The 230,686-nt window shown below is 44.1% G+C and carries 204 protein-coding genes, 4 tRNA genes, 3 pseudogenes and 1 riboswitch (2 of these 212 running past the window's edge); of the genes and pseudogenes, 119 read left to right on the top strand and 92 right to left on the bottom strand.

The window, feature by feature from the left end; translation table 11 throughout:
* Together dapA and bamC are read left to right on the top strand one after the other, a co-directional pair.
* Positions 1 to 453, top strand: partial view of a 4-hydroxy-tetrahydrodipicolinate synthase gene (gene dapA / locus AC3CH4_RS11395; protein WP_488542969.1) — the 3' portion only. Its footprint begins 426 nt before the window's first position; only the last 453 of its 879 coding nucleotides appear in the window; its start codon lies off the left edge, out of view; its stop codon occupies positions 451 to 453.
* A 49-nt stretch (positions 454 to 502) separates the two neighbouring features.
* Positions 503 to 1,549 carry an outer membrane protein assembly factor BamC gene (bamC, locus tag AC3CH4_RS11390; protein ID WP_054547618.1) on the top strand — a complete coding sequence of 349 codons (1,047 nt, stop codon included), beginning with the start codon at positions 503 to 505 and terminating at the stop codon, positions 1,547 to 1,549.
* A 165-nt stretch (positions 1,550 to 1,714) separates the two neighbouring features.
* On the opposite strand, the gene AC3CH4_RS11385 is transcribed toward bamC, so the two are convergent.
* From AC3CH4_RS11385 to AC3CH4_RS11370, 4 genes are all read right to left on the bottom strand, one after another.
* Entirely contained in the window at positions 1,715 to 1,924 is a 210-nt protein-coding gene (locus AC3CH4_RS11385) for a DUF2897 family protein (RefSeq protein WP_004734277.1), read from the bottom strand.
* Positions 1,925 to 1,932: 8 nt separating this feature from the next.
* Complete coding sequence (locus AC3CH4_RS11380; protein WP_171312549.1) at positions 1,933 to 2,607, bottom strand: M15 family metallopeptidase; 675 nt, start codon at positions 2,605 to 2,607, stop codon at positions 1,933 to 1,935.
* 46 nt (positions 2,608 to 2,653) lie between these two features.
* The gene (gene dapE / locus AC3CH4_RS11375; RefSeq protein ID WP_132969908.1) at positions 2,654 to 3,790 is read right to left on the bottom strand and encodes a succinyl-diaminopimelate desuccinylase; all 1,137 of its coding nucleotides are present in this window, start codon (positions 3,788 to 3,790) and stop codon (positions 2,654 to 2,656) included.
* 99 nt (positions 3,791 to 3,889) lie between these two features.
* The gene (locus AC3CH4_RS11370; RefSeq protein ID WP_488542968.1) at positions 3,890 to 4,237 is read right to left on the bottom strand and encodes an ArsC family reductase; all 348 of its coding nucleotides are present in this window, start codon (positions 4,235 to 4,237) and stop codon (positions 3,890 to 3,892) included.
* A gap of 205 nt (positions 4,238 to 4,442) precedes the next feature.
* Here AC3CH4_RS11370 and AC3CH4_RS11365 point away from each other — a divergent pair, with 205 nt between their 5' ends.
* Entirely contained in the window at positions 4,443 to 4,730 is a 288-nt protein-coding gene (locus AC3CH4_RS11365) for a winged helix-turn-helix domain-containing protein (RefSeq protein WP_004734273.1), read from the top strand.
* 104 nt (positions 4,731 to 4,834) lie between these two features.
* Here the strand turns inward: AC3CH4_RS11365 and AC3CH4_RS11360 are convergent, their stop codons facing one another.
* Positions 4,835 to 5,167, bottom strand: coding sequence for a DUF4156 domain-containing protein (locus AC3CH4_RS11360; protein ID WP_054547623.1), 333 nt, complete (start codon positions 5,165 to 5,167; stop codon positions 4,835 to 4,837).
* A 12-nt stretch (positions 5,168 to 5,179) separates the two neighbouring features.
* Positions 5,180 to 5,524, bottom strand: a complete 345-nt coding sequence (locus AC3CH4_RS11355) for a DUF2956 domain-containing protein (protein ID WP_428783329.1) — start codon at positions 5,522 to 5,524, stop codon at positions 5,180 to 5,182.
* Positions 5,525 to 5,633: 109 nt separating this feature from the next.
* Here AC3CH4_RS11355 and AC3CH4_RS11350 point away from each other — a divergent pair, with 109 nt between their 5' ends.
* The 4 genes from AC3CH4_RS11350 to AC3CH4_RS11335 all read left to right on the top strand — a co-directional run bounded on the left by AC3CH4_RS11350 (position 5,634) and on the right by AC3CH4_RS11335 (position 9,771).
* Complete coding sequence (locus tag AC3CH4_RS11350) at positions 5,634 to 6,095, top strand: DUF2919 domain-containing protein (protein ID WP_029222110.1); 462 nt, start codon at positions 5,634 to 5,636, stop codon at positions 6,093 to 6,095.
* Between the two features lie 65 nt (positions 6,096 to 6,160).
* Positions 6,161 to 7,084: a Dyp-type peroxidase gene (locus AC3CH4_RS11345; RefSeq protein ID WP_102463645.1), complete on the top strand. Its 924-nt coding sequence runs from the start codon at positions 6,161 to 6,163 to the stop codon at positions 7,082 to 7,084.
* Between the two features lie 122 nt (positions 7,085 to 7,206).
* A complete protein-coding gene (locus AC3CH4_RS11340) occupies positions 7,207 to 8,340 on the top strand; it encodes a flagellin (RefSeq protein ID WP_488542967.1) in 1,134 nt (377 codons plus the stop codon).
* A gap of 297 nt (positions 8,341 to 8,637) precedes the next feature.
* Entirely contained in the window at positions 8,638 to 9,771 is a 1,134-nt protein-coding gene (locus AC3CH4_RS11335; protein ID WP_488542966.1) for a flagellin, read from the top strand.
* 597 nt (positions 9,772 to 10,368) lie between these two features.
* Here AC3CH4_RS11335 and crr read toward each other — a convergent pair.
* From crr to cysZ, 5 genes are all read right to left on the bottom strand, one after another.
* A complete protein-coding gene (gene crr, locus AC3CH4_RS11330) occupies positions 10,369 to 10,878 on the bottom strand; it encodes a PTS glucose transporter subunit IIA (protein WP_004737851.1) in 510 nt (169 codons plus the stop codon).
* Positions 10,879 to 10,984: 106 nt separating this feature from the next.
* Positions 10,985 to 12,709, bottom strand: a complete 1,725-nt coding sequence (gene ptsI / locus AC3CH4_RS11325) for a phosphoenolpyruvate-protein phosphotransferase PtsI (protein WP_017079443.1) — start codon at positions 12,707 to 12,709, stop codon at positions 10,985 to 10,987.
* A 137-nt stretch (positions 12,710 to 12,846) separates the two neighbouring features.
* Positions 12,847 to 13,104 (bottom strand): HPr family phosphocarrier protein, encoded by a 258-nt coding sequence (locus AC3CH4_RS11320; protein ID WP_004734263.1) that lies wholly within the window; start codon positions 13,102 to 13,104, stop codon positions 12,847 to 12,849.
* Between the two features lie 302 nt (positions 13,105 to 13,406).
* Positions 13,407 to 14,375 carry a cysteine synthase A gene (gene cysK / locus AC3CH4_RS11315; RefSeq protein WP_017079444.1) on the bottom strand — a complete coding sequence of 323 codons (969 nt, stop codon included), beginning with the start codon at positions 14,373 to 14,375 and terminating at the stop codon, positions 13,407 to 13,409.
* Positions 14,376 to 14,598: 223 nt separating this feature from the next.
* Positions 14,599 to 15,357: a sulfate transporter CysZ gene (gene cysZ, locus AC3CH4_RS11310; RefSeq protein WP_132969901.1), complete on the bottom strand. Its 759-nt coding sequence runs from the start codon at positions 15,355 to 15,357 to the stop codon at positions 14,599 to 14,601.
* Positions 15,358 to 15,586: 229 nt separating this feature from the next.
* Here cysZ and zipA point away from each other — a divergent pair, with 229 nt between their 5' ends.
* The 5 genes and pseudogenes from zipA to AC3CH4_RS11285 all read left to right on the top strand — a co-directional run bounded on the left by zipA (position 15,587) and on the right by AC3CH4_RS11285 (position 21,104).
* Positions 15,587 to 16,645, top strand: coding sequence for a cell division protein ZipA (gene zipA, locus AC3CH4_RS11305; RefSeq protein ID WP_237290329.1), 1,059 nt, complete (start codon positions 15,587 to 15,589; stop codon positions 16,643 to 16,645).
* Between the two features lie 92 nt (positions 16,646 to 16,737).
* Positions 16,738 to 18,750: an NAD-dependent DNA ligase LigA gene (gene ligA, locus AC3CH4_RS11300; RefSeq protein ID WP_488542965.1), complete on the top strand. Its 2,013-nt coding sequence runs from the start codon at positions 16,738 to 16,740 to the stop codon at positions 18,748 to 18,750.
* A 389-nt stretch (positions 18,751 to 19,139) separates the two neighbouring features.
* Positions 19,140 to 19,294: pseudogene (locus AC3CH4_RS11295) on the top strand (DNA ligase).
* Entirely contained in the window at positions 19,275 to 20,675 is a 1,401-nt protein-coding gene (locus AC3CH4_RS11290; protein WP_065205005.1) for an OprD family porin, read from the top strand. The pseudogene AC3CH4_RS11295 and the gene AC3CH4_RS11290 overlap by 20 nt, the downstream one beginning before the upstream one ends.
* A 63-nt stretch (positions 20,676 to 20,738) precedes the next feature.
* On the top strand, positions 20,739 to 21,104 hold the full coding sequence (locus tag AC3CH4_RS11285) for a DUF2799 domain-containing protein (RefSeq protein ID WP_171308862.1): 366 nt from the start codon (positions 20,739 to 20,741) through the stop codon (positions 21,102 to 21,104).
* A 36-nt stretch (positions 21,105 to 21,140) separates the two neighbouring features.
* On the opposite strand, the gene AC3CH4_RS11280 is transcribed toward AC3CH4_RS11285, so the two are convergent.
* The gene (locus AC3CH4_RS11280; RefSeq protein ID WP_171308861.1) at positions 21,141 to 21,317 is read right to left on the bottom strand and encodes a hypothetical protein; all 177 of its coding nucleotides are present in this window, start codon (positions 21,315 to 21,317) and stop codon (positions 21,141 to 21,143) included.
* 361 nt (positions 21,318 to 21,678) lie between these two features.
* Here AC3CH4_RS11280 and cueR point away from each other — a divergent pair, with 361 nt between their 5' ends.
* On the top strand, positions 21,679 to 22,074 hold the full coding sequence (cueR, locus tag AC3CH4_RS11275) for a Cu(I)-responsive transcriptional regulator (protein ID WP_017085964.1): 396 nt from the start codon (positions 21,679 to 21,681) through the stop codon (positions 22,072 to 22,074).
* A gap of 36 nt (positions 22,075 to 22,110) precedes the next feature.
* Here the strand turns inward: cueR and AC3CH4_RS11270 are convergent, their stop codons facing one another.
* From AC3CH4_RS11270 to AC3CH4_RS11250, 5 genes are all read right to left on the bottom strand, one after another.
* Positions 22,111 to 22,566: an NfeD family protein gene (locus AC3CH4_RS11270; protein WP_488542964.1), complete on the bottom strand. Its 456-nt coding sequence runs from the start codon at positions 22,564 to 22,566 to the stop codon at positions 22,111 to 22,113.
* A gap of 3 nt (positions 22,567 to 22,569) precedes the next feature.
* Complete coding sequence (locus AC3CH4_RS11265; protein WP_004734251.1) at positions 22,570 to 23,499, bottom strand: SPFH domain-containing protein; 930 nt, start codon at positions 23,497 to 23,499, stop codon at positions 22,570 to 22,572.
* Between the two features lie 197 nt (positions 23,500 to 23,696).
* Positions 23,697 to 24,551: a co-chaperone YbbN gene (locus tag AC3CH4_RS11260; RefSeq protein ID WP_428784922.1), complete on the bottom strand. Its 855-nt coding sequence runs from the start codon at positions 24,549 to 24,551 to the stop codon at positions 23,697 to 23,699.
* A 394-nt stretch (positions 24,552 to 24,945) separates the two neighbouring features.
* On the bottom strand, positions 24,946 to 25,773 hold the full coding sequence (locus tag AC3CH4_RS11255) for an SDR family oxidoreductase (RefSeq protein WP_488542963.1): 828 nt from the start codon (positions 25,771 to 25,773) through the stop codon (positions 24,946 to 24,948).
* Between the two features lie 43 nt (positions 25,774 to 25,816).
* Positions 25,817 to 26,731, bottom strand: a complete 915-nt coding sequence (locus AC3CH4_RS11250; RefSeq protein WP_428784921.1) for a TIGR01777 family oxidoreductase — start codon at positions 26,729 to 26,731, stop codon at positions 25,817 to 25,819.
* Positions 26,732 to 27,031: 300 nt separating this feature from the next.
* On the opposite strand from AC3CH4_RS11250, the gene AC3CH4_RS11245 reads away from it, so the two are divergent.
* The 5 genes from AC3CH4_RS11245 to yfcE are packed head-to-tail and all read left to right on the top strand — an operon-like array spanning position 27,032 to position 29,894.
* Positions 27,032 to 27,766, top strand: a complete 735-nt coding sequence (locus tag AC3CH4_RS11245; protein WP_017079455.1) for a DUF1538 domain-containing protein — start codon at positions 27,032 to 27,034, stop codon at positions 27,764 to 27,766.
* A complete protein-coding gene (locus AC3CH4_RS11240; RefSeq protein ID WP_017090179.1) occupies positions 27,763 to 28,557 on the top strand; it encodes a DUF1538 domain-containing protein in 795 nt (264 codons plus the stop codon). Before AC3CH4_RS11245 ends, AC3CH4_RS11240 begins: the two co-directional genes overlap by 4 nt.
* Positions 28,547 to 28,897, top strand: a complete 351-nt coding sequence (locus tag AC3CH4_RS11235; protein WP_054547637.1) for a P-II family nitrogen regulator — start codon at positions 28,547 to 28,549, stop codon at positions 28,895 to 28,897. Before AC3CH4_RS11240 ends, AC3CH4_RS11235 begins: the two co-directional genes overlap by 11 nt.
* Positions 28,894 to 29,301 carry a CBS domain-containing protein gene (locus AC3CH4_RS11230; protein WP_050651629.1) on the top strand — a complete coding sequence of 136 codons (408 nt, stop codon included), beginning with the start codon at positions 28,894 to 28,896 and terminating at the stop codon, positions 29,299 to 29,301. Before AC3CH4_RS11235 ends, AC3CH4_RS11230 begins: the two co-directional genes overlap by 4 nt.
* Before the next feature lie 47 nt (positions 29,302 to 29,348).
* Positions 29,349 to 29,894, top strand: a complete 546-nt coding sequence (gene yfcE, locus AC3CH4_RS11225; protein ID WP_004734243.1) for a phosphodiesterase — start codon at positions 29,349 to 29,351, stop codon at positions 29,892 to 29,894.
* 30 nt (positions 29,895 to 29,924) lie between these two features.
* Here yfcE and AC3CH4_RS11220 read toward each other — a convergent pair whose 3' ends face one another.
* From AC3CH4_RS11220 to AC3CH4_RS11210, 3 genes are all read right to left on the bottom strand, one after another.
* The gene (locus AC3CH4_RS11220; protein ID WP_479276865.1) at positions 29,925 to 30,230 is read right to left on the bottom strand and encodes an Rdx family protein; all 306 of its coding nucleotides are present in this window, start codon (positions 30,228 to 30,230) and stop codon (positions 29,925 to 29,927) included.
* A gap of 147 nt (positions 30,231 to 30,377) precedes the next feature.
* On the bottom strand, positions 30,378 to 30,893 hold the full coding sequence (locus AC3CH4_RS11215; RefSeq protein ID WP_054547640.1) for a regulatory protein ToxS: 516 nt from the start codon (positions 30,891 to 30,893) through the stop codon (positions 30,378 to 30,380).
* Between the two features lies 1 nt (position 30,894).
* Complete coding sequence (locus AC3CH4_RS11210; RefSeq protein ID WP_054547641.1) at positions 30,895 to 31,806, bottom strand: transcriptional regulator; 912 nt, start codon at positions 31,804 to 31,806, stop codon at positions 30,895 to 30,897.
* A gap of 269 nt (positions 31,807 to 32,075) precedes the next feature.
* Between AC3CH4_RS11210 and htpG the strand changes: the two genes are divergently transcribed.
* The 3 genes from htpG to hemH all read left to right on the top strand — a co-directional run bounded on the left by htpG (position 32,076) and on the right by hemH (position 36,253).
* A complete protein-coding gene (gene htpG, locus AC3CH4_RS11205) occupies positions 32,076 to 33,980 on the top strand; it encodes a molecular chaperone HtpG (RefSeq protein ID WP_488542962.1) in 1,905 nt (634 codons plus the stop codon).
* Positions 33,981 to 34,368: 388 nt separating this feature from the next.
* Positions 34,369 to 35,013 carry an adenylate kinase gene (gene adk / locus AC3CH4_RS11200; protein ID WP_488542961.1) on the top strand — a complete coding sequence of 215 codons (645 nt, stop codon included), beginning with the start codon at positions 34,369 to 34,371 and terminating at the stop codon, positions 35,011 to 35,013.
* Between the two features lie 277 nt (positions 35,014 to 35,290).
* Positions 35,291 to 36,253: a ferrochelatase gene (hemH, locus tag AC3CH4_RS11195; RefSeq protein WP_054547642.1), complete on the top strand. Its 963-nt coding sequence runs from the start codon at positions 35,291 to 35,293 to the stop codon at positions 36,251 to 36,253.
* Between the two features lie 90 nt (positions 36,254 to 36,343).
* On the opposite strand, the gene AC3CH4_RS11190 is transcribed toward hemH, so the two are convergent.
* Positions 36,344 to 37,729: a peptide MFS transporter gene (locus AC3CH4_RS11190; RefSeq protein ID WP_488542960.1), complete on the bottom strand. Its 1,386-nt coding sequence runs from the start codon at positions 37,727 to 37,729 to the stop codon at positions 36,344 to 36,346.
* A 502-nt stretch (positions 37,730 to 38,231) separates the two neighbouring features.
* On the opposite strand from AC3CH4_RS11190, the gene rfaH reads away from it, so the two are divergent.
* The gene (gene rfaH / locus AC3CH4_RS11185) at positions 38,232 to 38,738 is read left to right on the top strand and encodes a transcription/translation regulatory transformer protein RfaH (protein ID WP_114633863.1); all 507 of its coding nucleotides are present in this window, start codon (positions 38,232 to 38,234) and stop codon (positions 38,736 to 38,738) included.
* Between the two features lie 87 nt (positions 38,739 to 38,825).
* Here the strand turns inward: rfaH and asnB are convergent, their stop codons facing one another.
* The 4 genes from asnB to nagA all read right to left on the bottom strand — a co-directional run bounded on the left by asnB (position 38,826) and on the right by nagA (position 44,755).
* Positions 38,826 to 40,496, bottom strand: coding sequence for an asparagine synthase B (asnB, locus tag AC3CH4_RS11180; RefSeq protein WP_004734234.1), 1,671 nt, complete (start codon positions 40,494 to 40,496; stop codon positions 38,826 to 38,828).
* A 234-nt stretch (positions 40,497 to 40,730) separates the two neighbouring features.
* Positions 40,731 to 42,317: a cation:proton antiporter domain-containing protein gene (locus AC3CH4_RS11175; protein WP_488542959.1), complete on the bottom strand. Its 1,587-nt coding sequence runs from the start codon at positions 42,315 to 42,317 to the stop codon at positions 40,731 to 40,733.
* Between the two features lie 84 nt (positions 42,318 to 42,401).
* The gene (gene nagC, locus AC3CH4_RS11170; protein ID WP_004734232.1) at positions 42,402 to 43,616 is read right to left on the bottom strand and encodes a DNA-binding transcriptional regulator NagC; all 1,215 of its coding nucleotides are present in this window, start codon (positions 43,614 to 43,616) and stop codon (positions 42,402 to 42,404) included.
* A gap of 2 nt (positions 43,617 to 43,618) precedes the next feature.
* On the bottom strand, positions 43,619 to 44,755 hold the full coding sequence (gene nagA, locus AC3CH4_RS11165; RefSeq protein ID WP_488542958.1) for an N-acetylglucosamine-6-phosphate deacetylase: 1,137 nt from the start codon (positions 44,753 to 44,755) through the stop codon (positions 43,619 to 43,621).
* Between the two features lie 517 nt (positions 44,756 to 45,272).
* Here nagA and nagE point away from each other — a divergent pair.
* Entirely contained in the window at positions 45,273 to 46,790 is a 1,518-nt protein-coding gene (gene nagE / locus AC3CH4_RS11160; RefSeq protein WP_029222048.1) for an N-acetylglucosamine-specific PTS transporter subunit IIBC, read from the top strand.
* A 302-nt stretch (positions 46,791 to 47,092) separates the two neighbouring features.
* Entirely contained in the window at positions 47,093 to 48,760 is a 1,668-nt protein-coding gene (gene glnS / locus AC3CH4_RS11155) for a glutamine--tRNA ligase (RefSeq protein ID WP_017085952.1), read from the top strand.
* Between the two features lie 198 nt (positions 48,761 to 48,958).
* Here glnS and fcrX read toward each other — a convergent pair whose 3' ends face one another.
* Positions 48,959 to 49,408: a ferric iron uptake transcriptional regulator FcrX gene (gene fcrX / locus AC3CH4_RS11150; RefSeq protein ID WP_004734226.1), complete on the bottom strand. Its 450-nt coding sequence runs from the start codon at positions 49,406 to 49,408 to the stop codon at positions 48,959 to 48,961.
* A 207-nt stretch (positions 49,409 to 49,615) separates the two neighbouring features.
* Here fcrX and AC3CH4_RS11145 point away from each other — a divergent pair, with 207 nt between their 5' ends.
* The gene (locus AC3CH4_RS11145; RefSeq protein ID WP_114633860.1) at positions 49,616 to 50,122 is read left to right on the top strand and encodes a DUF4442 domain-containing protein; all 507 of its coding nucleotides are present in this window, start codon (positions 49,616 to 49,618) and stop codon (positions 50,120 to 50,122) included.
* A 96-nt stretch (positions 50,123 to 50,218) separates the two neighbouring features.
* On the opposite strand, the gene fldA is transcribed toward AC3CH4_RS11145, so the two are convergent.
* The 3 genes from fldA to AC3CH4_RS11130 all read right to left on the bottom strand — a co-directional run bounded on the left by fldA (position 50,219) and on the right by AC3CH4_RS11130 (position 51,898).
* Positions 50,219 to 50,752, bottom strand: a complete 534-nt coding sequence (fldA, locus tag AC3CH4_RS11140; RefSeq protein ID WP_004734224.1) for a flavodoxin FldA — start codon at positions 50,750 to 50,752, stop codon at positions 50,219 to 50,221.
* Between the two features lie 57 nt (positions 50,753 to 50,809).
* Positions 50,810 to 51,028, bottom strand: coding sequence for a DUF2788 domain-containing protein (locus AC3CH4_RS11135; protein ID WP_004734223.1), 219 nt, complete (start codon positions 51,026 to 51,028; stop codon positions 50,810 to 50,812).
* Between the two features lie 108 nt (positions 51,029 to 51,136).
* Positions 51,137 to 51,898, bottom strand: a complete 762-nt coding sequence (locus AC3CH4_RS11130) for an alpha/beta fold hydrolase (protein WP_017088034.1) — start codon at positions 51,896 to 51,898, stop codon at positions 51,137 to 51,139.
* Between the two features lie 93 nt (positions 51,899 to 51,991).
* Here AC3CH4_RS11130 and seqA point away from each other — a divergent pair, with 93 nt between their 5' ends.
* Together seqA and pgm are read left to right on the top strand one after the other, a co-directional pair.
* A complete protein-coding gene (seqA, locus tag AC3CH4_RS11125; protein ID WP_004734221.1) occupies positions 51,992 to 52,531 on the top strand; it encodes a replication initiation negative regulator SeqA in 540 nt (179 codons plus the stop codon).
* Positions 52,532 to 52,623: 92 nt separating this feature from the next.
* Entirely contained in the window at positions 52,624 to 54,270 is a 1,647-nt protein-coding gene (pgm, locus tag AC3CH4_RS11120) for a phosphoglucomutase (alpha-D-glucose-1,6-bisphosphate-dependent) (protein WP_473575967.1), read from the top strand.
* Between the two features lie 135 nt (positions 54,271 to 54,405).
* Here the strand turns inward: pgm and AC3CH4_RS11115 are convergent, their stop codons facing one another.
* Positions 54,406 to 55,164 carry a DUF1853 family protein gene (locus tag AC3CH4_RS11115; protein ID WP_171314088.1) on the bottom strand — a complete coding sequence of 253 codons (759 nt, stop codon included), beginning with the start codon at positions 55,162 to 55,164 and terminating at the stop codon, positions 54,406 to 54,408.
* Positions 55,165 to 55,254: 90 nt separating this feature from the next.
* Between AC3CH4_RS11115 and AC3CH4_RS11110 the strand changes: the two genes are divergently transcribed.
* A complete protein-coding gene (locus AC3CH4_RS11110) occupies positions 55,255 to 56,013 on the top strand; it encodes a Nif3-like dinuclear metal center hexameric protein (RefSeq protein WP_171308851.1) in 759 nt (252 codons plus the stop codon).
* A 136-nt stretch (positions 56,014 to 56,149) separates the two neighbouring features.
* Here the strand turns inward: AC3CH4_RS11110 and AC3CH4_RS11105 are convergent, their stop codons facing one another.
* Positions 56,150 to 57,439, bottom strand: a complete 1,290-nt coding sequence (locus AC3CH4_RS11105; protein ID WP_004734217.1) for a citrate synthase — start codon at positions 57,437 to 57,439, stop codon at positions 56,150 to 56,152.
* Positions 57,440 to 57,853: 414 nt separating this feature from the next.
* Between AC3CH4_RS11105 and sdhC the strand changes: the two genes are divergently transcribed.
* The 8 genes from sdhC (at position 57,854) to sucD (ending at position 67,472) form a co-directional block, all read left to right on the top strand.
* Positions 57,854 to 58,246: a succinate dehydrogenase cytochrome b556 subunit gene (sdhC, locus tag AC3CH4_RS11100; RefSeq protein WP_012604532.1), complete on the top strand. Its 393-nt coding sequence runs from the start codon at positions 57,854 to 57,856 to the stop codon at positions 58,244 to 58,246.
* A complete protein-coding gene (sdhD, locus tag AC3CH4_RS11095) occupies positions 58,240 to 58,587 on the top strand; it encodes a succinate dehydrogenase, hydrophobic membrane anchor protein (protein ID WP_004734215.1) in 348 nt (115 codons plus the stop codon). Before sdhC ends, sdhD begins: the two co-directional genes overlap by 7 nt.
* Complete coding sequence (gene sdhA / locus AC3CH4_RS11090; protein ID WP_009847321.1) at positions 58,588 to 60,354, top strand: succinate dehydrogenase flavoprotein subunit; 1,767 nt, start codon at positions 58,588 to 58,590, stop codon at positions 60,352 to 60,354. It begins immediately after the preceding gene.
* Between the two features lie 12 nt (positions 60,355 to 60,366).
* The gene (locus AC3CH4_RS11085) at positions 60,367 to 61,080 is read left to right on the top strand and encodes a succinate dehydrogenase iron-sulfur subunit (RefSeq protein ID WP_004734213.1); all 714 of its coding nucleotides are present in this window, start codon (positions 60,367 to 60,369) and stop codon (positions 61,078 to 61,080) included.
* Between the two features lie 97 nt (positions 61,081 to 61,177).
* Complete coding sequence (gene sucA, locus AC3CH4_RS11080) at positions 61,178 to 63,997, top strand: 2-oxoglutarate dehydrogenase E1 component (RefSeq protein ID WP_488542957.1); 2,820 nt, start codon at positions 61,178 to 61,180, stop codon at positions 63,995 to 63,997.
* A 21-nt stretch (positions 63,998 to 64,018) separates the two neighbouring features.
* Complete coding sequence (gene odhB, locus AC3CH4_RS11075) at positions 64,019 to 65,227, top strand: 2-oxoglutarate dehydrogenase complex dihydrolipoyllysine-residue succinyltransferase (protein WP_114633858.1); 1,209 nt, start codon at positions 64,019 to 64,021, stop codon at positions 65,225 to 65,227.
* A 206-nt stretch (positions 65,228 to 65,433) separates the two neighbouring features.
* Positions 65,434 to 66,600: an ADP-forming succinate--CoA ligase subunit beta gene (gene sucC, locus AC3CH4_RS11070; RefSeq protein ID WP_086049829.1), complete on the top strand. Its 1,167-nt coding sequence runs from the start codon at positions 65,434 to 65,436 to the stop codon at positions 66,598 to 66,600.
* Entirely contained in the window at positions 66,600 to 67,472 is an 873-nt protein-coding gene (gene sucD / locus AC3CH4_RS11065) for a succinate--CoA ligase subunit alpha (protein WP_004734209.1), read from the top strand. The genes sucC and sucD overlap by 1 nt, the downstream gene beginning before the upstream one ends.
* Positions 67,473 to 67,647: 175 nt before the next feature.
* Here sucD and znuB read toward each other — a convergent pair whose 3' ends face one another.
* Both znuB and znuC read right to left on the bottom strand, forming a co-directional pair.
* Positions 67,648 to 68,433 carry a zinc ABC transporter permease subunit ZnuB gene (gene znuB / locus AC3CH4_RS11060; protein ID WP_004734208.1) on the bottom strand — a complete coding sequence of 262 codons (786 nt, stop codon included), beginning with the start codon at positions 68,431 to 68,433 and terminating at the stop codon, positions 67,648 to 67,650.
* Positions 68,433 to 69,212 (bottom strand): zinc ABC transporter ATP-binding protein ZnuC, encoded by a 780-nt coding sequence (gene znuC / locus AC3CH4_RS11055; RefSeq protein ID WP_004734207.1) that lies wholly within the window; start codon positions 69,210 to 69,212, stop codon positions 68,433 to 68,435. The genes znuB and znuC overlap by 1 nt, the downstream gene beginning before the upstream one ends.
* Positions 69,213 to 69,295: 83 nt before the next feature.
* On the opposite strand from znuC, the gene znuA reads away from it, so the two are divergent.
* From znuA to AC3CH4_RS11030, 5 genes are all read left to right on the top strand, one after another.
* Entirely contained in the window at positions 69,296 to 70,180 is an 885-nt protein-coding gene (znuA, locus tag AC3CH4_RS11050) for a zinc ABC transporter substrate-binding protein ZnuA (RefSeq protein WP_488542956.1), read from the top strand.
* A 269-nt stretch (positions 70,181 to 70,449) separates the two neighbouring features.
* Entirely contained in the window at positions 70,450 to 73,809 is a 3,360-nt protein-coding gene (locus tag AC3CH4_RS11045) for a helix-turn-helix domain-containing protein (protein ID WP_488543635.1), read from the top strand.
* A 684-nt stretch (positions 73,810 to 74,493) separates the two neighbouring features.
* Positions 74,494 to 74,715 (top strand): FeoA family protein, encoded by a 222-nt coding sequence (locus AC3CH4_RS11040; protein WP_004734203.1) that lies wholly within the window; start codon positions 74,494 to 74,496, stop codon positions 74,713 to 74,715.
* Positions 74,716 to 76,989, top strand: coding sequence for a Fe(2+) transporter permease subunit FeoB (gene feoB, locus AC3CH4_RS11035; RefSeq protein WP_372244355.1), 2,274 nt, complete (start codon positions 74,716 to 74,718; stop codon positions 76,987 to 76,989).
* Positions 76,986 to 77,216, top strand: coding sequence for a FeoC-like transcriptional regulator (locus tag AC3CH4_RS11030; RefSeq protein ID WP_017074512.1), 231 nt, complete (start codon positions 76,986 to 76,988; stop codon positions 77,214 to 77,216). Before feoB ends, AC3CH4_RS11030 begins: the two co-directional genes overlap by 4 nt.
* 137 nt (positions 77,217 to 77,353) lie before the next feature.
* On the opposite strand, the gene AC3CH4_RS11025 is transcribed toward AC3CH4_RS11030, so the two are convergent.
* Positions 77,354 to 77,782 carry an HIT family protein gene (locus AC3CH4_RS11025; RefSeq protein ID WP_004734200.1) on the bottom strand — a complete coding sequence of 143 codons (429 nt, stop codon included), beginning with the start codon at positions 77,780 to 77,782 and terminating at the stop codon, positions 77,354 to 77,356.
* Between the two features lie 269 nt (positions 77,783 to 78,051).
* Positions 78,052 to 79,785 carry an arginine--tRNA ligase gene (gene argS / locus AC3CH4_RS11020; protein WP_017088029.1) on the bottom strand — a complete coding sequence of 578 codons (1,734 nt, stop codon included), beginning with the start codon at positions 79,783 to 79,785 and terminating at the stop codon, positions 78,052 to 78,054.
* A 350-nt stretch (positions 79,786 to 80,135) separates the two neighbouring features.
* Here argS and AC3CH4_RS11015 point away from each other — a divergent pair, with 350 nt between their 5' ends.
* Positions 80,136 to 80,732: a VOC family protein gene (locus AC3CH4_RS11015; protein WP_017080714.1), complete on the top strand. Its 597-nt coding sequence runs from the start codon at positions 80,136 to 80,138 to the stop codon at positions 80,730 to 80,732.
* A gap of 278 nt (positions 80,733 to 81,010) precedes the next feature.
* Here AC3CH4_RS11015 and purU read toward each other — a convergent pair whose 3' ends face one another.
* The gene (purU, locus tag AC3CH4_RS11010) at positions 81,011 to 81,844 is read right to left on the bottom strand and encodes a formyltetrahydrofolate deformylase (RefSeq protein ID WP_488542955.1); all 834 of its coding nucleotides are present in this window, start codon (positions 81,842 to 81,844) and stop codon (positions 81,011 to 81,013) included.
* Between the two features lie 282 nt (positions 81,845 to 82,126).
* Between purU and AC3CH4_RS11005 the strand changes: the two genes are divergently transcribed.
* From AC3CH4_RS11005 to rnd, 8 genes are all read left to right on the top strand, one after another.
* Entirely contained in the window at positions 82,127 to 82,327 is a 201-nt protein-coding gene (locus AC3CH4_RS11005) for a hypothetical protein (protein ID WP_488518145.1), read from the top strand.
* Positions 82,328 to 82,487: 160 nt separating this feature from the next.
* Entirely contained in the window at positions 82,488 to 84,416 is a 1,929-nt protein-coding gene (yoaA, locus tag AC3CH4_RS11000) for a DNA repair helicase YoaA (RefSeq protein ID WP_488542954.1), read from the top strand.
* Between the two features lie 59 nt (positions 84,417 to 84,475).
* Complete coding sequence (tsaB, locus tag AC3CH4_RS10995; RefSeq protein WP_048615073.1) at positions 84,476 to 85,177, top strand: tRNA (adenosine(37)-N6)-threonylcarbamoyltransferase complex dimerization subunit type 1 TsaB; 702 nt, start codon at positions 84,476 to 84,478, stop codon at positions 85,175 to 85,177.
* 91 nt (positions 85,178 to 85,268) lie between these two features.
* Positions 85,269 to 85,574 carry a hypothetical protein gene (locus AC3CH4_RS10990; protein WP_017074520.1) on the top strand — a complete coding sequence of 102 codons (306 nt, stop codon included), beginning with the start codon at positions 85,269 to 85,271 and terminating at the stop codon, positions 85,572 to 85,574.
* A 39-nt stretch (positions 85,575 to 85,613) separates the two neighbouring features.
* On the top strand, positions 85,614 to 86,174 hold the full coding sequence (locus tag AC3CH4_RS10985) for a Slp family lipoprotein (protein WP_474356249.1): 561 nt from the start codon (positions 85,614 to 85,616) through the stop codon (positions 86,172 to 86,174).
* A gap of 47 nt (positions 86,175 to 86,221) precedes the next feature.
* A complete protein-coding gene (locus AC3CH4_RS10980; RefSeq protein ID WP_474356250.1) occupies positions 86,222 to 87,178 on the top strand; it encodes an alpha/beta hydrolase in 957 nt (318 codons plus the stop codon).
* Positions 87,179 to 87,284: 106 nt separating this feature from the next.
* Entirely contained in the window at positions 87,285 to 88,979 is a 1,695-nt protein-coding gene (gene fadD, locus AC3CH4_RS10975; protein ID WP_004734190.1) for a long-chain-fatty-acid--CoA ligase FadD, read from the top strand.
* Positions 88,980 to 89,123: 144 nt separating this feature from the next.
* Positions 89,124 to 90,242, top strand: a complete 1,119-nt coding sequence (gene rnd, locus AC3CH4_RS10970) for a ribonuclease D (RefSeq protein ID WP_032500282.1) — start codon at positions 89,124 to 89,126, stop codon at positions 90,240 to 90,242.
* A 113-nt stretch (positions 90,243 to 90,355) separates the two neighbouring features.
* Here rnd and minE read toward each other — a convergent pair whose 3' ends face one another.
* Genes minE through minC form a run of 3 tightly spaced genes read right to left on the bottom strand, consistent with a single transcriptional unit; the run spans position 90,356 to position 92,122 of the window.
* Positions 90,356 to 90,619, bottom strand: coding sequence for a cell division topological specificity factor MinE (gene minE, locus AC3CH4_RS10965; RefSeq protein WP_010436847.1), 264 nt, complete (start codon positions 90,617 to 90,619; stop codon positions 90,356 to 90,358).
* Between the two features lie 6 nt (positions 90,620 to 90,625).
* Complete coding sequence (gene minD, locus AC3CH4_RS10960) at positions 90,626 to 91,438, bottom strand: septum site-determining protein MinD (RefSeq protein WP_009848498.1); 813 nt, start codon at positions 91,436 to 91,438, stop codon at positions 90,626 to 90,628.
* Between the two features lie 21 nt (positions 91,439 to 91,459).
* Positions 91,460 to 92,122 carry a septum site-determining protein MinC gene (gene minC, locus AC3CH4_RS10955; RefSeq protein WP_017084080.1) on the bottom strand — a complete coding sequence of 221 codons (663 nt, stop codon included), beginning with the start codon at positions 92,120 to 92,122 and terminating at the stop codon, positions 91,460 to 91,462.
* Positions 92,123 to 92,343: 221 nt separating this feature from the next.
* Here minC and AC3CH4_RS10950 point away from each other — a divergent pair, with 221 nt between their 5' ends.
* The 5 genes from AC3CH4_RS10950 to AC3CH4_RS10930 all read left to right on the top strand — a co-directional run bounded on the left by AC3CH4_RS10950 (position 92,344) and on the right by AC3CH4_RS10930 (position 98,190).
* Entirely contained in the window at positions 92,344 to 92,634 is a 291-nt protein-coding gene (locus tag AC3CH4_RS10950; protein ID WP_017079488.1) for a YcgL domain-containing protein, read from the top strand.
* Between the two features lie 30 nt (positions 92,635 to 92,664).
* Positions 92,665 to 93,663, top strand: coding sequence for a lytic murein transglycosylase (locus tag AC3CH4_RS10945; protein ID WP_017079489.1), 999 nt, complete (start codon positions 92,665 to 92,667; stop codon positions 93,661 to 93,663).
* A 170-nt stretch (positions 93,664 to 93,833) separates the two neighbouring features.
* Positions 93,834 to 94,754, top strand: a complete 921-nt coding sequence (locus AC3CH4_RS10940) for a LysR family transcriptional regulator (RefSeq protein WP_004734177.1) — start codon at positions 93,834 to 93,836, stop codon at positions 94,752 to 94,754.
* Positions 94,755 to 94,959: 205 nt separating this feature from the next.
* Positions 94,960 to 96,159, top strand: a complete 1,200-nt coding sequence (locus tag AC3CH4_RS10935) for a NupC/NupG family nucleoside CNT transporter (RefSeq protein ID WP_122054516.1) — start codon at positions 94,960 to 94,962, stop codon at positions 96,157 to 96,159.
* 216 nt (positions 96,160 to 96,375) lie between these two features.
* Positions 96,376 to 98,190 carry a cation:proton antiporter gene (locus tag AC3CH4_RS10930; protein WP_488518141.1) on the top strand — a complete coding sequence of 605 codons (1,815 nt, stop codon included), beginning with the start codon at positions 96,376 to 96,378 and terminating at the stop codon, positions 98,188 to 98,190.
* Positions 98,191 to 98,360: 170 nt separating this feature from the next.
* Here the strand turns inward: AC3CH4_RS10930 and folD are convergent, their stop codons facing one another.
* Positions 98,361 to 99,218, bottom strand: coding sequence for a bifunctional methylenetetrahydrofolate dehydrogenase/methenyltetrahydrofolate cyclohydrolase FolD (gene folD / locus AC3CH4_RS10925; protein WP_004734180.1), 858 nt, complete (start codon positions 99,216 to 99,218; stop codon positions 98,361 to 98,363).
* A 210-nt stretch (positions 99,219 to 99,428) separates the two neighbouring features.
* On the opposite strand from folD, the gene AC3CH4_RS10920 reads away from it, so the two are divergent.
* Positions 99,429 to 99,505, top strand: a tRNA-Arg gene (locus tag AC3CH4_RS10920).
* 113 nt (positions 99,506 to 99,618) lie between these two features.
* Here the strand turns inward: AC3CH4_RS10920 and AC3CH4_RS10915 are convergent.
* A complete protein-coding gene (locus tag AC3CH4_RS10915; RefSeq protein WP_114633854.1) occupies positions 99,619 to 100,122 on the bottom strand; it encodes a GNAT family N-acetyltransferase in 504 nt (167 codons plus the stop codon).
* A 297-nt stretch (positions 100,123 to 100,419) separates the two neighbouring features.
* Between AC3CH4_RS10915 and aroC the strand changes: the two genes are divergently transcribed.
* Complete coding sequence (aroC, locus tag AC3CH4_RS10910; protein WP_488542953.1) at positions 100,420 to 101,505, top strand: chorismate synthase; 1,086 nt, start codon at positions 100,420 to 100,422, stop codon at positions 101,503 to 101,505.
* A 97-nt stretch (positions 101,506 to 101,602) separates the two neighbouring features.
* On the opposite strand, the gene AC3CH4_RS10905 is transcribed toward aroC, so the two are convergent.
* Positions 101,603 to 102,226 (bottom strand): trimeric intracellular cation channel family protein, encoded by a 624-nt coding sequence (locus AC3CH4_RS10905; protein ID WP_108196203.1) that lies wholly within the window; start codon positions 102,224 to 102,226, stop codon positions 101,603 to 101,605.
* Between the two features lie 299 nt (positions 102,227 to 102,525).
* Here AC3CH4_RS10905 and AC3CH4_RS10900 point away from each other — a divergent pair, with 299 nt between their 5' ends.
* The 3 genes from AC3CH4_RS10900 (at position 102,526) to AC3CH4_RS10890 (ending at position 104,025) form a co-directional block, all read left to right on the top strand.
* On the top strand, positions 102,526 to 103,056 hold the full coding sequence (locus AC3CH4_RS10900) for an elongation factor P hydroxylase (RefSeq protein ID WP_488542952.1): 531 nt from the start codon (positions 102,526 to 102,528) through the stop codon (positions 103,054 to 103,056).
* Between the two features lie 9 nt (positions 103,057 to 103,065).
* Complete coding sequence (locus AC3CH4_RS10895) at positions 103,066 to 103,329, top strand: YfcL family protein (RefSeq protein ID WP_102344262.1); 264 nt, start codon at positions 103,066 to 103,068, stop codon at positions 103,327 to 103,329.
* Between the two features lie 174 nt (positions 103,330 to 103,503).
* Positions 103,504 to 104,025, top strand: a complete 522-nt coding sequence (locus AC3CH4_RS10890) for an NADPH-dependent FMN reductase (protein WP_372121683.1) — start codon at positions 103,504 to 103,506, stop codon at positions 104,023 to 104,025.
* A gap of 221 nt (positions 104,026 to 104,246) precedes the next feature.
* On the opposite strand, the gene mnmC is transcribed toward AC3CH4_RS10890, so the two are convergent.
* The gene (gene mnmC / locus AC3CH4_RS10885) at positions 104,247 to 106,394 is read right to left on the bottom strand and encodes a bifunctional tRNA (5-methylaminomethyl-2-thiouridine)(34)-methyltransferase MnmC2/FAD-dependent 5-carboxymethylaminomethyl-2-thiouridine(34) oxidoreductase MnmC1 (RefSeq protein WP_488542951.1); all 2,148 of its coding nucleotides are present in this window, start codon (positions 106,392 to 106,394) and stop codon (positions 104,247 to 104,249) included.
* Positions 106,395 to 106,450: 56 nt separating this feature from the next.
* On the opposite strand from mnmC, the gene fabB reads away from it, so the two are divergent.
* From fabB to purF, 10 genes are all read left to right on the top strand, one after another.
* A complete protein-coding gene (fabB, locus tag AC3CH4_RS10880) occupies positions 106,451 to 107,662 on the top strand; it encodes a beta-ketoacyl-ACP synthase I (protein ID WP_017074539.1) in 1,212 nt (403 codons plus the stop codon).
* 487 nt (positions 107,663 to 108,149) lie between these two features.
* Positions 108,150 to 109,283 (top strand): 4-phosphoerythronate dehydrogenase, encoded by a 1,134-nt coding sequence (locus tag AC3CH4_RS10875; protein WP_054547202.1) that lies wholly within the window; start codon positions 108,150 to 108,152, stop codon positions 109,281 to 109,283.
* 12 nt (positions 109,284 to 109,295) lie between these two features.
* On the top strand, positions 109,296 to 110,309 hold the full coding sequence (locus AC3CH4_RS10870; protein WP_004734159.1) for an aspartate-semialdehyde dehydrogenase: 1,014 nt from the start codon (positions 109,296 to 109,298) through the stop codon (positions 110,307 to 110,309).
* Positions 110,310 to 110,516: 207 nt separating this feature from the next.
* Complete coding sequence (locus AC3CH4_RS10865; RefSeq protein WP_488542950.1) at positions 110,517 to 115,679, top strand: FimV/HubP family polar landmark protein; 5,163 nt, start codon at positions 110,517 to 110,519, stop codon at positions 115,677 to 115,679.
* 196 nt (positions 115,680 to 115,875) lie between these two features.
* Positions 115,876 to 116,670 carry a tRNA pseudouridine(38-40) synthase TruA gene (gene truA / locus AC3CH4_RS10860; protein ID WP_004734161.1) on the top strand — a complete coding sequence of 265 codons (795 nt, stop codon included), beginning with the start codon at positions 115,876 to 115,878 and terminating at the stop codon, positions 116,668 to 116,670.
* Between the two features lie 176 nt (positions 116,671 to 116,846).
* Positions 116,847 to 117,773, top strand: coding sequence for an acetyl-CoA carboxylase, carboxyltransferase subunit beta (gene accD, locus AC3CH4_RS10855; protein WP_004734162.1), 927 nt, complete (start codon positions 116,847 to 116,849; stop codon positions 117,771 to 117,773).
* Positions 117,774 to 117,815: 42 nt separating this feature from the next.
* Positions 117,816 to 119,078, top strand: a complete 1,263-nt coding sequence (folC, locus tag AC3CH4_RS10850; RefSeq protein WP_171313157.1) for a bifunctional tetrahydrofolate synthase/dihydrofolate synthase — start codon at positions 117,816 to 117,818, stop codon at positions 119,076 to 119,078.
* Positions 119,079 to 119,651, top strand: coding sequence for an SPOR domain-containing protein (locus tag AC3CH4_RS10845; RefSeq protein WP_004734164.1), 573 nt, complete (start codon positions 119,079 to 119,081; stop codon positions 119,649 to 119,651).
* A 61-nt stretch (positions 119,652 to 119,712) separates the two neighbouring features.
* On the top strand, positions 119,713 to 120,204 hold the full coding sequence (locus AC3CH4_RS10840) for a CvpA family protein (protein WP_004734165.1): 492 nt from the start codon (positions 119,713 to 119,715) through the stop codon (positions 120,202 to 120,204).
* Between the two features lie 33 nt (positions 120,205 to 120,237).
* Positions 120,238 to 121,752 carry an amidophosphoribosyltransferase gene (purF, locus tag AC3CH4_RS10835; protein WP_004734166.1) on the top strand — a complete coding sequence of 505 codons (1,515 nt, stop codon included), beginning with the start codon at positions 120,238 to 120,240 and terminating at the stop codon, positions 121,750 to 121,752.
* A gap of 79 nt (positions 121,753 to 121,831) precedes the next feature.
* Here purF and AC3CH4_RS10830 read toward each other — a convergent pair whose 3' ends face one another.
* The gene (locus tag AC3CH4_RS10830) at positions 121,832 to 122,707 is read right to left on the bottom strand and encodes a LysR family transcriptional regulator (RefSeq protein ID WP_004734167.1); all 876 of its coding nucleotides are present in this window, start codon (positions 122,705 to 122,707) and stop codon (positions 121,832 to 121,834) included.
* Positions 122,708 to 122,935: 228 nt separating this feature from the next.
* Here AC3CH4_RS10830 and AC3CH4_RS10825 point away from each other — a divergent pair, with 228 nt between their 5' ends.
* The 7 genes from AC3CH4_RS10825 to recR all read left to right on the top strand — a co-directional run bounded on the left by AC3CH4_RS10825 (position 122,936) and on the right by recR (position 128,938).
* The gene (locus tag AC3CH4_RS10825; protein WP_004734168.1) at positions 122,936 to 124,039 is read left to right on the top strand and encodes a response regulator; all 1,104 of its coding nucleotides are present in this window, start codon (positions 122,936 to 122,938) and stop codon (positions 124,037 to 124,039) included.
* Between the two features lie 148 nt (positions 124,040 to 124,187).
* On the top strand, positions 124,188 to 124,325 hold the full coding sequence (locus AC3CH4_RS10820) for a hypothetical protein (protein WP_004734169.1): 138 nt from the start codon (positions 124,188 to 124,190) through the stop codon (positions 124,323 to 124,325).
* A 73-nt stretch (positions 124,326 to 124,398) separates the two neighbouring features.
* Entirely contained in the window at positions 124,399 to 124,770 is a 372-nt protein-coding gene (locus AC3CH4_RS10815; protein ID WP_065204975.1) for a YbaN family protein, read from the top strand.
* Between the two features lie 161 nt (positions 124,771 to 124,931).
* Complete coding sequence (gene apt / locus AC3CH4_RS10810; protein WP_004734171.1) at positions 124,932 to 125,477, top strand: adenine phosphoribosyltransferase; 546 nt, start codon at positions 124,932 to 124,934, stop codon at positions 125,475 to 125,477.
* 18 nt (positions 125,478 to 125,495) lie between these two features.
* Positions 125,496 to 127,760: a DNA polymerase III subunit gamma/tau gene (gene dnaX / locus AC3CH4_RS10805; protein ID WP_488542949.1), complete on the top strand. Its 2,265-nt coding sequence runs from the start codon at positions 125,496 to 125,498 to the stop codon at positions 127,758 to 127,760.
* Positions 127,761 to 127,928: 168 nt separating this feature from the next.
* Complete coding sequence (locus AC3CH4_RS10800) at positions 127,929 to 128,258, top strand: YbaB/EbfC family nucleoid-associated protein (RefSeq protein WP_004734156.1); 330 nt, start codon at positions 127,929 to 127,931, stop codon at positions 128,256 to 128,258.
* A gap of 80 nt (positions 128,259 to 128,338) precedes the next feature.
* Positions 128,339 to 128,938, top strand: coding sequence for a recombination mediator RecR (gene recR, locus AC3CH4_RS10795; RefSeq protein ID WP_017111149.1), 600 nt, complete (start codon positions 128,339 to 128,341; stop codon positions 128,936 to 128,938).
* A gap of 57 nt (positions 128,939 to 128,995) precedes the next feature.
* Here recR and aqpZ read toward each other — a convergent pair whose 3' ends face one another.
* Both aqpZ and AC3CH4_RS10785 read right to left on the bottom strand, forming a co-directional pair.
* Positions 128,996 to 129,685: an aquaporin Z gene (gene aqpZ, locus AC3CH4_RS10790; protein WP_237290301.1), complete on the bottom strand. Its 690-nt coding sequence runs from the start codon at positions 129,683 to 129,685 to the stop codon at positions 128,996 to 128,998.
* Between the two features lie 93 nt (positions 129,686 to 129,778).
* Positions 129,779 to 130,027, bottom strand: coding sequence for a YkgJ family cysteine cluster protein (locus tag AC3CH4_RS10785; protein WP_004734153.1), 249 nt, complete (start codon positions 130,025 to 130,027; stop codon positions 129,779 to 129,781).
* A 159-nt stretch (positions 130,028 to 130,186) separates the two neighbouring features.
* Here AC3CH4_RS10785 and AC3CH4_RS10780 point away from each other — a divergent pair, with 159 nt between their 5' ends.
* Positions 130,187 to 130,624: a YcgN family cysteine cluster protein gene (locus tag AC3CH4_RS10780; RefSeq protein WP_065204973.1), complete on the top strand. Its 438-nt coding sequence runs from the start codon at positions 130,187 to 130,189 to the stop codon at positions 130,622 to 130,624.
* Between the two features lie 147 nt (positions 130,625 to 130,771).
* On the opposite strand, the gene AC3CH4_RS10775 is transcribed toward AC3CH4_RS10780, so the two are convergent.
* The 8 genes from AC3CH4_RS10775 to gap form a co-directional block, all read right to left on the bottom strand.
* Complete coding sequence (locus AC3CH4_RS10775; RefSeq protein WP_488542948.1) at positions 130,772 to 132,349, bottom strand: alkaline phosphatase; 1,578 nt, start codon at positions 132,347 to 132,349, stop codon at positions 130,772 to 130,774.
* A gap of 193 nt (positions 132,350 to 132,542) precedes the next feature.
* The gene (locus tag AC3CH4_RS10770; protein ID WP_171313155.1) at positions 132,543 to 134,429 is read right to left on the bottom strand and encodes a BCCT family transporter; all 1,887 of its coding nucleotides are present in this window, start codon (positions 134,427 to 134,429) and stop codon (positions 132,543 to 132,545) included.
* A gap of 193 nt (positions 134,430 to 134,622) precedes the next feature.
* Positions 134,623 to 134,976, bottom strand: a complete 354-nt coding sequence (locus AC3CH4_RS10765) for a hypothetical protein (protein ID WP_102449379.1) — start codon at positions 134,974 to 134,976, stop codon at positions 134,623 to 134,625.
* Positions 134,977 to 135,229: 253 nt separating this feature from the next.
* Positions 135,230 to 136,189, bottom strand: a complete 960-nt coding sequence (locus AC3CH4_RS10760; protein ID WP_488525166.1) for a ChaN family lipoprotein — start codon at positions 136,187 to 136,189, stop codon at positions 135,230 to 135,232.
* Between the two features lie 81 nt (positions 136,190 to 136,270).
* Positions 136,271 to 137,080, bottom strand: coding sequence for a 23S rRNA (guanine(745)-N(1))-methyltransferase (gene rlmA / locus AC3CH4_RS10755; RefSeq protein ID WP_488542947.1), 810 nt, complete (start codon positions 137,078 to 137,080; stop codon positions 136,271 to 136,273).
* A gap of 193 nt (positions 137,081 to 137,273) precedes the next feature.
* Positions 137,274 to 139,310 carry a methyl-accepting chemotaxis protein gene (locus AC3CH4_RS10750; protein WP_488542946.1) on the bottom strand — a complete coding sequence of 679 codons (2,037 nt, stop codon included), beginning with the start codon at positions 139,308 to 139,310 and terminating at the stop codon, positions 137,274 to 137,276.
* Between the two features lie 298 nt (positions 139,311 to 139,608).
* Positions 139,609 to 140,493, bottom strand: coding sequence for a D-hexose-6-phosphate mutarotase (locus AC3CH4_RS10745; RefSeq protein WP_488542945.1), 885 nt, complete (start codon positions 140,491 to 140,493; stop codon positions 139,609 to 139,611).
* Positions 140,494 to 140,787: 294 nt separating this feature from the next.
* Positions 140,788 to 141,783 carry a type I glyceraldehyde-3-phosphate dehydrogenase gene (gene gap / locus AC3CH4_RS10740; RefSeq protein ID WP_026012234.1) on the bottom strand — a complete coding sequence of 332 codons (996 nt, stop codon included), beginning with the start codon at positions 141,781 to 141,783 and terminating at the stop codon, positions 140,788 to 140,790.
* 319 nt (positions 141,784 to 142,102) lie between these two features.
* Here gap and msrB point away from each other — a divergent pair, with 319 nt between their 5' ends.
* Positions 142,103 to 142,540, top strand: a complete 438-nt coding sequence (gene msrB / locus AC3CH4_RS10735) for a peptide-methionine (R)-S-oxide reductase MsrB (RefSeq protein WP_017079511.1) — start codon at positions 142,103 to 142,105, stop codon at positions 142,538 to 142,540.
* Positions 142,541 to 142,682: 142 nt separating this feature from the next.
* Here the strand turns inward: msrB and AC3CH4_RS10730 are convergent, their stop codons facing one another.
* Positions 142,683 to 143,489, bottom strand: a complete 807-nt coding sequence (locus AC3CH4_RS10730) for a DUF2989 domain-containing protein (protein ID WP_029222678.1) — start codon at positions 143,487 to 143,489, stop codon at positions 142,683 to 142,685.
* A gap of 113 nt (positions 143,490 to 143,602) precedes the next feature.
* Between AC3CH4_RS10730 and AC3CH4_RS10725 the strand changes: the two genes are divergently transcribed.
* A complete protein-coding gene (locus tag AC3CH4_RS10725) occupies positions 143,603 to 143,884 on the top strand; it encodes a YeaC family protein (RefSeq protein WP_108151427.1) in 282 nt (93 codons plus the stop codon).
* 195 nt (positions 143,885 to 144,079) lie between these two features.
* Here AC3CH4_RS10725 and ansA read toward each other — a convergent pair whose 3' ends face one another.
* Together ansA and sppA are read right to left on the bottom strand one after the other, a co-directional pair.
* Positions 144,080 to 145,096 (bottom strand): asparaginase, encoded by a 1,017-nt coding sequence (gene ansA / locus AC3CH4_RS10720; protein ID WP_004734091.1) that lies wholly within the window; start codon positions 145,094 to 145,096, stop codon positions 144,080 to 144,082.
* 118 nt (positions 145,097 to 145,214) lie between these two features.
* On the bottom strand, positions 145,215 to 147,065 hold the full coding sequence (gene sppA, locus AC3CH4_RS10715) for a signal peptide peptidase SppA (protein WP_488542944.1): 1,851 nt from the start codon (positions 147,063 to 147,065) through the stop codon (positions 145,215 to 145,217).
* Positions 147,066 to 147,344: 279 nt separating this feature from the next.
* Here sppA and AC3CH4_RS10710 point away from each other — a divergent pair, with 279 nt between their 5' ends.
* The 3 genes from AC3CH4_RS10710 (at position 147,345) to AC3CH4_RS10700 (ending at position 152,233) form a co-directional block, all read left to right on the top strand.
* On the top strand, positions 147,345 to 149,354 hold the full coding sequence (locus tag AC3CH4_RS10710) for a 2,4-dienoyl-CoA reductase FMN-binding domain-containing protein (protein WP_479273386.1): 2,010 nt from the start codon (positions 147,345 to 147,347) through the stop codon (positions 149,352 to 149,354).
* Positions 149,355 to 149,574: 220 nt separating this feature from the next.
* Entirely contained in the window at positions 149,575 to 150,123 is a 549-nt protein-coding gene (locus AC3CH4_RS10705; RefSeq protein ID WP_488542943.1) for an NAD(P)H nitroreductase, read from the top strand.
* Between the two features lie 115 nt (positions 150,124 to 150,238).
* Positions 150,239 to 152,233 (top strand): DNA topoisomerase III, encoded by a 1,995-nt coding sequence (locus tag AC3CH4_RS10700; protein WP_488542942.1) that lies wholly within the window; start codon positions 150,239 to 150,241, stop codon positions 152,231 to 152,233.
* Positions 152,234 to 152,251: 18 nt separating this feature from the next.
* Here the strand turns inward: AC3CH4_RS10700 and AC3CH4_RS10695 are convergent, their stop codons facing one another.
* Together AC3CH4_RS10695 and AC3CH4_RS10690 are read right to left on the bottom strand one after the other, a co-directional pair.
* Positions 152,252 to 153,253, bottom strand: a complete 1,002-nt coding sequence (locus tag AC3CH4_RS10695; RefSeq protein WP_488542941.1) for a DUF3080 domain-containing protein — start codon at positions 153,251 to 153,253, stop codon at positions 152,252 to 152,254.
* Positions 153,254 to 153,260: 7 nt separating this feature from the next.
* Positions 153,261 to 153,947 (bottom strand): SDR family oxidoreductase, encoded by a 687-nt coding sequence (locus tag AC3CH4_RS10690; RefSeq protein WP_488542940.1) that lies wholly within the window; start codon positions 153,945 to 153,947, stop codon positions 153,261 to 153,263.
* Positions 153,948 to 154,208: 261 nt separating this feature from the next.
* Here AC3CH4_RS10690 and AC3CH4_RS10685 point away from each other — a divergent pair, with 261 nt between their 5' ends.
* Positions 154,209 to 155,129 (top strand): histone deacetylase family protein, encoded by a 921-nt coding sequence (locus AC3CH4_RS10685; RefSeq protein WP_488542939.1) that lies wholly within the window; start codon positions 154,209 to 154,211, stop codon positions 155,127 to 155,129.
* A 65-nt stretch (positions 155,130 to 155,194) separates the two neighbouring features.
* Here AC3CH4_RS10685 and AC3CH4_RS10680 read toward each other — a convergent pair.
* A tRNA-Ser gene (locus AC3CH4_RS10680) sits at positions 155,195 to 155,285 on the bottom strand.
* Between the two features lie 326 nt (positions 155,286 to 155,611).
* On the opposite strand from AC3CH4_RS10680, the gene AC3CH4_RS10675 reads away from it, so the two are divergent.
* Together AC3CH4_RS10675 and AC3CH4_RS10670 are read left to right on the top strand one after the other, a co-directional pair.
* Complete coding sequence (locus AC3CH4_RS10675; RefSeq protein ID WP_004734067.1) at positions 155,612 to 156,055, top strand: RrF2 family transcriptional regulator; 444 nt, start codon at positions 155,612 to 155,614, stop codon at positions 156,053 to 156,055.
* Between the two features lie 37 nt (positions 156,056 to 156,092).
* Positions 156,093 to 157,277, top strand: coding sequence for an NnrS family protein (locus AC3CH4_RS10670; protein ID WP_488542938.1), 1,185 nt, complete (start codon positions 156,093 to 156,095; stop codon positions 157,275 to 157,277).
* 662 nt (positions 157,278 to 157,939) lie between these two features.
* Here AC3CH4_RS10670 and AC3CH4_RS10665 read toward each other — a convergent pair.
* The 3 genes from AC3CH4_RS10665 to AC3CH4_RS10655 all read right to left on the bottom strand — a co-directional run bounded on the left by AC3CH4_RS10665 (position 157,940) and on the right by AC3CH4_RS10655 (position 160,233).
* Positions 157,940 to 158,030: transfer RNA gene (locus tag AC3CH4_RS10665), tRNA-Ser, on the bottom strand.
* Positions 158,031 to 158,168: 138 nt separating this feature from the next.
* Entirely contained in the window at positions 158,169 to 159,977 is a 1,809-nt protein-coding gene (locus AC3CH4_RS10660) for a DUF3413 domain-containing protein (protein ID WP_488542937.1), read from the bottom strand.
* Positions 159,978 to 160,005: 28 nt separating this feature from the next.
* The gene (locus AC3CH4_RS10655; RefSeq protein WP_004734063.1) at positions 160,006 to 160,233 is read right to left on the bottom strand and encodes a YejL family protein; all 228 of its coding nucleotides are present in this window, start codon (positions 160,231 to 160,233) and stop codon (positions 160,006 to 160,008) included.
* 84 nt (positions 160,234 to 160,317) lie between these two features.
* On the opposite strand from AC3CH4_RS10655, the gene yejK reads away from it, so the two are divergent.
* The 4 genes and pseudogenes from yejK to AC3CH4_RS10635 all read left to right on the top strand — a co-directional run bounded on the left by yejK (position 160,318) and on the right by AC3CH4_RS10635 (position 164,053).
* Positions 160,318 to 161,322, top strand: a complete 1,005-nt coding sequence (gene yejK / locus AC3CH4_RS10650) for a nucleoid-associated protein YejK (protein WP_017079528.1) — start codon at positions 160,318 to 160,320, stop codon at positions 161,320 to 161,322.
* 105 nt (positions 161,323 to 161,427) lie between these two features.
* Positions 161,428 to 162,217: pseudogene (locus AC3CH4_RS10645) on the top strand (Hpt domain-containing protein); the annotation flags it as partial.
* Between the two features lie 185 nt (positions 162,218 to 162,402).
* A pseudogene (locus tag AC3CH4_RS10640) lies at positions 162,403 to 162,798 on the top strand (Hpt domain-containing protein); the annotation flags it as partial.
* A 76-nt stretch (positions 162,799 to 162,874) separates the two neighbouring features.
* Entirely contained in the window at positions 162,875 to 164,053 is a 1,179-nt protein-coding gene (locus tag AC3CH4_RS10635) for a chemotaxis protein (RefSeq protein WP_488542936.1), read from the top strand.
* A gap of 103 nt (positions 164,054 to 164,156) precedes the next feature.
* Here the strand turns inward: AC3CH4_RS10635 and nhaC are convergent, their stop codons facing one another.
* Positions 164,157 to 165,593 (bottom strand): Na+/H+ antiporter NhaC, encoded by a 1,437-nt coding sequence (gene nhaC, locus AC3CH4_RS10630; protein ID WP_017079531.1) that lies wholly within the window; start codon positions 165,591 to 165,593, stop codon positions 164,157 to 164,159.
* 500 nt (positions 165,594 to 166,093) lie between these two features.
* On the opposite strand from nhaC, the gene asd reads away from it, so the two are divergent.
* On the top strand, positions 166,094 to 167,212 hold the full coding sequence (asd, locus tag AC3CH4_RS10625) for an aspartate-semialdehyde dehydrogenase (protein WP_017079532.1): 1,119 nt from the start codon (positions 166,094 to 166,096) through the stop codon (positions 167,210 to 167,212).
* A gap of 152 nt (positions 167,213 to 167,364) precedes the next feature.
* Here the strand turns inward: asd and AC3CH4_RS10620 are convergent, their stop codons facing one another.
* Positions 167,365 to 168,207, bottom strand: coding sequence for an ion transporter (locus AC3CH4_RS10620; RefSeq protein WP_026012221.1), 843 nt, complete (start codon positions 168,205 to 168,207; stop codon positions 167,365 to 167,367).
* A gap of 150 nt (positions 168,208 to 168,357) precedes the next feature.
* Positions 168,358 to 168,996: a YchE family NAAT transporter gene (locus AC3CH4_RS10615; RefSeq protein ID WP_004734056.1), complete on the bottom strand. Its 639-nt coding sequence runs from the start codon at positions 168,994 to 168,996 to the stop codon at positions 168,358 to 168,360.
* Positions 168,997 to 169,634: 638 nt separating this feature from the next.
* On the opposite strand from AC3CH4_RS10615, the gene adhE reads away from it, so the two are divergent.
* Complete coding sequence (adhE, locus tag AC3CH4_RS10610) at positions 169,635 to 172,340, top strand: bifunctional acetaldehyde-CoA/alcohol dehydrogenase (protein ID WP_054547228.1); 2,706 nt, start codon at positions 169,635 to 169,637, stop codon at positions 172,338 to 172,340.
* Between the two features lie 190 nt (positions 172,341 to 172,530).
* Here adhE and AC3CH4_RS10605 read toward each other — a convergent pair whose 3' ends face one another.
* From AC3CH4_RS10605 to sodB, 3 genes are all read right to left on the bottom strand, one after another.
* Positions 172,531 to 173,214 carry an SDR family oxidoreductase gene (locus tag AC3CH4_RS10605; protein ID WP_054547229.1) on the bottom strand — a complete coding sequence of 228 codons (684 nt, stop codon included), beginning with the start codon at positions 173,212 to 173,214 and terminating at the stop codon, positions 172,531 to 172,533.
* Positions 173,215 to 173,492: 278 nt separating this feature from the next.
* A complete protein-coding gene (locus AC3CH4_RS10600) occupies positions 173,493 to 173,996 on the bottom strand; it encodes a VC2046/SO_2500 family protein (RefSeq protein ID WP_488542935.1) in 504 nt (167 codons plus the stop codon).
* Positions 173,997 to 174,282: 286 nt separating this feature from the next.
* Positions 174,283 to 174,867 (bottom strand): superoxide dismutase [Fe], encoded by a 585-nt coding sequence (gene sodB / locus AC3CH4_RS10595; RefSeq protein WP_488542934.1) that lies wholly within the window; start codon positions 174,865 to 174,867, stop codon positions 174,283 to 174,285.
* Between the two features lie 269 nt (positions 174,868 to 175,136).
* On the opposite strand from sodB, the gene AC3CH4_RS10590 reads away from it, so the two are divergent.
* Entirely contained in the window at positions 175,137 to 175,475 is a 339-nt protein-coding gene (locus AC3CH4_RS10590) for a Grx4 family monothiol glutaredoxin (protein ID WP_017076187.1), read from the top strand.
* 97 nt (positions 175,476 to 175,572) lie between these two features.
* Positions 175,573 to 176,202, top strand: coding sequence for a DsbA family protein (locus AC3CH4_RS10585; protein WP_054547231.1), 630 nt, complete (start codon positions 175,573 to 175,575; stop codon positions 176,200 to 176,202).
* A 240-nt stretch (positions 176,203 to 176,442) separates the two neighbouring features.
* Here AC3CH4_RS10585 and AC3CH4_RS10580 read toward each other — a convergent pair whose 3' ends face one another.
* Positions 176,443 to 177,768, bottom strand: a complete 1,326-nt coding sequence (locus tag AC3CH4_RS10580) for a Na+/H+ antiporter family protein (protein ID WP_017079305.1) — start codon at positions 177,766 to 177,768, stop codon at positions 176,443 to 176,445.
* Positions 177,769 to 177,833: 65 nt separating this feature from the next.
* Positions 177,834 to 178,478: a ribonuclease T gene (gene rnt, locus AC3CH4_RS10575; protein WP_017061178.1), complete on the bottom strand. Its 645-nt coding sequence runs from the start codon at positions 178,476 to 178,478 to the stop codon at positions 177,834 to 177,836.
* 188 nt (positions 178,479 to 178,666) lie between these two features.
* Between rnt and motY the strand changes: the two genes are divergently transcribed.
* Positions 178,667 to 179,548, top strand: a complete 882-nt coding sequence (gene motY, locus AC3CH4_RS10570) for a flagellar protein MotY (protein WP_004734048.1) — start codon at positions 178,667 to 178,669, stop codon at positions 179,546 to 179,548.
* Positions 179,549 to 179,643: 95 nt separating this feature from the next.
* Here motY and AC3CH4_RS10565 read toward each other — a convergent pair whose 3' ends face one another.
* From AC3CH4_RS10565 to AC3CH4_RS10520, 10 genes are all read right to left on the bottom strand, one after another.
* Entirely contained in the window at positions 179,644 to 180,078 is a 435-nt protein-coding gene (locus AC3CH4_RS10565; RefSeq protein WP_004734047.1) for a DUF2753 domain-containing protein, read from the bottom strand.
* A 208-nt stretch (positions 180,079 to 180,286) separates the two neighbouring features.
* The gene (gene gloA, locus AC3CH4_RS10560; RefSeq protein WP_054547234.1) at positions 180,287 to 180,703 is read right to left on the bottom strand and encodes a lactoylglutathione lyase; all 417 of its coding nucleotides are present in this window, start codon (positions 180,701 to 180,703) and stop codon (positions 180,287 to 180,289) included.
* A gap of 194 nt (positions 180,704 to 180,897) precedes the next feature.
* Positions 180,898 to 181,533, bottom strand: coding sequence for an endonuclease III (gene nth, locus AC3CH4_RS10555; RefSeq protein WP_146455992.1), 636 nt, complete (start codon positions 181,531 to 181,533; stop codon positions 180,898 to 180,900).
* 205 nt (positions 181,534 to 181,738) lie between these two features.
* Positions 181,739 to 182,431, bottom strand: a complete 693-nt coding sequence (locus AC3CH4_RS10550) for an electron transport complex subunit E (RefSeq protein ID WP_017079307.1) — start codon at positions 182,429 to 182,431, stop codon at positions 181,739 to 181,741.
* On the bottom strand, positions 182,431 to 183,060 hold the full coding sequence (gene rsxG / locus AC3CH4_RS10545) for an electron transport complex subunit RsxG (RefSeq protein WP_146455990.1): 630 nt from the start codon (positions 183,058 to 183,060) through the stop codon (positions 182,431 to 182,433). The genes AC3CH4_RS10550 and rsxG overlap by 1 nt, the downstream gene beginning before the upstream one ends.
* A gap of 12 nt (positions 183,061 to 183,072) precedes the next feature.
* The gene (rsxD, locus tag AC3CH4_RS10540) at positions 183,073 to 184,119 is read right to left on the bottom strand and encodes an electron transport complex subunit RsxD (protein WP_108086338.1); all 1,047 of its coding nucleotides are present in this window, start codon (positions 184,117 to 184,119) and stop codon (positions 183,073 to 183,075) included.
* Positions 184,119 to 186,776, bottom strand: coding sequence for an electron transport complex subunit RsxC (gene rsxC / locus AC3CH4_RS10535; RefSeq protein ID WP_488542933.1), 2,658 nt, complete (start codon positions 186,774 to 186,776; stop codon positions 184,119 to 184,121). Before rsxC ends, rsxD begins: the two co-directional genes overlap by 1 nt.
* A 7-nt stretch (positions 186,777 to 186,783) precedes the next feature.
* Complete coding sequence (gene rsxB / locus AC3CH4_RS10530) at positions 186,784 to 187,377, bottom strand: electron transport complex subunit RsxB (RefSeq protein WP_488542932.1); 594 nt, start codon at positions 187,375 to 187,377, stop codon at positions 186,784 to 186,786.
* 2 nt (positions 187,378 to 187,379) lie between these two features.
* Positions 187,380 to 187,958 carry an electron transport complex subunit RsxA gene (gene rsxA, locus AC3CH4_RS10525; protein WP_004734039.1) on the bottom strand — a complete coding sequence of 193 codons (579 nt, stop codon included), beginning with the start codon at positions 187,956 to 187,958 and terminating at the stop codon, positions 187,380 to 187,382.
* Positions 187,959 to 188,325: 367 nt separating this feature from the next.
* Positions 188,326 to 188,401: transfer RNA gene (locus AC3CH4_RS10520), tRNA-Asn, on the bottom strand.
* A 509-nt stretch (positions 188,402 to 188,910) separates the two neighbouring features.
* On the opposite strand from AC3CH4_RS10520, the gene uvrB reads away from it, so the two are divergent.
* The 3 genes from uvrB to luxU all read left to right on the top strand — a co-directional run bounded on the left by uvrB (position 188,911) and on the right by luxU (position 193,002).
* Positions 188,911 to 190,941, top strand: coding sequence for an excinuclease ABC subunit UvrB (uvrB, locus tag AC3CH4_RS10515; RefSeq protein ID WP_488542931.1), 2,031 nt, complete (start codon positions 188,911 to 188,913; stop codon positions 190,939 to 190,941).
* 303 nt (positions 190,942 to 191,244) lie between these two features.
* Positions 191,245 to 192,633 (top strand): quorum-sensing sigma-54 dependent transcriptional regulator LuxO, encoded by a 1,389-nt coding sequence (gene luxO, locus AC3CH4_RS10510; protein ID WP_004734031.1) that lies wholly within the window; start codon positions 191,245 to 191,247, stop codon positions 192,631 to 192,633.
* Positions 192,634 to 192,657: 24 nt separating this feature from the next.
* Positions 192,658 to 193,002: a quorum-sensing phosphorelay protein LuxU gene (gene luxU, locus AC3CH4_RS10505; protein ID WP_017063462.1), complete on the top strand. Its 345-nt coding sequence runs from the start codon at positions 192,658 to 192,660 to the stop codon at positions 193,000 to 193,002.
* Between the two features lie 90 nt (positions 193,003 to 193,092).
* On the opposite strand, the gene AC3CH4_RS10500 is transcribed toward luxU, so the two are convergent.
* Positions 193,093 to 193,980, bottom strand: a complete 888-nt coding sequence (locus AC3CH4_RS10500; protein ID WP_017063463.1) for a YvcK family protein — start codon at positions 193,978 to 193,980, stop codon at positions 193,093 to 193,095.
* Between the two features lie 194 nt (positions 193,981 to 194,174).
* Positions 194,175 to 194,327, top strand: a riboswitch (molybdenum cofactor riboswitch).
* Between AC3CH4_RS10500 and moaA the strand changes: the two genes are divergently transcribed.
* The 11 genes from moaA (at position 194,316) to AC3CH4_RS10445 (ending at position 204,496) form a co-directional block, all read left to right on the top strand.
* Positions 194,316 to 195,305 (top strand): GTP 3',8-cyclase MoaA, encoded by a 990-nt coding sequence (gene moaA, locus AC3CH4_RS10495; protein WP_026012219.1) that lies wholly within the window; start codon positions 194,316 to 194,318, stop codon positions 195,303 to 195,305. Its footprint overlaps the riboswitch before it by 12 nt.
* 91 nt (positions 195,306 to 195,396) lie before the next feature.
* Positions 195,397 to 195,909, top strand: coding sequence for a molybdenum cofactor biosynthesis protein B (gene moaB, locus AC3CH4_RS10490; RefSeq protein ID WP_010437177.1), 513 nt, complete (start codon positions 195,397 to 195,399; stop codon positions 195,907 to 195,909).
* A gap of 12 nt (positions 195,910 to 195,921) precedes the next feature.
* Entirely contained in the window at positions 195,922 to 196,401 is a 480-nt protein-coding gene (gene moaC / locus AC3CH4_RS10485) for a cyclic pyranopterin monophosphate synthase MoaC (RefSeq protein ID WP_004734026.1), read from the top strand.
* Positions 196,398 to 196,643, top strand: a complete 246-nt coding sequence (gene moaD, locus AC3CH4_RS10480; protein WP_017107315.1) for a molybdopterin synthase sulfur carrier subunit — start codon at positions 196,398 to 196,400, stop codon at positions 196,641 to 196,643. Before moaC ends, moaD begins: the two co-directional genes overlap by 4 nt.
* 2 nt (positions 196,644 to 196,645) lie before the next feature.
* The gene (gene moaE / locus AC3CH4_RS10475; RefSeq protein ID WP_004734024.1) at positions 196,646 to 197,119 is read left to right on the top strand and encodes a molybdopterin synthase catalytic subunit MoaE; all 474 of its coding nucleotides are present in this window, start codon (positions 196,646 to 196,648) and stop codon (positions 197,117 to 197,119) included.
* Between the two features lie 663 nt (positions 197,120 to 197,782).
* Positions 197,783 to 199,414 (top strand): ABC transporter substrate-binding protein, encoded by a 1,632-nt coding sequence (locus AC3CH4_RS10470; RefSeq protein ID WP_065204943.1) that lies wholly within the window; start codon positions 197,783 to 197,785, stop codon positions 199,412 to 199,414.
* 114 nt (positions 199,415 to 199,528) lie between these two features.
* Positions 199,529 to 200,449 (top strand): oligopeptide ABC transporter permease OppB, encoded by a 921-nt coding sequence (gene oppB, locus AC3CH4_RS10465; RefSeq protein ID WP_004734022.1) that lies wholly within the window; start codon positions 199,529 to 199,531, stop codon positions 200,447 to 200,449.
* A gap of 15 nt (positions 200,450 to 200,464) precedes the next feature.
* On the top strand, positions 200,465 to 201,367 hold the full coding sequence (gene oppC, locus AC3CH4_RS10460; RefSeq protein WP_054547243.1) for an oligopeptide ABC transporter permease OppC: 903 nt from the start codon (positions 200,465 to 200,467) through the stop codon (positions 201,365 to 201,367).
* Between the two features lie 42 nt (positions 201,368 to 201,409).
* On the top strand, positions 201,410 to 202,381 hold the full coding sequence (gene oppD / locus AC3CH4_RS10455; RefSeq protein ID WP_017107310.1) for an ABC transporter ATP-binding protein: 972 nt from the start codon (positions 201,410 to 201,412) through the stop codon (positions 202,379 to 202,381).
* Positions 202,378 to 203,364, top strand: coding sequence for a murein tripeptide/oligopeptide ABC transporter ATP binding protein OppF (gene oppF / locus AC3CH4_RS10450; RefSeq protein WP_004734019.1), 987 nt, complete (start codon positions 202,378 to 202,380; stop codon positions 203,362 to 203,364). The genes oppD and oppF overlap by 4 nt, the downstream gene beginning before the upstream one ends.
* A gap of 193 nt (positions 203,365 to 203,557) precedes the next feature.
* Positions 203,558 to 204,496, top strand: a complete 939-nt coding sequence (locus AC3CH4_RS10445) for a glutathione S-transferase family protein (protein WP_054547244.1) — start codon at positions 203,558 to 203,560, stop codon at positions 204,494 to 204,496.
* A gap of 92 nt (positions 204,497 to 204,588) precedes the next feature.
* Here AC3CH4_RS10445 and pta read toward each other — a convergent pair whose 3' ends face one another.
* Complete coding sequence (gene pta / locus AC3CH4_RS10440; protein WP_004734017.1) at positions 204,589 to 206,754, bottom strand: phosphate acetyltransferase; 2,166 nt, start codon at positions 206,752 to 206,754, stop codon at positions 204,589 to 204,591.
* A gap of 147 nt (positions 206,755 to 206,901) precedes the next feature.
* The gene (locus AC3CH4_RS10435) at positions 206,902 to 208,098 is read right to left on the bottom strand and encodes an acetate kinase (RefSeq protein WP_004734016.1); all 1,197 of its coding nucleotides are present in this window, start codon (positions 208,096 to 208,098) and stop codon (positions 206,902 to 206,904) included.
* A 344-nt stretch (positions 208,099 to 208,442) separates the two neighbouring features.
* Here AC3CH4_RS10435 and yfbV point away from each other — a divergent pair, with 344 nt between their 5' ends.
* The 4 genes from yfbV to AC3CH4_RS10415 all read left to right on the top strand — a co-directional run bounded on the left by yfbV (position 208,443) and on the right by AC3CH4_RS10415 (position 213,921).
* Entirely contained in the window at positions 208,443 to 208,895 is a 453-nt protein-coding gene (yfbV, locus tag AC3CH4_RS10430; protein WP_017084030.1) for a terminus macrodomain insulation protein YfbV, read from the top strand.
* A gap of 345 nt (positions 208,896 to 209,240) precedes the next feature.
* On the top strand, positions 209,241 to 210,206 hold the full coding sequence (locus AC3CH4_RS10425) for an ABC transporter substrate-binding protein (RefSeq protein ID WP_488542930.1): 966 nt from the start codon (positions 209,241 to 209,243) through the stop codon (positions 210,204 to 210,206).
* Positions 210,207 to 210,396: 190 nt separating this feature from the next.
* The gene (gene malZ / locus AC3CH4_RS10420) at positions 210,397 to 212,265 is read left to right on the top strand and encodes a maltodextrin glucosidase (protein ID WP_488542929.1); all 1,869 of its coding nucleotides are present in this window, start codon (positions 210,397 to 210,399) and stop codon (positions 212,263 to 212,265) included.
* A gap of 189 nt (positions 212,266 to 212,454) precedes the next feature.
* Positions 212,455 to 213,921 (top strand): GGDEF domain-containing protein, encoded by a 1,467-nt coding sequence (locus AC3CH4_RS10415; RefSeq protein WP_488542928.1) that lies wholly within the window; start codon positions 212,455 to 212,457, stop codon positions 213,919 to 213,921.
* Between the two features lie 41 nt (positions 213,922 to 213,962).
* On the opposite strand, the gene dusC is transcribed toward AC3CH4_RS10415, so the two are convergent.
* Positions 213,963 to 214,919 carry a tRNA dihydrouridine(16) synthase DusC gene (gene dusC / locus AC3CH4_RS10410; RefSeq protein WP_488542927.1) on the bottom strand — a complete coding sequence of 319 codons (957 nt, stop codon included), beginning with the start codon at positions 214,917 to 214,919 and terminating at the stop codon, positions 213,963 to 213,965.
* 197 nt (positions 214,920 to 215,116) lie between these two features.
* On the opposite strand from dusC, the gene AC3CH4_RS10405 reads away from it, so the two are divergent.
* On the top strand, positions 215,117 to 215,737 hold the full coding sequence (locus tag AC3CH4_RS10405; protein ID WP_488542926.1) for a YecA family protein: 621 nt from the start codon (positions 215,117 to 215,119) through the stop codon (positions 215,735 to 215,737).
* A 109-nt stretch (positions 215,738 to 215,846) separates the two neighbouring features.
* Here the strand turns inward: AC3CH4_RS10405 and dsbB are convergent, their stop codons facing one another.
* Together dsbB and nhaB are read right to left on the bottom strand one after the other, a co-directional pair.
* Positions 215,847 to 216,356 carry a disulfide bond formation protein DsbB gene (gene dsbB / locus AC3CH4_RS10400; RefSeq protein ID WP_054547434.1) on the bottom strand — a complete coding sequence of 170 codons (510 nt, stop codon included), beginning with the start codon at positions 216,354 to 216,356 and terminating at the stop codon, positions 215,847 to 215,849.
* 147 nt (positions 216,357 to 216,503) lie between these two features.
* Positions 216,504 to 218,096, bottom strand: a complete 1,593-nt coding sequence (nhaB, locus tag AC3CH4_RS10395) for a Na(+)/H(+) antiporter NhaB (RefSeq protein WP_054547248.1) — start codon at positions 218,094 to 218,096, stop codon at positions 216,504 to 216,506.
* A gap of 639 nt (positions 218,097 to 218,735) precedes the next feature.
* Between nhaB and fadR the strand changes: the two genes are divergently transcribed.
* Complete coding sequence (gene fadR, locus AC3CH4_RS10390) at positions 218,736 to 219,575, top strand: fatty acid metabolism transcriptional regulator FadR (RefSeq protein WP_017084025.1); 840 nt, start codon at positions 218,736 to 218,738, stop codon at positions 219,573 to 219,575.
* Positions 219,576 to 219,717: 142 nt separating this feature from the next.
* Here the strand turns inward: fadR and AC3CH4_RS10385 are convergent, their stop codons facing one another.
* Both AC3CH4_RS10385 and metG read right to left on the bottom strand, forming a co-directional pair.
* Entirely contained in the window at positions 219,718 to 220,197 is a 480-nt protein-coding gene (locus AC3CH4_RS10385) for a YehS family protein (RefSeq protein ID WP_017084024.1), read from the bottom strand.
* A gap of 221 nt (positions 220,198 to 220,418) precedes the next feature.
* Positions 220,419 to 222,479 (bottom strand): methionine--tRNA ligase, encoded by a 2,061-nt coding sequence (metG, locus tag AC3CH4_RS10380; protein ID WP_488542925.1) that lies wholly within the window; start codon positions 222,477 to 222,479, stop codon positions 220,419 to 220,421.
* Between the two features lie 158 nt (positions 222,480 to 222,637).
* Between metG and apbC the strand changes: the two genes are divergently transcribed.
* From apbC to AC3CH4_RS10365, 3 genes are all read left to right on the top strand, one after another.
* Complete coding sequence (apbC, locus tag AC3CH4_RS10375; RefSeq protein ID WP_065204935.1) at positions 222,638 to 223,714, top strand: iron-sulfur cluster carrier protein ApbC; 1,077 nt, start codon at positions 222,638 to 222,640, stop codon at positions 223,712 to 223,714.
* A gap of 258 nt (positions 223,715 to 223,972) precedes the next feature.
* Complete coding sequence (udk, locus tag AC3CH4_RS10370; protein WP_004734002.1) at positions 223,973 to 224,614, top strand: uridine kinase; 642 nt, start codon at positions 223,973 to 223,975, stop codon at positions 224,612 to 224,614.
* A 106-nt stretch (positions 224,615 to 224,720) separates the two neighbouring features.
* Positions 224,721 to 226,847 (top strand): AsmA family protein, encoded by a 2,127-nt coding sequence (locus tag AC3CH4_RS10365; protein ID WP_488542924.1) that lies wholly within the window; start codon positions 224,721 to 224,723, stop codon positions 226,845 to 226,847.
* A gap of 234 nt (positions 226,848 to 227,081) precedes the next feature.
* On the opposite strand, the gene cobO is transcribed toward AC3CH4_RS10365, so the two are convergent.
* A complete protein-coding gene (gene cobO, locus AC3CH4_RS10360) occupies positions 227,082 to 227,687 on the bottom strand; it encodes a cob(I)yrinic acid a,c-diamide adenosyltransferase (RefSeq protein ID WP_029224603.1) in 606 nt (201 codons plus the stop codon).
* An 84-nt stretch (positions 227,688 to 227,771) separates the two neighbouring features.
* Between cobO and AC3CH4_RS10355 the strand changes: the two genes are divergently transcribed.
* The gene (locus tag AC3CH4_RS10355; RefSeq protein ID WP_065204933.1) at positions 227,772 to 228,221 is read left to right on the top strand and encodes a low molecular weight protein-tyrosine-phosphatase; all 450 of its coding nucleotides are present in this window, start codon (positions 227,772 to 227,774) and stop codon (positions 228,219 to 228,221) included.
* 111 nt (positions 228,222 to 228,332) lie between these two features.
* Here the strand turns inward: AC3CH4_RS10355 and AC3CH4_RS10350 are convergent, their stop codons facing one another.
* Positions 228,333 to 229,880: a SulP family inorganic anion transporter gene (locus tag AC3CH4_RS10350; protein WP_004733998.1), complete on the bottom strand. Its 1,548-nt coding sequence runs from the start codon at positions 229,878 to 229,880 to the stop codon at positions 228,333 to 228,335.
* A gap of 258 nt (positions 229,881 to 230,138) precedes the next feature.
* Positions 230,139 to 230,686: the end of a ribonuclease E gene (gene rne, locus AC3CH4_RS10345; RefSeq protein WP_479274015.1), read on the bottom strand. The gene runs 2,635 nt beyond the window's last position; the window shows 548 of its 3,183 coding nt (coding positions 2,636-3,183); its start codon lies off the right edge, out of view; its stop codon occupies positions 230,139 to 230,141.

The raw sequence follows: 230,686 nt of genomic DNA, 5'->3' as shown, positions 1-230,686 counted from the left end.
TTGTTACCTGAAACGGTTGCTCGCCTTGCTGAGATCGAAAACATCGTTGCACTTAAAGATGCGACGGGTGATCTCGACAGAATTGCAATTCACCGTGAACTTTGTGGCGAAGATTTTATCTTACTAAGTGGTGATGACTTAACAGGTCTAGAATTTGTTAAGCGTGGTGGCGATGGCGTGATCTCTGTAACAAACAATGTTGCAGCCGCTGATATGGCAACCATGTTCAAGTTAGCGAAAGAAGGCAAGTTTGAAGAAGCAGAAGCGATCAATGAGCGTTTGATGCCTCTACATAAGAATTTGTTCGTTGAGTCCAACCCTATTCCCGTAAAATGGGCGGTTCATAAAATGGGTCTGATTGCTGAAGGTGGCTTACGTCTACCGTTGACTGAATTGTCAAAGTCAGCTCAACCCGTTGTTGCTCAAGCAATGACTGAAGCGTGCATTTACTAAAAACGTATGAAGTGATGCCGAAGCGAACCTTCGGCATTTAGGAGTATAAATGAAGTATTCTCACCAGCTAGTGATTGGATCACTGGCTGTTTTCGTTCTTACAGCATGTTCTGGCAGCCCGACTCAACGTCGCCAAGCCAAAGATGATTTCGAATACTTAGAAACACCTGAGTTTTCACAATGGCAGCTGCCTGAAGATGCTCAACCTCAGTTCTATCCAAATTTTGACATCCCAAGCGGTGAGTTCAGTGGTGGTACAGGCCGTGAAGTGGATATTCGTCCGCCGCAACAGGTTCTTGAGCTGATCCCTGGTGCTCGAGCTGAACGTCAGAATGGTGAAGTGACACTATGGCTTCTTCGTGCTGAAGAAGCAGACCGCGTGTGGCAAACGGCTGTAGATATGCTGGCACAACGTGGCATTGGTATTCGTGAACAGTCAGAAAACGATATTGAGACCGATTGGGTTACTTGGGTTTCTGAAGATGAAGAAGTAGAGATCGGCAGTCGCTACTCTATCTCTCGTTTCCAAGCGAACAACCGCCATGGCTTCAAGATCAACCTTATCGATTGGCGTGAAGGCTCTGAAGAGAAGCCGGTATCGGCAACCAATAAGGAGCGTTACAACGCGTTCTTAACGAACCTCGTGATGGCTAAGTACGATGAGAACCTTCGTGCTGAAGCGGCGTTGAAAGCACAAGAGTTGGTTAAACGCATTCCAATCTCAATGGGTGCTGACCGCAGTGGCTTCCCTGTGATCATTGCTCGTACTCCATACAATGTATTGTGGCAGCGTTTGCCTACCTTGCTACCGACGATGGGCTTTGAGCTTGAAGAGCGTAACCAGTCTCAAGGTACTGTAAAAGCTAAGTATGCTGCACCAGATGATGAATTCTGGGAAACAATTGGCCTACAACCCATTGATTTGGCTCCAGGCACTTACACCTTCTTGTTTGGTGATCTTGGTAACCGTACGTCAATTAACGTAACGGATGCATCAGGTAAACCAGTAGAAGAAGCGTTACTTAAGTCTATGGTACCGGTATTAGCACATGTTGCTGACCAAACCAAAGATGACAAAGAAGCTGATGCAGAGTAAGTAAACTGATGAGCATAGCTGAAAAACCACAGAGTTAGTCATATCAGCCCTGTGGTTAGCTAAAGCCAATAAAAAAGAGGACACATTGTGTCCTCTTTTTTGTATTCGTTGATTAGTCGTCAGCGGATTATTAGCAAATTAGATTGGCTCCTTAGAGCTACAAAATTAAGCGTCTTTGTTGTCCGTAGACTCATCTTTTTGAGCTTTCTCTTGGTTCTGTTTATCCAATTGATTGAGCTTGTCTAAGTCTTTCTCTGTTTTGTTACGACCAGTCAGATCCATATTGGCGGTCTGTTTGAGCGCAGCAATATTACCCACCACAACGCTAACCACGATGATGATGATAACCCAAGGGTTTGTAAGCCACTCCAACATAAGCGCTCCTAATGACTGATATTCGCCACGAAGCGCGCATAGATCTCGTCTAGCTGCTCCATAATAATCTCATACCCTAATATTGGCTTAGATTGGAGTTGCTTGCCAAGTAAAGAGGGAGATAACTGTGATAAACACAACTCCGATACTTTTCGATGGCTGATATGCCAAGGTTCTATCGCCACACCGCCGAGGTCTTGACTGTACGGAAAGAAGAACCCAAATTGAGATGCATTGGCATAAAGCCATTGGTAAAATGCTTGCTGGTGGCCAGTAAGGTATTCCCATGGTTCCAGTTGCAGCTGTGTGCCTTCAGGCAAGTGATTACGAGCAAAGACATCAAAGTCACAACCCCAATGGTGACGACTCGCCCCAGGCAGTGCAGACCACCTCAGTATCGCTGACAACTTTTGCTGTTCACTGAGTCTTGAAGCATCAAGTGGTTGGCTTTCTGAGTCTAATATTGGTGCTTCACCAGAAAACTTACGGTTCCAAATCAGAGATTGCCTTTCATAGTCGCGAAAGCCACTGGCAATCTCCATTTTAAAGCCAGCGAGTTGAGCAGCTTCAATCAAACTGTTTAGGTCATCTTTGACATTACTGTGAACCAAGAATGTCTTGGTGCCAATCAGGTTAGGTTCCAGATGAGAATCTGATTGCCCGGTAAGCTGCTCTGGTGTCATAACGCGTCTCTCAATAATTAGAAGCTATCAATCGCTGATGAAAGAACTATTTAGCGAACAGGTTCACTAATGTTCTCTCATACATGTCGGTTAGCTTCTCTAAGTCAGCCACTTTCACGCATTCGTTAACCTTGTGAATGGTGGCATTAACCGGACCTAGCTCTACGACTTGCCCTTTCATGCGCGCAATAAAGCGCCCGTCAGATGTACCACCTGTAGTCAGTAGTGCTGGTTTTACGTCATTAACGTGGCCAACGGCATCAACAATAGCATCAAGCAGTGAGCCTGCGTCTGTTAAGAACGGGTCGCCATTGAATGTCCATTTCAAATCGTATTCGAAATCGTATTTGTCGAGTGTATTTGTGATTCTCTCAACGATGATGTCGTTGTTTAACTCTGTGCTAAAACGAAGGTTAAACTGAACATTAAACTCACCAGGAATCACGTTTGATGCGCCTGTGCCCGCACTTACATTTGGGATCTGGAAGCTTGTTGGTGGGAAGTAGTCATTACCTTTATCCCACTCGGTAGTAGCCAGTTCATTGATCGCAAGCAGAGAGCTGTGTACCGGGTTGTTCGCTAGGTGAGGGTAAGCAACATGACCTTGTGTGCCTTTAACTGTTAGGTCACCAGTGATAGAACCACGACGGCCGTTTTTCACGACATCACCGACGTACTCAGTACTTGATGGTTCACCCACAATACACATGTCGATGTTCTCGCCACGAGCCATCAGTGCTTCAACAACACGTACCGTACCGTTGATGAAAGGACCTTCTTCATCTGACGTGATAAGGAAACCGATTGAGCCGCTGTGGTCCGGGTGTTTAGCAATGAACTGCTCGACAGCAACAATCATTGAAGCCAAAGAACCTTTCATGTCTGCCGCGCCGCGACCGTGCAGGAAACCATCTACGATAGTCGGTTCGAATGGTTTAGTGTTCCATTGCTCAATTGGGCCTGCAGGTACAACATCAGTGTGGCCAGCAAAGGCAAATAGAGGCGCCTCTGTACCACGGCGAGCCCAAAAGTTCGTCGTATCTTCAAATACCATCACTTCGATTTCGAATCCGAGTGCTTTTAAGCGTTCAATCATTAAATCTTGGCAGCCTGCATCTTCAGGGGTTACTGATTGGCGGCTAATGAGGTCTTTTGCCAGAGCCAAAGTTGGGCTATCTGTCATCCTTGAATTCCTTGTTTAAATAAAACGTCTAGTCATTAATTTTTAGGACGCTGATTCCGAGAACAACGTCCAGTTGTCTGTTTATGTAAATAATACGCTCTAAGCAAAAATAGCGGCGTATTGGTCGGCTTTAAATCCGATATGAAGCTTGCCGTCTACTTTTAGTATCGGTCGCTTAATCATTGCTGGTTGCTCAACAAGCAGAGTTACGGCTTTGTCTTCCGTTAATGTATCTTTCTGTTCTTGTGAAAGTTGGCGATAAGTCGTACCACGTTTGTTCAATACAAGTTCCCAGCCAAGTTCTGAACAGAAGGTCGTAACCAACTTTTCAGTGATGCCTTGTTTGCGATAATCGTGAAATTCGAACTTGATCCCTTCAGCTTCGAGCCATTTCTTTGCTTTTTTAATGGTGTCGCAGTTCGGAATGCCAAACATAGTGATAGTCATTGTTCTTCCTTTGGGTGATTTTATTTCGTTGTTATGAGTTGAATCCTATCAGGAAGCTGCAATTCAGACAAAATAGAGTGAGGAATATTTCATAGAGTGAAAAAAAACAGTAAGAAAATGTCACTATTGGAGACTTATTGATCAACCTCAACATGTTGTCAGCGAAAAAAGAAATAATTGAGTTGCACATATATAGGAGGTGTCAATGGAGTTGAGTCCTGTTTTTGCAAGGCGGCTATATTTAGCATTGTTAGTGGAAAGCCTTGATAGGCCAAATGTGCCTAAACTCATCGAAAAAACGGGTTGGCCTCGTCGTACTATTCAAGATGTACTCAAGGCGTTACCGGGGATCGGTATCGAACTTATGTTTGTTCAAGATGGGCGACGTCATAATGATGGCTATTACCAATTATCCGACTGGGGTCCATTTGACAGTCAATGGGTTATCCAACGTAAAGGCGATATAGCAACAAGCCTTGGATTTAGTGCATAAGCCAGCGAAAGCTGGCTTTCTTTTTTGCAGTAGAAGTAGAAGTAGAAATCGAAGTGGTAGCATCTTGCTCATTTGAGCTCCGAGCTACCTAATTATGTTTCTCCCTAATTACACAGATAGGCAGTACCCAACATAGTCACGGAAGTGGAAAAGTCTTGGGGGAGTGTAAATATCACGGTATCTGCACCTAGCTCAATCGTATTTGACTTGAGCTCATTCATGGCGCCCTGAATCAAGGTGTCGTTTGGGTAAAACAGGTAACTATACCAATGGCCCTCGCTGCCAGTGACTTCCCCTTTATACTCGCACTGCGCAATATTGATAAGGCCGTGGAAATCCATTTGCACGTTGTCAGCTTCGCTATGAGGCATTGATGTCGGTGTCGTGCAACCAAGTAGCACGCTACTCATAGCCAAAGCGATTAATTCCTTTTTCATACGCTTATCCTGTTATTTCATCAAATAAATCGCGAAGCCTATCCAGCTTGCGAACAATAATAACCACGGCAATTTACTGGCGTAATTTGATGTTGTTTCTTTATTCGAGTCGACATTCTGTTCTTGGTCTTGGTTCGCTTGCAGAGTCTGCTTCTCTTTCTGTACGCGCTTTTTAGCTTTATCGGCTTGGCGGCCACGTTCTTTCTGCTGCTTTTTATAGAGTGCGATGCCTTTCTCGATACCTTGAGCAATCAACTTGGTTTGTTCTTTGGTTTGAGCTGGCTTTTGCGTCGCTTTGGCTATCTTCAGTGCTTCTTGTTGAGATTCAACAGATGGTGTATTAGTTTTCTTTTTCATACTGAGTTCGATAATTAAAACGGATTAACTAATAAGATAACGCAAACCTAGTTAAGTATGAATGATTTGCGTTAAAGTGTTGGTTTGAAAATAAGTGAAAGTGAGATTTGTGCGGTACTCCATAGAACAATACGACAAGCACGGCTTTTTAAAAGCCCCAATCCTATTATGGTTAGGTTGGCTATTTCTGGCGAAAGCTTTGGTCGTTTTCATTGTTGCAGGTGCAAGCCGAGAGTCGGGCACTGATATCCTCGAAATCATCTATCCAGATCATCAAATGTTTTATGTTGGGATTGCATTGAGTATTCCGAGCTTGTTACTCATGTGGTTGTTTGGACTCAGATCACCAGATAGAAAGCGCCTTAATAAAGTGGTTTCATGGGGACGTTGGGTCTCCATGATGGCTATCTTGGCACAAGGAACCCATACACTTTATTTAATCTATTTAGATAACGGATGGTTCCGTTGGTCTAATGCTATCACCCTATTGTTGCTCCTATGGTTAGCGCTTTATCTAACCAATAGCCATGCCGCCAGGGATTGCTTTAAAGTGGTTGAGCACGAAGACTGATTTTCATCAAAACATTTGCCCCATTCACAATTATACTTAGAAGCTAAAAATGAAAGGATTAATCTATGCTTAACACCTCAAATGAGCAGCCTAAAATTCAAAGTGCTATCTTGCCAGAAGCAGGGCCTTTCGCTCTTTATGTTCAACTAAAAGTGAATGAGAACGCTGCTAGCGTATTAGCGGAACTTCAAAAGCTACCGAGTTTAATCGACGAACTAAACCAAACTCAACCAGATGCGAACTTAACGGCGTCAGTTGCGTTTTCAAAAGCTTTTTGGGATAAGTTCGAGCAAGCTGCTCCTTCTGATTTGATTGATTTTCCTGCGCTTGGAGAAGGTGATGTCACTGCACCGAGCACATTGTCTGATGTTCTGATTCACTGTCATTCAAATAGACACGATCTGCACTTCTTTATCTTACGTAAATTGCTATCTGAAGTAGCTGTGGACGTTGAAGTAGTTGATGAAACATACGGTTACCGCTTCCTAGATTCTCGTGACATGACTGATTTCGTTGATGGCACTGAAAACCCGAAAGACGCACAGCGCGCTGAAGTAGCGATTGTTCCTGAAGGTGAATTCGCGGGTGGTAGTTATGTGATGGTGCAGCGTTTTGTGCACAACCTTCCAGCTTGGAATCGATTGAATGTCTCAGCACAAGAGAAAGTGGTTGGCCGCACTAAACCTGACTCTATCGAGCTAGATGATGTTCCAGCGGCGTCTCACGTTGGTCGCGTGGATATCAAAGAAGAAGGAAAGGGTCTTAAGATTGTTCGTCACAGCCTACCTTACGGTACCGCTACGGGCGATCACGGCTTACTGTTCATTGCTTACTGTAACGTTCGTCATAACTTCGATGCGATGTTAGAGAGCATGTACGGCGTAACAGATGGTAAAACAGACCAACTGCTTCGCTTTACTAAAGCAGTGACAGGCGCTTACTACTTTGCGCCTTCGACTGACATGTTGAGTGCATTAACGATTAAGTAAATCACCTTGTATGCAGTAAAGAACGGGAGCCTCAGGGCTCCTTTTTTTATTAAAGCTTTAGATGAACTGGTCGATATAAGAGCAATCGTGAGTTTTATTCATCTTTTTGTAAGTGAAGGTCTATGGCTATAACTGTTAATACAAATGTCTCAGCGCTAGTGGCTCAGAGAAACCTCTCTAATGCTAATAACATGCTGAATCAATCTTTGGAGCGCTTAGCTTCAGGGAGCCGTATTAATAGTGCAAAAGACGATGCGGCTGGCTTACAAATTTCAAATCGATTAGAAGCACAGATGAGTGGCATTGATGTTGCGGTTCGAAATGCTAACGACGGTATCTCCATTATGCAGACAGCAGAAGGAGCGATGAATGAAACCACCAATATCATGCAGCGCATGCGAGATTTGTCGCTGCAAGCGAGCAATGGCTCGAATAGCCAGTTGGAAAGAACGGCGATTCAAGAAGAAGTGACAGCTCTAAATGATGAGTTGAATCGAATTGCTGAAACCACCTCATTTGGCGGTAAAAAACTCCTTAACGGTAGCTTTGGTAGTTCTTCATTTCAAATCGGTGGCAGTTCTGGTGAAGCGGTGCAGATAGGTTTGAAAAACATGCGCACCGATGACATCAATATGGGTGGTTTTAGCTATGTCGCCAATGGCATGGCAAGTGACTCGTGGGCAGTCAAATCCAACCAGAATGATATGACGATGTCGTTTACCGACCGTTCTGGTCAGCCACAAGAGCTCACCATTAATGCTAAAGCAGGTGATGATATTGAAGAGTTGGCGACCTATATTAATGGTCAAACGGATCAAGTCTCTGCTTCCGTCAATGATGAAGGGCAGCTTCAGATCTATATGTCTGGCGAAGACACTGCAGGCACGATCTCTTTCTCAGGTTCGTTAGCCAGTGAGCTTTCGATGTCGGCGGGTTATTACGAATCAGTCGATGACATCAATGTCACTGATGTAGGTGGCGCGCAGCGTGCAGTTTCTATTTTAGATACGGCGATGAAGTACGTGGATAGTCATCGTTCTGAGTTAGGCGCGATGCAAAACCGCTTTGATCATGCGATTAATAATCTCGAAAATGTTCATGAGAACTTGGCGACATCCAACAGCCGAATCAAAGATACCGATTACGCCAAAGAGACCACTCAAATGCTCAAGCAGCAAATATTGCAGCAAGTGAGCACCACAATACTGGCTCAAGCAAAGCAAGCGCCGAATCTTGCTTTAACCTTGCTCGGTTAATAAATTACCTCAAATCTTATAAAGGTAGTTCAGCTTAACTAAAGCCCTTTGGTTAATAAAAATACAACTTCTCGCTCGACTGACATCTCGACAACTTTAGCGCTTTTCTCATCTTTTTTTGATAATTTTACGGCCAGTCACGCTTTCTTCTTCTTTATCGCTATTTCTTTAATTTTGTTGTTTTTTTCCTAAAGGTTTCAGCATTCACGCCGTTATTAATAGTAACTTAGAGATAACTACTTGGTTTTCCGAGACGTCGGAAACCGCTATACCGGAAAATCAATTGGAGAAGTCACCATGGCAGTGAATGTAAATACCAACGTTTCAGCGATGACAGCACAACGTTACCTAAACAACGCAAACAGCGCACAACAAACATCAATGGAGCGTCTAGCTTCAGGCTCTAAAATCAACAGCGCGAAAGATGACGCTGCGGGCCTACAAATCTCGAACCGTTTGAACGTTCAGAGTCGTGGTCTTGATGTTGCTGTGCGTAACGCGAACGACGGTATCTCTATTGCACAAACTGCTGAAGGTGCAATGAACGAGACAACCAACATCCTGCAACGTATGCGTGATTTGTCTCTACAATCTTCAAACGGCTCAAACTCAAAATCTGAGCGTGTAGCGATTCAAGAAGAAGTAACAGCTCTGAACGACGAACTGAACCGTATCGCGGAAACCACGTCTTTTGGTGGCAACAAGCTGCTTAACGGTACTCACGGTACTAAATCATTCCAAATCGGTGCGGACAACGGTGAAGCGGTAATGCTTCAACTGAAAGACATGCGCTCTGATAACGCTCAGATGGGTGGTAAAAGCTACCAAACTGAGAACGCGAAAGATAAAGACTGGAATGTTCAAGCTGGCGCAAACGACCTAAAAATGTCGTTCACTGATAACTTCGGTCAAGCACAAGAAATCGATGTGTCTGCGAAAGCGGGCGATGACATCGAAGAGCTAGCAACGTACATCAACGGTCAACAAGACTCTGTTAAAGCGTCTGTAACTGAAGACGGTAAGCTACAAATGTTTACTGGTAACAACAAAGTTGAAGGCGAAGTGGCATTCTCAGGTAGCCTTGCTGGCGAACTAGGCATGCAACCTGGCAAAGAAGTAACGGTTGATACTATCGACGTAACATCAGTTGGCGGCGCGCAAGAATCTGTTGCAGTTATCGATGCGGCACTTAAGTATGTAGATAGCCACCGTGCTGAACTGGGTGCTTTCCAAAACCGTTTCGACCACGCTATCAGCAACTTAGACAACATTAACGAGAACGTTAACGCATCTAAGAGTCGTATTAAAGATACCGATTTCGCGAAAGAAACGACTCAGATGACTAAGTCTCAGATCCTTTCTCAAGCTTCAAGCTCGATCCTTGCTCAAGCGAAGCAAGCTCCGAACTCGGCACTTAGCCTACTAGGTTAATCGATTGAAAGGCCACGTTGCTAAGTTGGTTATAAGCGCTGTTGATCATAAGTGCTGTTGATCATAAACGTTAACGTTAGGCTTCCACAAATTAGCTCGTGGTGAGAGATGAGCGCTAAACAGACCCAGCTTCGGCTGGGTTTTTTATTGCCTGTTATTTAGCTAAGATATATTTGGAAAAGTGCTGTGCGGGTAAACAGAAGCAAAAGCGAGATTCCCTATCACGCTCGTTCCTCACTGTAGGGAGTGACGACTATAGGGCGGTATTGATCCATTGTTTACCTGAATCGAAGTCTTTAGTCGTATCTCAGAATCGAGTAGAACGAGATATCAGAGATCTCTGTTTGTTAAAATTCACAAGTGTAATTTGATGTATAGGCGAAATGCCTTGAATAGCGCTTAACAACGTTTAGTAAAAAACTAGGTCGGATAGCAGGAGATAAACGGTCAGTGTAGTTTTCATTGGTTGAGGGAGCTAGGAGAAGGGGTTCGGTGTGATAGTCAGTAATGCCTATCTGAGGTATTGAACAAATATAGCAGGCACAAAAAACGCCACCCTTAGGTAGCGTTTTAATTAAAGCAGATAAGTAATCGAAATTACTTAGTTACTTTAAGAACTGGAGTTTCGCCAACAGTTACAGAACCAGAAAGCTTGTTCAGCTCCTTGATTTCGTCCATGTTAGAGATAACAACTGGAGTAAGCGTAGATTTCGCTTTCTCTTCTAGAAGCGCTAGGTCGAAAGTGATGATAGTGTCACCAGCTTTAACAGATTGACCTTCTTCAGCTACACGAGTGAAGCCTTCGCCTTTAAGTTCAACAGTATCGATACCGAAGTGAACGAAAAGCTCAACACCGTCGTCAGACTCAATAGAGAATGCGTGGTTAGTTTCGAAGATCTTACCGATAGTACCGTTAACTGGAGCTACCATTTTATCGCCAGCTGGTTTGATAGCGATGCCGTCACCAACGATTTTTTCAGCGAAAACTACATCTGGCACGTCTTCGATGTTTACGATTTCACCAGAAAGAGGTGCGATGATTTCGATTGCACCAGCATCAGCGCTGTCATCAGATACAAGCTTTTTCAGTTTGTCAAACAGACCCATTGTGTCATGCTCCTAACGTTTAGTTTTATTCTGTAGAATATACTATACCAATCTAACAAATTAGACGACTATTTTTAGCCGTCTAACTTTATTAAGCTCTTGGTGATTACTGAGTTTTCTCAGCGATGAATTTTTCTACGCAAGCTTCAATTTCTGCAGCTGTAGGTAGAGATAGCGCTTCGTCAGCCATAGCTTTAACTTCTGCGAAGTTAGAGTTACGGATTACTTTCTTAACTTTAGGGATAGAGATACCGCTCATAGAGAACTCATCTAGACCCATACCAAGAAGAAGTAGAGTTGCACGCTCATCGCCTGCTAGCTCGCCACACATACCTGTCCACTTGCCTTCTTTATGAGAAGCATCGATTACTTGCTTGATTACAAGAAGAACCGCTGGAGATAGTGGGTTGTAAAGGTGAGAAATCATCTCGTTACCACGGTCAACTGCAAGAGTGTATTGCGTTAGATCGTTAGTACCGATAGAGAAGAAAGCCACTTCTTTAGCAAGGTGGTGTGCGATTGCAGCAGCTGCTGGAGTCTCAACCATTACGCCAATTTCGATGTCTTCATCGAAAGCATGACCTTCAGCGCGAAGTTCAACTTTGTACTCTTCGATTGCTTTTTTCAGTTCACGGATCTCTTCAATAGAAATGATCATTGGGAACATGATACGTAGCTTACCGTGTGCAGATGCACGAAGAATGCCGCGTAGTTGGTCACGTAAGATTTCACGACGATCCAAGCTGATACGTACTGCACGCCAGCCTAGGAACGGGTTCATTTCTTGTGGAAGATCCATGTATGGAAGATCTTTATCGCCACCGATATCCATAGTACGGATAATCACTGACTCACCGTGCATTGCTTCAGCTACTTCTTTGTAAGCAACGTATTGCTCTTCTTCAGTAGGAAGTGCTGTACGGTCCATGAATAGGAATTCAGTACGGTACAGACCAACACCTTCGCCACCGTTGCGCAGGATACCGTCACAGTCTTTAACTGTACCGATGTTGCCGCAAACTTCTACTTGATGGTTATCAAGCGTGATAGCTGGTAGGTCTTTGAGTTTTGCTAGTTCAGCCGCTTCTGCTTCAAAATCAGATTTGATTTTCTTAGCTTCTGCTAATTCAGCGTCAGAAGGGTTGATGATGATCTTGTTGTTCATCGCGTCTAGCACAAGCATGTCGCCGTTCTTAACTTGCTTAGTGATATCGTTAGTACCAACGATAGCTGGAAGCTCAAGTGAACGTGCCATGATTGAAGTATGAGATGTACGACCGCCGATGTCACAAGCGAAACCAAGAACGTAGTCTAGGTTGATTTGTGCAGTTTCAGATGGCGTTAGGTCGTAAGCAACTAGGATAACCTGTTCATTGATATCTGCTAGAGACACAATGTTAATGCCTAGTGCATTTTTAACGAAGCGAGTGCCGATATCACGGATATCAGTCGCACGTTCTTTTAGGTACTCATCATCAAGTGACTCAAGTGCAACAGCTTGCTCTTCGATCACTGTGTAGATCGCGTTGTCTGCGTGCATTTTGTCTTTCTTGATGAGTGCTAAAATCTCTTCTTCTAGCTCTTCATCTTCAAGCAGCATGATATGGCCTTCAAAGATTGCTTCTTTTTCTTCGCCAAAAGTTTCAAGTGCTTTTTGCTTTACAACTTCAAGTTGTTGAGAAGATTTGTTACGAGCGTCAAAAAAACGCTGAACTTCTGCTTCAACTTGATCGTCTGAGATAGATTGAGTGTTTAGGACAATTTCATCTTCTTGAAGTAGTAGTGCTTTACCGAAAGCAATACCAGGAGATGCTAGGATGCCTGAAATCATAGCCTTACCTTAGTTGTTCAACTGTAAACGGGAGAATGTGTGACTTTAAGTCGTCGACTAAATGTCGCGCTTATCGCTATCTATTTCGAACAAAGCCACTTTGCTGTGCAAAATGGCTTTGAAAGAAGGAGACCGTATTAGTGTAGTTGATCCATAAGAGCAACTAGGTGGTCTACTGCTTGCTGAGCTTGAGGGCCTTCAGCTGAAATAGTAACGTTAGTACCTTTTACTAGGCCTAAAGTTTGTAGCTTGAACAGGCTTTTCGCGCTAGCGCTTTTGCCGTTAGAAGTCACTGTGATGTCAGCATCGAAAGATTTTGCTTCTTTAACGAACTGTGCAGCTGGACGTGTGTGAAGGCCGTTTTCTGCTGTGATTTCTACTTGCTTCTCGTACATTTGATATACCCCAATTAATTTATTTTTTGTAAGTTTGTAACCAGTTCAGCTTAACTGCTTTAACGTAAGTTCGCTAGAGGCTAGTACGCTATGTTCGTGTTAGAACTTAGACTGATTATAAATTTTTATCCAGCCATGGTCGTCTTTTGTTGAGTACTCATGACTTTCAGAATTTGTTTATTGCTTCTTTTATTTTGAAGCGAAAAATAAAACAGACCCGATATTACCAAAGGTGGGGCAGGGATCAACAAAAAAGCCCCTAAACGGGGCTTTTTTGGACGAAAAATTGATTTGACCACATATTATTGTTGGTTCTCTTTCTCCGTAAAGATGCCTGCAAATAGGGCTGTACTTAGGTAACGTTCGCCAGAGCTTGGAAGCACAGTGACAATGGTTTTTCCTGCAAATTCAGGTAGTTCCGCGATTCTGTTCGCCGCTACTACTGCAGCGCCAGATGAGATGCCCGCTAGAATACCTTCCTCTTTCATTAGGCGTTGAGCCATCTCAATCGCTTCTTCAGAAGTTACTGGCTCTACACGGTCGATAAGGTCTAAATCTAGGTTCCCAGGGATAAAGCCCGCACCAATACCTTGGATTTTGTGCGGAGCTGGTTTGATTTCTTCGCCAGCAAGCGCTTGTGCAATCACTGGAGACTCTGCTGGTTCAACCGCTACAGAAGTGATCGCTTTACCTTTCTCGCCTTTAATGTAACGGCTTGTACCAGTAAGCGTACCACCGGTACCTACGCCAGCGACAAATACATCGATTTCGCCATCTGTTGCTTCCCAAATTTCAGGACCAGTTGTCTTCTCGTGAATTTGTGGGTTAGCTGGGTTGTTGAATTGCTGAAGCAGCAGATACTTTTCTGGGTCTGAAGCGACAATTTCTTCTGCTTTAGCTATCGCGCCGTTCATGCCTTTTGGTGCTTCAGTCAGTACTAAGTTTGCACCTAGTGCTTTAAGCAACTTACGACGCTCTAGGCTCATTGACTCAGGCATAGTTAGCGTTAGCTTGTAACCGCGAGCGGCTGCTACGAATGCAAGAGCAACACCTGTATTACCACTGGTAGGTTCAACAAGCTCGATACCTGGTTTAAGAGTACCTGCTTTTTCTGCTTCCCAGATCATGTTTGAACCGATACGACACTTAACACTGAAGCTTGGGTTACGAGCTTCGATCTTAGCTAGGACGTTACCTTTGCTTACTTTGTTAAGGCGGACTAGCGGTGTGTTACCAATCGTTAGGGTGTTGTCTTCGTAGATCTTGCTCATGCGATATTCCTTCATTTAATGACAGAACTAAACGTAGTATATCAATCACTTTACCGTCTAGTGTCTTTCGATGTTTGTTCAGCTTGAATTTAGATTAAACAACTTGAAAAAAAGGTAAAAGGATTAAAAAGTTATATCATATAGATATGTAGGAGAGTTCACGCCTATCTTTACTGGTCATTGAATTTTCAAAAGATAGGCGCGGACAGGTAAGTGGGGGCGTTTATCGACGAGAGTCTAATGCTTGTTCTTTGAATTCAACAACCCACATGGCTGTGGCACCACAAACCGCAACAGGCACTACGATCAGGTTTAAAATTGGAATTGTCGTAAACACAGAAACAAGCGCACCGAAGCTGTAGGTCTTACCTTGTTTTTGTTTCAAAATGTTTCTCATATCATCGAATTTGATTTTATGGTTATCAAATGGGTAATCAGCGTACTGGATAGCGAGCATCCATGCGGTGAAGATGAACCATAAAAACGGTGCAACGGTTTGTCCTAGTGCTGGAATTAACAAAAGTAGGAATAAACCGATCGCTTTTGGCAGAACGTAGACAAGTTTGCGCCATTCTCTCGCTAATATACGTGGCGTATCTTTGAGGACATCAAGTAAACCATCGTCATTGACTTTTTTGCCACTAAGTAGCTCTTCTACCTTTTCTGCGAGTAATCCATTGAACGGCGCAGCAATGAAGTTAGCGAGCGTGCTAAAGAAATACGAAAAAGTGGCCAAGACGGTTATGACAAGTAGCGGCCATAAAATGTATGACAACCACGACAAGAAGCTTGGCAATGCACCAATCCATCCTTCAATCCAAGTGTTGAGGTTGGAAAAGATATAAAACAAAGCACCACCAACGAGTAACACGTTAGCGATGAGTGGAAGTAAAACAAACTTACGAATGCTCGGCGACAAAGCGATTTTTATTCCGAAAATAAAATAGCCAAAGCCTGAGCGGGGAACAGATTCAATAGTCATATTAAAATTAGGTCACATGTGAATTTGGTTAAATAGCAAACATCCCTAGTGTACTAGACCGAAATTAAGAAAAAAAGCGTGGTGAAAATCACACCATGTAAGGAACTAATTGTATTAAGTTGTTCTAAAACAGTGGCTACTTTTGATAGAGTAGTGAGATTAGCCAAATTAACCCAACTTAGTGACAGCGTGTTTATAGCTAGTCGACTAAGAAAGCTGAGAGCGAAAAATGCAGGAATTGCGATTTGTACTCATTATTGTTGGCGCATTAGCTATCGCCGCATTATTGTTCCATGGTCTATGGACGAGTAAAAAAGAAGGGAAAGCAAAGTTTGGAGATAAGCCGCTTGGTAAGCTTGATAACGACAGCTTAGATGAAGCAGAAACGATCCCAAACCGTTCATTCGCCCCAGAAGATGATTTTGAGATAATCCGAAAAGAGCGTAAAGAGCCGGATTTTGCAGTCTCACCATCTGAGACTGATCCGCTGATTGACTCAGATCCGCTTACTGCGCCACAAACGAAAGAAGTTATCGAAGACGACATCGAATTGAATGATCTTCCTTCCTTCAGTGTTAAAGAAGAACCAATTCAGATCGAGAGTGAACCTGAAGACATACAAGAGGCCACTGAACCAGAGGTTCCAAGCTTTGAATTGACTGACGAGCAAAAAGAAAGTCATGCTGGTTTTCAAGAGCAGTACGGTTCGTTTGAAGAAGCTTCTGATTCGGTTACCGAGCCGCTAGCTCCTAACAAAGCACTGACGCCAAGTGAACCGCTTGTTACTCAAGTAGACGTTGCTAAAGAAGTCGTTGCTACACAAAACGCAGCGTCTACTGAAGAAGCTAAGCCAGATGAAGAGCTTGGCCTAGAAGTTATTGTTCTCAATGTTCACTGTGCTGGAGAAATCCCATTCGTAGGGACTGAACTTTTCCGTAGTATGGAGAATAACGGCCTAACTTATGGTGAGATGTCTATCTACCATTGTTTTGCACAATCTAGCGATGAGCCAAAAGTTATTTTCAGTGTTGCGAACATGATGCAGCCGGGAACTCTAGAACATGATGATCCTGCTGACTTTACAACGAAAGGTATTTCGTTCTTTATGACGCTGCCTTGTTACGGTCAAGCTGATCAGAACTTTAATGTAATGCTGAGTGCAGCTCAGAAAATTGCTGATGATATGGGCGGAAACGTTTTGGACGAGTCACGTAACTTAATGACGCCCAATCGTTTGTCAGACTACCGCAAGCAAATCAGAGACTTTATGACCGCTACGAATGCCTAGCCGTATTGTTTAGCCTTGTAAATAATCTATATTTATAGAAAAGGGCTCCTAAGGGAGCCCTTTTTGATATTTCAATCACGACAGAGAATGATATGAAAGAATCGATTCAAGTTACCTTAGAGCAGTTAAGAGAAACTCTGCACTATCATGCCGTTCGTTATTATGTAGAAGATAGCCCTGAGATCCCTGATGTCGAGTACGATCGATTGATGCAACAGTTGCTAAAGATCGAGGAAGAGAATCCAGAGCTTGTGACGGTGGATTCTCCGAGCCAACGTGTCGGTGGTCAGCCTCTCGATGGCTTCACTCAAGTGACTCATGAGATCCCGATGCTTTCTCTGGACAATGCATTCTCTGATGAAGATTTGGATGCGTTTAATAAGCGTATGTCTGATAGAGCGCCAATGGCCAATCTTAAGACTTTCTGTTGTGAGCCTAAGCTTGATGGCTTAGCGGTAAGCCTACTCTATGTAAATGGCACCTTAGTTCAGGCTGCAACGCGTGGTGATGGCGCTACTGGCGAAAACATCACAGAAAACGTACGAACGATCAGCTCGATTCCGCTTAAGTTGCAAGGCGAAGGTTGGCCAGAACGTATTGAGGTTCGTGGTGAAGTGTTTATGCCTAAAGCAGGCTTCGATAAACTGAATGAGTTGGCTTTGAAGAAGGGCGACAAAGTTTTTGTTAACCCACGCAACGCCGCTGCAGGTAGCCTGCGTCAACTTGATTCTCGCATTACAGCGAAACGTCCACTGGCTTTCTACGCATACAGTGTCGGTGTTGTTCAAGGAGCTGAGCTTTCGAATAGCCACTATCAACGCTTCTTGCAGCTGAAAGGCTGGGGTTTGCCAATGTGTCCTGAAACTAAGCAGCTAAGCTCGCTTGAGGACGTAAAAGCGTACTATCAAGATATTATGACTCGTCGTGATGCTTTGGCTTATGAGATTGACGGTGTAGTGATTAAGGTTGATGACATTGCCGCACAAGTCACTCTAGGCTTTGTTGCACGAGCACCTCGTTGGGCTATTGCATACAAATTTCCCGCTCAAGAAGAGATTACATTACTTAACGATGTTGAGTTTCAGGTGGGTCGTACAGGCGCAATTACGCCGGTGGCTAAACTAGAACCTATCTTTGTTGGTGGTGTGACGGTAAGTAATGCCACGTTGCACAACGCTGATGAGATTGCTCGTTTAGGTGTGAAGGTCGGAGATAGCGTAATCATTCGTCGTGCTGGTGATGTTATTCCACAGATTGTAGCTGTTGTGCAAGATCGCCGCCCTGATAGCGCTAGAGACATTGTATTCCCTGATGCTTGCCCAGTATGTAACTCTGCAGTAGAGCGCGTTGAGGGAGAGGCTGTAGCGCGTTGTACTGGTGGCTTAGTCTGTCAGGCACAGCGTAAAGAAGCGCTTAAGCACTTTGTGTCTAGAAAGGCGCTGGATGTTGATGGTCTTGGCGTAAAAGTGATCGAGCAGCTTGTAGACCGTGAAATGGTAGAAACTCCAGCCGATCTATTTAAGTTAAGCGCTGGCGTTATTACGGTTCTTGACCGTATGGGGCCTAAATCGGCACAGAATGTAGTGAGTGCGCTTAATAAAGCCAAAGACACGACATTAGCGCGTTTCCTTTATTCTCTAGGGATTCGCGAAGTGGGTGAAGCGACGGCTATGAACTTAGCTCAGCACTTTAAGACGTTGGAGTTGGTTCAAGATGCCACTCATGAACAGTTGGTTGAAGTGTCAGATATTGGTGACATCGTAGCAAGTCACCTCACGAGCTTCTTCTCGCAGGAGAAAAACAGAGCCGTAGTCGAGCAGTTGCTAGAGCTTGGTGTTAACTGGCCTGCAATCGAAGCTGTTGCAGATGACCAAGAGCTACCGTTAGAAGGTAAAGTGGTTGTGTTGACGGGTTCATTGTCGCAATTAGGTCGTAGTGAAGCGAAAGCCGCTTTGCAGGCTTTAGGTGCAAAAGTAACCGGTAGCGTGTCTAAGAAAACGGATATCTTATTTGCTGGTGAAGCCGCTGGTTCTAAACTGACTAAAGCACAAGATTTAGGTATCGAAATAAGAACGGAAGAAGATCTAATTGCCCTTATTTCGTAAGTAAATACAGATAAAAAAAGCTCAAAGGCACTCCTTTTAAGGGAGTGCCTTTTTTGTTTCTGATATAAAAATGATGACTTTTTAATTGTTGAGAATTTTGTTCCTATACGAACTCTAAAATCAGGACAGTGACGCTGCTCAACATTAATTAAATGCCGTTATAGTTGTATTGAAAATGCGAGTCACTTCTATTTTTTTAAGAGTGGATTGTATTTAAGTTGTTGATATTAATTTATTTTATCGTTTTCGGTTATGATCTTTACAATTTGTCGATCTGGATCACTAAGTACCTACTAAATTTGCACTAACTCATATTTTTTTAGATGAAAATTAAGTTCTCATTGATCTTTTTGAGGGCGAAGTTAGTCTTAATGCCATGGATGCACATGATGTGTATAACCAGAAAGGAAATAGAGAATTCGAGTTTAGGGTTCTCAAACAAGAAAAGGTATTTCTCTCTACGGCGGCCAACTTTAGGCGGGGAATATTCAAACAGCTATATCCATTTTTAGGAGTTTTATTCCATGGAAAACAAATTTTTTAAAGTATCTGCGATTACTGCAGCAATGGTAGGTGCACTTTCTGCTGCTCCAGCTATGGCTGAAGATCCAATCGGTCCTGAGTATGCGAGTCAGGCATCAGAGTTCTTCTCTGAGTCGACAATTAGTGGCAACCTAAACTTCTTCATGCGTGCTCGTGACCGTGGTAATGTGGATGCAAATGGCAATGATACAGCTAAGACAACAAACTTAGATCACGGCTCTATCTTTGCTAACTTAGGTTTCCATTCAGGTTACGTAGCTGACGTTGTTGGTTTTGACGCAGTAGTGTACAGCACATTCGACATGTGGGCGGGTGAAGAAACCGGCGGTTCATTTGAACACGAGATGAACTTTTTTGACTGTGATTCTGCTTACGGTGCAAGTACTGGCTGTGATTCTTACCAAACGGATAACGGTGTTTCTTTCGCTAAAGCAGCATTAAAATTTAAGTTTGGCGAGAACATCAATGCGCAACTTGGTTACTTCCAACCGTCTGTACCTAGTTCTTTAGGCGTTAACTGGTCATTCGCTCCTGGTACATACCGTGGTGGTGAGATCGGTGGTAACTTTGGTGACCTTTCTGTTGGTTTCGTTTATGCAGACCAGTACAAAGCCCCTTGGTTCAAAGAAACATATGAATTCCGCGATGGCTCTTTCTGGGGCAGCCCTGGTAAAGACGTAGGCGATGTATACTCGATGGGTGCTCGTTATACTCTAAGTAATGGAATTGGACTTGATGTTGGTTACGGTGGCTTGACTGACGGGGATCGTAAAAACTTCCACGCTAAAGTTAAAGGCACGACAGATGGCGGTCTATTCTGGTCTCCACAACTATACGTAGTTGATGATGACAACCAGTTTGACAGCACAGCTTTCCAAGCGGCATTATTAACGTCTAAAACTATGGGTCAATACAGCTTCCGTGCTGAAGCGACATATACAGTTGCCGACTCTGAAGATACTCGTGGTAATGTTGGTAACATGTCTTACCGCCTAACAGAACAGTATGGTGGTTCAAACGGTGCTTACGACGTTTGGTGGAACAACCGTTCTGACTTTAACCACGATGGCGAATATGCGTTCTTCCTATCTTCAACTCGTGATTTCTCTGATGTTGGTGGTACAGGCTTCAGTGCTGGTGTAAGTGGTGCTTACGGTGCGGGTGCGAAAGCTGACGGTTACGATGAGCTAGTCGAATATGCATATAGCTTCTTCGCAAATTACGCAATTCAAGCTGGTGCATTGAAAGATGCTAACATCAGCTTCTACTACACTAACTTCTTTAATGATTCAGACGCGCCAAACTGGACTGGTTACTCTAATGCCTTCCAAGACGAGACTGATTTCAAACTAGCACTAACAATTCCTTTCGGAGTTAAGTAAGTTAGATAAGAAATAGAAAAAGCTGGGTATTTACCCAGCTTTTTTGCTTTTTAGGAGATATTTATGAAACGTATTATTCCCATTGTATTAATTGCTTTTAGTTTGGTTGCATGTAGCTCTTCACCGAAAACAGCATCTGAGTTTTGGTATGGTCAAGGGGAGCGTTTTGGATCCCGTGGCTACGCGATAGATAATGACTCATTAGTTGATATACAAGAAAAGGTGGGGTTTGATGAATCTGCTTATCTTGCCGGATATGAAAAAGGAAAATCAGAGTTCTGTGATCCTTATAAAGCTTTTGAAAAAGGCATCAAAGGAACAAGGTACACAGAACAATGTGCTGATATGCCTCAGGAGGTGATGATCAAAGCTGAGTGGCAAAGAGGATGGGACGCATTTATTGGTGCTGATTTCTATAAGTTTAGGTAGGCTCAGAAACGATCAACTTAAACCTACCCATTATAATTATTGATGTGTGCCACCATATGCTTTGCACAGTTCACGGGGCAGTTGCTTTATCGCTCCGTCATTGAATGTGCACTGAACGCCTGCACCAAATACTTTTCCTGCGTTGTTTTGCGCAATAGAGACTGGAGCTGAAAAAATAAACACTGAAGCTAGTGCTAAAGTTAAAAGTTTCATATTTTCCATCCTTCATACTTACCAAAAAATAAAATAAACAGCATTTAAACGTCATGCTTAATACTCAATTATGTATACGGTTGATGAAAGGTCAAAGTTCTATAAAAATTTTTAATGAAAAATAACAAAAGTTAATTTCAACATATCAATCAGTAACTTATTGATTTGTGGTGTCTGGAAGTGTCCGTAAATGGAAGGTATTTTCTTTGTTGAAAGCAAAACGCTTATAAACAGAAGACTTTATTTTCTTAAATTATATTTGTTATGTATTTACGGACTCTAGGCGTATTATTTTTTTTTGCATCAAAGGCAATAAAGGTTCATAAATGCATAAAGTGCAACTGGTTATTAGAGTAATATCATGAACATAAGTGAAGCGGCTAAACTTACTAACTTATCAACGAAATCTATTCGTCTTTACGAAGACAAAGGGGTTATCACTGCGCCTTTCCGCTCGGAAAATGGTTATAGAAGTTATGATAAGAAGCAGATTAAAGAGCTTGGGATTGTTGCGAAAGCAAGAAGCGCCGGTTTTTCGCTTGATGAGTGCCGTGCGCTTGTTGAATTAGCTGACAATCCTTGTCGAGAAAGTGCTGACGTTAAAGCAAAAGCGCTTAGTAAATTGGAAGAAGTAAACAAAAAAATTGAAGATCTATTGGCAATTCAGAAGACATTGAAAGAGTGGGTTGAACAATGTCCAGGTGACTCAAATAGCCATTGCCCGATTATTGATTCACTTGTAGAAAAAAAGCCATAATTTGGTTACTTATGGCTTTAATAAGGAATGCTTGAATTACTCTTTAGTTGGAGTAATCGTTAATACTATGCCATCTACAGCAGTGACGATCACCTCTGTGCCTGCTTCTAAATCCTGAGCACTAACAGCTGACCACGTAGTATCACCTAGACGGATACGACACTTGCCTTTTTGCATGTCAGTATCGACTCGAGTTGTTTGCCCTACAAGTTGTTTTTCTCTTTGATTTAGCTCTCGTCCAGCGTCTGACTGCTTGTCATTAGATAGTTGTCTTCTCCACCACAACCAAGTGGTGATAAGTGAAAAACTCGCAAAGGACAACCATTGCATCTGCCAACCGATTGGTAGCGCGCCTAATAGCGCTCCGACCCACATGGCTGATATGCCTATCCACAAAAAGTAACCAGCAGTACCAACCAGCTCTAGGGCTAGCAGCGCTAGACCAAATGCTAACCAATGCCAGTGGTTTACTTGCTCTAGTAACTCGAACATAAGTTAGTCCTTACTACCCTTGTCGTTGCTTTGTGCAAACATCTCTGCGATACCTGCAACAGAACCCATTAGGCCAGTCGCTTCGAGTGGTAGCATGATTATCTTGCCGTTTTCAGCTTGGCCGATAGACTTCAGTGCGTCGGTGTAACCTTGTGCAATAAAGTAATTGACCGCTTGCATGTCACCTTGAGCGATGGCCGTCGACACCATTTCTGTCGCTTTAGCTTCTGCTTCTGCTGCACGCTCACGAGCTTCTGCTTGCAGGATTGCAGCTTGCTTTTGACCTTCCGCTTTTAAGATTTCTGATTGCTTATGACCTTCTGCTTTTAGGATCTCAGCTTGTCTTACGCCTTCAGCCGATAAAATGTCGGCACGTTTGTTTCGCTCAGCTTTCATCTGGGCATTCATCGCGGCGGTTAGATCAGCTGGTGGCTGTACATCTTTGATTTCGATACGAGTAACTTTTACGCCCCATGGGTTAGTTGCTTCATCCACGATATTTAGCAGCTTGGTATTGATCATGTCACGCTGGCTAAGCATTTCATCCAGTTCCATAGAGCCAAGTACTGTACGGATATTGGTGAGGGTTAAATTACGGATCGCATGCTCAAGGTCATTTACTTCATAAGCCGCTTTCGGTGCATCGATAACTTGTACGAAGCAAACTGCATCAATCATGACATTAGCATTATCTTTGGAGATGACTTCTTGAGCTGGGATATCGAGAACTCGTTCCATCATACTGATGCGTTGTCCGACTTTATCGATAAATGGAATGATCAGGTTTAGGCCTGGTTTGAGTGTCTGTGTATAGCGGCCAAAGCGTTCTACGGTCCAGTTATTGCCCTGTGGAACGGTTTTGACACCAGCGAAAATGAACAGTAGTGCGACGACAGTAAAGACGCCAATAGTAATCAATGTATCAATAGCCATACAAAATCCTTTGCAAGTTTAAGTTTTTGATAGTTCACTATTGATACTGGCTCATATTTAAATTCTGAGCAAATTTATAAACGAGAAATGGGCCATAAAATATTGATTTTATGGCCCATTTTATATTATTCAATTCGATAAACTAATTGATTAAATTGTCAGTTTTCGATGTTCAATCTAACGATTTTAGGGTTTTGTTAGTAAAGCAGAGAGTACAGTTGTCGACGGTACTTACTGGCAACTGGGTTTCCTTGCCCAAGCGCACTTAAGATGTCCATGAACTCTTTTTTCATATCGCCATCGCAAGTATTTAGATCTTTTGCTAGGAAAGACCACAACAGCTCCATCGCTTCTTCGTTGCGGTTCACTTGGTGATATTGCAATGCTAACTCAGAGGCAGTCTTAGCGTCATTCGGGTCTTGCTGCAGAGCGGTTTCTAATGCCTGTATTTCAGGGCTGTCTGCTGCTTGCTTGTGAAGTTCAAGTTTCGCGACTAAGCCTTTGTAGTAGTTGTCTCGGTACTCTAGAGGAATGGTGGCTAGCTGAGTTTCAGCAAGATCAAACTGTTGCGTTTCTAACAAACACTCTGCGATCGCCAGTTTTACTTCACCTTTATTCGTCAGCTCTGCTGGGAGTTGCTGCATAGCTGCCAGTGCTTGTGTGTGCTCACCTGCTTGCATTTGCTCTAGAGCTTGACGTAATGCAAGTTCATCTTGGCTAGGAAGGTGCTTGTTTAGCATTTCAACAATGGCTTCTAAGCTCTGAGGGCCACCAAGCCCATCGACAGGCTGACCGTTAACAAACAGTGCAATGGTCGGTAGTGCTTGAACCCCAAATTGGCTAGCAATGGCTTGCTCTTGCTCGCAGTTCAATAAAGCTAGGGTGAAAGCGCCATTGTATTGCTGAGTTAATGTTTGCAGTTCAGGAATGACTTGGGCGCTCTCTTGGCTCATTGGTGCCCAAAATTGGATGAGTACAGGGGTCTGCATCGAACCTTCTAATACTTGACGAAAGTTCTGCTCATTAAGTTCAACAATATGCGGAGATTGCATTTACGTTCCTTGAGGTTTGTTTATGGATACGTTGCAAATATGGGGGGATAAGTCGGTAACTTCAAGATCTAACTGGAGTATCTCAGATAAAAAGAGACAAAAATAAAAACGCTATGCTTCGATGTTGGTAGGATGTTTATCTCTACATAGAAGGCATAGCGTAATCATTGAGGTGGTCAGTGAGGTATTGCGTGAGATATTCAAAACAGAATAAACAACGTAATCGCCACACTCACACCTACCCAATTAAGGCGGTTTAAAGTCATGAAATGTCCAGATTAGATTCACCAATTGGGAGTAATTGATGAGATAGGATAAATCATGACATCTTATTGTTACGGAAAAATTACATCGTTACATTAAAGTTTGCGACTGTGCATTCAAAGTTAGAAAATTATGCAGCTTTTCTCAAAATAGGGTCTAGCCAGCGACTCGGCAGAATCCTTTTCAATACCGCGAACACTTTAGTCGGGGTCGTAACTCGGTATCTTAGCTTGGGTTTATTGGCCGAAAGTGCGTGAAATACAGGTTCGATACAACTCTCAGGTGGCAGAACAAAAGCGTTGTTCGATGACTCATTTTCGAGTCGGTCTTTTTGTTGTTGGTAAGCGTCTTGGTGAGCACTGCCAGAAATATTGATCCATTTATTGAATGCTTTCAGGGCATTGGTTCTAAATTGAGTCTCAATTGGCCCAGGTTGCAGTAACGAGATGTGTATACCGCTGCCATGCAGCTCTAAACGCAAGGTATCCGTCCAGCCTTCAATAGCGAACTTTGACGCATTATAAGCGCCACGATATTTCATGGCGGCAAAACCTAATACGGAACTGTTTTGCACGATTCGGCCTTCACCACGTTCGCGCATGTGCGGGAGGATCTGACAAACAAGATGATGCCAACTAAAGAAGTTGGTTTCGAATTGCTCCCTGAGACCTTGGGTCGGTAAGTCTTCTAGCGCGCCTGCTTGACCGTAAGCGCCGTTATTGAATAACCCATACAACCCGTTAGGTGCGAGTGCAATCGCAAGCTTGGCGCCATTCTCGATACTCTCTTGGTTGGAAAGATCTAATTGAATACAAGTGAGGCCTTCATCTTGAAGGCGTTTTACATCTCGTGGGTGGCGACAGGATGCAATGACATTAAAACCACGTTTTTGCAGTGCATGAGCACATGTATAGCCTATACCCGTTGAGCAGCCAGTGATAAGAATCGACTTGTTCACACTTAATCCTTTATTAGAGTCTCTATCTCTCTAGAGTAAAGAATTAGTCTTGATGTTGTAACAAGTTTTTCAGAGCAGGTTCGATTCTTGAGTAACTAAAGATAAATCCCATTTCAGTGAGCTTCTTTGGTTTGGAACGAATGCTGTCAAAGAGCAGACAAGAAGATTCACCCATGAGTAGCGACATTGCCCATTTAGGCGTGAATAAGAAATGAGGTCGACGTAGTTGCTTGGCGAGTGTGCTGCTGAACAGTTTGTTGGTGACAGGGTGTGGGGCACACATATTAAATTCCCCTTGAGCGTGAGGCATCGACAATAAGTGGTTGATGGCTCTCACCATATCCAGCATGTGAATCCAAGGCATGTATTGCTCGCCTGAACCTAGCGGTCCACCAACTCCTAGTTTGTACGGCATAAGCATCTTTTTGAGCGCACCGCCATTTTCACCAAGTACAATACCTGTTCGCAGTAGTATCACGCGTGTTCTTTCTGATTGTGCTCTCTTGGCTATTTCTTCCCAATGAGCGCAAACTTTGTGAGGAAAGCTTTCATCTTCTACTTGTAGTGATTCGTCAAACGGATGTTGCTGTTGATCACCATAGTAACCCACGGCTGAGCCGCTAATAAAAGCCTTCGGCGGGTTGCTGCTGGCATGAATTAACTCGACCAGTTTTTCAGTAATGTGCCAGCGGCTGTTACAGATCCTCTCTTTTTGCTCCGCACTCCAACGCTTGTCAGCGATAGGTTCGCCAGCAAGATTGACCACTACATCGAAGTCATTGAGATCGCTCAGTCCATCAAGAGATTGAATGTAATGAAGGTTATTCTGGTTCAGATGATTTAGGTTTTGCTTCGCTTTTTCGGGGCTCCGCGTCAATAATGTCACGTCGTCAGTGTTCCAGCTTTTGACCAATTCAGAACCAATAAATCCCGTACCACCAGTTAACAATATCTTCATACCAATCTCCCTATTAAACATAATTATAGACATGGCTTGTTTTTGAACGCCAATCAATACGAAAAAATCACTATAACGATCAGTTGGTTTCAATCGTGTGATACCCAAATTACGCCGTATCAATTTACGAAAGAATGAAATTAAATTCATCAAGTTAGGATGTATACCGCTATCACACTTATGGACTTTACTCGGATATGTTACCAACTGCGTAATATTTGTCACATAAGGAATGATAAGGATTTGCCATGATTATTAGTAATTAATAACCAGATACAATTTCAATGACTAGGAGTTGCGATGACGGCAGTGCTTGCTTTATTTCGAGCCATGTTAGGTAGTCTAAGGGATCTCTTGCCGATCGTGGCGGTGATTGCTTTCTTCCAGCTTGCTGTTTTGCAAGAGCCACTCCCTCATCTTTTGTCTATTCTAACTGGCTTAGTGCTGGTGGTTTTTGGACTGACTTTTTTTATCTTTGGCCTTGAAATGGGTCTGTTCCCAATTGGCGAGTCGATGGCTCAAGCTTTTGCTCGCAAGGGGAGCGTGTTTTGGTTATTGACCTTCGCTTTTTGTTTGGGCTTTGGTACCACCATTGCCGAACCCGCGTTAACCGCAGTGGCTGCTGAAGCAGCAGAAGTTGCAGCTGAAGGTGGTGTTATTCCCAACTCTTTAGATGAAAGGGAACAATATGCCGATGGCCTGCGCTTCACTGTGGCGTTATCGGTCGGTATTGCCATTCTATTAGGCGTACTTCGGATCTTAAAAGGTTGGCCAATTCAGTACATGATCATCGGTGGTTATATTGGAGTTGTGGTGCTCACTGCATTTGCCCCGGAAAACATTATTGGGATTGCGTACGACTCTGGCGGCGTCACAACATCGACGATCACCGTTCCGTTAGTGACCGCATTAGGCGTAGGTTTAGCCTCGGCGATTAAAGGACGAAATCCGATGATTGATGGCTTTGGATTGATCGCGTTTGCTTCACTTCTGCCGATGATGTTTGTCATGGTGTACGGGATGGTGGTGACATGATCAGTGTGCAGCAATTTATCGACACCTTTCTAGGCACTGTGATGGATGTGATTCCGATTGCGGTGATCATCTTCGGTTTTCAGTTAGCGGTACTGCGTAAGCCTGTCAATAACCTTGCCAAAGTGCTCATCGGTTTCTTTTACGTCATTCTTGGCTTATCACTCTTTTTGATGGGGTTGGAGCTCGCGTTATTCCCTCTAGGGGAGACGATGGCAATGCAACTCACCGAACCAAGCTTTTTGACTGAGTTTAAGATCAGCTCTGGTCTTTCATTGGCTTGGTTTGATTATTACTGGGTTTACCTGTTTGCGTTTTGTATTGGTTTTAGTACCACGATAGCCGAGCCTTCTTTGATTGCTGTAGCGATTAAGGCAAACCAAGTATCCGGTGGCAGTATCAGTGTTAACGGACTGAGAATTGCCGTGGCATTAGGCGTTGCCATTGGTATCTCATTGGGTAGCTACCGTATTGTTGCGGGCGATCCTATCCATTACTACATTATTTGTGGCTATGTCATTGTGGTGATTCAAACCTTTTACGCCCCCAAATTGATCATTCCATTGGCCTACGATTCAGGCGGGGTTACGACATCTACCGTGACAGTGCCTTTAGTGACGGCTCTTGGATTAGGGCTTGCTTCAACTGTACCGGGGCGAAATCCAGTAATAGACGGTTTCGGCTTAATCGCCTTTGCGAGTTTGTTCCCCATCATTTCGGTGATGAGCTACGCCCAAATAACCCAATGGTTAAACCGTTTACACACCTCTAAGGAGAGCAAAGATGCGCTTTAAACTTATCCTAGCGTTTGTAGAAGAGAGCAAAACCGACACTGTGCTCGATGCCGCGCGTGATGCGGGCGCAACCGGAGCAACCGTGATTAATAATGCCAGAGGGCAGGGCTTAAACCAAAAGCGGACCTTCTTCGGATTAACATTAGAGGTGCAAAAAGATGTGCTGCTGTTTGTCGTTGAGGAGCATCTAGCAAGGCATATTCTCGAAAGAATTAGTGAAGTGGGGGAGTTTGACCAAGAATCGGGACAGGGTATTGCAGTACAGATAGATGTGGAAGATGCAGTAGGCGTTGCGCACCAAGTTGAGACGTTAACAAAGGTTGTGGAGGATGAGCTATGAGTACCAGTGAAAAGATCCGAGTAGGCGATGTCATGGCCAATACGTATGTGATTATCGATGGGCTAACTACGGTGTTAGAAGCGATAGAGATGGCGAAGAAGCACAAAGTGAAGGCAATCATTGTCGATAAACGCCACGAGGATGACGAGTACGGTATCGTGTTGATGAATGATATAGCAAAGAAAGTGTTGGCTAAGAATCGATCTCCCAAGCGAACCAATGTTTATGAAATCATGACCAAGCCAGCGCTAAGCGTGTCTGCTGAGATGAACGTAAAGTATTGCGCTCGCCTGTTTGAACGCTTTGGAATCAGTCGCGCGCCAGTAGTTCGTGATAACAAAATAGTCGGTATGGTTAGTTACAATAATATCGTGATCAACGGTATGGTGAGAGATGACGTGTAGCATTTAGATACGTACAATAGGCTCATAAATTTTATGGAGAAGTACGTGTGAAATTATTTTTTGCTTCAGACCTACACGGTTCGCTGCCAGCAACAGAAAAGGTATTAGAACTCTACCAAGCGTCTGGTGCGCAATATTTAGTGCTATTGGGTGACATTCTGAATCATGGTCCAAGAAACCCGATTCCCGAAGGATACAATCCACCGGCGGTTGCAGAGAAGTTGAATGCGTTTTCTCAAGAGATCATTGCCGTTCGTGGTAACTGTGACAGTGAAGTGGATCAGATGTTGTTGTCTTTTCCAATGATGATGGATTACTCATGGGTGTTATTGGAATCAGGTCAGCGTATCTTTCTAACCCATGGTCATTTGTATAACACCACTAAACGACCAGCACTAAAAGCGGGTGATATTATTGCCCATGGACATACCCATATTCCAGTTGCCGAATACCAAGATGATATCTTTATCTTTAACCCTAGTTCGGTGACATTCCCACGAGATGGTCACGCAGCGAGCCATGGCATCTATGAAAATAATACCTTTAAAGTCATTAGCCTTGAAGGTGACGTAATTGTGAGTGGCGAGCTTTAAATAAACTCAATCGGCGGCGTTAGAAAAGGCTCACTTTGAGTCTACGTGGCCGAGGTCCCTGTCTGGAGCAATGATGTTTCGCACTCTTTGCTTCAGAACTTTCGCTTCTGGAAAACCTTCATCTGCTTTTCTTTCCCAAATCTGCACACCATTACAAAAGATTTCGAACCTGCCTCCGGTGTCTGGATGCAAGCTCACTTGTTCAATTTCTTCGCTAAAGGTATGCAGCAGCTCTTGGCATAACCAACTTGAACGAAGCATCCAATTACACTGACGGCAATAGTGTATTGCGATTGTCGCTTTTGCTGGCGTCAGATTTGGTTGATCCGTATTCATAGTTAATCCTTAAAATGCTACATCCGTAATTTGATGCCAACGGCTAACAAAAAAGGGGCATCATGCCCCTTTCTATTGATATACCGTTTAATGGTATTCAGCTATTGATATACATAAATAACTGCAGAGTTTTAGTTTGAACCAGTTTTAGTTTGAGAACAAAACGGTAGAACCGTGATTTAAGCTAGTGAGCAGCAGTGCCTTCTGATTAATAATATCAATGCGTCGGCTTTGCTCTGCATCCATCTTAATCACTTGAGTGATAAGTTCGAGTTGCTCTTCCGAAAAGTCTTGGCGCTCAGCAGAAGTTACATCTTTAAACTCCGTTGGCGAAATCAGTAAATAGTTATCGTTAATATCCCACTGACCTGTTTCAGATATGTTGATCACATTCGCAGGTGCAGTTTGAGTGCTGTACAGCCTAACCACTGACATTCTCAGGTACGTACCATTTGGTAGGTATTTCGCATTCGATGACAATTCAACTTTACGAAGCGGCCCGATTGAATCAGCTTGCTTGTTATCGCTAATCAGAGTCACCATTTTCGATTGCCATTCATGCTGAGTGAGCAAGCGCTCTACTTTTGCATCACTGCCCCAATATAACCAACCACTTAAAAATGCAGATAGAACCAGTAAAATAATCGATACTTTTAATTTCATGTTACTGACCACCGTTACAAATGTCGTTTACATCCGACTGGTTTGCGTAAATTCTTAGGGTTACATTTTCGCTAGAGTAATCTTGCGGGTGAATGTAGTTGAGGGCAAGGTTGTTGGTTTGTCCACCAGTTGCAATCACCTCAGTCGGTTTCAGCATGCCAGTGTGATTGGTGTTGTAACGCAATACACACTTTTCTATCGCAGGTAGCCAACTGCTGAGATCAGGATGATTGATTGGGGTTTGAATTTTTACACCATCCACTTCAGTCAATGTTCTGAACTCCGATTCTGCGGGGTTAGTAAACGTTAAAACCAGAATTGGCATGATGAAAGCCGCAAGCAATAACGAAAACGCTAACCACTTATTGGTGCTTTTAACCGGGGTCGCAGTTGGTGTTGTTGCTGGTTCCACTTCAACTTTGGTTTCTTGAAACTTTGTAATTGACTCGGGCTCAACAGCTTCAGTCATTGCTTCTTCGGTCATTGTAGGCGTTGCAAACGTTAAGATAGGTTCTACGTCATTTTCTGCAATTTCAGCCGCTGCTGGCTGATCATTTGATGAAAGTGGTGCAGAGCGTTCAACGGTTGCAATAAATTGGTAACCGCGTTTAGGTACCGTTTTTACGAATTCTGGAGATTTGGTCGAGTCCTTGAGCATCTTTCTCAGGGTCGAAACTGCTTGCGTTAAGCTTGAGTCATCAACCTCAAAGCCTTGATCTCGCCAAACATACTCGTGCAATTCATTACGAGTGATAACTTCATTGGGTCTTTCTGACAGCATCAGGAGAATGCGGCTTTCATTGCTGCCAAGGCGCACGACTTCGCCGTCGCTCATTTGATCAACAAGTGAATTGCTATTTGGGTCGAATACGAACCGCTGTGCGAGAATAAACTTTGTGCCGATATTGCTCATTGAATTCTTCTATTTTGGATGATTTTGAGTGCGAAATAGACAAATCTCAGGTGAAGTTCCGTTAATTCTTCACCAAATCATGGCTTCTTTTATGTTCTTTTATATTTATCAGACTCAAGGATAATAAAAACAGATCAAAAAAACAGTGTTTTTATGATTTTTGACCTTGAATTTACATTTGTCATCCTCATGTTAATGAACATAAGAGTGGCATCAAGTGTTACGCCCCTATGGTATTCAACATAAAGTATAGATGTTTTGGAGTAAAAATGAGCGAAACAGCAACGCAAAATAAAGAGACTCGTGGCTTTCAATCTGAAGTAAAACAACTACTTCACCTAATGATTCACTCACTGTATTCAAATAAAGAAATCTTCTTACGTGAGCTGATCTCTAATGCATCTGACGCGGCTGATAAGCTTCGTTTCCAAGCCTTGTCAAACGGTGACCTTTACCAAGGTGATGCAGACCTAGGCGTAAAATTATCTTTTAGCGCTGAAACCAATACTTTAACGATTTCAGATAACGGCATCGGCATGAGCCGCGACAACGTTATTGAGCATTTAGGTACGATTGCTAAATCGGGTACTGCAGACTTTTTCTCAAAGCTGTCTGAAGACCAAAGCAAAGACTCTCAATTGATTGGTCAATTTGGTGTTGGTTTCTATTCTGCATTCATCGTTGCAGACGCGGTAACGGTTCGCACACGTGCAGCAGGTCTAGCGAGTAATGAAGCTGTTCAGTGGCACTCTGCAGGGGAAGGTGATTACACCATCGAAGACATCACTAAAGAGTCTCGTGGTACTGATATCATTCTTCATATGCGCGAAGACGGTAAAGAATTCCTAAATGAATGGCGTCTGCGTGAAGTCATTGGTAAATACTCTGATCACATCGGTATCCCTGTTTCAATCTTAACTGCGGTTAAAGATGACGAAGGTAAAGACACCGAAGAGAAACATTGGGAACAGATTAACAAGGCTCAAGCGCTTTGGACTCGTAACAAGTCTGATATCGAGAAAGAAGAGTACCAGGAGTTTTACAAGCACGTATCTCACGACTTTGCTGATCCATTAACGTGGAGCCATAACAAAGTTGAAGGTAAGAACGACTACACAAGCCTACTTTACATCCCTGCTAAAGCACCTTGGGATATGATGAATCGTGACCATAAGAGCGGCCTTAAGCTTTATGTACAGCGAGTATTCATCATGGATGATGCAGAGCAGTTCATGCCATCTTACATGCGTTTCGTTCGCGGCTTGATTGACTCAAACGATCTACCACTGAACGTGTCTCGTGAAATCTTGCAAGATAATAAGGTAACTCAGTCTCTTCGTGGCGCATGTACCAAGCGTGTCCTGACTATGCTTGAGCGCATGGCGAAGAATGACAACGACAAGTACCTAGAGTTTTGGAAAGAGTTTGGCCTTGTACTGAAAGAAGGCCCAGCGGAAGACATGGCGAACAAAGAAAAAATCGCTGGTTTACTTCGCTTCTCATCAACGGAAGTTGACTCTGCTGACCAAGCTATCAGCCTAGTGTCTTACGTTGAACGTATGAAGGAAGGTCAAGACAAGATTTATTACCTAACAGCAGATAACTACGCTGCCGCTAAGAACAGCCCGCATTTGGAGCAGTTCAAAGCAAAAGGTATCGAAGTGGTTCTAATGTACGATCGTATTGATGAGTACGTAATGAACTACCTTACTGATTTTGATGGTAAGCAGTTCCAATCGATCACCAAAGCGGGCTTAGACCTAAGCAAGTTCGAAGGCGAAGAAGAGAAAGAGAAGCAAAAAGAGGCAGAAGAAGAGTTCAAATCTGTTGTTGAGCGCACTCAATCTTATCTTGGTGATCGTGTTAAAGAGGTTCGCACGACATTCAAGTTATCAACTACACCTGCTGTTGTTGTTACCGATGATTTCGAGATGGGCACTCAAATGGCTAAACTTCTTGAAGCTGCGGGTCAAGCTGCTCCTGAGGTGAAGTACATCTTTGAGATTAACCCTGAACATGCGCTAGTTAAACAGATGGCTGATGAAGCGGATGAACAAGCGTTTGGTCGCTGGGTTGAGCTATTACTTGGCCAGGCTATGCTGGCTGAAAAGGGCTCAATGGAAGATCCGTCACAATTCTTAGGTGCAATCAACGAGCTACTAACAAAACGCTAGTCTTTCGACTTTGGGCTAAGCCCATAATTATGAATAAAAGCTCGCGAATGCGGGCTTTTTTTATGAACGTCGCTTAACTTCATCGAAATGTTGCTAAAGTTGCTAACAAGACGAACGCAAACGCTGTCGACACATTCTTTAGTCTTAATTTCAGCCAAATTGAATATTAATGTGATAGAATGCTCGACCTAATCAGCTGGTACTATGAACCTATCGTCTCCAGTTGTATGATTTTTAAACATTATACCGAAACTTACCGTTTTGCTTCTGTTTACAGTTGTGCTTAGCCTCAGTTGTTACCTAACCTCTCTTGTTTGACCTAAATTAAACCAGAAAGGCGGGATAGTGAGCTTCGGTATAAATCATAATTTTTATAAGAGGATTAAACATGCGCATCATTCTTCTAGGTGCTCCTGGCGCGGGTAAAGGTACTCAAGCTAACTTCATCATGAACAAATTTGGTATCCCTCAAATTTCAACTGGTGACATGCTACGTGCTGCTATCAAAGAGGGTACTGAGCTTGGTAAGCAAGCAAAATCAGTAATCGACGCTGGTCAGCTAGTTTCTGATGAAATTATCCTTGGTCTAATCAAAGAGCGTATCGCTCAAGATGACTGTGAGAAAGGTTTCCTACTAGACGGTTTCCCACGCACAATCCCACAAGCGGATGGCCTAAAAGAAATGGGCATTGCTGTTGATTACGTTGTTGAATTCGACGTAGCTGACGATGTGATTGTTGAGCGTATGGCTGGTCGTCGTGCTCACCTTCCTTCTGGTCGTACATACCACAGTGTGTACAACCCACCTAAAGAAGAAGGTAAAGATGACATCACTGGCGAAGAGCTTGTTGTACGTGATGACGACAAAGAAGAAACAGTTCGTGCACGTCTAGGCGTATACCACGATCAAACGGCTCCGCTTATTTCTTACTACGGTAAGGAAGCAGAAGCAGGTAACACTAAGTACCTTAAATTTGATGGTACTAAGCAAGTTGCTGAAGTTAGTGCAGAGCTTGAGAAAGCACTAGCATAATTGGCTAACAGCCAGTTTTAGAATTTGATATATTGGAAGCGACCGTTAAGGTCGCTTTTTTTGTTTCAATTTTTAGTCATATACCAATCTAGATAAAATCGATTGTGCATAATTTCCGCGCTGCGGCTTAGATTCACGCGGCTAACGATCAAGGTGATGTTGCGATAACTCAGGTTAAGAACGACTATTCTTAAATTTAGTTGCGTAACAATGATCTTAAACTTATGCAGATTAGTATATTACGTTCCAGAAAATCACACATTGGTCTCAGGTATCTATGGAAAATAATAAAAAGCAGGGCGTTTTACTGGTGAACCTAGGAACACCAGATTCGGCGACTCCAGCTGGCGTTCGTCGATTTTTGAGTGAATTCTTACACGATAAGCGAGTCGTAAACCTAACGCGTTGGCTTTGGTGTCCTATTTTACATGGGGTGATCTTACCGATTCGAGCTCCGAAAGTGGCTAAATTGTATCAGTCTGTCTGGATGGACGATGGATCACCGCTGCTTGTGTACTCACAAAGACAAGCTGAGAAACTGCAGAAGAAATTGCAAATGCCGGTTGCGCTGGGTATGACCTATGGCAACCCAAGTCTTAAGACGGGTGTCGAACAACTGATGGAGCAGGGTGTCGAAGACATCATCGTACTACCTCTGTATCCTCAGTACTCAGGAACAACGACAGCGGCCGTTTCTGATGGTTTAACTAAAGCCTTCAAAAAAATGCCTGTTATCCCGAGCTATCGCTTTATTCGAGATTATTATTCTCACCCTAGCTATGCGAAAGCACTGGCTGAAAGTGTTCGTAGCCATTGGGAAGAAAATGGTAGAGCCGATCATTTAGTGTGTTCTTTCCACGGTATTCCGAAGCGACTCGCTGATGAAGGTGACATCTACCCTCAGCATTGTGAAGCGACGACCAAATTACTTGCTGCTGAGTTAGGCTTATCAGCGGACGATATCACCATGACATACCAGTCTCGATTTGGTCGAGAAGAGTGGTTGAAGCCTTACACTGACGAGACACTTGAATCACTGCCGAGTAAGGGCATCAAGAAGATTGATATCATGGCTCCTGCGTTCTCGGTTGACTGTTTGGAAACGTTGGAAGAGATTTCTGACCAGTGTAAAGAGACGTTCATTGATGCTGGTGGCTCAGACTTTAGCTACATTATGTGTCTTAACGACAGAGACTCACACATCGATATGATGGCTGAGCTAGTGGCGCTTCATCGCTAACTAATATACCAATAGAATAAATAACAAAAGGGCTGCTCATTGAGCAGCCCTTTTTGATCCTGATGTTTCTTTTTGAAATAGATCTAGATATTAAGCAACCGAAGTTTCTGCTTTTGGCTCTGCTTCAAGCGCCATGTTAGTTTCTACACCATGCATCCATGATACAAGTTTACCTGCACAAAGAAGCAGTAAGACGCCACTTATTGTCGCTGTAATTGCGATACCACCGAAGATAGACATTGCGCCAAGCTCACCAACGTGAGAACCCACAAGGCCAGCGACGTAGTTTGCGACAGCATTGAAGCCAAACCATGCACCCATCATTAACGATGCCAGACGAAGTGGAGCTAACTTAGTGACCAACGACAGGCCAATAGGAGATAGACAAAGCTCACCAAGAGTATGGAAGAAGAAAGCACCGACTAGCCATAGCATTGATGTTTTGACTGTTAGGTCGCCACCTTGCTCCATTACTGCACCCATCATGCACACAAAGCCTAGTGCTAAGAAAAACAACGCCATCGCAAATTTCACTGGCGAGTTTGGTTCACGCTTACCAAGCTTGACCCAAAATGCAGCAATGATTGGTGCAAGTGTAATGATGAAGAATGGGTTCAGAGATTGGAACCAAGCTGCAGGAACTTCAAAGCCACCAATCATACGGTCAGTATATTGTTGAGTGTAGATGTTCATCAAACCGCCAGCTTGTTCAAAGCCAGCCCAGAAAACGATTACGAACAGACCCATAACTAGAATAACTTTTAGTCTGTCGAACTCTTCTTTGGTCAGTGGTGTTTTCTCTTTCGATTTGTTCAGCGCTTTCGCTCGTGCAGCTGCAGGTACTGAGCCAATGTTGCCTAACCATGACTGAGCCATCGTCAATTGCATAACTAAGCTAATAACCATACCGATACCAGCGGCTAGGAAGCCAGCTTTCCAGCCGAATGAATCGACTGCAGCACCTGAAATTAAGCCACCCAGTAGCGCGCCTAAGTTGATGCCCATGTAGAAAATGGTGAAAGCGCCGTCACGTCGGTTATCGCCTTCTTGGTATAGGTCGCCAACCATGGTCGAGATGTTTGGTTTAAACATACCGTTACCACTGATAAGCAGTGCTAAACCTAGATAAAGAGCATTTACTTGGTCTAAGCCAATAGCGCCGTTAGGAAGAGCGAGCGTAAATTGGCCTAAGGCCATTAATACACCGCCCACTAGGATCGATTTACGTTGTCCTAAGTAGTTATCGGCCAGCCAGCCGCCGATTAATGGCGTGATATAGACTAAACCAGTATAGATGCCATAAAGATCGAGGGCATCTTTTGTTGACCAACCAAGGCCACCATTGATAGTGGTATCGGTAAGAAATAAAACAAGGATGGCACGCATTGCATAGTAGGAGAAACGTTCCCATAGCTCTGTGCTAAAAAGTAGAAATAGGCCTCTAGGGTGGCCAAAGATGTTGTGATTGCTTGGCATAAGTTTTACTAATTTTAGGTATTAAAAGATTTTATAGTCACTCATGTATACACAGTGGGATAAAAGTCTGCAATAGGTGTATTTTATGGTTACGATAACTGAATTTTGTTAAGTTATTGATATTAAAGCTCTTTGATTTTGATGTTGATTATTTCGAGTGTGCTGCAAACTAACTTTCCAGATTTGAGCTGGTTGGTAAGTGAGCTTTTTTAAAGCGACATCGAATAAAAGTGTTTAGATATATTGGTCTGGCGTATTGGTTTGAGATTAAATAGAATGAAATCCCCATTAAAGGTGGGATACATATGCTTACAACAATGAGCCTTTTGATCTCTAAATGATCTCTGTACAATGCTTAACCACTTTTAGCTCCTATAACTTTTTGTTGATAAATTGGTCTGCTACGCAATATTTCTTGCTCACAATGATTCATTTTATTAATGGCGATTCAACCGTTTTAGGCATGTGGTAAAATATCTAAAAATATAAAATGGCTAGTTAAATGAAACGTTGGTATTTACTTTACTGTAAGCGTGGTGATCAAAAACGCGCTCAACAGCACCTAGAAAATCAGGGGGTAGAGTGCTTTTATCCTCAAATCGATGTCAAGAAGGTCGTGAGAGGGAAAGAGAAGCAGGTCAAAGAACCGCTGTTCCCGTCTTATATCTTTGTTCGCTTTGATTATGAGCAAGGCCCTAGTTTTACGACAGTTCGTTCGACCCGTGGCGTTGTCGACTTTATTAAGTTTGGAGCAAGGCCACATGAAGTCCAAGGCGACTTAGTGTATGAACTGAAAGAGTTTGAGAAGTGCTGCGAAGATGAACCTGAAGAGTGCTGTTTTGAGTTTGAATCAGGGCAAGTGGTCAAGATCAATAGTGGTCAGTTTGCTGGGGTTGAAGCTATTTTCCATCAGAAAGATGGTGAAGCTCGATCTATTATGCTGGTAAAAATGATCAGCAAAGTGGTTCCGATCAGTATTGAGAACGAAGCACTACAAGCTCACGCATAAGTGCAGTAATACAAAGCAAAAAATAGGCTTAAAACAAAAAGGCGCATAATGCGCCTTTTTTAGTCTTTAGGGTTTGTTCAAAACGCGCTAAGCGTTGTAAGCATCGTTGTGAACGGCTTGTACTGCACGACCTGATGGGTCGACACAGTTTTTGAATGACTCATCCCACTCAATCGCTTTCGCTGATGAACAAGCAACTGAAGGACCACCAGGTACACATTCTGCCGCTGATTCTAGAGGGAATAGCTCCTCAAAAATTTCACGGTAAGCATAACCTTCTTTGGTTGTTGGCGTGTTGTAAGGGAAACGGAACTTAGCAGCTTCCATTTGTTGATCCGTTACTTTTTCTTCAGCCGTTGCTTTTAATGTGTCAATCCAGTCGTAGCCAACACCATCAGAGAACTGCTCTTTTTGACGCCATGCAATTGAATCTGGTAGGTAGTCTTCAAAACACTCACGTAGAATGTGTTTCTCCATTTTACCGTTACCACACATCTTATCTTCAGGGTTCAAACGCATTGCTACATCGATGAACTCTTTGTCCAAGAATGGAACACGACCTTCAACACCCCATGCCGCAAGTGATTTGTTGGCGCGAGCACAGTCAAACATGCTTAGAGCAAGAAGCTTACGCACGGTTTCTTCGTGGAACTCTTTTGCGTTTGGCGCTTTATGGAAGTACAGGTAGCCACCAAAGATCTCATCAGCACCTTCACCAGACAGTACCATTTTGATACCCATTGCCTTGATCTTACGAGCAAGCAAGTACATCGGCGTTGAAGCTCGAATCGTCGTTACATCGTAAGTTTCAATGTGGTAGATAACATCACGGATTGCATCTAAGCCTTCCTGAATGGTGTAAGTCATCTCGTGGTGTACTGTACCGATTTTATCAGCGACTTCACGAGCAGCAATCAGATCAGGTGCGTTTTCTAGACCTACTGCGAATGAGTGTAGTTGTGGCCACCAAGCTTCTGATTGCTCATCGTCTTCGATACGCATTGCAGCAAAACGTTTAGCGACTGCTGAAGTGATTGAAGAATCAAGACCACCAGATAGAAGTACACCATAAGGTACATCTGTCATTAGTTGACGTTTAACTGCAGCTTCTAGCGCTTCAGTCAGTTCTTCTTTACTTGTGCTGTTACCTTGTACCGCAGCGTATTCATTCCAATCGCGGATGTAGTAGCGATGAGGCTCTGCATCTTTCGAAGAATAGAAGCTACCAGGAGGGAACTCACTGATCGTCTTGCATACTTCAACGAGTGCTTTCATCTCTGAAGCAACGTAGTAGTTGCCGTGCTCGTCGTAGCCTTGGTAAAGCGGGATGATACCAATATGGTCACGGCCGACTAGGTATTCGTCTTTCTCTTCGTCGTATAAAACGAATGCGAAAATACCGTTAAGTTCTTCTAAAAGGTCCGCGCCCATTTCTTGGTATAACGCTAGGATAACTTCACAGTCAGAGTCAGTCTGGAACTGGTACTTATCTTCATAGCGTGCGCGAAGTTCTTTGTGGTTATAAATTTCGCCATTCACTGCAAGAATATGCTTTTTATCTTGGCTGTATAGTGGTTGTGCACCACTGTTAAGACCAACGATAGCCAAACGCTCGTGAGCAAGAATTGCTTTTTCACCAGCATAGATACCAGACCAGTCTGGGCCACGGTGACGAAGCTTTTTAGACATTTCTAAAGCAATAGGGCGAAGTGCTGCGGCATCACTTTTAATGTCGAGAATGCCAAATACTGAACACATAGAACTTCCTTTTAAATAATTTCTAAATCAACTGTATTCAATTTGCCATTCTGGCTAAAAAAAGCAACCGAATGTGAGCAAAAAAATAATATAAAGGGGTTTCTGTTAGAAATTATCTAATTTTAAGGTGGTTTTGGTGAGTGGCGTCTAATTGCGGTTGGTTTTTTAAACAAAAACCTCTCAAAAGTGCAAAAGAACAGCAATTTTGAGAGGTTAACTAGACAATGTTTAGGACTAGATCTTATTGATGTTTGGGTTTAATTGCTCACATACGTGTCGAGCAAAACCACTACCAGCTTCACTGTAAATGTTGAATGCCGCATCGACACCATTCTCTTTCAATGTTTCTAGCTGGTCGGAGTATTCAGCAATGGCTGCGATTTGACCTTTAAAATCACGTGATTTTAGCTGTTCTAAGGCTGTTTGATTACCTTGGTGATGAGGCATCGCCAAGATCACTAACTTCACGTTTGCTGTATCTAAGATACGCTCCCAGAAATCTGGGTCAGTTGCATCGCCAGAAATAACGTTTCTTCCAAGGCTTCTATGGTTGTGTGCGGCTTCTTCACGAACTTCGACACCTAAGCTAACCTTGCCATAGCGTGAACGCAATTCATCGTAGGCGCCGGTACCAATACGTCCCATACCAAGAATAAGCACTTGTGCGCGACCTGGATCAATTCGTTTATCACGTTGATGAAGCTTTTCAGCAGCGTGCTCTTTGAGCCACTTACCTGACTGTTGATAAAGCTTATGACCCGCTTTGTTTAAAGGAGCAGCGATTAAGAACGATAACGAAACCGCAATCGCCACCGCCACTAATATATCGCCAGATATCCACCCCATCTTAAAGGCAAGACCACCGACGATAAGACCAAATTCACTGTAGTTAAACAATGATAGAGAGGCGAGTAGAGAGGTTCGAACACGGAATTTGAAGCGGTTGAGTACCAAGAAGTAAAGCACGCCTTTCACTGGCAGTAACAGCAAGAATAAGATGGCGAGCATAAAGCCTTGAATGGTAGGTTGCTCGGATAATCCAATATTCAAGAAGAAGCAGACAAGGAAAAGCTCTTTGAGGTTAAACAGCGATTTCGACAGCTCTGAAGCTTTTGGGTGACCGGCTAACAACATACCTAAGATCAGAGCACCTAGATCTGGTTTAACCCCTACAAACTGGAACAAGCCTGCACCGACGACCAATGCGAAGAAAATGCCGAACAGCACCAACATTTCGCCGTGACCAACCCAGTCGAGGACTTTGTAGAACAATGGACGACAGAATGGCAAAGCGAACAGTGCGATGGCATACCACTCTGGAATTTTGCCTGTCGATGCCGTTAAGAAGACCACGGCAAAGATATCCTGCATGACCAGAATACCGATCGCTAATGTTCCATAGGTCGCATTCATTTCCCCTTTCTCTTGCAGAGACTTAACTGCGAATACGGTACTAGAGAATGAAAGGGCAAAACCGAGTAGAACAATCTGTTCTATTGACATAGCTGCCAACGAGGAAATACCTAGGAATTTAAAACCAAACAGGGCGACCGCAAAAAACAGAGTGGATAAAAGGTTGTGGATTGTTGCGCCAGCCCAGATCTCTTTAGAGAGCAGGGTTTTGATATCGAGCTTTAAGCCAATCGTAAATAGAAGCAGGGTGACACCAAGGTCAGCCAAGGTAATGATGGTGTCATTGGTTTCAAAACCCAGAGCAAAGAGCCCAAAACCAGCGACCAAAAAGCCGACCAATGGGGGAAGGTGACACTTTAAAGCAATAAATCCTGCAATAAACGCAGTGGATATTAATATAAGTTCCATAACTTGTAGTAGTAGTTCCCTAGCTTAAAAAAACGGGCCGTGTTTATACAAACACGGCCCGCGGAAAATCAGAGTTGTTTTTCTTTAGTCTTCAAGAAGCTTTTGAAGTAACACACCGTTGAGCATAGCGCGCTTAATCATGGCAAAAGCTCCCATCGTAGGATGTTTATCGATCTGTGATGCTACAATAGGCAGGCCGCTATGGAAAGCCGTTAACGACTGATTCTCTACATTGCGCTTAATTGCAGGGAAAACAATCTCTTGTGCCTTTGTAATATCACCAGCAATGATAACTTTCTGAGGGTTAAACAAGTTAATCGTCATTGCGATAGCTTTACCCAGTTGATTACCTACTCGAACCAAACTTTGCTTAGCCAGTTCGTCGCCATTGATAGCATGGTCACATACATCTTGAATGGTAATGTGCTCAATCTCTGTTAGCGAGGACTCATAACCTTGCTTAATTAGCTTTTGGACACGTTCAACAATGGCAGGGTTTGCCGCTACGGTTTCAAGACAACCGAAATTACCGCATTGGCATTGCTCGCCAAGTGGATCAATTTGGATATGACCAATTTCACCCACGTTGCGGTTATGGCCAAGGAAAACCTGACCATTAACAATAATACCAGCACCAGTACCACGGTGAACGCTAACCAAAATAGAATCTTGGCTGTCTTTACTTGCACCGAAGTAGTGCTCAGCAAGTGCCATTCCTCGAACGTCATTACCAACAAAACAAGCAACATGGAATGTGTCGCGAATAATGTCGCTTAACGCAAGGTTATCGATGTCTGTATTTGGCATGTACTCAACCACACCTGTCGTTGGGTTAACCAAGCCTGGAAGAGTGACACCAATGGCAATCAGTTGGTCGATCTTTGGTTGGTGTTCAGCAATGAAAGCCTTCAAGTTATTGACCAAGCCTTGGGTGAGGTCTGATTGGTCTGAGTAATTCAGGTCTTGCTGTTGGAAAGCCAGCTCACGACCGCCAAGGTCATGCAGGCTTATTTGAATGTAATCTCGACCCAAGCGCACAGCGACAGAGTGAAAAGGCTCTACTTCTGTGGTTAGGGAGATAGCGCGTCTACCGCCAGTAGACGCTTGCTGCGCAACCTCTTTAATTAGGCCGCGCTCTAAAAGTTGGCGGGTAATTTTTGTAACACTTGCCGGTGCGAGTTGGCTTACATCAGCCACTTGTATACGACTGATAGGCCCTTGTTGGTCTATTAGTCGGTATACCGCCGCACTGTTTAGTTGTTTAACTAAGTCTACGTTACCTATTTGTCCGCCATTCATACTTAATTGTGCTCGTATTGTCCGTTAACAACAGTCGCTTTAACGTTAAAGTCTCGGTCAAATACAGCTAGGTTTGCAACCATGCCTTTTTTGATTCGACCTAGCTTGCTTTCTACACCGATAGCCGTAGCTGGGTATAGCGTAGCCATGCGAAGAGCTTCGTCTAAAGCGATACCGGCGTGCTCAACTGTATTCTGAACTGCTTCAATCATAGTCAGAGCTGAGCCGCCCAGTGTGCCGTTTTCATCAACACACTTACCATCACGGTAATATACTTTCTTACCGACAAAAATAAAGTATTCCATGTCAGCACCTGCAGGAGCTGTGGCATCCGTCACTAATACCAACTTTTCTCCCTTGATTTTATGCGCAATTCTGATGTTTGCGTAATCAACATGGAAGCCATCGGCAATAATGCCAGCATAAACCTCAGGCGTATCGTAAATCGCGCCAACAACGCCAGGCTCACGACCAACCATAGGAGTCATTGCATTGAATAGATGAGTGGCAAAAGTGATACCTGATTCGAAACCTTGACGAGCTTCTGCGTACGTTGCATTCGTGTGACCAATCGAAACAACCACACCAGCTTTGCGCAGACGCTCAATGTGTTCTGGGTCGTTGAGTTCTGGAGCCAATGTTACTTTTGCAACAAGGTCATTGTTCTCACAGATAAGCTCAATCATTTCGCTGTCTGATTTACGAATGTGATCGACGCTGTGAATGCCTTTTTTCGCGACGTTTAAATACGGGCCTTCAAGGTGTAGGCCAAGAGATTGGTTTTGGTATTGGTTGTGATACTCACGAGCTGCGGTAATAACCGCGCGCATGTCTTCGTCAGAAGAAGTGATTAGCGTTGGCAGGAAGCTAGTACAGCCAGATTTAAGGTTTGCTTTGTGCATGATCTGCATTGTGTCTGCAGTGATCTCATCGTTAAGCATTACACCGCCACAACCATTCAATTGTAGGTCAATGAAGCCTGGGCTTAGGTTTGCTCCGTTTAGGTCGCGAACTTCGATTCCTTCTGGTAATTCAGAGATAGGACAGACTTTTTTGATCAGTTTGTTTTCGATTACAACAGCATGATCGGTTAGAACATCACTACCAGTGTAAATTTTACAGTTACTTAGCGCGTACATAGTCAGCTAATCCTTATTTCGTGAGATCTTTAAAATTTGTTCGTTACCTAAATGTGGACTTAGTTTGCGAGCATCATTTACGTAACGATTTATCTTTTATGGGCAAACGGCTTCAAAATGGGAAGCTATTTAAGTTGTTGAAAAATATATGAACAATTGATTATTGATATACATTTAGGTTCACTTTTAATGATTATTTATTGGACAGCGTAAACCCAGGGATACCATCATTTTACCTAATGGTTAGGTTTAGATTTTATCTATAAACGTTCATTTTTTTGAATGATAAAATAAGTTTTATGATCTCGCTAGCAAAAACCTCTGGATTTGGTAAAAACTGGTGATTACGATCACAAATGGTAAGGTTTTAATTTGCGGAGCAAAATTAATTGAATACACTGAATAGGACTAAATTGAGCGACTAAAATAAGTTTCTCAAACGAATTCTAAAAAATCCTATAGGGGGAAACAACTGGTGAATATTCTAGGATATGCACAGAAGCTTGGTAAGGCGTTAATGCTACCAATCGCAACGCTTCCGATTGCGGCGCTTCTTTTACGTTTAGGTCAAGGCGATTTACTTGATATTCCATTCATGGCAGAAGCTGGTGGTGCTATCTTCGGTAACCTACCATTGCTATTTGGTCTAGGTATCGCGATTGGTCTTTCTAAAGACGGTAACGGCGCAGCGGGTCTTGCTGGTGCAGTTGCTTACTTCGTACTAACAGCAACAGCAACCACAATTAACGCAGACGTTAACATGTCATTCTTCGGCGGTATCTTCGCAGGTATCATCGCAGGTCACTCTTACAACGCTTTCCATGCAACACGCCTTCCTGAGTGGCTGGCTTTCTTCGCGGGTAAACGTTTAGTACCTATCATGGCCGGTCTATTTGCACTTGTTGCAGGTGCTGTGTCTGGTGTGGTTTGGCCTGGTATTCAATCTGGTCTAGATGCACTAGCTCACGCGGTATCAACGTCTGGTGCTGTTGGCCAATTCGTTTACGGTACTCTTAACCGTGCACTAATCCCTGTAGGTCTACACCACGTATTGAACTCATACTTCTGGTTCGGTATGGGTACGTGTCAAGAAATCATCGTTGCTGGTCAAGGCGCATTCGCTAACATCACTCAACTTTGTGTTGACCCGGCACTGGCTAAAACTCTAGTTGTTGGTCAAGAGCATACATTCACATTCGCTAACTCAGTAACTCCAGAGATTACTACTGTTGTTAAAGAAGTGACTGAAACAGTTAAATCTGGCGACCTACACCGTTTCTTCGGTGGCGATAAAGGCGCTGGCGTATTCATGAACGGTTTCTTCCCAGTAATGATGTTCGGTCTACCAGGTGCTGCACTTGCAATGTACCTAGCTGCTCCTGCTGAAAAACGTAGCCAAGTTGGTGGCGCATTGTTCTCAGTTGCATTCTGTTCATTCCTAACAGGTATCACAGAGCCGCTAGAATTCATGTTCGTATTCCTAGCTCCTGCTCTATACGCAATGCACGCGGTATTTACAGGTCTGTCTCTAGTAGTGGCAAACATGTTTGGTACTCTGCACGGTTTCGGTTTCTCTGCTGGTCTAATCGACTTCGTACTGAACTGGGGTCTAGCAACTAAACCATTCACTCTACTATTGATTGGCTTAGCATTCGGTGCTCTATACTTCTTCACTTTCTCTTTCGCAATCCGCGCTTTCAACTTGAAATCGCCAGGTCGTGAAGATGATGACGAAGCTGCAGCAGCTCCTGCTGGTGACGCGCCAAAAGGTGACGTTGCTCGTCAATACCTGAAAGCTCTAGGTGGTCACGAAAACCTGACTTCAATCGATGCTTGTATCACTCGTCTACGTCTAACTCTTAAAGACCGCTCTATCGCTGATGAAGTTGTTCTTAAGAAACTTGGCGCTAAAGGTGTGGTTAAACTAGGTGAGAACAACCTACAGGTTATCCTAGGCCCACTAGCTGAAATCGTCGCTGGCGAAATGAAAGCTATCGGTGCAGGTGAAGACCTATCTGATGTAAAACTTCCATAGTAAAGGAAGTACTTGTTAAGACGTAACAACGGCTCTTAACTAAGTTTCAAATTGAAAGCCTCCCACACGGGAGGCTTTTTTGTGCCTGTCATTTAAGGCCAGTGAACAAGGTTCGTTCTATTCTTCATCGAATAGCAGAAATAATCACAATTAACTGATGGTTCTTATTGTGCAAAGGCGAAGAATTGTGGATGATTAGCAACAATGATCTTTCTATCTTTGATAGGCAGCAAAAGCCGCCTTTGTCTCGGATATGAAAGATAACTTTCTCTGACAATACTAAATACATAGAGGTGCTATAGATGAGTGAAGCTGAGGCTCGTCCATCGAATTTCATTCGCCAAATTATCGATAAAGATTTAGCGGATGGTACACACAGTAGCGTGCATACTCGTTTCCCGCCGGAGCCAAATGGCTACCTGCACATTGGTCACGCTAAATCTATTTGCTTGAACTTTGGTATTGCTCAGGACTACCAGGGACAATGTAATCTTCGTTTCGATGATACAAACCCTGAAAAAGAAGACGTTGAATACGTTGAGTCAATTAAGAATGATGTAAGCTGGTTAGGCTTCGAATGGTCTGGTGATATTTGTTACTCATCAAACTACTTCGATACGCTTTACGCTTATGCTGTGGAATTAATTAATAAAGGCTTAGCGTATGTTGACGAGCTAAGTCCTGAGCAGATCCGTGAATACCGTGGCACGTTAAAAGAGCCTGGTAAAGCGAGCCCATACCGCGATCGTAGCCCTGAAGAAAACCTAGCGTTATTTGAGAAAATGCGTGACGGTGGCTTCGAAGAAGGCAAAGCATGTCTACGTGCTAAGATCGACATGAGCTCATCTTTCATGGTTATGCGCGATCCAGTTATCTACCGTGTTCGTTTTGCTCACCACCATCAGACTGCTGACAAGTGGTGCATTTACCCAATGTACGACTTCACTCACTGTATCTCTGATGCGCTAGAGGGCATTACGCACTCTATCTGTACGCTTGAATTCCAAGATAACCGTCGTTTGTATGACTGGGTTCTAGACAACATCACGATTGATTGCCAACCTCGACAGTATGAGTTTAGCCGTCTGAATCTTGAATACACGGTAATGTCGAAGCGTAAGCTGAACCAACTTGTGGTTGAAAACCTAGTTGAAGGTTGGGACGATCCACGTATGCCAACAATCTCTGGTTTGCGTCGTCGTGGCTTCACTTCAAGTTCGATTCGCGAATTCTGTAAACGTATTGGTGTGACTAAGCAAGAGAACATGATTGAGTTCGGCTCACTTGAATCTTGTATCCGTGATGATCTGAACGAAAATGCACCTCGTGCAATGGCTGTTCTTGACCCTATCAAGGTCGTGATTGAAAACTACGACGCTGATACAGTAGAAACACTGACAGTGGCAAATCACCCGAACAAGCCAGAAATGGGTACTCGTGAAGTTCCATTTACACGCGAAGTTTGGATTGAACGTGACGACTTCCGTGAAGAAGCAAACAAGAAGTACAAGCGTTTGGTTCTAGGTAAAGAAGTTCGCCTACGTGGTGCTTACGTGATCAAAGCTGAACGTATCGAAAAAGATGCAGAAGGCAACATTACGACTATCTTCTGTTCTTACGACAATGAAACACTCGGTAAGAACCCTGCAGATGGCCGTAAAGTGAAAGGCGTTATCCATTGGGTATCGGCTGATAAAGCACTGCCTGCTGAGATTCGTTTGTACGATCGTCTATTCACTGTGGCAAACCCAGCCGCTGCTGATGATTTCGCTGCAACGCTTAACCCTGAGTCACTTGTTACGCTAAACGGTTTTGTTGAACCTAGCCTAGCAGAAGGTGTGGCAGAGCAAGCGTATCAGTTTGAACGTACAGGTTACTTCTGCGTAGATTCGAAAGACTCGAAAGCAGACGCGCTAGTATTCAACCGTACTGTTGGCCTACGTGATACTTGGGGTAAAACTGAAGCTTAATGGCTTTGTTTTTCTCAGTTCTGTTTTTCCAAGCTTAGTGTCTTAAAGCTTACTTTCTCAAGATACGCTTAATAAAAAACCGGCTTAGAGCCGGTTTTTTTGTGTCTGGGAAATAACCAAATTGTGGGCCAAGTTACTGTGATTCTTAATACGGTATCAACCCAAATAAAAAACGCCGGCCTAAGCCAGCGTTCTGTGTTACTTCTTCGCTTTATGTGCGTCTGGGTTGCCTTTGCAATCCCCAGTGATGCTTTTACCATACAGATACAAACTGTGGTTGGTTAGCTGTACGTTGTAGCGTTGAGCGATTTCTTTTTGTCTTTCTTCGATAAGATCATCAGAGAATTCGATAACTTCACCGCAGTCTAAACATACTAGGTGATCGTGGTGATGCTGTGTTGAAAGTTCAAATACAGACTTACCACCTTCAAAGTGGTGGCGAGTTACAATGCCAGCATCATCGAATTGGTTCAGTACGCGATAAACGGTCGCAAGACCTATCTCTTCACCTAAATCGATCAGCTTTTTATATAAATCTTCAGCACTAATATGTTGGCAGTCTGGTTGTTGTAATACTTCTAAAATTTTGAGCCGTGGGAGGGTCACTTTAAGACCAGCATCTTTTAGCGCTTGATTATTGTCTGACATATACTTTCCTGTTGATGATCTGCAGCAATTAACAGAATTCAATATTAATACCATTATAGTTTAGTCAGGCATAACAATAAACCACGAACTTCAAAGGGTTACTTACTGACATCACAATCTGTTTTGTAAATTGGAAGTATCTCACTTATAGTGGAGGTACGACCAGTCAAGCTGACGGTGTTTCTGATATGAACATGGAATGTTGTTATGAATAAGCAACTCGCAAAAATATATAAACCCAACATTGTAAAATTTGCTCTCAATATTTGGCCTCCTTTTTGGGGATCGGGAATTCGAATAGCTCACATTAGCCATGACTTTAGGGTTGTTAAGACGATACTAAAGCTGCGCTGGTGGAATAAGAACGCCAATCGTACTCAATATGGCGGCAGTATCTTTTCTCTTACCGATCCAGTTTACTCTTTGATGTTAATGGGTATTTTAGGTGAGCGATATTATGTTTGGGATAAAGAGGCGAGTATTAACTTTATCAAGCCGGGTCAATCCGACTTGTATGCAGATTTTGAGATAAGCCAAGGGCAACTGGATGATATCTATCGTCAGACACAGCTTGGTGAGAAGTGCTTCCCCGAATTTATTATCCACGTTAAAGATAAGCAGGGGAATGTGGTGTCAGAAATTCAGCGAACCCTGTATGTGAGAAAGAAGCCGCAGTTCAGAGAGGATGACGAAGCATTAGAAGCTGAGTGTTGATTGATGAACATTAAATAGCAAAAAACCTCCTATAAGGAGGTTTTTTCATATCTACATATCGGTCATTAATTGTAACAATTAACAATCGCTAGAGAATTAGTCTTCTAACTCTGCTAGGCACATTTCTTCGTGGATTTGTTTAACCCAGTTAGATACACGCTCATCAGTTAGCTCAGGTTGACGGTCTTCATCGATACATAGACCAACGAATTGGCTGTCATCGCCTTCAACTAAGCCTTTCGATGCTTCAAATTCGTAGCTTTCAGTTGATGTGTGACCTAGGATAGTACCGCCTTTCGCTTCAACGATGTCACGGATAGTACCCATAGCATCACAGAAGTATTCTGCGTAATCTTCTTGGTCGCCACAACCAAAGATAGCAACAAGCTTAGTTGAAAAATCAATAGCTTCTAGCTCAGGGAAAAAGTCGTCCCAATCACATTGTGCTTCGCCGTAGTACCACGTAGGGATACCAAGCAGCAGTAGATCGAAGTTATCGATATCTTCTTTGCTGCTTTTTGCAATGTCTTGAACTTGAACGAGCTGCTTGCCCAATTGCTTTTGAATCATCTTAGCAACAGCTTCAGTGTTACCTGTATCGCTACCAAAGAAGAGACCTACACTTGCCATAGAATCATTACCTTTCATTTTGTCTGTTGTCGGTGTAATAAAGTTCGGAGGAAATCGTTAGATTCCAGTTCCTTCCCAGCTTAGTTGGATTATCCCTTTTGCGATAAAACCTGCGCAGCCAAGGAAAAGTACTAACCATACGATGCGACGACCAAATGCAGGAACATTTCCTTCCTTTAGAACGTCTTTAATTGCCATTCCGATTAGAAAGAAAATCGCGGCAAACAGAAGATCTAAACCAATGGATTCAATGATGTTCATGTAGTCGTAAAGCATGGGAACCTTATATACCAAATTTGCTTGGGCGCACTATATCACTGTTGTGAGATAAAGTTAATCTGCTGTGATTACACAGCTCTCATTTATATCGACTAATCAACCTATCTAAGCGATGAATTTTCTTATTGCACGGAGTACTTCAGCTGGCTTTTCCGCGTGTAACCAGTGTCCCGTGTTAGCGATAACATGAGCCTTTGCGTTGGAAAACTGCTGTTGAACGGCGGTTTGATGCTCAGCTGTGAGGTAATCAGAATCCCCACCTTTTATTAGCAAGGTTTTGACCGAGGTTTTCTCGATCGGTTCCCAACCAATAATTTGTGGATAGTTGCTCAATAACGAAGCAACGTTGAAGCGCCATTCCATGATGCCTTGTTCCGTTTTGAACAAAGATTTGGTCAAAAACTGGCGAACCCCATCAATTTCGATATGTTTTGCGAGGATCTTAAGCGCGTCTGAGCGTGATGTCGGTTTTTCTTCTATCACGGCTTGTAGGCCGGCGAATACGTTGTCGTGACGACTTTGGGTGTACGCGACTGGTGCCATATCCAAGACAATCAATTTATGCAGCGTAAGATGTTGTGTCAGCGCCATCGCTACCTTGCCACCCATGGAGTGACCAATCACAGTGACATCATTTAACTCAAGATCATTCAGTAGTTGAGCCACATCTTGTGCCATTGCTTTATAGTCGTGAGTGTCACTATGGAAGGATTGGCCGTGGTTGCGTAGATCGATACTAAGTACCTGGTGATCGGCTTTTAGATCCCTAGCGAGCAAGCCAAGGTTGTCCAGATTACCGAATAATCCATGGATCAAAACAATGGTGTGACCCGCACCTTCTAATTTATAGTTGAGCTGTACTGACATTTTTATCTTATTCATGGTGGGTTTGACGTAGAGTATCCGCGCGGATCTCGCTATAATCCCCCAGAGTTTAAACATTGAGATTGTGAAAAGCGAATGAAAACAATTGAGGTTGATGAGGACCTATACCGTTTTATTGCGGGTCAGACAGAACGTATTGGCGAAAGCGCTTCAGATATTCTGCGCCGCTTATTACAGGTTGATAGCCAAGGCATGGTTCCGATCGAAGAGATCGTTGAGCCAAAAGGTATCGTTGTTAGCAAAGAGGTAGGCTTTACTCCAGAGAAGTTCGATGGTGTTAAAGAAATGCGCTCACTACTAATATCAGATGAGTTTGCATCACTGAAGAAAGCCATTGATCGTTTCATGCTTGTGTTATCGACACTGCATAAAATCGACCCTTTAAGCTTTTCAGAAGCAACTCAAGTAAAAGGCCGCAAGCGTGTTTACTTTGCAGACAACGAAGAGACCTTGCTAGCAAACGGCAACACAACGAAGCCTAAAGCCATTCCACAAAGTCCTTTTTGGGTTATAACTAATAATAACACTAGCCGTAAAAGACAAATGGTTGAACAGCTTATGAGCCGCATGAGTTTCCAAGCAGAATTGATAGAAAAAGTAACAGGTTCAATTTAACGAAATCTGATTTAAACCTCATAATATCCATGGATAAGAAGATATTATGAGGTTTTTTTGTTTTTAAATTTTATATATAAGGATGTCGAAAAATGGCTATGCACCCTCGTGCTGGGCAGAAAGCTCAGCAGGAAGATCTTCATAATATTCCGGCTTTAGTTGCTAACTATTTCTTACAGCAACCGGATGCTACTAACCCAGATCACAAAGTACTGTTCGGTACTTCAGGTCACCGTGGTACAGCAGACAAATCAACATTTAATGAAAACCACATTCTCGCGATCGCACAAGCGGTGGCTGAAGTTCGTGCTGAGCAAGGTACAACAGGACCTCTTTTCCTAGGTAAAGATACTCACGCTCTCTCTGAGCCTGCGTTTTCTACTGTAATCGAAGTGCTTGTAGCCAACGATGTTGAAGTTATTATTCAAGAAAACAATGGCTTTACTCCAACACCAGGTATCTCGCACGCGATTCTTACGCATAACCTAGTGAATGACAAAAAAGCGGACGGCATTGTTATCACGCCTTCGCATAACCCACCACAAGACGGTGGTATTAAATACAATCCGACACACGGTGGCCCTGCTGAGGCTGAGCTAACTCAAGCGATTGAAGATCGTGCGAACGTCATCATTGCTGAGCAAATGCAAGGTGTAAAGCGTACTCCTATCGCACAGGCTAAACAGTCTGAGCTAGTGAAAGAAGTTGATCTCGTTGCTCCTTACATTGCTGACTTGGTTAACGTGGTTGATATGGAAGCGATCCAGAAAGCAAACATCAAGATTGGTGTTGATCCACTGGGTGGCAGCGGTATTGATTACTGGCGTCAAATTGGCAAAGCGTACAACCTAGATCTTACTCTGGTCAGTGAAGCGGTTGATCCTTCGTTCCAATTTATGTCTCTAGACAAAGATGGTGTGGTTCGTATGGATTGTTCTTCTCCGTACGCAATGGCAGGCTTACTGGCGCTTAAAGATGACTATCAACTAGCGTTTGGTAACGACCCTGATTACGATCGCCACGGCATTGTTACGCCAAAAGGCTTGATGAATCCAAACCACTTCCTAGCGGTTTGTATTGACTACCTATACCGTAACCGTGAAGGTTGGGGCAAAGACGTTGCAGTGGGTAAAACACTAGTATCAAGTGCACTAATCGACCGTGTTGTTGCCGACTTAGGTCGTGAACTTTGTGAAGTGCCGGTTGGTTTCAAATGGTTCGTTGATGGCTTATACAACGGTCAGTTTGGTTTCGGTGGTGAAGAGAGTGCTGGCGCATCTTTCTTACGTAAAGACGGTACGCCTTGGTCAACAGATAAAGATGGCCTAATTCTTTGTTTGCTTGCGGCTGAGATCACAGCAGTAACGGGTAAGAACCCACAAGAATATTACGAAGAGCTTGCTGCTAAACACGGCGAATCTAAGTATAACCGTATTCAAGCGGTAGCAAACGGTGCACAAAAAGACGTACTTAAGAAGCTGTCTCCAGAGATGGTTTCTGCTGAGACGCTGGCTGGTGACCCAATTACTGCACGCCTAACGCACGCTCCGGGTAATGGCGCTGCGATTGGTGGCCTAAAAGTGACGACTGAAAACGGTTGGTTTGCTGCTCGTCCATCAGGTACAGAAGACATCTACAAGATCTACTGTGAAAGCTTTAAAGGTGAAGAGCACCTGAAAGCAATCGAAGTAGAAGCTCAAGAGATTGTTAATCAAGTATTTGCAGCCGCTGGCCTATAATCGAATACCGATTAGTAGAGTCATCAAGTAAATAGTGAAAGGGTTGATGTGAAAGCATCAGCCCTTTTTTATCAGCTTGTGGGTATAGCGGTTAATGCTAAGTGCTTGAATTACTTTGTAAATGAGTAGGTTGTCTTAACCGTGTGGCCAACTTTGTGGCATCACAAACCAAAACTGCCCTGATTTAGTTTGCCCATGAACGAAGCGATCACCAAACTCGGTGATAGGTTCACAGGTGAAGTCATCAGTGCCAGCTGCCCATTGCTCTTTGGTGAGAGGGTAGAGTACATCAGCAATTAAATGGGCTTGGTTTTGATAACACCAAAAACCGTTTACTTGGCTTGAATTAATGTCATAGCCTAAACATTCAGTAGGTACTTTTTGATCTAAGAATGGGTTGGTATATAGACGACCCTGCATGAGGAGATGTTTTGAGTCGACATCGATCTCTGGATATTGCTCCACAAACGCCGCTGAAGAGGACATGCCAATTTGATGGGTGAGCATCCTGTCTAACTTCTTATCCAATTGGTCATGAGAGTTAGGACCAAACCATGTCTGTTCATGGAGCAGGTAAAACTTGATCGCGACTTCCCAGTGTTGCAGTTTCTGGCTACTTTCTTCTTCTAAAATAAAGTCGATAGCACCGAGTGTTCTTCCCTCAACATTAATTTGAATCTCATCGTACTTGACCGAATAATCAGGTGAGGCTTCAATGACTTGTTCACATAGATGCTGGTAGAGGAAACCTAACCTTGGGTTTCCGTTATAAGTGTGTGATGAGTCGATGGCATGGGTGCTTAAGAATGCACCAAGATCGGAAATCGGTGGCTTAATTTTCAGTAACGGCGGTGAGTCGATGACCCATTGGTAAAAACGTTGCAGTGCTGTCATCGGTTCCTCATAAACTCATCGTGGGGCTTTCGACATTCTACCCGTAAATTGATATAACGACGTTATTATAAAGTTAAGCTGGAAAGAAAAATGAATAACTTACAATTAGAAAAGCTACTTAACGAAAAACTTCAGCCACAGCAGATTAAAGATTACTGTCCTAATGGTCTTCAAGTGGAAGGTACTTCTCAAGTAAAGCGTATTGTTACTGGTGTGACAGCTTCTCAAGCATTAATTGATAAAGCGGTAGAGCTGAACGCAGACGCTTTATTAGTCCATCACGGTTTCTTTTGGAAAGGTGAGTCAGAAGCCATTCGTGGTATGAAGGGTAAGCGCATTCGAACTCTGATTAAAAACGACATCAACCTTTTGGGTTACCACTTACCACTTGATATCCACCCTGAACTTGGTAACAACGCCAAGCTTGCAGAGTTGCTCGACATTGAAGTTGAAGGCGGCTTGGAAGGGCATCCACAATCTGTTGCGATGTTTGGTAAGTTGAGTTCACCAATGACTGGTGCAGAGTTCGCAGAAAAGATTGGCCAAGCTTTGAACCGCAAGCCATTACATATCACTCCAGAAAACCAAGATAAAATGATTACGACTGTTGGTTGGTGTACTGGTGGTGGTCAAGACTATATTGAGTTAGCTGCGTCTCAAGGTATTGATGCATTTATCTCTGGTGAAATTTCAGAGCGCACAACTTACTCTGCACGTGAGCAAGACATTCATTACTTTGCCGCAGGCCACCATGCAACAGAACGCTATGGTGTGAAAGCGCTAGGTGAATGGCTAACGAAAGAACATGGCTTAGACGTAGAATTTATCGATATTGATAATCCAGTGTAACCACGTCTAGAGATTATGACTTTCTGGATATTTGTACCTTCATTGAAGTGATACGAAATACTGGAAGACAAAAAAGGGTTGATGTTAATACATCAACCCTTTTTGAATTTAATCGATTAGAAAAGTCTAAATTTGACTATTCGCGCTCGTGTAGAGCTTGGAAATCACGCTGTTCTTCACCAGTATACAACTGACGAGGACGACCGATACGGTTCGTCGGATCGCTGTGCATTTCGTTCCAGTGTGCAATCCAACCGATAGTACGAGACATCGCGAAGATTACTGTGAACATTGATACAGGAATGCCGATCGCTTTCAGAATGATACCTGAGTAGAAATCTACGTTCGGGTATAGCTTCTTAGAAACAAAGTACTCGTCAGAAAGAGCGATGCGCTCAAGTTCCATTGCTACGTCTAGTAGTGGATCTTGAATGTTTAGCTCTTTAAGTACTTCGTGACACGCTTCACGCATTACTGTTGCACGTGGATCGTAGTTTTTGTAAACACGGTGACCGAAGCCCATTAGGCGGAATGGGTCATCTTTGTCTTTTGCTTTTGCTACATATTCTTCAATGTTGTCTACGCTACCGATCTCTTCAAGCATCATTAGACAAGCTTCGTTAGCACCACCGTGAGCAGGACCCCACAAAGAAGCGATACCAGCTGCAATACAAGCAAATGGGTTTGCACCCGAAGAACCTGCTAAACGAACCGTTGACGTTGAAGCATTTTGTTCGTGATCAGCATGTAACGTAAAGATTTTGTCCATTGCGCGAGCCACAACAGGGTTTACTTCGTATTCTTCACATGGGTTTGCATACATCATGTGTAGGAAGTTTTCTGCGTAGCCTAGGTCATTGCGCGGGTAGATAAACGGTTGACCGATAGAATATTTGTAACACATTGCAGCCAGTGTCGGCATCTTAGAAATTAGGCGATATGCCGCAATTTCACGGTGTGTGTCGTTATTAACATCTAATGAATCATGATAGAACGCAGCAAGCGCACCTACCACACCACACATAACAGCCATTGGGTGAGCATCACGGCGGAAACCGTGGAAGAAACTAGCAATTTGCTCATGAACCATGGTGTGACGTGTGACTGTCGTCTTGAACTCTTCGTATTGAGCTCGAGAAGGGGCTTCGCCGTATAAAAGAATGTAACAAACTTCTAAGTAATCAGCGTTATTGGCCAGTTGATCAATTGGATAACCACGGTGTAGAAGAATACCTTTTCCACCGTCAATATAAGTTATTTGCGATTCACAAGATGCAGTGGCAAGAAAACCAGGATCAAAAGTGAAAAAACCATTAGAACCCAGTGTACGAACGTCGATGACCGGAGTACCAAGTACACCTTCTGTAATCGGCAATTCGATCGGTGCTTGACCTTCAATATGAAGGGTAGCTTTCTTATCCGCCATAACAATCTCCTTTGTTATTATTAATCCGTCCAGGATGTTTATGTGCCATTTTTTTACTGGTCTTACGTGAGAAAGTCAATTTTTCTGCAGCTTTGTGTGCACTTGTTAGTGTTTTTTACATTAAATTCGTTAAAAATCTGTTCTGTGTAGCATTATTTGTTGCATCAATTGTATTAGAATGTTGCCAGCCGTATAGTGGCGCTGAAAAGTTTGGTTAAAACCTTATAAATGCAAGGCTAAGAAGAAATGTGAGGTGTCTTCATAAACCTAGCTGTTAACAATTATTTTACAATTATCTAAGGCTCAACTTACGTTATTTGTTAAGTTAATGTTAAATTTTGAAGGTTTGCAATCAAATTTTGTCCATAACAATACATAAGGTTATTTAATGACCATCATGCTCAATGGAGCTGAGTGAGCGAGCCCGTGAAAGAAAGAAAGACAAGACCTGTTAATTTAGATTTACAGACCATCCACTTTCCTATCACAGCAATAGCTTCCATCCTACACCGTGTGTCTGGGGTGATTACTTTTGTTGCGATCGGAATTCTGCTTTGGTTACTATCCATTTCCCTCTCTTCCCCTGTAGGCTTTATGGAAGCTAGCGACATTGTCGACGGTTTCTTCGTGAAGTTTATTCTGTGGGGCATTTTAACCGCTTTGGCTTACCACATTGCTGGTGGTATTCGTCACCTTCTTATGGACCTTGGTCACTTTGAAGAGCTGGAATCTGGCGCTAAGAGCGCGAAGGTTGCATTCGCAGCAACAGCGGTATTGTCTCTACTAGCGGGGATCTTAGTATGGTAAACAACGTTTCTACTTTTGGTCGTAATGGTGTGCATGATTATCTATTGATTCGTGCAACAGCCATCATTATGACGCTTTACACTATCTACCTAGTGAGCTTCTGTGCTTTCTCAGGTGATATTTCTTACGCATCTTGGACGCAATTCTTTGGTGGTACCTTCACTAAAGTCTTCACCATGTTAGCACTTACTTCAATTTTGGTTCACGCGTGGATCGGCTTGTGGCAAGTACTAACTGACTACATCAAATGTGCAAAATTGCGCGTTGGTCTTCAAGTCGGTGTTGTTGCGGTTCTTCTAGGATATTTCTTCTCTGGTCTGTTTATTTTGTGGGGTGCGTAAGTGACTATTCCTGTTCGTGAGTTTGATGCTGTAGTAATTGGCGCTGGTGGTGCTGGTATGCGCGCCGCGCTACAAATTTCTGAGCAAGGCCTATCTTGTGCATTGCTTTCTAAAGTTTTCCCAACTCGTTCTCATACTGTATCTGCGCAAGGTGGTATCACCGTTGCTCTTGGTAATGCGCATGAAGATCACTGGGAACAACACATGTACGATACGGTTAAAGGTTCCGATTACATCGGTGACCAAGATGCTATCGAGTACATGTGTAAAAATGGCCCTGAGTCAGTTATCGAATTAGAAAAAATGGGTCTTCCATTTTCTCGCTTTGATAACGGCAGTATTTACCAACGTCCGTTTGGTGGCCAATCTAAGAATTTTGGTGGTGAGCAAGCGGCTCGTACTGCAGCGGCAGCTGACCGTACTGGTCACGCACTGCTTCATACGCTTTACCAACAAAACATTAAACACAAAACGACGGTTTTCTCTGAGTGGTATGCACTGGATCTTGTTAAAAACGAAGATGGTGCAATCTTAGGTACTACCGCGCTTTGTATGGAAACGGGCGAGGTTTGCTACTTCAAAGCGAAGGCAACAATCCTTGCTACTGGTGGTGCTGGTCGTATCTACGCATCAACAACGAATGCACACATTAACACTGGTGACGGTGTTGGTATGGCGATTCGTGCAGGCGTTCCAATGCAAGACATCGAAATGTGGCAGTTCCACCCAACGGGTATCGCTGGCGCAGGTGTTTTGGTAACAGAAGGTTGTCGTGGTGAAGGTGGTTACCTTCTCAATAAAGACGGCGAGCGCTTCATGGAACGTTATGCTCCGAATGCTAAAGATTTAGCAGGTCGTGATGTTGTAGCTCGTTCGATGATGGTTGAGATTCGTGAAGGTCGTGGTTGTGATGGTCCATGGGGTCCACACATCAAGCTGAAACTTGATCATCTAGGTAAAGAGACGCTTGAATCTCGTCTGCCGGGTGTATGTGAGCTTTCTCGTACCTTCGCTCACGTTGATCCTGTTAAAGAACCAATTCCTGTAATCCCAACGTGTCACTACATGATGGGCGGTGTTCCTACACAGGTTTCTGGTCAAGCAATCAAACAAACTGAAGACGGTACAGACGTTGAAATTCAAGGTCTATTCGCTTGTGGCGAAATCGCTTCAGTATCTGTACATGGTGCAAACCGTCTAGGTGGCAACTCGCTACTTGATTTGGTTGTGTTCGGTCGTGCAACAGGTCTTCACCTTGGTGAGACTTTGAATAAGCAAGCTGAAGCAAAACCTGCAACTGAAGCCGACATTGAACGTTCACTAGAGCGCTACAATCGTTGGGAAAACAGTACTGACGGTGAAGACCCTGCGGTAATTCGTAAAGATCTTCAGCAATGTATGCAGAACAACTTCTCTGTATTCCGTGAAGGTAAAGCGATGGCTGATGGCTTAGAAGAGCTTAAAGTGATTCGTGAGCGTCTTAAGAATGCACACCTTTCAGATAAGTCGACAGAGTTCAACACGCAACGTATTGAGTGTTTAGAGCTTGAAAACTTGATGGAAACGGCATTCGCAACTGCGGTTGCAGCAAACTTCCGTACAGAGAGTCGTGGAGCGCATGCTCGTTTTGACTTCCCAGACCGTGATGATGAGCAATGGCTATGCCACTCACTTTACAACCCAGAATCAGAAAGTATGACTAAGCGTGGCGTGAACATGGAACCTATCCATCGTGAAGCATTCCCGCCGAAAGCACGTACGTACTAAGGAGATATGACCATGAAACTGAATTTCTCTTTATACCGTTACAACCCAGATGTGGACCAGAAGCCTTACATGAAAGAGTACACCCTAGAGGTGGAGGAAGGCTCTGACATGATGCTTTTGGATGCGCTTATTCTTTTGAAAGAGCAAGATCCAACGATTTCATTCCGTCGTTCATGCCGTGAAGGTGTATGTGGTTCTGATGGCTTGAACATGAATGGTAAAAATGGATTGGCGTGTATTACACCTCTGTCTGCTCTTACTGGCCAAGATAAAATCGTAATTCGCCCACTTCCAGGTTTGCCTGTGGTACGTGATTTAATCGTAGACATGACTCAGTTCTACGATAACTACGAAAAAGTTAAGCCGTTCTTAGTGTCTGATGGTAATGTGCCACCGGCTCGTGAAAACCTACAAAGCCCTGATGAGCGTGCTCATTTAGATGGTTTGTATGAATGTATCATGTGTGCATGTTGTACAACTTCGTGCCCATCATTCTGGTGGAATCCAGATAAGTTCATCGGACCAGCTGGCCTGCTTGCAGCATACCGTTGGCTAATAGATAGCCGAGATACGGCGACAGACGAACGTCTGTCCGATCTTGATGATGCATTTAGCGTTTTTCGTTGCCATGGCATCATGAATTGTGTAAGTGTTTGTCCTAAGGGATTAAATCCGACGAAAGCGATTGGTCACATCAAGACCATGCTTGTGAATCGTTCGGTTTAAGTTATATAAAAATTGCCGCCCTAGAAGTTTTGGGGCGGCCTTTTAATAGCTCGGCATAGACCGCAGCAAACGTGAAAACTACTGGTTAAGGGAAAATATGCACAACGGCGTGATGAAGGCATGGCTCGAGTCTTCACACTTGGCTGGCGCCAATGCAACGTACGTAGAAGAACTCTATGAACTGTATCTAAGTGACCCCGATTCGGTAAGTGACGAATGGAGAAGTGTTTTTGAAGAATTGCCTGTGCAAGCTTCACAAGCAGTGGAACAACCACACTCTCGTGTTCGTGAATACTTCCGTCGACTCGCTCAAGAAACAAAGCATTACAGTGTCCAAGTTAGTGATCCAGATGTCGATGCGAAACAAGTAAAGGTTCTGCAACTTATTAATGCCTATCGATTCCGAGGGCATCAATCAGCAAATCTAGACCCCCTAGGTTTATGGGAAAGAGATACAGTCGCTGAACTGGATCCTTCTTTCCACACTCTTACCGAAGATGACCTCAATGAGACGTTTAACGTCGGCTCTTACGCCATTGGCCAAGAGACGATGGTGCTTCGAGATTTGTACAAATCTTTAAAGCAAACTTATTGTGGTTCGATTGGTGCTGAATACATGCACATGACTAACACAGAGCAAAAGCGTTGGATCCAACAACGTTTAGAGTCTGTTTCTGGTCAACCCTCTTTCGATAAAGAAGAAAAGCAAGCTTTCCTAGAAGAGCTAACTGCTGCTGAAGGTCTTGAGCGCTATCTTGGTGCTAAATTCCCAGGCGCAAAACGCTTCTCGTTGGAAGGTGGTGATGCGTTGATCCCAATGACGAAGGAAATTATTCGTCATGCAGGTGGACAAGGTATGCGTGAAGTTGTTGTTGGTATGGCTCACCGTGGTCGTCTAAACATGCTGGTCAATGTGCTTGGTAAAAAGCCACAAGATCTGTTTGACGAGTTTGCGGGCAAGCACAGCGATGACTCGTGGGGCACTGGTGATGTGAAATACCACCAAGGTTTCTCTGCGGATTTCGCAACACCAGGCGGCAACGTTCACTTAGCACTTGCATTTAACCCATCTCACTTAGAAATCGTAAACCCTGTAGTTATCGGTTCGGTACGTGCTCGCCAAGATCGTCTAGACGATAAAGATGGTAGCCGCGTACTTCCAATTACTATCCATGGTGATTCAGCTATCGCTGGCCAGGGTGTAGTACAAGAGACGTTCAACATGTCTCAAGCTCGTGGTTTCTGTGTTGGTGGTACGGTTCGTATCGTTGTAAATAACCAAGTTGGTTTTACAACGTCTAACCCTCGCGATACTCGTTCTACGATGTACTGTACCGATATCGCGAAGATGGTTCAGGCTCCGATTTTCCACGTTAACTCTGATGATCCAGAAGCTGTCGCTTTCGTAGCGCGTCTTGCATTAGATTACCGTAATACGTTTAAGCGTGATGTTGTTATTGATTTGGTTTGTTACCGTCGCCACGGTCACAATGAAGCCGATGAGCCGAATGCAACGCAGCCTTTGATGTACCAAAAAATCAAGAAGCATCCAACGCCACGTAAGCTTTATGCTGACGTGCTAATGGAACGCGGTGAGTTTGGTATTGATACGGCAACTCAACTCGTTAACGAATATCGTGATGCACTTGATCACGGTGAAGTTGTGGTTAAAGAGTGGCGCCCAATGGCACTTCACTCAGTGGACTGGTCACCTTACCTAGGTCACGACTGGAACATCGAATGGGACAACAAGATTGATATCGAGCGCCTGAAAGAGCTTGGTAGCAAACTTTGCCAATACCCAGACAGCCATAAGCTGCAAAGCCGAGTAAACAAACTGTACAACGATCGTACTGCCATGGTGAATGGTGAGAAACAAGTCGATTGGGGTATGGCCGAGACTCTGGCTTACGCAACACTTGTTGATGACGGTAAGCGTATTCGTATCTCAGGCCAAGATTCAGGTCGTGGTACGTTCTTCCACCGTCACTCAGTACTGCACAATCAATCAGATGCAAGCACGTATGTTCCTCTTGCGAACATTCATGATAAACAAGGGCCATTCCAAGTATTTGACTCTGTGTTATCTGAAGAAGCGGTACTCGCATTTGAGTATGGTTATGCAACGGCAGAACCAAGCGGTTTAACCCTTTGGGAAGCGCAATTTGGTGACTTCGCAAACGGTGCACAAGTTGTAATCGATCAATTCATTTCGTCAGGTGAGCAAAAGTGGGCACGTTTATGTGGTCTAACTATGCTGCTTCCTCACGGCTATGAAGGCCAAGGCCCAGAGCACTCATCTGCACGTCTTGAACGTTACCTTCAATTATGTGCTGAACAAAACATGCAGGTTGTTGTTCCTTCAACACCGGCACAGGTTTATCACATGATTCGCCGTCAGGTTGTTCGACCAATGCGTCGTCCACTGATCGTAATGTCACCTAAGTCATTGCTTCGTCACCCTCTATGTACGTCTTCTATGGAAGATTTAGCAGAAGGTACGTTCCAACCAGCTATCGCAGAAATTGATGATCTGGCTCCTGAGAACGTAAAACGCGTCGTGTTCTGTTCAGGTAAGGTTTACTTTGACCTGCTTGATCAAAGACGTAAGAACGAGCAAGACGATGTCGCTATTGTACGTATTGAGCAACTTTACCCGTTCCCTTACGAGGACGTGAGAGCTGCAATCGCACAGTACACAAATGTAGTCGATTACGTTTGGTGTCAAGAAGAGCCACAAAACCAAGGTGCTTGGTACAGTAGCCAACATAATTTCCGAGCTGCTATCCCAGTGGGTGCTGATATTCAATATGCAGGTCGTCCTGCATCAGCATCACCAGCTGTTGGCTATATGTCGGTACACTTGAAACAACAAAAAGCGTTAGTTGACGACGCTTTGACCCTACTTAAGAACTAGAAGTAAAAGGAAAATACGCACATGACAATTGAAATTCTGGTTCCAGATTTACCTGAATCTGTGGCTGATGCAACAGTGGCGACTTGGCATAAAAAACCAGGCGAAGCCGTTGCACGTGATGAAGTCATTGTAGACATCGAAACAGATAAAGTAGTTCTAGAAGTACCGGCTCCTGAAGCGGGTGTTCTGGAAGCTATCCTAGAAGAAGAGGGTGCTACGGTACTTTCTAAGCAGCTTCTTGCAAAGATCAAACCTGGTGCTGTCGCTGGTGAACCAACGAAAGATACCACTGAAGATACAGAAGCTTCTCCTGATAAGCGTCACAAAGCGGCACTGACAGAAGAAAGCAACGACGCACTAAGCCCTGCTGTTCGTCGTCTTCTTGCAGAACACAGCCTACAACCAGCTGACGTCAAAGGCACTGGTGTTGGTGGTCGTATTACTCGTGAAGACATTGACGCACACCTAGCAGCAGCGAAAGCGGCTCCGGCAGCAGCCTCTGCACCTGCAGTTGAAGCGCCAGCAGCGGCTCGTAGCCAAAAACGCGTGCCAATGACTCGCCTACGTAAGACAGTTGCAAACCGTCTTCTAGAAGCGAAGAACAGCACAGCGATGCTGACTACTTTCAATGAAGTGAACATGAAGCCAATCATGGACCTTCGTAAGCAGTACAAAGACCAATTCGAGAAGCGTCACGATACGCGTCTTGGTTTCATGTCTTTCTATGTGAAAGCAGTAACAGAAGCGCTGAAGCGTTTCCCTGAAGTTAACGCTTCGATTGATGGTACAGATATCATTTACCACAACTACTTCGATATTAGCATGGCGGTATCTACGCCACGTGGTCTAGTGACTCCAGTACTGAAAGACTGTGACACACTAGGTTTTGCTGACATCGAAAAAGGCATCAAAGAGCTAGCAATCAAAGGCCGTGACGGCAAGCTAACAGTTGATGAGCTGATGGGCGGTAACTTCACTATCACAAACGGTGGTGTATTTGGTTCTCTAATGTCTACGCCAATCATCAACCCGCCTCAAGCGGCAATTTTGGGTATGCATAAAATCCAAGATCGTCCAATGGCTGTTGATGGCAAGGTAGAAATTCTACCAATGATGTACCTAGCGCTTTCTTACGATCACCGTCTAATCGATGGCCGTGAATCAGTTGGCTTCCTAGTGACAATCAAAGAGCTTCTAGAAGATCCCGCACGTCTGCTATTAGACGTTTAGTATCTCTAAAACGTCTAGTTAACCCCGTTAGCTAGACGTAAAAAGTTTCAAAGGCTAGGCTGCTCAACGTCTGGCCTTCACTTGAACTGTAAAGCCATTAGAAAATGGACAGCAGTTGATTTGAGAAGACCCTACAGACGTACCACAGGAAACTGTGTCGTTATGGAAATAATAATCCCTTAAGGGAAAATAAACGGAATATCAAAATGAATTTGCATGAATACCAAGCCAAACAGCTGTTTGCAGAATTCGGTTTGCCTGTACCTGAAGGTTTCGCGTGTGACACAGCACAAGAAGCTTTCGAAGCTGCAGGCCGTATTAGTACAGCCAAGAAAGTTGTTAAGTGTCAAGTACACGCTGGTGGTCGCGGTAAAGCGGGCGGCGTAGAGCTACATGACACTAAAGAAGGCGTTAAAGAGTTTGCACAAAAGTGGCTAGGTAAAAACCTAGTGACTTACCAAACAGACGCTAATGGTCAGCCTGTAACAAAGATCCTAGTTGAAGAAGCATCGAACATTGCTAACGAGCTTTACCTAGGTGCTGTTGTTGACCGTGCAACGCGCAAAATTGTATTCATGGCGTCAACTGAAGGCGGCGTGGACATTGAGAAAATCGCTGAAGAAACTCCAGAGTTGATTCACCAATCAGCGATCGATCCTCTAGTTGGCCCTCAAGCTTACCAAGGCCGTGAACTGGCATTCAAACTTGGCCTAGTTGGCGATCAAATTAAACAGTTCGTTAAGATCTTCATGGGTCTTGGTGAAATGTTCGCTCAGTACGACCTAGCTCTACTAGAAATTAACCCGCTTGTTATTACAAATGAAGGTAACCTTCTTTGTCTAGACGGCAAGATCAACATTGACTCAAACGCAATGTACCGTCAGCCAAAGCTTCGTGAAATGCACGATCCTTCACAAGAAGACGAGCGCGAAGCGCACGCAGCTCAGTGGGAACTGAACTACGTAGCACTTGATGGTAACGTTGGCTGTATGGTTAACGGTGCAGGCCTTGCTATGGGTACGATGGATATCGTAAACCTACACGGCGGCAAGCCAGCAAACTTCCTTGATGTAGGCGGCGGCGCAACAAAAGAGCGTGTAGCTGAAGCATTCAAGATCATCCTTTCTGATGACAATGTTAAAGCAGTACTAGTAAACATCTTCGGTGGCATCGTTCGTTGTGACATGATCGCTGAAGGTATTATTGGTGCAGTTAAAGAAGTTGGCGTAACAGTTCCTGTCGTTGTTCGTCTAGAAGGTACAAACGCAGACCTAGGTCGTGAAGTACTTGCTAATTCTGATGTTGATATCATTGCTGCTGTATCTCTAACAGATGCTGCTCAGAAAGTTGTTGCTGCTGCGGAGGCTAAATAATGTCTGTATTAATTAACAAAGACACTAAAGTAATCTGTCAGGGTTTCACTGGCGGTCAAGGTACATTCCACTCAGACCAAGCTATCGCATACGGTACGCAAATGGTTGGTGGTGTTTCACCTGGTAAAGGTGGTCAAACTCACCTAGGCCTTCCAGTATTCAACACAGTACGTGAAGCAGTAGAAGTAACTGGCGCAACAGCAACAGTTATCTACGTACCAGCACCTTTCTGTAAAGATGCAATCCTAGAAGCAATTGATGCAGGTATCGAACTGATCGTAACGATCACTGAAGGTATCCCTACTACAGATATGATCGACGTTAAAGTGAAGCTAGAAGAAACTGGCGTTCGCATGATCGGTCCTAACTGTCCAGGTCTTATCACTCCAGACGAGTGTAAGATTGGTATCATGCCTGGTCATATCCATAAGAAGGGTAAAGTAGGTATCGTATCTCGTTCAGGTACTCTGACGTACGAAGCAGTTAAGCAAACAACAGATGAAGGCTTTGGTCAGTCTACATGTGTTGGTATCGGTGGTGACCCTATCCCAGGTTCAAACTTCATTGATATCCTAAAACTTTTCCAAGAAGACCCAGAGACTGAAGCAATCGTAATGATTGGTGAGATCGGTGGTACTGCGGAAGAAGAAGCTGCTGAGTTCATCAAAGCAAACGTAACTAAGCCAGTTGTCTCTTACATCGCTGGTGTTACTGCTCCTCCGGGTAAACGTATGGGCCACGCTGGCGCAATCATCTCTGGCGGTAAAGGTACTGCTGAAGATAAATTCGCAGCACTAGAAGCAGCAGGCGTTAAGACTGTTAAGTCTCTTGCTGACATCGGTAAAGGCCTACGTGAAATCACGGGTTGGTAATCAGCTGGCTTTTATCTAACGAGATAGAAGCTAACTGAACGATATAAGAAAGGCTTGGTCATTGACCAAGCCTTTTTCTTTTGTGACCGATTTTTTTGTAAACGGTTCTTTTATAAACGACTGCTGCGTCAACTGTTGTGTTGTTAAAAGCCAGAATGAATCCCGACTTTTCACTTTAGGCGCGGGTTCTGTACATTTGAGACAGCATAAACATTGCCGCAGCACTGATAACAACAGAAGGGCCGGCTGGCGTGTCATAGAACCAAGACAAGCTCAACCCTCCGAACACAGCGATAGAACCAATTACAGAGGCGAGGAATGCCATTTGTTCGGGTGTATTAGCGAATTTCCTTGCCGTTGCTGCTGGGATTATCAGCAATGACGTCATGATCAATGCACCAACAAATTTCATACCGACCGCAATCACGATACCAACCAGCAACATCAGGATTAGGCGCATTAAGTCAATGTTGATGCCATCTACTGCTGCAAGATCTTCATTTACTGTCGTTGATAGCAGTGGTCGCCAAAATATCGCAAGCACTAAACCAATCACTGCAGCACCTGCGTAGATGAACACCAAATCTGTTGGAGACACCGCAAGCAAGTCACCAAATAGGTAACTCATTAGATCGACACGAACATTGTCTAAGAAGCTGACAGCAACAAGGCCTAAAGAGAGTGCACTGTGCGCCAATATACCGAGTAGGGTATCGGTCGCGACTAGCTTTTGTTTTTGTAAAGTCACTAGCAACACGGCCAGCATCAAACAACAAATCAGCAGCGCGAAATACAAGTTAATGTTGAACAGAAAGCCAAGTGCTAAGCCCATCAAAGAAGCGTGAGCAAGCGTGTCACCAAAGTAAGCCATCTTGCGCCATACTACGAACGACCCTAATGGGCCTGCAATTAGCGCAATACCCAAACCCGCCAAAATAGAGGGAAGAAGAAACTCAAGCATTAGTGATGTCCGTGTTTATGGTTTGAACATTCATGCACGTCGCCTTCGACAGGCTGGCCTGCAAGATCATGATGGTGATGTTCGTGTTGGTGATGATAAAACGCCAGTGTTTCTTGGGTCGCGGTGCCAAAGAGCGCAATATACGAAGGGTGGTGTTTGATGTCTGCAGGTGCGCCTGAGCAACAGATATGGTGGTGCAAGCAGATAACATCGTCTGTTTTGGCCATCACTAAATGCAGGTCATGTGAAACCATAAATACGGCACAACCAAAACGGTGACGAATGGTGTCAATTAGGTCATACAAGTCAATTTGTCCTTGTACATCAACGCCTTGAGCCGGTTCGTCAAGAACAAGTAGGTCTGGTCTTCTTAGCAGTGAACGAGCAATCAGCACACGTTGGTTTTCACCGCCAGATAGCTGGTGCATGTTACTCTTTTGCAGATGTTCAGCACCAACTAGCTTCAATGCTTCAAGGATCTCTTGCTGACTGAACTTGCCAGTGAGCTTTAGAAAACGTTCTACATTAAGCGGTAGTGAATCATTAAGCTTTAATTTTTGTGGTACATAGCCAATTTTCAGTTTTTTAGCTTTTGTTATTGTGCCTGAAAATTTGGTTTGTAAACCCAGTACCACTTTTACTAATGTCGACTTTCCTGCACCGTTTGGCCCAATGAGGGTGGTGATTCTGCCGCGCTCTATATTTAGAGAGATGTTGTCTAGAACTTTTCGACCGTCAAACTCGACGCTCACAGAATCTAGTTGGATTAAGTTATCCATGAATAGAACTCATTTGCAATTCGCTAATGTTATAATGTAACATTTACCTCAAGCCTAAGCTACTTTTCTATTATCGAGGGATTATGTCACGTTTATCTTTTATACTTGCTACTTTGCTTTTAGCGCCAAGTGTCGCAAGTGCCAATACTATTCTAACAAGCTTTAAACCGATTCAAATGATTGTGACAGAATTAACGCAAGGCGTTAGTGAGCCGGATGTGTTGATGAACAGCAATGCTTCGCCGCATGATTATGCGCTTAAGCCATCGGATGTCAAAAAAGTACATAGTGCCGATATGGTTATCTGGTTCGGCCCTGACCTAGAAGCCTTTTTGACTAAGGTGATTGGTTCAAAAGAAAATGTTATCAAGATCAGTGAGATTCCTGGAATCAACTTGAGAGAGTTTGGGCATGAAGACCACGATGCTCATGAAGGACATCATCATGGTAGCCATGACCCGCATTTTTGGTTGGGCATCGACCAAGTTGAAGTCGCGGCAAAATATATCTCAGCTAAGTTGATTGAAGCTGACCCTGATAACGCAATGGCGTATCAAGAGAACCTAGACTCATTCTTGATTGCTTTGAAAGAGAAGAAGCAGTCAATTAATGAACAACTTGCGCCAGTGAAAGACAAAGGTTACTACGTATTCCATGATGCGTACGGCTACTTCGAACAGGAGTTTGAGTTAAATAACTTAGGTCACTTTACCGTGAGCCCAGAGCGCAAGCCGGGTGCAAAAAGCTTGATAGCTATCAAGAAAACCTTGGTGCGTGAAAATGTTCAATGTGTATTTGCAGAGCCTCAATTTACACCGGCTGTGATCGAATCGGTGACTCGTGGAAGCAATGCTAAGCAAGGGCAACTTGATCCTGTTGGTTCACAGGTTGAAGTGAAGAGTGGAAGTTATTTCGATTTTCTTCAGCAACTTACAGACAGCTACACCAGCTGCTTGAGTGCTAAGTAATCAATAACCAATATTCCTAACGACACTTTGCTCTCGTTAATTTATGAATCATGCCGCTTTTTGCGGCATTTTCGTGACCGCTAAGATAAAACCTCTCAACAAATAGCAAACCTCCTTTCTCCTTTGTTAATTTCCGCTAAAATAGAAAGATAATAATAAGCACAAAAAAACTGGATTTTTGGTTAAGCAGCGAATAAGACGTTGTGGACACCATAATTTCATGTGTTATTGCTGTTCAGGATGAAAAGTTGTATCGAATTATCTTCAGAATGTTCATGTTAATGAGCATTTCATTTAGCGTTCTCGCGGTAAATACATCACCCTCCGTTTTCTACCCTTTGCCCGTTCAAGCGCAAGGGAATTTTCTTGCGGCTAAAAACTTGTACTTAGGTGCCGGTGGCGGGCTATGGGTTCATGATGTCCATGGAAAAGTACTCTTTTATGATGGCCGAACCCTATTCCCTAGAAAGGGTAGCCTTCTGCAATTTTCTTCAGAAAGAGTCGCGTTTCTTAACGATGAGTTTTGGACATTTTTTGATAATGAGGTGTACCGACATAATCCGGGGATTGGCAATGAACTTGCGTTTAGTTTAAGCCCGGGTGCTGAGATCACGAATATAGGCTCATCAGGTGATTATATTTGGGTCACAGATGGCAGTAATTTTTATACATACAACACTCAATCTTTAGAATTTACCACCTACTCACTACTCAAATTGTATCGATACAACAATAGCAGTGATATTGCGATTAACGATGCGGAGTGGGTGTTGTCAAAATGGGTACTCGCGACCAGTTCTGGTGCTTACCTTTCCGAGGCGCAAGAGTTTACTCACATCACTGCATCAGATAAGCACCATATTGAGACGGTTTATTTTTCTAATGCTAGACGAGAGTTAGTGATCGGCACTTTAAATGGGGCGGTGATTGTTGATCTCACGAATCCAGATAAAGAGAACAAAATAAAAGGGTCGCACGTTCTCTCGCTTGCTGAAACTTCAGACCAATATTGGATTGGCACAGAGCATGGACTCATTAGTTACAACTTCATTACGGGTCAAATTACACGATTCGAACAAGCCGCTAACCAAGATTTCTCGTTACCGGGAGAGAAAATATATTCGTTAATCAACGACCATGCTGGTGGGATGTGGGTTGCGACAAATAACGGCATCCGATATTTCTCACTGTTCAGTAAGACATTCTCAAGAACGCCATTAACGGGTATGGGGATGCACTCAAGTAGTGTCGTGATAAACAAAGTACAGCCGGTTAGTGAACAATTATCTTGGGTTGCTTCCTCACTGGGCCTCTATTTGGTCGATGCTCAAAGCAAAGAGAATCCAATTCGTGTTTATTCCAACTCGGTACAGGACTTTGAGATCTTTGGTTCTTCCATTTGGTTGGCTACTGAAGAAGGTATTATTAGTTTTAATACCAATACGTTAGAGCCTGAAGAACTCGGTTTACCAAGGTCTATCAAGGGGGTACACGTTGAGAACTTTGCGCTTCAAGCTGATAACGTACTTTGGATAACATCGGGGCAAAACCTCTATTCGTTATCTATCGAAACCATGAAGCTGACGGGGTACGGTACTGACTGGTTAGTTGATAAGTTTTTGCCAGCAAAAATCACGGCTCTCAATATAGGGTTACAAGGTCGTATATATATAGGCACTGACCACGGCTTCTACTCTTTTATTGATAAACGGATTAGCTTTAGTCGCTCAAGCGAACGATTTGGCAAAGTGGTCGATATTGAAAAAGCGAAGGATGGGGCTCAATGGTTTGCGAGCAGTTATGGCGTGTATCGAATCCCTTATGACAGCTCTATTATTCAAGAGGTCATGCTTGTTGAAGACAATATTAGCCCAAATTGCTTAATAAGCGATGACAATGGTGTGTGGTTAGGTTCTTCGAAAGGTATCAGCTATTACGGACTGGATGGGCAACTGCATAAACATATCGGTTCACCATTTGGCTTGATCACCAATGAACTGGCAGCAGGGGCATGCGACTTGTTTGACAGCGAAGGCAGCCAATCTACGAGGCTTACTTTTGGATCAAAGTATGGCGTAGTCAGTGCGTTATCTGATGAGTTATTGGTATCAACAACACCCCATAGTCGAGCATTACTGAGTAAGATCAGTGTTGATCAGCAAACCGTATCACTAGGTGGTAAGACAGCTGATTTGGATGAGATCCCTTATGGTTCATCTATGAGTTTTAAGTTGGGTATTCTACCTGCGACGTTTGCCCCTGCGATGGAGTATCGCCTGAGCGACGATGAACCTTGGAGTGAATTTGAAGGAGGCTTGTTAACGCTCGACCATCTTCTTCCGGGGGACTATACACTGGAAGTTAAACCCGTTAAGGACTCGCATTATCGCTTTGTGTCAACGAATCAAAGCTTCTCAATCGCTGAGCCTTGGTATCTGACCAATTGGGCTGCCGCAAGCTCTCTGGCGCTGCTGATTGGTGTCGTGACTATCTTGGTCTTTTGGCGTTCGCGTTATGTCACTTTTGCTAATAGACACCTAAAAGCGCAAGTTGCATTAAAAACCGATCAACTGAGGCACCAAAGTCGCATTCTGTTGACGACCAATCAACAGCTTAAAAAGCAGCTATCAGTTAAGAGTGCGCTTGTGTCGCACACAGCAAATGAACTCTCATCTGAAGTTAATCATATTGCAGCGATGCTCCCGAATTGGAATGAGAAAGGCAAGTCGCCAATCTTAACGCTGAAAAATGGCTTGGCTCAATTGAGCAATACACCTCAAGTAGAGGGGAAGGTCAGTTACGATATAATTTTGATCTTAGAAGCGGTACTCAAAGCTTGGCAAGATGATTTAGCCAAAGCGGGTATTGAACTGGATATTAGAGTTGATACCAAACAACGATACGTATCCTTACTGTATTTTAATCTCGATATTATTTTCAACAACTTGGTTGCGAGCATCATCAAGAGAAACTTTAAGTCACAAAGCATGGTGGTTCTGGTTGAAGAAGTGAAGGAGCATCTTGTCGTTACGATTCGAGATCATGGTATGCCTTTTCCTAAATTGGCATCAAGTATGAGTGACAACACCGGAAAATCGACTGATCTAAATATCGAAAAATTACCTCTATTGATGAATCAGAGTGGTGGTGAACTGAACGCGTTTGTTTCTGACTATCAAAATAAGGTTCAGCTTTCGTGGCCGATTGAATATCAAGTACTGGATAATCTGGAAGCCAGCACAATTGAGCAGATTGAAACCATTAAGCTTGCTGCTTCAAGGCCAGAGCAACAAAGGTTGAGTGCTGAACAAGAGTGGAAAAACAGGGTGTCGCAGCTTGTGAGTGAAAACTACGCCGATGCAGAGTTCAGTACTGCAACTGCTGCTAAGTACTTGTTCATGTCAGAGAGAAGCTTACAGAGACGCTTTAAATCGGCTTATAACAAGACCTTTAAAGAGCACTTGAATGAAGTGCGCTTAGAGCATGCGTGCGAGCGGTTACTTGCGGGAGAGAAGATCTCAGACGTCGCGTTTGATTCTGGTTTTAATGACCCTTCCTATTTCAGTCAGAGGTTTAAGCACCATTTTGGTATGTCGCCATCTAAGTTTGCTGAAAACAGCGAAGAGTAGTGAGCTGCGGATTTACTCTACTTCCATATAGATAAAGATACTCTAAGCCTCGACATTCGTGTTGGGGCTTTTTTATGCTTCTACGAGATACGAGATACGAGATACGAGATACGAGATACGAGATACGAGATACGAGATACGAGATACGAGATACGAGATACGAGATACGAGATACGAGATACGAGATACGAGATATGAGATTGAGACCAGTGGGAGTTTAAAAGGCTGTTGGGATAAAACAAAAGGAAGAAAAAAAATATCGTGGTATAGCCGGGGGGACTATACCACGGGTGCCAAGGACACCTTCGCTTGCTGCCGGAGTGATATGGCAAGCCACATCACCTCTGGAATAAAATTAAAGAGAAGTAGTTTCTCTTCGTTGGAGTAACTATACGTCTGCCCACTTATTTTACTTATAAAATTAACGACAGATGGCCATGAGAAAACCGACATTATTTTAAGTTGTTGATAATTAATGATTTGTTTTGGTTTTTCTTGGTTGGTACTAGTGAGGTAGTTCTCGTTGTTTGTTGAAAGTAACGTTTTTGACGTAAACGTTTTTAACGAAATTTACGAGTATGTATTTTCGAAAACATTGATTTCACACAATGGAATTGTGGTCATGTATGTGTATCATGGCGGTAATAACAATCTTTCTCATTATCAGTCACGAATTGGGCATTTATGAAACTCTCACAACTCGAGCAAGGAAAAGCGGCTTCTATTGTTGCACTAACAGGCTTAACACCGGACGTTAGAAAAAAACTTATGGTTATGGGCATGTTGCCAAAAACTGAGGTGACGCTAATCCGTCGTGCGCCGATGGGTGATCCACTTCAAGTGGAGGTGAGAGGTGTTTCTATCGCCATTCGTGAAAGCATTGCAGAACAAATCGAGGTTATCTAAATGGATTATCAAGTTCTTACCGTTGGTAACCCGAATAGTGGTAAAACAACATTATTTAACGCCTTAACTGGTGCTAAGCAGCACGTTGGTAACTGGGTTGGTGTAACCGTAGAAAAGAAGACGGGTTTGTATTCGCACGCTGGTGATCAGTTTCAGCTAACGGATTTACCGGGTATCTACGCACTAGACAGTGGTAATGATGCGAACAGTATCGATGAATCTATCGCGTCTCGTGCTGTGCTAACTCACCCTGCAGATGTGATCATCAATGTTGTAGATGCAAGCTGCTTAGAACGAAGCTTATACATGACATTACAATTACGAGAGTTGGGTCGCCCAATGATCGTTGTATTGAACAAGATGGATGTATTAAAGCGTGAGCGTCAGGTGATTAACCTTAAAGCGCTAGAGAAAGAGCTTGGCTGTCCAGTTTTAAGCTTGTCTGCAAACGACAAAGGCCAAGTTGCACGTTTTAAAGAGCGTCTGCATAAACTGCTTGTTCAAGGTGTGAGTCTTGATCCTATCTCTATTGATTACGATGCCGCGTTAGAAGCTCTTATCCCTTCTGTTGAGTCACAATTTGATGATGCTGACGTATCTCACCGAGCTCTGGCTATTCGTGCTTTAGAAAATGATTACTTAGTATTGAACGGATTGGCTCCTCAAACTCGTACTCAAATCGACAGTGTGCGCCTAGGTGCCGATTTCGATATTGACCTTGCTGTTGCTGACGCTAAATACACTTTCTTACATGACCTTTGTAAACGTGTTCGTCGCAGTGAAGGTAAACTAAGCCGTAACTTTACTGAGAAAGCAGACCAATTCATTTTGAATAAATGGGTCGGTATTCCTTTCTTCTTCGTCATCATGTACCTAATGTTCATGTTCTCTATCAATATCGGTAGTGCGTTTATCGACTTCTTTGATATTGGTGTTGGCGCAATATTAGTTGATGGTGGACACCACTTATTAGATGGCCATTTACCGGTTTGGCTAGTCACCATTCTTGCCGATGGCATCGGCGGTGGTATTCAAACGGTTGCGACTTTTATTCCGGTTATTGCCGCGCTTTACTTGTTCTTAGCGGTATTAGAAAGCTCGGGTTACATGGCTCGTGCAGCATTTGTACTTGATAAAGTGATGCAGAAGATTGGTTTACCGGGCAAAGCGTTTGTTCCGTTAGTACTTGGTTTTGGTTGTAACGTACCTTCAATCATGGCAACTCGTACTCTTGACCAAGAGCGTGAACGTAAACTGGCAGCATCAATGGCTCCGTTTATGTCATGTGGTGCTCGTTTGCCAGTATACGCACTATTCGCAGCTGCGTTTTTCCCTGGTGCGGGACAAAATGTAGTATTCGCTCTGTACATCATGGGTATTGTTGCTTCTGTATTTACGGGCTTATTCCTTAAAAATACTATCTATCCTGGTAGCAGTGATAGCTTGGTTATGGAGATGCCGGATTACGAGTTGCCGACCGTGCAAAACGTGATGCTGAAAACTTGGCAGAAGCTGAAACGTTTCGTGCTTGGCGCAGGTAAAACCATCGTAATGGTTGTGGCTATTCTTAGCTTCCTGAATTCATTAGGTATGGACGGCAGTTTTGGTAACGAAGACAGCGAGAATTCAGTGTTATCTAAAGCGGCACAAGTCGTGACGCCTGTATTCCAACCGATTGGTATTACAGAAGAGAACTGGCCTGCAACGGTTGGTATTATTACGGGTATTTTTGCGAAAGAAGCGGTTGTCGGTACATTAAATAGCTTGTACACGACGCCATCAGACGAAGAAGCGGCTGAATTCGATTTAGCAGCAAGTTTGCAAGAAGCCGTGATGACAATTCCTGAAAACCTAGCTGGTTTGAGCTATTCAGATCCATTAGGCATTGAAGTGGGCGACTTGTCTGACTCAAGCTCTGTGGCTGCAGATCAAGAGGTTGATACTTCGATCTTTGGTAACTTGAAAGACAAGTTTGTATCAGGCCACGCTGCGTTTGCTTACTTGATTCTTATCCTGCTTTACACACCTTGTGTTGCTGCGATGGGCGCTTATGTTCGTGAGTTTGGTCAGACGTTTGCCCGCTTCATTGCGGTGTGGACAATGGCTCTTGGTTACTTCGGTGCAACCTTCTACTACCAAGCAGCAAATTTCGCAGTACACCCAGTGAGTAGTGCTGTGTGGATGGTGGCAATTGCTGGTGGTTTTGTGGTGACGTATCGCGTCTTCAAGAAAATCGGCAGTAAGCAAAAAGCGCTAGAGGTGCAAGTAGTATGATTTTAACTGAACTTCATCAATACATTGATAACGAAGGTGTTGCTGCTCGTAGTGAACTCGCGTCTAAGTTTGGAATGAGCGAAGACGGTGTCGATGCGATGCTGAGTGTGTGGGTCAAGAAAGGTAAGATATCTCGCTTGATCGATACCAACAAGCATGGACATACAACACGTATTCGTTACACCATCAGCAAACAAGATGGTTTGTCACTGAATGTGATGATGTAGTTCAGAGCTTCATACTCTCGTTGAAAACGGCGAGATTAGACAATAAAAAAGCCGCTCACCTATTTTAGATGAGCGGCTTTTTGTCATGTGTCTTTTCTGAACAGCCTTGCTTTAAAGCGTAATGAGATGAACTCGAATTACGCTTTCTTGAAGATAGAGCTCAGCGATAAAACGTTTTGAATGCGAGTATGGATTGCGGCTTGTTCTTCTTCACTGCGCTGTTCGCCTTTGGTGTTGCCCCATACTGGACCTGGCCACGCTATGTCGTCTTTGAAACGTGCAATATGGTGAATGTGCAGTTGTGGCACCATGTTACCCAGCGCGCCTAGGTTTAACTTGTCTGGTTGGAATGTCGCTTCTAATGCTTGGCTTACCGCTTGAGACTCAAGCAAGAACTGCTGCTGTTCTTTCATTGGTAGATGATGCAGTTCTTTTAGGTTGGCACGTTTTGGTACCAAGATAACCCAAGGCACAGCACTGTCTTTGCTTAGCAGCGCCAAGCTTAGTGGAAATTCGCCAATAAGCGTGGTGTCTTTTGCTAACTGTGGGTGAAGTTCAAAGCTCATTATTATTGTCCATTTCGATTTCTTGAGGTCATACCGATCACAGTAAGTAAATGATCAGAAATAGCGCAGGAAAAAGGTTTGAGAACAAGGCAGATTTTTTTGATAAGTAGTTATTCTACAATCAAAAATTCTAACGCAGTTATCGAGCGTTTTAACCAGCTAGGATGATTAGTTATTTACTACGATTGGTATCAGTATACGTTAGATAAAACAAAAGGTTGATGCTCTCACATCAACCTTTGTATTTATTCATTGTAACCCGAAGGGAATTACATGCGTTCTAGAGTTTCGATACCTAGAAGAGACAGACCTTGCTTGATAGTCTTAGCTGTCAGTGCAGCAAGCTTCAGGCGGCTCTGTTTAACTGTTTCATCTTCAGCCACAAGGATAGGGCACGCTTCGTAGAAGCTAGAGAATTGACCAGCAAGTTCGAACAGGTAGCTACACATGATGTGCGGTTGACCTTCACGAGCAACAGACTGTACCGCTTCTTCAAATTGTAGGAGTTTCGCGATAAGTGCTTTCTCTTTCTCTTCAGTGATTTTGATTTCACCTTCAAGAGAGTCCATAGAAATGCCTGCTTTAGCAAAGATTGAAGCGACACGAGTGTACGCGTACTGCATGTACGGTGCCGTGTTACCTTCAAATGCCAGCATGTTTTCCCAGTCGAACACGTAATCAGTAGTACGGTGCTTAGAAAGGTCTGCGTATTTAACCGCCGCCATTGCAACTGTGTTTGCGATGGTTTTCTTCTCGTCTTCTGCTAGCTCAGGGTTTTTAGACTCAATCAGCTGAGTTGCACGCACTTCTGCTTCGTCCAGAAGATCAGCAAGACGTACTGTACCGCCTGCACGAGTTTTAAATGGCTTACCATCTTTACCTAGCATCATGCCGAATGCGTGGTGCTCAAGAGAGACAGACTCAGGAACATAACCCGCTTTACGAACGATAGTCCAAGCTTGCATTAGGTGTTGGTGCTGACGAGAGTCAATGAAGTAAAGTACGCGGTCTGCGCCAAGTTCTTCAAAACGGTATTTAGCACAGGCAATATCGGTGGTGGTGTATAGGAAGCCACCGTCACGTTTTTGCACGATAACGCCCATCGGGTCGCCATCTTTGTTTTTGTATTCGTCTAGGAATACAACTTGTGCGCCGTCAGACTCTTTTGCTAGACCTTGTGTTTGTAGGTCAGAAACGATGTTTGAAAGCATATGGTTGTACATACTTTCACCCATTACATCATCACGTGTCAGTGATACGTTCAGGCGATCGTAGTTACGTTGGTTTTGAACCATGGTTACGTCAACCAGCTTTTTCCACATTTCAGCGCAGTATTCGTCGCCGCTTTGCAGTTTCACTACGTAGCCACGTGCTTTCACTGCGAATTCTTCGTCTTCGTCGTAAAGCTTTTTAGATTCACGGTAGAACTGCTCAAGATCTGAAAGTTCCATTGAAACTTCGCCAGTTTCAGCTTGGATGCGCTCAAGGTTTGCGATAAGCATACCGAATTGAGTACCCCAGTCACCAATGTGGTTAGCACGGATAACTTTGTGGCCTAAGAACTCTAGTGTACGAACAACAGCATCACCGATGATCGTTGAACGTAGGTGACCAACGTGCATTTCTTTTGCAACGTTTGGTGCTGAGTAGTCAGCAACAATTGTTTGTGCTTCAGCTGCTGTAACACCAAGGCGAGAGTCAGCCAGTGCTGCGTCTGCTTGTTGTGCTAGGAATGCTTCATCTAGGAAGATGTTTAGGAAACCTGGACCTGCGATTTCAACTTTAGAAGCGATACCGTCTAGGTTTAGAACGTCCAATACTTTTTGAGCAAATTCTCGTGGGTTGGTGCCTAGTCGTTTAGCAACACCCATAACGCCGTTTGCTTGGTAGTCACCAAATTGTGGTTTTGCAGATTGGCGAACAGCCGCAGGAGAGCCTGCAGGTGCGCCAGCGGCTTCTAGAGCCTGAGATACTTTGTCATTAATCAGTGCTTGGATATTCACACGCGTTTCCTTCAATTCAAGGATGAATAAGAGTGGCCGTTATTTCGTGGGTATTAAATTTGGTTAATTATGCTTCGAGTTAACGATTTAATGCCGAAATGAACAACAGACTCTGTTTAAGTTCACAAAAATGGCGTTAATCATACCAATTTTGTGGGGTTTCTTATAGGTCGAATTGATAGAAAATTAACATTTCCTGAGGGGTTTTTGACAATCGACTTTGACCAAGCCAAGTTTGTCTATTTAGGAAAGTAAGACACCGTACTTTTTGAACGTTTTTTTGTAAAAGCAACGCTTGTTGCTGAAAGTAAAACTGATACCATGCAGCCATTATTTGGAGAACAAAGACAATGACGATGAGCCTGAAGCAAGCCGAACTAGAACCACAACAAATGATTGCGCGCCTTGATACGTTTATGGCGAAAATTGAGAACCTAGGAAATGCATTGGGTTTAGATTTAAGCTTTGCTCAAGCGGATCATATTGCATTAAGAATCAATGAAACTGAGCTTGCGAAATCAGCTCATCTGGCTTGGTCTGAATATGGCTCTACGATTTCAGAAGCGATGATCAATGGCCGTCCAATTGTGGTGTTGGCTTTCGATGAGCCATTGCAAAGCCTTGGTTGGAAGATTGAGTGCTTAGAGTTGCCATATCCAGCAGAAGGTAAAATTTATCCAAGCCAAGATTGGGAACATGTCGAGTTTGTTATTCCTTCTCACGCGCAAACGGCTGATGAGTACCTAGCGGATCTTAAAGAAACTTACCCGCAGTTCGCTGCTAAGTTCGAAACTCTGGCAGAGCAAGGTATTAAGATAAAACTCTCTAGCCCGAAAGGCGAGGGTGAACGTTTGAATAACCCAACGGTAGCTTTTAAGCATCAAGGTATTTGCATCAAGCTGCATCCACACTCTTTGAAGAAGATTGTAGAGTCTGAACAGGCTTAATTTGGGTAGAGAATTGCTGGGATAGATTCCTGATCTCGCCTAGGCTCGTCGGAATGACGAGTTCGGATTTGTGCCTCGCAATGATTCGTGGATTGACGTTTTTGAGAGTAGAAGTTTTGCTATTGAAGAATACCGTCATTCCCGACAGCGACGAAGGAGCGTAGTTGGGAATCTCTAAAAGCTAGTCTAATCACCAGATACAAAAAACGCGCAATGGGTTAACCCTGTTGCGCGTTTTTTATTGGGTTCTAACTGGAAGTATTACTTAAATAAGCGACTTACAGAATCACAGTCTTGTTACCGTAAACAAACACGTGATCATTGATCACTTTGTTTAAAGCCTTACTCAACACGTTCTTCTCTACGTCACGACCCGCTTGAGCCATGTCTTTCGCACTGAAGTTGTGATCCACTGGAATCACGTCTTGCTTGATGATTGGCCCTTCATCGAGATCGTTTGTCACGAAGTGCGCTGTTGCGCCAATGATTTTTACGCCGCGCTCATAAGCTTGTTGGTATGGTTTAGCACCAATGAATGCTGGTAAGAAGCTGTGGTGAATGTTGATGATTTTGTGGTTGTACTTTTCAACAAACCCCGGAGTCAGCACTCGCATGTATTTAGCAAGCACCAGATAGTCCGCCTCGTACTGGTCAATCACTTCAAGCATCTTCTTCTCATGTTCTTTACGGTTTAATCCTTCGTGAGAAACATGATGATAAGGAATATCAAAACGCTCGGTTAAGCTTTGCAGAGTATCGTAGTTGCCAACCACCGCTGCGATTTCGACATCTAAGCTGCCATCAAAGTTTTTCATTAGAATATCGCCAAGGCAGTGAGCTTCTTTAGTCACGAGTATCACGACACGCTTACGAGAAGAGCCCATCAGCTTACGTTTCGCATTCTCTGGCAGCGCTTGGTCTAAATCGGCAAGCAAGGTTTCGTCATTGAAGTAACCCTCTAGCTCGGTACGCATAAAGAAGTGGCCGCTAGTGTTATCAACGAACTCATTGTTGTGAATAATATTGAGTTGGTGCTTGTAACAAATGTTGGTGATCTTTGAGATGAGGCCTGGGGCGTCAGTACAATGTGTTAATAAAGTTTTTCTTTCCATTTGCATCTTACTTCCATGAAATGTTGCACTTATTATATGAAATCGGGATTCTTCAAATTTAATGCAGGCCGTCGAACGGTGAACTGAGCCGCAATATCACCGTTATAATTAATCTATTATCAATTTGGTTTCAACAAAATCTACCGTTCATTTAGGGGATTAATAAATTGAGAAGCTTAATAAATTCAGGTAGAGGTTAGATTTCTGACGGTTTTAACCGATATTCTCGGTCAAGTTTCACTAGAGCGAGCCAACATTTCAGCCATGCATAGGTGATCATTTATGGATAAAGAGTTACTAGCGAAAAAGTTGTATTGTAAGCGTGTAAATTCATTAGTGGGTGATGTTCAGGTGGACGGCAACGTTCTTGATGAAATGTGGGAAAACAAGGCCTCTCCGACTGATGCTGTTAAAGCTATGCAACCAAGTGATTCCGGTTTTTCTGGTGCGCCTTGGTTATCTCGTTATTTGAATCGAAAGTAGTTAAACAACCCTTTCATTTGTTTTGGGCTAGGTTGGTAAGAAGGACTTAGCCTGCCATGTTCTATTCGATAGACACCTCCGGTGCGCAGTCATTTCTGATTCGCGCCGGCTCACTAAACCTGCCATAATTCGCCTTCTATTTTTCTAAACCACGTACTCTATGATATCTAAAACGTTTTCTGCTGATGGTGCTCTGGGTAAAGCGATCCCTGGGTTTCAACCACGACAAGCTCAGCTGGATATGGCTGAAGCGGTCTCACAAGCCATTGAGCAACAAAGCCAACTGGTTGTTGAGGCGGGGACAGGTACCGGCAAGACGTTTGCTTACCTCGTGCCAGCGCTGCTAAGTGGTAAGAAAACTATTATCAGTACGGGGTCTAAAAACCTTCAAGAGCAGCTGTTCCATCGGGATTTACCATTAATGGTTGATGCGCTTGGCTTTTATGGTCAGGTTGCCCTGCTGAAAGGTCGTTCAAACTATTTGTGTTTAGACCGCTTGAGCCGCCAGATGATCGAAAGTCATGGCACTCATACCGATCCAACATTGTTAGCGCAGTTGGTGAAAGTGCGCAGTTGGTCTTCGGCGACTCAAACTGGTGACTTAGGCGATTGTGATGACATTGCTGAAGATAGCCCAGTTATTCCAACTATTACCTCAACCAACGACAACTGCTTAGGTAAAGAATGCCCAAGCTACACCGATTGCTTTGTGCTGAAAGCGCGCAAAAAAGCGATGGATTCGGATGTGGTCGTAGTAAACCACCATCTGTTTCTTGCGGATTTAGCGATTAAAGAAACCGGGTTTGGTGAGCTTATTCCAGAGGCTGATGTGTTTATCTTCGATGAAGCGCATCAACTTCCAGATATCGCCAGTCAGTACTTCGGACAATCAGTATCAAGCCGACAAATCCAAGAACTAGCTAAAGACATTGAAATTGCTTACCGCACTGAAGCCAAAGACATGCGTCAGTTGCAAAAGGTTGGCGAGAGGCTGATTCAATCGTCAGCCGATCTACGTATTGTGCTCGGCGACACAGGATTTCGCGGTAACTGGCGTGAGGCATTGAAGTCAGAGTCGATCGCGAGAGAGCTAGTGCGTTTACAAGATGCGTTGCAGCTGGCTGTGGATGTATTGAAATTAGCATTGGGTCGAAGCCAGTTATTAGACACGGCTTTTGAACGTGCCACTATGATCAAATTGCGCATTGAACGTGTATGTGACGTGTCGATTACCGGTTATTCTTATTGGTATGACACCACGCCACGACACTTTGCTTTGCACATCACGCCTCTTTCGGTTGCCGATAAATTCCACGAACAAATCGAGCTTAAACCGGGTGCTTGGGTGTTTACTTCAGCAACGCTAGCGGTGTCGGATGATTTCGACCATTTCACCTCTCGACTCGGGTTAAAACCGTCAGCACAGTTTTCATTGCCGAGCCCCTTTGATTATCCGAATCAGGCGCGTTTGTGTGTACCTCGCTATCTTCCCGAACCAAATAGCCCGGGCTTAGCGGATAAGCTAGTAAGAATGTTGACCCCTGTGATTGAGCAAAACCAAGGTCGCTGTTTCTTCTTGTGCACCTCACACAGCATGATGAAAGAGTTGGGGGAGCGATTCCGTGAAACGCTCTCGGTTCCAGTTCTGTTACAAGGTGAGACAAGTAAGCAAAAAACCTTAGCCGAATTCATGGAGTTAGGTAACGCATTGCTGGTGGCCACTGGTGCCTTCTGGGAAGGTATAGATGTTAGGGGCGACGCATTAAGCTGTGTTATCATCGATAAATTACCCTTTACCGCCCCAGACGACCCGTTACTTAAGGCTCGAATCGAGGACTGTAAGCTAAAAGGGGGTGATCCTTTTGCACAAGTACAGTTACCAGACGCAGTGATTACCTTGAAACAAGGTGTTGGCCGATTAATACGTGATAAGCGTGATAATGGCGCTTTGATTATTTGCGATAACCGCTTGGTAACCCGCGATTACGGTGGTGTGTTTTTGGCGAGTTTACCGCCTATCCCACGTACCCGTGACTTAGGGATTATTAAAGAATTCTTAGCTAAAGACCATTCAACCGCTGCTGAGTAATTGGCATTGTTGAGCTTAGCCATTATTTTTAGATTAGATAACGAATATTTGAGACACGAATGAGCGCGAAAATTCTTGCAGTAGATACCGCAACTGAAAACTGTTCAGTTGCACTAGTAATGGGTGACCAGGTGTTCGCACGTAGCGAAGAGGCTCCTCGAGACCATACGAAAAAAATTCTACCTATGGTTGATGAAGTACTGAAAGAAGCGAATGTCGCTTTAACCGATATTGACGCAATCGCGTTTGGCCAAGGCCCAGGCAGTTTCACGGGTGTGCGTATTGGTATCGGTATTGCTCAAGGCTTGGCTTTTGGTGCTGATTTACCGATGATCGGTGTGTCTACACTGGCAGCGATGGCGCAAGGCAGCTACCGTAAATTTGGTGAAACTCACGTAGCAACAGCGATTGATGCTCGCATGAGTGAAGTATACTGGGCTCGTTACAGCCGTGAACAAGATGGTCGTTGGACTGCAGTTGATGCTGAGTGTGTTACACCACCAAGCGAATTGGCTGCGCAGCTTGAAGCGGATTCTGAGACATGGGCAAAAGTCGGCACAGGGTGGGAAGCGTATGCAGAGCATATGGACACACTAGCGATCAACACCAAAGCGTGTGAAGTGCTGTTCCCAGAAGCGCAAGATATGGCGTTCCTTGCTCAATTTGCTTATGCAGAAGGCAAAGCGGTTGCAGCTGAAGAGTCTGAGCCAGTTTACCTGCGTGACAAAGTGACGTGGAAGAAACTGCCAGGTCGCGAGTAAATACGTATTATTTTGGTTCTGCATTCACTTTGCAGAGCCAAAATTAAAACAGATACAAAATCATTAAAATTAGGTACAAAATTCCTTAAGCATGGTTTCAATAAACGGCTTACCTCCTTCTTCGATAGGCAACACATCCAAAACCAATCGAACCAATAAAAAGAACGAGGTAAAAAAAGGCGATGCAAAAACCTCAGTTGGTCAGCCAACTAAGGTCGCGAATGCTGTCTCGCATTCCATTCGCCAAGTCAAAGAATCTGAGATTCACAAAGCTCAGGTTCAATATGATCTTCCAGAAGGGCGTGGACGACGTGCGATGGAAGAGTATATGGATGTGATGAATCAAGCTAAAAAAGAGGAACTTGCGAAGCTTATTGGGGTCGATATTTATATCTAGCTTTGTGCTTTTATTTATCCTGTTCTAAGGACCAGCATTATGTTTTCTCTCATTTCTAAATCTCGCTTATTTTTCCTTGTCGCTTTCTCTTCGATGGTGATGGGCTGCTCCTCTTTGCCTGAAGAACTTAATGCAAACTCTGAACAAGTCGTGACGGACTACCAAGAGTGGGTAAACACAGTGCCAGACGCTGGTGATGTTCGCTTAGGTGGTGTGATAGCTAAAGTCACTAACTTACAAGATAAGACTCGTGTTGAAGTGGTTAACATGCCGATCTCAAGCAGCGGTAAGCCAGATATTGATGCCGAGCCAAAAGGGCGCTTTGTCGCTTACATTGATGGTTATGTAGAACCTTTGAGCTTTGCTGAAGGCCGTTTAATCACCTTGGTTGGAACATCAAATGGCACGGAAGATGGCACCGTTGGTGAATATCCTTATACCTTCCCAGTCATGAATGTCTACAACCAACGCTTATGGCAGATCACCGAGCGAGTGGTCATCAACGACTTTGCGCCAACCTATTACTCTTGCCGCAGTTTGCATTGTCGCAGCTTTCAAACCATGCCTAAGTCAGGTCGTGTGATTCAAGATGTGGAATAGTCGAACCTGAGATCGACACACTAAACGATAGGGACACCATACAATCAATGATTGAAAAGTCATATTCCCTTGCGAGCGGGACGCTTGCAACACAACAGATTGGCAACCCGAAAACGACCGCAACGACGGTCGTTTTTATTCATGGTTGGCTAGATAATTCTGCAAGTTTCACTCAGGTTATGCCGCAAATAGCCAAGCTTTCTCCAGATACTCACCTCGTTGCTATCGATCTCTTCGGACACGGTTTCTCGTCGCATAAGCCGGGGAGTTATTACCCATTTCACGACTATATTGATGATTTGCATCAGTTGGTGACTAAATTATCGCCAAACAGACTGGTACTGGTAGGACATTCACTTGGTGCATTGATCGCAAGTTGCTATAGTGCCGCCTTTCCTGAAAAGGTGTCAGGATTAATTCAAATTGAAGGTCATGGACCTCTTTCAGAAGCTCCCCACGAAACAGTCTCTCGTTTGAGAGATGGGGTACTCAGTCGTCTTCGACAGCGAAGAAAGCCTTCACGTCCTCTGGCAAGTCTTGAGGATGCTATTAAGCTGAGAGCTCACGCCAATCAAATCAAAGCAGAACTTATTGCTCCTATTGTTGAACGAGGAATCGTTGAGCTAGGTACTGTTGATCGAGCTGTTGTTACTCAAGCTGCTTTTGATCAAACGACAGTAGATCAAGTTGCTTTTGGTCAGGCGACTAATGATCAAGGTATTGCCGAGTTCGATAACTGTTGGCAATGGCGATGCGACCCTAACCTAAAATGTGACTCGTTATATCGAATGTCACAAGCGCATGCTGAAGCGATCATGGCGGCTATTGAATGCCCTCAATTAATAGTTTTAGGAAATGATGGATTCCGACATTTGCAGCATAATCGCTACAAATCAGCCCATAGTTCTCTGAATATAGAGACTGTTCCTGGCGGACATCATTGCCATTTAGAGAGCCCAGAGCTAGTTTCAGAGCTAATTCTTGGTGTAGTTAACAAAATTTAAACAAGTGTTTGAGCCTTTTAGTGCTCATGCACTAAAGCTGTGCTGTAATACCGCAATGATAAAAAGCGGCGAAGCAGTCGTCAGCTGATAAACGAGGAGTAACATAGTGGACAAACCTTGGCTTTCACGTTATCCAAGTGACGTACCAGAGACGATCAACCCAGATCAGTACCCATCTCTTATTGAAATGTTCGAACAGTCGGTACAGAAGTACGCAGACCAACCAGCATTCGAGAACATGGGGTCTATCATGACATTCCGTAAGCTTGAAGAGCGCAGTCGTGCTTTTGCCGCTTACTTGCAGAATGATCTAAAACTGAAGAAAGGCGATCGTGTCGCGCTTATGATGCCAAACTTGCTGCAATACCCAATTGCACTCTTTGGTGTACTGCGTGCAGGTATGATTGCAGTGAACGTCAACCCACTGTACACGCCTCGTGAACTTGAACACCAATTGAATGACTCTGGCGCAAAGGCGATTGTTATCGTTTCTAACTTTGCGAGCACACTAGAGAAAGTCGTTGATAAAACTCCGGTTAAACACGTTGTGCTAACCAGCTTGGGGCAAATGCTGCCACGAGCGAAAGGTACGATTGTCGACTTCGTAGTGAAATACGTAAAAGGCATGGTGCCTAAGTACGATCTGCCGGGTGCTATCTCATTCAGAAAAGCGCTGCATAAAGGCCGTCGCCTACAGTATGTGAAGCCATTTATGGCTGGCGATGACATCGCATTCCTACAGTACACAGGTGGTACAACGGGCGTAGCGAAAGGCGCAATCCTAACGCACCGCAATATGATTGCGAACGTACTTCAAGCGAAAGGGGCATATAGCCCTGTTCTGCAAGAAGGCCGTGAATTAGTCGTAACGGCATTGCCGCTTTACCACGTGTTCGCACTGACTGTGAACTGCTTACTGTTTGTTGAGATGGGTGGTCGTAACCTTCTGATTACTAACCCTCGTGACATTCCTGGCTTTATTAAAGAGCTGCAAAAGGTTCCATTTACCGCGATTACTGGCGTAAACACCTTATTCAATGCGCTAGTCAATAACGAAGATTTCCACGAGTTGGATTTCAGTAATATGCGTTTATCTGTTGGCGGTGGTATGGCGGTTCAACGCGCTGTTGCTGAGCAATGGAAGAAAGCGACAGGTGTCCACCTACTTGAAGGCTATGGTTTAACCGAATGTGCTCCTTTGGTCACGGGTAACCCATATGATCTGAAAGACTACACAGGTGCAATCGGCCTACCAGTACCTTCAACAGAAGTTCGTATTGTTGATGATGAAGGTAAAGTGGTTGGTAATGACCAAGTGGGTGAATTGCAGGTTCGTGGTCCTCAAGTGATGCAAGGCTACTGGCAACGTCCAGAAGCGACCAAAGAAGTGATCGACCAAGACGGTTGGTTATCGACTGGTGATATCGTTAAGTTTGATGACGAAGGCTTGTTGTACATCGTAGACCGTAAGAAAGACATGATTCTAGTGTCGGGCTTCAACGTTTACCCGAACGAGATTGAAGACGTAGTGGCTCTGCATGGCAAAGTGTTAGAAGTTGCGGCTATCGGCCAACCTCATGAAGTGTCTGGTGAGCTGGTTAAGATTTACGTGGTAAAACGTGACCCTAGCCTAACCAAAGAAGACATTATCGCGCACTGTCGTGAACACCTAACTGGCTACAAGATCCCTAAATTGATTGAGTTCCGTGAAGAACTACCAAAAACCAATGTAGGCAAAATCTTGCGCCGAGTGCTTCGTGAAGAAAACGACGCAGAGCTTGCCAAACGCGCAAGCGAGTAACGAGCTCATTTACGAGAAGATGATGCACCACAAGCCATAGCAGCGCTTAATCTAAGCGAGCGCTGAAAAATGGTGTTAGAATGCCGGCAGTTAATGTCGGCATTTTTGTATCCGGCGATCAAAGTAAAATCAGTGAGAGTTTTTGTGGATTATCAAATCATTACCCAAGTTAAAGACCTTGAGCGAGTTTGCCAACAAGCACGTGAAGCCGATGTTGTTATGCTTGATACAGAGTTCGTTCGTACAAGAACCTATTACCCTCAATTAGGCTTAATTCAGTTATTTGATGGTGAAACGCTGTCACTGATTGATCCTATTGCTCTTGATGAAATGACCCCGTTTGTTGGGCTGTTGAAAGACACTTCAGTACTGAAAGTGTTACATGCGTGTGGCGAAGATCTAGAAGTATTCCAGAACGCATTTGGCTGTACGCCAACACCAATGGTTGATACGCAGATCATGGCAGCCTTCTTAGGTCACGGTCTTTCAACTGGCTTTGCGGCTCTAGTTTCTGAGTTTGTAGGTGTTGACCTAGATAAGAGTGAATCTCGTACTGACTGGCTAGCGCGTCCGCTTTCTCAAAAGCAACTCGACTATGCAGCGGCAGACGTTCACTACTTGATGCCAATGTACAACAAGCTTCTCGAAAAAGTGATGGAAGCAGGCTGGTGGGAAGCGGCGCAACAAGAGTCTGACTTACAAGTGGCTAAGCGCATCCGTAAAGCAAACCCAGACAACGCTTACCTTGATATTAAAGGCGCGTGGCAGCTAAAACCTCAACAGCTAGCGATTTTAAGACCTCTAGCAACTTGGCGTTTAAAAGAAGCGATTAAGCGTGATTTAGCGTTGAACTTTGTTTTTAAAGAACAAGACCTATGGGCCGTAGCTCGTTTCGCGATGAAAGATCCTAAGCATATGGAGCAGGAAGGGTTTGATTACCGCTCTGTACGTCGCCATGGTGCGAAGATCAGCTCAATCGTGAAATTGGCTGAGCATACGCCAGAAGAAGAGTACCCAGCGCCAGTAGAACGTCTAATGGACTACCCTGGTTACAAGCAACTTTTCAAAGTGTTGAAAGATGAAGTGAAAACAGCATCGCAACACAGTGGTTTAGCGACTGAGTTTTTGGCGTCGAAGAAGCAACTTAACCAAGTGTTAAGCTGGATTTGGAAGTACGATCGTAACCCAGAGAAGCTGCCTGATGTAATGCAAGGTTGGCGCCTAGATGTCGTTGGCGAGAAGCTAAATAAAGCAATCAAGTAACTTTAGTTTTGTAGTAAGCAACGAATGCTTTAGAGATAAAAGTTTCAGACACAAAAAAGAGAGCCTAGGCTCTCTTTTTTATTGAGTATTGATAAGCACAGCTCAGGCTCTACTTATCGATCTTCTTCTGGAAGCTTAACGTTCAGCTCTAATACTGAGATGTCGTCATCTTTATGTTCGAATGTCAGATCAACCATTGATGGATCGACTTCAACGTACTTCGCAATACACTTCAAGATGTCTTCTTTCAGTTGCGGCAAGTATGACGGTGCAGGGTCGTCATGGCTGCGTCGCTCGGCAACAATGATCTGCAAACGCTCTTTGGCTAGGTTTGCGGTTGTCTTTTTCTGTGGTCTAAAAAACTCTAATAATGACATTGCGTATTAGCCCCCGAACAGTCTTTTGAAGATGCCTTTCTTCTGTTCCGTTAAGAAACGGAAGTCCACTTGGCTACCCAGTAGTCGCTCTACAGTATCATTGTAAGCCATACCTGCGTCGGTTGCTTCGTCAAAGATAACCGGAACACCCTTGTTTGACGCGTTCAGTACTGCTTGGCTCTCTGGAATCACACCCAGTAGAGAGATGTGCAGAATTTCTTCAACGTCTTCAACACTGAGCATCTCACCTTGAGTTACACGTGCTGGGTTGTAGCGAGTCAATAGAAGGTGCGTTTTCACTGGCTCTAATCCGTCTTCTGAACGACGAGATTTAGAATCAAGAATACCTAGAATTCGGTCTGAATCGCGCACAGAAGAGACTTCAGGGTTAGTCGTCACAATCGCTTCATCAGCGAAATACAACGCCATCAGAGCGCCTTGCTCGATACCCGCAGGAGAATCACAGATGATGAAATCAAAGCCCATTTCATCCAATTCATCAAACACACGACGAACGCCATCTTTTGTTAGTGCGTCTTTATCACGAGTTTGAGAAGCAGGAAGAATGAACAGGTTCTCTGTACGCTTGTCTTTGATCATCGCTTGGTTCAGCGTCGCTTCACCATTGATAACATTGACGAAGTCGTACACAACACGACGCTCACAACCCATGATTAAATCTAGGTTACGTAGACCGATATCAAAGTCGATGACTGCGGTTTTCTTCCCTTTTAAAGCCAGACCCGAGGCAATAGCTGCACTGGAGGTCGTTTTGCCTACCCCGCCTTTACCCGACGTTACAACGATAATGCGTGCCATTCTGTTTTCCTTTTATTTCTCTTATATTGCGAGGACATCAACGTGTAATACATCGTTTGCCATACTGAACATGGTTTTCTTCTGCCAGTACTCGCTTTCAATTTGATCGCTGAGCCAGTAATTTCCTGCAATGGAAACCAGCTCGGCTTGTAAATCATTACAAATTATTTTTGCTTCAGTTTGACCACTTGCACCTGCAATCGCGCGACCGCGTAGCGTGCCATGAATGTGGATGCTGCCATCGGCAATCACTTCTGCACCTGCACTTACGTGGCTAAGAATCAGCAAATCCCCGTCTTTGGCATACACTTGCTGACCAGAGCGAATCGGGGTTCGCACCACTTTTATCGGAGCCATCTTCGCCGGAGCTTGAGAAGGCGATTTACTTGCTGTCATCACGGCAAAACCTGCATCTCTGGCTAAGTTTTGCATGCGTTTATCTGAACAGCCAGCCACACCAACCGGGATCATACCCGCTTGAGATATACCATTTTTCAGTTGCACGAAATCTATATCGCCCGCGACTTTGCTAATGTTGATAACAACAGGCGCAGCTGCGAAAAAAGTGGGTGCCTGGTCTACCTTCTCTTGAAGAAAAGACACTGCATTTTCGACTTGATCATCGGATAAGTGCAAAACAGATAGCGTGAAACTGCTACCTTTTAGATCTGGGTTACTAGACATCGAAAAACTACAGGACCTCAATAGCGGATTGGTACAATTTCTTTATCAATAAAATAAAGGGCATTGCCTGAAACTAGGTTTATCATGTTATATTCCCAAACCAAGCACAGCAAGTAATCTTGTTGTCAAATGAACGTTTTGTTCCCAATATTTCCCTAACATAAACTATTGATCTCGCAAGTGAGAGTTTTGTAGTCATAAACATTTAGAAAAGGTTTGTCATGCTGTGTTCTATATATAAAAGTTCAAAGAAAGAAGGAACATACCTTTATATCCCTAAGAAGGATGATTTTTCACAAGTTCCTGACGCATTGATGCAAATGTTTGGTAAACCTAGTTTTGTAATGGTAATTAAAATGGACGGCCGTAAACTGGCTCAAGTGAACATCGATAAAGTGAGAGAATCACTGAACACCGATGGTTTCTTTTTGCAGGTTCCGCCACCACCAGTTAACGAACTTGAGCTTCATAAAGAGCGTAAAGCTCAAAATAAAGGTCAAGACGAAGAGTGATAGCCACCTCAATTCAAGGAGGAGTGATCGTTGAGTAAATTTTCGAAAACCATATTGGCTGTGTCGGCATTACTATTGGGTAATAGCCTGACCATTGGCTCGGTTCAAGCTGAAGAGCTTAGCTTTGAGCAATATGTAGAAAAACTAAAGCAACAAGGTCGTGAAGAAGGTATTTCTGAAGCGATCATTGATGAAGCTTTTGATGGTGTGACGTTTAAGCCAAGAGCGGTAAAAGCTGACAAAAACCAACCTGAAAAGAAACTGACTCTGGATGAATACATTCCACGTGCGGTTCCTGACTGGAAAGTGAAGCAGGCGAGATCACTCTATAAGAAACACTACACAGCGTTAAAGCGTATTGGTGATGAATATGGTGTTCAACCAAGATTCATTGTCGCTCTATGGGGTGTGGAGAGTAATTTTGGTAAGTTCACGGGGAATTACAGTGTTATTGATGCTCTAACAACCATGGCTTATGAAGGTCGCAGAGAAGCCTTCTTCCGTAGCGAAGCGATGGCGGCATTGAAGATACTTGATCAAGGCCATATTGCACCAAAAGAGATGAAAGGCTCTTGGGCTGGCGCGATGGGGCAACCTCAGTTTATGCCTAGCTCATTCTTAGCTTACGCCGCTGATGGCAGTGGTGATGGCAAGAAAGATATTTGGGGTACCGAAGAAGACGTGTTCGCTTCGGCGGCGAATTATCTCAGCCAATCGGGTTGGGATGACAAATATACTTGGGGGCGTCAGGTTCACGTTCCATCAACCGTGTCTATTGAGATGCAAGGTCGAGACGAAGACAAAGCGAAATACCTAAAAGAGTGGTCTGAACTTGGTATTAAGCGTTATGACGATCGCCCACTGCCTACACTTGATGAAGACATCAAAGCTTGGTTGATAATGCCGGACGATGAAACGGGTCGTTCGTACCTCATTTACAACAACTACAATGTGTTAATGAAGTGGAATCGTTCTTACTACTTTGCTTTGGCTGTCAGTCACCTAGCCGATAGAATTAAGTTTGATTAATCGACCTAATTTGATTAATAGACTCAATCTGATTAATAGAACTAGGTCGCTTTGAATAGCATTTAGCCTACTATAGGCAGAACAGATTAAAGGACTCTTCGGAGTCCTTTTTATTTTATATTTCAGATATTTAAGAAGGTGGTTTTGTGCTAACAGATAGAGCCGCACAGATGGTGATATTCCATGCGTTAATCAAGCATGAAGGCTTTACCAGTGCAGCAAAAAGCTTGAATGTGTCGGTATCTCACATCAGTAAACAAATTGCTTTGCTCGAGGATTCGATAGGTATCAAGTTAGTGCAAAGAACCACACGCAGCCTTACGTTAACTGAAGCTGGAGAAGTGTTCTATCAGCATTGTGAGCAGCTGTTCAATACGGTGAAAGCGGCTCAAATGGACATGGATAGCCAGCGTGACGACATTTCTGGAATATTCCGTATAGGCTTGTCTCAGTCATTTGGCACACTGCATATCATTCCAGCGATTGACCAGCTTAGACAGCTTTACCCTCAGCTGAGAATTGAAGTGCATTTGTTCGATTACAAAGTGGACATGATTGAGGAGCGTTTGGATCTCTGGATCACTAACAATGAAGACTTGCCTGAAGGTTACATTGCGCAGCGCCTAGCCGACAGCCAGTTTGTGGTAGCCGCATCACCGGATTATCTGATTAAGGCAGGGACTCCACACGTGCCATCTGATCTGATTGACCATAACTGCCTCATCTACCGCAGCCGTGAACGTGATTACACGTCATGGGCATTTGATAACGGCCAAGAAAATCTCAGTGTTAAAGTGGCAGGCGATTATTCGGTGGATTTGGCTGAAGCGGTACGAGACGCGGCAGTATCAGGTTGGGGCGTTGCTTACCTAGCGACTTACTTGGTCAAAGAAGAGTTTAGAACGGGCAAGCTCATCCAAGTTTTACCGGAATGGCGAGCAAGTCAGCTGATGCCATTTTATGCCGTGTATCCGAGCCGAAAGAACATGCCGAAGAAGCTTTCAGCAGTGATTGAGTTCATCAAAGATCATATCGGATCACCGACGTATTGGGACAAAAACCTCAAAACCTGCGTTGAACTGCACCGCTAACTGTTTCCCAATCTATAAATATAATTTCTATATGGAAAAAGTGTGTTTTTTAATCAAAGTTAATTATTAAAATTCAATAACTTAGTGGGAGGGGATATTAAAGAGTGATTCAACCAACATCACATTAACAACCTCAACTTGCCGCAAACGATTTCCTCTATAGAATGCGTCGCCTTTACTACCTACAACTTTTAGGTTGACGCATATGGCTTCCCTACTTGGAATTATCACTATTTTAGTAGCCGCTTGGTTACTATCTACGGACAGAAAAAATATCCCGCTAAGAACCGTCTCTTTGGCTTTCTTACTGCAAATCTCATTCGCGCTATTGGTTCTTTATGTGCCGATGGGTAAAGAAGTGTTGAATGCAGCTACTGGTGCAGTGTCTAGCTTGATCAACTACGGTCAAGAGGGGATTAACTTCCTATTTGGTGGCCTAACGAATAACGGATTTGTATTCGCTATTAACGTTCTCGGCATCATTATCTTTTTCTCTGCATTGATTTCAGGTTTGTATCACATCGGCTTTATGCCAAAGGTAATCAACCTAATCGGTGGGGCTTTGCAAAAGTTCTTAGGTACAGGTCGTGCGGAGTCACTGTCTGCAACTGCGAATATTTTTGTTGGCATGATCGAAGCGCCATTGGTGGTTAAACCTTACTTGAAGCACATGACGGATTCACAACTGTTTGCCGTCATGGTGTGTGGTTTGGCTTCTGTAGCTGGTGGCACGCTAGTCGGTTATGCATCGCTTGGTGTTGATTTGAACTACCTGATCGCTGCGGCATTCATGTCTGCTCCTGCTGGTCTATTGATGGCCAAGATTTTGGTACCAGGTAACGCAGATGAGGCTCAAGAAAATATTGAATCTGACGTTGAAATTCCACGAGCAACAAACGTAGTTGAGGCAATGGCAGATGGGGCTATGTCTGGACTTCGTATTGCCGTTGCAGTGGGTGCGACACTTCTGGCCTTTATCAGTGTGATTGCAATGCTGAATGGCTTATTAGGTATTGTTGGTGGTTGGTTTGGCGTAAACCTAAGCTTCGAACTTATCCTAGGTTATGTGTTCGCACCCGTTGCATGGCTGATCGGTGTGCCATGGTCTGAAGCTGTGGTTGCAGGCTCGCTGATCGGTAACAAAATCGTTGTGAACGAGTTTGTGGCTTTCATCCAGTTAATGGACGTAAAAGACGCACTGAGTGAGCACTCAAAAGCGATCGTTACTTTCGCGCTATGTGGTTTTGCCAACATCTCTACGATGGCAATTCTGATTGGCGGTTTGGGTAGCTTAGTTCCAGAGCGTCGATCTTTCATCTCACAATACGGCTTTAAAGCAATTTGTGCGGGTGTGCTTGCCAACCTAATGAGCGCAGCGATTGCGGGCGTGGTGCTTTCTCTATAAGTAATCATTGGTGACTTATAAGCACTTTCTAACTCGGGCATAACCACCTAGTTAGCTAATCGTGGCTTTGCTCTCCCTATAGTAAAGTGACTGATTAACCACAATAATATTCGCTTAGTATGATAAAGAGAGCCTATAGTGTAAGAACGTAGGCTTTCTTATTTCAGTGAATAAGTTTGTACCACAGGGTGTGGTACAAATGTTTTAGGGGCATAAATGGATTTGTCGATCACTTCTTCTTTGGCGTTAATTGGACTCTTGTCCTTGGCTTGCCAGCTACTTGGTTGGCGTTTGCGTCTTCCCGCTATTCTTCCTTTGCTTATCGTTGGCCTGCTATTAGGTCCCGGTCTCAACATCCTTAATCCTGATGCCATTTTTGGTGATGTACTGTTCCCGTTGATTTCATTAGGGGTCGCCATCATTTTGTTTGAAGGTGCATTGACTCTTAATTTCAAAGAAATCAGAGGCCATGGCCGCATGGTGACTCACTTAGTGAGTTTCGGCATGTTGATTACATGGGCGTGCATCGTGGTGGGGGCTTATTATTTTGTCGATTTCAGTTGGCCATTGGCGGCGTTGTTTGCTGCATTAGTCGTGGTGACCGGCCCAACGGTGATTGTTCCCATGCTGCGCAGCATTCAACCCAAATCTTCGCTAGGCAGTATCTTGCGCTGGGAAGGGATAGTGATTGACCCGATTGGCGCTCTGTTTGCCGTTCTCGTTTACGAATACATTGTCTCTTCAGCCGATCCTACAAGCCATGTTCTGTCGGCGTTGGGGCTGACTTTAGCCATTGGTTTGGGCTTAGGGATCATCGGTGGCTATTTGATTGCCAAGATGTTGCAAGGGCATTGGGTTCCACATTATTTGCGTAACGTGGCGGTCCTGACATTAATGCTGGCGGCGTTCTCTTTCTCAAATGATCTGAGTGAAGAGTCCGGTTTATTAACCGTGACCATCATGGGTATCTGGCTCGCCAATGTGAAAGGCTTGGATCTCGAAGACATTATTGAATTCAAAGAAACCCTGACTGTGTTACTCATTTCTGCGTTGTTTATTCTGTTAGCGAGCAGGCTTGATTCGGGGACTTTCCTCTCAATAGGTTGGGGTGGAATTGGCTTATTAGCGGTCGTCATGCTGGTGGCTCGTCCTCTGAGTGTGTGGATCAGCGGGATCGGCACGGATCTTACTTCAGCAGATAAATGGTTTTTGAGCTGGATGGCGCCTCGCGGGATCGTTGCTGCCGCGGTTTCTTCTCTGTTTGCAATCAAGCTTCAAGAGAAGCAATTAATCGAAGGGGCAGATTTACTGGTGCCAATGGTGTTCTTGGTCATTATTGGTACAGTAGTGATTCAGAGCCTAACCGCGAGTTGGTGGGCTAGAAGGCTGGGTGTGACTCAAGAGAAGGCACAAGGGGTTATTTTCTTTGGTGCGACTCATTTTTCACGTCAGTTTGCCAAAGTGCTGGCGACACACAACATCAACAGTGTGCTTGCTGATACCAACTGGGAGAGCATTCGCTTAGCGCGCATGGACAACTTGAATGTCTATTTCGGTAATCCAGCTTCGAGCCATGCTGAAAATAATCTGGAATTGGATGGGATAGGGCGTGCCATGATTGTATCGCCTTATCGTCAAACCAACCCACTAGTCAGTATGCACTATCAAGATGAGTTTGGTGAGAATAAGGTGTTTGAACTTGAATCCTCAGAAAATAAACATGAAAGGCATCAGGTGAGCCGTGATGGCAATAGAAGCCTGTTTTCCGAAGGGGTTACCTATTCCAAACTTAACTCCTTGATGGCTCAAGGCAGCCAAATTAAGAGCACGGGTTTAACCGAGGCGTTTGACCTTAATGAGTTTAATGCCCTGTACCCTAAAGCGATTCCACTTGGCGTGATTAATGATGGTGATTTTCGCTTAGTGACACAAGGCTCTGAATTGGAAAAACTCATATCAACGGAGTGTCAGGTCATTAGTTTATTGCCACCTTTGGGAGAGATTGAAGGTATCGATACTCCAGATAAGTAGTGAGTGCTCTGTATTTAAAGCGAGTCGCTTTGTATCAAAAACGAATAGCTCAGTATCAAAAAAGCCGCAACGTTTTCACGCTGCGGCTTTCTAATTTTGCTCTAGCTTATTTTACTCTAGGGCGAGGCAATTCATGCCGCTGGTATTACTACCTAAGCTGTCATTGCGGACTATTTCGAGTGAAATTGCTCACAAGCGATCATAGTATTCTCGATTAGGCTTGCCACTGTCATTGGACCAACACCACCCGGAACTGGTGTGATGAAGCTTGCGCTTTCTTTAGCCACATCGTATTCAACGTCGCCAACGAGCTTGCCAGATTCCAAACGGTTGATACCAACATCGACCACAACAGCACCTTTCTTAATCCAAGCACCAGGAATGAAGTTAGGCTTACCAACGGCAACCACAACAACGTCTGCTTGACGTACGTGACCTTCAAGGTCTTTGGTGAAGCGGTGGCATGTTGTTGTCGTACAACCTGCTAGAAGCAGTTCTAGAGTCATTGGGCGACCAACAATGTTTGATGCGCCTACAACAACCGCGTGCTTGCCGCGTAAATCGATGTTGTAACGGTCAAGCAGCGTGATGATGCCTTTAGGCGTACAAGAGCGTAGCTTAGGCATACGCTGAGCCAAACGGCCTACGTTGTATGGGTGGAAGCCATCAACGTCTTTTTCAGGTGTGATACGCTCAAGAACGTGAGTAGTATCGATACCAGCAGGCAAAGGCAGTTGAACTAGAATGCCATCAATCTCTGGGTCTTCGTTGAGTTGATCGACTAGCGTTAGCAATTCATGTTCGGTGGCAGTTGCTGGTAAATCAAAAGATTTCGAGACGAAACCAACTTCTTCACACGCTTTGCGTTTACTGCCAACGTAAACCTGAGATGCCGGGTCTTCACCCACTAAAACAACCGCTAGGCCCGGAGCACGCAATCCAGCTTGAGTACGAGCTTTTACACGTGCCGCTACTTCAGAGCGAACTGTTTGAGAAATTAGCTTTCCATCAATATTTTGAGCAGTCATGAATTTCCTTAGTATTGATATTCAAGTTAGTGGCTGATGTTTTGGCGCATTATTCCAGAAAATCTTTTTGATTACCATCAAGCAAACGTTTGCTTTGTTCTATTTTCCAACACTTATAATCTTATTGCCCTTTTTTTACTCACTTGGATCAGAATGTTAGATAAAGCCGTTGCTTTACTGATTCGAATTCGTATAATCCTTTCCTGTAGCGCGCCCTTAGCTCAGCTGGATAGAGCACCTCCCTTCTAAGGAGGTGGTCGAAGGTTCGAATCCTTCAGGGCGTACCACTATTTAAAGAAACCCGATAACTCCCTGAGCTGTCGGGTTTTTTGCATTTCAGAACGACTTAATCTTTCAATACCGTGTTGTGTCTTTAGGTGTCTTTGTCTTTCAGTTTTTGCTAAACGGCAACGAGCTGTGGGGTATATCTAAGGCCTAGCATACTGCATCCATCTTCCAAGTAATGATCGGTCACTACGTCGAAACCGAACTTACCATAATAGTCTTTAAGATGAGCTTGTGCCGAAATAAAAATTGAGCAATCAGGGTAAATCTTCCGAGTGGCATCAAAACTCACTTGCATGAGCTGGTTACCTATCTGTTTACCTCGGTATTCTTTCGCTACGATCACTCGCCCGATACAAACATCATCTGCATCAGAATCGAGCAAAGGGAGAACATCTACGGGGTATCCAAGCTTCTGAGCCATAATTCGGCTGTAAGCCACTAGGTGTCCGTTCTCATAACCCATGATGTGATAGGTCTCTGGATGGTTATCTTTGCCGTCTAGGTCACTATAGGGTGTGTTCATATCCACGATAAAAATATCGACTCTTTGCTGTAAGAAATCATAGAGCTCTTGAACAGACAGGTCCGCAAATTTTTTAACTTTCCACTCGATCATCACTTTTCTCCTAATTATTTTGGGCTACAACATAGAGAGTATTCAAACTGAGTTCATTAACCTTTGTTAACTGGACATGAAACTATTCAAAATCACCACTTTAAAGCGCCACTCATTTTCCCTCGTTATTCATTTCATTCGGCTTATGTAATAGAAAGTTAAAATTGTTCGTTTTTTGGGGTTTACATCATTTAGTAATAAAGCCACTATGAATTCACGAAGAATAGACAAGTAAAGCTATTAGCTGGTTGGTTTAGGAATCAAACCTTCTGAGTGATGGCTGATTTAGAGGAAGTAATGGCAGGAAACAGTATCGGACAACATTTCCGCGTGACTACGTTCGGAGAAAGTCACGGTATCGCACTAGGATGTATCGTAGATGGATGCCCACCAGGATTAGAAATTACCGAAGCAGACCTTCAAAGAGATTTGGATCGTCGTCGCCCTGGTACTTCTCGCTATACAACGGCTCGCCGTGAAGCGGATGAAGTAAAGATTTTATCAGGTGTATTTGAAGGCCAAACTACGGGCACTTCTATTGGTCTATTGATTGAAAATACAGACCAACGCTCTAAAGACTATTCCGAAATTAAAGACAAATTCCGCCCTGGTCATGCTGACTATACCTACCATCAAAAGTACGGTGTACGTGATTACCGTGGCGGCGGTCGCTCTTCTGCTCGTGAAACTGCAATGCGTGTAGCGGCAGGTGCAATTGCGAAGAAATACCTGAAACAAGAATTTGGTGTTGAAATCCAAGCTTACCTTTCTCAAATGGGTGATATCTCAATTGATAAAGTGGATTGGAATGAGATCGAAAACAACGCGTTTTTCTGTCCAGACGCCGACAAAGTGCCTGAGTTTGACCAACTGATTCGTGACTTGCTAAAAGAAGGCAACTCGATCGGTGCGAAGATTCAAGTGGTTGCGACTAAAGTGCCTGTAGGCCTTGGTGAGCCAATCTTTGATCGTTTAGATGCTGATATTGCTCACGCTCTAATGAGCATTAATGCGGTGAAAGGTGTTGAGATTGGTGATGGCTTTGATGTCGTTAATCAACACGGTAGTGAACACCGTGATCCATTAACTCCAGAAGGCTTCAGCAGCAACCATGCTGGCGGTATCTTAGGCGGCATTTCTACTGGTCAAGATATTGTGGCAAGCATTGCGCTTAAACCAACATCAAGCATTACCGTTCCTGGTGACACGATCACTAAAGACGGTGAAGCAACGCAGTTAATCACTAAAGGTCGTCACGATCCATGTGTGGGTATCCGTGCGGTGCCTATTGCTGAAGCGATGCTGGCTATCGTGCTGCTTGATCACTTGCTACGTCACCGTGGTCAAAACTTTGGTGTGACAACAGAAACGCCAAAAATCTAGTTCTGCTTCGTTTTATTCAGAACAGATTTGATAGAAACCAAAAAGGGTTGCTTCGTAATGAAGCAACCCTTTTTATATTCTGCGTAATTGAGAATATCTAATGTACAGAGCTTTCCGGATCAAGCTGGAAAGACGGCAAGCGCCATTTGAATCTTACGGCCGCCATACGCAGCAAGTAACCAACCACAAGCGTAACAATCGTTGCGGTTACGTCGTTAACGCCAAGCTCAAGCAAACCTAGGTATAAACCTGAAGCGACAAGGGCGACAGATGCATACAGCTCTTCATGCAGAACCAATGGTGTTTGACGGCAGATAAGATCGCGCAATAGGCCACCGAACACGCCAGTTACCAAGGCAGACACCATACAGATCATTGGGTGCAGACCCATGGTCATCGCGACTTTAGTGCCAATGATACTGAACACGATGAGACCTAAAGCATCTAAACGAATGAACAAGCCTTTTAGCTTGATTACCCATTTAGCCAGTCCTGTTGTGATAACACCCGCGATACAGGTGATCGCCAGATATTGTGGGTTTTCAACCCAACCTAAAGGGTAATGGCCGAGTAAGATATCTCGTACTGTACCGCCGCCAATTGCCGTTGCACTTGCAACCAACATTACACCAAACCAATCCATTTTTTGTTTGCCAGCGCTGAGAGCGCCGGTCATGGCTTCTGCCGTGATGCCAATGATATACAAAACACTTAGTAGCATTGCTGTAGCTCTATAATTTAGGTCTATAAATTGGAGTCTTATAGGCCATAGGGATATAAAAATGAAGCGCGAGTGTAGTAGTAAAAACGCTGATTGACGAATGAATATTTGTACCGTGAATAGGCATTTCAGATTAGCTAAACTAATCATTCACCTCAAAATGGTGTAATCTGGGATCAGCAATCGATTGTCATCGTAAAGTATTATGATGAACCTAATGTCATTGCCAGTGATAGGGCTTTACCGAGCGCTTAAAAAAACGCAAAATGCCCCAGTTCTTTTTATTTAAATTTGATCTTATGACGCACCAATACCCAGATATCATCGACATTTTCAATCAAACCTTTTTCGAGAGCTTTAATACCAAGCTAGAACTGGGAGCGGACGAGCCTATTTACCTGCCAGCCGATGGGGAGGTTTCTCATCACCGTATCGTATTTGCTCGCGGCTTTTACGCGTCAGCACTTCACGAGATAGCACACTGGTGTGTGGCTGGTCCTGAGCGTCGTTTATTGGAAGATTTTGGTTACTGGTATGAGCCTGATGGCCGAACTGAGTCGATTCAAGCTGAGTTTGAAAAAGTAGAAATTCGCCCACAAGCGTATGAATGGATCATTGCGACCAGTGCAGGCTTTCCTTTTAATGTCAGCTGTGACAATCTACAGGGCGATTTTGAGCCAGACCGTTTGGCCTTTATGAATAAAGTACACAGCGAAGTCATGGGTATCTTTGAAGCTGGTCTTCCGCCTCGCGTGAAAATGCTCTCTGAAGCATTACGCAGTTTCTATGATGTTGCACCTTTATGTACTAGCCAATTTATTGTGAAATAAGAGAATATTATGATTATCGAATTTGAAGAAAAACTACTTGAAGTAATTGATGCTCGCATTGAAAACGCATCAGACGATGAACTGTTTGCTGGTGGTTACTTACGTGGTCATATTTCTCTTTCAGTGGCTTCATGTGAAGAAGACGGCATTGAAGACGTAGCAGAAGTTAAATTGCGTATTGAGAAGAGCCTAGAAGACGCGCGCTCTGAATTGACGCCAGCCGATCGCACGATCGTTAATGACCTTTGGGTTGAGCTGCAAAGCCAAGCTTAATTTTATTCGTCTAGCGTTATTCGCTCACAACTCTCCTTCCTCATTTTTGAGCGAATCAATAATTTGAGACTCATTCGAATTTTTTGAATGAGTCCGTTCATTTCTTGTGATGGTTCCATTTTCTGACTACGTTATTCTAATCCCACTTAACAGAATCACAGAAAAGGTCACATCATGAAAGTTATCGCATTCGGCGCAAGCACCAGCTCTACCTCTATCAACAAAACTCTAGCAACTTACGCAGCTAACTTGATTGAAGGTGCTGAAGTCAAAGTTCTAAACATCAACGATTACAACGTGCCTATGTTCAGTGAAGACACTGAAAAAGAGATTGGCCAAGCGGAAGGTGCTCAAGCATTCTTGCGTGACTTAGCAGAAGCGGACGCATTTGTTATCTCTTTCGCAGAGCACAACGGTCATTATCCAGCAGCGTACAAAAACCTATTTGACTGGGCGACACGCATTGACCGTTCAGTATTTGGTGAGAAACCTGCGGTTTACTTAGCGACATCTCCGGGCCCAGGTGGTGCACAGACGGTACTTGGCGCAGCTACAGGCTCAGCGCCATACTTTGGCGGTAACGTTAAAGCATCACTTTCAGTGCCTAGCTTCTACGATAACTTTGATTTTGAGTCAGGTTCAATCAGCAATGAAGAGATTGCCGCTCAAATTAAAGACGCGATTGCTAAGCTGTAAAAGCAGAAAGTAAAGCGAATAGCTGCAAAATAACGTGCTGCTCTAGAATAAGAAGCAGCGACGTAAACAAGATTGAAAAAACAAAGCCCGAGCATTGAGATATGCTCGGGCTTTTTGTTTGGGTCGAATTAGGGTGTGTTGACCTTTCGCTGCAAAAATCAGCTCGTAAGATCAACACGGCCTAATACTTATTTGAATATTTAGACCTAGTCTAGAATCGACTAGTCCGCACTGGCTTGTTTCGTTGAAACCCAACCTTCTGTTAACGCTTTGCCTTTGCGTAATCTTCTAATCCACATTCGACTTGGATGAATGGCTTCGAGCACATCAACCGGAAGAGGTAGAGGATCGCCACAAATTTGTGAGGCTAAGACTTCTGCTAAAAGAGGGGTCGAGCTCAAACCACGTGAGCCTAAACCAATAAAACAGAACAAGTTCGGATAGCTGGGAACAGGTTCGATACCGTCGATAGCATCACGCTGCGGATTAAAGTTGTGCAGATTCTGATATTGCTCTTTGATGGATTCAAAATCGCCAACATTACCGACGAATGGTAGGTGATCTCGACTCACGCTACGGATACCTTGGCGTGCTAAGTTACCACTGGTATCGACATCTTTGGTCCACGCTTGTTCTGGTAGCGACCCGTGTAAACGCTCGCCATTGTGCTGTTGCACTTCGCTATCAAACTCTTGATCGATATTGGTTTTATCGTAATTCGCGCCAATACAATGGTGGCCGTTATTTGGATTCTGTGGCGTTAAGTAGCCATCAAAACACAACACTGTTTTTAGCTGGCTGAGATTTTCTGTAGTCGGGATATGACTCACTTGCCCTTTAACTGGCGTCAGAGGTACGGGACGAGTTTGTTCAAATTGGGTGAACTTGTGTCCATTCGCGACAACCACTTGGTCGTGCTTAGTTTGAATTTCACCTTGGGGTGTATCAATCGTTAGTAGCCATTGTTGCTCTGCTTCTAACCACTCAAGTTGTATCACTTGGTGTTGATAGTGCGCGCTTACTTGGTTGGTCTCTTCTAACTTACCAATCAAACCTTGAGTAAGCTGAAGAGGGCTTAACCAACCACCCAGTGGGAAGTAAACACTCTCTTTATCAACCGGTAAGCCAATCTTTTCGTTCGCTTGTTCGGGCGTTAAGCGCTGAATTAAGTCTGTGTGGAAATTGCCTTCCAACATACGGTTGAGCTTTTTGGTTGAACCTTCATCCCACATCAAGATATTCACGCCACACCAGTTGTGATCGAAGTTTACTGATTGTGCTGCTTGATTAATAAATTGGCGGGCAAACAATAAGCCCGGACCAAATATTCTTGAAACATTAGATGTCGCTTCGCTGAGTAGCGGATAAATGGCACCTTGATTGTTGCCAGAGGCATTTCCAGCGGCTTGTTGGTGTTCACAATAAAGCGTGATGTTTTTACCACGTCGGCTTAACGTTTTTGCAAGCGCAGCACTGGCAACACCACCACCGATAATGGCGATATCTTGTGAATCACTGTGTTGAGCTAGGCCATACCAAGGTTTGATGTTGGTATGAGCGTGCTTCTCGTCAAGGCGGCCTGCAATCATTTCACGCTTAGTACCAAAGCCTTTAACTTTTTTCATGGCAAAGCCGGCTTCGATTAAACCGCGTCGAACAAAACCGGCAGCGGTAAACGTTGCACAGCTGCAATCTTGTTTTGCCAGTTTGGCCATTCCGTTGAATAGGTTTTGATTCCACATTTCAGGGTTTTTACTTGGCGCAAAGCCATCTAAGAACCAAGCGTCAACCAAACCTTCCTGCGGGGTCGGCACGTTTGGCATACAATCTTTAATATCACCAAACCATAAATCGAGTGTGATCGCGCCATCGCCCAACACAATGCGGTGACATTCCGGCAGAGCAATTGGATAGTGTTCTTGGAGTTGCGTCGCATACTGAGCTAATTCAGGCCAAGATTGGTGTGCTTTGATCAGATCATCTTTATTTAAAGGATATTTTTCAAAACTGATGAAATGTAACTCTTTGGTCATAGCTTGTGGGTTATCTTTAAGAAAAGCATCGAACCATTGCCAGACTGCAAGAAAGTTTAAACCTGTACCAAAACCGGTTTCAGCAATCACAAAACGGCGTTGTTGATGTTCAACCCAACGCTCTGGAAGGTGGTTTTGTTTTAAAAAGACGTAGCGAGTTTCTTCTAAACCGTTAACATTAGAGAAGTAAACGTCGTCAAATTGGTCTGAAACTGGCGTGCCAGACTCATTCCATTCCAGTTCTGCATTAGTAATTGAAGTCATAAAATCTATCATTTTGTGATTTGAAGCGATATGTTGGTAGGGATTGTACGAATTTCTAGGAAAGCTGACCACTTTTGTTAGGCTTCTTAGTTATCATCTAGCTGAATTTAGAATTATAGGAATGTCACATGAAACGAGTCGTAATCACCGGTATGGGTATTGTTTCAAGTATCGGTAACAACGTCGAAGAAGTTTTAGCATCACTGAAAGAGGGTAAATCAGGTATTACCGCTTCAGAGCAGTTCAAGGAAAATGGCTTGCGCTCTCAAGTTTGGGGTAACCTGAAAATGAACCCTGCTGACCATATCGATCGCAAAAAAATGCGCTTTATGGGTGATGCAGCGGCATTCGCTTATCTTTCAATGGAGCAAGCAATTGCTGACTCTGGTTTAACTGAAGATCAAGTATCTAATGACCGCACAGGTATCGTTGCGGGTTCAGGTGGTGCTTCATCTCTAAACCAAGTTAACGCTGTAGACATCATCCGTGAAAAAGGCGTTAAGCGCGTTGGTCCATACATGGTTCCACGTACAATGGCTTCTACGGTTTCTGCTTGTCTTGCTACACCATTCAAAATCCGTGGCGTGAACTACTCTATGAGTTCTGCATGTGCGACATCTGCACACTGTATTGGTCACGCAATGGAGCTTATCCAACTGGGTAAACAAGACGTTGTATTCGCTGGTGGCGGTGAAGAACTGGATTGGTCTCTGACTATGATGTTCGACGCAATGGGCGCACTTTCTACTAAGTACAACGACACTCCAGAATTGGCTTCTCGTACCTACGATGCTGACCGTGATGGTTTCGTTATCTCTGGTGGCGGTGGCATGCTAGTTATTGAAGAGCTTGAGCACGCAGTTGCTCGTGGCGCAAAAATTTACGGTGAAATCGTAGGTTACGGCGCAACTTCAGATGGCTACGACATGGTTGCTCCTTCTGGTGAAGGCGCGGTTCGTTGTATGAAGATGGCAATGCAAAACGTTGATGGCGTTGACTACGTGAACACTCACGGTACTTCAACTCCTGTGGGTGACGTTAAAGAACTTGGCGCAATCCAAGAAGTATTTGGCGGCAACAGCCCTGCAATCTCAGCAACTAAAGCGATGACTGGTCACGCTCTAGGTGCAGCTGGTGTACACGAAGCAATTTACTCAACGCTAATGCTAGATAACGGCTTTATTGCACCTAGCATTAACGTAGCAAACCTAGACGAAGCAGGCGCAGGCCTAGACATCGTAACTGAAACCCGTGAGCAAGAGCTAACGACAGTTATGTCTAACAGCTTTGGTTTCGGCGGTACGAACGCAACGCTAGTAATCAAAAAATACCAAGGCTAATTGAAGCTAAGGTTAAATTAATAAAGGTTAATCGTTAATGGGTGACGTGAGTGCAGACTCAACACGCATAGGTTGCCCACTAACCATGACCAACAGAACAAAGCTTTTTAAATGTAGGTTTTATACGTGTTTTTTTGAACATGACTTTTTAAATCTGGGTTTAGAAATTAAAAGGTTTCCAGAGCTTGACCAGTAGTGACTTTGGTTAGTACTGGTTGAACAGACGCAAGACTCTGTCTCCTGGAGAGCGAGATAGGATCCTTTTGTTCTGGATGTTTGCCCGATTGTTTATTCAATCGGGCATTTTTCGTTTCTGGGCTACACAATCTTCAGTGTTGATTCGGTTTTGGGATATGGTGTGATAAATGCCAACGTAGCCCTTTATATATAATGTATTCCATTTGCTACTCGACACCGAGTGTGGAATTTTGCACAATCATTTCAATTCACATTTAGGTCGATAGACCCCAACTAAAGTACTCGCCAAATGAAAATCTTAATCGACGAAAATATGCCTTATGCTGAAGCACTATTTAGCCAGCTAGGGGAAGTGACAATGAAGTCTGGTCGCACATTAACTGCTGACGACCTAGTTGACGTAGACGCATTGATGATTCGCTCTGTTACCAAGGTGAATGAGTCATTGATTAGCAAAGCCAATAAGCTGAAGTTTGTCGGCACTGCGACGGCAGGTATGGACCATGTCGACCAAGCATTGATGAAAGAGCGTGGCATTTTCTTTACTGCGGCGCCTGGCTGTAACAAGGTGGGTGTCGCTGAGTATGCCTTCAGCGCAATGATGGTACTTGCGCAGCAACAAGGCTTCTCTGTTTTCGATAAAACGGTCGGTATTATCGGCTGTGGTCAGGTAGGTAGCTACTTAGCGAAGTGCCTTGAAGGTATTGGTATCAAAGTTCTGCTGAACGATCCTCTAAAACAACAAGAGGGTGATACTCGTGAGTTTACTGAATTAGAAACACTGCTTGAGCAATCGGACGTGATCACTCTGCATACGCCAATTACTAAGACGGGTGAGTTCCCAACACATCACTTGATCAATGAGCAAGTGCTGAACAACTTACGTGCTGATCAAATTTTGATTAATGCAGCTCGTGGCCCAGTTGTTGATAACCAAGCGTTAAAAGCTCGCCTGCAAAAAGCCGATGGTTTTACTGCCGTTCTTGATGTGTTTGAGTTTGAACCTGAAGTCGATTTTGAGCTGCTTCCACTGCTTGCTTTTGCAACTCCTCACGTAGCGGGCTACGGTTTAGAGGGTAAAGCACGTGGTACTACGATGATTTTCAACAGTTATTGTGAGTTCTTGGGTACAGAGCTGCGAGCTTATGCAAGCGATCTTCTGCCGACAGCCCCAGTGCCTCAAATGAAATTAGATAGAGCTTGGGATGAAGCAACACTGCACAATTTGACTCAGTTGATCTATGATGTGCGCAAAGACGACGCCTTATTCCGTCGCAATATCTCTACGCCGGGTTCTTTTGACAAGATGCGTAAAGAATATTGGGACCGTAGAGAGTACAGTGCAGTCGAGTTAACGGGCGACGAATCTTGTAATTTAACGCCGTTATCTAAACTCGGTTTTATGGTAAAGCCAACTTTATAAAAGAGAGAAACAATGAGCCAAGAATTTAATATTGCTATTTTAGGTGCGACTGGTGCGGTTGGTGAAACCATTCTTGAAGTACTTAAAGAGCGTAAATTCCCTGTCGGTGAAATGCACTTACTAGCAAGTGAACGTAGTGAAGGCAAAACTTCCCGTTTTAACGGCAAAACAATACAAGTACAAAACGTAGAAGACTTCGATTGGTCTCAAGTACATATTGCGTTTTTCTCTGCAGGTAGCGAGCTTTCAGAACGTTGGGCTCCAATCGCCGCTGACGAAGGTGTGGTTGTTATCGATAACACATCACGTTTCCGTTATGAATACGATGTTCCTCTGGTTGTGCCAGAAGTGAACCCTGAAGCGATTGCTGAGTTCCGTAACCGCAACATCATCGCGAACCCTAACTGTTCTACTATTCAGATGGTAGTAGCACTTAAACCTATTCACGATGAAGTAGGTCTTGAGCGTATTAACGTTTCAACTTACCAATCTGTATCTGGTGCAGGTAAGCCGGGTATCGATGAGCTAGCAGGCCAAACCGCTAAGCTTCTTAACGGCATGCCAGCTGACAAGTCAGCATTCTCACAGCAGATCGCGTTCAACTGTATTCCTCAGATTGATGAATTTACAGAGAACGGCTACACACGTGAAGAAATGAAGATGGTTTGGGAAACTCAGAAAATCTTTGCTGATTCGTCAATCACGGTGAACCCGACTTGTGTTCGTGTTCCTGTGTTCTACGGCCACGCTGAATCTCTACATGTTGAAACTCGAGCGCCAATCGGTGCAGAGCAAGTTATTCAGCTTCTAGAGAACACGGAAGGCGTTGAAGTATTCCAAGCTCTAGACTTCCCAACTCAAGTTCGTGATGCGGGTGGTAAGGACCACGTAATGGTTGGTCGTATTCGTAGCGACATCAGCCATCACAGCGGCGTGAACATGTGGGTAGTAGCTGATAACGTTCGTAAAGGCGCAGCGACAAACGCAGTTCAAATCGCTGAAGTTCTGATTCGCGATTACTTCTAAGCTTCATTGCTTTGATTATCAAGCCTCACTCTTTAGTGGGGCTTTTTTAATCGATTGAAAATATTGTTAGTCAAATTGTGTGAAATTGCTGCGAATATTGTTGCTGCAACACATTTTTTGTTTTCATCTCTATAGTTTTACGTCATTTATCCGATATATTTAATAGATCATCACTTTTCCGAATTTAAGCACCTAGCTGAGCCTTTTATGTTTCAATTTTTCAAGCCGTGGTTAATGCCTTTTGCCTTTATCATTGCGACTCAGATTTCCGTTGTTCGTGCAGATTCCATTCGAGTTGTAGGGCCTAATGGCCAGATACAATCAGCGCCTACGTTTTCAGAACCTCTTCAAAGAGCGCAATTGAATAGCGCTGAGCCTTCACGTTTCTATGGTCCAACTAGTGGCTCAGAAACGCTATGGTCTATTGCTTCAAGGTTACGCCCTGATAACTCCGTTTCAGTCCAACAAACATTGTTGGCGATTTATCGCTTAAACCCACAAGCGTTTGAAAATCAGAATATCCATAGCCTGCTGCTTGCCAGTAATTTACGTGTGCCTTCTTTAGAGCAAGCACGTGCAAGTTCGACGCAGCAAGCTATCAACATCATGAACTCGCACCTTGCTAAGCTTGATGCTCCTGCGACAAAGCCTACCGCTTCAAAACCTAAAGTAGCGCAAGCGTCAAGTCGACCAGATGTAGCACCTAAAAATGCACAATCCAAAGCTAAGGTTAGCGAACCTAAAGTTGTCGATAAATCGATAATTGATAATCAAGAGATAGTGAATAGCAAGCCGCTAACCGGTGCCAAGGAAATGAACTACCTTGAGAAGCAGTTAGAGCTTTCAGAAACTGAGTTACTGTCACTCGAAGAAAAAAACCATCAACTTCGTTTGATGCTGTCGAATGTTCAATTGGAAGTGGATGAGCTAAAAACAGAGCTCAGTGATGAAGACCGCATTCGTAGCGAAGTGGAAAAGCTGCTTGATGAAGAGCGTAGAAAGAACGCCGAAATTGAAAAAATGGCACCAAGTGCCATGGATGAACTGTTATCTAATGGTTGGTTAGTTGCGGCTCTTGCGATTATTCCGGGTCTTCTACTTGGTTTGATCATCGTGATGCTGATAGGTCGTCGTTCTAAAAATGAAGAACAACAGCAAAACACTCAAGAACAACCGATTCAAACTGAACCAAGCAGCGTCGCGCCTATTACATTGGGCGACGAGATGGACGACCTTAACGAGCTGTCTTTAGACGATGACCTGTTTGGCACTGAAGACGATGCCAATAAGTTGTTTGACGACCAAGCTCTTGCTGAAGAAGACGATGTATTTGCAGGATTGGATGAATCTGATCTCGATTTCAATCTCGACGGTGAAGATGATGACCCATTTGCGAGCATTGGCGAAAATGGTGATTTAGACACTAACTTTGATGATCTGGACTTGGACAGCAGCAACGGCATCAGTGTTAATGGTGAAGAGAAAGCGCTTGGTCTAGAAGAGATGGAGCGCGCGCTCGATAAAAGCGCAGTAAGCGCACTTGATACCGATGAAGTCGATTTTGATCTCTCAGATGATAACGCAATGTCTGCTGATGACATTGAAGCACTGCTATCTAAAGAATCCGAGACTGAAGATTTAGGCTCTAACGAATTAGACCAGTCACTATTAGATGACCTGTTTTCTCTTGATGACGAAGATGATGATAGCTTCGACATCGATGCTTTGATTTCGGAAGAGCAAAGTGATTCTACTTCTAGTGCCGACACATCGATAACCGATGATTTTGATATCGATGCGCTTATCTCAGAACAACAAAGCGATGCTACGCCTTCGGACATAAGCAATGACGACTTTGATATTGATGCTCTGATCTCTGAACAACAGACCACTCAATCTGCAGCTCCTAGTGTAGAGGATGATATTGATGACATCTTTGCTCAGGTTGCCGCTCAGAACGAGCAAGCGAATGATCCTTTCAACCTCGATAGCGACGATGAAATAGCGACGAACCTAAACAATGGTTTGGCGTCTGATGATGATATCGAAAACATCCTGTCTCAGTTTGATAAGCCAATCGTTGATGAAGAGGCTCAAGACAGCGTTGATCTACTTGATGAGCAGTTGGAAGGGGATGACGTTGACCTAAGCAACTCGACCGAACTCCTTGATGAAATGCTGGGCGATGAATCGGATGATGAGCCTGAAAGTGAGCCTTTAGGTTTCGATGCCTTATCTGAACTTGAAGAGCTTTCTGGTTTATCGACTGATGATGAGCTAAACATTGCAGAAGACAGCACGGAAACTCTGGATGAATTAATCGGAGATTCTGATGATGATTTCGAACTCGATGCGGAGAGCACCGACTTACTTGATGATTTCCTTGATAGTGAACTATCGGATGATGCGCTTTCAGCGGACCAAGCTGATTCACCAAAATCTGAATCTTTAGACCCGTTTGATGATTTACTGACAAGTGGTATTGAAGACGAGCTTGAATCAGAAGAGCAGACGTTTGATAAAGAGCTAGATGCTGCCTTTGGTTCTGATAAAGCTAGCGACGACCTTATCAAGGATTCAGACGTTGAACATACTCAATTAACGTCAGAGCCTTCTGAAGCCGAGTCTGAGCAAATAACGGACATTACTGAAACACCACAACCTGAACTTGTTGGTGATGCTTCATTAGATTTAGAACTGACTCAAGACGGTGCTGATGTTAAGCCAGAAAATGACGAAGCCTTTAATCGTGATGACTTTATCGATGACTTGTTTGGTGTAGCGCCTGCAACGGATGCGTTGCTTGATGACGCACTAGAAACAACAGATGAAGCATTGATTGATGAGTTGATGACTTCTGATGACAGCGATTCGTTGCAAGCTAATGAAGAGCCAGCTGAAGCATCAATCGAAAGTGCTTTGGAACCAGAACAAACGTCTCTTTCTGATAGTCATGAATTATCACCAGAAGAAGCGGTGTCGTCTGTTAAAGATGATGAACTGGATATTGACTCGTTGCTCTCTGAGAATTCTGACTTTGACAAACCAGTTTTTGAAGAGCCGACTCAAGAAGACACTGAGCAACAAGCATCAGATTCGGAAGAAGCTGACGTACAAGATCAGCGTGAAGACATCGCTGCGAGTACTGAAGATCAAGCTTCGCCGTCGTCTTTGAATGATATCTCTGAAGACGATGAAGAAACGGTAGAAGATTGGTTAGCCGAAGCCATTGATGATGTTGAATCTCCTGCGAATATAGACTCTGATTTTGACTTTGAACCGAAAATTCAAGGTAGCGATGAACTTGAAAATATCGTTGAATCCTTGCCAGAGCCAGAGCCAGAGCCAGAGCCAGAGCCAGAGCCAGAGCCAGAGCCAGAGCCAGAGCCAGAGCCAGAGCCAGAGCCAGAGCCAGAGCCAGCCCGTGCTGCACATATGCCAGAAATCATTCCAAATGAGTTCGGTGTACCAGAAGACGATGATTGGCTGATTGGAGACGATACAGCTAAAGAAGACGCGTTGGCAGAAGCCGATGCTGAAGCTGATGTTGAAGTAATACCAGACCCAGTTACTCCTGCTGTTGAACCTCAACTAGACACTGAACCTCAAGCAGAAACGGCACCGAAAATTGAAGCTACGGAACAAGCTGAAGTTCTAGGACAAGACAGCGAAGAAGAGTTCTCGTTTGATGACTTCGAACTTCCTGAGTTTAATGAAGAAGACGCGTTGGCAGAAGCCGATGTTGAAGCTGATGTTGAAGTAATACCAGAACCAGTTATTCCTGCTGTTGAACCTCAATTAGACGCTGAACCTCAAGTAGAATCGGTATCGCAAGTTGACGCTACGGAACAAGCTGAAGTTCTAGGACAAGACAGCGAAGAAGGGTTCTCGTTTGATGACTTCGAACTTCCTGAGTTTAATGAAGAAGACGCATTGGCAGAAGCCGATGCTGAAGCTGATGTTGAAGTAATACCAGAACCAGTTGCTCCTGCTGTTGATTCTCAACTAGACGCTGAACCTCAATCAGTATTAGAACCACAATTAACATCTGAGCCACAAGCAGACGTTGCGCCTCAAGCAGAAACGGCACCGCAAGCTGAAGCTCCGGAACAAGCTGAAGCTCCGGAACAAGCTGAGGTTCTAGGACAAGAAGGCGAAGACGAGTTCTCGTTTGATGATTTCGAACTGCCAGAGTTTGGTGAAGAAGACGCGTTGGCGGAAGTCGTTAGTGAGCCTGATGAAGCTCAATTAGAGCAAGATCTCGCTCCTGAGGCAGAAAAGTTTGAGTTCGATGATCTTGATCTTCCTGAATATGACGAAGAAAGCGCAAAAGCAGACTCTGTTTTAGATGATATTGAGCAAAGCAGCGCAGAGCCAGTAGCGGAAGAAGAAGGCGTCGAGTTCGATGAGCTTGATTTGCCTGAATACGGTGAAGACGAAGCCATCTCAGATGCGTTTGCAGAGAAGCCGACACCACTGACTTCTTTTAGTCCTCAAGGTGAAGAGCAAGATGCGTTGCATGATTTGTTCTCAAACCCGCAAAGCTTTAGTCACGCTGACGATTTCTCAGATACAGAGGGTTTCTCGGGCGAAGCAGGGTTCTCAGATGCAGAAGAACCTGAATTGACAGCGTTCGCACAACCAGATCATTCACCGAGTTCATCTTCAGGATTAAATTCAACGCCTTTAGAATCAAACTCAGCACCTACAGCAGTTCAAGACGAACCACTAGAAGGCTTTGACGATTTTGATGAAACAGCATTGGCTGAGTTGCTTTCAGAAGATGTACAAGACTCAGTCGACAATATGTTTGAGAAGCCACTAGATGCAACGTCGATTGACAGTGCAGGGCTCGATATCGATGCGATGCTTGAAGTTGGCGGTGAAGATTGGAAAGGCTTTAACTTAGCTCCAGAGCAGCAATCAAGCATGCACAATGGTGTTCCTGACGATCAACAAGAGATTTGGGCATCGGCTGAAAAACAAGCTGAACCTAAAATTAAAGAAGAGAATTGGGGTCAACAAGATAATCTAACAGAGTCGGGTAACAGTCGTGATAAGCAATACATGACGATTGACGAACTGATGGCTCAAGTAGAGCAAGAAGGCGAAGAAGCCATAAATCCAGATGATGAAGAGTTGAAGCTGGATGTTGGCCTAAATGAATTTCCTGATGTTATCGGTGATATCGGCAACTATGATGTCGACAACAATGCAGAAGCTGCTGGCAAGCTCGATTTGGCTAAAATCTATATCGAGATGAGTGATTCGCAAGGTGCAATTAAGCTTCTAGAAGAGGCGATAGTTGACGGGAGCGATGATATTCGTCGAGAGGCAAAGAATCTTATCGATACCTTAAACGGTCGATAAATTTAAAAAAATCATAAAGGGTAGCGTTGGCTACCCTTTATTTTTGGGTGAGCCCAAGCGCCTTTGTTTTATTTGGCTTCTTAAAACCACCGTCTAGGGCGGTAGTGATTGTTTATTGCAGTTTTAGCCCCATCCTATTTGGGCTAGCACTCATTTCCGTATATACTTCTTGCCCATTTTCAAAGAGAACAAGAACATGAAAATTGCTTTAGGTATTGAATATAACGGTACCCACTACTTTGGTTGGCAGCGCCAACGAGACGTGAAAAGTGTCCAAGAAGAATTGGAAAAGGCTCTTTCAGTTGTCGCGAATCATCCTGTAGAGGTTATGTGCGCAGGTCGTACAGATGCCGGTGTTCACGGTACGGGACAAGTCGTTCACTTTGAAACTAATGTTGATCGTAAAATGGTTGCTTGGACAATGGGCGCGAATGCCAACATGCCAAAAGATATTGCGGTTCGTTGGGCGACAGAGGTGAATGAGGATTTCCACGCTCGTTTTTCTGCAACTGCACGCCGTTATCGCTACATTATCTTTAATCATGCACTACGTCCTGGCATTCTGAATTCAGGCGTGAGCCATTACCATGGTCACCTTGATGAGAAAAAGATGCATGAAGCGGGTCAATACTTGTTAGGCGAGAACGACTTCACTTCATTCAGAGCGACACATTGTCAATCTCGTAGTCCATGGAGAAACATGATTCACTTAAACGTGACTCGTCATGGGCACTACATAGTGATCGATATTAAAGCGAATGCGTTTGTTCACCATATGGTGAGGAATATTACGGGTAGCCTAATTGCAGTAGGTAAAGGTGAGCAAAAACCAGAGTGGATCCAGTGGCTTTTAGAGGCTAAAGATCGAAAAGTGGCTGGCGCAACCGCCAAAGCGGAAGGCTTGTATCTGGTAGATGTTGATTATCCTGAACATTTTGAGTTACCACGAGAGCCAATTGGGCCTCTGTTTTTACCGGATAATTTGAACTAAATGTGAGACTTAGGTTCAAAAAATATTACGGTTTCGTGCGTAAAATAGTGCCAGAAAATAGGTACAACCAGTTTTTTATCTACAGTCGCTGTTTTATGTGCTTTAATTCCCACGCATAATTCCCAAATTTATTTCTTTCGCAATCAAGCGTAAGAATCGAAACAAAAAGGTCTTCCATGAGTTGGCTTGAAAAGATTTTAGAAAAAAGCAACATCGTAACATCTCGTAAAGCGTCTATCCCTGAGGGCGTTTGGACTAAATGTACTTCTTGTGAGCAGGTTCTTTACCATGCTGAACTAGAGCGTAACCTAGAAGTGTGTCCAAAATGTGACCATCACATGCGCATGAAGGCACGTCGCCGTCTGGATACATTCCTAGACAAAGGTGAGCGCGTTGAACTAGGTGCTGATCTTGAGCCACAAGACAAACTGAAGTTTAAAGACTCTAAGCGTTATAAAGAGCGTATCTCTACTGCTCAAAAGAACAGTGGTGAAACTGACGCGCTGATCGCAATGAAAGGTGAACTACTAGGTTTACCAATCGTAGCGTGTGCTTTTGAATTCTCATTTATGGGTGGTTCAATGGGCTCTGTTGTTGGTGCTCGTTTTGTGAAAGCGGTAGATGCGGCTATTGAGAACAACTGTGGTTTAGTTTGTTTCTCTGCAAGTGGTGGTGCTCGTATGCAAGAGGCATTGATGTCTCTAATGCAAATGGCGAAAACCAGTGCTGCTCTAGAGCGTTTATCTGCGAAAGGCCTACCGTTTGTTTCAGTAATGACTGATCCAACAATGGGTGGTGTTTCTGCGAGTTTGGCAATGCTTGGCGATATCAACATCGGTGAGCCAAAAGCGCTTATCGGTTTTGCTGGACGTCGTGTAATCGAGCAAACTGTACGTGAAGACCTTCCTGAAGGTTTCCAACGCAGTGAGTTCCTACTCGACCACGGCGCTATCGACATGATCGTTGACCGTCGTGAGATGCGTCAGCGCGTTGCAAGCCTTGTTGCTAAAATGACCAACCAGCCTTCACCATTAGTAGTTTCTGTGAACGATTCACCGAATGAAGCTACTTATGAAGTACCAGAAGCGCCAGAAAAAGGGTAAAGTACCTTCTAACAAACCTACTTAATCATGGTTATGAGTTAGATGAGTCAACAACCTATTCCTCAAGCCACATCCTCTTTGGAGATGTGGCTTGATTATTTATCAAACATCCACACAAGCGCTATTGATCTTGGATTAGACCGAGTTCAGGCCGTCGCCTCTAAGGCAAACCTCACCAAACCTGCTCAACACGTTATTACTGTTGCCGGAACTAATGGCAAAGGCTCAACGTGTGCACTAATGGAAGCTATTCTGTTGGATGCTGGTTACTCAGTCGGTGTCTATAGTTCTCCTCACTTAATTCGCTATAACGAACGTGTTCGTATTAACGGCCAAGATCTATCCGATGAAAAGATGGTTCAGTCTTTCAATTTCATTGAGAAAGAGCGCGGGGAGATCAGCCTTAGCTTTTTCGAATATGGGACTTTAGCGGCGTTACGTGCTTTTCAAATTGAAGCGGTTGATGTTGTGTTATTAGAAGTGGGTCTAGGTGGACGCCTAGATGCGACGAATATCGTTGAGCATGATGTTTCTGTGATTACCAGTTTGGCTGTCGATCATGTTGATTGGCTAGGTGATGACATCAATGTGATTGGTTTTGAGAAAGCCGGTATTTATCGTAGTGGTAAGCCGGCTATCTGTGGTCAACCTAAACCACCAGCTACGGTTGCTGCTCATGCTGATGACATTAAGGCTGAGTTCTATCAGGTGGGTATTCAATACACCTATGATGTAGACGGCGATACTTGGAACTGGCGCAGTGGGGCATTCCAACTAGAATCACTGCCTATTCCAAGCCTACCGCTACCTAACGCAGCAACAGCATTGATGGCATTAGGTACTTCAGAACTTAGCATTAGCGATGTGAACGTCGTTAATGGCATGAAGAACGCACAGCTTCCTGGGCGTATGCAGCAAATTAGCGAACAACCCGTGATTGTGCTTGATGTTGCGCACAACCCGCATTCGGCTGAATATTTTGCGCAGCAAGTAACGAAGAAGTATGCAGGTAAAAATTTACACGTTGTAGTCGCCATGCTTCATGACAAAGATATCCCTGCGACATTGGAAGTATTAGCACCAATCACAACACATTGGTACCCAGCTTCGCTGAACGGCCCACGAGCCGCAACAGCTGCTGAATTGTGTCAAAGCCTACCTCAAGGCGTAGAGCAGCATTCAAACCCTGTAGCAGCGTTTGAAGCGGCTTTAGCTTCTGTTAAAGGTGACGATGTTGTACTGGTGGTCGGTTCTTTCCATACTGTGGGTGAAGTATTGGAGCATTGGCAGAAAAAAGGAAACTAAATGGCAAGTAAATTCCAAAGCCGATTAGTCGGTACCATCATTTTAGTGGCCATTGGTGTGATTGTATTGCCCGATGTGCTGGATGGTAAGAAGCTCCACTATAAAGAAGAGTTTGCAAGCATTCCGATTAAGCCAGAGCTTGATAGTAATGTAGAAGTTTTTGAAGTACTCGACCCTGTTGAAGATCAGATTGCACTGCCGGACTCTCCGGTTGAGCGAGTGGTTGAAAGTGGTGTTGATAATTCAGATAAGCAAACTGCGTCGGCTTCAAATAGTAAAGAAGCGGATAAAGTGGCAGTGGTGGTTAAGCCAGTACCGGAAAAAAATGAATACCAAGACAGTGCTTGGATTATTCAATTGATGGCTTTGAAGAATGCTGACAACGCAAAAAACGTTGTTAAGGATTTACAAAAGCGTGGTTACCAGGCTCACACCAAGCAAGAAAAAACGTTTACGCGAGTAATTATTGGCCCGGATGTCTCTAAATCCAAACTTGAGCGACAAATTAAGGAATTAGAAAAAATTACGGGTTCAAAAGGCCAATTGCTCAAATTTAAACCGTTAAATCCATAAGAAAACGTTTGCGTCAGCATTTTTTCTGTTAAAATGCGCGCCAACTTAAGATGAAGAATTCATGAATTGGTTAGATTTTGTCATTTTAGGCGTGATCGGCTTCTCTGCCGTGATCAGTTTAGTTCGCGGTTTCGCTAAAGAAGCGTTGTCACTTGTTATTTGGTTTGGAGCATTTTTTATTGCTAGCCAGTACTACGCTAAATTAGCCATGTACTTCACCAATATCGAAGATGAGATGTTTCGAAACGGAACTGCGATAGCAGCATTATTTGTTGCAACGTTAGTTGTCGGTGCCTTAGTTAACTATGTCATCGGTCAGCTAGTTCAGAAAACAGGCCTGTCGGGTACAGACAGAATCCTCGGTGTCGTCTTTGGCGGCTTACGTGGTGTTCTGATTGTGTCAGCAGTGTTGTTTTTCATGGATGCGTTTACTGCATTCCCAAGTTCTGAGTGGTGGGAGAATTCGCAGTTGGTTCCGGAGTTTAGCCGAATCATTGCGCCGTTCTTTGAGCATTTACAAGCAACATCTAGTTTCTTATCTGGCGCGCTTTAGCGCCAGTTAATGTCGAAAATCGAGGATTAGGACATGTGTGGTATTGTTGGAATCGTGGGTTCAACACCTGTAAACCAGTCTATTTATGACGCTTTAACGGTATTGCAGCATCGTGGCCAAGATGCCGCTGGTATTTGTACCATAGAAAGCAATCGTTTCCGTCTGCGTAAGGCGAACGGTTTAGTTAAAGATGTTTTTGAAGCAAAACACATGCAACGCCTCCAAGGTAACGTGGGTATTGGTCATGTTCGTTATCCTACAGCGGGAAGCTCGAGTGCTTCTGAAGCGCAGCCTTTCTACGTAAACTCTCCTTTTGGTATCACGTTGGCGCACAACGGCAACCTAACGAATGCAAGTGAAGTTCGTGAGAAGTTGTTCGAAAAAGACCGTCGTCATGTCAACACAACCTCTGATTCTGAAGTTCTACTGAACGTATTGGCTCATGAAATCGATACTGTTAAAGGTAATGTGACTTCAGAAGATGTGTTCCGCGCCGTTGCAAACGTGCACCGTACTATTCGTGGTGCTTACGCAGTGACAGCGATGATCATCGGCCACGGTATGATCGCATTCCGTGACCCACATGGTATTCGTCCACTGTGTCTTGGTAAGCGTGAAATTAACGGTAAAACAGAGTACATGGTTGCGTCTGAATCGGTAGCGTTAGACGCTGTTGGTTTTGATTTTATGCGCGATGTTGCCCCTGGTGAAGCTATCTACGCAACATTCAATGGTGAGCTTTTCACTAAACAATGCGCAGATAACCCACAATTAAACCCATGTATTTTCGAGTTTGTTTATTTTGCTCGTCCTGATTCATTCATCGATAAAATTTCGGTTTACAGCGCACGCGTTGAGATGGGTGAGATGTTAGGCAAGCGTATTAAAGAAGAGTACGCAGACCTAGACATTGACGTGGTAATTCCAATCCCTGAAACATCGAATGATATTGCGCTACGAATTGCTCAAGCGATCAATAAGCCATACCGTCAAGGTTTCGTGAAAAACCGCTATGTTGGCCGCACGTTTATCATGCCTGGTCAACAACAGCGTAAGAAGTCGGTTCGCCGTAAGCTCAACGCAATTCGTTCTGAGTTTAAAGGTAAGAACGTTCTATTGGTTGATGATTCTATTGTTCGTGGCACGACATCAGAGCAGATCATTGAGATGGCTCGTGATTCTGGCGCAAGCAAAGTCTTCATGGTTTCTGCTGCTCCTGAGGTTCGTTTCCCGAACGTTTACGGCATCGATATGCCAAGCGCGACTGAGCTCATTGCTCATGGCCGTGATAACGAAACGATTTGTAAGCAGATCGGCGCAGACGCTTTGATTTTCCAAACGCTACCAGATTTAATCTCGGCGGTAGGTATGGGTAATCAAGACATCTCTCGTTTTGATACATCTGTATTCAACGGCGAGTATGTAACGGGCGATATCGACCAAGCGTACCTAGATTTCCTAGACTCTTTACGTAATGACGATTCAAAGGTTGAGCGTGAGATCCAACAAGATCTCGCGAACCTAGAGTTACATAACGAAGGCGCTTAGCGTACTCATAAAAAATGAGTAATAAAAAACCAGAGCATCGGCTCTGGTTTTTTTGTTTGCGGGGGAAGGGGATTGAATCTTAGTGAATGTGGTATGCGATCACAAAATCGATAAACAATCTAACCTTCTCTGGCAGGTGGTCTTTGTGGTTATAAAGCATATAAATATCACGAGGGTTAGCACTCCAGTCTTCTAAGACTTGCACTAAGCTGCCATCTTCAATGTATTCACGGATCATCACGTCAGGCATTAGGGTGATACCTAGGCCTTCTGAACAGGCTTGTCTTACGACATTAAGCGCATTCGCATTGAAACGACCTTTCTCGCTATTCACGACCGTCTCTTCATTCGAATTACTCAGCTGCCACTTAATCAGCGGATAGCCTTTAAGTAGCGAATGATTCGCGAGCTCTTCTGCATGACTTGGTGCCGGGTTCTTCGCTAAGTAGTCAGGACTCGCGATAAGAATATCCTTAACTTCACTGATCTTTCTTGCGATTAAGCTTGAATCACGCTGCGGGCCGACTCTGAAAATGACATCCCACTCGGTTGGATCAAGCTGATCAGCTTGGTTGTTCATCATCAGCTCAATATTGATATCAGGGTATTGAGTCATGAATTCACTGAACATCGGCATCATCATGCGCTTGGTCAGGTTTGAGGGGGCGGTAATGCGAATCTTCCCTGAAGCACCTTTACACACGTCTGTGAGTTCTTCAGCAGTAGAAGATAGACGTTGTAGTAACGGTGAGCATTCATTGAAAAAACGTTCGCCAGCCTCTGTTAAAGAGAGTTTACGCGCGTGTCTATTGAGAAGCCTTAGGTTCAAAGAGTCTTCTAAGGCTTGGATGCGTCGTGTAATGGTCGCAACCGGAATCATAGTCTTGCGCGATGTTGCGGTGTAGCTCCCATTTTCAACGACAAGTCGAAAGAGGTTTAAATCATCTAATTTCATAAATCCAGACACATTTGTTTACAATCTCATCTAATTTATACGTAATATTGAGATCAATGTTTGCGTTACGTCAACTCGTTGCACTATTTACCAGTATTCCAACCCTTGTCACGAATTACCAGTAAAGAGTGAACATTTGTGTATTTAGTATTTTATTACTAAGTTTTATATTAGTTCTTAGAACAGATAACAATAATAATTCGACTTAGTTTTGTGAGGTTAGAGATTATGTACAAAACTCACAGTCAGCCAGTTATGACCTCGGCTCAGGAAGTTCTCAATCAAAAATGCGTTATGTTGGTTGATGATGATCCTATTTTTCGCCGGATAACCAGCGCGTACTTAGACAAGATTGGTTATAAAGTGGTTGAGGCTGAAAATGGGCTGGACGCTCTGCAAAAGCTTAGAGACTCAGCGCCAGATTTAATTGTGTGTGACTTATCAATGCCGATACTGGATGGCATTGAGCTTGTAGAAGAGCTCAGTTTAGAGTATCCGTCACTGCCTATGATCGTTGTGTCTGGCACTGATGATATGTCTGATGTGGCGAAAGCATTACGATTTGGTATCAAAGACTTTTTAGCGAAACCTCTAGAGGATCACGGTCACTTAGGAAGTGCGATTGCGAATACATTGACAGATTCGTTCGATAACATTTCAGACCAACGAGATTTTTCAAGCCAATGGTTCTGCGTTGATGACGGTGGCGAGATCCCTGAAGACCAAGAGCTGCATTGGCATCTAAACTACCTGCAAGATAACCCGAGTGCTGCAAGAGACTTATTGCACGCGCTGCTTCCAGAGAAAGACACACGACAAGGCTCATGGCGTTGCAGTTACCGTTTACTGCAATCAACAGAAATGATGCCGCTTGTGTTTGATTATGCGTGGATGATGAACGGGCAGTTTGCTTTCTACCTCGTAGATTCGTCGTCTTCTGATAACGGCGGCTCAGCGGCCACATTGTTGGTGAGAGCGTTATTCCACGATTACATCAGAAATAGAAAAGATTTTAACGTTGATCTCAAAGATATTGCGGAAATTTTGGAGAAGGGGATTCGTTGTTCTAAATGTTCGACCCCTGTGAATGCTTTGTTTGGTGTTGCTGATCTTGCTGTGGGAACTATCTCTATTTTACCTGCGGGTTTAGATGGACAATGGTCGAATGGTGAATTGAATCAACATATTGCGGCGGGCGAGCGCTTGGGTGAAAACTGTAAGAAGAACTTCATTACACGGGATCTTCCGATTGAACAAGGCTGCCAGTTATCATTGAGCCTGCTTGGATCGGCCAGTTTTAGTTTAGACATACACCAAGGGTCCACTGATTAACCCTATATTTCCTCGGTTTTTGTGAATAATTGATTAAGGTATAGTTGCGCAAATGGTGTGGCTATGCCTTTTTTGTTAAATGTCGATTTAGCAAAGCGGGTTTGGTTCGCCAGATACTTACCTTTACTAACAAAAACAAGAAGCAATCATGGCAGATAACAAAGACTTTCAAGACCCGTTTAATGTATTCTATTTTTTAGGATTTTTAGCCGCATTTTTAGCGATTCCATTACTACCAGCAACCCTAACGTTGATCCGAGTATTCAATGGTTACGCAACATTCTAGTTAAGCTATCGTCGCCGATGGTGATAGCTAACTCAAGGAGGCCACAATTAGCGTTCGAGTTTTAAGCCTCAATATTGCTGGTGGCCTTTGTATCATTCTTGCAGTTCTAGGGATCGTTTTACCCGTTCTGCCAACCACGCCTTTTCTCCTTCTTGCCAGTGCATGTTTCATGCGAAGCAACCCCAAAGTTCACAAATGGATGCATGAGCATAAAACGCTGGGTCCCTTGTTGAACAATTGGTATCAACACGGTGCCGTTACCAAGCAAGTTAAAACGCGTGGCGTGTTCTTTATCTTGTTGAGTTTTGCGTTATCGATCTACTTTGCCCCGCTCATTTGGGTCAAGGTTTTCCTAATTTGTGTACTTGTTATTCTTCTCACATGGTTTATGCGACTTCCAACCCATGAGTTGGTTGCTGACAGCAAAGAAAATCACTACCATTAAGCCAGTGTGCCTGCTTGTATAGCGGGCGTTTATTATTTCAGCAATCAGAGTTATGACTCTCGTTGCAATGAATACCAATCGTACCTTTCCTTAATTCCGAGCGTTGATGTTTGATTCGTTAACGAGAGTTTGGAAAGCGGCCTAATGAAGTGCATAAGATTATGAACACAGAAAAAATCTCTCTGATCAAAGCAAGCATCAAAAGCATTCCTGATTACCCTAAAGCGGGTATTTTGTTCCGTGACGTAACAAGCTTGATGGAAGATCCTGCCGCGTACAAAGCGACAATCGACCTGTTAGTGGATACATACAAGGGCATGGGCTTTACTAAGATCGTTGGTACTGAAGCTCGTGGTTTCCTATTTGGTGCGCCTCTTGCTCTTGAGCTAGGTGTCGGCTTTATCCCTGTTCGTAAACCGGGCAAGTTGCCTCGTCAAACTGTGGCACAATCTTATGAGCTTGAGTACGGCACTGATACGCTAGAAATCCATACCGACGCTATCGTTGAAGGTGATAAAGTGCTGATGGTTGATGACTTGCTAGCAACAGGCGGTACGATTGAAGCGACAACAAAGCTGATTCGTCAGCTTGGTGGTGTGGTAGAACACGCTGCATTTGTTATTAACCTTCCAGAAATCGGTGGTGACAAGCGCTTACAAGGCTTAGGTCTAGAAGTGTTTAGCATCTGCGAATTCGACGGTCACTAATCCTTTTCGGAATTATTCATGAGCTATCTTGCGTTAGCGCGAAAATGGCGACCAACCAAATTCAAAGAAGTGGTTGGTCAAGCCCATGTTTTAACAGCATTAGAGAATGCCCTTAGCCAAAATAGGTTGCATCACGCTTACCTATTCAGCGGTACACGAGGTGTCGGTAAAACGACCATCGGCCGTTTGTTTGCGAAGGGACTCAACTGTGAAACAGGCATTACTTCAACCCCTTGTGGTGAGTGTGCAACCTGTAAAGAGATCGATGAAGGTCGTTTTGTTGACCTGCTCGAGATCGATGCTGCCTCACGTACTAAGGTAGAAGATACCCGCGAGCTTCTGGACAATGTTCAGTACAAGCCTGCACGTGGTCGCTTCAAGGTTTACCTAATCGATGAAGTACACATGCTGTCTAGGCACAGTTTTAACGCGCTTCTAAAGACCTTAGAAGAGCCGCCTGAGTATGTGAAGTTCTTGCTCGCAACAACGGATCCGCAAAAGCTTCCTGTGACGATATTGTCGCGTTGTCTGCAATTCCATCTTAAGCCGATCAGCGTTGATAATATCCACGAGCAACTCGATCATATTCTTGAACAAGAAAATGTGACGTCTGAATCTCGTGCGCTTGGAATGATTGCTCATGCCGCTGATGGCAGTATGCGTGACGCGCTGAGCCTAACAGACCAAGCTATCGCATTAGGTAATGGCAATGTAGTGACAGACACTGTTGCTCACATGCTTGGAACGCTGGATACCGACCAAGCGATTCATCTACTTGAAGCGATTAGCAGTAAACAACCACAATTAGCGATGGCTTGCATTCAAGCTCTTGCTGAAAATGGCGTTGAGTGGGATGGATTGCTGAGTCAACTTGCGACTCAATTACACCGTTTGGCGATGTATCAAGCTCTGCCGTCTACTTTAGACAAGGCTCAGCCTGACGCTGAAAGGCTAGAACTGTTGAGCAAAGCGTTAAGCCCACAAGATATCCAACTCTACTACCAGATAGTGCTGAAAGGGCGTCAAGACTTGCCATTATCGCCAACCGCTCGTGTTGGTATTGAGATGGTGGTTCTGCGTATGTTGGCATTCAGACCTGCTGAACAAACTGTTGCTACGGCTATCTCGACTGAGTCGACTAGCCCAGCGCCTGCTCCTGCAGCTCAGAATCCGGTTCAGAGTGTTGCTCAGCCAGTGAGTCAAGCTGCGCCAATGGCAACTCCGAGACAGTCAGCTCAGGCTCCAGCGGTTTCACAGCCTCAAGTGCCTCAGCAAGCTCCTATTCAGCAGCCTGTGCAACAGCAACCGCCGCAGAATCAGAACCAATATTCAGATTCGCAAGGTTACGCTGATCATTCAGGCAACCAAGGTTATCCAGAACAGGATTACCCGCACAGTCAGTATGACGCTCCACCTGCTTATGATGAACGTCCTAGCTACGGTGCGGAGCAGTCGATGAGTCCCATGACTCAGCAAACGAATTACCAGAATCAAGAGCAGCCAAATGTTGCTCCCGTTGCACCTTCTGTTTCACCAGCTTCGCAAGAGCAACCAGCGCGTGCAACTTCGCCTGTGAGTGGTTTACGTCACCAATTGCGTTCTCAACGTAGAGGTGGTGCAGCAACAGATAACAAAGGTTCAGCGCCAAAAAAGGCTAAAGCGACACCAGCTAAAACTTCAGTTCTTGACCGAGTTGCTCAGCAACACGGTGGTTCTGAGCGGGTGTCGCCAGCTTCTTTATCAGCCTCTTCGACAGAAAATGTGACCAACGATAATGAACCTTATCGCTGGAAACCGTCTAAACCTGTAGTGAAAGAGGTGAGCAAAGAGCTTACACCTACTCAGATCAAGCGTGCGTTAGAGCATATTAAGACACCAGAAATGGTCGATAAATTGCTTCAAGAGTCGATTGTTCAAGATGAATGGTCCGCCACGATTCAAAAGCTAGAGACAGCCAAGCTTGTTGAACAGCTAGCATTGAACTCAGTATTTACTAAGATTGACACATCAATCACCTTAACGTTAAGAGCGAGCCAGGCTCACTTGAATACCGACCGTGCACAGAGTGAGCTATTACAGTCTCTCAATACTGTGCTTGGAGAAGAGTGTCATTTGAGTGTTGAAATTGGTGATGGTGGAGAAACACCGTTAGAGCTGCGAGAAAGATTGTATCAAAGCAAGTTGAAAGACGCGTTTACCAGTTTGGAAAACGATGCCAACGTACAGTTTATCGAAAGACGTTTTGCTGCCGAGTTGGATAGAGATAGCGTTCGTCCAATATAGCGTTCGTCCAATATCGATATGCCTTTCATTTAGTGATGGACATATCATCCTTGGAAAGCAAATCAGAGAACTGAACTCGTGGGGTTGAATCACAGTGTTTTAACCCCCATTTAAGCCCTTAGTAGCTTAAATGATTTTAATAAACCAATTAGACCAGAGAGTAATAACATGTTTGGTAAAGGCGGTATGGGCAACATGATGAAGCAAGCCCAGCAAATGCAAGAGCGCATGCAAAAGCTTCAAGAAGAAATCGCAAATATGGAAGTTACAGGTGAGTCAGGTGCTGGCCTTGTAAAAATTACGATTACTGGTAGTCACAGTGTTCGTCGCGTTGATATCGATGAAAGCCTAATGGAAGACGATAAAGAGATGCTTGAAGATCTTATCGCAGCCGCTTTCAACGATGCAGCTCGTCGTGTCGAAGAGACTCAAAAAGAGAAAATGGCTGGCGTAACTGGTGGGATGCAACTTCCACCAGGTATGAAAATGCCTTTCTAAGCGACTTATTTATAAGAGACTTGTCTCTTCCAACGGCTTGTTCTTGAATAAGCCGTTATTTAAAGTTAGAACGGTTAAATATGCGTACCAGTCATATGCTGGAGCATTTGATGGAGGCCTTACGTTGTCTACCTGGGGTTGGCCCCAAGTCGGCGCAGCGTATGGCCTTTCATTTGTTACAGCGCGATAGAAAAGGCGGCCTACAGTTGGCTGAAGCTCTTAGCCAAGCAATGACCGAAATTGGTCATTGTAATGAGTGCCGTACTTTTACTGAAGAAGATACTTGCCACATTTGTACCAATCCTAAACGTCAGGACAACGGTCAAATTTGTGTAGTAGAGAGCCCTGCAGACATTGCAGCCATTGAAGCAACTGGCCAATATTCAGGTCGTTACTTTGTGCTTATGGGGCATCTTTCACCACTTGATGGTATCGGTCCAAGTGATATCGGTCTCGATGTCTTGGATTACCGTTTACGTCGTGGTGATATCACTGAAGTAATTCTAGCGACTAACCCGACAGTAGAAGGGGAAGCAACAGCGCATTACATTGCTGAGCTATGTAATGCCCATGAAGTGAACGCTAGCCGTATCGCCCATGGTGTTCCCGTCGGTGGTGAGCTAGAGCTGGTGGATGGCACCACGCTTTCGCACTCCTTACTCGGTCGTCATAAGATCTAAAAAAGCCGCTCATTTGAGCGGCTTTTTATTTGTTCCGAAATCCTGCTTATTTAATGCTTAGTCCTTTCCACGCACGGCTTTGTAAATCGCAGCGCCAATCACGGCACCAATAATCGGTGCAATCCAGAATAGCCATAATTGCGAAACAGCCCAGTCTCCAACAAATACGGCTACACCAGTACTTCGAGCAGGGTTCACAGAGGTATTAGTGACGGGGATACTGATAAGGTGGATCAAGGTTAAACAAAGACCAATCGCGATAGGTGCAAATCCAGCCGGTGCTTTTGAATCGGTTGCCCCCATGATCACGAATAGGAACACCATGGTCATGACCACTTCACACACGAGTGCTGCGGTTAGCGAATAGCCACCCGGTGAGTGTTCACCGTAACCATTCGAAGCAAAGCCTGATGAGACAACGTCAAAACCTGCTTGGCCAGAAGCAATCACAAATAGCACGCCGCCCGCGATAATACCGCCAATCACTTGGGCAATAATATAAGGCGCAACATCTTTGCCATCAAAGCGACCACCACTCCATAGACCGATGGTGACAGCAGGGTTGAGGTGGCAACCGGATATATGACCAATAGCGAAAGCCATAGTGAGTACGGTTAAACCAAAGGCAAGGGAAACTCCGAGTAGACCAATTCCCACATCAGGGAAAGCCGCGGCTAAGACGGCACTACCACAACCGCCTAACACCAACCAAAACGTACCGAACATTTCTGCGATATACTTATTCATAAATATCCTTATTAATCTTTACCAGTATCAATAAGATAGTTTAGATCTATCAAAGTTGTGAAATCTTGGGCATATATAAGAAGAAAAGTATTGTTAGGTTATTGCTTCGAGCTCAATAAGGTTATCAAGCGCTTCTTGGTCTGTTTTACCACAGATGATAGGGCAGGCTTTGAATTGGTGACATACCTTCGGGCGTGAAGGTTGACCAAATAATTTGCATAGATCTTGCTCATTTAATTGAATGCAGCGTACGCCAGCAGGCTTACCATTAGGCATTCCAGGAATAGCAGATGTAATACTTGGAGCGATACAACAAGCTCCACAACCTAGGCGACATTCCATCAAATTAAACTCACTAAATAACAGGGTGCGCGATAGTAGCAAAAAATGATGAGAGTGACAGCTGTTGATTGAATCAAAGAATGAACAATTATTATCCTTGAACTTTTTATGGGCTAGCGGTATAACACGCACCCCAGTAAAAGAGTAAGAAGTAATCCTATGACGAATCCATTTTGGCAAGAAAAGACACTAGAGCAAATGACCGAGAACGAGTGGGAATCACTGTGTGACGGTTGTGGTAAGTGTTGCCTGCATAAACTAATGGATGAAGATAGCGATGAAGTTTACTACACCAACGTGGCGTGCAGCTGGTTAAACGACAAAACATGTTCTTGTAAAGACTACCCGAACCGCTTCACTTCAGGTGAAGAGTGTTTGAAGCTGACTCGTGACAAGATTCATGAATTCCATTGGCTACCAGACACTTGTGCTTACCGCCTTCTATCAGAATCCAAGCCGATTCCTGAGTGGCACCCATTGATTACGGGTTCTAAAGCCGAGATGCACGCTGCAGGTGAAAGCGTTCGTAACAAAGTGGTATACGAAATCGATGTTGTCGATTGGGAAGACCACATCCTGAATCACCCGAATCGCTAATTATTCTAAAATAGCCGCTCTTGAGCGGCTGTTTTGCTATTTGGCGTCGCCTAAATTTAAAACTCAATTACTTAACTTCAACGCTTAAACGCTTAAAAAAAAACGCCCCGAAGGGCGCTAAAGTTAAACGAGCAAAAAAGATTCAGGCTAGTTTACTTGTTGTTTAATGTACTCACCCAGTTCTGAGTGGTGCATGATTTTCGAAACTGGCAGTATCTTTTCAGCAGGACCCCAAGCAAACACGTTCACTGGTGTGTGAGTATGTGTACCTGTGCCCCAAACGATGTTTTGGCCTGTTGCTTGTTCACGAGCAAGTAGGTTGCCACGGTCGTTATATGGGAAGAAAGCATCGAAATCGTTGATAGCAGGCACTTCTTCTGCCGACAAGTATTTGTGCTGAGCCAATCGGTATGGGTTCGGCTTACTGGCTAATACGTTTCTCGCTTGTTCTGCTGTGATAGGGAACTCACTGTTTTTGTTGACGATCTCAGCCAGCTTCTCAGGTGTTTGCAGTGCTTTATCTAGCTTCTGAAATTCGCTGATCATGCCGTAGTAGCTTTGCTTCTGATTGTATAGACCATCAAGAATATCGAATGCGCCAAAGTTAAAGTTGGGTGCATAGTCGCGATCGGCGAAGGCTTCGCCAGAACGTTTCTGTGGTTTTGGTAGGTCGTTAGAAGAGTAGCTGAAACCGAAAGAGCCTGTTTCGTGGTCTGCGGTCACAATCACGATCGTGTCTTCACGATTTTTTGCCCATTCATACACCGTTTGGATCGCTTCATCAAACTTGAGCAGTTCATGCAGCATAGTGCCTGCATCGTTACTGTGTCCCGCCCAGTCGATTTGGCCACCTTCGACCATTAGGAAAAAGCCATCTTCATTTTTGGATAGGATGTTGAGCGCTTTTTGTGTCATCTCTTTCAGGCTTGGCTGAGTTCGTTCGTCACTCTTTTTCTTGTTGCTGTAAGCGATGCCATCATCCATGCCTGAGTAGGCGAATAGGCCAAGTAGTTTATCGCCCTTAGCGTCGTCTAGCATGTTGCGATTAAATGCCAGTTGGTAGCCGTCTTTCTCTGCTTCAGCCAGCAGGTTACGGTCGTCTTTACGCTTCGATTTGAGATAAACATCACCTTGAGTCAGTTTCTCAAGTTGCTTATAGGTTTCACCTTTGTCGTTGGTCGATTTAGGGATCCAATGACGTAGCCCTCCAGAGAGCATCACATCAGCGCCCGTTGCTAACATATCAGATGCAATTTGATTCTCTAAAGAACGGTGAGGTTGGTGAGCGGCGAAAGAAGCCGGGGTCGCGTGAGTTAAGCGTGTGTCGGACACTAAGCCGGTCGCTTTGCCTGCTTTTTTTGCTTTCTCAAGTACGGTCTCAACATGGTTACCCTGTGAATCGATACCGATCACTTCTGAACCGCTGTAGATACCCGTTGCAAGCATGGTCGCAGAGCAAGCTGAATCCACTACGATTGCGTCTTCCGGATGCGTTAGGGATGAACCAATAACCCCTTCTTGAGCAAGTTGATAAAGGGCCGTTTTGTTCCCTTTATAGATGGAATTTGGCGCTTGGTTTGCGTAGGTTTCCAATAAGCCAACTTGCTGAGGTCCCATGCCGTCGCCGATCATCAGAATGACATTTTTGATTTCTGCTGAAAGTACGTTGAATGAGAGTGTAGAGGTTACCACTGCGGTAACAATTGGTTTCATAAAGTGCTTCATTAGTTATCCCTTTTTATATAAGCGGGATGATTAGAACACCGATTTGTGTCAAAGTCGTTTCATATTTGTTTCATCAATATGAAATTGAGCAATAACTCAAGTTTTTAGAAAAGCATAAAAAAAGGCTCACATTTCTGCGAGCCTTTGTCGTATTTAGGAGAGTCCAAATAAATGGACTGTGTCATGGCTAATGTCAAGCAAGTGGCAGTTCTGCAACCACCTGATTGAACGCGACTCGAGCTTTCTGAGCTTGCTCTGATAACTCAACTTTTTTCGCTTGAGCTGTGCTTAGGTTGTTTTCAGCCTGCTCAAGTGCTTGTTGTAGGTTTTCAGGAAGCTCATGTGTTTCCATTTGTGCACCCTGTTCAAGAACATAAGCGCGGATTTCTTTCTTCACATCAGCAAGGGCTTTATAAGCTTCACGTTCAAGTTCTGCGGCTTCTTGTGCTGCGTCTTTCTCTTTCTCGAACTGTGCCAATGCCATACCTTCTGCCGACCATGGGTCCATGTCTGGCAGCTCTTCGATGTTAATCGTTGGCTCGATGTAATTCTCTTGGTGACGCAAATCGAGGCTCGTCGCGCGAACGGCTGAGATCATCAACATCACAGAGATAGCCAGTAGCGGTAAGCCACCAACAATCGCAGCGGTTTGAAGCGTGCTTAGGCCGCCCAAGAACATCAGAATCGTTGGTAAGAACGACAGTGTGAATGCCCAGAACATACGGTTCCAACGCATTGGCTCTTCGGTCACGTTGTTCTGAACCACAGAAGCCAAAATGTAAGATATAGAGTCAAAGGTTGTCGCAGTAAAAATAATACACAGCAGTGTAAATACGGCGATCACTAACGTGCTCATTGGCAGTTGTGCCAGCATCGAGAAGATAGCTTTGGTTGCGCCTTCTTCGTTTAGGATTGCAACGACATCGAGTTCACCAGATAACTGTAGGGATAAACCGTAGTTACCTAAAATCATGAAGAATAAGAAGCAGCCTAATGAACCAAAGAAGATAGAGCCTGACACCATTTGTTTAATGGTTCTGCCGCGAGAGATGCGCGCAACAAACAGGCCCATGCTTGGTGCAAAAACTAGCCACCATGCCCAGTAGAAAATGGTCCAATCTTGTGGGAAATGCGTATTTTCGAACGTACCGTAGCCGCCGAATGGTTCTGCCCACGTTGCCATCACAAAGAAGTTAGACAATAGGCGACCAATCGAGTCTAGACCCGTCTCAAGCATGAAAATCGTTGGGCCAGCGATTAGGACGAATATCAATAGTCCCATTGCGCCCCAGAAGTTGATGTTACTGAGGATCTTGATGCCTTTTTCCAAACCCGCATACGATGAGTATGCGAATATAGCAGTACAAACCAGAAGCACCATAACTTGAGTGACGTTATTTTTTGGTAGGCCGAATAAGTGGTTAAGACCTTCAGTAATAAGAGGTGCTGCTAAACCTAACGTTGTTGCTGCGCCACCTAATAGGCCAAAAATGAATAGGATATCTACAACTTTACCCGCAACGCCGCGGCTATGGTGTTCACCCAATACTGGCATCAATGCACTAGAAATTTTTAGTACAGGTTGTTTACGTACATAGAAAAAGTAGGCAATTGGAATAGCAGGGATTAGGTAAATAGACCAAGCAATTGGACCCCAGTGGAATAAACCATAGGTCGCAGCCCAACGAACGGCTTCTTCACTGCCGGGTTCTAGTTGAAAAGGAGGTGATTGGTAGTAGTAAGCCCACTCGATACAGCCCCAGTACAAGATACTTGCCCCGATACCACCACAGAAAAGCATTGCTGCCCATGAAGCGGTTTTAAATTCAGGTTCTTCATCGGCTTCACCCAGTTTAATTTGTCCCATATCACTGAACACAACGTAAACCATGAAGGCACAAGCTGCGAGTCCAAGCGCTAGGTACAAGAAACCAAGTTGGTCTGTCATAAAGGTTTTAGCGACCGCGATCCAGTCTGCTCCTTGCGTCGGGAACATAATCAGCGGGAAGATGATCGTGAGTAGGAGTGCTATCGCACCAAAAAAGGTTGGCTTATCAATAAGCGCAAAAGAGTTTTTCACGAGTATTATTCCATTAAAATGAGAGCGGAATTATGTCGTGAACTCGTTTTTTAGGACAAATCAGGTCTGTTGTCGTGACGACAAATCGATTTTTTGCAATGAAAGAGGCTCAGAGCAATAGGGTCTATGTAAGCAGTGCTGTGCAAACAATGCACGTGGTGCAGTGAAAGGAATGCCGTAAAGGAAAGTAAGGTTATATAAGAGCGAGAAGAATGCCACCAACCGTTGCCGCTGCGGATAAGTATTGCCCTGCTGAATAAGAACCATCATCCTCTTCTTCAATTTTATCTGGGTGATCCATACCTAATGCGCCGTGAGCAAATGACTCAACCTTATCAGTAACGGTCGCGTTTTCAGCTTCGACTTTCTTGGCTTCTTTATCGATTTCTTTAAGGGCAGATAATAGGGCTTTGCCCTCATCGGAAAGTTTAACGGTGTTTTGCTCAACCTTAAGAGGTGCAGGCTTTTCAGCTTCAATGCTTTTAGCTTGTGCGTTCATTTGCGAAGGTGAATACAGCTGAGTGTTACTCGTTCCTACTGGCGTCATATCGCTCTCCTTACCTATCCTTAAATATAGTATCGGCAGAGGTGTGAAAAACTTGTGCATTTAATCACCGTGGTGATGTTTTTTTATTCGCACAATATATCTTCGTCTGCTTAATCAAAACTGCTTGGTAATTAAGCAATTCCTATGCCGATATCAATATTTATCTTAGGGATCGATTGAACAAGCTTTTAGTTTGCCAGACTTGTAGCATGCCAGACCTAAACTTGAATAAGATTAAGTCTGGATAGCGAGTTTAGTCGCACTTGAGATCGGATCCGCGCTTAGATAGGTGCTTATATGCCTTCATTCGGTTCTCTTTCTTTACAAAGCGAGCCGGTGGCGCGAGAACTTCAAGCTGATAGTCACTGCTATCCGATGAGATCTCTTCAACTGGGCTGATGATGGCAATTTTCAAATCAGGGTTACGACGTAGAATCGATGCTGCAGTGCCTAAACCACCTTCGGTGTGGAACTTACCGGCCACATGAATCACTTGTTGGTCTGGGTTCGATGCGAGGTAATCAACAATCGATTCTGCCATGGTTTCGTCCCATGTGACTTGAGCCGCAAACTGTTTTTCTGTTTGCTCTGGTGTTCCGTGATGCATCGAAGCCATGAACTTTTCTTTATAAGGGCTATCGCCAGTATCCACTTCTGAAGCAATCCATTGACGTTGTTCCGTCGTTAGCTGATCTAGATAGGATAATCCTTTACGGCCGATACACTGTACAAAGGGTTTTGGTGCGTTTGCCGCAATGATATCGACGTCGTTGGTTTTAGCGAACTCCACTAACGCGCGGTAATCACTTTCGTAATTTGGCCAAGCAGCGGCTTGAGACATAAGAACTTGTTCGCCAATCTCATCATTTAGGTATCGGTTTAATGTGTCTTGATGCTCTCGAGTGAATTGTTCCATTGAAAGCGCGATGTTTGATGTGGCGTTGCGGCGCACTTTTAAAAAATCGGTTTGGAAGCGATGGATTGCCGAGTGAGTGTGCCATTCGCCAATAAGAACCACATCAGCGTCAATCAGCTGTTTAGGTAATGCATTGAGAGAAAGCGCTTCGCCTTGTGGAGACGCGAATTGGTAGTCGTAGAATGTGGAAACGGCTTGCGTTTGCGTGTTAGCCACTTGTTGAGAAGTGCTGTTTGAAGGTTGATTAGCACAAGCTGTAAGTAGGGTAGCTAATCCGATAAGAATAATACGTTGCATGAAATGCCTCCTTGAAGAACACGCATACTAAAGGAGGCAAGATGAGATTTCAATGCAAACGATAATCAATATCAATTAAAGTTATTTGCGGTACACTCGTAGCATAAAGTCAGCTTCACAGTTGAATTGCTCTGAATCGGTGAGTTGTTGTTTAAATTCTTCACTCGCTTTCCAAGCAAACGGCGTCATCTGTAGCAGGTCGAATGCGTCTGACCCCGATAGTTCCATCATATAGTTTAGTTGCTCTTGGTGCTCAAGAGTAAAACCTTCGATCATCTCTGGATCTTCATCGTGCAAACGAACGCCATCATAAATCGCATCACGCAGCTGATAAAGGTGTCGGCTAGCAGGTGTCACGGTGACCACCACACCATTGTCTTTGATGGTGCGTTGCAGCTCTTCTGCCTTGCAAGGCGCGTAAATGCGTAGAATGCCGTCTAAGCTATTTTCCGCAAAGGGTAGGCGATGGCTAGAAGCGACTGAGAAGTCGACCGCTGGGTAGCGTTTAGCGGCGTATTTGATAGCAATCTTAGAGATATCTAGACCAAAAGTAGCGCCATTCTTTTCTTGAAGGTTTACCGCAATTTCATTGGTGTAATAACCTTCACCACAACCTATATCTAATAGGCTAGGGGCTGTTTCTGGCAGATAGCTAGCGCATAAACCAACAACGGCTTGGCGCATTGAATTGTAGTGGTTGCCTTCAAGGAAGCGGCGACGAGCCTGCATCATCTCTTTGTTGTCACCTGGATCTTTTGAGCGTTTGTGGTGTGCTGGCATCAAATTGACATAGCCTTCTTTCGCTAGGTCGAACTGATGGTTCTTTTCACACTTAAACGTACGATCGTTTTGAGATAAAGGTTGGTGACACAAAGGGCATTGGTAAGTCATTGCAAACTCGAGGTAGAAATTTCAAGTCCAAAATTTTAACAGGAAGCATAGTGGGGCGCTAGAATAAACGCAGTTGTCTTGGCTAACGGCAATCCGTAAATAGGTAGAGCCAGTTAGTGAAGAGATAGAGCCAACGTATGGCTGGCTCTATTGGTTATGAGCAGGTCACTGATAGAAACAGTGAACTCGGTTTCTAGCTAAAGAAGTTAACTTGGTTCTTTAACGACTCAGCTTGTTTTTGAAGTTCATCAGCACTGTGAGAAGTCTTAGCGCTGGTTTCACGGCTTTGTTGGTTCAAATCGCTGATCGCATGCGCGTTCGCTGCTATTTCTTGAGAAACCTGAGCTTGCTCTTCTGATGTCGCAGCGATGGTTTCAGCTTGAGAAGCAATAGACTCAACTTGAGAGGCTATCGACTCTAGAGCCGTGCCTGCTTCTTGCGCTTTATCGAGTACTTGGTTGGCATTCGATTGGCTTTGTGTCATCAGGTTCACGGCATTGTTAGTGGAAGATTTCAACTTCTCGATGATGCTCACTACGTCTTGCACTGACGTTTGTGTACGATGAGCCAATGTTCTTACTTCGTCAGCGACAACGGCAAAACCACGACCCTGATCACCCGCACGCGCAGCCTCTATCGCAGCGTTCAACGCAAGTAAGTTGGTTTGTTCTGCGATGTCATCAATCATCTTGGTGACGGTTTGAATGCTTTCGCTATCAGAACTCACTTGCTCGATGGCCGATGCTGACTTGTCTAATTGATCATTTAGCTGGGCAACATCAATACACACACCTTCAACGACTTCTAAACCTTTCTGGCTGTCTTCATTGGCAAGGCGAACATTTTCAGCAATGCTGTTCACTTGCTGTGCCACTGATTCAGCAGAGGTGGCCATCTCTTCAATGGCCGTAACGACTTGCTCAACCTGTGCTTGCTGGCGGTCAGACTGGCTCAGGTTGTGGCTGGCATCTTGTGACACACTGCTCGAGCTATTCTGAACTTGATCACTGGTCGTACGTATCTCGCCCACGAGTGTATTCAATTGAGCAGCCATGTTTGCAACGCCGGTATTTAGGTTGCTGATCTCGTTTTTTGTTTGCTTGCCATTGTTTGGGATATGCAGGCTTACTTCGCCTTTTCCTAAACGCAGCATGTACTCGTTTAACGTCGTTAGTGGCGTCAGTGTAAGGTTTAACACGAAGGTTAACGCGACGATGGTAGCGGCAGCAATCAAGGTAGCAATAATAGCGATGAGCTTGAGTAATTCATCACTGCCCTTGGTCACTTCCTTGATAAAAGTACCGCCAAGCAACTTCCAATCCCACCCAGGAACTTCAGTGTAGACAAGGTACTTCTCACCAACGGTTTCTTTAAACTCGTATGGATATAGAATTAGACCTGATGGCTGTTCAAAGATCTGATAGAAAGGTCTGTTGCCGTCATAGTCAGCAACATCAACAATCGATTTACCACCGCCAACGTTAGTAGGGTGCAGTAAGTACTGGCCTTGATGCTCTTTCTCGTTATCAACAATGATGGTGTATCCCGTATCCCCCCAAGAAACAGAGCGTAGAGATTCAAACAGGCTTTGAGTCGCCTCTTCTACTGGCAGACCAATGAAAGAGACACCGTTTACTTTGCCTTGAGCATTGGTCAAAGGCGCATAGTAGGTGATGTAACGTTGACCGAAGAGCTTAACTTGAGAGTAATAAGGCTGGCCATTTTTGAGCTTGCTATAGCCTGGATGATTTTTCCCTAGCGTGGTCGCAACGACTCGTTCGCCTGAAGGTTTTTTAAGAGAAGTAGAGACACGAATAAAGTCGTCGCCAAATGGGGCAAATAGGGTTGCTACGGCGCCGGTGTCGCGGGTAAAGCTATCAACGAGTTTGGTGTCATTGATTAGGCTCTCACCATATTGAGTCATGTTGGGAATTGAATGACCGTTGAACTCAACGTCATAACTTTCAACATAAACACCTGCTAGGTAACCGTTACGAAAAGTGGATTCTAAAACTTTAGCGGTATGCAGGTAAGCATCAAACTGACCAGAGATGGTTTTGGCCATCGCTTCTACTTTGGATTGGTGTTCTTTTAACGTGTTGTCTAATAATACCTGTGAGGCATTGCGGTACACGAGTGTTGCAATAGAGCCAAAGGCAATAAGCAAGCACAGCAAAATGACCAACTTAAGTTGGAAGCCAACACTTTGATTTTTGTATTTCTCGAACATGAATTCACTATCCTGTCTTCATTGAGGTGTTGTTAAGTGGTTTTAAGGAAGTTTGTTATTGAGCTTTCTATCATAGGTACTTATTTATCGGCAGTAATTGATAATAATTAATGAATTGATAGTTATATTTATAAACTAGAGTGATGAGAGCCATGTGGCGTGGAGTTAAACGAAGAGGTGATGGACTACGGGCTTGTGTTAAGACATTGATTACTGGACGGTACGTGTGAGGTTCGGGGCAATAAAAAATGCAGCGTTATGAGCTGCATTTTTTTGTCTAATTAAACTCGCTAGAGGCCTAGTTTGAAGAAATTACCGTAATCAGCTGGTGGCTCTCGCCAGGCTGTAGCGTTTTGCCTGCTTCTAGGCTTGGTGCGTGCAGTGTTGATTCTACACACATCATGGTTAGGTAACCGTCGTCTTGCATGTCGCCCATAGCTGTTGCGCCTTCCGCCCACGGGTTCCACAATACTGCAGAGTTATGACCGTGGTTCTCAACGGTTAGCGTGCGATCCAGCTTCTTGTCAGCAACAAAGATTTGCGCTTCTGGTTGTGTGTAAACGCGGTCAATCGTGTCGGTTAGTACCAGTTCAGAACCACCTTGGCAGATCTTGCCACCTTGCAGGCTATCAATGTACTCAGCACCCATACCGGTTGTGGTTGTGTTGTGAATATCACCAACGTTTAGGTAAGTGTGTAGAGCTCCAGAGAAAGTCCATGGTTGTGAATCTGTATTCTTCACGTCCAACGTTACTTTTAGTTGGTCACCAATTTCAACATTCAGTCGAGCATCGAACTGATGCGGCCACACTGCCAGAGTCGCTTCGCTAGGCTTTAGGCCTAGGCTTACAATAACGCCTGCTTCGCTTTCACGGTGCTCAACTAATTGCCATTCGCTTGAACGTGCAAAACCATGAGCAGGTGCAGCAATGCGACCAAACCAAGGCCAACATACTGGAATACCACCACGTAAGGCTGTTTTTCCATCGAATCTAGCTTGTTGGCTCATCCAAATAAGATCTTGTTGACCTTGTGGTTGGAATGACACCACATGGCCTCCAAACAATGAAATGGCAGCGTTTGCTTTATCGTGGATAACGCGAACCAATTTTACACCTTCGTGTTCAACGATAGTCACGTTGTCAGAAAGTACTGTCAGTGTAGGTAGAGTAGATAAATCCATTACATGATCCTTCTAAGGAAATTGAATTCAAATGCTGGCTAGAACAGTGCTTGTGATTTTATGAGTGACAAGCAGAGCCAGTATTGGAATTAAATTTTGCGTTTTGACTTAAGTTTTAGGTTTAGGTTTAGGTTTAGCTTAAGTGTGTGACTAGCCAAGGCATTTGGGTGATCGGGGTCGAAGCCGCTTAAAAGATAGCAGGTATTAAAAAGGCGACACTAAGGTCGCCTTTTTTCAAAGTCTGCTCAAAACAGTCTTCGCTAATGCTTATCTAAAGCTATTTCTAAAAAGAAATTACTTAGAGATGTGAGCGATTAGGTCAAGAACTTTGTTTGAGTAACCGATTTCGTTGTCGTACCAAGATACAACTTTAACGAATTTGTCAGTTAGAGCAACACCAGCTTTAGCATCGAATACTGAAGTTTGAACTTCACCGATGAAATCTTGTGATACTACTTGGTCTTCAGTGTAACCAAGAACGCCAGCCATTTCGCCTTCAGAAGCTTCTTTCATTGCAGCACAAATTTCTTCGTAAGATGCAGATGCTTTTAGGTTAACAGTTAGGTCAACTACAGATACGTTAGCAGTTGGTACACGGAAAGCCATACCAGTTAGAAGGCCGTTTAGTTCTGGAAGAACAACGCCTACAGCTTTAGCAGCACCAGTTGAAGATGGGATGATGTTTTGAGAAGCACCACGGCCACCGCGCCAGTCTTTAGCAGAAGGGCCATCTACAGTTTTTTGAGTTGCTGTAGTAGCGTGAACTGTAGTCATAAGACCAGACTCAATGCCCCACTTATCGTTAAGTACTTTAGCGATAGGTGCAAGACAGTTAGTAGTACAAGAAGCGTTAGAAACGATGTCTTGACCAGCGTAAGATGCTTGGTTAACGCCCATTACGAACATTGGAGTTGCATCTTTAGAAGGACCAGTAAGAACTACTTTCTTAGCGCCAGCAGTGATGTGCTTACGTGCAGTCTCGTCAGTTAGGAAAAGACCAGTTGCTTCAGCAACTACGTCTACTTCGATAGCATCCCACTTAAGATCTTCTGGGTTACGCTCAGCTGTAACACGTACAGTTTTACCGTTAACGATTAGGTTACCGCCTTCAACTTCAACAGTACCGTTGAAACGGCCGTGAGTTGAGTCGTACTTAAGCATGTATGCCATGTACTCTACGTCGATTAGATCGTTAATACCTACTACTTCGATGTCTGCACGCTCTTGAGCTGCGCGGAATACGAAACGGCCGATACGGCCAAAACCGTTAATACCTACTTTGATAGTCATTGTAGTTGCTCCACAACTTAATTTCTGATTAAAGATAACTGGTAGTAAAATTACAGAATCCAGTATACATCTGCAATAGATAATCCGACTTAACTTGTTTAATGTCAAAAAAAAGCGACGCTTTTCTTAACAATTGGGCGTAAGTGGTTGAAAATTGACCGTTGCAAGTGGCTCTGTACCCTTCCAGTTGGGTAAAATACCCCTAAATGATGATTCACTTATGAGTGTATATGTACAATGTTTCCTGGTGAGAAAGTATGTGCTACAAAACGACTGATATGCAAGCCTTTATAGAAAAAAGTAAATATAATAACAGAGAATGTGGAGAGATATTAACGTGGTTCAAAAGGGAGGGAATATGATAAAGCCTGATGAATACTGGCGTGAGCGCCTAACGGACGACGAATTTGCTGTGTGCCGTGAACGTGGTACTGAAGCCCCATATAGCGGTAAGTTACTGCACAACCATAACACTGGTGTCTATAGCTGCACATGCTGTGAAAGCCCTTTGTTTCTGTCGGATAACAAATATGACTCTGGGTGCGGTTGGCCAAGCTTTGATGCTCCAGTGAATGATGAAGCAGTACGCTATATAGAAGATCTAAGTCACGGAATGAAGCGTGTGGAGATCCGTTGTACTGCTTGTGATAGCCATTTAGGTCACGTTTTTCCTGATGGCCCACAGACAACAGGTGAGCGGTTCTGTGTTAATTCTGTGTCGTTAATTTTCAACAAAAATGACAAAAGTACGAAATAACTTGTCACAATTGTTTAATCCTTACAGGTCGTACTTGTCGATTAAGGACTATTGAACAACCCAAGATTTCAGAATTAACTCTAGTACAAATAAAAACAGCTACCATGAAGTAGCTGTTTTTTTGTGCATTAAGAAATCAAAACTAATAGTTCGGCACTATAGACGCGGTGTAAACACCGTCTTCAATGGCTTCGACAATCTTTTCAGCATCATCATTGAATTGCTTGTATTGAGGTTTGTCGAAACGATACAGCACAGTGAGCTCTGCTTCAGAAGCAATGGGCACATCAAAGTCTTTGGCAACCATTGCCCACACATACGCTTTTTCCATATGACCAAGGCTGTGGTTGATACTGGCCATCGACTTGAAGATTTCAGTGTTGACGACCGAACCATTTGAAAGCGTTAACGCATTATTGAGTAGCTTAAGCGTTTTTGCATGATCGCGGGTGGTATAGAAGGTGGCTAAGGCATATTGCATTTCTGCCGTATTTAACGCTTCTTTCCCTTCTAGTTGTAGGAAACTGCGTCTGGCGTTGGTGTCCCCGGTTTGTGACCACAAGAAGTAAAGCGTTTCCGGTGTATTGGATTGTGATAGTTCATCTACAATACGCTCAGACTCTTCGATGCTGTGCATTAAAGAAGTAAAGCGACGCTCTTGCAGCTTAGATTGATCAATCGTCTCGATCTGCGCCGCAAGCTCTAGGCACTTTTTGTACGCAGTGACTAACTTGAACTCTTTAATCTTATTGGCTTCGGAGGGTTGCTTCTGAACTTCAAATCGATGCCAGATGAGGTCGGTACGTGCGACGCGACATTGCCCATCGTTCATGTTCAACTCCTCACACTGCAGCCCCGGATTACTTTGACAGAGTTGATCGGTATTTTTATTTCCTTCAAGACACCCAACCAGAGTGAAAGGTAATAGGCTAATTGCCAACCGTTTCATCATTTTCATATTCCTTCACTTGTGATCGAATGCACTTATTATCGGTCAGGTTCTTGACTCAATTCTGTTACGGGTTATTTTCTGGTGAAAATTGTTAAAACTAAGGCTTTATCATGGATGCAGAACAACTTCTTAGCGCAATGACACCCGAGGTCTACGAACGTTTAACTTACGCCGTTGAGACGGGTAAATGGCCAGAAGGTACGGCGCTCTCTAAAGAACAGCGCGACTCGTGTATGCAAGCCGTTATGTTATATCAATCTAAACATAACTCCGAAGCCCAACATATGACAGTTGCAGCTGGTGGTGATATTAGCTTTAAATCTAAGTCTGAGCTTAAGAAGCAATTTAAGTCAGACCAAGACGATATTGTTAGGGTTAACCCGAATCATTAGGCTTAAATTACAACAAAGGGGCGGCACTGTGCCACCCCTTTAGCTGTTAAGCCGTTTATTTATAAGCAATAAAACGATTTAGTTCACGTTAAACGCCTGCGATACCCATGAAACGACTGGGTTAATGCGAAGGTTTTGGTTAAACGTATAGCTAAATCTCTGAACCTATAGCTCTAAACCTATAGTTGAACAAGCTTATAAACTCATCTCACCGCGCAACACTTGTTGCATTTGATCCTTCACTTGTTCGTAGCTTAAGTTTTGGCTCAACAGGTAATGTAACTTCGCCAGTGCCGCTTCTGGTGTCATATCGTAACCACTGACAACTCCAGATTCTGCTAGTGCACAACCCGTCGCGTAACCACCCATATTGACTTTACCCGCCAAACACTGAGTTAGATTCACTACAATCACACCTCGTTCTGATGCATCTTTTAAGTGCTGAAGTAACTCTTGATTTTGTGGTGCGTTACCAACACCAAAAGTTAGCAAAATCATTGCGTTAACAGGCTGTAGTAGTGTGTTGCGAATCACCTCATGTGAGATGCCTGGATACATAGTGATTACGCCGATGGGTTGCGGAGTAATGTTATGAACCTTGAAAGCACCTTCAGGTTGCTCGTTTACCTTTACGTTATTGCTGATCTGGATATTGATACCCGCTTCTAGCAATGGGGTTAGGTTTGGAGAGGTAAACGCATTGAAGCCATCTGCGTGTGATTTTGTGCTGCGGTTACCGCGCATCAACTTGTTGTTGAAGAACAGTGTCACTTCGTTGATCGGGTAGTTCGCTGCAATGTGCAGAGCATTCAACAGGTTTGCTTGTCCATCTGAACGTAACTCTGCCAATGGGATCTGAGAGCCCGTAACAATCACAGGTTTGCCGAGGTTTTCCAGCATGAAAGACAGAGCAGAGGCGGTGTAAGCCATTGTGTCTGTACCGTGTAGGATAACGAAACCATCGTACTTATCGTAGTTCGCGCGAATATCATCAGCGATAGTCTGCCAATCAAGTGGCGTCATATCTGAAGAGTCCATTAATGGAGAGTATTCATGAATGGTGTACTCAGGCATTTCTGGGCGATGGAATTCAGGCATGCCAGCTAGCTGCTTATCCATAAAACCTGCGACAGGGACATAGCCGTGGTCCAAAGACTTCTGCATGCCAATTGTGCCGCCGGTATACGCGATATAGATGTGTTTTCTTTCCATGGCGATTAATACTTAGTGTGATATAGGGAACAGGGGGGCGATTATAGCGAATTATCATGCAATAAAAAGAGGCGCCTCACACAGAGGCGCCTCTTGATAACAAAGCGTTGAGCTTATCTTATTGAACTTGGCAGTTTAAGCAAAAAGCGTATCGGCCTTGTGGGTCGTTAAAGTTGCCTAACAGCTGGCTATCTTGAACTAACTGCTGAGTAACAGGTTGTAAACTGCTTGGTATCATTGATTGAATATCAAAGCCTATCGACATCTGAACTTGATTCATAAATTCTTGAATAAATTGTTCAGTCGTTGAAAGTGGTTCTTCTACCCAGTAGATGTTGTAGGTTTCAAGTTCTGCAAGTGAAGCCGCTGCTGTAATCGCATCATCAAAATCACCAATTTCATCGACTAGACCTTTCTGGATTGCATCTTGGCCAGTCCATACTCGGCCTTGAGCGATCTTGTCGACAGCATCGACTTCCATGCCGCGATTATCTCCAACTAGGCTGATGAATCGGCGGTAACCGTTCTCAATGCCCATTTGGAACGCATCTTTCGCGCCGTCGCTAAGCCCAGTCGTAAGACCAAGACCAGAGAAAGGTGACGTACCAACGCCATCAGTGTAAACACCAATATCGTTCAACCCTTTTTCGAAGGTTGTGATAACACTAAAGATACCAATCGAACCAGTTAAGGTCGTTGGTTGAGCCAGGATTTTGTCCGCACCCATCGAGATCCAGTAACCACCCGAAGCGGCAAGGCTAGACATAGAGACAACAACCGGCTTGCCCGCTTGCTTGATCGCTTCTATTTCATTGCGAATCACTTCTGAAGCAAATGCGCTACCACCTGGGCTGTCTACACGAAGTACAACAGCTTTTACTTTATCGTCGTTGCGCGCTTGGCGAAGTAGTGCTGCTGTGGTATCACCACCAACGGTGCCACGTGGCTGCTTACCATCCATAATTGCGCCGCTAGCAACAATCACAGCAACATCGTGCGATTCACTTGTTAGGTCTGGAAGCATGGTTGTACGGTACTCGTAGTACCCAAACGCGTTATAGCTGTCTTGACCATCACTGCCGAAAACGTCAGCAAGCTCTAGTCGTACTTGCTGGCGAGTCGCCAGTTCGTCAACTAAACCAAGCTTCTCTGCCAGTTTTGCGATATCGCCATCAACCGACTCAAGGTCTTTTAAGAAAGAGTCCATGCTTGGGTTCAGCGTTTTCGCGTCGATCTGACGGTTGTTGCTCACGTCATCAACGTATGCGCCCCATAATTGGCCTAACCAACGAGAAGCAGATTCTTTCGCTGCATCTGACATGTCGTCACGAATGAAAGGCTCGATAGCTGACTTATAGGTACCAACACGGAAAACGTGCGTGTTGACGTCTAGCTTCTCTAATAACGTTTTGTAGTAAAGCGAATAAGCGCTGTAGCCTTTAAGAAGAACCCCACCATCTGGTGATAGGAAGACTTTAGTTGCGTAGCTGGCTAGGTAGTATTGGCTTTGGTTGTAAAAGTCACCCACCGCATAAATTGGTTTGCCAGTTGCTTTGAACTCGTTGAGTGCTTTAGCAATGTAGCGAAGCTTGGTTAGATTGGTTTCTGGCAGTTCTTTGAGTGCTAAAACGATACCAGTAACGTTGTCATCGTCTTTGGCGTAGCGAATCGTTTCAACAATATCAAACAGGACGTTCTCTTTTGGAAGGTCTTTGCCAAGCAGTGAACCCGTGACCGAATCCATCGGGTTGATATAGCGACTTTGCTCCACGATAGGACCAGACAGGTTAAGCACTAAAGCCGATTCCTGTGGAACAGTGGGCTGAGTTGTGTCTGAGTGGAAGTATACAAAGTAGATGATGGCGATACTGAGTAAAAAGAAGAGGTTAACGAGCGCAAGACGCACAAACGTGATGAGCTTCCAAATCCCTTTAAAGATCATACCTATAAATTTGAATATCTTTTTCATTATGTCTCCGCAGTGAGATCACGTGGCTTTAACAAGCAACAGTACTATTAATCTCAATAATATGAACTGCTTAGTATCCTACGATAATTCCCTAGCTCAAACTACACCAAGAATTGTTAATCGATATATATTCTCATTAAGTGTAGACAAATTAAGGGTTTCTGAACGATTAATACCTTCAGCATTATGATCAGTGTTACAAAAATGTAAACGGTTGTTTGAACTTTTGGTGATTGAGTTATATTGTGGTCAGACCACAAGGATATAATAATAGAAGTGATGTCTGCCATGTACCCACATTTACTCGAACCACTCGATCTTGGATTTACTCAGTTACGTAACCGTGTATTGATGGGATCAATGCATACGGGTTTAGAAGAAAATAAAGAAGGCCTCCACAAGCTTGCCGCGTTTTATGAAGAGCGAGCAAAAGGAGGCGTTGGCCTTATTGTTACCGGTGGTTTCTCTCCTAATTTACGTGGCAGATTGACCCCATTTAGTGCTGAGTTCAGTAAAGTTAAGCACGCAAAAGCTCACCAAGTTGTTACCGAGGCCGTGCATAAGCATGGCGGTAAAATTGCCCTTCAGTTGCTGCATGCTGGCCGCTATGCAATGCACCCATTCGCGCAAAGTGCTTCGGGCATCAAAGCACCAATCGCTAAGTTTGCACCGAGTGAGATGAGCCCTCGTCAAATTAAAAAGACCATCGGTGCTTTTGCCAACAGTGCAGAACTCGCTCAGGTTGCTGGCTATGACGGCATTGAGATTATGGGCTCTGAAGGCTACTTGATTAACCAATTTATCTGTAAACGTACCAACATGCGTTATGACGAATGGGGCGGTTCTTATGAGAAGCGCATGCGCTTCCCATTAGAGATCGTTAAATCGATTCGCGAAGCGGTGGGTAAAGATTTCATCATTATTTTCCGCTTATCGATGCTGGATTTGGTTGAGCAAGGCAGCACGTTCGAAGATGTTGTACTTCTGGCTCAGAAGCTAGAAGAAGCGGGTGTGACCATTATTAATACTGGTATTGGTTGGCATGAAGCTCGTGTTCCTACGATTGCGACACAAGTTCCAAGAGGGGCATTCTCTTGGGTGACGGAAAAAGTAAAACCATACGTGTCGATCCCAGTGGTGACATGTAACCGTATCAACACGCCAGAAGAGGCCGAACGTATCCTCAGTTCAGGACAGGCTGACATGGTATCAATGGCTCGTCCATTTTTGGCTGACCCTGATTTCGTAAATAAAGCGGCTCAAGACCAAGCTCAGTTCATTAACACCTGTATCGGTTGTAACCAAGCTTGTCTTGATAACGTATTCAAAGGCAAAAGAGCGAGCTGTTTGGTGAACCCTCGTGCTTGTTACGAAACTGAAATTGTTGTTCAACCTGCCGAAGCGACCAAAACTATTGCTGTTGTTGGCGCAGGGCCTGCTGGTTTAGCCTGCGCGACTACGTTGGCACAGCGTGGTCATAATGTTGATCTGATTGAGAAAAATGACCGTATCGGTGGACAATTTAGATTGGCAATGCAGATTCCGGGTAAAGAAGAGTTCAGAGAAACGATTCGTTACTTTGCTAACCAAATTGATGCATCAGGCGTGAACTTAAAACTGGATACTGAAGCGACGTTTGAGATGTTGTTGAAGTATGATGAAGTCGTTATGGCTGCTGGTGTTGAACCAAGAAAGCTTGATATTGAAGGGATTGACCAAGAAAACGTAATCGATTATCAAACCTTGATTCGTGAAAAGACACCAGTAGGCGAAAAAGTCGCGATTGTTGGTGCCGGTGGTATTGGTATTGATGTGGCAACTATGCTGACAGAGCCGACTTCTCACAGCTTGGATGACTGGCTGCATGAGTGGGGCATTGATAAAAATATGGAACACCCTGGTGGACTTTATCCTTACCCTGATTCGTTCAGTGATAAAACGGTTTGGGTGATGCAGCGTAAAGCAGGTCGTGTCGGTAAAGGCCCGGGCAAAACTACAGGTTGGATTCATAAACGCACATTAGAAAAACGTGGTGTGAACTTACTTGGTGGCGTGAGCTACAACAAGATTGATGACCAAGGCCTGCATATTAGCGTTGGCAAAAAAGAACAAGTACTGGATGCCGATTCCGTAATCGTGTGTGCGGGTCAGGTTTCAGTTCGTCCATTCGAAGATATGTGGCAAGAGTTTGGTGGCAAACTGCACGTGATAGGCGGTGCCGATTACGCAGGTGAACTGGATGCAGTACGAGCTATCCGTCAAGGTGTTGAGCTAGCTATTAAGCTGTAGAGCGGGTTATCAAGTCTTAGAACATCGTTAAATTTTCTCGCTAAACTAGCTTGAAGTGGAAAAATAAATAAGGCTCCTAAGTCATAGATTTAGGAGCCTTTATTGTTTCTAGTGTCGTTTCAAATATGGCTTCAAATGGACAGCTGTTGAGATTTATTATCGTTTGTGTTTTGTGCTACAGTTCAACTATACAAACAATAAAAATTAGTAAGGACTTCAAATGGATGCTTTGGATCTATTGCTCAACAGACGCTCAATCGCAAAACTCTCTGATCCAGCACCTGAAGGTGTAGCATTAGAAAACATCATCAAAGCGGGCTTACGAGCTCCAGACCACGGAGCTCTAACACCATGGCGCTTTGTTATCGCGCAAGGTTCTGGTCTACAAAAGCTTTCAGACATCTTGGTGCGCGCCGCACAAGCCGATGAAAGCGAAGAAGCGGTTATCGAGAAAGTTAAAAAAGCGCCGTTTCGAGCTCCAATGGTGATTACCGTGATTGCAAAAGTGACCGAGCACGAGAAAGTGCCTGCATTCGAACAACACCTATCTGCGGGTTGCGCTGCACAGGCGATGCAAATGGCGGCCGTCGCTCAAGGTTTCCAAGGTTTTTGGCGTTCAGGTAAATGGATGTTCCACCCAGAAGTACACCAAGCGTTTGGCCTAGAAGGCGACGACGAAATCGTGGGTTTCCTATACCTAGGCACTCCGGGCTGTACGCCAATGAAAGCGCCAGAACGTGACTTCTCAAAGTTCGTCGAGCTCTTGTAAAGAAAGCTGAAGCTTGAATAGTGGAATGCTAACTGTATAAACAACCAGTTTTTCTTGATTTATTAGGGCCACATTAGATAATGTGGCCCTAATTGTTTGTAGCATCTGGAAAAACATGTCTCGTCTTATTATTGCTGAAAAACCAAGCCTAGGCCGCGCGATCGCCGCTGCACTACCGAATCCACAGAAGAAAGACCAAGGGTTTATCAAATGTGGCAATGGGGATGTGGTGACTTGGTGTATTGGACACTTATTGGAGCAGGTTGAGCCGGATGCTTATGATGACCGTTATAAGAAGTGGAACTTAGCCGATCTTCCTATCGTGCCAGAGCAATGGCAACTAAGACCGCGTAAGACGTCAAGCAAACAGCTCACGGTGATCCGAAAGCTATTGAAGGACGCGACTCAAATCGTTCATGCGGGTGACCCGGATAGAGAAGGGCAGCTGCTGGTTGATGAAGTTATCGATTACTGCAAGGTGTCTAAGGCTAAGAAAGAGTCGATGGACAGGCTGCTGATCAGCGATTTGAACTTACCAGCCGTAAAGCGTGCGCTCTCTCAAATGCGCAGTAACCGAGATTTTATTCCACTTTCTATTTCTGCATTGGCGCGCTCTAGAGCCGATTGGCTGTATGGCATGAACATGACTCGCGCGTATACCTTGTTAGGTCAAAAGGCGGGCTACCAAGGCGTGTTGTCGGTAGGGCGAGTACAAACGCCTGTACTTGGTTTGGTTGTAAGGCGTGATGAAGAAATAGAAAACTTCATTCCTAAAGATTATTTCACTCTGCACGCTTTGATCCCTTATCAAAATAACGGCCAGAGCTTTGATATTCGAGCGCGTTGGAAACCAAGCGAAGCATGTAAACCATGGCAAGATGAAGAAGGCCGCGTGCTCAATCGAAAGCTGGTTGAGAACGTGGCTAACCGAATTACGAACCAACCCGCGACGGTGACGGAATCAGAGCAAAAGCAAAGTAAACAAGCTGCGCCATTGCCTTATTCGTTGTCAGCTTTGCAAATTGATGCGTCTAAGCGTTTTGGTATGAGTGCTCAACAGGTACTCGACACTTGTCAGTCGTTGTACGAGAAGCACAAACTCATCACTTATCCACGTTCTGACAGCCGCTACCTACCTAAGGATCACTACTCGCAAAGAGAGTCGGTCGTGGATGCTATCGCTAACAATGCGAAAGAGCTGCAAAGTGGTGCTCAAGGTGCGGATCTTTCTCTTAAATCCAAAGCATGGAACGACAGTAAGGTCGATGCTCACCACGCGATAATTCCTACTCCGAAAAAGTCATCGGTGAACGGCCTGTCTGCCAATGAGATGAAAATCTATCAGCAAATTGCTCGTCAGTATCTAATGCAATTCTACCCGCCTGCCATTTTTGCCGATGCCAAGTTAGTTTTTGATATCGCTGGTGGCGTATTCATTGCCAAAGGACGTCAGCTTATCAATCCAGGTTGGAAAGTGTTAATGGGCAAAACGGACACTGAAGAGAAAGGTGATGGTACGGATACGGTGCCTCCATTAGATAAAGGAACGGTACTCAATTGCCGTGAAGGAATTATTGGAGACAAAAAGACTGAGCCACCAAAACACTTCACGGAAGCGACCTTGCTACAAGCGATGACTGGTATCGCGCGCTTTGTCGCAAACAAAGACCTTAAAGCCATTTTGAAAGAGACCGATGGTCTTGGCACAGAAGCAACCCGAGCGGGTATTCTAGATACTTTATTCAAGAGACAACTGTTAACGCGACAAGGTAAGAGCATTCACAGTAGCCCTGCGGGCAGAGGCTTGATTCATGCCTTACCTGAGGATTCTACTTTCCCAGACATGACGGCACACTGGGAGCACCAGTTGCAAGGTATGGCTGAGCGTAATCAAGCGTATCAACCTTTCATGCAAGCGTTAGAAAGCAAGATTGATGGTTTGATGGGCAAGGTAAAAACCGGCGAAGTTCCTGAGTCTCTGCGTCATCTTCCTAAAGTCGAAAGACCTGCCTTCAAACGACGTAAAGGCGGTGGTGCGAAGAAGTCTTATGCCAAGACAGGTACGTATGCTAAGAAAGGTACTTCCGCTAAAAAGAGCACCAAAAGCTAAGACTTATTGAGTTAAGGATTAACGACCGACTTTACGGCCACAACGCTTAAACAGCTGCTGCCAATAGTCCACATGGCGACGAGTTGATGCTCGAAAGGCTTGATGTGCATCTTGGATGGGAAAGTAATAACTGTGCAGTTCAGGTTGCGCGTCAAACATTCCTAGTTGCGGGGCTAACTGTTGATAGTAGCCATCCAGCTGCGCCATGTAAGGCTGAACCTTACCAATATATTGCTGCTCAAACACATTGTTAAGGTAGCGAAATTTCGTTGTGTCTCGCTGTTTACCACAGATGATGTTCGCATCAAAAGTAGTGAGTTGCTTGGTGATGGTATCAAGTTCAACTGACGCACGAGCGAGCGAATAGTATAAATCCCCGAGCGTAGAGCTCTTCTCTAATATTTCTTGAACCTCAATAGTCTTGCCGGAAACGAGCGGCGCGTTTAACGCTTGGTTGAGATGTTCTAAGGCGCCACTGGTTTGTCGTACCTGATCGCCGATATCAGCACGTAACCACTGACTACCACGCATTTGCGACTGCATGGCATCGCTGGCATAGATTAGATTCCACTGGTGCAGCGGAAACTGTGTGAGTTTCTGCTGCTCGATTTCTTTCAGTAGCTCTACGACCTCAGAGTCTAATTCGCTACCGGATAAACATTTCCCAACACCTGCAAGTAGGGCGACTTGATAATCGTAATTACGAAACTCATCCGCGACTTTCCCAAGAACCGAATTTCTTTCTGCAATCAGATTGAACAATCCACACTGACGAAGCTGGTAACTGTCGATGAGACCGATAGAAAGCGATGGCACGTCAATCAAAAGTTCTCTTTTTCTCGGTAGGTTTTCAAATTCCCATTCCTCTTTTATCTCGTCAACATCTTGTACTCTGGCTATCTTGGTTTGGTAGTCGTCGAATAAGTCTCCGGGGCCATCACTGAAACAGCCAGCTAGCATCACCGTTAGACAAAACAGTGTTGAGTGCTTAACTAGGTTTGAGAGAGGGCCATCATTCATATGCGGGTTACCAGTCTATTTCACTGCCATCGAAATTGAAGAAGTGACCACTTACTTCAGTATTCGCGGACTCGATGACTTTGATAAGACCAAAAGCTGAGGTTTCAGTGTCGATCAGAGCATTAGGGCCGCCCATTTCTGTCTGTACCCAACCAGGATGCAGAGCTAACACGGTAACGCCATTATCGGTTAAGTCGTTACTTAGGCTTTTTACAACGGAGTTTAGAGCGGCTTTGGAGGAGCGATAGATGTAGCCGCCTCCCGAGGTGTTCTCAGACATGCTACCGACTCTGGAAGACAGGCAGGCGATCTTTTTGACGTCACTACTTTCTATAAGAGGTAATAGAGTCTCGACAAGCTTCAATGGCGCAATGGTGTTGACTTCGAATACACGGCGCCACGCTTCGACATCGGTATTACCCAGACCATAACCTTTAGGACCATAGTAGCCAGCGTTGTTGATCAAAATATCAATCGACTCTATTTGCGAAGTGAGGTGGCTCACCGCTTGATAATCGGTTATCTCTAATTGAATGCAGGTCAGGTTGCTGTTGTGGTCTGCGAGAGAGAGCAGTTCTTTTGCTGAATTGGCATCACGATAAGTCGCGTACACTTTGTGGTTACCTTTTAAGTACTGCTGGGTTAGGCTCAAGCCAATGCCGCAATTTGCTCCAGTAATGAAAATAACGCTCATGGTGATTCCTTTTTAGTTCAATTAGTTAAGTTTGATGGCTTAACACGAGAAAATCAACGCTCCACCAACTGGCCATTAGCATTCCTACAAAAATCATTACTGCTGCTACTGAGCCGCAGATCACCCCAAAGATGAGTATTAGGTTTTTCATTGCTGTCTCTTTTTGAAAAATAAGTTAATGATAACTATTATCATTAATTAAGGTTGTCGCCTAGGCTGAGACTGTTATGATTTTGAGAAAGATACGCAATTAACCTGATTATGATTCCTTTAATTTACCACCCAATCTATTCGCAGTTACCTTTACCAGAAGGTCATCGTTACCCGATTAACAAATATCAGTTGTTACACAGTGCCGTTGAAGCGTTAATGGATAGCGATCCTCTATGGAAGAGCCAGTTTGAAATCTTCCAACCAACGCCGGTTTCGGTTGAACAGGTAAAACAGGTTCACGATAGTGAGTATGTGGATTTGCTTGTTTCTGGTAATTTGCCCGCGGCGAAAATGAGACGCATCGGGTTCCCGTGGAGTAAACAACTTATTGAGAGAACACTCTACTCTAGTGGTGGAACCTGCTTGGCCGCTGAAATGGCAATAGAGAGTGGTTTAGCGATTCATTTGAGTGGTGGTTATCATCACGCACACCATGATTTTGGTAGCGGCTTTTGTTTGTTGAACGATCTGGTGTTAGCGGCAAAACATGCGCTGACCTTTGAACATATTGATAAAGTGCTGATAGTCGACAGTGACGTTCATCATGGTGATGGCACAGCGACTCTTTGCCAAGAGAATGACGACATCATTACTTTGTCGTTCCACTGCGACAAAAACTTCCCTGCACGAAAACCGCTATCCGATTTGGATGTGCCATTAAGCCGTGAAACAGAAGATGAAGAGTTCTTACGTTGTTTTGAACAAGTCACTAAGTTGGCGATTGCTCACCACCAACCTGATCTGATCGTTTATGATGCGGGCATTGATATTCACCAAGACGATGAGCTGGGCTATTTGAATATCTCGACACAAGGGGTATTTGAACGCGATTGTTTGATGCTCAACTTAGCAAAGAGTAAAGCGATTCCAATGGCGTGTGTTGTAGGTGGCGGTTATCGGTCGGAACACAAAGATCTGGTGCCGATTCACATGCAGCTACTAAACGCTGCATTGGCTGTGAATAGCTGAACCGTTGAGCTGCGTGATCTTCAGATACAAAAAAGCCGCTGATTTCTCAGCGGCTTTTTTTAATGTGGTGGAGGGATAGGGATTTGAACCCTAGAACCGCTATTAACGGTTGCCGGTTTTCAAGACCGGTGCTTTCGACCACTCAGCCATCCCTCCAATGGCGAGTATAATATAAGGCTGGCTTTGGCTTGTAAATACCCTTATCAACTGACTGCTTTTTTTATGAACAAGTTTGTGCATTTTTATATGGTTAGAGTGAAAATACATCGAAAAATGTTCCTGATCGTTTCGACTTCGGGGGGGTAGGTATCATTTGAGGAAGGAAAATGGAGAAAGGATCGAATACAACTGATGTGAGGAACGTAATTAGGACCGAAGCCTTGGCTTTTGGTGTGTAGCCACCATTCCTCATTAGGGTTAACTTGCCTTTGCTGTCTATAAGATTCATAATGAATGCATCTTATAGAGTGAAATATCCCACCATGCATATCACACGTTACACTGATTATTCCCTACGAGTTCTGATCTATTTAGCGATCAACAACCAATCTCTTAGCACCATCGGCGACATTGCTAACAGTTATGGTATTTCTAAAAACCATTTAATGAAGATCGTTCAGCAACTCAACCTCAAAGGACATCTGATCGCCACAAGAGGAAAAAATGGTGGTTTGAAACTCAGTTGCCATCCAAGTCAGATCAACATAGGTACGTTAGTTCGAGAGTTAGAAGACAAACGTAACTTGGTTGAATGTTTTGGCGAGGATAATAGCTGTGTCATTACACCAAATTGCCAATTGAAAACTATCTTTGCTGAAGCTCAAGAGTGTTTTTACAAAAGCTTAGACGCTTATAGCTTACAAGATCTCCTTGGCGAAGGACACAGCTACAAGCTAGGGCAACTCTTGGCGGTTGAAGTTATTTAAAGTAAGCAAGTTTTGTTTACTCACTAGGTTTACGATGATGAAAAATTTAAATCAAAACCCCAACAATGGCGTTTCAATGACGGCATTTTTCGAACTCGCGTTTCGACCGTTTTTTTTGTTTGCATCACTTTTTAGTATTGCAGCATTAGTTGGTTGGGCTGCTTTTTGGAATGGCAGCGCAACCTTAAATGTTTATGGCGGTGCAATGTGGTGGCATATTCATGAAATGTTGTTTGGTTTTGCAGCCACTGTTGTGGTTGGTTTTTTGCTGACGGCCGTACAAAATTGGACGGGTGTCCGCAGTATTAACGGACGTGGGTTAATGATACTTCTGGCTCTATGGTTGTGTGCGAGAATAGCCATGTTCCTACCTGAGGTTCTAAGCCCTTGGCTGGTGGCTGTACTCGATTTACTGTTTTTACCGATCGCTGTAATTTATCTTGCCCACAATATTGTCAGTGTGAAGCTTTGGCGAAATCTGTTGTTCATTCCTATTCTGCTGCTTATGACCTTTGCCAATGCTGCGATGCACTATGGTGTTCTATTTCAGCAGCCACTCTTAATGTCACAAGCTAGCACAAGCATGGTGCTGTTGGTGACTCTAGTCATGTGCATTATGGGTGGACGAGTTTTTCCTATGTTTACCGCTAATGGCACACAGACACCACGAACCCCTGCATTACCATGGCTTGAAAAGCTGAGCATCGTGAGCACGATTTTCGCCGTTGTGTTGAGCTTTCAGATACTTCCAGTTCCACAAAGTCTCGTTGCTTTCGTGTTTATTGCCAGTGGCTTGGCAAATGCGATTAGGGCAGTAAGGTGGAAAATATGGGTTGCTTTTAAGACTCCTCTCGTGTGGTCTTTACACTTAAGCTACTGGGCCATTTCGTTAGGATTGGTCTTGTATGGCGTTTCGATCATTTCACCATTGGTCACGCAATCACAAGCGATTCATGCCTTAACCGTTGGTGGAATGGGAGTGATGATCTTATCAATGATCTCACGTGTCTCTCTAGGACATACCGGTCGAACTATCGCGATTGGTAAAATAATGACTGCGGCGTTAATCGCCATTGTTTTTGCCTTTTTTGTACGAGTGTTTGGCGGGTACTTTACCCATAATATTGTTTATATCATTACCTTATCCAGTGCTCTGTGGGTTGTCGCGTACAGTTGTTTCGTTGTGTTGTACTTACCAATTTTAATAAAACCAAAAGCTTAAATTACTACAAGTTGCGAATGTTCAATATTGATGACTTTAAAGTTGCATTTAAAATGCATCTTTAATACTATGTCTGCAGTGAATGACTTAAACACAATCAAAGAGAGTATGATTATGAGCTGTTGTGGCGGATGTGGTGGTTCAAACCACGAAGAAAAAGCAAATGAAGCTGAACAAAAGAAACAAGCAGAGCAGCAAGAGACTAAGCAAGAAAACGCTTAATTAAAGTAGCGCTCAAGCCAAATTTAGAAATCCAGAGACTTAGATGAAGCCTCTGGATTTTTTTATTTTTATGGATTTATGATGAGTGCCTGAAACAAGCCTAAACACTATTCGAGCCTGCAGTGAATTCTGACTCTCTAGCGAGTAACTGTACCCAATTGGCATGCACCACCAGTCTAGTCATATTGAATGAACGCGCTGTGCAGATAAGTTTGGTCTAAGGTATGTATCGATGACTGGAGTGCGGAGAGAATATAAATTGAGCTAGCTAGTGATATTCAAACAGCTATAGAGTCATAGCTGGGCTTTAAACGTTCAGAATGATTTCAATTAAGTAACCAAACAATCTGTCTTTGGGGGAATAGTTGAATATTAAACTTTAGATTCGATTTACGCTAGATGCAAAAAAGCCGCTGATTTCTCAGCGGCTTTCTTTAATGTGGTGGAGGGATAGGGATTTGAACCCTAGAACCGCTATTAACGGTTGCCGGTTTTCAAGACCGGTGCTTTCGACCACTCAGCCATCCCTCCATTGGCGTGCATAATATAAGGGGGAGAGTGCCTTGTAAACCCTTAATTATCATAATCTTGTTTGGTTGCTTGTTTTCTAGTCATTAGCTGCAATAAAAAAGGGAAGCCATTAGCTTCCCTTTTCTGTTTGATGACTATTTAATCATTTTTTGTGTAGAAACGCTGTAGCTCAGTCAGGCCTTGCATTAATACTGGTAAGCGAGGGCTTACATCTTTTAGGCGTTTGTAGTTTTGGTCATACAACTTGTAGTTACCAAATTTATCTAACACAGTGGTTTGCTGCTCGGTAACAAGGGCAAGTTCACGTGAGTCACCCGCGAGAATCCACTTTCTTTTACGCTCATTAAACAGGCTGCGACCGCTACTGAAATCTGTTGGGTTTGAAGATACGCCCAATAGCTCTTGCATCAACGTTACGGACACGTCTAAATGACTAGAACGGTGAGTGTATTCAGAAGCAGACTTACCAGGCCAGCTGATAAACAGTGGCACTTGTAACTGATAACGACTGTAGTTGGAGTTTGCGCCCCAGCTGTTGGTCTTAGTTTCGTTAAACTCGCTACCGTGATTAGAGGTAATGATAACCACCGTGTTGTCGGTTAGCTCTAAGCGTTCCAGTTCAGCGTAGATTGTTGCTAGCTGAGCATCGGCTGCTTGAGCAGACTTTTGATAGTCTGCAGCAAAACGTTCTGCTGTCGTTAACGTTGAATCTGACTCTGAACTCGAATCGTAGCTAGAGAAGTTATCCAGCGTGGTCAGCTCAATGAAGTTAAACCAAGGACGTTTAGCTTGTGGTGATTGAATCCAGTTAGACCAAGCTTGTATCGCGCTTTTGTCATCATAAGTTGCTTGCTCTGGTATAACATCACGGCCTCGGAAGATGATTTCCGAGTAAAGTGCATCGTCAAAGTTGTCGCCACTGAAAGCCGCAAACTTATAATTGTGATTATCTAAAACGTCCAACAGTACTGCACTTGAACCCTGAGCTTCGATGCTGCTTGCGTAGCTGCTTGGAAGGCCATAGAACAAACCGAAGATACCAAACATGTCGTTACTTGAACTGTAGTGATTGGTGAAGTTGATCGATTGTTGTGCGTAGGTAGAGCTGTTTGGCATCGCTGTGGCATTAAGTGCATCAGAGCGAAGGTTGTTTACACTCACCATCAGGATATTAAGATCATCACTGCGGCGGTTGTATTGAATTTTTTCGAGCGGGTAGCTAACTAAGTTTACGTTCTCTTTGTTGGCTTCTAAACGCTGTAAATATTCTTCACGGTCTAATAGGCCATGTTTTTCCATAAAGCTTTTCGCTGTCATTGGGTATGACAGTGGGAAGTTCGCTTTCTGGCTAGTAATTGGGTTGTAGAAATACGCATCAGCCCACATGTAAGTCAAGTGGCTGCTGATGAAACACAAGAAGAAGACGGCAGTAATCGGACGGCCAATGTGTTTATGAGACAGTTTACGTTGCTTACGCCAAACCCACTCAGACAGACCTAGCTGTAATAAGAAGATAAGTGGCATAACAATGAAGAGGTGTTGCAAATCAGATGTGAATGCAGACTCCTCTCCACTGAATAAAACCTCCCACACGACAGGTGTCAGGTGGAGGTTTATATTTTGATACGTTTGGGTATCAATCAGTAGGACAGTTAGACCTATGGTTGCAAAGCAAACGGCAACCAAACGTAATAACTTCCTCGACGGAAGAATAAAAGTGAGCGGAAACAGCACTAATAGATAAAGCGCGAATACTAAAAACCCGAAATGACCAACCCAAGATGCAGCCAAATAAAATTGACCCAATAGGGTTTCTGGCCAAGCAGATTGAGTAATATAACGAGTACCAATCAACATCGCAGCAATGATGTTGAAAAATGCAAACCAGTGACCCCAACCAACAAGTCGAGATACGCGATCGCTATATGAGTTTGCGCTGTCTACCATTTATAATTCTTTTATCCGTCAATCAAATTTAGTGAGACTTTTTATCTTCAAGAGAAGAGATTAAAGCTTCGGCAAATTTTTCAGCAATTCCTTTGCGTTGTGAAGCAGCAACATTCTGATTTAAGACATTGGTTGCGATATTTCCAGCGATCATCAGTGAAAGTTCTGGTGAAGCTTTGTGCTTAGTGAGTACAGCACCTACTTCAGCTAGGATTTTTTCAACTTGATCATCTGTGTATTTAGATATAATCGGCATAAGGACTCTAATAATGATAGTAAAAGCGGCTTATGATAACCTACTATGCACGACAACTGAAACCTGAACGGTAATATTTTCACTATGAGCCTTCACCTTTCCAACGTAATTTTACACCAGCTGAGCAAGAACGATCAGGATGAACTGATTGTTAACTATCGTGCTGAATCTCTAGAGAACGATGCTTCATCTGAAAGCCTAGTTGCTGAACTTCACCGTGTTTTTAATTCAAAAGCAGGTAAAGGGTTTGGTTCTTTCAAATCCGACAGCGAATTCCAGCAGTCGTTGCATGAATTTCGAGCGGGAGAGCAAAGTTTCTATGATTTCTCTCAAAAAAGTGCGCTACGTCTAAAAGATGAGTTATCGAAATACCCATTTGCTGACGAAGGCACTTTGGTACTCGCTGAATACCAATCACTGGCGACAGACTACCTTTTCATCGGTTTACTGCCTTCGAATCAAAGTTTGAAAGTGACTGAAGGGTTAGACATCAGTGCGACTGATTACCTTGATATCTCAAAGATGGATATTGTGGCGCGCCTTGACCTTTCAACATACGACACAGACAAAGAGTCAAACCGTTACTTAACTTACATTAAAGGACGTGTTGGCCGTAAAGTCGCGGATTTCTTCTTAGATTTCTTACAAGCTGAAGTCGGTTTGGATGCGAAACAGCAAAACCAAGTACTGATGCAAGCGGTAGAAGATTTCGTTTCAGACTCTAAGTTAGAAAAAGAAGAAGCGATCAGCTATAAAAAGCAGGTTGCGGATTACTGTAACGAACAGCTAAAAGCGGGCGATGAAGTTCAAGTTCGTGAACTTTCTGGAGAACTGCCAGCAAGCACTGATGGTACAAGCTTCTTTGACTATACTAGTGAGCAAGGCTACGAGTTAGAAGACAGTTTCCCCGCTGATCGCGCAACTATGCGTAAACTAACAAAATTTGTTGGTGCTGGTGGCGGTTTGAATGTTAGTTTTGATAGTCTGCTTCTAGGCGAACGTATCTTTTACGATCCGGAGACAGACACGCTAACGATTAAAGGCACTCCACCGAACTTACGTGACCAACTGACTCGCAATAAGTCATAGTCCGAAGTTAATGAGTAAAAGCGGCAGCAAGATGTTGTCGCTTGTTTTGTGCTTAGTCTTTTAGCAAGTGTCATGGCTTCAAGTTAACACGCACAAGGAATATAGATGGAACAATCAGTAGCAAAGCCCAAACGCTTTAAAAAACCGGCCACTTTCTTGGTTGTGCTCTTGGCTCTGTGGCTACTTCCTTCATTGGCTCTCCTTAATCTAAGCCGTTCCTACACCAATTCTCTTGCTCAAATTGAAGAACTCGGTATTCGCGTCAATGAATTGAGGCAATCGCTTTATTTCTCTGAGCCGCTGCGAGTCTCTCGTATCAATGAGTTAGCACTTGATGCTCAGTTGGTTTATTCGATCCGACTGCAGATTGAATCTGATTTTCAACACGCCTTGTTTCGTCCTGATGCGAATCAACTGCTTTACGTAGCCGATCAGTTCCTAGAAAAGTTTGATGAGTTCATCCCGATAGAAAGCCAGGTTCAAGACATCGTTGACAATATTAAGATACTGCGCGCTGATAAAGAGCTTTCCCCTAAACTAAAACCGCTACTCAATGAATTCGGCGTTGTTGTCTTTGAAGCGATGTATTCTGACAATCAAAGCTCGTCAGCGACTTATCGTGCGTTTGATTCCATTCTAGAAAAATCATATTCATTAAAAACTGAAGAGCAAGACGCACTGCAACAGTTATTGGCTGATGCCTCAGCGTTGTTGAGTGATTACGCTCAGCTCAATTATTTAGTCGATAAAATCAAGAAAAACTCGGTGAATGAACAGATCATTAAACTTGAAGCTGAGTTCCATGACCGTCAGTTTAACCTATTGTTAGTGATGCTAGGTTTAAGCTTGGTAACGATGATCACATTAGTGTTGTGGGGCGTTAGATCGAGAAAATTGATTCAACAAACAGACAAAGAACTGAGTCCTGAACCAGTAGCCGATTCAAGTAAGGAAAATGCTCTCTCTGCGGTGAGACAACCAACTAATGACCCTTCCGTATTGAAGATTACGCCAACGAGCAAACATTCCGACCTTCAAGCTCAAGAGGGCATTAACGTAGCAAGCCAGGAAATTGTTCAGCAGAACACAGAGGAAGCTCCAGTGGCAGAGAAACACATTGCAAGTGTCACTGATTCAAAGCCTGCGATTGATATTGAAGACATGCTAGAAACGCTTGATGGTGATGCTGAGTCTGTCGAATTGCTACTTGGCGTCTTTGTACAAGATCACGCTGATGATTACACGAAGTTCAAATCTCTTCTCACTAAAGATGAAACCTCTGCTGCTCGTATTGTACATAGCTTAAAAGGTGTGGCAGGCAGTATCAAAGCGTCTCGATTAGCGATCATTGCAGCAACTATTGAAATGACAATGAAACAGTCGAGAGCGATCAGTGAACACGATTTAGAAGAACTAGAGGCGGCAATAAAAGCCTCTATAGATGCTGCGTTTGAATATTTAGATAAGCAGCGTTAACTTTTGTAGGAATTTTGACAATACTCTGACGAAGTGCTCATACAATCCGCGCCCTTAGTCTTTGTCAGAGGTTTACATGTTACGATTTTCGAGTCGACGTTGGATGGTGTTGGTGCTTAGTATTGCGCTAAGTGGTTGTTCTCTATTAGAAGTTAAGTTAGATACTCAGACGACGCCTCTCACTCAACAAGAGCTGAATGCTCGAATCATGACGCGTGAATACGCCAAGATGTTTTTTATGCGAGTAGAAGACTCTGCCGATCTCATTGCTCAATCTTACCCTGCTGATGACACCTTACATCAATCTTATGTCTTGCTTTGGAAGATCCATGCGGAGCAGGGCTTACAACAAGCGGCTTATCAAACTTCACCGATGTCTGCCTTAATCGACTCGTGGGTGTTCACTGTCCAAATGAATCAGTTTTATCGCCAAGGCGATGGTGCGAATCTGTTCGCGACGGATCATGCGGTAGAGACTGCTCGTTTTTTTGATCAAGAAGCAGAAAAACTGGCAAAGGGTGTATTGAGCTCGAGTGATTTCAAGAACAGCAAAGTGTTCGTTGCGCAGTTTGCTGCTAGCCACCCATTTAAAGACCTCACATTCAGAATCACCCCCGCTTACCGTGAATGGCTGAACTATCTAGGTAAAGACGAGTCGCAAATTGTCCAGAGCTTAGGCACCATGCCAGAAGCAATGAGTGACGCATCCGATCGTTTAAGTTTGATGGCTGACCAGACGCCTAAACTAATGTCTTGGAAAGCGGAGCTGGTTGCTTTAAACAGCTCGCTAACGGGTGAAGACCTGTCTATGACATTAGAAAGTCTTCGTCAAACGTCAGCAAGCATGCAAGACTTCATCGAGAACAACCCTGAGTACATGCAAACACTGGCTTCTATTATGTCGACAGAAATGCAGCCATTGCTCAATGACCTTAGCGATAAAACCGACCAGAAATTAGCGATGCTCACTGAAGAGCGTGTGGCGTTAGAAAAAATGGTGACACGTGAAAGAGAAGCTCTGGTAGAGATGATTGCGAAAGAGCGCATTGAGATTGCAGGTATCGTGACTTCAGAGAGGGAGTTGTTTACGCAAGACCTTGACCGCGTATCTCAAGAGGTGGTGGTACTTGCTATTGATAAACTGATGGAGTTAATCAAAGGTGTGATTATCTACTTCATCCTGTTTATCTTAGTGGTGTTCTTTGCACCGTTAGGCATCGGTTACTGGCTGGGTAAGCGAACCATAAATAGATAAATAGATGAACCAGTAGATTAAAAAAGAGCGCTCTAGGGCGCTCTTTTTGCATTTATATCATTAACGTTTTTGTGCTTACTTTCTAAAACTCTGAGGCATTAACTTATGCTTGCTGCTTAGTAAGCTCTGCCGCTTCTTCAGTTTCAACGGCTGGTGCTGTTGGTTCACACTTATCAACGAACCAACCCATGTAAGAGGTAACGATAGTCACGATGATACAGATGAAGCTTAGCCACATGAACGGTGCGTAAGATAGCGTTGCAACGCCTAGAATACTCGCCATGTAGATACCGTTATCACTCCAAGGAACCATACCTGACGTTAACGTGCCACCAAACTCAGCATTACGAGATAGGTTCTTACGTTTGTAGCCCAAGCGGTCGTAGTTCTTCGCACAGATTTTTGGCGTAAGGATTAACGATACGTACATCGCAGAACCGAACACGTTACCCATGAAAGCCGTACCAATTGTGCTCGTAGCTAGAGAACCTGCGCTGTTTACACGGCGCTCGAACACTTTAGCAATTGTCTCTAGTACGCCCACTTTATCCAGTAAGCCACCAAAACCTAGACCAAATACGATAACCGCAACCGAACCAAGCATTGAAGACATGCCGCCACGGTTAAGAATCGAATCAATAAACTCTACGCCAGATGAGATAGAGAACGGTGCCCAAGCAGTGTTGAATGCCGTTAGGAAATCGATCTCTTGGATCATGACTGCCCAGATAATACCAAGCAGAGAACCAAAGCTGATTACTGGGAATGAAGGCATACGGAAAGCCAACAGGCCAAGCACGATAAGTACAGGAACGAATGAGTAAGGCGTGATGTAGAACTGAACTTCCATTGCTTTGATGACAGAATCTACTTGGCTCATGTCAACATTACCAGCGTAGTGGAAACCAAACGCAGTAAACATGATTCCAGTAATAATGTAGCTGATTAGCGCAACAGGCAGCATGCCTTTGATGTGTTCAACCACTTCGACACCAGACATTGAAGAAGCCAGAATCACTGAATCAGAAAGTGGAGACATCTTGTCACCGAAGTAACAGCCTGATAGCACCGCACCCGCTGTAATTGGTGCTGGAACACCTAAGCCTTGGCCAATACCCATCATCGCGATGCCTGCAGTACCCGCAGCACCCCAAGACGTACCGGTCGCCAATGCGGTTAGAGAACAGATGATCATGGTCGCTAAAAGGAAGATAGAAGGGTGGATAGCTTTCAGACCATAGTAAATGATAGTAGGTACGATCCCGCCTGAGATCCAAGTACCAACAAGAGCGCCAACGGCTAAAAGTATTAAAACCGCGCCTAAGCCATTGGATATTCCTTTGAGTGCTGCTTTTTCTAAGTCTTTGTATTCGTGGCCAAGACGAATACCAAGAACCATGATAATGAACCAACCAATATACAAGGCAAGTTGAATTGGAAGGTCAAGCTTTGCTGTAAAGGAAAAAGCAAGGGATAGAAATAGTCCTAACGCGATGAATACCTGTAATAGGTTCGGTAGGCGAGTTTTACTCTGCTTCATAAAAGCCTCTTGTTAATTCGAGCATTTATAGTGCTTCGTTATAGTGTGTGGTGCAAAACGGACACTACAGTAATTAGTTTATTATATCGAAAAAATACGCCCAAGTTGTGATATTTGACTGTTAACTCAATCAATTGTGGTTTCATAATCTGAAATTTTGTTAAATTCATGATTGTTACATGTTGAAGTTTGTCGCACGTTGTTTTCGTTTTGTAAAATATAATTCTGATTAACCTTGGTTTGAAAGAGGGATTTACTGTTTGTGATGGGTGTCGATTCAAGCGGTTTTGGCGATGTAAATGTTTGAATTTGACGATAATGGGTGCTTTAACAATGGTCCAGACATTGAATGTCGATACAGAGATAACTGCACGATTCATTACGTTCACTTAAAAGAAACGAAAAAGTTACACTTTTTGACAAAAAGCGCTTGAGTTCTGTTTCTGAAAAACTTATAGATGGGGGAGAGCAATTTTTAATTTATACATGGAGAGTGAGCGATGAGAGTAGGTCTAGTTGGTTGGCGCGGTATGGTTGGTTCTGTACTAATGCAACGTATGGTTGAAGAGAAAGACTTCGACTTGATTGAGCCTGTTTATTACAGCACATCTCAGATTGGTATTCCTGCCCCTGTTCTAGGTGGTAAAGATGCGGGTCTACTTCAAGACGCTTTTGATATTGATAGCCTAAAACAGCTTGATGCTGTGATTACCTGTCAAGGCGGCGATTACACATCAAAAGTATACCCAGCATTGCGTCAAGCAGGTTGGAAAGGTTACTGGATTGATGCGGCTTCTACCTTACGTATGGACGCTGATTCAATCATCACTCTTGATCCTGTTAACTTGGCTCAAATCCAGCAAGGCATTCACGGCGGTACTAACACTTTCGTTGGTGGTAACTGTACTGTGAGCTTAATGCTTATGGCTTTGGGTGGCCTTTACGAGAAAGGTATGGTCGAGTGGATGAGTGCCATGACTTACCAAGCGGCTTCTGGTGCCGGTGCTAAGAACATGCGTGAACTGATCTCACAAATGGGTGTGATCAACGATAGCGTAAGTTCAGAGCTAGCAAACCCTTCAAGTTCCATCCTTGATATTGATAAAAAAGTCGCTGATACCATTCGTTCATCTTCATTCCCAACAGACCAATTTGGTGCTCCGCTTGCGGGCTCACTAATCCCTTGGATCGATGTGAAGCGTGAAAATGGTCAAAGCAAAGAAGAATGGAAAGCAGGTGTTGAAGCGAACAAGATTCTTGGCCTAGATGGTCAGCCAATCCCGATTGATGGTACTTGTGTACGAATCGGTGCAATGCGTTGTCATGCTCAAGCACTAACAATCAAGCTTAAGCAAGACGTGCCAATGGACGAGATCGAAGAGATCATAGCGACGCACAATGATTGGGTTAAAGTGGTTCCTAATGACCGTGACATCACGGCACAGGAGCTAACACCAGCGAAAGTAACAGGTACTATGTCTGTACCAGTAGGTCGTCTGCGTAAGATGTCTATGGGTAACGACTTCCTGAACGCGTTCACTGTCGGTGACCAATTACTTTGGGGTGCTGCAGAACCACTACGTCGTACTTTGCGCATTATCCTTGCTGAGAAAGCGTAATAGGCAAGATTGCTTAAATTCTATTAGCTGATAAACCGAAAGGGTTGACGATAAACGTCAACCCTTTTTAGTTTATTGATATCTCGTGATTCGGCCCTCGAAACTGTCCTTAAATCTCTTCGCATCTCGCTACTCGAATCTCGTGTCTGCTTTTATTTCTCGTCGGTGACGACACGCTTGTCTGGGTCTGCCAATTCACTCGCACAGTGTTTGCAATACATGGCATCCGAATCATGGCCAGCGCGGTTGCAGTTCGGGCACTTAACCAACTCTTTGTGTGAGTTCATTTCATTACTGAGTTCTGCGGTAATGATACCCGTTGGGACGGCTAGGATAGAGTAACCCAATAGCATGGTAAGCGAAGCGATCGCTTTACCTAACGCGGTTTGAGGGATCATGTCACCGTAGCCAACCGTGGTGATGGTTACGATTGCCCAATAAATACTGTGGGGAATACTGGTGAAGCCGTTTTCTGGTCCTTCAATAACAAAGATCAGAGCGCCGAAGATAACGACCAAAATACCCACTGTACTGAAGAAGATCAGTATCTTTCGTCGTGCCATCAATAGTGAGCGCAACAAGATATTGGAATCTTGCAGGTAGCGAACCAGTTTTAGGATTCGGAAGATACGCATCACACGCAGCAGTCTCACCACCCCCATAAATGAAGCGCCAGGGAAGATGATCGCCAGATAGGTTGGAAGAATCGCCAATAGGTCAACGACACCATAAAAGCTGGTGGCATAAGATTTTGGTTTCGGAGAGCAATAGAGCCTTAATAAATACTCAAGAGTGAAGAGGGCTGTAAAGGTGTATTCGATATAACGCAGCTGCTGTGACCATTCGGTCATCACATTAGGGATGGACTCTAAGATCAGAACCAACAGCGAAGCCAAGATTGCAACGATCAGAGAGATATCAAATGCACGTCCGGCTGGCGTGTGAGTACCAAAGATAATGACGTACAAATGATGCTTGAGTGGCTTGCGTGACATAAGGAAAGATTCATCTTCTGTTAAATGCATTAACAATCATTATACAAGCTTCATAATAACGAGGCGAGTGAAAGCCCAATTGCTTTACTCGCCTCATCTATCGTTCAGTAGTGGTTGCCCTTTTTAGAGCAACTGAAATACCGTTAAATGTTATGCCAAACCTGGGAACAGGTTACGTAGACCATTAGCGATGAACTCGATGCCCAATGCACCAAGAATCAAGCCCATGATACGAGTGATAACGTTGATACCGGTTTGACCTAAAAAGCGAACGATAACCGGCGCTGAACGGAACAGAAGCCAAGAGCACGTTGCAAACGCGATGATACTAATGCCGATTCCTACGGTATCAATGGCTGCAGGATAGCGAGAACCATAAACAATGGTCGAGCTGATTGCACCCGGGCCTGCCATTAGCGGCATAGCCAGTGGAACAACACCGATTTGTTCTTTGCTGATGTATTCAGATTTCTCTTGTTTGTTCTGTTTATCTTCACCGAGCTTACCGCTCATCATCGAAAATGCGATGCTCAGCAATAGCAAACCACCTGCAACACGAAATGAATCTAGCGAGATGCTAAACATATCAAGCAGCATTTGCCCCGCAACAAGCGACACAATCAGGATAACGGCAACAGCTATGTTTGCTTGTAAGGCTGTCCTGTTCCTCTCTTCTGGCGGCATATGAGCAGTAAGAGAAACAAAAACAGGCATGATGCCGATAGGGTTTACGGCAGCAACAAGCCCAAGGAAGAATTGCATAAAAATTGCGAGTTCTAAGCCTTGCATGAGAGCGGTCTCCAGTTAGCGTACTTAAAGTTGAAGTGTTGATCTGTGAATAGTCAGAGCGCGTAATGTAAGGGACAAACTCAATTTGCACGAATGAAAAAAACTAACCTGAAATAGGGGATTTTTTTTAGAAAAACTAATTGAATCTCACTTTTGTATTCGCCTTGTTGAAAGCTAGTTGTTAGTGTTTCATTTTGTAACTTGTTATTGAGTAACTGTTAACCATCGCACGAATTTAATAAAAATTATGTCAGAATCTAGCCGCTGCAACGGTATGGATATACTCTCAGTAGCACGAATATAGCTGTATACATGTAATTTAATGGACTAAAAATGAAACTTTTTTACAGTTTATGACGCTATGTAGAAAAAAGTTGTCTGTTTGCTTGTTTTTTGCGCTAACGGAAAGTGTGATTTAAATCTATGTAAATCATGCTCTTAAGTTAATTTTTGCGATTGTCTTACTACTTTCTGGTTAATTCTTTTTGGGTAACTGATCTGGGTCAATTTTTTTCACACAGTGAAATAATATACTCAGTCCTGAAAGCAATTTACTAAGAACGCTGATGTTTAAGGTTAAAGGCAAGCAGCGAATTTAATAAAAAGTTTTTAATATTTATTATTTTAGGAGATCCACCATGCCTGTAACTAACTTAGCGGAACTTGATGCTCTAGTAGCTCGCGTTAAAGCAGCACAAGAAGAGTTTGCAACATTCTCTCAAGAGAAAGTAGACGCAATCTTCCGTGCAGCTTCTCTTGCTGCTAACCACGCTCGTATCCCACTTGCACAACAAGCAGTTGCTGAATCTGGAATGGGTATTGTTGAAGATAAGGTTATCAAAAACCACTTTGCATCTGAATTTATCTACAACAAATACAAAGACGAAAAAACATGTGGTATCTTAGAAGAAGATGACAGCCTAGGCACAATGACTATCGCTGAGCCTGTAGGTATCATCTGTGGTATCGTTCCAACAACGAACCCAACTTCTACAGCAATCTTCAAATCTCTAATCTCTCTTAAGACACGTAACGGCATCATCTTCTCGCCACACCCACGTGCAAAGAACTCTACTAACGACGCTGCTAAACTTGTTTTAGATGCGGCTGTTAAAGCGGGCGCACCAAAAGACATCATCGGTTGGATCGACCAACCATCTGTAGAGCTTTCTAACGCGCTTATGAAGCACGACGGTATCGCGCTTATCCTAGCTACTGGTGGTCCAGGCATGGTTAAAGCAGCATACTCTTCTGGTAAGCCTGCTATCGGTGTTGGCGCTGGTAACGTTCCTGTTGTTATCGATGAAACAGCTGACATCAAACGTGCTGTAGCATCTATTCTTATGTCTAAAACATTCGATAACGGCGTAGTATGTGCTTCTGAGCAAGCTGCAATCGTAGTTAGCGAAGTATATGACGAAGTTAAAGAGCGTTTTGCTTCTCACAAAGCTCACGTTCTATCTAAAACTGACGCAGATAAAGTACGTAAAGTTCTTCTTATCGACGGCAACCTAAACGCTAAAATCGTAGGTCAACCTGCTCCAGCAATCGCTGAAATGGCGGGTGTTAAAGTTCCTGCTGATACTAAAGTTCTTGTAGGTGAAGGTCTTGGTAAAGTTTCTTACGATGACGAGTTCGCTCACGAGAAACTGTCTCCAACTCTAGGTCTATTCCGCGCAGACGATTTCGAAGACGCTGTTGCTCAAGCGGTAACGATGGTTGAAATCGGCGGTATCGGTCACACGTCTGGTCTTTACACTAACCAAGACGTAAACGCAGATCGTATTCGTTACTTCGGTGACAAGATGAAGACGGCTCGTATCCTAATCAACATCCCTACTACTCACGGTGGTATCGGTGACCTGTACAACTTCAACGTTGCACCTTCTCTAACTCTTGGTTGTGGTTCATGGGGTGGTAACTCTATCTCTGAGAACGTAGGTCCTAAGCACCTTATCAACAAGAAAACTGTAGCGAAGCGAGCTGAAAATATGTTGTGGCACAAACTACCTAAGTCTATCTACTTCCGTCGTGGCAGCCTTCCAATCGCAATGAGCGACCTAGAAGGTAAGAAACGAGCATTCCTAGTAACTGACCGTTTCTTGTTCAACAACGGTTACGCAGACGACGTAGTACAAATCCTGAAAGCACAGGGTATTGAAGTTCAAGTATTCTTCGATGTAGAAGCGGATCCAACATTGTCTGTTGTTGAGAAAGGCGCTGAAGCAATGAAGAGCTTCCAACCTGACGTAATCCTTGCTCTAGGTGGCGGTTCTCCAATGGATGCTGCTAAGATCATGTGGGTTATGTACGAGCACCCAGAAACTCACTTTGAAGAACTTGCAATGCGCTTTATGGATATCCGTAAACGTATCTACAAGTTCCCTAAAATGGGTAAAAAAGCTGAGCTTGTATGTATCACTACAACTTCAGGTACGGGTTCAGAAGTTACGCCTTTCGCCGTTGTTACTGACGACAAGACTGGTGCTAAATACCCACTAGCGGATTACGAAATCACGCCAAACATGGCTGTTGTTGATGCTAACCTAGTAATGAACATGCCTAAGTCTCTAACAGCGTTCGGTGGTTACGATGCCGTAACTCACGCTCTTGAAGCATACGTATCAGTTCTTGCGAACGAATACTCTGATGGTCAAGCTCTACAAGCTCTTAAGATGCTTAAAGAATACCTACCATCAAGCTACAAAAACGGTTCAGCAGACCCAATCGCTCGTGAGAAAGTACACAACGCTGCAACGATTGCTGGTATTGCCTTTGCGAACGCATTCCTAGGTGTGTGTCACTCAATGGCTCACAAAATTGGTGCTGAGTTCCACCTACCACACGGTCTTGCTAACGCACTACTTATCTCAAACGTTGTACGTTACAACGCGAACGATAACCCAACTAAGCAAACTGCATTCTCTCAGTACGACCGCCCACAAGCACGTCGTCGTTACGCTGAAGTTGCTGACCACCTAGGCCTAAGCCAAGCTGGTGACCGTACTGCTCAGAAGATTGAACGTCTACTAACTTGGTTAGAAGAGCTTAAGAACGACCTAGACATCCCACTATCAATCCAAGCTGCGGGTGTTAACGAGTCTGACTTTATCGCGAAACTAGACGAGCTAGCTGTTGAAGCGTTCGATGACCAGTGTACAGGTGCTAACCCACGTTACCCACTAATCACTGAGCTAAAAGAAGTACTAACAACGTCTTACTTCGGTACTCCTTACGTTGAAGGTGAAACTTTCGAAGGCACTACAGTGATTCTTAAGAAAGCTGACCAAAAGCCAGCTGACGCGAAAGCGGCAAAAGCTAAAAAAGAAAAAGCTAACGCATAATAAGTAAGCATTAGTTTTGAGATAAGTTTTCGCTAGCACGAACCTTATCTATCGGGAAAAGATCAAAGCCCTAGTCGAGAGACTGGGGCTTTTTTTATGTTTACTGCCTGCTCTACGCGGCTTGAAAGGCTAGACTTACGTCACTCGATTAGAAATGAATGGCTCAAATGTGCTTGGCATCGGGGAAGAACTAAACCTCAGCAGCTACCACTCGCCCACTAAAGTAATCATTAGAGACGATGTATTCCGTTGTTCTGGTCAGTTCATCTTGCAACTGAGCCCAGTGGCATCGGTTGAGTTTGCCATCGGAGTTATGGACTGCAGGGACAACACCGCCGACTCGAATACCAAATGGAGTCAGTTCTTTGGCCCAGCTATGGGTAAAGCCAGTGATCATTGAATTCGCACTCTCTAAGCCGGACACGTCATGGAAATCATCGTGAGAGATCACATTCACAATAACGCCTTCTTTATCCTCCTCTCGTAATCTCTCGGCACTGATTTGCCCAAATGCGAAAAGAGTCGTAGCCATAGAAGAAAGATCATTGATAAAGCTACTGACAGGCTGATCGCCAATTAGGCTTGGCATCGGAGAGCTTATCCAATTATTGACCAGTACATCGGGCGTAGTGTTGAAGGTGGTTTGAATAAAATCAAACACACTGAGAATTGCTTGGTTGTCATTACTTTTGAGCGTGTAGTGGTAAACCGAGTCAGAAAAACGAGCACATTGTAAATAGGTCGCTTGAAGTGCTTCCGTGTCTTTATCACAAAGGATGACTGTGGCTCCAAGGTTAACAAAGTGGTTCGCAATCGTCCCTCCGAGTCGCGAGCCTGCAGATGTCACCAATATGATTGAGCTTTTTATTTCCATCCCAGCACCTAAATAAATCGTCCATGTCGGATAAGGATGGGTTAAATTTCATACAATGGGTGTGAAGAGGTTCAAACTAAGGCGTGCCAATTGATAAGTTTTTATGAACTTAGTGGCAGCTCACATTTCGCAGTAACTTCAAGTAGTAATCGACAACTCGCATTTCATGTTCACCCAAGACTGGTGGTTCATATCACGCATGTGAATGATTTGAAATGCGCGAACTAATCAAGAATAGCAGTGGATAGAGAACGAAAAAGAGGAAAGGTAAGTGACCGCTATACTTGAGCTTGAATTTGGTACTGACGCTGAGCAGTTGATAGTTCATTGTAGAGCGTAGCAAGTGGCAAATCAGGAACCTGTTTGTTTGCCAATTTACGTCGGTCATGACCAGAAAGGTTTTGGTAAACCTCTTCGGGTAAGTCGGCTGTATCTTCAGGCATGAAGGCAAGCGCTTCCGGTTTCAAGTAATGGCTGAGTTTTGCGCTGGCAAGGCTAGCTTGATGAAAATGATTAGATTGCTGAGCTGAAATTTCATACGAAGATTGGTTCGAACGCAGCTGCTGCGGTTCTGCAACGCCGAAGTGTTTACGCAGGCGATCTTCAGTTGTCTCTGTGACTTCAATGGTGTCAATCGGCGTGCAATCACGAACGTCATTAGAAAACATAGACAACAGCAACGCGAAATCTGCACGGCGACCTTGCTCAACCGCTTGGCTGATCCCGATGCCGAACTTCAGTTCGTTGATGATTCCTGATTTGTCTAAAGTATGTATTTGCATGCTGCCTCTCATTGGATACACCTTTAACGGCATGGAGCCGGCAAACTTTAGTGTTTAATTACAGGCAAATAGAGAATTTATGCAGGGTGGGGAAGAGTGATAGGAGTTGGTCGAGAAGTAAGCTCTCTGGTTAATAGGTTAATAGGTTAATAGGTTAATAGGTTAATAGGTTAATAGGCTAAGAAAGGTCTAGATTTTGTGGAATACGATAGATACAAAAAAGCTCACGCCGAGGCATGAGCTTTCAATAGATAACTCGCTATAAATAGCGCAGCGTAAGTAATAATTACTTAGCTAGGTTCTCTTCTACGAAAGACCAGTTTACTAGGTTCCAGAATGCAGCCATGTAGTCAGGGCGAACATTGCGGAAATCGATGTAGTAAGCGTGTTCCCATAGGTCAACAGTTAGAAGTGGAGTAACACCTTCTTCTGTTAGAGGAGTAGCAGCGTTAGAAGTGTTAACGATGTCTAGAGAACCGTCAGCTTTCTTAACTAACCAAGTCCAAGAAGAACCGAAGTTGTTGATTGCTGAATCAGTGAATTTCGCTTTGAATTCTTCGAAAGAACCGAATGCAGCGTTGATAGCTTCTGCAGCAGCGCCAGTTGGTTCGCCGCCTGCTTTAGGAGCAAGACAGTGCCAGTAGAACGTGTGGTTCCAGATTTGAGCAGCGTTATTGAAAACACCACCAGTAGAAGTCTTAACGATCTCTTCTAGTGTTTTGCCTTCAAACTCAGTACCTGGGATAAGACCGTTTAGCTTAACAACGTAAGTGTTGTGGTGCTTACCGTGGTGGAAATCTAGCGTTTCTGCTGAGATGTGTGGTTCTAGCGCGTCTTTCGCGTAAGGAAGAGCCGGTAGTTCAAATGCCATTGCTCAATTCTCCATTGATATGAAAGAGTTAACTCTTTCGATTGCTTCCAGTGATATTATTATTCATGGTTCGCTTTACAGCCAACCATGGTCAATTTGCTGACTTGCGATATAGTTTAGCAAGTTTTTACTTTATTAAAAGCTTAATTCATCACTTTTGTGTGAATTGTTAGCTTAGCTCGTAAACCGCTTTTTTTATATGGTTTTTATTCTTTTGGTTTGGGGTAGAATAAAGGCAATAAAAGCCGTAATCCATTAACGAGGAAGCAATGGAAACTATCGATAAAATCAAACAGCAAATTGAAGAAAACACCATTCTACTTTACATGAAAGGTTCTCCTAAGCTGCCAAGCTGTGGTTTTTCTTCTCAAGCATCTCAAGCTCTAATGGCATGTGGTGAAAAATTTGCTTACGTAGATATCCTACAAAACCCTGACATCCGTGCAGAGCTTCCAGCTTACGCACAATGGCCAACGTTCCCACAACTTTGGGTTGACGGTGAGCTGATCGGTGGTTGTGACATCATTCTTGAGATGTTCCAAAAAGGCGAACTTCAGCCAATCGTTAAAGAAGCGGCTGCTAAAGTAGCTGGCGACGACGCTGAGTAAGCTTTAAGCCTTTGCGCTTAAATATTGAATGGAAGGGGCCCTTAATGAGGCTCCTTTTTTGTTTGAATGGTTTGAAAGACTCGATAAGGAATGAACAATGGACGTAAAACTTCATTATGTGCATGACCCAATGTGCAGTTGGTGCTGGGGTTATAAGCCAACATTAGAACTCTTAAAACAGCAGCTACCTGCGAGTATTGAGTTTAACTACGTAGTCGGTGGTTTGGCCCCTGATTCTGAAGATCCAATGTCAGAAGAGATGAAAGGTAAGCTGCAAGCTATCTGGAAGCAGATTGAAGCTAAGTTGGGTACTGAGTTCAACCACGAATTTTGGACTGAATGCCAACCAGTTCGCAGCACTTACCCTGCTTGTCGTGCCGTGATCGCTGCTGGTTTTCAAGACCATTACGAAGCGATGCTTGAAGCAATTCAACACGCTTACTATCTTCGTGCGATGTTGCCACACAGCCAAGAAACGCATTTGCAGTTAGCTGAAGAGCTAGGGATGAATGTACAACAGTTTGAAAATGATCTTTCTAGTAAGTTATTGGAAAGTGAATTAGATGACCAGTTAGGCTTTAAAGAAGCGATGGGCGTACATTCTTACCCGACGTTAATGCTTGAAGTGAACGGTATCTTTAGTGAAGTTGAGTTAGATTACCAATCGACTGAAGCGACGCTTAAGTCGATTCGTGAAGTGCTTGTGAACAACGCTCCCGCTGCATAATCCTGCGAGAGTTGTCTGTATTAATGCAAATTATTTCCAAGGCTTACTCATCAGAGTAAGCCTTTTTTGTTTGGCGTCGCCGGTTCATTGAGAGTGAGAGTGAGAGTGAGAGGAAGGAAGAGTGGAATGAATCCCAGGAACCAAAAAGACCGCACGAGGCGGTCTTTATAATGTCTTTCATTAGCTTACAGCTTACTACTTACGGTTTATTGCGTATCGATTCTTAGCTAAAGAACCCAATTACAGAACCATAGCCGCAACCCAACCGAATACGATCAGTGGGATGTTGTAGTGTAAGAATGTCGGTACAACGGTTTCCCAAACGTGCTCATGTTGTCCATCAGCATTAAGACCCGATGTTGGACCTAATGTTGAGTCAGAAGCAGGAGAGCCCGCATCACCTAGCGCTGCAGCTGTACCTACTAAAGCGATCGTTGCCATTGGTGAGAAACCAAATGCTGCCGCTAGAGGAACGTAGATAGTCGCAAGGATTGGAATCGTAGAGAACGAAGAGCCGATACCCATTGTTACCAATAGGCCAACGATTAGCATAAGCAGTGCCGCTAGAGGTTTGTTGTCACCAATGCTGGTTGAAAGTGCTTCAACCAGAGATTCAACGCCACCTGTTTGCTTCATAACTGCCGCAAAACCTGCCGCTGCGATCATGATGAAACCGATCATTGCCATCATGTGAACGCCTTTAGTGAAGACATCGTGTGTCTCTTTCCAAGCGATTACACCACCGAAGGTGAATACCATGAAACCAGCCAAAGCACCGATGATCATAGAACCTGTCGATAGTTGAACCGTTAGCGCAGCAACAATACCAGCAGCAGCCACTAGGATGTGCTTCTTGTTGATCTCTTTCACTTCGGTTGAAACAACAGTATGAGACGTTTCTTTGTATTGACGTGGCTTACGGTAAGTAAAGAACACGGCCGTAAGAAGGCCAAAGATCATGCCTGCAGCCGGTAACAACATCGCCATTGGTACTTGGCTTGCTACTACGTTTTCAAGACCGTTGTCGTGAAGGTTTTTTAGCAGGATGTTGTTTAGGAAGATGCCACCAAAACCAATCGGTAACACCATGTAAGGTGTAATCAGACCAAAAGTCAGCACACACGCAACCAGACGACGGTCTAGGTTCATTTTTGCGAATACGCCTAATAGAGGTGGGATTAAGATTGGGATAAAGGCGATATGTACAGGGATTACATTTTGCGAAGACATGGTCACTAGGATCAAAGACGCTAGGATGCCATATTTTAGACCATTAGATGCTGCACTGTTCTCTTTACCGTGAATACGCTTAATGACGCTTTGAGCAAGCAGATCTGTGATACCAGAACGTGAGATAGCAACAGCGAATGTACCAAGCATAGCGTAGCTAAGTGCGATAGTTGCACCGCCACCTAATCCGCTTTCGAAAGCCGCGACTGCGTCGTTCAAGCCCATACCTGAGGCTACGCCACCGATAATTGCGCTGAACGTGAGAGCAACGACTACGTTTACGCGCATCAAAGCTAAAACAAGCATGATGCAAACTGAAATTACAACAGGATTCATATTATTCTCGGGATGTTGTGTTTTTTATGAAGGCAATACGAGTGAACGTTTACCGACTCTATTTTTTATTCTTCGTCAACAAGAGGCCAACCACCAAGGGCTTTCCATTTGTTTACAATGCCGCAAAATAACTCTGTGGTTTTTTGCGTATCATACAAAGCAGAGTGTGCTTCTTTGTTGTCAAATTCCATCCCTGCAGTGCGGCAAGCTTTAGCCAAAACGGTTTGACCGTAGGCGAGACCACTAAGAGCTGCAGTGTCAAAAGTAGCAAATGGATGGAAAGGGACGCGTTTAAGCTTACAGCGCTCACTTGCTGCATTAACGAAGTTCAAATCGAATGTAGCGTTGTGAGCAACCATGATTGCGCGACTGCAATCTGAAGCTTTTTGTTCTTTTCTCACTAGCTTGTAGATTTCTTTAAGGGCTTCTTGTTCCGATACAGCACCACGTAATGGGCTAAACGGGTCTTTAATTCCGTTAAAGTCTAATGCTGCCTGCTCTATATTTGCGCCTTCAAAAGGCTCAATGTGAAAATGAAGCGTTGATGCAGGGTGCAGATCTCCGTTCTCATCCATTTTTAACGTAATGGCACAGATTTCTAATAATGCATCGGTTTCAGCGTTAAACCCTGCGGTTTCCACGTCGATGACCACTGGAAAATAGCCACGAAAGCGTTTTTTTAGGGTCAGAGCTTCGTTTTCTACAGTCATGTTAGCCCAAATAAGTGTGATTAAGGCTGCATTATTGCAGATAATAGCAGTGATAAAAACTAGGGAAGGGCAATAAATCATAAATTACCTAATCCATTGCGGCTTGATAATTGCATATTTAAACGTGAGAGAAAAATGCGGCAATTGGCTGCATTGTTAAACGAATTGCTTAAGAGATACTCCACTTTATGAAGAAACAACTCATAACAGGTTCAATGCTATTTTCGCTACTTATGTCGTCACCAGTAATGGCACAAGAAAAGCGTTACGGAGCATCTCCTCAACAGTCAACGTGGGAGATGGTGGCCAACACGCCACTCGAATGCCGCTTGGTTCACCCTATCCCAAATTTTGGTGATGCTGAGTTCTCATCTCGCGCGAGTAAAAAAATCATTTTGGACTTTGAGCTTAAAATGCGTCGCCCGATGGGTGCTACGCGTAATGTCAGCTTGATTTCGATGCCGCCACCTTGGCGTCCGGGGGAAAGTGCTGATCGCATGACAACCATTAAGTTCTTCCAACAATTTGATGGCTACGTTGGCGGTCAAACGGCGTGGGGAATCTTGAGTGAGTTGGAGAAAGGGCGCTACCCGACATTCAGTTACCAAGAGTGGCAGAGCCGCGACCAGCGAATCGAAGTGTCGCTGTCGTCGGTGTTATTCCAAGAAAAATACAATGTGTTCAGTGACTGTGTTGCTAACCTGCTGCCTTACAGCTTTGAAGATATCTCTTTCACTATTTTGCACTATGACCGTAACAGTGATCAGCTGAACAAGTCGTCGCGCAAAAGGCTGAGCCAGATCGCCGATTACGTTCGCTATAACCAAGACATCGATCTTGTGCTGGTGGCAACGTACACCGATTCTGTCGACAGCAAAGGTATTAGCCAAAACCTTTCAGAGCGCAGAGCGGAATCGTTAAGAGAGTACTTCAAATCTTTAGGCTTGCCAGAAGATCGTATCCAAGTTCAGGGCTATGGTAAACGTCGCCCGATTGCAGACAACAATTCGCCAATTGGTAAAGACAAGAACCGACGCGTTGTTATCTCTTTAGGTCGTACGCAGGTTTAAGCAGAATAATTGCTTGTTTTGAAATCAGATAGCCCGTCGTAATGACGGGCTTTTTTGTCTTTAAAATTTGGAGCTATTGTCTAAACGTAACTTGTTTAGTTCAAGCGGAAGCGAGCGATCATTTCACAGTTGGTCGCGGTATCGATTTTTTCAACCATAGAGGCAATTTTAGGGTTGGGATGGCGTTTCATGAAATCGATAAGGGCTTTCTTACAGCAACCAATAGAATCGATAAAGCTGGAACATTGAGTGTTAGGGCACTGCGGGATCAGTGTCAGCACTTTTTCTGAAGCCAATTGAAGATACTTGAGCTCGTATTCGGTATCACCAGCCCATCGCCAGAATTGCGCGAGATTGTGACAAGAGATCACTGAGATCAGTAGGCGTTCGTCAGCCTGAATATCAGTGCGTTCAGTAATTTCTTCGCTTAAGTTTAATGCTTGCTGATAGTGAAGAATACTTCGTACAGGATCGTCGAGCTGCAATGCAGTATCGGCAAGTAACGTGTGTTTTTCCCATTCGCTAATCATTGTATTACCTCACTAATCAATAGGTGGTTAATTTAAATGATAATCATTATCATGTAAAGTTTCATTGGTGAGATTGTTAATAATAATTAGTGAAGGGTATTGTTCATGCGTGGAAACATAAAAAAGAAGCGAGCATAGGGCTCGCTTCTTTTGGTATTGGTTTAGGCTTTTATTTTCAAAGCCAAACTTCATAGCGGTTTGTTAGGAATTAACCTTCTAGACCAGCACTTGCTTGTTTGTTCTGAATAAGTTCAATCATGTAGCCATCAGGATCTTTAACGAATGCGATGTGTGTAGAGCCGCCTTTAACCGGACCAGCTTCACGCGTTACGTTCCCGCCTGCTGCTTTAATTGCATCACACGTTGTGTAGATGTCATCAACACCGATAGCAACGTGACCAAAAGCTGAGCCAAGGTCGTATTCAGTCGTGCCCCAGTTGTGAGTCAGCTCAATCACAGCTCCTTGAGATTCATCACCAAAGCCAACGAAAGCCAGCGTGTATTCGTACTCTTTGTTTTCGTTCTTACGTAATAGCTGCATGCCCATTACATTGGTGTAGAACTCGATAGACTTGTCTAGATCACCCACGCGTAGCATGGTGTGTAAAATACGACCGTTTGACATGATTTGCTCCTAGCTTTAATTATGTATACGTTTTTGTAATTCTGTTTTATGCCGCTAGGAAAATGCGGCATTGTTTAGCTTCTTAGCTTCTTAGCTTCTTAGCTTCTTAGCTTCTTAGCTTCTTAGCTTCTTAGCTTCTTAGCTTCTTAGCTTCTTAGCTTCTTAGCTTCTTACTTAGGGCTTAGAGCTAGAGCCTAGACGTCTGTCTTCTCTTTGAACTCACATAGGTCTTCAATGATACAGCTGCCACAGCGTGGTTTACGCGCGACACAGGTGTAACGTCCATGAAGAATGAGCCAATGGTGGACATCCAGTTTGAATTCTTTGGGAATGACTTTGAGCAGCTTAGCTTCAACATCATCGACCGTTTTACCCATCGCTAACTTGGTGCGGTTTGATACACGGTAGATGTGAGTGTCAACGGCAATGGTTGGCCAACCGAAAGCGGTATTCAATACTACGTTGGCAGTCTTACGGCCAACGCCAGGAAGGGCTTCTAATGCAGCGCGATCTTCCGGTACTTCACCATTGTGTAGGTCAAGCAGCATACGACACGTTTTGATGGTGTTTTCTGCTTTCGAATTAAACAGGCCTATGGTCTTGATGTACTCTTTTAGGCCATCGACACCTAGGTCGAAAATAGCCTGTGGCGTATTAGCAACGGGGTAAAGCTTATCAGTGGCTTTGTTGACGCTGACATCGGTTGCCTGCGCAGATAAGAGCACGGCGATCAGCAACTCGAAAGGGCTGTGCCAGTTAAGCTCAGTTTCTGGCTTTGGATTGTTTTCTCTTAAACGCTCAAGTATTTCTACTCGTTTTACATTGTTCATAGCGACATTACTTTCAAATAGTTAGGGCTTGAGTTCCGGCGAAGTTCTTTCAAACTACTCGTTTCAAAATAACAAGTTCCGCAATGGTCCAGGCTTTATCATCGGTTACGCGCTCTTATGAGCGTCATTATTATGTGTACTTGGTCAATCTATTTACCTGCTGGGCGGTTGAGCTACTCAGTAGGGTTTAAGCTACTGTAACTTATCAGGCATTGGTAACGCGAGCGCGTTCAATGGCTGGTTTTTCTTGTTTGGGCTGCCTAGCTTTAGCTTGGTTGTCGATGATGTTTTTCAAAGCAATCAAGAAACCAACACCAATAAAGGCACCTGGTGGAAGCAGAGCTAACAAGAAGCTGTTATCAAATTCAAATATCTGGATTCGTAATACCGAAGCCCAATCACCAAGGAGCAGGTCGGCGCCATCAAATAGGGTTCCGTTGCCAATAACCTCACGCATCGCACCCAATACAACCAGTACTGATGTCATGCCAAGGCCCATCCAGAAACCATCTTGAGCTGCAGGCAAAACTTCGTTTTTAGACGCGAAGGCTTCAGCTCGGCCAATGATGATACAGTTGGTTACGATCAGTGGGATGAAGATACCCAAAGAGAGGTAAAGACCATAAGCGTAAGCGTTCATCAGAAGTTGAACACAGGTTACCAGTGAAGCAATGATCATCACGAATACTGGAATACGCACTTCTTTTGGCACATGGTTTCGAACCAGAGAAACAGACACGTTCGAACCGACTAATACAAGCAAGGTAGCGATACCTAATCCAAGAGCGTTAGTCACAGTTGAGGAGACAGCCAACAGCGGACATAAGCCAAGGAGTTGCACTAGGGCAGGGTTGTTGGCCCACATGCCATTTTTAATTAGTGTTTTATGGTCACTCATTATTCACCACCACAATTTAGAGGTTGAGCAAGCAATGCTTGGTTGTTTTGATTAACGTACTGCACCGCTTGCTTCACTGACTTAACGACAGCTCTTGGCGTAATGGTTGCGCCAGTGAACTGGTCAAAGTCACCGCCATCTTTACGAACCTTCCAACGGTCGAGATTAGAATCCGTCACTTGCTTATCAGCAAATGAGAGAACCCAATCACTCACGCGTAGATCAATCTTATCACCCAATCCCGGAGTTTCTTGGTGGGAAAGAACGCGAGTACCTAAAATGGTACCGTCGATTTTCATCCCAACAATAACCTTAATCGCGCCGTTGTAGCCATCGGGTGCAATCGCTTCGATCGCAATCGCACTTGGCTCACCATTGAGTTTAGCAATGTAAGCTGGCATCGCTTGTTCAGTGCCCAACTCTTCTGCTTGAACCAGAGTACAGGCTGAAAATAGTTCATTATCGTGCAGATCATGCGGGATAACTTGGTTAAGAACAGACAGTAACTGAGCCTGTTCTTGCTGCTTGATCTGGTCTTTGGTCAGGTAGTGAGTTACCGCGACCAAACCTGTCGAAGCACACGCAAAAATTGCGAGTACAAGGCCGTTTTTCTTAATTGCATTTAGCATGGTATCCGCTCCTTAGTGGCCGTATGTACGAGGTTTGGTGTAGTAGTCAATCAGTGGAACACACATGTTGGCTAACAATACAGCAAACGCCACGCCATCAGGGAAGCCACCCCAACTGCGGATAATAAAGACTAACCCGCCAATCAGGGCACCAAATACCAAGCGACCTTTCACGGTCGTCGAGGCTGAAACCGGATCGGTTGCAATGAAGAATGCACCAAGCATGGTTGCGCCAGACAATAAATGAATGGTTGGAGAAGCGGTTTCACCAGGCGTCAGCACTAAGAACACTAAGCTAAACAGCGCAAGGCTAGCAATAAAAGCGACCGGAATATGCCATTGAATCACACGTTGTTTGATCAACACTAGGCCACCAACAAGATAAGCAAGGTTTACCCATTCCCAACCCACGCCAGCTAACCAGCTGAATTGCGGTTGAGACAGTGCTTCAGAAGCGGTGTTGCCCGCCGTTAATGCGGTTTTGAATGCATCGAGTGGCGTTGCCATAGTGGTGCCATCAATACCAAGACGCGCTTGTTGTAGAGATAAACCTTCATTATTGAAACCAGTAAAGATCATCAAGAAGGAGTCAACAAAACTCGTTGCCTCAGCGGTTAAGCTGGTCGGCGCATTCCAGCTGGTCATCTGAACTGGAAATGAGATCAGCAAAACAACGTAAGCTACCATCGCTGGATTAAATGGATTTTGTCCAAGGCCGCCATATAGGTGCTTAGCGATGACAATAGCGAAGAACATACCTATCACTAGAATCCACCAAGGAGAATGTGGCGGAATCGCGACACTTAACAGCCAAGCGGTCACAACCGCACTGTAATCACGCAATGCCATCACTGGCGGGCGCTTTCTTAGCAGCATTACAGCGGCTTCAAAGGTAACGGCAAGTGCAATAGCAAATACTAACTGGATGAGCGTACCCCATCCAAAGAAGTAGGTTTGAGCTAGTAGACCTGGCAATGCACAAATAGCGACCCATTTCATGAGATCAGGGGTGCTCCTACGATTGTGTGCGTGCGGTGAGCTGGCGATAAAGAAGGCCACTACTCTTTCTCCTCATTATTCTTTTTGTCTTGCTGCGCCTTTCTTGCTTTAGCACGAGCAATTGCGGCAGCAACAGCTGCTTTTTTAGGATCGACTGGTTCTTGTTGAGTCTCAGTCTTAATGTCGGTCACAGGCTCCGGTGTTTCTTCTGTCTCGGCCTGTTTCGCTTGCTGCGCTTTCTTGGCTTTAGCGCGAGCTATTGCAGCGGCCACGGCAGCTTTTTTAGGGTCGACTGATTCTTGTTGAGTTTCAGCTTCAACTTCAATCACTGGCTTAGGAGCTTCAGCTGCTTCGTCTTGTTGTGTTCGCTGGGCTTTTTTCGCTTTAGCGCGAGCGATGGCCGCAGCAACAGCAGCTTTCTTAGGGTCGACCTGCTCAGATTGAGTCTCGATTTCAACTTCAACCACTGGTTCAGATATTTCTGCTTGCTTAGCTTTTTTTGCTTTAGCACGAGCAATTGCCGCAGCAACCGTGTCTTTCTTAGCATCGCCTGAGCTTTCAGCCGGAGCTTCACTTTCTGTTTGAATAGCCGATTCCGCTTGCTGTGCTTTCTTTGCTTTAGCACGAGCAATGGCTGCAGCGACAGCATCTTTCTTAGCATCGCCAGTACTTTTAGCCGGAGCGTCAGACGCTGATTCCGCCTGCTGAGCCTTCTTCGCTTTAGCACGAGCAATAGCCGCAGCGACAGCATCTTTCTTAGCATCGCCAGAGCTTTCAACAGGAGTATCAGAAGCTGATTCCGCTTGCTGTGCTTTCTTCGCTTTAGCACGAGCAATAGCCGCAGCAACTGCGTCTTTCTTGGCGTCGCCAGAGCTTTCTGGCGGAGCCTCAGAAGCTGATTCCGCTTGTTGAGCTTTCTTGGCTTTAGCGCGAGCAATAGCCGCAGCGACAGCATCTTTCTTAGTATCGCCGGAGTTCTCTGCTGGATTATCTGTTGCAGCTTGTTGTGCCTTACGTTCTCTAGCTTGTCTCTTACGCTCTTCTCGTAACTTAGACATTTCAGAGTTATCAGGTCCGGAGTCGTTTGCTTTTTGAGCTGCAGCTTGTTTCGCTTTTGCCTTAGCAATCGCAGCGGCTACCGCAGGTTTCACTGCTGGTTCTGCATTAGGTGTTTGGTCTGCTGCTGTTTTCTGCGCTTTAACGCGAGCAATTGCAGCTGCAATCGCATCATCACCATCCGCAGACTTCATATCTTTACGACGGTTGTCAGCTGCTTTCTTGAAGCGGTTTTCACGTTCTGCTTTGTCACGCTCCATACGAGCGTTTTTCTCTTCGAAACGAATCTTGGCGCGTTCTGCGGCTGTCGCTTCGTCTTTTCTTGTTTTGATTTCTGCTTTTGCTTGGCGATAGTACTGAACAAGAGGGATTTCACTTGGGCAGACAAATGCACAAGCACCGCATTCAATACAGTCTTTAATATTCAGCTCTTCACACTTATCCAACTCGTTGGCTTTTGCATGCCATTGCAGTTGTTGAGGAAGCAGTGACGCAGGGCAAGCTTCAGCACACGCGCTGCAACGAATACATTCCATTTCGTAAGTGCTTGGTGAAATCTCACGACGCGTTGGTGCTAAAATACAGTTCGATGTTTTAGTGATCGGCACATTGGCGTGTGGCAAGGTGAAGCCCATCATCGGGCCGCCCAAAATCAAACGCGGCAGCTTTTTATCGGCTTTGTAGCCAAACTCTTCAAGTAACTCATGTACTGGCGTACCTAATAGCGCCCAAACGTTACGAGGTTGCTTAAAGGTTTTACCGGTTAATGTCACAACGCGGTTAACCACAGGTTCACCGTCGATTACCGCTCGCTTAATAGAATAAAGAGAGCCGACGTTCTGAACCAAAACACCAATATCTGCAGGAATGCCGCCAGCTGGAACCTCTTTGTTGGTGAGGATCTTGATAAGTTGCTTCTCACCACCAGAAGGGTATTTAGTTGGGATAACACGAATGACGATATCTTTGTCTTTCGCAGCAATCTCAAGAGCTTTTATCGCATCTGGTTTGTTGTCTTCAATGCCGATAACCGTCAGCTTTGGTTGAAGAATGTGTTCAACCACTTCGATGCCTTTTAATACTTCTTCGGCATGCTCTTGAAGCAATTTGTCATCGGAGGTGATGTAAGGTTCACACTCCGCAGCGTTGATGATCAAAATATCAGTGCGGCCTAAGCCTGATTGAAGCTTTTTCGCGGTAGGGAAGCCTGCGCCACCCATGCCTGAGATACCAGCTTGGCGAATTACATCAAGCAGTTCATCGGATGTCTTTGTAGAAAAATTTTCAACCGGGTGTTTTGCAACCCAAGCGTCTAGCCCATCAGGTTTAATAACCACGCACACGTCACTCAAGCCTGAAGGGTGAGCGGTGGTTCGTGGTTCGATAGCGGTAATCACACCCGATGTTGGTGCATGTACTGGCAAAGTAAAACCAGTCTCTAAGGCCGTCAGTTGTTGACCTTTGAGTACGGCATCACCGACAGCAACCAACAAGTTACCAGGCTTACCGATGTGCTGTTTCACTGGAAGAACGATTTGTTCTGGGAGCCTTGCATGCACGATATCAGTAGTATTCGACTGTTTCTTGTTTTCAGCAGGGTGCACACCGCCCGGGAAGTTCCAAATTGAGCCCGTGCGAATTTGTTCAATTAAAGAGATCATACTAACCCTATACCTTAGGCTCTGACGCGGTCGCATCAGTCGCTTGGTTAGTGATATCAGTAACAGGAATGATGTTCATCTGCCATTTCCAATTTTCAGTCGTTGTTGCCACTGGAATCATTTCGATACAGTCAGTAGGGCACGGTGCGACACATAGATCACAACCTGTACATTCATCTTTGATTACTGTGTGAAGTGCCTTGGTGCCACCAACAATGGCGTCGACAGGGCAGGCTTGAATGCATTTGGTACAGCCAATACACATATCTTCATGAATGAAGGCAACGGTTTTTACTTTGTTATCTAAGTCATGAGCGGAGTCTTCAACTTCTACGCCCATTAAATCTGCAAGCTTTTCAATCGTAGCTTGGCCGCCGGGAGGACATTTGTTGATCTTATCTCCGTTAGCGATCGCCTCTGCATATGGGCGACAACCGGGGTAGCCACACTGGCCACATTGAGTTTGCGGTAAAATTGTGTCGATTTGATCAACGATCGGATCGGCTTCTACTTTAAAGCGGATAGAAGCAAAGCCTAAGATAGCGCCAAAAACGGCGGCTAAAGCGGCGAGTGCAATGATTGCAATTAAGATGGTACTCATTCTTACTTCACCAACCCAGTAAAGCCCATAAATGCCAGAGACATTAGGCCTGCTGTGATCATCGCAATCGATGCGCCTTTGAAAGGCATAGGAACATCAGCAACCGCAATACGCTCACGCATCGCAGCAAATAGGATCAATACAAGCGAGAAACCAACCGCAGCGCCGAAACCATAGATGATCGACTGAATGAAGTTGTGGTTTTCATTGATGTTCAAAAGTGCCACACCTAACACCGCGCAGTTGGTGGTGATAAGAGGCAGGAAGATACCCAACAGGCGATATAGAGTTGGGCTGGTTTTGTGAACGACCATTTCCGTAAATTGAACAACCACCGCGATAACCAAGATGAAGCTCATGGTACGCAGGTATTCAATACCCAGAGGGGTAAGGATGTAGGTTTCTACTAGGTATGCAGATACCGACGCTAGCGTCAGAACGAAAGTCGTCGCGAGGCCCATGCCAATCGCAGTCTCCAGTTTCTTGGAGACTCCCATGAAAGGACATAGCCCTAAAAACTTCACTAGTACAAAGTTATTGACCAGCACTGTGCCAACCAACAACAAAAGGTATTCGGTCATAATGGATTAATTCTTGAGATTCCGATCCCGATATTATCCTGCTTTGCTTACCTAATAACAACCAAGGATCACTAGGGATTTAGACACTTGGTGAAAAAAACATCAGGTAATCGATTGATTATTAAAGTTACCGTAAGTATAGACGGCCAATTTTTACTTCGTGAGACAAGTTTGTAGGAGTAGTTGAATTGGATCTTTCATAAGATCATTCTTGAATTGAGCTCGATTTGCTTCCTAAGAATAGGGTCATATTTGTGGATTTTGGTGCTCAGAACTATCAAAAAGAGAAGGAAAGCTGCGAGTCGAATACGTTCCCAAACAGCTAAAACGCAAAAAGCCGCATCGAGTGATGCGGCTTCTTTAAATTTGGCTCCCCTTGCAAGACTTGAACTTGCGACATACGGATTAACAGTCCGCCGTTCTACCAACTGAACTAAAGGGGAATTGCTTGTTAGCGACGCGAATACTAATAATAGTCCGAATTTCTGTCAATAAAAAATAGCAGAAAAAAATAATATAAAAAACTTTACTTTCTTGGACACCTTACCGGATTTAGCCTTTCTTTAGTTATCCACCAAAATTGTGGATAAGTGTGTGTGTGAAACTTTAACAACAATAATTGGGATAAATCTGAGAATATAAAAATCTGAGGTAAGGTAATGTATTTAAAAGATTTGTATCAAAATATCACTACTGTATAACTTTTGACGATTATAAAACATACAGTAAAACAAGTGCTATTTTTAGATTTTTTGGGGAAAAGTAGTGGATGAAAAATTGAGTGATTTAGCTGAAGAGATCTTGCAAGGGCACGGATAATACCAAGTTCTAAAAGTAAAAGCTATCACTGATATCTAATCTTAAGAAGCATTTCTCTAGATAATAGTTGCAACTACACTCCTCCTAGAGTGACAATGACCTGATTATAAAAACAGTATGGAAATGGCGACCTATGAGTAAACTCTTTGACTTGGTATCGGACTATAGCCCGTCCGGTGACCAGCCGACAGCGATAACCAGATTACTAGATGGATTAGATTCTGGTTTGGCACATCAAACTCTATTAGGGGTAACGGGCTCTGGTAAAACCTTTACTCTTGCCAACGTCATTTCTCAATCTCAAAGACCTGCAATCTTGTTAGCCCCTAACAAAACGTTGGCAGCTCAACTTTATGGCGAGATGAAATCTTTCTTTCCGAATAACTCCGTTGAGTACTTTGTTTCTTACTACGATTATTACCAACCGGAAGCCTACGTTCCAACCACGGATACCTTTATCGAGAAAGATGCGTCGATAAATGCTCATATTGAGCAAATGAGACTTTCAGCTACCAAAGCTTTGTTAGAAAGAAAAGATGCCATTATTGTTGCGTCTGTATCGGCTATCTACGGTCTTGGTGATCCTAAGTCTTATTTGAAGATGATGCTTCATTTGAGTCGTGGTGAGGTGATGGATCAGCGAGACATCCTACGCCGCTTGGCTGAGCTGCAATATTCAAGAAACGATGTCGCATTTGAACGTGGTCAGTTCCGTGTTCGTGGTGAGGTGATTGATATCTTCCCAGCAGAATCTGACCAAGATGCGGTTCGAATTGAAATGTTCGATGACGAAGTGGACTGCATTAGTATTTTTGATCCTCTGACTGGCGCGGTGAAACAAAGAGACTTACCGCGTTTTACCGTTTATCCAAAAACTCACTATGTAACCCCAAGAGAGAAGATCCTTGAGGCGATTGAGAAGATTAAGGATGAGTTGCGCGATAGGGCTCAATATTTAAAAGACAACAACAAGCTTCTCGAAGAACAGCGTATTTCTCAAAGAACTCAGTTTGATATCGAGATGATGACGGAGTTGGGTTTCTGTTCCGGTATCGAAAACTATTCACGATACTTGAGCGGCCGTGTGGAAGGGGAAGCACCTCCAACGTTATTTGATTACCTACCTGATGATGGTTTGCTGATCATCGATGAGTCACACGTAACTGTGCCGCAAATTGGCGCCATGTATAAAGGTGACCGCTCTCGTAAAGAAACTTTGGTTGAGTTTGGCTTTAGGTTGCCTTCTGCGTTAGATAATCGTCCGATGAAGTTTGAAGAGTTTGAGTCTATCGCTCCTCAGACCATTTTTGTGTCGGCCACGCCGGGTAATTATGAGATTGAGAAATCAGATGGTGAGATTGCTGATCAAGTGGTGCGTCCTACTGGCTTACTTGACCCGATCATCGAAGTACGTCCGGTTTCGACTCAGGTTGACGACTTGCTGTCTGAAATCAGAATACGTTCAGTGAAAGAAGAGCGCGTGTTGGTCACAACATTAACTAAGAGAATGGCGGAAGACTTAACCGAATATCTAAGTGAGCACGGTGTTAAAGTACGTTACTTGCACTCGGATATCGATACCGTTGAGCGTGTAGAGATCATTCGAGACCTACGTTTGGGCGAGTTCGACGTGTTAGTAGGTATTAACTTACTTCGTGAAGGTTTGGATATGCCAGAAGTGTCGCTGGTGGCGATTCTTGATGCAGATAAAGAGGGCTTCTTGCGTTCTGAGCGTTCTCTGATCCAAACCATTGGTCGCGCAGCTCGTAACTTGGAAGGTCGAGCGATCCTTTATGGTGATTCAATTACTAAGTCGATGAGAAAAGCGATTGATGAAACCGATCGTCGCCGTGAGAAGCAGCAAGCCTACAATGAAGAGCAAGGCATCACGCCACAAGCGCTTAAACGTAATATCAAAGACATTATGGAGCTGGGTGATCTAACCAAGTCGAAGCAGCAGCGCCAATCGAAGCAAGTTCCTCTATCTAAGGTTGCAGAGCCTTCTGAAAGTTATGCAGTACTTACACCGCAACAGCTTGATAAAGAGATCAGCAAACTAGAAGCTGCGATGTATCAGCATGCTCAGAACCTAGAATTTGAATTGGCAGCACAGAAGCGTGATGAAATTGAGCAGCTAAGAAAGCAGTTTATTACCAACAGCTAATCTCACTTTTCACTCAAGAAGTTGATCCCCCTCAAGACAAAAATTGAGAGTGCTTCAGGCAAAAAAACAGCCAGTAGTAAATATTCTACTGGCTTACGTTTGTGAACACTCGGTCCACTAACAACGTCAGTTGGCTAGGTGACCCGAAGGTCATTTATATCGTTGCATCGTTCGTGCCAGATAGATAAAACATTGATTGTTTGAAGTAAGTAAAAAAACACACTACAAATATTGTGGCTAATTTGCATAATGCAAAGCGGAATGCGACTATAATAAGAAATGCAAATTATAAATGGCTAGGATATGCAATCAAAAACGCTAGATAACAAATCGAAGTATTTGTTGATGGTAGAGGATACCGCTTCGGTAGCAGCTTTATATCGCTCGTATCTTACACCGCTCGAAATTGATATCAACATTGTCGGCACTGGCCGCGATGCAATCGAGAGTTTGAATCATCGAATCCCAGACCTTATTTTATTAGATCTACGTCTGCCTGACATGACCGGTATGGACGTGCTATTTGCTGTAAAACAAAAATACCCTGAAGTTCCGGTTATCTTCATGACGGCTCACGGCTCTATCGATACCGCCGTAGAAGCTATGCGTCATGGTTCTCAAGATTTCCTTATCAAACCTTGTGAAGCCGACCGACTCCGTATTACGGTGAACAACGCGATCCGCAAAGCCACCAAACTTAAAAACAGCTCGGAACACCCGGGAAACCAAAACTATCAGGGTTTCATTGGTAGCAGCCAAACCATGCAGCAGGTTTACCGGACTATCGACTCTGCCGCATCGAGCAAAGCCAGTATTTTCATCACGGGTGAGAGTGGTACGGGTAAAGAGGTATGTGCAGAAGCTATTCATGCGGCGAGCAAGCGTGGTGACAAGCCTTTCATCGCAATTAACTGTGCGGCTATCCCTAAAGATCTGATTGAAAGTGAGCTGTTTGGTCACGTTAAAGGCGCCTTTACCGGTGCTGCAACTGATCGTCAAGGTGCCGCTGAACTCGCTGATGGCGGAACACTGTTCCTTGATGAATTGTGCGAGATGGACTTAGAGCTGCAAACTAAGCTGCTGCGCTTTATCCAAACCGGTACTTTTCAAAAAGTTGGCTCTTCGAAGATGAAGAGTGTCGATGTTCGTTTCGTATGTGCAACCAACCGTGACCCTTGGAAAGAAGTACAAGAAGGTCGCTTTAGAGAAGATTTATACTATCGTTTATACGTGATTCCATTGCACCTGCCGCCATTGCGCGAGCGCGGTGAAGATGTCATCGAGATTGCGTACTCGTTACTAGGCTACATGTCGGTTGAGGAAGGTAAGGCGTTTGTGCGTTTTGCTCAGGAAGTGCTTGATCGCTTTAATCAATATGAGTGGCCGGGTAACGTTCGTCAGTTACAAAACGTATTACGGAACGTGGTGGTATTGAATAACGGCAAAGAGATTACTCTCAACATGCTTCCACCACCATTGAACCAACCGATTGAAAACAGCCTGCGCTTGAAAGAGAAGCAGAACGAAGACATCACGGTAAAAGATATTTTCCCATTGTGGATCACTGAGAAGACGGCTATCGAACAGGCCATAAAAGCGTGTGACGGCAACATTCCCCGCGCGGCCGGTTTCTTAGATGTCAGTCCATCTACGATATACCGTAAGTTGCAAACGTGGAATGCGAAGCAGTAATCACCAAACAATAAGAAAATCATAATGACGAAAGTATTAAATCAGCAAAAAGTTGATGAACTTGCCGGTGAAATCGGGCAAGAGAATGTACCAGTTTTGCTGGAAATCTTCTTAGGTGAGTTGAAAGGCTACTACGAACATCTAGAGATAAATAAAGCATCGGATACATCTAAGTACTTGGCTGATATAAGCCATGCACTTAAGAGTAGCGCTGCGAGTTTTGGCGCAGATTCTTTGTGTAGTTTTGCGATTAGCTTAGACGCAAAAGTGAAGCAAGCATTGCCTGTAACCGAGATTGATTTCCAAGATATGCAAGAGCTACTGTTATCAACGTACACTGAATATCAGCAGTTGATGACGGATCTCTAAAGCGGCTAGTTATTAAAGAGACTAAAAAAGGAGCATGATGCTCCTTTTTTGTTTTTACTGGTCTCTGTCGTCTAGCCTAAGCTACAAGCATTAAGCTAGTTGATCCCTAATCGCTTGTTGGAGTTTTAAACGGTCGTGTCGCCAATCTCGGTTAGGAGAGGCAAGATCAGTGGTCACACAATTCCATTGCCCTTCTAATTCAGGGTGTGGTTCATTGCCCAGTACAATGTCTATCTTTCTTGCCTTACAGGTACGTTCACACCACTCCAATTGTTCTTGAAGCGTCATTTTTCCTGCAGGGCCGTGTTCTGGCGAAAGGTTTTCAACAAAGATAACTTTTGCCTTGGTATTTTCCGCGATTGCTTTGCCAATTTCTGGCAGTAGCAGCGGGGGCATCACACTGGTTAAAAAGCTTCCTGGTCCAAGGACAATGCAGTCTGCTTGCTCAACGGCAGCAACAGCTTCTTTGGTTGCCGGTACTTCTGGAGATAAGTCCATCATGCGCAGCTTTTCTGTCATGTCGTCAACGTTAGTTTCGCCAGTTACCCAACGACCGTCCATTGATAGAGCCGTTAGATCAGAAGGGTGCTCGGTCATTGGGACGATATTGACATCGACCTTGAGCATATTTCGAATTAGGTTAATTGCTTCCAATGGGCGAACGGAAAGGTTGTCTAACGCCGTTAGCATTAGGTTACCTAAGTTGTGACCATCGAGTTCACCTTGACCGCGAAAGCGATATTCAAACATCATCGAACTGATCGAAGGTTCTGTGATTAATTGGTTGATACAGTTACGAGTATCTCCCCAAGCAATACCACCTTGGCAGTCTCGAATTCTTCCGGTGGAACCACCATTATCTGTCGTTGCAACAATGCCAGTTGCGTTGTTACCAAAGTCTTTTAATGCAGCTAGCATGCGACCTAAGCCATGGCCCCCACCGATTGCTACGACTTTCTTTGAAGAGTAAATATTCATTTTTTGTTCTTGTTAGATTATTACCAACTATAATTTAGGTTAAATGCTTCTCGTCAGATACTCAACAAGAGTTATTTTGAGGGTTTGATACGTTTTTTTTGCCGATGTGACCCGTTTTTTGTCATCAGAGCTAGATTCACGTACAAATATTAAGTATTTTATTACTCAGCTACTGCGCGTGTGAATATAACGTGCAGTTGCCATAACTCCGAGCTCTCGCATGCTAAGTCGCACAGTGGTATTTGCTGTACCGATACGCGTCAAGAGCCAGTGACATGTTGTCACAAGGGCTTAATTGGAAATGATTATGCCTCCCGTGTTTGGAAAGGTGTTCCGTGGCGCAACAATTCGAAGATAGATTCCATCGCAAGTTTTATTACTTGCGCTTGTCGGTTACAGACGTCTGTAACTTTAAATGTACTTACTGCTTGCCAGATGGTTATAAACCGTCAGGGCAAAAAAACTCGTCTTTTTTAAGTGTTCCCGAGATCAAACGTATTGTTAAAGCGTTTGCAGATTGTGGTACCTCTAAGATCCGCATTACTGGCGGAGAGCCGAGCCTGCGTAAAGACTTTCCTGAAATCATACATACTGTTGCTTCTACTCCAGGCATCGAAAAAGTAGCCACGACAACGAATGGCTACCGCATGGAGAAACAAGTAGGGCAATGGCGTGATGCTGGTTTAACCCATATAAACGTGAGCGTGGATAGCTTAGATTCGCGTATGTTCCATCAGATCACTGGTGAGAATAAGTTTACAGAGGTTATGCGAGGCATTGATAAAGCGTTTGAGGTTGGCTTTGAACAAGTCAAAGTCAACGTCGTATTAATGAAAGACCTCAATAGTCAGGAATTACCAGCCTTCCTTAATTGGATCAAAGACAAACCTATTCAATTACGTTTTATCGAGCTGATGAAAACCGGCGAGATGGACGAGTTGTTCGATAAACACCATGTGTCTGGCGTTGCGATCCGTAACCAGCTTATTGCTAATGGTTGGCTGTTAAAAGTCAAAGCCGTTAATGATGGCCCCGCGCAAGTGTTTGTCCACCCAGACTACAAGGGTGAAATCGGTTTGATCATGCCTTACGAGAAAGACTTTTGTGAGAGTTGTAACCGACTGCGTGTTTCTGCGACCGGTAAACTTCACTTATGTCTGTTTGGCGACCATGGTGTTGAACTGAGAGATCTGATTCAAGAAGATCAACAAGAGCAAGAGCTCATTGATCGAATTCAGGCTCAGCTTCAAACCAAGTCCGTTAGCCATTTCTTACACGATGGCAACAGCGGCATGACTCCAAACTTGGCGTCAATCGGCGGTTAACTCGCTATATACTCTAAAGCATTTTATCGCTCAGCTTCTTTAAGCTGGGCGAATAAGTCTAATCATTGAAAAATTTTAAATAGGTGAACAAATGGGTCACGCAGAAAGCAAATTTCAAGCAGCAAACATTGCAGTACTAACCGTTTCAGATACTCGTACAGAAGAAAACGATACGTCAGGTGGTTACCTAGCGGAGCATGCTAAAGAAGCTGGCCACAATGTGGTTGATAAGCAAATCGTTATCGATGACATGTATAAGATCCGCGCTATCGTATCTCAGTGGATTGCTGATGACAGCGTACAAGCGATCATGATCACTGGCGGTACAGGCTTTACATCTCGTGACAGTACACCTGAAGCACTTAAGCCACTCTTCGACAAAGAAGTTGAAGGCTTTGGTGAGCTTTTCCGCCAAGTGTCTTACGAAGAGATTGGTACATCGACGATTCAATCTCGTGCGATTGCGGGTTTTGCTAACCACACGGTTATCTTTGCGATGCCTGGCTCTACAGGCGCATGCCGCACCGGTTGGACTAAGATCATCAAGCAACAGATGGATGCTAGCCACCGTCCTTGTAACTTCATGCCACATCTTTCTGTATAAGGTGGTTTGAGTATGAGCCAATTTACACACATTAACGCGTCTGGCGAAGCGAACATGGTCGATGTATCGGCTAAAGCTGAGACAGTACGTGAGGCGAGAGCAGAAGCTTTTGTTCAAATGTCAGCAGAGACGCTAGAGCTGATTGTTTCTGGCAGCCACCATAAAGGTGATGTTTTCGCAACGGCACGTATTGCTGGTATCCAAGCGGCGAAGAAGACGTGGGACTTGATTCCACTGTGTCACCCTTTGCTACTGACTAAAGTAGAAGTACAACTCGAAGCCATTGAGTCTGAAAACAAGGTTCGTATCGAATCGGTATGTAAGCTTGCTGGTAAGACCGGCGTAGAAATGGAAGCGCTAACGGCCGCTTCTGTTGCCGCGCTAACTATTTACGATATGTGTAAAGCTGTTCAGAAAGACATTGTTATCGAGAACGTACGCCTGTTAGAGAAGACGGGTGGTAAATCAGGTCACTTCAAGGTGGAATCATGATTACGGTACTTTTCTTTGCACAAACTCGTGAACTTGTCGGTGTTGATAGCCTAGAGATCGATGCGCAATACAATACTATTGAAGCGATTCGCAGCCACCTTGTAACAAAAGAAGGCAAATGGGATATCGCATTGGAAGAGGGCAAGCTGCTGGCAGCACTCAACCAATCAATCGTACCTTTGACGACTGAAGTGAAAGACGGCGACGAAGTGGCTTTCTTCCCACCAGTTACTGGAGGTTAACCATGAATGACTCTCGAGTTATTGATCCAAGAGTATTAGTGACTGCTGAAGACTTTTCTGTGGGTGGCGAATACGATTATCTAGCTCAAGGTACGGCTGCGGGAGCGGTTGTGACGTTTGTTGGTAAAGTTCGCGACATGAACCTTGGTGACAATGTGATAGGTTTGTCTCTAGAGCATTATCCGGGTATGACAGAGAAGTCTCTGAGTGAGATCTGTGATCAAGCTGAAGCGCGCTGGCCTATCCAGAAGATGCGAGTGATTCACCGCGTTGGTGACCTAGATATCGGTGACCAGATTGTTTACGTTGGTGTATCCAGTGCACATCGTGGCGCTGCCTTCGAAGCGTGTGAGTTTGTTATGGACTTTCTGAAAACCAAAGCGCCGTTTTGGAAAAAAGAACGTACTACTGAGGCGACTCGTTGGGTTGACTCTCGAGACTCCGACGCGAAAGCAGCGGAGCGTTGGAAGAAGTAATCCACTCCATAGCGTGTTTCGATCTTAACGTGAAAGCGTATTTCAGGTTGGGACGTAGATAGTAAGAAAGCCGACATTTGACGTCGGCTTTTTTGTGCGTGCTACAAAGTGATTTATAAATAAAAGGGTCTTTAATAAATGGCTAAGCAGTCAAGTTGCATATGAATTCAACGCGTGATTTAGTCTGTCTTGGTGCATTTCCAAATCCGTTTTGGTGCAGTGCTTTATGCTGTTTTGTATAAAGTGATAATCCTCACAAATAGTGCAGTCTATTTAGGGGATATGTGATGTGCAATTAGATTTCATGTGGCATTAATGTTAATTTGCCGACAGTGTTCTAGCATAAGATGCTAAATAAAAGTATCAATTCAGATACATCAACACTAAAGGCTGTTTTTTAATTAATTCCTATGTGTAATTAACTATTCATTAGGTTTTTATTAGAGATTTACACTGTGACCTTGAGTAATTCGGAGAATTATCCGATTTTTTGCGACTTGTTTATGGCAAATTACTTCAATGGTTGATAGTGTGTGCCTCAATCTTTGTAAGGTTTTAGATTTTTATGCTTAAATTTTGAGCTAAATAAATCTAAATCACTGCCGTTCAGTGAACTTAGCAAAGAAGTCATGGATGCAATACGTAAAACTTGGAGTTTATTAAATGTACAAGAATAAAATCACTCAGGCCCTTCTTCTAGGTGCTGGTTTGGCAGTGGCTGCCACTTCTACTCTTTCTATCGCTGCTGAAGTTCCAGCAGGCACGGAACTAGCAAAAGTTCAGGAACTTGTTCGCGGTAATGGTACTGAAGTTGCGACTATCGACCCACACAAATCTCAAGGTGTACCAGAATCTCACGTAATTCGTGATCTTCTAGAAGGTCTAGTGAACCAAGATGGCGAAGGTAATACAATCCCAGGTGTAGCCGAAAGCTGGGAAACGACGGACAATAAAACATTCACTTTCCACCTACGTAAAGATGCAAAATGGTCTAACGGCGATCCTGTAACAGCTGAAGATTTCGTTTACAGCTGGCAACGTGCAGTCGATCCTGCCACTGCTTCTCCATATGCTTGGTACATGGAATATACCAAGATGGTGAATGCGAAAGACATCGTAGCGGGTAAGAAAGACAAGAGTGAGCTAGGTGTTAAAGCTGTAGATGCAAACACGCTTGTTGTTGAACTAGATACAGCGGTACCATATTTCGTAATGATGATGGGCCACACAACAATGAAGCCAGTACATCAGGCGACTGTTGAAAAATTCGGTGACCAATGGACTAAGCCTGACCACTTCGTTGGTAACGGTGCATTCTCTGTTGATAAATGGGTTGTGAACGAGCGTTTAGTTCTAAAGCGTAACGACCAATACTGGAATAACGATAAGACGGTTCTTAATAAAGTAACGTTCCTACCAATCGAAAACCAAGTTGCGGAAATGAACCGTTTCCTATCTGGTGAAATCGACTTTACAAATGAACTTCCAACTGAGCATTTCAAGCGCCTTAAGAAAGAGTATGCGGAAGATGTATCTGTAGCAGGTAACCTATGTACTTACTACTACATCTTTAACACTAAGAAAGCACCATTTGATGATGTTCGTGTACGTAAAGCCATTTCTTACGCAATTGACCGTAATATCGTAAGTGACGCAATCCTAGCACAAGGTCAAAAACCAGCTTACTTCCTAACGCCTGAAATCACAGCTGGCTTTAACCCTGAACTTCCTGCTTACGGCAAGATGTCTCAAAAAGAACGTAATGAAGAAGCTGCTCGTCTTCTTGAAGAAGCGGGTTACGGTAAAGACAATCCACTTAACTTCAACCTACTTTACAACACTTCTGAAAACCATAAGAAGATTGCTGTAGCGCTGGGTTCTATGTGGAAGAAAACTCTAGGTCTTAAAGTAACGCTTGAAAATCAAGAGTGGAAAACTTACCTATCTTCTAAAGATTCAGGTGATTTCGAAGTAGCACGTGCTGGTTGGTGTGGTGACTACAACGAAGCGTCGTCATTCCTAACGCTAATGAAGAGTAACAACACTACCGGTGGTGTTCACTACGATAGTGCTGAGTACGACCAAATCATTGATAAAGCACTTAACTCTACATCAGCAGAAGAGCGTGAAGCACTTTACCTAGAAGCTGAGGCGTTAATGGCTAAAGACATGCCTATCGCACCTATCTACCAATACGTGAAATCACGTCTACTAAATCCGCACGTTGGTGGCTTCCCTATCAACAACGCGGAAGATAAGATCTTCTCGAAAGACTTATACATCAAAGCTCAATAATAAGCTTCGATTCTAAAAAGTTAATATAACTATAACGATACAGATACTACATGCGCAGAGCGCGCATGTAGCGTCTTTCTAATTTTAATTGTCACAGACTGAAAGAGTGAGTTTATGCTTAAATTCATTATGAAAAGGATATTTGAAGCGATTCCAACCATGTTGGTGTTGATCACTATATCTTTCTTTCTCATGCGTTTCGCTCCGGGTAACCCGTTTTCAAGCGAACGTCCATTGCCGCCAGAAGTTATGGCTAACATCGAAGCTAAATACGGCTTAGATAAACCTGTATTTGAACAGTACACCACGTACTTGACCAACATCCTTCAGGGTGACTTTGGTCCATCTTTTAAATACCAAGATTACACAGTAAATGAGCTGATTGCTGTTGCGCTTCCTGTATCTGCGAAGGTAGGTTTTGTTGCCTTTATCTTCACATTATTGATGGGGGTAACGGTCGGAACCATTGCCGCCTTGAAGCACAACACCTGGATCGACTACACCATAATGTCGACCGCCATGCTCGGGGTGGTGATGCCATCCTTCGTGTTGGCTCCAGCGCTTATCTACCTATTCTCTCTACACTGGCATATATTTCCAGCAGGTGGTTGGCACGGTGGTACGTACATGTACATCGTCCTACCCGTTATCGCGATGTCTCTTTTATACGTAGCAACCTTTGCTCGTATCACTCGCGGTAGCATGATTGAAACCCTAAACAGTAACTTTATCCGTACAGCTCGAGCTAAAGGTCTAAGTTACCGTTATATCGTTCTTAAACATGCGCTTAAGCCAGCAATGCTACCTGTTGTTTCATACATGGGGCCTGCGTTTGTAGGTATCATTACAGGTTCAGTTGTTGTTGAAACCATCTTCGGCCTACCGGGTATTGGTAAGCTGTTTGTTAATGCCGCGTTTAACCGTGATTATTCGTTAGTAATGGGTGTAACCATTTTGATTGGTTTCCTATTCATCTTGTTCAACGCAATCGTTGATATTTTACTAGCGCTTATTGACCCGAAAATTCGCTACTAGCAGGGACGCATGGTTATGTTGAAGAAAAAAGAAAACTTAGAAGCGATCGAAAAATTCTCTGAGAGTTTGGAAATTGAAGGTCGTAGCTTGTGGCAGGATGCGCGTATTCGTTTTATGCGCAACAAAGCCGCAATGATCAGTCTGTTCATTCTAATTGTTATGGTGCTATCGGTAATCTTCTTACCTATGTTGGCACAGCATGCTTACGATGATACTGACTGGTACGCAATGCACGTAGGCCCAAGTGCTGATCACTGGTTTGGTACCGACAGTTTAGGTCGTGACCTATATGTTCGTACGATGATTGGTGGCCGTATTTCTCTTATGGTTGGTGTGATGGGCGCATTCGTAGCTGTACTGATAGGTACGCTTTACGGTGCGGCTTCAGGTTTCATTGGCGGTCGTACTGACCGAGTGATGATGCGTATCCTTGAGATCTTATACGCGGTTCCTTTCATGTTCCTCGTGATCGTACTGGTGACATTCTTTGGTCGTAATATCGTACTTATCTTCGTTGCTATCGGTGCGATTGCTTGGCTCGATATGGCGCGTATTGTACGTGGCCAAACGTTGAGTTTACGTAGTAAAGAGTTCATTGAGGCTGCTCACGTATGTGGTGTCAGTAAATGGAAGATCATTACACGTCATATCGTACCGAACGTATTGGGTATTGTTGCGGTTTACTCAACGCTACTTATTCCAAGCATGATCCTTACTGAATCATTCTTATCTTTCCTTGGTCTTGGTGTTCAAGAGCCTATGACAAGTTGGGGCGCGCTGTTACAAGAAGGCTCGCAAACAATGGAAGTTGCTATTTGGCAACTGGCATTCCCAGCGGCATTCATGGTAGTTACGCTGTTCTGCTTTAACTACGTAGGTGATGGTCTGCGCGACGCGCTTGATCCAAAAGACAGATAAAGAAATAGCAATTAAAAGCTATAAAAGATTAAGGAAGCAATAATGAGCTTATTAGATGTCAAAGATCTGCGCGTCGAATTTACCACGCAAGATGGTACGGTAACCGCAGTAAACGACCTGAACTTCTCACTCAACCAAGGCGAAACGCTGGGTATTGTTGGTGAGTCGGGTTCGGGTAAATCTCAAACGGTATTTGCACTGATGGGACTGCTGGCTAAGAACGGTATCATCTCAGGCAGTGCAAAGTTTGAAGGTAATGAGATTCTCAATCTACCTGAGAAAGCACTGAACAAAGTTCGCGCTGAACAGATCGCGATGATCTTCCAAGATCCAATGACGTCACTGAATCCTTACATGAAAGTATGTGATCAGTTGATGGAAGTGCTTATGCTGCATAAAGGCATGGGCAAAGCGGAAGCGTTCGAAGAATCAGTACGCATGCTGGAAGCGGTGAAAATCCCTGAGGCACGTAAACGTATTACCATGTATCCACACGAATTTTCTGGCGGTATGCGTCAACGTGTGATGATTGCAATGGCTTTGCTATGTCGTCCAAAACTACTGATTGCTGATGAACCAACAACGGCGTTGGATGTAACCATTCAAGCGCAAATCATGGAATTGCTGAACGAGCTTAAAGATGAGTTCAATACAGCAATCATCATGATCACCCATGATTTGGGTGTAGTTGCCGGGTCTTGTGACAAAGTTCTAGTGATGTACGCTGGCCGTACCATGGAATACGGCACGGTAGATGAAATCTTCTATGAGCCAAGCCACCCTTATGCGGAAGGCCTGCTTAAAGCAATTCCTCGTTTGGATACCGAAGGTGAAATTCTGCCAACGATTCCAGGTAACCCGCCCAACTTACTTCGCCTACCAACCGGTTGTCCTTACCAAGACCGTTGTCACCGTGTAATGGACCGTTGTAAGCAAGAAGCACCAATTTTGCAACCATTTGCGAAAGATCGCCAGCGTGCTTGTTTTTCTGATTGGGAGACTTGGACAAAATGAGTAAAGAATTACTATTAGATATTAAAAACCTTAAGGTTCACTTTAGCATTGCGGCTAAGTCTGCTTGGCCTTGGGCGAAACCATCAAACCTTAAAGCGGTTGATGGTGTGGATGTTCACCTTTACGAAGGTGAGACTCTGGGTGTAGTAGGTGAGTCTGGCTGTGGTAAATCAACATTTGCCCGCGCAATTATTGGTTTAGTTGAGGCAACTGAAGGCGAAGTGATGTGGTTAGGTCAAGACCTGACTAAGATGCAGGAAGTGAAGCGTCGTGAGACTCGTAAAGAGATTCAGATGATCTTCCAAGACCCGCTAGCATCACTTAACCCACGTATGTCAGTTGGAGACATTATTGCTGAGCCTCTACAAACTTTCTATCCAGAGCTTTCTAAACAGGAAGTGAAGGACAGAGTTAAAGAGATGATGGCAAAGGTTGGTCTACTACCCAACGTAATCAACCGTTACCCACATGAATTTTCTGGTGGTCAGTGTCAACGTATCGGTATCGCACGTGCACTTATCTTGAAACCTAAGATGATCATCTGTGATGAGCCGGTTTCTGCTCTGGATGTATCTATCCAAGCTCAAGTAGTAAACCTTCTTATGGAACTACAGAAAGAGTTAGGTTTGTCTTTGGTATTCATCGCGCACGATTTGTCGGTTGTGAAACACATTTCTGACCGTGTATTGGTGATGTACTTAGGTAATGCTGTTGAGCTAGGTGAATCAGATGCCTTGTTTTCAGATCCTAAACACCCATATACCAAAGCATTGATGTCTGCAGTTCCGATTCCAGACCCACGCTTAGAGCGCAGTAAAACCATTCAGATGCTGGAGGGTGATCTCCCATCACCAATTAATCCACCATCAGGTTGTGTGTTCCGTACTCGTTGCCCTGAAGCAACCGAGGCCTGCGCGCAAACCAAGCCAACCATTCAAGGCGATGACGTACACGCAGTATCTTGCTTGCACGTACAAGTCTAGAACCCGTTTGATACGGTTCAGCCTGTGACAGGCTTAAGCGCAACTTTTTTATGAGTTGCGCTTTTTTTGTGCCCCAAATTTCTCATGAATAACCTTCTTCAAATAATTCGAACAACTAAGCCAACTTCTTCTAGTTTTGAAAAATTAGGTTTTTCTTATACTAGAGAAAAGTTTGGATGACAGAGGTTTGGATATGGGCAAGTTAGTTGAAGGTGTTTGGCACGATGTGTGGTACGACACCAAAGAAAGCGGTGGTAAGTTCGTTCGTGAAGATGCGGGCTTTCGTAGTTGGATCGAAAACAAAGCCGGCGCGCAGTTTGAACCAGAAAGTGGTCGTTACCATCTATACGTATCGTTAGCTTGTCCTTGGGCGCACCGAACTCTTATCTTCCGAGAGCTGAAAGATTTAACCGATCATATTGACGTGACAGTGGTTTGCCCCGATATGATGAGCGAAGGTTGGCAAATGGGTTTACCTGAACCTCTGTTTGGTCATACTCGTATGCACCAAATCTATACTCAAGCCAAACCTGACTACTCAGGCCGAGTAACAGTTCCAGTGCTTTGGGATAAGAAAACCAACACCATCGTGAGTAACGAGTCCTCTGAAATTATCCGCATGTTCAACTCAGAATTTAATGAGTTAACAGGCAATACGGATGACTACTATCCGTGGGAATTGTCGAAGAAGATTGATGAGTGGAATGACTACATCTATCCAAGCATCAATAACGGTGTTTATCGTACTGGCTTTGCAACCACTCAAGAAGCTTATGAAGAAGCGTATGACGCGTTATTTGAGGCGTTAGACAAAGTAGATGCACATCTTAGTGAACATCGTTATCTAGCGGGTAATGACATCACAGAAGCAGATTGGAGATTGTTTACCACTCTGGTTAGATTCGATGCGGTGTATGTTGGCCACTTTAAGTGTAACAAGCAGCGAATTTCAGACTACGTCCACATTCAGGGCTACTTAAAAGAGCTCTACCAGATCGAAGGCATTAAAGAGACGACCGATTTCTATCACATCAAACGTCACTACTATTACAGCCACACAGGTATCAACCCAACCCAAGTTGTGCCGAAAGGACCTGCGCTAGATTTAGAATCAACCCATGGGCGAGGCTAGATTCATCTTAAGAGCATCAAATAACCTTAAACGGTAGACATAAAAAAACCCTAGATAAGAACCTAGGGTTTTTTGCTTCTACAAAAGAAAAATTAGTTAATTACTTTTTCTTCAGCTTGAGCTGCTTGGTCTGCTTGGATAGCCGTTAGAGCTACTGTGTAAACGATATCGTCTACTAGAGCGCCACGAGACAAGTCATTTACTGGCTTGCGCATACCTTGAAGCATTGGACCGATAGACACTAGGTCTGCTGAACGCTGTACAGCTTTGTAAGTCGTGTTACCCGTGTTTAGGTCTGGGAATACGAATACTGTCGCTTTACCTGCAACTGGAGAGTTAGGCGCTTTAGAAGCGGCTACGTTTTCCATGATTGCTGCGTCGTACTGAAGAGGACCGTCGATCACTAGATCAGGACGTTTCGCTTGAGCAAGTTTCGTTGCTTCACGTACTTTATCTACGTCTGCACCTTTACCAGATTCACCAGTAGAGTAAGAGATCATAGCAACGCGTGGGTCGATACCAAATGCCGCAGCAGAATCTGCAGATTGGATAGCGATTTCAGCAAGCTGTTCAGCTGTTGGATCTGGGTTGATCGCACAGTCACCGTATACAAGAACTTGATCAGGCAGAAGCATGAAGAAGATTGAAGATACGATAGAAGCATCAGGTGCTGTCTTGATGATCTGGAACGGAGGAACGATTGTGTTCGCCGTTGTGTGAACAGCACCAGAAACTAGGCCGTCAACTTCACCCGCTTCAAGCATCATAGTACCTAGGAATACTGAATCGTCTAGCTTCTCACGAGCGACAACTTCAGTCATACCTTTAGCGCCACGAAGTTCTACTAGACGAGCTACGTAGTTTTCGCGAACTGATGCAGAATCGATGATCTCAACGCCAGCGCCTAGCTCAACACCTTGTTGTGCAGCAACGCGACGGATTTCGTCTGGGTTACCAAGAAGCACACAAGTTGCGATACCGCGTTCAGCACAGATAGAAGCTGCTTTAACAGTACGTGGCTCATCGCCTTCAGGAAGAACGATACGCTTAGCCGCTTTACGAGCAAATTCAGTTAACTGGTAACGGAATGCTGGTGGGCTTAGACGACGAATGCCTTGAGTACCTTCAGATAGAGAATCAATCCAAGGGCCATCAATGTGGCTTGCAACGTGATCGTTAACGAACTCGATACGCTCTTTATCGTCTGCAGGAACTTCTAGGTTGAAGCTCTGTAGGTTTAGAGACGTCTGCCAAGTGTTACCTTGAGCCTTGAAGATCGGTAGACCTGAAGCGAATGCTGGCGCACAAAGGTTAGCAATGCTTTCTGGAATGTCGTAACCGCCAGTCAGTAGGATTGCGCCAATCTCAACACCGTTTTTCGCAGCAAGAGCCGCAGCAACGATAACGTCAGGACGGTCTGCAGAAGTTACTAGCAGTGAACCTGGTTTGAAGTGCTCAATCATGTGCGGTAGAGAACGTGCACAGAAAGTGATGCTCTTAATACGACGAGTTGAGATTTCACCTTCGTTAACGATTTCAGCGTTAAGGTGCTTAGCCATATCAACCGCGCGAGTTGCGATTAGGTCGATGCTCCATGGCACACAGCCAAGAACACGGATAGGGCTAGAATTGAAGATTTGCATTACTTCAAGGTTCGCTTGTTGAGCGCTATCTGCATCATCGAAGATTTCAGAAAGGTCAGGGCGAGTACGGCCAGCTTCATCAACAGGTGCATTCAGTTTGTTAATAATAACGCCTGAGATGTTCTTGTTTTTAGTGCCGCCGAAGTTAGAACATGCTACTTCGATGTGCTCTTTAAGCTGAATAGGGTTGTACGTACCTGGAGTCGCAACGAATACGATCTCTGCGCCTAGTGTTTTAGCGATTTCCGCGTTCACTTGGTTAGCAAATGGGTGCTTACGAGTAGGTACTAGACCTTCGATAAGCGTTACTTCTGCATCTTTGTTGATCTTGTTGTATTGCTCAACAACAGACTCTAGAAGCTCGTCCATTTTTTCGCTACCGATCAAAGCTTCAGCTTTAGTCATTGCGATTGGCTCACCAATCTTAATGTCGCTGTTTGCACTGATGATAGTAGACGTTAAATCAGGTTGGTTACCACCGCTGCGAGGTTGAGCGATTGGCTTGTAGAAAGAAACACTTACGCCCTTACGCTCCATAGCGCGAAGAACACCCATGCTAACACTAGTAAGACCAACACCAGCGCTTGTAGGGATAAGCATAATAGTACGGGACATTGACGAACACCTTTGACTATTGGAAATAAAAAAAGCTCAACTGCTATTCCCACCGATATTTAAATTGGGGTAGGAATAGAAGTTGAGCCCCATTTTCTTGATATGAAAAACTGACTAGCTTCGAGTGAAGCTAGTCAGGAAAATCAATTAAAGACCTGCTAGTTTCGCAGTGTCTTCAGCAATTACTAGCTCTTCATTAGTAGAGATAACCATTGCAGGGATACGGCTGTTAGCTGTAGTGATAGTACCTTCGCCGCCGAAACGTGCTTTAAGGTTAGCTTCGCTGTCAACTTCGATGCCGAAGATGCCTAGGCGGTTAAGAACCATTTCACGGATTGGGCCAGAGTTCTCGCCGATGCCGCCAGTGAAAGTGATTGCGTCTAGACGGCCTTCTAGAGTTGCAGTGTAACCAGCAACGTACTTAGCTAGACGGTGACAGAACACGTCCATTGCACGAGTTGCTTCTTCTTTCTCACCGTAGTTGTCTTCAACGAAACGACAGTCAGAAGTCACTTCAGTTAGACCAGCTAGGCCAGACTCTTTAGTTAGCATGTTGTTGATTTCTTCAACAGAGTAACCAAGAGCGTCGTGCAGGTGGAAGATGATCGCAGGATCAAGGTCACCACAACGAGTACCCATTACTAGACCTTCAAGAGGAGTAAGACCCATAGAAGTATCTACAGATTGACCGTTCTTGATTGCACATACCGATGCGCCGTTGCCTAGGTGACAGTTGATGATGTTAACTTCTTCAACTGGCTTGTTTAGTAGACCAGCTACTTCACGAGTAATGAACAGGTGAGAAGTACCGTGCATGCCGTAACGACGGATGCCGTGCTCTTTGTACAGGTTGTACGGTAGAGCGTATAGGTAAGACTCAGAAGGCATTGTTTGGTGGAACGCAGTGTCAAATACAGCAACGTTTTGTAGACCAGGGAAGTTCTGTTGAGCCGCTTCGATACCGATAAGGTGAGCTGGGTTATGAAGAGGTGCGAAAGTCGCAGCGTCTTGAATACCCTTAAGAACTTCATCAGTGATAAGTGCAGAAGAAGTGAACTGCTCGCCACCGTGTACGATACGGTGACCGATAGCGCCAAGGTTAGCTTTAAGCTCAGGCTTAGAAGCAAGAATAGTTTCTACCATGAAAGATAGTGCTTCTACGTGAGCTGCGCCCGCGCCTAGTTGTGCTTCATGCTTGCCGTCAAGTTTCCACTTCATACGAGCTTCTGGAAGACCAAGACACTCAGCAAGACCAGTTAGGTGCTCAGCACCTGTTTCTGCATCAACAACAGCAAATTTAAGAGAAGAACTACCACAGTTTAAAACTAAAACTAGCTTAGACATTAATGACTACCTGTTTATTTTTCTGATCGAAATCAGTTAAGGATGAAAATTAATCTCAAGAATAGTCGATGCACATAGGCTTGCGTACTAACCTTGGTCAAAAAAACGTTAATTTCCGTATTAAAGTGAAAGCGCACTTTTTCAGAAAAAGAGGCTTTTGCATTCCTTGCAGAAGTCGTCCCAAAGTTGCTTAAATTGTAAATAAGGGCAACAATGAGATTGAGGTCTGCAAATAATAGCGATATTGTGCAAATATAACAAAAAAATTTGAAAGAATATTATTTTTCGTCAAATTTTTGTGTTTTTAGTTGATGATTTCAACTTTTTTTTAATGGGAGACTCATATGAGTAATAGAGTTGGTTTAGCGAGCAGTTTAAAAGATGGCCAAAAGTACATGGATCTCTGGCCTGTTCGAAAAGAGTTAAACGCTATCTTCCCTGAACAGCGCATCATTAAAGCCACGCGTTTTGGTGTGAAAGTGATGCCAGCGATAGCTGCTATTAGTATTCTTACACAAATGGTCTTCAACAATTATCATGCGATGCCGCAAGCTGTGGTTATGGCGTTGTTTGCGATCAGCTTACCGCTTCAAGGCATGTGGTGGTTAGGTAACCGTTCGAACACTCAATTACCGCCAGCATTGGTTTCTTGGTATCGAGAGTTGCACGAGAAGATCAGCGAAACAGGTTTTGCATTGGAACCAATGAAACCACGCCCTCGTTACAAAGAGTTGGCGATCATTTTGAATCGCGCATTTCGTCAACTAGACAAATCTTCAATGGAACGTTGGTTCTAAAAGGTCGTCTTATCTCTCCCTCTAGTCTGAGAACAGCCATACATTATCGATAGCTCGTTCTCAGATTTGCTCCTCTCTTCTAATCGCTTCACTTGCCCTTTACTCACTTAGTCTTTATTCATTTAGCTTTGCCTTTATTTGCCGTGCTTATCTTGTATTCATTGAGTTTCTTACCTTTTAAATCAAACAAGCCCGCTTATCCCCGCATAATTCGAACCTTGTTGTATTTTTGTTAAATATCACTTCAAGTTATCAATGGTTACTGGTAATAATGTCAATAGTGATTTTTGATGTTGTTCTCTTCGAGCGAGTAATAACGAGTAGGGCTTGATTTAGGGAGCGATAATGAGTTCTGTAAGAAAGGTATTGGCAGCGGTTTTAAGCTGTCTGTTGTTGCTATGGACTGGCAATGTAATGGCGAACGTTGCCAAAGTGTCGGTTTCACAAGTTGTCGACCATCCAGATCTGAATGCGACACGCTTAGGACTCATCGAAGGGTTAAGAGTTAAAGGCTATGAAGCGGGTAAAAATTTAGAGTTCTCTTATGAAATGGCTAATGGCAGTCCGGCGCAAGCCGCAAAAATTGCCAGAGAGTTAGTCAGCGAAAACCCCCACGTATTAGTGGGTATCGCGACACCTACTTCGCAAGCTTTAGTTTCTGCAACGCGATCTATTCCTATTGTGTTTACCGCGGTTACTGATCCAATTGGTGCGAGACTGGTCAAACACTTAGATAAACCGGGACGAAATGTCACGGGCCTTTCTGACTTGTCACCTATTTCCCAGCACGTATCTCTGATTAAAGAGCTCCTTCCTCAGGCAAGCTCAATTGGGGTTGTTTATAATCCGGCAGAAGCAAATGCCGTCGCGTTAGTTGGGCTATTAAAGAAGTCTGCAAGAGACTTTGGTTTTACTCTGCACACTGAAAAAGCGCTAACCATCGATGATGTAGAATCAAAAACCGAATCCATTGCTAAGAAGTCTGATGTTATTTACGCACTGACAGATAACACTGTTGCCAGTGGTATCGAAGGGCTTATAGAAGCTGCGAACCGGGCTGGAACGCCAGTGGTTGCCGGAGCGACGTCTTACGTGGGTAAGGGGGCGATAGCTGGCTTAGGTCTAGATTACTATGACGTTGGGGTGCAAACCGCCGATTATGTGGTTGCTATTCTGAACGGACAAAAACCGGGTAAGCTGAGTGTTAAAACTGCACAGAGTTCGCAACTGGTTGTGAATTTGGATGCTGCTCGTGAGCTTGGTGTCACATTGCCTCAGTCTGTAATTGATCGTGCGATAGTTAGCCGTTGATGGAGCAGTTGCAAATTGGATCTCCTCTTGAAAAATGATCGATTAATTTGATCATTTTGAGAGAAATCGACTTACTGTAAACAAAGTGGATCTACAAAGCGTGATCTACTTTGACTGATGTTGTTTTCCTCGTTGTGGTCAAAGAAATTTTTCATATCTTAAGCAAATTAAATATTGCTCGAGAACCGCTATGAAACCTTTTATCTTTCATGCTCAAACCTCCGATTACTTCCACGAAAAAGAGGGTGTGCTAACCGTAACATTAATGTCTGAACGCACTGACTGGAATAAGGTTCAGTTGAGGCATGAGCCAGATAACGAAGAGTATCTACTCGACATGGTGCAAGTTGGTACTGAAGGGCGGTTGACGCTGTGGCAAGCCTCTTTCCCTGCGAATACAGACAGAAACGTTACTCACTATGCGTTCAAGCTTGTCGATTCAAAAGGACAGTATTGGCTTGATGCTAAGGGCGTCCATAGCCGCGTTGCGAGTCGTGAGTTTCACTTTAAGTTTAATACCCAACATCGCCCACCATCATGGGTGTCGGAGCAGGTATTTTATCAAATCTTCCCTGAACGATTTTGCAACGGAAATCCGAGTATCAGTGTCAAAGCGGGCGAGTATCGCTTAAAAGAAGATACCTTAGATGTCGTAGTGAAAGAATGGGGCGAGTCTGTCGAAGGACACAATGGAACGGGCGCCGCAGAGTTCTTTGGTGGAGACTTAGCGGGTATTCATAGCAAGTTAGATTACCTACAAGATCTAGGCATCACCGCGTTGTATCTCAACCCCATTTTTCAGTCACCGAGCAACCATAAATACGACACAACCGATTACTACAATGTCGACTCCCATTTCGGGAGCAATGATGAGTTCTCTGCACTTTCAAAAGACATTCACACGCGTGAGATGAGAATCGTTCTGGATGCGGTATTTAATCACACTTCGGTTGAGCACCCTTGGTTTGATAAACTGAAAGCCACTGACTCCGGTGCATATGACAACCCAGGTTCGGTATTTCATGACTATTATTTTTTCGACCCCGAGAACACTCAGCAATATGTTAGTTGGAAAAATATTAGCTCACTTCCAGTCTTAAACTTCTCCAATGTTTCCGTGCGAGAACATATATACCAGTCACAAGACTCTGTGATTAAGCACTGGTTAAAAGCACCTTATAACATCGATGGCTGGCGCTTCGATGTGATTCATATGTTAGGTGAAGGCGAGGGAGCCTATAACAACGCACATTATGTGAAAGCATTCCGTGACTCAGCAAAAGCAGAGAACCCTGAAGCTTACATCTTGGGAGAGCACTTCTTCGAGGCCACATCATGGTTACAGGGAGAGCAAGAAGACGGATCGATGAACTATTATGGATTTGCTCACCCAGTTCGTGCGCTATTGGCCAAGCAAGACATCGCGTACGAGCCGATTGATATTGATATGTTGGCTTTTTCTGATTGGTTAGCTGAAGCGAGAGCTAAGGTTCCTTGGTTGAATCAATTATCGCAGCTAAATCAACTGGACAGTCATGATACGGCTCGACTGCTAACGCTTCTAAATGGTGACCAAGCTAAGCAAAAACTGGCGCTGACGTTACTGTTTACTTATATCGGAACTCCATGTTTGTATTATGGGACAGAAGTGGGATTAGAAGGTGGTCAAGACCCAGACAATCGCAGGTGCTTCCCGTGGGATAAAGAAGATACTTCGCATTGGTTCCCTTTCCATCAAGCGTTGATAAAACTAAGGACAGAACGCCGCAGCTTACAAAGTGGTGCTTACCTAGAGTTATATTGTGATGCAGGGACGTTAGTGTTTACTCGTTGCCTTAGGGGTGAAAAGACACTAGTTGTGCTCAACCTATCTCAAGATGAAAAAGAGTTGTCTTTACCTGTGTGGATGCTTGGACAAGAACAAGGGCAGTTGATTGAATTACAAGGTGAGTTGGTTGAGTTACAAGGTAAAGTGAAGAGCGAGCCAATTGTTAATGGTGTCGTTGATCTTGTTGTCACAGCGATGACAGCTAAGATTTATGACGTGGTAAATCGTTGAATTTAAACTGACTAAGACAGTATCCACTAACCCTGCTCAATGCTGGGTTAGTTTTTTAAAGGAGTCGATTGTTCAATGATACGGTCTGATTCATATCAACTTACACTCTTTTACCTCGAGGAAAATGTCCATTAATGTAATAATATTAATGGAGTAAATGAAAACAGCTGATCGCTAAGAGCACATTATATGAAAGTAAACAGGCACTTTAGCCTTACCTTTGTCTTCGGGTTTCCCGCAGTGATCGCCGCGATGCTACTTGGCCTAATAGGAAAGAACCACTTTGACGCGGTAGAAAAAGACATCAGCAGCGAATTCAACCGTATTGAAGACGTGTTCAAAGGAACCACTAAAGTTGTCACCGCCTTAGACTACAGTTTCTCAAATTACTACAAATCCGGTAATCCTCTTTTCCTCGACCACAACAAGCAAGTGGTTGATGATCTTTGCCGTATTTGGCCTATCGATAGCCTGCTTCTTGCCGATGGCAAAACTACCGACATTCCTTCAGTTGATATTGATTATATGCTGGTCGGTGAAGAATCTTTGTGTACAGAAACCAGCGGTACCTATAAAAGTGCTTCCGAGAAAATAGCTCTAGCACCTATTCTTTCATTTCTCTCTCAACTTGATGAATTCCACAATGGTGTGCATTTTATTGATAAACGCGGATACGTTATTTCGTCACCGGAAGATTTTGCTAAAGGGTTAGGAAAGGAATTACTTTCGACCATCAAAAGCCGTCCATATTGGCAAAGAACCGCTAACAACCCAGATCTACTGACTTTATCTGGCCCTGCATATCGGTTTGATTCCCTTGACCGAATTATTAGTATGACGATTCCCGTGTTCCATCAAGGAGTGCACCAAGGGATGCTCTCAGTAGATATTGATGCTGACAGGTTACTCGCGAGCTCTAATGAACATCTAGCGGGTCGGATCGATATTATTGATACGACTTTAGCTAACCCGATTGATACGGCCACGTTCTACCACGAGATTAAGCTAGAAGGGGTCGCGTCTCATCATGCGATGTACTATGAGTTGGATCTTGTTAGTGAAGTGGAGCACTTTTTCGTTTATGAAAAAGACAGCCTAATCGTCGCTATTATCGTGTACCTGTTCTCGGTTACGATTTTCTTTTATGTTAACTCCAATATTGAACGTGGTTACTTTAAAGAACTGGCAGCTAAAGACCCAATGACAGGGTTATTGAATCGACGAGGCTTAGAAGCGTTTTGGCGCAGCGTAGAGCACGATCAACTGTTTGCCTTAACGGTATTTGATATCGACAATTTTAAGTCAATTAATGATACTCATGGCCACGATAAAGGTGATGATGTGATTCGTTATATGTCACGTCAAATTAGTAACAGTGTTCGAAGTAGTGATGTGGCAGCACGGTTTGGCGGAGAAGAGTTTGTCGTTTATATGAAAGGCGATGATCGTGAGACGCTGATAAGGACATTAGAACGTGTAAAAAATGCGGTCTGCGCTAACTCGGCCGACATTGTTCCTAATGGATTTACGGTATCTGGCGGTGTTTGTATTGTTGAAACAGAGCAAAACAAGCTTAACTTTGAAGAGATATTTAAATACGCCGATGAAAAACTGTACGTGGCTAAGACGACGGGTAAAGACCGGATCGTATTTTAGCCACGCTATGAGGTTCAATATCGCGATAGGGGGGAACTAACTCAAACGGGTTGGTGGTATTCTTCTTGATAACGTTGAAGGCGCTCTACAATGGGTGGCGCTTTTTTGAAAGTACGAATTTCTTTAAATAGTTCGTTCGCTTCAGGGTAGCCTTTACTTAAATAGACAAACCATTGTTTCACTCTATTGGGGTAGTACATGCCTTTATCCCCTTTAATTTGAAACTCGGAATAACGCAATAAAAGTGCGATTACTTTATCCCATGGCATTTTCTGGTGGTTGTGCTTAACGACATTACCAAGGTTTGGAATATTAAAAGCGCCGCGGCAGACCATCAATGAATCAACACCTGTGGTTTCTATGCAATCTTGACCATCTTGGTAGTTCCAGATTTCCCCATTAGCAATCAACGGCAGAGAGGTTTTCTCTCTTATTTGATTGATGTAATCCCATTTGATTTCACTGGCTTTATAGCCGCCAACTTTGGTTCTTGCATGCACAGTGAGTTCGTCAGCTTTTGCTTGCTCGATAGCGTCGACAATTTCAAAGCACTCTTCCGGGTGCTCCCAACCCAATCGGATTTTTGCGGACACGGGAATATGCGCAGGGACTGCTTCTCGACAGGCGTTCACCACTTGATAGATGAGCTCTGGCTCTTTTAGCAGTGAAGCCCCACCATTACTTTTGTTTACCGCTTTTGCTGGGCACCCAAAATTAAGATCAATGCCTTTAGCGCCTAAGTTTGCCGCTTGAAAAGCATTTTCGGCCATCCAATTCGGGTGTTGCCCTAGAAGTTGCAGATGGACTGGTACACCTGCCATGGTTTGAGAGCCTTGATGCAGCTCTGGGCAAATACGGTGGAACACATGCGGAGGAAGAAGTTGATCAACGACGCGCACAAACTCTGTCACACAGAGATCGTAATCATTGATCTCTGTAAGAATCTCACGCATTAGGTGGTCTAGTACGCCCTCCATAGGGCCAAGTATTACTCGCATGCTGTTTTACCGAAACTGAGTGGACCGAAAAATTCGAGGCGTGATTGTACGGTTTGCTTACAGGATTGTCACTATGAGTATGGTTTACCTGTCTTGAGTGTACGCTACCCGGCTTGATGATGGTTTATCGCTTAATAGCGACATCTTGGGGAGTATGGCGTTATAATATCGAAAATGCCCCAATATTCAGAGCTTTCATGACATATCAATTATTAAGCCTACCGGAATCAATCACTGACATAACTCCACAGTTCATTGAAGGTTCAATCCTTGCTTCCAACTTAGCGACCAAACCACTCGATCCAGAAGAATGGTTAGCTATCGTTGCACCTGAAACAGGTAAAGAGCTTGTAACAATCGTGACGGAACAGATTAATCGCCAGCACAACCTGATTCAGCGTAGTGAATACTTACTGACAGACGTACTTGTTGATGGTGACTTTAACGAGCAATTCGCGGATTTCGCTGAAGGCTTTATGGTGGTTTGGCCAACAGTGGAAGAGCAGTGGCAAAGTGTGACTGTCGCGGATGGTACTCTGCGTATGCTGCAAGCACTCCTAACAACCTTGATGCTTGGGATTGATGAAGAGCAAACTCAGCAACAAATGGTCGCGGCCGGGCTCGAGAATCCACCAGCGCTTGCCGATTTAATCGATCAGATAGATCTGATGATTTCAGAGGTTGCAATGGCGGCTGATGAGGCGATGCTGGGTAATAAGTCACAGAGTGTGAACCCATTTAAAGATATCGGTCGAAACGACCCTTGCCCATGTGAAAGCGGCAAAAAGTTTAAACAATGCTGTGGCAAAAACAGCTAATCACGGCTTGTTGAGTAACTGACATTCTTTAAGTGATAAAAAGCTTAAGCGATAAAAAAGTCGACCTTGTGGTCGACTTTTTTGTTGTTCTAATTTAGATGATCTAGTGTTAATCGTTTTTCGATTTTACAAATTGAGATATAACCACAAAACCGAAAGCAACCAAGTTGCCCGCAAAGATAATCACTAGCCATTGAGGCATTGAAAGCTCTAAGAACTGCCATACCACCTTGCTACAGTCACCGTAAGCTTCAAACATCCACGGAGCCCATTGGTTTAAAGGTGCCCAGCTAGGGAAAGTAACGAATAAATCACAGGTTGCGAAAGGAGACGGATTAAACTGGTAATCGACGTGTTCTAAAGCCAACGTCAAACCTTTGTAGGCGCCAAATCCCCAACCAGCAAGGCCTAACCAACGTGATATCGGGTTATTCGGAGCAATAGCACCAATCATTGCAGCGATACCGATAGCAAGCATAGCAACGCGCTCATAGATGCACATCACACAAGGGCCAAGCATCATCACGTGTTGAAAGAAGAGAGCGCATGCCTCAAAAAAGACAATAAAAGCCAGCAGTAAAAGCCAAGATAAACGTCCCTTAGAGAAGTCTTTGAGCATTGCAAAAAAGTTCACGAATTTAATCCCGTCTATAAAATAAAAAAGCTCTGAATACTCAGAGCTTTTTATCTTGGATAAGTTTCCTAATCAACTAATATTTTTGATTAGTGAGTTACACATTTTATGGTTTGCGACACAGTGTTTAGCTTAATGACCGCCAGAGATAACTGGAGCAACAGCTTCACCAGTGCGCTGAATGATCCAACCTGCATCATAGAACCATGCTGTCATCGGCTCGACGAGGAACATGATACCTGCAAGACCAACAAGCGCTAATACGATGGTGTATGGCAGGGCCATGATAACCATGCGGCCATAAGATAGTCGAATTAGCGGAGCAAGTGCTGATGTTAATAGGAATAGGAATGCAGCTTGGCCGTTTGGCGTAGCAACTGAAGGTAGGTTCGTACCTGTGTTGATAGCAACAGCAAGTAGGTCGAACTGATCACGAGTAATGATGCCTTCAACCAGTGCTGTTTTCACTTCGTTGATGTATACCGTACCTACGAACACGTTATCTGACACCATCGATAAAATACCATTGGCCACATAGAATAGTGCAAGCTGTGCGCCTTTATCTTCAACGTGAAGTACTGCATCGATCACTGGTTTAAATAGTGATTGGTCGATGATTACAGCAACAACAGCGAAAAAGACGGCGAGAAGTGCAGTAAATGGCAGTGCTTCTTCAAAGGCTTTACCCATTGAGTGTTCTTCGATGACGCCCGTAAACGCCGTTGCTAGGATGATAACTGAAAGACCAATCAAACCAACTTCAGCGACGTGAAGTGCAAGGCCGACAATAAGCCAAACTGCGATTGCACTTTGAACCCATAGTTTTGCTACGTCTTGTTTTGTACGGTTTGCGCGTTCTTTGTTGTCAAATTCAACTAAGATTTGGCGAACATTATTTGGTAACTCCGCACCGTAGCCAAATACTTTGAATTTCTCTACAAGTGCACAAGTTAGAATACCGCAGAAGAAAACAGGCAGTGTTACAGGTAGCATACGGATGATAAATTCCCCGAATTCCCAGCCTGCTTGTTTAGCAATCACTAAGTTTTGTGGCTCGCCTACCATGGTCATTACACCACCGAGTGCAGTACCCACACCAGCGTGCATAAGTAGTGAACGTAGGAAAGCACGGTAGTTTTCTAAATCATCACGTGTAAGCTCAGAGATCTCTTCATCATGAGTATGATCGTGCGCTGACGTTGTGCCCTTACCTGATGCAACCTTGTGATAGATAGAGTAGAAGCCAACCGCAACGCTAATAACAACGGCGATTACTGTTAGAGCATCTAAGAATGCTGACAAGAAAGCAGCTGCGATACAGAAAGCGACAGAGAGTAGGATTTTGGATTGAATGCCAAGCAGGATCTTCGTGAAAATGAACAAAAGAAGTTCTTTCATGAAATAGATGCCAGCAACCATGAATACTAATAAGAGTAAAACTGGAAGGTTTGCTTGTAGCTCATGATAAACCATTTCGGGTTTGGTCATGCCAATGGCGACCGCTTGAATTGCCAATAAACCACCCGGTTGAAGAGGGTAGCATTTTAGAGCCATAGCTAGAGTGAAAATAAACTCAACCACTAATAGCCAGCCCGCAACAAATGGGTCAACTAGGAAGAAAACAAACGGGTTGATGATTAAAAAGGAAATGATGGCAAGTTTATACCAATCAGGAGCCTTACCAAGGAAGTTCTTGATAAAAGCGTTTCCGAGAGACATCGGCATGTTAATACTCTTTTATGTTGATTATGAATAGATAAGCAATACAACATTTGAGAATCGAGCTATAGAGGTTGTTAAAAACTATAACTAACAGTGACTTAGAAAAACTACATTCCATGTAATGTTCTGTGGTCTTGCCAAGTCACTCCCTTAGAAACTCAAGCACTGCTAATTTTTGAGCGCAACTCTACTCTTAGATAACATTTAGTCAACAGGAAAACCCCTGTAGCCCTAAAAATACCTCTTTTTTGTTGAGAAACGCGATCAAAGTAGCGCAAGCATACCACTTAAAATGTGATAAAAACCGACTAGAATCAATATTTCAGCGAAATGATTGAAATTAACAGAATAACGACGGTTTATATATGATTATTACAACTTAACATTGCAAATTAATAACTTTGAAATTATGACCAATCTCATTGATTTTAAAGAAAATTTGTTGTGTTAATAATTTGTTGAAATGGTGGTTTATCGTTGCTTGCTTTTCAAACCTAGGGTGCAAACGTGTGCTGAACTTTAGAGTTTTAACTCTACTGGTGTTTTGGGTGAGTAAAATTTTTGAGGGTGTTTCCGCTGGGTGTGAACTAGTGGTATGATGAGTAAATTAGAACAGAATAATTAAATTGGATTGAAGTGTAGATGGTCATTAAGGCTAAAAGCCCGGCAGGATTTGCAGAAAAGTATATCATTGAAAGTATTTGGAATGGCCGTTTCGCTCCAGGTTCTATCTTGCCCGCAGAGCGTGAGCTTTCTGAGCTGATTGGTGTTACACGTACTACGCTTCGTGAAGTACTTCAGCGTCTTGCTCGTGATGGTTGGTTGACAATCCAACACGGTAAGCCAACTAAAGTTAACCAGTTTATGGAAACGTCAGGTCTTCATATTCTTGATACATTAATGACTTTGGATGTTGATAACGCAAGCAAAATGGTAGAAGACTTACTTGCTGCACGCACCAATATCAGCCCTATTTTTATGCGTTATGCATTTAAAGCAAATAAAGAAGCTTCTGAGCGTACGATTACTAATGTGATCGAATCCTGTGAAGCTTTACTTGCGGCACCGACATGGGATGAATTCCTAGAGTCTTCCCCGTACGCTGACAAGATCAAACAATCAGTGAAAGAAGACGCAGAAAAAGATGAAACGAAGCGTCAAACGATCTTAGTTGCTAAAACGTTTAACTTCTACGATTACATGCTTTTCCAACGTTTAGCATTCCATTCAGGTAACCAAATTTATGGTCTGATCTTCAACGGTGTTCGTAAATTGTACGACCGTGTTGGCAGCTACTACTTCTCTAACCCAGAAGCTCGTCGCTTAGCTATGGAGTTCTACAAAGACTTATTTGTTATTTGTGAAAGTGGTGAGCGTGAAAACTTGCCACTTGTGATTCGTAACTACGGTATCGCAAGCGCCCAGATTTGGAACGAGATGAAAACAACGTTACCAACAAACTTTACTGAAGACGACAGCTAAGTCTTTTCATTAAAGTCCTGTTAGGTTGGTTTACTTATTAAGTAAACGACGTAAAGAAAACGAAAAAGCGGCGAGATAATCAAATTATCTCGCCGCTTTTTATTTATCGATAGTTGGTGAAAACTTATCAATAGGCAGTAACTTACCCTGCAAACTCTTCTGAATCTGGACGGTTAGTAAATTGCACGCCATTTAGAAAATCGCAAAGTAGTTGGTCTTCACATACTTTGTAGTTCTTGTTCTCTGGCTTACGGAAGTAGGCACCAATCTCGTACTTACTTAGGCTGATGCCTACCACTTCTAATATATCTAATACATCTTCTGCTTTCATGTTCAACGCAATACGCAGCTTCATGAAAATCATGTTGTTAGTCAGAGCAACTTCAGGTTTAGGCTGAACACCCTCTTTTTTGCCACGCTTAAGGTTGATAAAACCATTTAGAAATACCGCTAACTCTTTATCTTTCATCGTAGAGCATGACTTGTCGTTGTCTTCTTTTAGCCAGTTGATCACTTGGTCATGAGCAACGGTCACATCAGCTTGCTCGATAGCTTTAATGATCTGTGCATTTTTAAGGTTTAGCGCGTGTTGAATACGACGCAAGATTTCGTTGTTAGTCACTGGGAATTCCTAAAAAGGGTTTGGAGAGTAAAGAGGTGTTGGTTAGCCCGTTATCGTCGACAAACCAATTTCTACTCTACATAGCATAGTTGACGGCGACTCTAACAGAGAACGCTTATTTTCGGTAGATATAAAAAATCCCCAATGCTTATTAACTCATTCAAGTTAAAAGTGCATTAGGGATTTCGTTATGAGTGCTTATTATCTGACTGAAGCCAGAATTACATTACACGCATACCAGGTTGAGCACCTTCGTGTGGCTCAAGGATCCACAGGTCGCTGCCACCAGGGCCCGCGGCTAGGATCATGCCTTCAGACATACCAAACTTCATCTTACGAGGTTTTAGGTTTGCAACCATTACGGTTAGCTTGCCTTCTAGCTCTTCAGGTTTGTATGCTGACTTGATGCCAGAGAATACTTGGCGAGTTTCACCACCGATGTCCAGTTGGAACTTCAGTAGTTTGTTCGCTTTTGGTACTTCTTCACATGAGATAATACGAGCAATACGCATATCGACTGCTGCAAAGGCATCGAACTCAATTTCGTCTGCGATTGGCTCTTTGTCTAGCTCAGTTTGGCTTGCTTGCTCTTTTTCAGCTTCTGCTTTTTCTTTCGCAGCTGCTTCTGCGGCTGCATCTTCTTTAGAAGACTCGATCATTGCTTCCACTTTCTTCGGATCAATACGGCTAAACAGCGCTTTGAACTTAGTGATTTCGTGATTAGTTAGCGGTGTAGCAATAGCTTCCCAAGTTAGCTCTTCGTTTAGGAAAGCCTCAGTGCGCGCCGCAAGCTCTGGCATAACGGGTTTCAGGTAAGCCATTAGCACGCGGAATAGGTTAATACCGACAGAAGAAACTTCTTGAAGCTCTTTCTCTTTGCCTTCTTCTTTCGCAAGAACCCAAGGTGCTTTTTCGTCAATGTACTGGTTAGCTTTATCTGCTAGTGCAGTAATTTCACGGATAGCGCGGCTGAACTCACGAGTTTCGTATAGCTGACCGATACGCTCAGCAGCAGCAACGAATTCGTTGTATAGCTCAGGTTCTGCAAATTCAGCAGCAAGTTTGCCTTCAAAACGTTTCGTGATGAAGCCAGCGTTACGAGACGCTAGGTTAACAATCTTGTTTACGACGTCAGCGTTTACACGTTGAGTGAAGTCTTCAAGGTTAAGGTCAAGGTCATCAATACGGCTGTTTAGTTTCGCTGCGTAGTAGTAGCGTAGACATTCAGGGTCTAGGTGGTTTAAGTACGTGCTTGCTTTGATGAATGTGCCTTTCGACTTAGACATCTTCGCACCGTTCACCGTTACGTAGCCGTGTACGAATACGTTGTTTGGCTTACGGAAACCAGCGCCTTCTAGCATTGCAGGCCAAAATAGGCTGTGGAAGTAAACGATGTCTTTACCGATGAAGTGGTAAAGCTCAGTTGTGCTGTCTTTCTTCCAGTATTCGTCAAAGTTTAGATCGTCACGCTTGTCACATAGGTTCTTGAAAGAAGCCATGTAGCCAACAGGAGCGTCTAGCCATACGTAGAAGAATTTGTTTTTCTCGCCTGGGATTTCGAAGCCGAAGTAAGGTGCATCACGTGAGATATCCCACTGTTGCAGACCAGACTCGAACCATTCCTGCATTTTGTTTGCAGTTTCATTCTGTAGAGAGCCAGAACGAGTCCACTCTTTAAGCATGCTTTCGAACTGAGGTAGGTCGAAGAAGAAGTGCTCAGAATCTTTCATTACTGGAGTTGCGCCAGAAACCGCTGATTTAGGGTTAATTAGCTCAGTTGGGCTGTATGTCTCACCACAGTTATCACAGTTATCACCATACTGGTCTTCTGACTTACACTTAGGGCAAGTACCTTTTACGAAGCGGTCTGGTAGGAACATCTCTTTCTCAGGATCGAAAAGCTGAGAAATAGTACGGCTAGAAATGAAGCCGTTCTTTTTAAGTTCTAGATAGATGTGAGAAGCCAGTTCGCGGTTTTCTTCGCTATGTGTGCTGTGGTAGTTATCAAAGCTGATATCAAAGCCAGCGAAGTCTTTTTGGTGCTCTTCACTAACAGCAGCGATCATCTCTTCTGGCGTGATACCCATCTGTTGAGCTTTAAGCATAATTGGCGTGCCGTGAGCATCGTCAGCACAGATGAAGTTTACAGTGTTGCCACGTAGACGCTGGTATCGAACCCAGATATCAGCTTGGATATGCTCAAGCATATGGCCAAGGTGAATAGAGCCGTTAGCGTACGGAAGCGCACAAGTTACCAAAAGTTGTCTTGGATCAGTTGCCATACTTAATAATTCGCTTTTTTGATAGGTATAAATTTTGAGAGGTAATACTACTTTATAACGTGTGATACGCCAAGGTATCAGACAAAGGATTCCCTTAGTTTTTTAGGGGTTCAGTCTTCATCTCGTGGGTGATAGCATAAATAAAAAAAGGAGCCCCAATGCGTAACTTTACTTCTAAGCAAGATTTCTGTTCATGGTTGAATGAGTTCGAGTCACCAATCCTCATCCCAGAGTGGGCGCTACACCAAAATATTGTATCGGTTGATCCTCGTGGGTCATTTGTCATTACCTTGCCTTTTGCAGCTAATCAGCTCGCGGTTGAACTGGAACAGTGGATCCACTCCCAGATTGAACAACAGCTTGTCAGCACTTTTCAGTTTGAAGTAAAAGTGAAGCCGTCTGCGCTAGAAACTACAGTCGCAACACCATTGAAAGGCGTTAAGAACATTATCGCCGTGACGTCGGCAAAGGGTGGGGTGGGTAAATCGACAACTTCAGTAAACCTTGCGCTTGCGTTATCTAAATCAGGTTCAAAAGTGGGCTTGTTGGATGCGGATATCTATGGTCCATCTGTGCCTATGATGCTCGGTCAGTTGGATGCCAAGCCAGAAGTACAGAACAACAAATGGATGATGCCAATCGAGGCGCATGGCATTTTCACTCATTCTATTGGCTATCTTGTGTCGAAAGATGATGCTGCAATCTGGCGTGGCCCAATGGCAGCGAAGGCTTTAGGTCAGCTTGTTAACGAAACCGTATGGCCTGATTTAGATTACCTTGTTATCGACATGCCACCGGGCACGGGTGATATTCAGCTAACGTTGTCGCAACAGATCCCAGTAACGGGCGCGGTAGTGGTGACGACACCTCAAGATTTGGCTTTAGCCGATGCACGTAAAGGTGTGGCGATGTTCGATAAAGTGAGCGTGCCAGTTGCAGGCTTAGTGGAAAACATGAGCTACCATATTTGTAGTCATTGTGGCGAAAAAGAGCATATCTTCGGTGCTGGTGGTGCAGAAGCCATGTCGGAAGAGTTCTTCCTCGATATTTTGGCGCAAATTCCACTGCATATTGATGTACGAGAAGACATCGACGCGGGTTGCCCAACGGTTATACGCCGCCCGGACAGCGAACACACTCGTCATTACCTAGAATTGGCTGAAAATGTGGCTGCGAAAATGTTCTGGACGGGAAAAGCGAGACCGGAAGCGATCAACTTTTCTATGGTTGATTAGAGTAGATAAGTCTTAAGGTCGTATAAATAATGTTTGGGTGAGATAAATACCTTTTGTATTTGGCTAAAGAGCCGTTGGGTTTGTGCAAATAGTTGTACGCCAGTTATTCTAAAGCAAACGATTGTATTCATTTAATGTATAGATAACATCAATTTGACTGCAATTAGCTAGAATGGCTACTAGAATCTATGTTGTTTAGCCCCTATAATCAGGCGGTTTATCTCTTCCCACCACCAAACCATATCGGGTGCAAAATTAATGTCTGATAATAATCAATGTGTCATCGTAGGTATCGCTGGCGCTTCAGCATCAGGAAAAAGTCTGATTGCTAGTACAATTTATAATGAGTTGCGCGAGAAAGTAGGCGACCATCAAATTGGTGTTATCACGGAAGATTGCTACTACAGCGACCAAAGCCACTTGAGTATGGAAGAGCGTGTTAAAACTAACTACGATCACCCAAATGCACTGGATCATGATCTATTATGTGAACACCTACAGCAGCTAATGAGTGGCAATGCGGTAGAAGTTCCTGAATACAGCTACACAGAACACACACGTACTTCTGAAACGACTACACTTACACCTAAGAAAGTGATCATTTTAGAAGGTATTCTGCTTCTAACAGACCCGCGTCTTCGTAAACTAATGCACGCAAGCGTGTTTATGGATACACCGTTAGACATCTGTCTACTACGCCGTGTTAAGCGTGATGTAGAAGAGCGTGGTCGTACAATGGACACGGTACTTAAGCAATATCAAGAAACAGTACGTCCAATGTTCATGCAGTTTATCGAGCCTTCAAAACAACATGCAGACATCATCGTTCCTCGTGGTGGTAAAAACCGTATTGCGATTGACGTGCTAAAAGCGCACATTGCGAAGTTGTTGAAGTCTTAATCGAATAAAATTTTGCCTAAGTGACTCACTTAGCTTTATTTTTTACCGAATCAGTGGCACTTTTATAGTGCCACTTTCTTTTGGAATCTAAGCAAGGAATATGCGGATGAAGAAACTACTCATTTTCATAGCTGTACCAGTGTTTGTTGTCGTTGCAGCAATTCTGGCACTAGTGCTGTTAGTGAACCCTAACCAATTTAAGCCATTAATTGTCGAACAAGCCCAAAAACACACAGGCCTAGAGCTCGTGATCGAGGGCGATATCAGCTGGCAATTCTTCCCATCTATTGGCTTCGAACTTGGTCAAACTGAATTACGTAACCCTGAAGGATTCACTCAACCAAACCTGTTTAAGGTTGATACCGTTGGTGTTGATGTTTCGGTTACCCCGCTATTTAGCAACCAACTAGAGATTGGCAACATCACTCTAGACGGTGCAGAATTCTATTTAGAAACGCTTAAAGATGGTCGCAAGAACATTGATGCACTAACGCAAGCATCAGCTCCTCAAGAGTCTGAGCCTGTAGCCGACGCAAGTTCTGAATCAACACCTGCTCCTGAAGATCAAAGCACTGCAGAAGCATCAGGTTGGACGATAAACCTTGCAGGCGTCACTGTCTCAAACGCACTGTTTGAAATGGATGACAAGCAAGCGGGTTCCTTCACCAAGTTATACGATGTGTCTTTGAATCTTTCTGAGTTTGCCGTTGATACATGGACAACCGCGACGTTTGCGGCTTCTGGTGAAAACAACCAACAGAAGTTCTCTGCAAACGGCAGTGCAGAATTCAAATTAGCGGAAGGCTTCGCAAGTTACGCACTGCGTAATATTGACCTAAACGCTAAGTTCAATGATCCAGCAACGTCGATTGAGTCAGCAAAGATTGGTTTGAATACGTTTGAGTTCGATAAGGTAAACCAACTGACTTACGCTGTAATCGGCAATGCGGCTGGCCTTGACCTTGATCTTAAAGGTGGCGGTGAACTTACGGTTGATAGCGCGATTTCAAAAGTAACATTGAACAAATTAACGTTAGACTCAACATTCAAAGGCGACACGCTTCCTCAGTCTCCAATGAAAGTGGATATGCTGTCTGATTTAAGCTTCGATCTTAATAAGAGCCACCTGAGCTTTGTGTTAGAGAAGCTACAAGCTAACGCTATTGCTTTAGACGGTAAAGCAGACGTAACCCTATCTGAAATACCAAAGGTTCGTTTCTCACTTCATAGCCCGAATATCGATTTGGACGAGTTCTTAGGCTTAGGCAATACAACAGAAACAGCGAGCACAGCTCCTTCTGGTTCTGCTGGTGGCTCAACGTCAAACTCTGGTAGTTCAGCTCCTGCTAAAGAAGTGGAACCTGATCTGTCGGCTCTGAAAACGTTAGACGTGAAAGGTGACATCACTATTGATAAGTTCAAGGCGAATAACGCGAAGATGCAGAATGTTAAAACGGCATTTTCGGTTAACCGTGGTATCGCAGAGCTAACCTCATTCACATCGAATCTTTACCAAGGTTCTATTTCTGCGACCGCTAAGCTAGACGCTCGTAAAACACCAGCGACTTACACTGCTAAGAAGAAAATTAGAGGTGTGAAGGTTCAACCGTTACTGGTTGATGTAGCGAATAACGACATGCTGGAAGGCACGGGTAATATCGATGTTAACGTTAAAGGTAAGAGCCTGACGCCAACAGGAATCAAGAAGAACCTAGTCGGTACTATCGTGATTAACTTTGAAGATGGTGCGGTGAATGGCATCAATGTTGCTCAACTGATTCGAGAAAACTACGCTAAGATCAAAGGCGAAAAAGTTGAAAGCACAAATGAAGCTCAAAAAACGGACTTCAGTGCAATGAAAGCGACACTGAAGGTCGACAAAGGTTGGGTTTCAACGAACGACTTATCAGCACAGTCGCCACTGCTACGTGTGACAGGTCAAGGTAAAGCAAACTTCATTAATGAAACGGTCGACTTCCTTGTACGTACATCGATTGTTGGTTCGCTTGAAGGTCAGGGTGGTAAGAACATTGATGACCTGAAAGATGTGACCATCCCAATTAAGGTGACAGGCCAATGGGCTGACCCGAAATTTGCGCTTGTTTTTGATGATGTGTTGAAGCAAAAAGCACAAAAAGAGATCGACCGTGGTGTGAATAAGCTAACGGATAAGATCAAAGACGAGAAGACCAAAGAAGCGGTTGACGGTTTGTTGAAAGGTTTCTTTAACTAATCTTTACCTAACTCGCATATAAAAGAAGCGCCATTCCTGTTGTAGGAGTGGCGCTTTTGTTTGGGTGCTGATTATTATCCGGGCTTAGTAAGCAAAGAGACTCCCTATGAGACTCGTTCCTCGTTCTAGGGAATGACGATCGGTGCTCGTCCTTTATTAAGGGGAGTAACACTGAAGGGTCGTCGTCCTCTAGAGGGAAGAATGACCGAGTCGGGGATCTCTAGTTGAATGCGATTACCAGTCAACGCCTTGAAGCGCTTTCACACCCGATTCGAAAGCGTGTTTCACGTTACGAACTTCAGATACCGTATCCGCCATCTCTGTAAGAGTACGGTGCGCGCCACGGCCAGTAATGATCACAGATTGCATTTTCGGACGGTTATTCAGAGCTTCTACCACTTCATCCAGCTCGATATAGCCATAGCTCACCATGTAAGTCAGCTCATCAAACAGAATCACGTCAATGGACTCATCAGCCAACATACGCTGACATTCTTTCCAGATACGTTGTGCGGCTTCAATATCTTTTGTTTTGTCTTGGGTTTCCCAAGTGAAGCCGGTTCCCATAACTTGGAATTCCACATCCAGTTTTTGAAGAACGTTCTTTTCGCCGTTATCCCAAGTACCTTTGACAAATTGTGCAACGGCACATTTCTTACCATGACCAACCGCACGTGTAATGGTACCAAAACCGGATGTTGATTTTCCTTTACCGTTACCAGTAATAACCAGCAATAAGCCTTTCACTTCTTGTGCTGCAGCCACTCGTGCATCAACTTGTTCTTTTACTTTCTGTTGTCTTGCTTTATGGCGTTGTTCTTTGTTGTCTTCGGTCGACATAACAAATCCTTTTAAGTTGTGATTGCACCTATCATAGCTTAACTTAACGATAGCAAAAACCATCGGAAGAACAGGTGATTACGGATGAAAAAGATACTCGTTGTTTGCATGGGGAATATTTGTCGTTCGCCAACAGGTGAAGCGGTACTTAGAAAGAAAGCCCAACAGATGGATATTGACGTAACGGTCGACTCTGCGGGGACGATTGGCTTTCATCAAGGTAATCCACCAGATTCACGTTCTAAGTCAGCCGGTGAAAAGCGTGGCTACAGCTTTAAAGGTATTACGTCTCGCAAGGTAGTGATGAATGATTTTGATGAGTTTGATTTAATACTAGCCGCAGATAAGGCGAATTTAGATGATTTAACGAATCAGTGTCCAGCCCACCTTCAATACAAACTTGCGCTATTCTTGAGCTTTGGAGAGTCACAATATCAAGAGATACCGGATCCTTATTATGGTGAGGGAAATGGCTTTGAGTTGGTGTTGGATTTAATCGAAGAGTCTAGCGAAGCGATACTGCGTTCAATTTAGTGTAGAGGCTGTGTTCTTGGTTGGGCGATAAAGTATCAAGGTTCATCGATATAAAAAAGGCCGACATCGAATGTCGGCCTTTCTAAATCTAGCTTTAAGCCATGACTAAGCTTACTTAGACATTACTTTGTAGATTGGGTCTTCTGCAACGTTCGCTTCAACTAAGCTACCGGCTTTGTGCAGCATAGCAACACAGTCTTGGCTTAGGTGGCGAAGGTGAAGTGTTTTACCTAGTGCAGCGTAACGGTCAGCAATCGTGTCGATCGCTTCAATTGCAGAGTGGTCTGTTACGCGTGAGTTGGCGAAATCAACGATAACATCTTGTGGATCGTTGTATGCGTCAAACAACTCAAGGAAGTTAGCGGTTGAACCAAAGAAGATTGGGCCGTTAACTTTGTACTCTTTAGAGCCTTCAGCGTTAACTGATTTGTCTGCGTAGATGTGTTTAGCATGTTGCCATGCGAACATTAGTGCCGAAGCAACAACACCCACACCAACAGCGACCGCAAGGTCCGTTAGTACTGTTACCACGGTAACCAGAACGATAACGAAGAAATCTTGCTTAGGAACGCGACGCGCAAGCTTGAAGGTTGCCCATTCAAACGTACCGATAACAACCATGAACATTACGCCCACAAGTGCTGCTAGAGGAATCATTTCAATCAGTGCAGAACCAAACAGGATGAACATCAGTAGTGCAACTGCCGCTACGATACCTGAAAGACGACCACGACCGCCTGAGTTTACGTTGATCATCGATTGACCGATCATCGCACAACCACCCATCGCTCCGAATACAGAACACGTTACGTTAGCCATACCTTGACCAACACATTCACGGTTAGATTGGCCACGAGTGTTTGTCATCTCGTCTAGTACCGTTAGTGTCAGTAGAGACTCGATCAGGCCGATAGCTGCAAGGATAATTGCGTATGGCAGGATGATCTGAAGTGTCTCGAAAGAAAACGGAACTGCAGGAATAGAGAACGTTGGTAGAGAGCCCGCTAGCGTAGCGGCTTCGTCACCAGACATAGTACGCAGGAAGTCAACAACAGTACGAGTTTCAAGATCAAGGCCTACAACCAAAGCCGTTACCGTTACAATAGCAACCAATGAAGATGGTACTGCTGTTGTTAGCTTAGGTAGGAAGTGGATGATACCCATAGTGAGTGCGACTAGGCCTAACATCAGTGTCATTTGGCCGCTTGGTAACCAAGTTAATGCACCCGTTACGTCTGGCGCTTTAAATTGACCAAGCTGAGCTAGGAAGATCACAATTGCCAAACCGTTCACGAAACCAATCATTACTGGGTGTGGAACGATACGGATAAATTTACCTAACTTGAATACACCCGCTGCAATTTGCAGAAGGCCAGCCAGCATAACGGCTGCGAATAGGTATTGAACGCCATGGGTTGCCACTAGGCTCACCATTACAACGGCCATTGCGCCAGTTGCACCAGAAATCATACCTGGACGACCACCGAAAACGGAAGTGATTAAACCTACGATGAATGCTGCGTAAAGACCAACCATTGGGTCAACGCCAGCAACAAAGGCGAATGCTACGGCTTCAGGTACCAGAGCTAGGGCTACTGTAAGACCTGAAAGCACGTCATTCTTTACAGAGTGCTTTGAAAATTGTGGGAATTCGAACATGTTTGCTCAGCTATGCTAAAAATGGATTTACCGACACGAGTGTATTGCGTAGCCAAACAGTGATGGAAAAGAGCGGCAATAGCGAAGTGTCGAAAAGATAAGTGCGCGAATGCTACCCAAAAATGTGACTAAGTTCAAGGTTGAACCTAACTTTGAGTAATATATCTGTTAATTTTTATTCGATTAGTAGATATGAAAAAGGCTGCTTTAATAAGCAGCCTTTGATTCTATTTACTTGTGATTATCTATCAGTAATCGCTAGTAGTTTGGCTTAGTCATACCTGCGCCAGCTTGGTTCGACGCTGCCTGACTACCTGCACCTTTCGGTACAAAACGCTCAGCGCGGAACGGAGCTGCAACAACTTCAATCTCTTTGATCTCTTGTGGACCAGGAGCTTTAGTCATTGGTGAGCCTGCTTGCTTCTTAGCAACCGTTGCTTTTGGTGCAGCTTGAGGAGCTTCTGCTTTTACAACAGGCGCTTCTTCAACTTTTGCACTTTCAGCTTTAGGTGCTTCAGCTTCAACAACTGGTGTTGTCTCTTCTACTGCAACAGCCGCTTCGACTTTCGTCGCTTCTACAATCACTGGAGCTTCAACTTTCTCAGTTTCAACGACTACAGGAGCTTCAGTTACCTGAGCTTCAGAGCGAGTTTCTTCAGCAACAACTGCGTCTTCACGAGAGATGATTACTTTACCCATAGCTAATTCAGGACAAGCAAAACCGCCAGCCATCACTACGTTGCTTTGAGGTGCATTCTCTTGAGCTGTATTTTGCTCTTGAGCTTGAACAGCAACTTGAGTTTCAG

This window comes from Vibrio sp. QJM3NY_26 (assembly GCF_057786005.1).
This window is presented reverse-complemented; position numbering and strand designations above follow the sequence as displayed.

Coding starts and splice junctions, on each gene's coding strand:
- znuB (WP_004734208.1), bottom strand. CDS start 68,433: ATGCTTGAGTTTCTTCTTCCCTCTATTTTGGCGGGTTTGGGTATTGCG.
- nhaB (WP_054547248.1), bottom strand. CDS start 218,096: ATGCCGATGTCTCTCGGAAACGCTTTTATCAAGAACTTCCTTGGTAAG.
- AC3CH4_RS10875 (WP_054547202.1), top strand. CDS start 108,150: ATGAAAATCTTAATCGACGAAAATATGCCTTATGCTGAAGCACTATTT.
- moaC (WP_004734026.1), top strand. CDS start 195,922: ATGAGCCAATTTACACACATTAACGCGTCTGGCGAAGCGAACATGGTC.
- dapE (WP_132969908.1), bottom strand. CDS start 3,790: ATGACAGATAGCCCAACTTTGGCTCTGGCAAAAGACCTCATTAGCCGC.
- hemH (WP_054547642.1), top strand. CDS start 35,291: ATGGAAAATAATAAAAAGCAGGGCGTTTTACTGGTGAACCTAGGAACA.
- sdhD (WP_004734215.1), top strand. CDS start 58,240: ATGGTAAACAACGTTTCTACTTTTGGTCGTAATGGTGTGCATGATTAT.
- AC3CH4_RS11025 (WP_004734200.1), bottom strand. CDS start 77,782: ATGAGCTTTGAACTTCACCCACAGTTAGCAAAAGACACCACGCTTATT.
- AC3CH4_RS10655 (WP_004734063.1), bottom strand. CDS start 160,233: ATGCCGATTATATCTAAATACACAGATGATCAAGTTGAAAAAATCCTA.
- AC3CH4_RS10775 (WP_488542948.1), bottom strand. CDS start 132,349: ATGAAGCACTTTATGAAACCAATTGTTACCGCAGTGGTAACCTCTACA.
- AC3CH4_RS11115 (WP_171314088.1), bottom strand. CDS start 55,164: ATGACAGCACTGCAACGTTTTTACCAATGGGTCATCGACTCACCGCCG.
- seqA (WP_004734221.1), top strand. CDS start 51,992: ATGAAAACAATTGAGGTTGATGAGGACCTATACCGTTTTATTGCGGGT.
- aroC (WP_488542953.1), top strand. CDS start 100,420: ATGGCAGGAAACAGTATCGGACAACATTTCCGCGTGACTACGTTCGGA.
- AC3CH4_RS11245 (WP_017079455.1), top strand. CDS start 27,032: ATGACGGCAGTGCTTGCTTTATTTCGAGCCATGTTAGGTAGTCTAAGG.
- AC3CH4_RS10800 (WP_004734156.1), top strand. CDS start 127,929: ATGTTTGGTAAAGGCGGTATGGGCAACATGATGAAGCAAGCCCAGCAA.
- znuA (WP_488542956.1), top strand. CDS start 69,296: ATGTCACGTTTATCTTTTATACTTGCTACTTTGCTTTTAGCGCCAAGT.
- AC3CH4_RS10670 (WP_488542938.1), top strand. CDS start 156,093: ATGAAAAATTTAAATCAAAACCCCAACAATGGCGTTTCAATGACGGCA.
- malZ (WP_488542929.1), top strand. CDS start 210,397: ATGAAACCTTTTATCTTTCATGCTCAAACCTCCGATTACTTCCACGAA.
- AC3CH4_RS10905 (WP_108196203.1), bottom strand. CDS start 102,226: ATGCTACTAAGTGTTTTGTATATCATTGGCATCACGGCAGAAGCCATG.
- rsxB (WP_488542932.1), bottom strand. CDS start 187,377: ATGAGTACCATCTTAATTGCAATCATTGCACTCGCCGCTTTAGCCGCC.
- AC3CH4_RS10690 (WP_488542940.1), bottom strand. CDS start 153,947: ATGAGCGTTATTTTCATTACTGGAGCAAATTGCGGCATTGGCTTGAGC.
- nagA (WP_488542958.1), bottom strand. CDS start 44,755: ATGTACGCGCTAAGTAACTGTAAAATTTACACTGGTAGTGATGTTCTA.
- oppD (WP_017107310.1), top strand. CDS start 201,410: ATGAGCTTATTAGATGTCAAAGATCTGCGCGTCGAATTTACCACGCAA.
- aqpZ (WP_237290301.1), bottom strand. CDS start 129,685: ATGAATAAGTATATCGCAGAAATGTTCGGTACGTTTTGGTTGGTGTTA.
- AC3CH4_RS11290 (WP_065205005.1), top strand. CDS start 19,275: ATGGAAAACAAATTTTTTAAAGTATCTGCGATTACTGCAGCAATGGTA.
- AC3CH4_RS10470 (WP_065204943.1), top strand. CDS start 197,783: ATGTACAAGAATAAAATCACTCAGGCCCTTCTTCTAGGTGCTGGTTTG.
- AC3CH4_RS10405 (WP_488542926.1), top strand. CDS start 215,117: ATGACATATCAATTATTAAGCCTACCGGAATCAATCACTGACATAACT.
- rnt (WP_017061178.1), bottom strand. CDS start 178,478: ATGACTGTAGAAAACGAAGCTCTGACCCTAAAAAAACGCTTTCGTGGC.
- asnB (WP_004734234.1), bottom strand. CDS start 40,496: ATGTGTTCAGTATTTGGCATTCTCGACATTAAAAGTGATGCCGCAGCA.
- pgm (WP_473575967.1), top strand. CDS start 52,624: ATGGCTATGCACCCTCGTGCTGGGCAGAAAGCTCAGCAGGAAGATCTT.
- accD (WP_004734162.1), top strand. CDS start 116,847: ATGAGTTGGCTTGAAAAGATTTTAGAAAAAAGCAACATCGTAACATCT.
- AC3CH4_RS10550 (WP_017079307.1), bottom strand. CDS start 182,431: ATGAGTGACCATAAAACACTAATTAAAAATGGCATGTGGGCCAACAAC.
- sppA (WP_488542944.1), bottom strand. CDS start 147,065: ATGAAAAAGATATTCAAATTTATAGGTATGATCTTTAAAGGGATTTGG.
- AC3CH4_RS11355 (WP_428783329.1), bottom strand. CDS start 5,524: ATGAAAAAGAAAACTAATACACCATCTGTTGAATCTCAACAAGAAGCA.
- znuC (WP_004734207.1), bottom strand. CDS start 69,212: ATGGATAACTTAATCCAACTAGATTCTGTGAGCGTCGAGTTTGACGGT.
- AC3CH4_RS10890 (WP_372121683.1), top strand. CDS start 103,504: ATGAAAGTTATCGCATTCGGCGCAAGCACCAGCTCTACCTCTATCAAC.
- AC3CH4_RS10840 (WP_004734165.1), top strand. CDS start 119,713: ATGAATTGGTTAGATTTTGTCATTTTAGGCGTGATCGGCTTCTCTGCC.
- moaE (WP_004734024.1), top strand. CDS start 196,646: ATGAATGACTCTCGAGTTATTGATCCAAGAGTATTAGTGACTGCTGAA.
- AC3CH4_RS11040 (WP_004734203.1), top strand. CDS start 74,494: ATGAAACTCTCACAACTCGAGCAAGGAAAAGCGGCTTCTATTGTTGCA.
- recR (WP_017111149.1), top strand. CDS start 128,339: ATGCGTACCAGTCATATGCTGGAGCATTTGATGGAGGCCTTACGTTGT.
- AC3CH4_RS11270 (WP_488542964.1), bottom strand. CDS start 22,566: ATGTTCGAGTTACTAGAGCAAGTAAACCACTGGCATTGGTTAGCATTT.
- AC3CH4_RS10415 (WP_488542928.1), top strand. CDS start 212,455: ATGAAAGTAAACAGGCACTTTAGCCTTACCTTTGTCTTCGGGTTTCCC.
- sodB (WP_488542934.1), bottom strand. CDS start 174,867: ATGGCATTTGAACTACCGGCTCTTCCTTACGCGAAAGACGCGCTAGAA.
- nagE (WP_029222048.1), top strand. CDS start 45,273: ATGCTACCAATCGCAACGCTTCCGATTGCGGCGCTTCTTTTACGTTTA.
- AC3CH4_RS11190 (WP_488542960.1), bottom strand. CDS start 37,729: ATGCCAAGCAATCACAACATCTTTGGCCACCCTAGAGGCCTATTTCTA.
- AC3CH4_RS11215 (WP_054547640.1), bottom strand. CDS start 30,893: ATGAAATTAAAAGTATCGATTATTTTACTGGTTCTATCTGCATTTTTA.
- AC3CH4_RS10870 (WP_004734159.1), top strand. CDS start 109,296: ATGAGCCAAGAATTTAATATTGCTATTTTAGGTGCGACTGGTGCGGTT.
- AC3CH4_RS10830 (WP_004734167.1), bottom strand. CDS start 122,707: ATGAAATTAGATGATTTAAACCTCTTTCGACTTGTCGTTGAAAATGGG.
- luxU (WP_017063462.1), top strand. CDS start 192,658: ATGACGAAAGTATTAAATCAGCAAAAAGTTGATGAACTTGCCGGTGAA.
- dsbB (WP_054547434.1), bottom strand. CDS start 216,356: ATGCTCAAAGACTTCTCTAAGGGACGTTTATCTTGGCTTTTACTGCTG.
- AC3CH4_RS11260 (WP_428784922.1), bottom strand. CDS start 24,551: ATGCAATCTCCGCATATTGTTGAACTTAATGAGCAGAACTTTCGTCAA.
- AC3CH4_RS10425 (WP_488542930.1), top strand. CDS start 209,241: ATGAGTTCTGTAAGAAAGGTATTGGCAGCGGTTTTAAGCTGTCTGTTG.
- AC3CH4_RS10435 (WP_004734016.1), bottom strand. CDS start 208,098: ATGTCTAAGCTAGTTTTAGTTTTAAACTGTGGTAGTTCTTCTCTTAAA.
- nhaC (WP_017079531.1), bottom strand. CDS start 165,593: ATGAAGCAGAGTAAAACTCGCCTACCGAACCTATTACAGGTATTCATC.
- sucA (WP_488542957.1), top strand. CDS start 61,178: ATGCACAACGGCGTGATGAAGGCATGGCTCGAGTCTTCACACTTGGCT.
- AC3CH4_RS11135 (WP_004734223.1), bottom strand. CDS start 51,028: ATGCTTTACGACTACATGAACATCATTGAATCCATTGGTTTAGATCTT.
- AC3CH4_RS10785 (WP_004734153.1), bottom strand. CDS start 130,027: ATGGAATGTCGCCTAGGTTGTGGAGCTTGTTGTATCGCTCCAAGTATT.
- AC3CH4_RS10695 (WP_488542941.1), bottom strand. CDS start 153,253: ATGAATGATGGCCCTCTCTCAAACCTAGTTAAGCACTCAACACTGTTT.
- oppC (WP_054547243.1), top strand. CDS start 200,465: ATGTTGAAGAAAAAAGAAAACTTAGAAGCGATCGAAAAATTCTCTGAG.
- AC3CH4_RS10820 (WP_004734169.1), top strand. CDS start 124,188: ATGGCAGATAACAAAGACTTTCAAGACCCGTTTAATGTATTCTATTTT.
- feoB (WP_372244355.1), top strand. CDS start 74,716: ATGGATTATCAAGTTCTTACCGTTGGTAACCCGAATAGTGGTAAAACA.
- AC3CH4_RS11360 (WP_054547623.1), bottom strand. CDS start 5,167: ATGAAAAAGGAATTAATCGCTTTGGCTATGAGTAGCGTGCTACTTGGT.
- rsxA (WP_004734039.1), bottom strand. CDS start 187,958: ATGACCGAATACCTTTTGTTGTTGGTTGGCACAGTGCTGGTCAATAAC.
- yfbV (WP_017084030.1), top strand. CDS start 208,443: ATGAGTAATAGAGTTGGTTTAGCGAGCAGTTTAAAAGATGGCCAAAAG.
- AC3CH4_RS10675 (WP_004734067.1), top strand. CDS start 155,612: ATGCATATCACACGTTACACTGATTATTCCCTACGAGTTCTGATCTAT.
- AC3CH4_RS10765 (WP_102449379.1), bottom strand. CDS start 134,976: ATGACGCCAGTAGGAACGAGTAACACTCAGCTGTATTCACCTTCGCAA.
- moaD (WP_017107315.1), top strand. CDS start 196,398: ATGATTACGGTACTTTTCTTTGCACAAACTCGTGAACTTGTCGGTGTT.
- AC3CH4_RS10935 (WP_122054516.1), top strand. CDS start 94,960: ATGGCTTCCCTACTTGGAATTATCACTATTTTAGTAGCCGCTTGGTTA.
- folC (WP_171313157.1), top strand. CDS start 117,816: ATGAGTCAACAACCTATTCCTCAAGCCACATCCTCTTTGGAGATGTGG.
- AC3CH4_RS10900 (WP_488542952.1), top strand. CDS start 102,526: ATGACGCACCAATACCCAGATATCATCGACATTTTCAATCAAACCTTT.
- nth (WP_146455992.1), bottom strand. CDS start 181,533: ATGAACAATGTAAAACGAGTAGAAATACTTGAGCGTTTAAGAGAAAAC.
- yejK (WP_017079528.1), top strand. CDS start 160,318: ATGAGCCTTCACCTTTCCAACGTAATTTTACACCAGCTGAGCAAGAAC.
- AC3CH4_RS11005 (WP_488518145.1), top strand. CDS start 82,127: ATGGATAAAGAGTTACTAGCGAAAAAGTTGTATTGTAAGCGTGTAAAT.
- AC3CH4_RS10365 (WP_488542924.1), top strand. CDS start 224,721: ATGAAGAAACTACTCATTTTCATAGCTGTACCAGTGTTTGTTGTCGTT.
- glnS (WP_017085952.1), top strand. CDS start 47,093: ATGAGTGAAGCTGAGGCTCGTCCATCGAATTTCATTCGCCAAATTATC.
- AC3CH4_RS10660 (WP_488542937.1), bottom strand. CDS start 159,977: ATGGTAGACAGCGCAAACTCATATAGCGATCGCGTATCTCGACTTGTT.
- AC3CH4_RS11130 (WP_017088034.1), bottom strand. CDS start 51,898: ATGTCAGTACAGCTCAACTATAAATTAGAAGGTGCGGGTCACACCATT.
- cysK (WP_017079444.1), bottom strand. CDS start 14,375: ATGAGCAAGATCTACGAAGACAACACCCTAACGATTGGTAACACACCG.
- AC3CH4_RS11370 (WP_488542968.1), bottom strand. CDS start 4,237: ATGACTATCACTATGTTTGGCATTCCGAACTGCGACACCATTAAAAAA.
- AC3CH4_RS11335 (WP_488542966.1), top strand. CDS start 8,638: ATGGCAGTGAATGTAAATACCAACGTTTCAGCGATGACAGCACAACGT.
- metG (WP_488542925.1), bottom strand. CDS start 222,479: ATGGCAACTGATCCAAGACAACTTTTGGTAACTTGTGCGCTTCCGTAC.
- AC3CH4_RS11145 (WP_114633860.1), top strand. CDS start 49,616: ATGAATAAGCAACTCGCAAAAATATATAAACCCAACATTGTAAAATTT.
- AC3CH4_RS11365 (WP_004734273.1), top strand. CDS start 4,443: ATGGAGTTGAGTCCTGTTTTTGCAAGGCGGCTATATTTAGCATTGTTA.
- fcrX (WP_004734226.1), bottom strand. CDS start 49,408: ATGTCAGACAATAATCAAGCGCTAAAAGATGCTGGTCTTAAAGTGACC.
- ligA (WP_488542965.1), top strand. CDS start 16,738: ATGAAAGAATCGATTCAAGTTACCTTAGAGCAGTTAAGAGAAACTCTG.
- AC3CH4_RS11220 (WP_479276865.1), bottom strand. CDS start 30,230: ATGAATACGGATCAACCAAATCTGACGCCAGCAAAAGCGACAATCGCA.
- oppF (WP_004734019.1), top strand. CDS start 202,378: ATGAGTAAAGAATTACTATTAGATATTAAAAACCTTAAGGTTCACTTT.
- AC3CH4_RS10895 (WP_102344262.1), top strand. CDS start 103,066: ATGATTATCGAATTTGAAGAAAAACTACTTGAAGTAATTGATGCTCGC.
- AC3CH4_RS11340 (WP_488542967.1), top strand. CDS start 7,207: ATGGCTATAACTGTTAATACAAATGTCTCAGCGCTAGTGGCTCAGAGA.
- cueR (WP_017085964.1), top strand. CDS start 21,679: ATGAACATAAGTGAAGCGGCTAAACTTACTAACTTATCAACGAAATCT.
- fabB (WP_017074539.1), top strand. CDS start 106,451: ATGAAACGAGTCGTAATCACCGGTATGGGTATTGTTTCAAGTATCGGT.
- AC3CH4_RS10445 (WP_054547244.1), top strand. CDS start 203,558: ATGGGCAAGTTAGTTGAAGGTGTTTGGCACGATGTGTGGTACGACACC.
- adk (WP_488542961.1), top strand. CDS start 34,369: ATGCGCATCATTCTTCTAGGTGCTCCTGGCGCGGGTAAAGGTACTCAA.
- AC3CH4_RS11240 (WP_017090179.1), top strand. CDS start 27,763: ATGATCAGTGTGCAGCAATTTATCGACACCTTTCTAGGCACTGTGATG.
- AC3CH4_RS10930 (WP_488518141.1), top strand. CDS start 96,376: ATGGATTTGTCGATCACTTCTTCTTTGGCGTTAATTGGACTCTTGTCC.
- folD (WP_004734180.1), bottom strand. CDS start 99,218: ATGACTGCTCAAAATATTGATGGAAAGCTAATTTCTCAAACAGTTCGC.
- AC3CH4_RS10950 (WP_017079488.1), top strand. CDS start 92,344: ATGCTGTGTTCTATATATAAAAGTTCAAAGAAAGAAGGAACATACCTT.
- AC3CH4_RS10705 (WP_488542943.1), top strand. CDS start 149,575: ATGGATGCTTTGGATCTATTGCTCAACAGACGCTCAATCGCAAAACTC.
- dnaX (WP_488542949.1), top strand. CDS start 125,496: ATGAGCTATCTTGCGTTAGCGCGAAAATGGCGACCAACCAAATTCAAA.
- rlmA (WP_488542947.1), bottom strand. CDS start 137,080: ATGACTTACCAATGCCCTTTGTGTCACCAACCTTTATCTCAAAACGAT.
- AC3CH4_RS10825 (WP_004734168.1), top strand. CDS start 122,936: ATGTACAAAACTCACAGTCAGCCAGTTATGACCTCGGCTCAGGAAGTT.
- odhB (WP_114633858.1), top strand. CDS start 64,019: ATGACAATTGAAATTCTGGTTCCAGATTTACCTGAATCTGTGGCTGAT.
- rsxC (WP_488542933.1), bottom strand. CDS start 186,776: ATGATCTCTTTAATTGAACAAATTCGCACGGGCTCAATTTGGAACTTC.
- AC3CH4_RS11280 (WP_171308861.1), bottom strand. CDS start 21,317: ATGAAACTTTTAACTTTAGCACTAGCTTCAGTGTTTATTTTTTCAGCT.
- minE (WP_010436847.1), bottom strand. CDS start 90,619: ATGTCATTATTAGAGTTTTTTAGACCACAGAAAAAGACAACCGCAAAC.
- AC3CH4_RS10725 (WP_108151427.1), top strand. CDS start 143,603: ATGGATGCAGAACAACTTCTTAGCGCAATGACACCCGAGGTCTACGAA.
- AC3CH4_RS11345 (WP_102463645.1), top strand. CDS start 6,161: ATGCTTAACACCTCAAATGAGCAGCCTAAAATTCAAAGTGCTATCTTG.
- AC3CH4_RS10565 (WP_004734047.1), bottom strand. CDS start 180,078: ATGATTAGCGAATGGGAAAAACACACGTTACTTGCCGATACTGCATTG.
- luxO (WP_004734031.1), top strand. CDS start 191,245: ATGCAATCAAAAACGCTAGATAACAAATCGAAGTATTTGTTGATGGTA.
- AC3CH4_RS10730 (WP_029222678.1), bottom strand. CDS start 143,489: ATGAAACGGTTGGCAATTAGCCTATTACCTTTCACTCTGGTTGGGTGT.
- AC3CH4_RS11235 (WP_054547637.1), top strand. CDS start 28,547: ATGCGCTTTAAACTTATCCTAGCGTTTGTAGAAGAGAGCAAAACCGAC.
- AC3CH4_RS11265 (WP_004734251.1), bottom strand. CDS start 23,499: ATGGCTATTGATACATTGATTACTATTGGCGTCTTTACTGTCGTCGCA.
- nagC (WP_004734232.1), bottom strand. CDS start 43,616: ATGAATGGCGGACAAATAGGTAACGTAGACTTAGTTAAACAACTAAAC.
- fldA (WP_004734224.1), bottom strand. CDS start 50,752: ATGGCAAGTGTAGGTCTCTTCTTTGGTAGCGATACAGGTAACACTGAA.
- fadR (WP_017084025.1), top strand. CDS start 218,736: ATGGTCATTAAGGCTAAAAGCCCGGCAGGATTTGCAGAAAAGTATATC.
- AC3CH4_RS10700 (WP_488542942.1), top strand. CDS start 150,239: ATGTCTCGTCTTATTATTGCTGAAAAACCAAGCCTAGGCCGCGCGATC.
- AC3CH4_RS10915 (WP_114633854.1), bottom strand. CDS start 100,122: ATGATCGAGTGGAAAGTTAAAAAATTTGCGGACCTGTCTGTTCAAGAG.
- ptsI (WP_017079443.1), bottom strand. CDS start 12,709: ATGATTTCAGGCATCCTAGCATCTCCTGGTATTGCTTTCGGTAAAGCA.
- AC3CH4_RS10780 (WP_065204973.1), top strand. CDS start 130,187: ATGACGAATCCATTTTGGCAAGAAAAGACACTAGAGCAAATGACCGAG.
- sucC (WP_086049829.1), top strand. CDS start 65,434: ATGAATTTGCATGAATACCAAGCCAAACAGCTGTTTGCAGAATTCGGT.
- htpG (WP_488542962.1), top strand. CDS start 32,076: ATGAGCGAAACAGCAACGCAAAATAAAGAGACTCGTGGCTTTCAATCT.
- AC3CH4_RS10710 (WP_479273386.1), top strand. CDS start 147,345: ATGTCTGCCATGTACCCACATTTACTCGAACCACTCGATCTTGGATTT.
- AC3CH4_RS11085 (WP_004734213.1), top strand. CDS start 60,367: ATGAAACTGAATTTCTCTTTATACCGTTACAACCCAGATGTGGACCAG.
- udk (WP_004734002.1), top strand. CDS start 223,973: ATGTCTGATAATAATCAATGTGTCATCGTAGGTATCGCTGGCGCTTCA.
- AC3CH4_RS11015 (WP_017080714.1), top strand. CDS start 80,136: ATGACGATGAGCCTGAAGCAAGCCGAACTAGAACCACAACAAATGATT.
- AC3CH4_RS10620 (WP_026012221.1), bottom strand. CDS start 168,207: ATGTCACGCAAGCCACTCAAGCATCATTTGTACGTCATTATCTTTGGT.
- dusC (WP_488542927.1), bottom strand. CDS start 214,919: ATGCGAGTAATACTTGGCCCTATGGAGGGCGTACTAGACCACCTAATG.
- msrB (WP_017079511.1), top strand. CDS start 142,103: ATGTGGAGAGATATTAACGTGGTTCAAAAGGGAGGGAATATGATAAAG.
- sucD (WP_004734209.1), top strand. CDS start 66,600: ATGTCTGTATTAATTAACAAAGACACTAAAGTAATCTGTCAGGGTTTC.
- AC3CH4_RS11105 (WP_004734217.1), bottom strand. CDS start 57,439: ATGGCGGATAAGAAAGCTACCCTTCATATTGAAGGTCAAGCACCGATC.
- bamC (WP_054547618.1), top strand. CDS start 503: ATGAAGTATTCTCACCAGCTAGTGATTGGATCACTGGCTGTTTTCGTT.
- AC3CH4_RS11110 (WP_171308851.1), top strand. CDS start 55,255: ATGAATAACTTACAATTAGAAAAGCTACTTAACGAAAAACTTCAGCCA.
- apt (WP_004734171.1), top strand. CDS start 124,932: ATGAACACAGAAAAAATCTCTCTGATCAAAGCAAGCATCAAAAGCATT.
- AC3CH4_RS10940 (WP_004734177.1), top strand. CDS start 93,834: ATGGTGATATTCCATGCGTTAATCAAGCATGAAGGCTTTACCAGTGCA.
- adhE (WP_054547228.1), top strand. CDS start 169,635: ATGCCTGTAACTAACTTAGCGGAACTTGATGCTCTAGTAGCTCGCGTT.
- AC3CH4_RS11285 (WP_171308862.1), top strand. CDS start 20,739: ATGAAACGTATTATTCCCATTGTATTAATTGCTTTTAGTTTGGTTGCA.
- yoaA (WP_488542954.1), top strand. CDS start 82,488: ATGATATCTAAAACGTTTTCTGCTGATGGTGCTCTGGGTAAAGCGATC.
- AC3CH4_RS10600 (WP_488542935.1), bottom strand. CDS start 173,996: ATGCAAATACATACTTTAGACAAATCAGGAATCATCAACGAACTGAAG.
- AC3CH4_RS10760 (WP_488525166.1), bottom strand. CDS start 136,189: ATGCAACGTATTATTCTTATCGGATTAGCTACCCTACTTACAGCTTGT.
- gloA (WP_054547234.1), bottom strand. CDS start 180,703: ATGTCAAACGGTCGTATTTTACACACCATGCTACGCGTGGGTGATCTA.
- oppB (WP_004734022.1), top strand. CDS start 199,529: ATGCTTAAATTCATTATGAAAAGGATATTTGAAGCGATTCCAACCATG.
- purF (WP_004734166.1), top strand. CDS start 120,238: ATGTGTGGTATTGTTGGAATCGTGGGTTCAACACCTGTAAACCAGTCT.
- AC3CH4_RS10980 (WP_474356250.1), top strand. CDS start 86,222: ATGATTGAAAAGTCATATTCCCTTGCGAGCGGGACGCTTGCAACACAA.
- AC3CH4_RS11380 (WP_171312549.1), bottom strand. CDS start 2,607: ATGACACCAGAGCAGCTTACCGGGCAATCAGATTCTCATCTGGAACCT.
- AC3CH4_RS11320 (WP_004734263.1), bottom strand. CDS start 13,104: ATGTACGAGAAGCAAGTAGAAATCACAGCAGAAAACGGCCTTCACACA.
- truA (WP_004734161.1), top strand. CDS start 115,876: ATGAAAATTGCTTTAGGTATTGAATATAACGGTACCCACTACTTTGGT.
- AC3CH4_RS10985 (WP_474356249.1), top strand. CDS start 85,614: ATGTTTTCTCTCATTTCTAAATCTCGCTTATTTTTCCTTGTCGCTTTC.
- AC3CH4_RS10350 (WP_004733998.1), bottom strand. CDS start 229,880: ATGTTCGAATTCCCACAATTTTCAAAGCACTCTGTAAAGAATGACGTG.
- AC3CH4_RS11045 (WP_488543635.1), top strand. CDS start 70,450: ATGTTCATGTTAATGAGCATTTCATTTAGCGTTCTCGCGGTAAATACA.
- cobO (WP_029224603.1), bottom strand. CDS start 227,687: ATGTCGACCGAAGACAACAAAGAACAACGCCATAAAGCAAGACAACAG.
- AC3CH4_RS11175 (WP_488542959.1), bottom strand. CDS start 42,317: ATGGAACTTATATTAATATCCACTGCGTTTATTGCAGGATTTATTGCT.
- crr (WP_004737851.1), bottom strand. CDS start 10,878: ATGGGTCTGTTTGACAAACTGAAAAAGCTTGTATCTGATGACAGCGCT.
- AC3CH4_RS11385 (WP_004734277.1), bottom strand. CDS start 1,924: ATGTTGGAGTGGCTTACAAACCCTTGGGTTATCATCATCATCGTGGTT.
- AC3CH4_RS10865 (WP_488542950.1), top strand. CDS start 110,517: ATGTTTCAATTTTTCAAGCCGTGGTTAATGCCTTTTGCCTTTATCATT.
- AC3CH4_RS10590 (WP_017076187.1), top strand. CDS start 175,137: ATGGAAACTATCGATAAAATCAAACAGCAAATTGAAGAAAACACCATT.
- purU (WP_488542955.1), bottom strand. CDS start 81,844: ATGGAAAGAAAAACTTTATTAACACATTGTACTGACGCCCCAGGCCTC.
- asd (WP_017079532.1), top strand. CDS start 166,094: ATGAGAGTAGGTCTAGTTGGTTGGCGCGGTATGGTTGGTTCTGTACTA.
- uvrB (WP_488542931.1), top strand. CDS start 188,911: ATGAGTAAACTCTTTGACTTGGTATCGGACTATAGCCCGTCCGGTGAC.
- apbC (WP_065204935.1), top strand. CDS start 222,638: ATGCGTAACTTTACTTCTAAGCAAGATTTCTGTTCATGGTTGAATGAG.
- minD (WP_009848498.1), bottom strand. CDS start 91,438: ATGGCACGCATTATCGTTGTAACGTCGGGTAAAGGCGGGGTAGGCAAA.
- minC (WP_017084080.1), bottom strand. CDS start 92,122: ATGTCTAGTAACCCAGATCTAAAAGGTAGCAGTTTCACGCTATCTGTT.
- AC3CH4_RS11230 (WP_050651629.1), top strand. CDS start 28,894: ATGAGTACCAGTGAAAAGATCCGAGTAGGCGATGTCATGGCCAATACG.
- rfaH (WP_114633863.1), top strand. CDS start 38,232: ATGAAACGTTGGTATTTACTTTACTGTAAGCGTGGTGATCAAAAACGC.
- ansA (WP_004734091.1), bottom strand. CDS start 145,096: ATGGAAAGAAAACACATCTATATCGCGTATACCGGCGGCACAATTGGC.
- AC3CH4_RS11210 (WP_054547641.1), bottom strand. CDS start 31,806: ATGAGCAATATCGGCACAAAGTTTATTCTCGCACAGCGGTTCGTATTC.
- rsxG (WP_146455990.1), bottom strand. CDS start 183,060: ATGCTAAATGCAATTAAGAAAAACGGCCTTGTACTCGCAATTTTTGCG.
- AC3CH4_RS10500 (WP_017063463.1), bottom strand. CDS start 193,980: ATGAATATTTACTCTTCAAAGAAAGTCGTAGCAATCGGTGGGGGCCAT.
- moaB (WP_010437177.1), top strand. CDS start 195,397: ATGGGTCACGCAGAAAGCAAATTTCAAGCAGCAAACATTGCAGTACTA.
- cysZ (WP_132969901.1), bottom strand. CDS start 15,357: ATGACTATTGAATCTGTTCCCCGCTCAGGCTTTGGCTATTTTATTTTC.
- AC3CH4_RS10615 (WP_004734056.1), bottom strand. CDS start 168,996: ATGCAAGGCTTAGAACTCGCAATTTTTATGCAATTCTTCCTTGGGCTT.
- AC3CH4_RS10845 (WP_004734164.1), top strand. CDS start 119,079: ATGGCAAGTAAATTCCAAAGCCGATTAGTCGGTACCATCATTTTAGTG.
- AC3CH4_RS10685 (WP_488542939.1), top strand. CDS start 154,209: ATGATTCCTTTAATTTACCACCCAATCTATTCGCAGTTACCTTTACCA.
- pta (WP_004734017.1), bottom strand. CDS start 206,754: ATGTCCCGTACTATTATGCTTATCCCTACAAGCGCTGGTGTTGGTCTT.
- zipA (WP_237290329.1), top strand. CDS start 15,587: ATGCAGGAATTGCGATTTGTACTCATTATTGTTGGCGCATTAGCTATC.
- AC3CH4_RS11250 (WP_428784921.1), bottom strand. CDS start 26,731: ATGAAGATATTGTTAACTGGTGGTACGGGATTTATTGGTTCTGAATTG.
- AC3CH4_RS10990 (WP_017074520.1), top strand. CDS start 85,269: ATGGTTTCAATAAACGGCTTACCTCCTTCTTCGATAGGCAACACATCC.
- AC3CH4_RS10585 (WP_054547231.1), top strand. CDS start 175,573: ATGGACGTAAAACTTCATTATGTGCATGACCCAATGTGCAGTTGGTGC.
- AC3CH4_RS11030 (WP_017074512.1), top strand. CDS start 76,986: ATGATTTTAACTGAACTTCATCAATACATTGATAACGAAGGTGTTGCT.
- AC3CH4_RS10750 (WP_488542946.1), bottom strand. CDS start 139,310: ATGTTCGAGAAATACAAAAATCAAAGTGTTGGCTTCCAACTTAAGTTG.
- AC3CH4_RS10745 (WP_488542945.1), bottom strand. CDS start 140,493: ATGGATTTATCTACTCTACCTACACTGACAGTACTTTCTGACAACGTG.
- AC3CH4_RS10635 (WP_488542936.1), top strand. CDS start 162,875: ATGTTACGATTTTCGAGTCGACGTTGGATGGTGTTGGTGCTTAGTATT.
- AC3CH4_RS10355 (WP_065204933.1), top strand. CDS start 227,772: ATGAAAAAGATACTCGTTGTTTGCATGGGGAATATTTGTCGTTCGCCA.
- AC3CH4_RS10605 (WP_054547229.1), bottom strand. CDS start 173,214: ATGGAAATAAAAAGCTCAATCATATTGGTGACATCTGCAGGCTCGCGA.
- gap (WP_026012234.1), bottom strand. CDS start 141,783: ATGACTATCAAAGTAGGTATTAACGGTTTTGGCCGTATCGGCCGTTTC.
- tsaB (WP_048615073.1), top strand. CDS start 84,476: ATGAGCGCGAAAATTCTTGCAGTAGATACCGCAACTGAAAACTGTTCA.
- motY (WP_004734048.1), top strand. CDS start 178,667: ATGAAGAAACAACTCATAACAGGTTCAATGCTATTTTCGCTACTTATG.
- AC3CH4_RS10580 (WP_017079305.1), bottom strand. CDS start 177,768: ATGAATCCTGTTGTAATTTCAGTTTGCATCATGCTTGTTTTAGCTTTG.